Origin of the sequence: Variovorax sp. 350MFTsu5.1 (assembly GCF_048302515.1) — a bacterium.
In the GTDB taxonomy this organism is placed as follows: domain Bacteria; phylum Pseudomonadota; class Gammaproteobacteria; order Burkholderiales; family Burkholderiaceae_C; genus Variovorax; species Variovorax guangxiensis.
On the sequence record NZ_CP157620.1, the window covers coordinates 1,421,786 to 1,650,517 of the forward strand.

At 67.3% G+C, this 228,732-nt stretch carries 202 protein-coding genes, 1 tRNA gene and 1 pseudogene (2 of these 204 only partly in view); 124 read left to right on the plus strand and 80 right to left on the minus strand.

Features of this window, described 5'->3' with window-relative positions:
• The 3 genes from ABL843_RS06155 to ABL843_RS06165 all read left to right on the plus strand — a co-directional run.
• Positions 1-954: the 3' portion of a PepSY-associated TM helix domain-containing protein gene (locus ABL843_RS06155; protein WP_184635050.1), read on the plus strand. It extends 246 nt beyond the left edge of the window; the window shows 954 of its 1,200 coding nt (coding positions 247-1,200); the start codon falls outside the window, past its left edge; its stop codon occupies positions 952-954.
• Positions 951-1,163 (plus strand): hypothetical protein, encoded by a 213-nt coding sequence (locus ABL843_RS06160; protein ID WP_126022967.1) that lies wholly within the window; start codon positions 951-953, stop codon positions 1,161-1,163. The genes ABL843_RS06155 and ABL843_RS06160 overlap by 4 nt, the downstream gene beginning before the upstream one ends.
• Before the next feature lie 63 nt (positions 1,164-1,226).
• Positions 1,227-3,386 (plus strand): TonB-dependent receptor family protein, encoded by a 2,160-nt coding sequence (locus tag ABL843_RS06165; protein WP_418119314.1) that lies wholly within the window; start codon positions 1,227-1,229, stop codon positions 3,384-3,386.
• Positions 3,387-3,410: 24 nt separating this feature from the next.
• Here ABL843_RS06165 and metK read toward each other — a convergent pair whose 3' ends face one another.
• Entirely contained in the window at positions 3,411-4,595 is a 1,185-nt protein-coding gene (metK, locus tag ABL843_RS06170) for a methionine adenosyltransferase (RefSeq protein ID WP_126022969.1), read from the minus strand.
• A gap of 220 nt (positions 4,596-4,815) precedes the next feature.
• On the opposite strand from metK, the gene ABL843_RS06175 reads away from it, so the two are divergent.
• Together ABL843_RS06175 and ABL843_RS06180 are read left to right on the plus strand one after the other, a co-directional pair.
• Entirely contained in the window at positions 4,816-5,706 is an 891-nt protein-coding gene (locus ABL843_RS06175) for a lysophospholipid acyltransferase family protein (protein ID WP_369659461.1), read from the plus strand.
• Complete coding sequence (locus ABL843_RS06180) at positions 5,703-6,587, plus strand: lipid A biosynthesis acyltransferase (RefSeq protein WP_184635058.1); 885 nt, start codon at positions 5,703-5,705, stop codon at positions 6,585-6,587. The genes ABL843_RS06175 and ABL843_RS06180 overlap by 4 nt, the downstream gene beginning before the upstream one ends.
• Here the strand turns inward: ABL843_RS06180 and ABL843_RS06185 are convergent.
• The gene (locus tag ABL843_RS06185) at positions 6,581-7,495 is read right to left on the minus strand and encodes an alpha/beta fold hydrolase (RefSeq protein WP_418119315.1); all 915 of its coding nucleotides are present in this window, start codon (positions 7,493-7,495) and stop codon (positions 6,581-6,583) included. The two genes, ABL843_RS06180 and ABL843_RS06185, sit on opposite strands and share 7 nt — an antisense overlap.
• Positions 7,496-7,584: 89 nt before the next feature.
• Positions 7,585-8,334: a ribosome biogenesis GTP-binding protein YihA/YsxC gene (gene yihA / locus ABL843_RS06190; RefSeq protein ID WP_418119316.1), complete on the minus strand. Its 750-nt coding sequence runs from the start codon at positions 8,332-8,334 to the stop codon at positions 7,585-7,587.
• 72 nt (positions 8,335-8,406) lie between these two features.
• Here yihA and ABL843_RS06195 point away from each other — a divergent pair, with 72 nt between their 5' ends.
• The 5 genes from ABL843_RS06195 to ABL843_RS06215 all read left to right on the plus strand — a co-directional run bounded on the left by ABL843_RS06195 (position 8,407) and on the right by ABL843_RS06215 (position 14,517).
• Complete coding sequence (locus ABL843_RS06195) at positions 8,407-9,081, plus strand: c-type cytochrome (protein ID WP_176667929.1); 675 nt, start codon at positions 8,407-8,409, stop codon at positions 9,079-9,081.
• Between the two features lie 113 nt (positions 9,082-9,194).
• Positions 9,195-11,357: a cytochrome c biogenesis protein ResB gene (locus ABL843_RS06200; RefSeq protein ID WP_126022975.1), complete on the plus strand. Its 2,163-nt coding sequence runs from the start codon at positions 9,195-9,197 to the stop codon at positions 11,355-11,357.
• Positions 11,358-11,371: 14 nt separating this feature from the next.
• Positions 11,372-12,688 carry a c-type cytochrome biogenesis protein CcsB gene (gene ccsB / locus ABL843_RS06205; protein ID WP_418119317.1) on the plus strand — a complete coding sequence of 439 codons (1,317 nt, stop codon included), beginning with the start codon at positions 11,372-11,374 and terminating at the stop codon, positions 12,686-12,688.
• A 118-nt stretch (positions 12,689-12,806) separates the two neighbouring features.
• Positions 12,807-13,844 carry a protein-methionine-sulfoxide reductase catalytic subunit MsrP gene (gene msrP, locus ABL843_RS06210; RefSeq protein WP_418119318.1) on the plus strand — a complete coding sequence of 346 codons (1,038 nt, stop codon included), beginning with the start codon at positions 12,807-12,809 and terminating at the stop codon, positions 13,842-13,844.
• Between the two features lie 28 nt (positions 13,845-13,872).
• On the plus strand, positions 13,873-14,517 hold the full coding sequence (locus ABL843_RS06215; protein ID WP_418119319.1) for a sulfite oxidase heme-binding subunit YedZ: 645 nt from the start codon (positions 13,873-13,875) through the stop codon (positions 14,515-14,517).
• A 13-nt stretch (positions 14,518-14,530) separates the two neighbouring features.
• On the opposite strand, the gene lysA is transcribed toward ABL843_RS06215, so the two are convergent.
• Together lysA and lptM are read right to left on the minus strand one after the other, a co-directional pair.
• Positions 14,531-15,814, minus strand: a complete 1,284-nt coding sequence (gene lysA / locus ABL843_RS06220) for a diaminopimelate decarboxylase (protein ID WP_418119320.1) — start codon at positions 15,812-15,814, stop codon at positions 14,531-14,533.
• The gene (lptM, locus tag ABL843_RS06225) at positions 15,811-16,092 is read right to left on the minus strand and encodes an LPS translocon maturation chaperone LptM (protein ID WP_418119321.1); all 282 of its coding nucleotides are present in this window, start codon (positions 16,090-16,092) and stop codon (positions 15,811-15,813) included. The genes lysA and lptM overlap by 4 nt, the downstream gene beginning before the upstream one ends.
• Positions 16,093-16,128: 36 nt before the next feature.
• Here lptM and cyaY point away from each other — a divergent pair, with 36 nt between their 5' ends.
• Complete coding sequence (gene cyaY, locus ABL843_RS06230; RefSeq protein ID WP_126022980.1) at positions 16,129-16,461, plus strand: iron donor protein CyaY; 333 nt, start codon at positions 16,129-16,131, stop codon at positions 16,459-16,461.
• Positions 16,462-16,479: 18 nt separating this feature from the next.
• Here the strand turns inward: cyaY and ABL843_RS06235 are convergent, their stop codons facing one another.
• Positions 16,480-18,888, minus strand: a complete 2,409-nt coding sequence (locus ABL843_RS06235) for a penicillin-binding protein 1A (protein ID WP_126022981.1) — start codon at positions 18,886-18,888, stop codon at positions 16,480-16,482.
• Positions 18,889-19,129: 241 nt separating this feature from the next.
• Between ABL843_RS06235 and ABL843_RS06240 the strand changes: the two genes are divergently transcribed.
• From ABL843_RS06240 to ABL843_RS06400, 33 genes are all read left to right on the plus strand, one after another.
• Positions 19,130-20,209: a pilus assembly protein PilM gene (locus ABL843_RS06240; RefSeq protein WP_093196407.1), complete on the plus strand. Its 1,080-nt coding sequence runs from the start codon at positions 19,130-19,132 to the stop codon at positions 20,207-20,209.
• Positions 20,206-20,826: a PilN domain-containing protein gene (locus ABL843_RS06245; RefSeq protein ID WP_126022982.1), complete on the plus strand. Its 621-nt coding sequence runs from the start codon at positions 20,206-20,208 to the stop codon at positions 20,824-20,826. Before ABL843_RS06240 ends, ABL843_RS06245 begins: the two co-directional genes overlap by 4 nt.
• A gap of 6 nt (positions 20,827-20,832) precedes the next feature.
• Positions 20,833-21,510 (plus strand): type 4a pilus biogenesis protein PilO, encoded by a 678-nt coding sequence (locus tag ABL843_RS06250; RefSeq protein ID WP_184635075.1) that lies wholly within the window; start codon positions 20,833-20,835, stop codon positions 21,508-21,510.
• Positions 21,507-22,046, plus strand: a complete 540-nt coding sequence (locus tag ABL843_RS06255; protein WP_126022984.1) for a pilus assembly protein PilP — start codon at positions 21,507-21,509, stop codon at positions 22,044-22,046. Before ABL843_RS06250 ends, ABL843_RS06255 begins: the two co-directional genes overlap by 4 nt.
• Positions 22,043-24,193 carry a type IV pilus secretin PilQ gene (gene pilQ, locus ABL843_RS06260; RefSeq protein WP_126022985.1) on the plus strand — a complete coding sequence of 717 codons (2,151 nt, stop codon included), beginning with the start codon at positions 22,043-22,045 and terminating at the stop codon, positions 24,191-24,193. The genes ABL843_RS06255 and pilQ overlap by 4 nt, the downstream gene beginning before the upstream one ends.
• Positions 24,194-24,216: 23 nt before the next feature.
• The gene (locus ABL843_RS06265; RefSeq protein WP_369659452.1) at positions 24,217-24,765 is read left to right on the plus strand and encodes a shikimate kinase; all 549 of its coding nucleotides are present in this window, start codon (positions 24,217-24,219) and stop codon (positions 24,763-24,765) included.
• Positions 24,766-24,800: 35 nt separating this feature from the next.
• On the plus strand, positions 24,801-25,913 hold the full coding sequence (aroB, locus tag ABL843_RS06270) for a 3-dehydroquinate synthase (RefSeq protein ID WP_418119322.1): 1,113 nt from the start codon (positions 24,801-24,803) through the stop codon (positions 25,911-25,913).
• Positions 25,910-27,040: a deoxyguanosinetriphosphate triphosphohydrolase gene (locus tag ABL843_RS06275; protein WP_418119323.1), complete on the plus strand. Its 1,131-nt coding sequence runs from the start codon at positions 25,910-25,912 to the stop codon at positions 27,038-27,040. The genes aroB and ABL843_RS06275 overlap by 4 nt, the downstream gene beginning before the upstream one ends.
• A complete protein-coding gene (locus ABL843_RS06280; RefSeq protein WP_418119324.1) occupies positions 27,037-28,299 on the plus strand; it encodes a CynX/NimT family MFS transporter in 1,263 nt (420 codons plus the stop codon). Before ABL843_RS06275 ends, ABL843_RS06280 begins: the two co-directional genes overlap by 4 nt.
• The gene (locus ABL843_RS06285; RefSeq protein ID WP_418119325.1) at positions 28,296-28,871 is read left to right on the plus strand and encodes a DUF1415 domain-containing protein; all 576 of its coding nucleotides are present in this window, start codon (positions 28,296-28,298) and stop codon (positions 28,869-28,871) included. Before ABL843_RS06280 ends, ABL843_RS06285 begins: the two co-directional genes overlap by 4 nt.
• Positions 28,868-29,746 (plus strand): class I SAM-dependent methyltransferase, encoded by an 879-nt coding sequence (locus tag ABL843_RS06290; protein ID WP_418119326.1) that lies wholly within the window; start codon positions 28,868-28,870, stop codon positions 29,744-29,746. The genes ABL843_RS06285 and ABL843_RS06290 overlap by 4 nt, the downstream gene beginning before the upstream one ends.
• A gap of 27 nt (positions 29,747-29,773) precedes the next feature.
• On the plus strand, positions 29,774-30,469 hold the full coding sequence (locus tag ABL843_RS06295) for a transposase (RefSeq protein WP_418119327.1): 696 nt from the start codon (positions 29,774-29,776) through the stop codon (positions 30,467-30,469).
• A gap of 185 nt (positions 30,470-30,654) precedes the next feature.
• The gene (locus ABL843_RS06300; protein ID WP_418119328.1) at positions 30,655-35,421 is read left to right on the plus strand and encodes a glutamate synthase-related protein; all 4,767 of its coding nucleotides are present in this window, start codon (positions 30,655-30,657) and stop codon (positions 35,419-35,421) included.
• Positions 35,422-35,459: 38 nt separating this feature from the next.
• The gene (locus tag ABL843_RS06305; protein ID WP_126022994.1) at positions 35,460-36,938 is read left to right on the plus strand and encodes a glutamate synthase subunit beta; all 1,479 of its coding nucleotides are present in this window, start codon (positions 35,460-35,462) and stop codon (positions 36,936-36,938) included.
• Positions 36,939-37,109: 171 nt separating this feature from the next.
• Positions 37,110-37,940: an ABC transporter ATP-binding protein gene (locus tag ABL843_RS06310; protein ID WP_418119329.1), complete on the plus strand. Its 831-nt coding sequence runs from the start codon at positions 37,110-37,112 to the stop codon at positions 37,938-37,940.
• An 82-nt stretch (positions 37,941-38,022) separates the two neighbouring features.
• The gene (gene mlaE / locus ABL843_RS06315) at positions 38,023-38,805 is read left to right on the plus strand and encodes a lipid asymmetry maintenance ABC transporter permease subunit MlaE (protein WP_184635095.1); all 783 of its coding nucleotides are present in this window, start codon (positions 38,023-38,025) and stop codon (positions 38,803-38,805) included.
• Positions 38,806-38,940: 135 nt separating this feature from the next.
• Positions 38,941-39,429: an outer membrane lipid asymmetry maintenance protein MlaD gene (mlaD, locus tag ABL843_RS06320; protein WP_019654418.1), complete on the plus strand. Its 489-nt coding sequence runs from the start codon at positions 38,941-38,943 to the stop codon at positions 39,427-39,429.
• Positions 39,430-39,455: 26 nt separating this feature from the next.
• The gene (locus tag ABL843_RS06325) at positions 39,456-40,190 is read left to right on the plus strand and encodes a VacJ family lipoprotein (RefSeq protein ID WP_206169519.1); all 735 of its coding nucleotides are present in this window, start codon (positions 39,456-39,458) and stop codon (positions 40,188-40,190) included.
• Between the two features lie 158 nt (positions 40,191-40,348).
• Positions 40,349-41,005 carry an MlaC/ttg2D family ABC transporter substrate-binding protein gene (locus ABL843_RS06330; RefSeq protein WP_126022998.1) on the plus strand — a complete coding sequence of 219 codons (657 nt, stop codon included), beginning with the start codon at positions 40,349-40,351 and terminating at the stop codon, positions 41,003-41,005.
• Positions 41,006-41,021: 16 nt separating this feature from the next.
• Positions 41,022-41,297, plus strand: coding sequence for an STAS domain-containing protein (locus tag ABL843_RS06335; RefSeq protein ID WP_126022999.1), 276 nt, complete (start codon positions 41,022-41,024; stop codon positions 41,295-41,297).
• A gap of 86 nt (positions 41,298-41,383) precedes the next feature.
• Positions 41,384-42,331, plus strand: coding sequence for an ABC transporter ATP-binding protein (locus ABL843_RS06340; protein ID WP_126023000.1), 948 nt, complete (start codon positions 41,384-41,386; stop codon positions 42,329-42,331).
• A 5-nt stretch (positions 42,332-42,336) separates the two neighbouring features.
• Positions 42,337-43,092 carry an ABC transporter permease gene (locus tag ABL843_RS06345; RefSeq protein ID WP_418120442.1) on the plus strand — a complete coding sequence of 252 codons (756 nt, stop codon included), beginning with the start codon at positions 42,337-42,339 and terminating at the stop codon, positions 43,090-43,092.
• Between the two features lie 21 nt (positions 43,093-43,113).
• Entirely contained in the window at positions 43,114-43,356 is a 243-nt protein-coding gene (locus tag ABL843_RS06350) for a BolA family protein (protein WP_019654412.1), read from the plus strand.
• 42 nt (positions 43,357-43,398) lie between these two features.
• A complete protein-coding gene (gene murA / locus ABL843_RS06355) occupies positions 43,399-44,691 on the plus strand; it encodes a UDP-N-acetylglucosamine 1-carboxyvinyltransferase (protein ID WP_184635101.1) in 1,293 nt (430 codons plus the stop codon).
• Positions 44,692-44,719: 28 nt separating this feature from the next.
• Positions 44,720-45,361 (plus strand): ATP phosphoribosyltransferase, encoded by a 642-nt coding sequence (hisG, locus tag ABL843_RS06360; RefSeq protein WP_418119330.1) that lies wholly within the window; start codon positions 44,720-44,722, stop codon positions 45,359-45,361.
• Between the two features lie 13 nt (positions 45,362-45,374).
• A complete protein-coding gene (gene hisD, locus ABL843_RS06365; RefSeq protein ID WP_418119331.1) occupies positions 45,375-46,697 on the plus strand; it encodes a histidinol dehydrogenase in 1,323 nt (440 codons plus the stop codon).
• Positions 46,698-46,735: 38 nt separating this feature from the next.
• Positions 46,736-47,590: a hypothetical protein gene (locus ABL843_RS06370; protein WP_418119332.1), complete on the plus strand. Its 855-nt coding sequence runs from the start codon at positions 46,736-46,738 to the stop codon at positions 47,588-47,590.
• A gap of 5 nt (positions 47,591-47,595) precedes the next feature.
• Positions 47,596-47,946 (plus strand): hypothetical protein, encoded by a 351-nt coding sequence (locus ABL843_RS06375; RefSeq protein WP_418119333.1) that lies wholly within the window; start codon positions 47,596-47,598, stop codon positions 47,944-47,946.
• A complete protein-coding gene (hisC, locus tag ABL843_RS06380) occupies positions 47,943-49,040 on the plus strand; it encodes a histidinol-phosphate transaminase (RefSeq protein ID WP_418119334.1) in 1,098 nt (365 codons plus the stop codon). The genes ABL843_RS06375 and hisC overlap by 4 nt, the downstream gene beginning before the upstream one ends.
• Positions 49,037-49,663, plus strand: a complete 627-nt coding sequence (gene hisB / locus ABL843_RS06385; protein ID WP_126023009.1) for an imidazoleglycerol-phosphate dehydratase HisB — start codon at positions 49,037-49,039, stop codon at positions 49,661-49,663. Before hisC ends, hisB begins: the two co-directional genes overlap by 4 nt.
• 19 nt (positions 49,664-49,682) lie before the next feature.
• On the plus strand, positions 49,683-50,342 hold the full coding sequence (hisH, locus tag ABL843_RS06390; protein ID WP_126023010.1) for an imidazole glycerol phosphate synthase subunit HisH: 660 nt from the start codon (positions 49,683-49,685) through the stop codon (positions 50,340-50,342).
• A 63-nt stretch (positions 50,343-50,405) separates the two neighbouring features.
• The gene (gene hisA / locus ABL843_RS06395) at positions 50,406-51,146 is read left to right on the plus strand and encodes a 1-(5-phosphoribosyl)-5-[(5-phosphoribosylamino)methylideneamino]imidazole-4-carboxamide isomerase (protein ID WP_093299818.1); all 741 of its coding nucleotides are present in this window, start codon (positions 50,406-50,408) and stop codon (positions 51,144-51,146) included.
• 19 nt (positions 51,147-51,165) lie between these two features.
• The gene (locus ABL843_RS06400; protein WP_418119335.1) at positions 51,166-52,338 is read left to right on the plus strand and encodes an AAA family ATPase; all 1,173 of its coding nucleotides are present in this window, start codon (positions 51,166-51,168) and stop codon (positions 52,336-52,338) included.
• A gap of 9 nt (positions 52,339-52,347) precedes the next feature.
• On the opposite strand, the gene ABL843_RS06405 is transcribed toward ABL843_RS06400, so the two are convergent.
• On the minus strand, positions 52,348-53,265 hold the full coding sequence (locus ABL843_RS06405; protein ID WP_418119336.1) for an amino acid ABC transporter substrate-binding protein: 918 nt from the start codon (positions 53,263-53,265) through the stop codon (positions 52,348-52,350).
• Between the two features lie 11 nt (positions 53,266-53,276).
• Entirely contained in the window at positions 53,277-54,581 is a 1,305-nt protein-coding gene (locus ABL843_RS06410; protein ID WP_184635111.1) for a dicarboxylate/amino acid:cation symporter, read from the minus strand.
• A gap of 170 nt (positions 54,582-54,751) precedes the next feature.
• On the opposite strand from ABL843_RS06410, the gene ABL843_RS06415 reads away from it, so the two are divergent.
• The 9 genes from ABL843_RS06415 (at position 54,752) to tatC (ending at position 59,666) form a co-directional block, all read left to right on the plus strand.
• Positions 54,752-55,585: a D-hexose-6-phosphate mutarotase gene (locus tag ABL843_RS06415; RefSeq protein WP_418119337.1), complete on the plus strand. Its 834-nt coding sequence runs from the start codon at positions 54,752-54,754 to the stop codon at positions 55,583-55,585.
• A 26-nt stretch (positions 55,586-55,611) separates the two neighbouring features.
• The gene (gene hisF / locus ABL843_RS06420) at positions 55,612-56,397 is read left to right on the plus strand and encodes an imidazole glycerol phosphate synthase subunit HisF (RefSeq protein ID WP_126023015.1); all 786 of its coding nucleotides are present in this window, start codon (positions 55,612-55,614) and stop codon (positions 56,395-56,397) included.
• Between the two features lie 58 nt (positions 56,398-56,455).
• On the plus strand, positions 56,456-56,854 hold the full coding sequence (gene hisI / locus ABL843_RS06425; protein WP_184605003.1) for a phosphoribosyl-AMP cyclohydrolase: 399 nt from the start codon (positions 56,456-56,458) through the stop codon (positions 56,852-56,854).
• Entirely contained in the window at positions 56,851-57,246 is a 396-nt protein-coding gene (locus ABL843_RS06430) for a phosphoribosyl-ATP diphosphatase (protein WP_418119338.1), read from the plus strand. The genes hisI and ABL843_RS06430 overlap by 4 nt, the downstream gene beginning before the upstream one ends.
• A 13-nt stretch (positions 57,247-57,259) precedes the next feature.
• Positions 57,260-57,649 carry a DUF4870 family protein gene (locus tag ABL843_RS06435; protein ID WP_126023017.1) on the plus strand — a complete coding sequence of 130 codons (390 nt, stop codon included), beginning with the start codon at positions 57,260-57,262 and terminating at the stop codon, positions 57,647-57,649.
• Positions 57,639-57,998, plus strand: coding sequence for a histidine triad nucleotide-binding protein (locus tag ABL843_RS06440; protein WP_369659435.1), 360 nt, complete (start codon positions 57,639-57,641; stop codon positions 57,996-57,998). Before ABL843_RS06435 ends, ABL843_RS06440 begins: the two co-directional genes overlap by 11 nt.
• Positions 57,999-58,063: 65 nt before the next feature.
• Positions 58,064-58,312 carry a Sec-independent protein translocase subunit TatA gene (gene tatA, locus ABL843_RS06445; RefSeq protein ID WP_093196339.1) on the plus strand — a complete coding sequence of 83 codons (249 nt, stop codon included), beginning with the start codon at positions 58,064-58,066 and terminating at the stop codon, positions 58,310-58,312.
• 16 nt (positions 58,313-58,328) lie between these two features.
• A complete protein-coding gene (gene tatB / locus ABL843_RS06450) occupies positions 58,329-58,790 on the plus strand; it encodes a Sec-independent protein translocase protein TatB (RefSeq protein ID WP_019654392.1) in 462 nt (153 codons plus the stop codon).
• Positions 58,791-58,856: 66 nt separating this feature from the next.
• Positions 58,857-59,666, plus strand: a complete 810-nt coding sequence (gene tatC / locus ABL843_RS06455) for a twin-arginine translocase subunit TatC (RefSeq protein WP_126023018.1) — start codon at positions 58,857-58,859, stop codon at positions 59,664-59,666.
• Between the two features lie 160 nt (positions 59,667-59,826).
• Here tatC and ABL843_RS06460 read toward each other — a convergent pair whose 3' ends face one another.
• Positions 59,827-60,987: a trypsin-like peptidase domain-containing protein gene (locus ABL843_RS06460; protein WP_126023019.1), complete on the minus strand. Its 1,161-nt coding sequence runs from the start codon at positions 60,985-60,987 to the stop codon at positions 59,827-59,829.
• A 294-nt stretch (positions 60,988-61,281) separates the two neighbouring features.
• Here ABL843_RS06460 and ABL843_RS06465 point away from each other — a divergent pair, with 294 nt between their 5' ends.
• Genes ABL843_RS06465 through pdxA form a run of 3 tightly spaced genes read left to right on the plus strand, consistent with a single transcriptional unit; the run spans position 61,282 to position 64,444 of the window.
• Positions 61,282-62,637, plus strand: coding sequence for an MFS transporter (locus ABL843_RS06465; protein WP_184635122.1), 1,356 nt, complete (start codon positions 61,282-61,284; stop codon positions 62,635-62,637).
• Positions 62,634-63,407: a Nif3-like dinuclear metal center hexameric protein gene (locus ABL843_RS06470; protein WP_418119339.1), complete on the plus strand. Its 774-nt coding sequence runs from the start codon at positions 62,634-62,636 to the stop codon at positions 63,405-63,407. The genes ABL843_RS06465 and ABL843_RS06470 overlap by 4 nt, the downstream gene beginning before the upstream one ends.
• Complete coding sequence (gene pdxA / locus ABL843_RS06475; RefSeq protein WP_418119340.1) at positions 63,404-64,444, plus strand: 4-hydroxythreonine-4-phosphate dehydrogenase PdxA; 1,041 nt, start codon at positions 63,404-63,406, stop codon at positions 64,442-64,444. The genes ABL843_RS06470 and pdxA overlap by 4 nt, the downstream gene beginning before the upstream one ends.
• On the opposite strand, the gene mscL is transcribed toward pdxA, so the two are convergent.
• The 3 genes from mscL to ABL843_RS06490 form a co-directional block, all read right to left on the minus strand.
• The gene (gene mscL / locus ABL843_RS06480; RefSeq protein ID WP_126023023.1) at positions 64,445-64,876 is read right to left on the minus strand and encodes a large conductance mechanosensitive channel protein MscL; all 432 of its coding nucleotides are present in this window, start codon (positions 64,874-64,876) and stop codon (positions 64,445-64,447) included.
• Positions 64,877-64,935: 59 nt separating this feature from the next.
• Positions 64,936-67,425 carry a tetratricopeptide repeat protein gene (locus ABL843_RS06485; protein WP_418119341.1) on the minus strand — a complete coding sequence of 830 codons (2,490 nt, stop codon included), beginning with the start codon at positions 67,423-67,425 and terminating at the stop codon, positions 64,936-64,938.
• Positions 67,426-67,602: 177 nt separating this feature from the next.
• Positions 67,603-69,105 carry a YadA-like family protein gene (locus ABL843_RS06490; RefSeq protein ID WP_418119342.1) on the minus strand — a complete coding sequence of 501 codons (1,503 nt, stop codon included), beginning with the start codon at positions 69,103-69,105 and terminating at the stop codon, positions 67,603-67,605.
• Between ABL843_RS06490 and ABL843_RS06495 the strand changes: the two genes are divergently transcribed.
• The 27 genes from ABL843_RS06495 to ABL843_RS06625 all read left to right on the plus strand — a co-directional run bounded on the left by ABL843_RS06495 (position 69,086) and on the right by ABL843_RS06625 (position 109,800).
• Positions 69,086-69,631, plus strand: coding sequence for a hypothetical protein (locus ABL843_RS06495; RefSeq protein WP_418119343.1), 546 nt, complete (start codon positions 69,086-69,088; stop codon positions 69,629-69,631). The two genes, ABL843_RS06490 and ABL843_RS06495, sit on opposite strands and share 20 nt — an antisense overlap.
• Positions 69,632-70,365: 734 nt before the next feature.
• Positions 70,366-71,169, plus strand: coding sequence for a LuxR C-terminal-related transcriptional regulator (locus tag ABL843_RS06500; protein ID WP_418119344.1), 804 nt, complete (start codon positions 70,366-70,368; stop codon positions 71,167-71,169).
• Between the two features lie 177 nt (positions 71,170-71,346).
• Entirely contained in the window at positions 71,347-71,964 is a 618-nt protein-coding gene (petA, locus tag ABL843_RS06505; protein ID WP_126023027.1) for a ubiquinol-cytochrome c reductase iron-sulfur subunit, read from the plus strand.
• Positions 71,965-71,978: 14 nt separating this feature from the next.
• Positions 71,979-73,415 (plus strand): cytochrome b, encoded by a 1,437-nt coding sequence (locus ABL843_RS06510; protein WP_126023028.1) that lies wholly within the window; start codon positions 71,979-71,981, stop codon positions 73,413-73,415.
• 36 nt (positions 73,416-73,451) lie between these two features.
• Positions 73,452-74,225: a cytochrome c1 gene (locus tag ABL843_RS06515; protein ID WP_184635135.1), complete on the plus strand. Its 774-nt coding sequence runs from the start codon at positions 73,452-73,454 to the stop codon at positions 74,223-74,225.
• Between the two features lie 96 nt (positions 74,226-74,321).
• The gene (locus ABL843_RS06520; protein ID WP_007835362.1) at positions 74,322-74,933 is read left to right on the plus strand and encodes a glutathione S-transferase N-terminal domain-containing protein; all 612 of its coding nucleotides are present in this window, start codon (positions 74,322-74,324) and stop codon (positions 74,931-74,933) included.
• Between the two features lie 157 nt (positions 74,934-75,090).
• Positions 75,091-75,660, plus strand: a complete 570-nt coding sequence (locus tag ABL843_RS06525) for a ClpXP protease specificity-enhancing factor (protein WP_418119345.1) — start codon at positions 75,091-75,093, stop codon at positions 75,658-75,660.
• 65 nt (positions 75,661-75,725) lie between these two features.
• Positions 75,726-75,801 (plus strand) — tRNA-Thr (locus ABL843_RS06530).
• Positions 75,802-76,277: 476 nt separating this feature from the next.
• Positions 76,278-77,000, plus strand: coding sequence for a rhodanese-like domain-containing protein (locus ABL843_RS06535; protein WP_418119346.1), 723 nt, complete (start codon positions 76,278-76,280; stop codon positions 76,998-77,000).
• Positions 77,001-77,007: 7 nt separating this feature from the next.
• Complete coding sequence (locus tag ABL843_RS06540; protein WP_418119347.1) at positions 77,008-81,321, plus strand: beta strand repeat-containing protein; 4,314 nt, start codon at positions 77,008-77,010, stop codon at positions 81,319-81,321.
• 133 nt (positions 81,322-81,454) lie between these two features.
• Positions 81,455-87,853, plus strand: coding sequence for an Ig-like domain-containing protein (locus ABL843_RS06545; protein ID WP_418119348.1), 6,399 nt, complete (start codon positions 81,455-81,457; stop codon positions 87,851-87,853).
• Positions 87,854-87,869: 16 nt separating this feature from the next.
• Positions 87,870-88,457, plus strand: coding sequence for a glutaredoxin family protein (locus ABL843_RS06550; RefSeq protein ID WP_418119349.1), 588 nt, complete (start codon positions 87,870-87,872; stop codon positions 88,455-88,457).
• 59 nt (positions 88,458-88,516) lie between these two features.
• Positions 88,517-93,655 carry an RHS repeat-associated core domain-containing protein gene (locus tag ABL843_RS06555; RefSeq protein ID WP_418119350.1) on the plus strand — a complete coding sequence of 1,713 codons (5,139 nt, stop codon included), beginning with the start codon at positions 88,517-88,519 and terminating at the stop codon, positions 93,653-93,655.
• Positions 93,636-94,121: a hypothetical protein gene (locus ABL843_RS06560; RefSeq protein ID WP_418119351.1), complete on the plus strand. Its 486-nt coding sequence runs from the start codon at positions 93,636-93,638 to the stop codon at positions 94,119-94,121. The genes ABL843_RS06555 and ABL843_RS06560 overlap by 20 nt, the downstream gene beginning before the upstream one ends.
• 59 nt (positions 94,122-94,180) lie before the next feature.
• Positions 94,181-94,351 (plus strand): hypothetical protein, encoded by a 171-nt coding sequence (locus tag ABL843_RS06565; RefSeq protein ID WP_418119352.1) that lies wholly within the window; start codon positions 94,181-94,183, stop codon positions 94,349-94,351.
• Positions 94,352-94,978: 627 nt separating this feature from the next.
• The gene (locus tag ABL843_RS06570) at positions 94,979-98,914 is read left to right on the plus strand and encodes a hypothetical protein (protein ID WP_418119353.1); all 3,936 of its coding nucleotides are present in this window, start codon (positions 94,979-94,981) and stop codon (positions 98,912-98,914) included.
• Positions 98,915-99,003: 89 nt separating this feature from the next.
• On the plus strand, positions 99,004-99,387 hold the full coding sequence (gene gspG / locus ABL843_RS06575; protein ID WP_418119354.1) for a type II secretion system major pseudopilin GspG: 384 nt from the start codon (positions 99,004-99,006) through the stop codon (positions 99,385-99,387).
• A gap of 12 nt (positions 99,388-99,399) precedes the next feature.
• A complete protein-coding gene (locus ABL843_RS06580; protein ID WP_418119355.1) occupies positions 99,400-100,629 on the plus strand; it encodes a type II secretion system F family protein in 1,230 nt (409 codons plus the stop codon).
• On the plus strand, positions 100,626-102,221 hold the full coding sequence (locus tag ABL843_RS06585) for a GspE/PulE family protein (protein WP_418119356.1): 1,596 nt from the start codon (positions 100,626-100,628) through the stop codon (positions 102,219-102,221). The genes ABL843_RS06580 and ABL843_RS06585 overlap by 4 nt, the downstream gene beginning before the upstream one ends.
• A gap of 10 nt (positions 102,222-102,231) precedes the next feature.
• Complete coding sequence (locus tag ABL843_RS06590) at positions 102,232-103,722, plus strand: hypothetical protein (protein WP_418119357.1); 1,491 nt, start codon at positions 102,232-102,234, stop codon at positions 103,720-103,722.
• 5 nt (positions 103,723-103,727) lie between these two features.
• The gene (locus ABL843_RS06595) at positions 103,728-104,351 is read left to right on the plus strand and encodes a hypothetical protein (RefSeq protein ID WP_418119358.1); all 624 of its coding nucleotides are present in this window, start codon (positions 103,728-103,730) and stop codon (positions 104,349-104,351) included.
• Positions 104,348-104,878 carry a hypothetical protein gene (locus ABL843_RS06600; RefSeq protein WP_418119359.1) on the plus strand — a complete coding sequence of 177 codons (531 nt, stop codon included), beginning with the start codon at positions 104,348-104,350 and terminating at the stop codon, positions 104,876-104,878. The genes ABL843_RS06595 and ABL843_RS06600 overlap by 4 nt, the downstream gene beginning before the upstream one ends.
• Entirely contained in the window at positions 104,875-107,292 is a 2,418-nt protein-coding gene (locus ABL843_RS06605) for a secretin N-terminal domain-containing protein (protein ID WP_418119360.1), read from the plus strand. Before ABL843_RS06600 ends, ABL843_RS06605 begins: the two co-directional genes overlap by 4 nt.
• Before the next feature lie 40 nt (positions 107,293-107,332).
• The gene (locus ABL843_RS06610) at positions 107,333-107,767 is read left to right on the plus strand and encodes a type IV pilin protein (protein WP_418119361.1); all 435 of its coding nucleotides are present in this window, start codon (positions 107,333-107,335) and stop codon (positions 107,765-107,767) included.
• 8 nt (positions 107,768-107,775) lie between these two features.
• A complete protein-coding gene (locus tag ABL843_RS06615) occupies positions 107,776-108,168 on the plus strand; it encodes a type II secretion system protein (RefSeq protein WP_418119362.1) in 393 nt (130 codons plus the stop codon).
• Positions 108,155-108,877, plus strand: a complete 723-nt coding sequence (locus ABL843_RS06620) for a hypothetical protein (RefSeq protein ID WP_418119363.1) — start codon at positions 108,155-108,157, stop codon at positions 108,875-108,877. The genes ABL843_RS06615 and ABL843_RS06620 overlap by 14 nt, the downstream gene beginning before the upstream one ends.
• A 17-nt stretch (positions 108,878-108,894) precedes the next feature.
• Positions 108,895-109,800, plus strand: coding sequence for a rhodanese-like domain-containing protein (locus tag ABL843_RS06625; protein ID WP_418119364.1), 906 nt, complete (start codon positions 108,895-108,897; stop codon positions 109,798-109,800).
• Between the two features lie 83 nt (positions 109,801-109,883).
• Here the strand turns inward: ABL843_RS06625 and ABL843_RS06630 are convergent, their stop codons facing one another.
• From ABL843_RS06630 to ABL843_RS06670, 9 genes are all read right to left on the minus strand, one after another.
• Complete coding sequence (locus ABL843_RS06630) at positions 109,884-112,052, minus strand: SWIM zinc finger family protein (protein ID WP_418119365.1); 2,169 nt, start codon at positions 112,050-112,052, stop codon at positions 109,884-109,886.
• Positions 112,049-113,173, minus strand: coding sequence for a VWA domain-containing protein (locus ABL843_RS06635; protein ID WP_184635141.1), 1,125 nt, complete (start codon positions 113,171-113,173; stop codon positions 112,049-112,051). The genes ABL843_RS06630 and ABL843_RS06635 overlap by 4 nt, the downstream gene beginning before the upstream one ends.
• Positions 113,170-115,641, minus strand: coding sequence for a DUF5682 family protein (locus tag ABL843_RS06640; RefSeq protein WP_418119366.1), 2,472 nt, complete (start codon positions 115,639-115,641; stop codon positions 113,170-113,172). Before ABL843_RS06640 ends, ABL843_RS06635 begins: the two co-directional genes overlap by 4 nt.
• A 278-nt stretch (positions 115,642-115,919) precedes the next feature.
• The gene (locus tag ABL843_RS06645) at positions 115,920-117,059 is read right to left on the minus strand and encodes an ATP-binding protein (protein WP_418119367.1); all 1,140 of its coding nucleotides are present in this window, start codon (positions 117,057-117,059) and stop codon (positions 115,920-115,922) included.
• Between the two features lie 8 nt (positions 117,060-117,067).
• The gene (locus ABL843_RS06650; protein WP_418119368.1) at positions 117,068-121,219 is read right to left on the minus strand and encodes a DUF4132 domain-containing protein; all 4,152 of its coding nucleotides are present in this window, start codon (positions 121,217-121,219) and stop codon (positions 117,068-117,070) included.
• Between the two features lie 208 nt (positions 121,220-121,427).
• Entirely contained in the window at positions 121,428-122,576 is a 1,149-nt protein-coding gene (locus ABL843_RS06655) for a diguanylate cyclase domain-containing protein (protein ID WP_418119369.1), read from the minus strand.
• A 149-nt stretch (positions 122,577-122,725) separates the two neighbouring features.
• A complete protein-coding gene (locus tag ABL843_RS06660; RefSeq protein ID WP_418120443.1) occupies positions 122,726-123,577 on the minus strand; it encodes an SDR family NAD(P)-dependent oxidoreductase in 852 nt (283 codons plus the stop codon).
• A gap of 176 nt (positions 123,578-123,753) precedes the next feature.
• Entirely contained in the window at positions 123,754-125,475 is a 1,722-nt protein-coding gene (recJ, locus tag ABL843_RS06665) for a single-stranded-DNA-specific exonuclease RecJ (protein ID WP_418119370.1), read from the minus strand.
• Positions 125,472-126,440: a hypothetical protein gene (locus tag ABL843_RS06670; RefSeq protein WP_184635152.1), complete on the minus strand. Its 969-nt coding sequence runs from the start codon at positions 126,438-126,440 to the stop codon at positions 125,472-125,474. The genes recJ and ABL843_RS06670 overlap by 4 nt, the downstream gene beginning before the upstream one ends.
• Positions 126,441-126,495: 55 nt before the next feature.
• On the opposite strand from ABL843_RS06670, the gene ABL843_RS06675 reads away from it, so the two are divergent.
• The 3 genes from ABL843_RS06675 to ABL843_RS06685 all read left to right on the plus strand — a co-directional run bounded on the left by ABL843_RS06675 (position 126,496) and on the right by ABL843_RS06685 (position 129,134).
• Entirely contained in the window at positions 126,496-127,752 is a 1,257-nt protein-coding gene (locus ABL843_RS06675) for a lipoprotein-releasing ABC transporter permease subunit (protein WP_184635154.1), read from the plus strand.
• Entirely contained in the window at positions 127,745-128,422 is a 678-nt protein-coding gene (gene lolD, locus ABL843_RS06680; RefSeq protein ID WP_184635156.1) for a lipoprotein-releasing ABC transporter ATP-binding protein LolD, read from the plus strand. The genes ABL843_RS06675 and lolD overlap by 8 nt, the downstream gene beginning before the upstream one ends.
• 97 nt (positions 128,423-128,519) lie before the next feature.
• Positions 128,520-129,134 carry an ATP-dependent Clp protease proteolytic subunit gene (locus ABL843_RS06685; protein ID WP_418119371.1) on the plus strand — a complete coding sequence of 205 codons (615 nt, stop codon included), beginning with the start codon at positions 128,520-128,522 and terminating at the stop codon, positions 129,132-129,134.
• Between the two features lie 146 nt (positions 129,135-129,280).
• Here the strand turns inward: ABL843_RS06685 and ABL843_RS06690 are convergent, their stop codons facing one another.
• Positions 129,281-129,670, minus strand: a complete 390-nt coding sequence (locus tag ABL843_RS06690) for a RidA family protein (protein ID WP_369659419.1) — start codon at positions 129,668-129,670, stop codon at positions 129,281-129,283.
• Positions 129,671-129,871: 201 nt separating this feature from the next.
• Here ABL843_RS06690 and ABL843_RS06695 point away from each other — a divergent pair, with 201 nt between their 5' ends.
• The 9 genes from ABL843_RS06695 to ABL843_RS06735 all read left to right on the plus strand — a co-directional run bounded on the left by ABL843_RS06695 (position 129,872) and on the right by ABL843_RS06735 (position 140,560).
• Positions 129,872-131,446, plus strand: a complete 1,575-nt coding sequence (locus tag ABL843_RS06695) for an ABC transporter substrate-binding protein (RefSeq protein ID WP_418119372.1) — start codon at positions 129,872-129,874, stop codon at positions 131,444-131,446.
• Positions 131,447-131,466: 20 nt separating this feature from the next.
• The gene (locus ABL843_RS06700; RefSeq protein ID WP_418119373.1) at positions 131,467-132,726 is read left to right on the plus strand and encodes a lactonase family protein; all 1,260 of its coding nucleotides are present in this window, start codon (positions 131,467-131,469) and stop codon (positions 132,724-132,726) included.
• Positions 132,727-132,737: 11 nt separating this feature from the next.
• The gene (locus ABL843_RS06705; RefSeq protein WP_418120444.1) at positions 132,738-133,679 is read left to right on the plus strand and encodes an ABC transporter permease; all 942 of its coding nucleotides are present in this window, start codon (positions 132,738-132,740) and stop codon (positions 133,677-133,679) included.
• A 177-nt stretch (positions 133,680-133,856) separates the two neighbouring features.
• Positions 133,857-134,696 carry an ABC transporter permease gene (locus ABL843_RS06710; protein ID WP_093196271.1) on the plus strand — a complete coding sequence of 280 codons (840 nt, stop codon included), beginning with the start codon at positions 133,857-133,859 and terminating at the stop codon, positions 134,694-134,696.
• On the plus strand, positions 134,696-135,742 hold the full coding sequence (locus ABL843_RS06715) for an ABC transporter ATP-binding protein (RefSeq protein WP_418119374.1): 1,047 nt from the start codon (positions 134,696-134,698) through the stop codon (positions 135,740-135,742). The genes ABL843_RS06710 and ABL843_RS06715 overlap by 1 nt, the downstream gene beginning before the upstream one ends.
• Before the next feature lie 142 nt (positions 135,743-135,884).
• The gene (locus ABL843_RS06720) at positions 135,885-136,862 is read left to right on the plus strand and encodes an ABC transporter ATP-binding protein (protein WP_369662476.1); all 978 of its coding nucleotides are present in this window, start codon (positions 135,885-135,887) and stop codon (positions 136,860-136,862) included.
• Complete coding sequence (locus ABL843_RS06725) at positions 136,859-138,160, plus strand: amino acid deaminase (RefSeq protein WP_418119375.1); 1,302 nt, start codon at positions 136,859-136,861, stop codon at positions 138,158-138,160. The genes ABL843_RS06720 and ABL843_RS06725 overlap by 4 nt, the downstream gene beginning before the upstream one ends.
• Before the next feature lie 10 nt (positions 138,161-138,170).
• On the plus strand, positions 138,171-139,082 hold the full coding sequence (locus tag ABL843_RS06730; RefSeq protein ID WP_126023046.1) for a MurR/RpiR family transcriptional regulator: 912 nt from the start codon (positions 138,171-138,173) through the stop codon (positions 139,080-139,082).
• A complete protein-coding gene (locus ABL843_RS06735) occupies positions 139,079-140,560 on the plus strand; it encodes an N-acyl-D-amino-acid deacylase family protein (RefSeq protein WP_184635167.1) in 1,482 nt (493 codons plus the stop codon). Before ABL843_RS06730 ends, ABL843_RS06735 begins: the two co-directional genes overlap by 4 nt.
• A gap of 6 nt (positions 140,561-140,566) precedes the next feature.
• Here ABL843_RS06735 and ABL843_RS06740 read toward each other — a convergent pair whose 3' ends face one another.
• A complete protein-coding gene (locus ABL843_RS06740; protein ID WP_418119376.1) occupies positions 140,567-141,817 on the minus strand; it encodes a lactonase family protein in 1,251 nt (416 codons plus the stop codon).
• A 29-nt stretch (positions 141,818-141,846) separates the two neighbouring features.
• On the minus strand, positions 141,847-143,379 hold the full coding sequence (locus ABL843_RS06745) for a BBE domain-containing protein (protein WP_418119377.1): 1,533 nt from the start codon (positions 143,377-143,379) through the stop codon (positions 141,847-141,849).
• A 313-nt stretch (positions 143,380-143,692) separates the two neighbouring features.
• Between ABL843_RS06745 and ABL843_RS06750 the strand changes: the two genes are divergently transcribed.
• Positions 143,693-143,887: a hypothetical protein gene (locus ABL843_RS06750; RefSeq protein ID WP_126023050.1), complete on the plus strand. Its 195-nt coding sequence runs from the start codon at positions 143,693-143,695 to the stop codon at positions 143,885-143,887.
• Positions 143,888-143,925: 38 nt separating this feature from the next.
• On the opposite strand, the gene ABL843_RS06755 is transcribed toward ABL843_RS06750, so the two are convergent.
• Complete coding sequence (locus tag ABL843_RS06755; RefSeq protein ID WP_184635173.1) at positions 143,926-144,876, minus strand: LysR family transcriptional regulator; 951 nt, start codon at positions 144,874-144,876, stop codon at positions 143,926-143,928.
• A 134-nt stretch (positions 144,877-145,010) separates the two neighbouring features.
• On the opposite strand from ABL843_RS06755, the gene ABL843_RS06760 reads away from it, so the two are divergent.
• Together ABL843_RS06760 and ABL843_RS06765 are read left to right on the plus strand one after the other, a co-directional pair.
• Positions 145,011-145,907, plus strand: coding sequence for an amino acid ABC transporter substrate-binding protein (locus ABL843_RS06760; RefSeq protein ID WP_418119378.1), 897 nt, complete (start codon positions 145,011-145,013; stop codon positions 145,905-145,907).
• Between the two features lie 3 nt (positions 145,908-145,910).
• The gene (locus tag ABL843_RS06765) at positions 145,911-147,206 is read left to right on the plus strand and encodes an aminotransferase class V-fold PLP-dependent enzyme (RefSeq protein ID WP_418119379.1); all 1,296 of its coding nucleotides are present in this window, start codon (positions 145,911-145,913) and stop codon (positions 147,204-147,206) included.
• On the opposite strand, the gene ABL843_RS06770 is transcribed toward ABL843_RS06765, so the two are convergent.
• The 6 genes from ABL843_RS06770 to ABL843_RS06795 are packed head-to-tail and all read right to left on the minus strand — an operon-like array spanning position 147,194 to position 153,162.
• Positions 147,194-148,648 carry an aldehyde dehydrogenase gene (locus tag ABL843_RS06770; RefSeq protein WP_418119380.1) on the minus strand — a complete coding sequence of 485 codons (1,455 nt, stop codon included), beginning with the start codon at positions 148,646-148,648 and terminating at the stop codon, positions 147,194-147,196. The two genes, ABL843_RS06765 and ABL843_RS06770, sit on opposite strands and share 13 nt — an antisense overlap.
• 40 nt (positions 148,649-148,688) lie before the next feature.
• Entirely contained in the window at positions 148,689-149,408 is a 720-nt protein-coding gene (locus ABL843_RS06775; RefSeq protein WP_418119381.1) for an ABC transporter ATP-binding protein, read from the minus strand.
• Positions 149,405-150,157, minus strand: a complete 753-nt coding sequence (locus tag ABL843_RS06780) for an ABC transporter ATP-binding protein (RefSeq protein WP_418119382.1) — start codon at positions 150,155-150,157, stop codon at positions 149,405-149,407. Before ABL843_RS06780 ends, ABL843_RS06775 begins: the two co-directional genes overlap by 4 nt.
• On the minus strand, positions 150,154-151,092 hold the full coding sequence (locus tag ABL843_RS06785) for a branched-chain amino acid ABC transporter permease (protein WP_418119383.1): 939 nt from the start codon (positions 151,090-151,092) through the stop codon (positions 150,154-150,156). Before ABL843_RS06785 ends, ABL843_RS06780 begins: the two co-directional genes overlap by 4 nt.
• Positions 151,089-151,967, minus strand: coding sequence for a branched-chain amino acid ABC transporter permease (locus ABL843_RS06790; protein WP_184635186.1), 879 nt, complete (start codon positions 151,965-151,967; stop codon positions 151,089-151,091). Before ABL843_RS06790 ends, ABL843_RS06785 begins: the two co-directional genes overlap by 4 nt.
• A 4-nt stretch (positions 151,968-151,971) precedes the next feature.
• Positions 151,972-153,162: an amino acid ABC transporter substrate-binding protein gene (locus tag ABL843_RS06795; RefSeq protein ID WP_418119384.1), complete on the minus strand. Its 1,191-nt coding sequence runs from the start codon at positions 153,160-153,162 to the stop codon at positions 151,972-151,974.
• Between the two features lie 229 nt (positions 153,163-153,391).
• On the opposite strand from ABL843_RS06795, the gene ABL843_RS06800 reads away from it, so the two are divergent.
• Complete coding sequence (locus ABL843_RS06800) at positions 153,392-154,348, plus strand: helix-turn-helix domain-containing protein (protein WP_126023060.1); 957 nt, start codon at positions 153,392-153,394, stop codon at positions 154,346-154,348.
• Here the strand turns inward: ABL843_RS06800 and ABL843_RS06805 are convergent.
• Positions 154,323-155,984, minus strand: coding sequence for a SulP family inorganic anion transporter (locus tag ABL843_RS06805; protein ID WP_418119385.1), 1,662 nt, complete (start codon positions 155,982-155,984; stop codon positions 154,323-154,325). The genes ABL843_RS06800 and ABL843_RS06805 overlap by 26 nt on opposite strands.
• Before the next feature lie 122 nt (positions 155,985-156,106).
• On the opposite strand from ABL843_RS06805, the gene ABL843_RS06810 reads away from it, so the two are divergent.
• Positions 156,107-156,736 (plus strand): DUF4337 domain-containing protein, encoded by a 630-nt coding sequence (locus ABL843_RS06810; RefSeq protein ID WP_418119386.1) that lies wholly within the window; start codon positions 156,107-156,109, stop codon positions 156,734-156,736.
• Between the two features lie 450 nt (positions 156,737-157,186).
• Here the strand turns inward: ABL843_RS06810 and ABL843_RS06815 are convergent, their stop codons facing one another.
• Positions 157,187-157,429, minus strand: a complete 243-nt coding sequence (locus ABL843_RS06815; RefSeq protein WP_184635203.1) for a hypothetical protein — start codon at positions 157,427-157,429, stop codon at positions 157,187-157,189.
• A 234-nt stretch (positions 157,430-157,663) separates the two neighbouring features.
• Here ABL843_RS06815 and ABL843_RS06820 point away from each other — a divergent pair, with 234 nt between their 5' ends.
• The gene (locus ABL843_RS06820) at positions 157,664-158,980 is read left to right on the plus strand and encodes an Nramp family divalent metal transporter (RefSeq protein WP_418119387.1); all 1,317 of its coding nucleotides are present in this window, start codon (positions 157,664-157,666) and stop codon (positions 158,978-158,980) included.
• 16 nt (positions 158,981-158,996) lie between these two features.
• Here ABL843_RS06820 and ABL843_RS06825 read toward each other — a convergent pair whose 3' ends face one another.
• Entirely contained in the window at positions 158,997-159,488 is a 492-nt protein-coding gene (locus ABL843_RS06825) for a hemerythrin domain-containing protein (protein ID WP_418119388.1), read from the minus strand.
• Positions 159,489-159,799: 311 nt separating this feature from the next.
• Between ABL843_RS06825 and ABL843_RS06830 the strand changes: the two genes are divergently transcribed.
• Together ABL843_RS06830 and clsB are read left to right on the plus strand one after the other, a co-directional pair.
• Positions 159,800-159,952: a hypothetical protein gene (locus ABL843_RS06830; protein WP_184635207.1), complete on the plus strand. Its 153-nt coding sequence runs from the start codon at positions 159,800-159,802 to the stop codon at positions 159,950-159,952.
• A gap of 35 nt (positions 159,953-159,987) precedes the next feature.
• Positions 159,988-161,187, plus strand: a complete 1,200-nt coding sequence (clsB, locus tag ABL843_RS06835; protein ID WP_418119389.1) for a cardiolipin synthase ClsB — start codon at positions 159,988-159,990, stop codon at positions 161,185-161,187.
• Here clsB and ABL843_RS06840 read toward each other — a convergent pair.
• The 7 genes from ABL843_RS06840 to fusA all read right to left on the minus strand — a co-directional run bounded on the left by ABL843_RS06840 (position 161,180) and on the right by fusA (position 167,008).
• A complete protein-coding gene (locus ABL843_RS06840) occupies positions 161,180-162,052 on the minus strand; it encodes an SDR family oxidoreductase (RefSeq protein ID WP_184635211.1) in 873 nt (290 codons plus the stop codon). The genes clsB and ABL843_RS06840 overlap by 8 nt on opposite strands.
• Before the next feature lie 31 nt (positions 162,053-162,083).
• A complete protein-coding gene (locus tag ABL843_RS06845) occupies positions 162,084-162,719 on the minus strand; it encodes an isochorismatase family cysteine hydrolase (protein ID WP_418119390.1) in 636 nt (211 codons plus the stop codon).
• Positions 162,720-162,745: 26 nt separating this feature from the next.
• Positions 162,746-163,018, minus strand: a complete 273-nt coding sequence (locus tag ABL843_RS06850) for a hypothetical protein (RefSeq protein ID WP_418119391.1) — start codon at positions 163,016-163,018, stop codon at positions 162,746-162,748.
• 142 nt (positions 163,019-163,160) lie between these two features.
• Complete coding sequence (locus ABL843_RS06855) at positions 163,161-163,664, minus strand: DUF421 domain-containing protein (RefSeq protein ID WP_184635215.1); 504 nt, start codon at positions 163,662-163,664, stop codon at positions 163,161-163,163.
• Between the two features lie 11 nt (positions 163,665-163,675).
• Entirely contained in the window at positions 163,676-164,218 is a 543-nt protein-coding gene (locus ABL843_RS06860) for a DUF421 domain-containing protein (RefSeq protein ID WP_418119392.1), read from the minus strand.
• Between the two features lie 125 nt (positions 164,219-164,343).
• The gene (locus ABL843_RS06865) at positions 164,344-164,823 is read right to left on the minus strand and encodes a hypothetical protein (protein WP_418119393.1); all 480 of its coding nucleotides are present in this window, start codon (positions 164,821-164,823) and stop codon (positions 164,344-164,346) included.
• 121 nt (positions 164,824-164,944) lie between these two features.
• Positions 164,945-167,008: an elongation factor G gene (fusA, locus tag ABL843_RS06870; RefSeq protein ID WP_418119394.1), complete on the minus strand. Its 2,064-nt coding sequence runs from the start codon at positions 167,006-167,008 to the stop codon at positions 164,945-164,947.
• A 335-nt stretch (positions 167,009-167,343) separates the two neighbouring features.
• Here fusA and ABL843_RS06875 point away from each other — a divergent pair, with 335 nt between their 5' ends.
• Positions 167,344-168,915 (plus strand): TerC family protein, encoded by a 1,572-nt coding sequence (locus tag ABL843_RS06875; protein WP_418120445.1) that lies wholly within the window; start codon positions 167,344-167,346, stop codon positions 168,913-168,915.
• Between the two features lie 15 nt (positions 168,916-168,930).
• On the plus strand, positions 168,931-169,539 hold the full coding sequence (locus ABL843_RS06880; RefSeq protein ID WP_418119395.1) for a flavin reductase family protein: 609 nt from the start codon (positions 168,931-168,933) through the stop codon (positions 169,537-169,539).
• A 17-nt stretch (positions 169,540-169,556) separates the two neighbouring features.
• Here ABL843_RS06880 and ABL843_RS06885 read toward each other — a convergent pair whose 3' ends face one another.
• The 7 genes from ABL843_RS06885 to ABL843_RS06915 all read right to left on the minus strand — a co-directional run bounded on the left by ABL843_RS06885 (position 169,557) and on the right by ABL843_RS06915 (position 175,950).
• Entirely contained in the window at positions 169,557-170,363 is an 807-nt protein-coding gene (locus tag ABL843_RS06885; protein ID WP_418119396.1) for a lysostaphin resistance A-like protein, read from the minus strand.
• Positions 170,364-170,413: 50 nt separating this feature from the next.
• The gene (locus ABL843_RS06890) at positions 170,414-171,238 is read right to left on the minus strand and encodes a ChbG/HpnK family deacetylase (protein ID WP_418119397.1); all 825 of its coding nucleotides are present in this window, start codon (positions 171,236-171,238) and stop codon (positions 170,414-170,416) included.
• Entirely contained in the window at positions 171,231-172,862 is a 1,632-nt protein-coding gene (locus ABL843_RS06895; protein ID WP_418119398.1) for an ArnT family glycosyltransferase, read from the minus strand. Before ABL843_RS06895 ends, ABL843_RS06890 begins: the two co-directional genes overlap by 8 nt.
• Positions 172,859-173,914, minus strand: coding sequence for a glycosyltransferase family 2 protein (locus ABL843_RS06900; protein ID WP_126023071.1), 1,056 nt, complete (start codon positions 173,912-173,914; stop codon positions 172,859-172,861). The genes ABL843_RS06895 and ABL843_RS06900 overlap by 4 nt, the downstream gene beginning before the upstream one ends.
• The gene (locus tag ABL843_RS06905) at positions 173,911-174,507 is read right to left on the minus strand and encodes a phosphatase PAP2 family protein (RefSeq protein WP_369659387.1); all 597 of its coding nucleotides are present in this window, start codon (positions 174,505-174,507) and stop codon (positions 173,911-173,913) included. Before ABL843_RS06905 ends, ABL843_RS06900 begins: the two co-directional genes overlap by 4 nt.
• A 168-nt stretch (positions 174,508-174,675) precedes the next feature.
• Positions 174,676-175,128, minus strand: a complete 453-nt coding sequence (locus ABL843_RS06910) for a hypothetical protein (protein WP_418119399.1) — start codon at positions 175,126-175,128, stop codon at positions 174,676-174,678.
• Between the two features lie 189 nt (positions 175,129-175,317).
• Positions 175,318-175,950: an OmpA family protein gene (locus tag ABL843_RS06915; protein ID WP_418119400.1), complete on the minus strand. Its 633-nt coding sequence runs from the start codon at positions 175,948-175,950 to the stop codon at positions 175,318-175,320.
• Positions 175,951-176,304: 354 nt separating this feature from the next.
• Between ABL843_RS06915 and ABL843_RS06920 the strand changes: the two are divergent.
• Positions 176,305-176,553 (plus strand): annotated as a pseudogene (locus tag ABL843_RS06920) (hypothetical protein); the annotation flags it as partial.
• A 92-nt stretch (positions 176,554-176,645) separates the two neighbouring features.
• Here the strand turns inward: ABL843_RS06920 and ABL843_RS06925 are convergent.
• The 15 genes from ABL843_RS06925 to ABL843_RS06995 all read right to left on the minus strand — a co-directional run bounded on the left by ABL843_RS06925 (position 176,646) and on the right by ABL843_RS06995 (position 191,746).
• Complete coding sequence (locus ABL843_RS06925) at positions 176,646-177,206, minus strand: methyltransferase family protein (protein WP_418119401.1); 561 nt, start codon at positions 177,204-177,206, stop codon at positions 176,646-176,648.
• Positions 177,207-177,234: 28 nt separating this feature from the next.
• The gene (locus ABL843_RS06930; protein WP_418119402.1) at positions 177,235-177,993 is read right to left on the minus strand and encodes an SDR family NAD(P)-dependent oxidoreductase; all 759 of its coding nucleotides are present in this window, start codon (positions 177,991-177,993) and stop codon (positions 177,235-177,237) included.
• A gap of 29 nt (positions 177,994-178,022) precedes the next feature.
• Positions 178,023-180,095 carry a phenylacetic acid degradation bifunctional protein PaaZ gene (gene paaZ, locus ABL843_RS06935; protein ID WP_418119403.1) on the minus strand — a complete coding sequence of 691 codons (2,073 nt, stop codon included), beginning with the start codon at positions 180,093-180,095 and terminating at the stop codon, positions 178,023-178,025.
• A 153-nt stretch (positions 180,096-180,248) separates the two neighbouring features.
• On the minus strand, positions 180,249-180,980 hold the full coding sequence (locus ABL843_RS06940) for an ABC transporter ATP-binding protein (protein ID WP_418119404.1): 732 nt from the start codon (positions 180,978-180,980) through the stop codon (positions 180,249-180,251).
• Entirely contained in the window at positions 180,977-182,887 is a 1,911-nt protein-coding gene (locus ABL843_RS06945) for an ABC transporter permease subunit (RefSeq protein ID WP_418119405.1), read from the minus strand. Before ABL843_RS06945 ends, ABL843_RS06940 begins: the two co-directional genes overlap by 4 nt.
• Positions 182,884-183,912 (minus strand): branched-chain amino acid ABC transporter permease, encoded by a 1,029-nt coding sequence (locus ABL843_RS06950; protein ID WP_126023079.1) that lies wholly within the window; start codon positions 183,910-183,912, stop codon positions 182,884-182,886. The genes ABL843_RS06945 and ABL843_RS06950 overlap by 4 nt, the downstream gene beginning before the upstream one ends.
• A 171-nt stretch (positions 183,913-184,083) precedes the next feature.
• Positions 184,084-185,229, minus strand: coding sequence for an ABC transporter substrate-binding protein (locus ABL843_RS06955; protein ID WP_184635247.1), 1,146 nt, complete (start codon positions 185,227-185,229; stop codon positions 184,084-184,086).
• A 170-nt stretch (positions 185,230-185,399) separates the two neighbouring features.
• A complete protein-coding gene (gene paaE / locus ABL843_RS06960; RefSeq protein ID WP_418119406.1) occupies positions 185,400-186,485 on the minus strand; it encodes a 1,2-phenylacetyl-CoA epoxidase subunit PaaE in 1,086 nt (361 codons plus the stop codon).
• 13 nt (positions 186,486-186,498) lie between these two features.
• A complete protein-coding gene (paaD, locus tag ABL843_RS06965) occupies positions 186,499-187,023 on the minus strand; it encodes a 1,2-phenylacetyl-CoA epoxidase subunit PaaD (protein ID WP_418119407.1) in 525 nt (174 codons plus the stop codon).
• Entirely contained in the window at positions 187,020-187,799 is a 780-nt protein-coding gene (gene paaC / locus ABL843_RS06970) for a 1,2-phenylacetyl-CoA epoxidase subunit PaaC (protein WP_418119408.1), read from the minus strand. The genes paaD and paaC overlap by 4 nt, the downstream gene beginning before the upstream one ends.
• A 10-nt stretch (positions 187,800-187,809) precedes the next feature.
• On the minus strand, positions 187,810-188,106 hold the full coding sequence (gene paaB / locus ABL843_RS06975) for a 1,2-phenylacetyl-CoA epoxidase subunit PaaB (protein ID WP_126023084.1): 297 nt from the start codon (positions 188,104-188,106) through the stop codon (positions 187,810-187,812).
• Positions 188,103-189,113, minus strand: a complete 1,011-nt coding sequence (gene paaA / locus ABL843_RS06980; RefSeq protein ID WP_126023085.1) for a 1,2-phenylacetyl-CoA epoxidase subunit PaaA — start codon at positions 189,111-189,113, stop codon at positions 188,103-188,105. Before paaA ends, paaB begins: the two co-directional genes overlap by 4 nt.
• 38 nt (positions 189,114-189,151) lie before the next feature.
• A complete protein-coding gene (paaK, locus tag ABL843_RS06985; RefSeq protein WP_184635255.1) occupies positions 189,152-190,462 on the minus strand; it encodes a phenylacetate--CoA ligase PaaK in 1,311 nt (436 codons plus the stop codon).
• An 11-nt stretch (positions 190,463-190,473) separates the two neighbouring features.
• Positions 190,474-190,938 carry a hydroxyphenylacetyl-CoA thioesterase PaaI gene (paaI, locus tag ABL843_RS06990; RefSeq protein ID WP_418119409.1) on the minus strand — a complete coding sequence of 155 codons (465 nt, stop codon included), beginning with the start codon at positions 190,936-190,938 and terminating at the stop codon, positions 190,474-190,476.
• 4 nt (positions 190,939-190,942) lie between these two features.
• Entirely contained in the window at positions 190,943-191,746 is an 804-nt protein-coding gene (locus tag ABL843_RS06995) for an enoyl-CoA hydratase-related protein (RefSeq protein WP_418119410.1), read from the minus strand.
• A gap of 168 nt (positions 191,747-191,914) precedes the next feature.
• Between ABL843_RS06995 and ABL843_RS07000 the strand changes: the two genes are divergently transcribed.
• Entirely contained in the window at positions 191,915-192,517 is a 603-nt protein-coding gene (locus ABL843_RS07000) for a phenylacetic acid degradation protein PaaY (RefSeq protein ID WP_126023089.1), read from the plus strand.
• A 73-nt stretch (positions 192,518-192,590) separates the two neighbouring features.
• Positions 192,591-193,229, plus strand: coding sequence for a TetR/AcrR family transcriptional regulator (locus tag ABL843_RS07005; RefSeq protein WP_126023090.1), 639 nt, complete (start codon positions 192,591-192,593; stop codon positions 193,227-193,229).
• On the opposite strand, the gene ABL843_RS07010 is transcribed toward ABL843_RS07005, so the two are convergent.
• The 4 genes from ABL843_RS07010 to ABL843_RS07025 are packed head-to-tail and all read right to left on the minus strand — an operon-like array spanning position 193,213 to position 197,291.
• The gene (locus ABL843_RS07010; RefSeq protein ID WP_126023091.1) at positions 193,213-194,250 is read right to left on the minus strand and encodes a VWA domain-containing protein; all 1,038 of its coding nucleotides are present in this window, start codon (positions 194,248-194,250) and stop codon (positions 193,213-193,215) included. The two genes, ABL843_RS07005 and ABL843_RS07010, sit on opposite strands and share 17 nt — an antisense overlap.
• A complete protein-coding gene (locus ABL843_RS07015; RefSeq protein WP_418119411.1) occupies positions 194,247-195,236 on the minus strand; it encodes a DUF58 domain-containing protein in 990 nt (329 codons plus the stop codon). The genes ABL843_RS07010 and ABL843_RS07015 overlap by 4 nt, the downstream gene beginning before the upstream one ends.
• Positions 195,217-196,236: an AAA family ATPase gene (locus ABL843_RS07020; protein ID WP_418119412.1), complete on the minus strand. Its 1,020-nt coding sequence runs from the start codon at positions 196,234-196,236 to the stop codon at positions 195,217-195,219. Before ABL843_RS07020 ends, ABL843_RS07015 begins: the two co-directional genes overlap by 20 nt.
• A 44-nt stretch (positions 196,237-196,280) precedes the next feature.
• Positions 196,281-197,291, minus strand: coding sequence for a S1C family serine protease (locus ABL843_RS07025; protein ID WP_418119413.1), 1,011 nt, complete (start codon positions 197,289-197,291; stop codon positions 196,281-196,283).
• Positions 197,292-197,388: 97 nt separating this feature from the next.
• Here ABL843_RS07025 and ABL843_RS07030 point away from each other — a divergent pair, with 97 nt between their 5' ends.
• From ABL843_RS07030 to ABL843_RS07060, 7 genes are all read left to right on the plus strand, one after another.
• Positions 197,389-198,249: a TatD family hydrolase gene (locus tag ABL843_RS07030; RefSeq protein ID WP_418119414.1), complete on the plus strand. Its 861-nt coding sequence runs from the start codon at positions 197,389-197,391 to the stop codon at positions 198,247-198,249.
• A gap of 132 nt (positions 198,250-198,381) precedes the next feature.
• The gene (locus ABL843_RS07035) at positions 198,382-198,801 is read left to right on the plus strand and encodes a hypothetical protein (protein ID WP_126023096.1); all 420 of its coding nucleotides are present in this window, start codon (positions 198,382-198,384) and stop codon (positions 198,799-198,801) included.
• Positions 198,802-198,902: 101 nt separating this feature from the next.
• Positions 198,903-199,436 (plus strand): DNA-deoxyinosine glycosylase, encoded by a 534-nt coding sequence (locus tag ABL843_RS07040; RefSeq protein ID WP_126023097.1) that lies wholly within the window; start codon positions 198,903-198,905, stop codon positions 199,434-199,436.
• A 12-nt stretch (positions 199,437-199,448) separates the two neighbouring features.
• Positions 199,449-200,225, plus strand: a complete 777-nt coding sequence (locus ABL843_RS07045) for a spermidine synthase (protein ID WP_418119415.1) — start codon at positions 199,449-199,451, stop codon at positions 200,223-200,225.
• Positions 200,226-200,241: 16 nt separating this feature from the next.
• Positions 200,242-202,038, plus strand: a complete 1,797-nt coding sequence (locus ABL843_RS07050) for a GspE/PulE family protein (RefSeq protein ID WP_126023099.1) — start codon at positions 200,242-200,244, stop codon at positions 202,036-202,038.
• A gap of 136 nt (positions 202,039-202,174) precedes the next feature.
• Positions 202,175-202,663, plus strand: coding sequence for a tripartite tricarboxylate transporter TctB family protein (locus ABL843_RS07055; protein WP_019654302.1), 489 nt, complete (start codon positions 202,175-202,177; stop codon positions 202,661-202,663).
• 19 nt (positions 202,664-202,682) lie between these two features.
• Entirely contained in the window at positions 202,683-204,194 is a 1,512-nt protein-coding gene (locus ABL843_RS07060; protein ID WP_126023100.1) for a tripartite tricarboxylate transporter permease, read from the plus strand.
• 193 nt (positions 204,195-204,387) lie between these two features.
• Here the strand turns inward: ABL843_RS07060 and ABL843_RS07065 are convergent, their stop codons facing one another.
• Complete coding sequence (locus ABL843_RS07065) at positions 204,388-205,314, minus strand: LysR family transcriptional regulator (RefSeq protein ID WP_418119416.1); 927 nt, start codon at positions 205,312-205,314, stop codon at positions 204,388-204,390.
• Between the two features lie 99 nt (positions 205,315-205,413).
• Between ABL843_RS07065 and ABL843_RS07070 the strand changes: the two genes are divergently transcribed.
• The 5 genes from ABL843_RS07070 to ABL843_RS07090 all read left to right on the plus strand — a co-directional run bounded on the left by ABL843_RS07070 (position 205,414) and on the right by ABL843_RS07090 (position 211,743).
• Positions 205,414-206,385 (plus strand): Bug family tripartite tricarboxylate transporter substrate binding protein, encoded by a 972-nt coding sequence (locus ABL843_RS07070; protein ID WP_126023102.1) that lies wholly within the window; start codon positions 205,414-205,416, stop codon positions 206,383-206,385.
• 131 nt (positions 206,386-206,516) lie between these two features.
• Positions 206,517-208,130: a gamma-glutamyltransferase family protein gene (locus ABL843_RS07075; protein WP_418119417.1), complete on the plus strand. Its 1,614-nt coding sequence runs from the start codon at positions 206,517-206,519 to the stop codon at positions 208,128-208,130.
• Positions 208,131-208,170: 40 nt separating this feature from the next.
• Positions 208,171-209,127 carry a DMT family transporter gene (locus tag ABL843_RS07080; protein WP_369659370.1) on the plus strand — a complete coding sequence of 319 codons (957 nt, stop codon included), beginning with the start codon at positions 208,171-208,173 and terminating at the stop codon, positions 209,125-209,127.
• Between the two features lie 37 nt (positions 209,128-209,164).
• A complete protein-coding gene (locus tag ABL843_RS07085) occupies positions 209,165-209,956 on the plus strand; it encodes an SDR family oxidoreductase (RefSeq protein ID WP_418119418.1) in 792 nt (263 codons plus the stop codon).
• Positions 209,957-209,988: 32 nt separating this feature from the next.
• The gene (locus tag ABL843_RS07090) at positions 209,989-211,743 is read left to right on the plus strand and encodes a DUF5672 family protein (protein ID WP_418119419.1); all 1,755 of its coding nucleotides are present in this window, start codon (positions 209,989-209,991) and stop codon (positions 211,741-211,743) included.
• 9 nt (positions 211,744-211,752) lie between these two features.
• Here ABL843_RS07090 and ABL843_RS07095 read toward each other — a convergent pair whose 3' ends face one another.
• Positions 211,753-212,661, minus strand: a complete 909-nt coding sequence (locus ABL843_RS07095) for a DMT family transporter (RefSeq protein ID WP_418119420.1) — start codon at positions 212,659-212,661, stop codon at positions 211,753-211,755.
• 117 nt (positions 212,662-212,778) lie between these two features.
• On the opposite strand from ABL843_RS07095, the gene ABL843_RS07100 reads away from it, so the two are divergent.
• The 3 genes from ABL843_RS07100 (at position 212,779) to ABL843_RS07110 (ending at position 215,486) form a co-directional block, all read left to right on the plus strand.
• Positions 212,779-213,765, plus strand: coding sequence for a quinone oxidoreductase family protein (locus ABL843_RS07100; RefSeq protein ID WP_126023107.1), 987 nt, complete (start codon positions 212,779-212,781; stop codon positions 213,763-213,765).
• A 116-nt stretch (positions 213,766-213,881) separates the two neighbouring features.
• Entirely contained in the window at positions 213,882-214,283 is a 402-nt protein-coding gene (locus tag ABL843_RS07105; RefSeq protein WP_126023108.1) for a response regulator, read from the plus strand.
• 192 nt (positions 214,284-214,475) lie between these two features.
• Entirely contained in the window at positions 214,476-215,486 is a 1,011-nt protein-coding gene (locus ABL843_RS07110) for a bile acid:sodium symporter family protein (RefSeq protein WP_418119421.1), read from the plus strand.
• Positions 215,487-215,513: 27 nt separating this feature from the next.
• On the opposite strand, the gene ABL843_RS07115 is transcribed toward ABL843_RS07110, so the two are convergent.
• The 10 genes from ABL843_RS07115 to ABL843_RS07160 form a co-directional block, all read right to left on the minus strand.
• On the minus strand, positions 215,514-217,175 hold the full coding sequence (locus ABL843_RS07115; protein ID WP_418119422.1) for a Na/Pi cotransporter family protein: 1,662 nt from the start codon (positions 217,173-217,175) through the stop codon (positions 215,514-215,516).
• A 73-nt stretch (positions 217,176-217,248) separates the two neighbouring features.
• A complete protein-coding gene (locus tag ABL843_RS07120) occupies positions 217,249-218,100 on the minus strand; it encodes a phosphodiesterase (protein WP_184635282.1) in 852 nt (283 codons plus the stop codon).
• A complete protein-coding gene (locus ABL843_RS07125) occupies positions 218,097-219,161 on the minus strand; it encodes an ABC transporter ATP-binding protein (protein ID WP_418119423.1) in 1,065 nt (354 codons plus the stop codon). The genes ABL843_RS07120 and ABL843_RS07125 overlap by 4 nt, the downstream gene beginning before the upstream one ends.
• Positions 219,151-219,951, minus strand: coding sequence for an ABC transporter permease (locus ABL843_RS07130; protein ID WP_418119424.1), 801 nt, complete (start codon positions 219,949-219,951; stop codon positions 219,151-219,153). Before ABL843_RS07130 ends, ABL843_RS07125 begins: the two co-directional genes overlap by 11 nt.
• A 10-nt stretch (positions 219,952-219,961) precedes the next feature.
• Positions 219,962-220,801: an ABC transporter permease gene (locus tag ABL843_RS07135; RefSeq protein ID WP_418119425.1), complete on the minus strand. Its 840-nt coding sequence runs from the start codon at positions 220,799-220,801 to the stop codon at positions 219,962-219,964.
• A 16-nt stretch (positions 220,802-220,817) separates the two neighbouring features.
• Positions 220,818-221,828, minus strand: coding sequence for an ABC transporter substrate-binding protein (locus ABL843_RS07140; RefSeq protein ID WP_418119426.1), 1,011 nt, complete (start codon positions 221,826-221,828; stop codon positions 220,818-220,820).
• A 50-nt stretch (positions 221,829-221,878) separates the two neighbouring features.
• Positions 221,879-222,913 (minus strand): LacI family DNA-binding transcriptional regulator, encoded by a 1,035-nt coding sequence (locus ABL843_RS07145; protein WP_418119427.1) that lies wholly within the window; start codon positions 222,911-222,913, stop codon positions 221,879-221,881.
• A gap of 145 nt (positions 222,914-223,058) precedes the next feature.
• Positions 223,059-223,574 (minus strand): signal peptidase II, encoded by a 516-nt coding sequence (gene lspA, locus ABL843_RS07150; RefSeq protein ID WP_019654284.1) that lies wholly within the window; start codon positions 223,572-223,574, stop codon positions 223,059-223,061.
• Positions 223,574-226,423, minus strand: a complete 2,850-nt coding sequence (ileS, locus tag ABL843_RS07155) for an isoleucine--tRNA ligase (protein WP_184635292.1) — start codon at positions 226,421-226,423, stop codon at positions 223,574-223,576. The genes lspA and ileS overlap by 1 nt, the downstream gene beginning before the upstream one ends.
• 131 nt (positions 226,424-226,554) lie before the next feature.
• Positions 226,555-227,592 carry a bifunctional riboflavin kinase/FAD synthetase gene (locus ABL843_RS07160; RefSeq protein ID WP_184635294.1) on the minus strand — a complete coding sequence of 346 codons (1,038 nt, stop codon included), beginning with the start codon at positions 227,590-227,592 and terminating at the stop codon, positions 226,555-226,557.
• A gap of 166 nt (positions 227,593-227,758) precedes the next feature.
• Here ABL843_RS07160 and ABL843_RS07165 point away from each other — a divergent pair, with 166 nt between their 5' ends.
• Positions 227,759-228,319: an HNH endonuclease gene (locus ABL843_RS07165; RefSeq protein ID WP_126023119.1), complete on the plus strand. Its 561-nt coding sequence runs from the start codon at positions 227,759-227,761 to the stop codon at positions 228,317-228,319.
• Positions 228,320-228,332: 13 nt separating this feature from the next.
• Here the strand turns inward: ABL843_RS07165 and ABL843_RS07170 are convergent, their stop codons facing one another.
• Positions 228,333-228,732: the 3' portion of an enoyl-CoA hydratase gene (locus ABL843_RS07170; protein WP_418119428.1), read on the minus strand. The gene runs 392 nt beyond the window's last position; only the last 400 of its 792 coding nucleotides appear in the window; the start codon falls outside the window, past its right edge; its stop codon occupies positions 228,333-228,335.

Consider the following 228,732-nt stretch of genomic DNA (forward strand, 5'->3'; position numbering starts at 1 on the left):
CAGCCCGAGGACGATGACGGCCTGTGGTTCGTCACGCTCACGCCCACGCCGGCGCCCACGGACGACTTCAAGTCGGTCGCGGTCGACGCGCGCACGGGCGAGGTGCTCGCGCAGCCCAAGTTCGACGAGGGCTTCATGTACGTGATGTTCAAGCTGCACGTCGACCTCTTCGCGGGTCTGCCGGGCAAGCTGTTCCTCGGGTTCATGGGCCTGCTGCTGCTGGTGGCCGTGGTCTCGGGCGTGGTGCTGTATTCGCCCTTCATGCGCAAGCTCGACTTCGGCACGGTGCGGCGCGAGAAGCGTCCGCGCCTGAAGTGGCTCGACCTGCACAACCTGCTGGGCATCGTCACGCTGGTGTGGGTGTTCGTGGTGGGCGCCACCGGCATGATCAACACCTGGGCCGACCTGGTCATCAAGTACTGGCAGTACGACCAGCTCAGCGCGCTGCTGACGCCTTACAAGAACGAGCCCGTCGTGGCGGTGAACGACCGCGCCTCGGTGCAGCGCTCGATGGAAGCCGCGATCCAGGCGACGCCCGGCATGAAGCTGTCGTTCATCGCGTTCCCGGGCACGTCGTTCTCGAGCCCGCACCACACGACCTTCTTCCTGCGCGGCAACGAACCATTCACGTCGAAGCTCTTCCAGCCGGTACTGGTCGACGCCAAGACGGCGGAGGTGACCGCATCGCCCAAGCTGCCCTGGTACCTGTGGGCGCTGCTGGTGTCGCAGCCGCTGCACTTCGGCGACTACGGCGGCATGCCGATGCAGATCATCTGGGCACTGCTCGACATCGCGACCATCATCGTGCTGGGCAGCGGCCTGTACCTGTGGCTCAAGCGCGGCAACACCGCGCCGGCGGCCTCGAGGAAGGTGCAGGAACACGAAGAGAGGAAGCCCGAGCACGTCGGCGTCTCGCAACCCGAGCCGGCACCGGCGATGAAGGCGCAGGCATGAAGCCGCAGCACCATCATCACGGCTTCTGGCAGATGTGGGGCTGGCCCATCGTGCTGGGCGTGCTCACCACCTTCGGCCTGATCTCGGCGCTCTTCAGCGACGGCGGCCTGGGCGACGTCCTGGCCTGGATCGCGCTGGGCATCCCGTGCGTGGTGTGCGTCTGGTACGGCTGGTGCAGGAAGCGGGCCGAGAAGGCCGGCGAGTCCTAGTTTTCCCTGAGAGTCGCGCCACCGCGACACGCGCGGCCGGCGCGCCAAAGCAGAATCGGCGCGATGAAGAACCTCGCGCCCGTTGCCTTCACCGCCGCCGGCCTCCTCCTTCTGCTCGCCGCGCCGCCGGCCGCGCGGGCGCAGCAGGATCAGCCCGCCGCCGGCCCGGGCCCCGGCAGCAACGCCCCGAGCCTGCGCGAGATCACCGTATCCGTTCCCCGAGGCGAGGTCGCACCCTTCAACGTGCCCGGCTCGGTCGACCGCGTCGATGGCGACGAGATGCGCGACAGCCGCCTGCAGGTCAACCTGTCCGAAGGCCTCGGCGCGGTGCCGGGCCTGCAGGTGCAGAACCGACTGAACTACGCGCAGGACCTGCAGCTTTCCATCCGCGGCTTCGGTGCGCGCTCGACCTTCGGCGTGCGCGGCGTGCGCCTCTACGTCGACGGCATCCCCGCGACCCTGCCCGACGGGCAGGGCCAGACATCGAACATCGACATCGGCTCGCTGGACCGCGTCGAAGTGCTGCGCGGACCGTTCTCCGCCCTCTATGGCAACTCCTCCGGCGGCGTGGTGCAGGCCTTCACCGCCTCGGGCGAGGGGCCGCCGCGCCTGTCGTATTCGCTCGCGGGCGGCAGCTTCGGCACCTGGCGGCAGTCGTTGAAGCTCAGCGGATCGCAGGGCGCGGTGGACTACCTGCTCGACGCGAGCCGCTTCCACACCGATGGCTGGCGCGAGCACAGCGCCGCGAAGCGCGACATCGCCAACGGCAAGCTCGGCATCGCGCTGGACAACGGCGACAGGCTCACGCTGGTGTTCAACAGCGTGCGCATAGCCGCGCAGGACCCGCTGGGCCTCACCGCCGACCAGTACGCCCTGGCGCCGCGCAACGCGCCGCTGGCCACGCAGTACGACACGCGCAAGACGGTCGAGCAGACGCAGGCCGGCCTGCTCTACGAGCACCGCATCGACGCCACGCAGGGGCTGCGGCTCATGGTCTACGGCGGCCAGCGCAAGACCGTGCAGTTCCAGTCGATCCCGCCGTCGGCGCAGCAGAACCCGCTGCACGCGGGCGGCGTGATCGATCTTTCGCGCCAGTACGGCGGTGTCGACCTGCGCTGGAACGCCGCGCTCACCCTGGCCGGCCGGCCCTTCGACATCGTGGCCGGCCTGGGCTACGACAGCCTGCACGAAAAGCGCCGGGGCTACGAGAACTACCTCGGGCCGGTGTCGGCTCCCGTGCTCGGCGTGCGGGGGCGGCTGCGGCGCAACGAACTCAACGAGGCCAGGAACCTCGACCCGTACGCGCAGGCCACATGGCGGCTCACCGACCGCTGGACGCTCGAGGCCGGCGTGCGCCGCAGCAGCGTGCACTTCGACTCGCAGGACCGCTACATCGTCGGCACCAACCGCGACGACAGCGGCAGCGCGCGCTACAGCAAGACCCTGCCGGTGGCCTCCCTGCGCTACCAGGCGACGCAGGACCTGGCGCTGTACGGCTCCATCGGGCGCGGCTTCGAGACGCCTACGCTGAACGAGCTTTCCTACCGCGCCAACGGCGCGAGCGGCCTCAATTTCGCGCTGCGCCCGTCGGTCAACGAAAGCATCGAGATCGGCGCCAAGGCGCGGCTCGCCGGCGGCCTGCTCACGGCAGCGCTGTTCCAGACCCGCACGCGCGACGAGATCGTGACCGACACCAACGTCGGCGGCCGCGCCACCTTCCAGAACGCGGGCCGCACGAAGCGCAACGGCCTCGAACTGGGCTGGCAGCACGAGACAGCGAACCACTGGCGCACGCAACTGGCCTACACGTGGCTGGACGCGACCTATCGCGACGCTTTCTGCTCGCCGTCTCCGTGCGGCACCGCGAACACCGTGGCTGCGGGCAACCGCATTCCTGGCATCGCGCGGCAGTCGCTGTTCGCGTCGCTGGGCTGGGTGCCGCCCGAGGGCTGGCGCGCCGGCATCGAGATGCGCGCGCTCGGGCGCATCCAGGCCAACGACGCCAACACGGCGAGCGCGCCGGGCTACGCCGTGGCGGCGGTGTATGCGGGCTACCTGAAGAAGTGGGAGCGCTGGGAGTTCAACGCCTTCGCGCGCGTCGACAACCTGTTCGACCGGCGCTACGTGGGCTCGGTGATCGTCAACGAAGGCAACGGCCGCTACTACGAGCCGGCGCCGGGCCGCAACTGGACGGTGGGGCTGAGCGGCGCCTACCGCTTCTGACGCCCCACCATCTTTTTCTCTTGCTTACTTGAGGCCGGCTGCCGCGCGCAGTGCGGCGGCCTGGGTGGTCGCTTCCCAGGTGAACTCGGGCTCCTCGCGGCCGAAGTGGCCGTAGGCGGCGGTCTTCTGGTAGATCGGGCGCAGCAGGTCGAGCATCTGGATGATGCCCTTCGGACGCAGGTCGAAATGCTCGCGCACCAGTTCGGCGATCTTCTCGTCGGGGATGACGCCCGTGCCTTCGGTGTAGACCGTGATGTTCATCGGCTGTGCCACGCCGATGGCGTAGGCCACCTGGATCTGGCACTGGCGCGCCAGGCCGGCGGCCACGATGTTCTTGGCGACGTAGCGCGCGGCGTAGGCGGCCGAGCGGTCGACCTTCGACGGGTCCTTGCCCGAGAACGCGCCGCCGCCGTGCGGGCAGGCGCCGCCGTAGGTGTCGACGATGATCTTGCGGCCGGTGAGGCCGCAGTCACCCTGCGGGCCGCCGATGACGAAGCGGCCGGTCGGGTTGATCAGGTAGCGCGTGTCCTTCAGCCACTCCTTGGGCAGCACCGGCTTGATGATCTCCTCGATGATGGCTTCGTTGAACGATGCCTTCATCTTGGTGGGCGTCTCGCTCTGGTCGGGGCTGTGCTGGGTGGAGAGCACCACGGTGTCGATGCTGTGGGGCTTGCCATCGACATAGCGCATCGTCACCTGGCTCTTGGCGTCGGGACGCAGGAAGGGCAGGCGGCCGTCCTTGCGCAGCTGGGCCTGGCGCTCGACGAGGCGGTGCGCGTAGTAGATGGGCGCGGGCATCAGCTCGGGCGTTTCGTCGCAGGCGTAGCCGAACATCAGGCCCTGGTCGCCGGCGCCGGTGTTCAGGTGGTCGTCGCTCGCGTGGTCCACCCCCTGGGCGATGTCGTTGGACTGCTTGTCGTAGCAGACCATCACGGCGCAGCCCTTGTAGTCGATGCCGTAGTCGGTGTTGTCGTAGCCGATGCGCTTGATGGTGTCGCGCGCGACCTGGATGTAGTCGACGTGCGCGTTGGTGGTGATCTCGCCGGCCAGCACGACCAGGCCGGTGTTGGTCAGCGTCTCGGCTGCCACTCGGCTGCGGGGGTCCTGCTCGAAGATCGCGTCCAGGATGGCGTCCGAGATCTGGTCGGCGACCTTGTCGGGGTGGCCTTCGGAGACGGATTCGGACGTGAAGAGGAAGTCGTTCGCCATTTGTTCAAAACTCCTTGATTTGACTTGGCGCGTTGCCAACTCTGCGGAGCTCTGGCGAACGCTTTAGCAGATGCCGATTTCTCGGCCCGGCACAATCGCATTGCTGCGCTTGTGTTTGTCGCCCTGCAAGTTGTTCCGTAACTCGGCGACAATTTGCATTCTATTCGAGCCGCGCAATACCATGCGCGCGCGTCCGTGTTTTGACTCCCTCCCGTATTCGATGATCACCCTGTTCCGCCTGCTTGCCCGCGTGCCGATGCCGCTGATGCATCGGTTCGGTGCATTGCTGGGCTGGCTGGTCTGGTGGAGCGCACCCGGCTATCGCCGCCGCTTCAAGGCCAATGCAGAGAGCGCGGGCTTCGGCCCCGAGCAATACCGCCCGGCCATCGCCGCCGCTGGCAAGATGGCGTCCGAGCTGCCATGGCTCTGGCTGCGTCCGCATGGACAGACCGTGCTGAACCGCGTGGTGCGCTGGGAAGGCGTCGAAGCCTTCGAGGCGGCCATGCAGGCGAAGAAGGGCGTGATCCTGGTCGCGCCGCATCTCGGCAGCTGGGAGATGTGCGGCCAGGCCATCGGCGAGCGCTTTCTGCCGACCTACGGGCCGATCACCGCGCTGTTTCGCCCCGCGCGCAAGAAATGGATGGCCGACCTGATTGCCGCCGGCTCGCGCGACAGGCCCGGCCTGCAGACCCTGCCCACCAACAACACCGGCGTGCGCGGCCTGATCCGCACGCTGCGCAGCGGCGGCTACACCGGCATCCTGCCCGACCAGGTGCCTCCGCTGGGGCAGGGCGTGTGGGCGCCCTTCCTCGGCCGGCCCGCCTACACCATGACCCTTCTTCCCCGACTCGCGCAGCAGACCGGCGCGGCCTGCTTTTTGAGCGTGTGCGAACGCCTGCCGCGTGGCGCGGGCTACGTGATCCGCTTCGAGCCCATCGTCGGCACCGCGCTGACCGACCCGTCCGCTCCCATCGAGGATGCCGCTGCCGCGATGAACGATGCCATCGGCCGCCTCATCCACAGCCTGCCGGGCCAGTACGTCTGGGACTACGCCCGCTACAAGGAACCGCGCGCCGAGCGCGTGGTCGCCGCCGCAGGGGAAGCTGCATGAGCCTCGGTTCCCGACTCGGCATCGGCTTCATGCGCGTGATCGCGCCGCTGCCGCTGCCCGTGGTGCGCGGTTTCGGCGCGTTCCTCGGGCGCATCCTGCACACCGTGGCGGTACCACGGCGGCGCGTGGTCGACACCAACCTGGCGGTCTGCTTCCCCGATAAATCGGAAGCCGAGCGGCGCGCCATCGCGCGCGAGACATTCGTCTACGTGGCGCAGTCCTGGCTCGATCGTGGCTGGCTCTGGCATGCGCCAGAGAAGACGGTGGCGAGCCGGCTCAAGGTAGTGGGCGCGGCCTCGGAGATCCGCGAGATCGCCGAGGGCGATGCGCCGATGATCCTCTTCGCGCCGCACTTCTACGGCCTCGACGCGGCGGCCACCGCGCTCACCATGCACACCGCGCGCCCCTCGGCCACGATCTACACGACGCAGCGCGATCCGATGATCGACGCCTGGATCCGCGAGGGCCGCACCCGCTTCGGCGACGTGGCGGCGCTCAACCGGGTGGACGGCATCAAGCCGGTGCTGCAGGGCCTGCGCAAGGGCGGCCTGCTGTACCTGCTGCCCGACATGGACTTCGGCCGCGACCAGACCATCTTCGTGCCCTTCTACGGCGTGCAGGCGGCCACCGTGCCGTCGCTGTCGCGCTTCGCGCGGCTGGGCAAGGCCAAGGTGGTGCCGGTGGTGTCGAAGCTCACGCGCGAGGGCTATGAAATCGAGATCCTGCCGACCTGGCAGAACTTCCCGACCGACGACGTCGAGGCCGACACTGCGCTCATGAACGAGCGGCTGCAGGGCTACATCGACACGATGCCGTCCCAGTATTACTGGGTGCACCGCCGCTTCAAGACGCGGCCCGAAGGCGAGCCGCCGATCTACTGATTCCGCTGCAGGAATCCCTCGATCTCGCGCGCAACCAACTGCGGCTGCTCGTGCACGATCCAGTGGGTCGCGTTCGGCACCTTCTTGATCTCCAGCTTCGGCACGTACTCGTCGAGTCCTTCGAGCAGGCCGGGCAGCAGCGCGGCGTCGTCGAGCGCCCAGAACACGAAGGTCGGCACTTCCACCATCAGGCGCTCGCGCGGCAGCACGGGGATGCCGTCGACGGTCTGGCCGGGCAGCGGCGGCTTCATCGGCGTCACGCGGTAGAGGTTGCAGGCGCCCGTGAGGCCCGCGCTCCAGACCTCGCGGTACTGCTGCTTCACTTCCTCGGTGAGCCAGCCGAAGCCGTCGGGGCCGGCCTTCATCAGCAGGAAGAAGGGCCACATGCGCTTGAAGTCGTCGGCCGCGAGCAGCGCCTCGGCGTCGGGGCGCGCGAGGAAGTTCATGTAGGCGCTTGCCTGCTGCTGCGCCGGGTTGTTGCGCAGCTCGCGGGTGAAGGTGCCCGGGTGCGGCGAATTGATGATGACCAGGCGTCCGACCTGCTGCGGGAAGGCATTGGCATAGCCCCAGCCGAAGGCGCCGCCCCAGTCGTGGGCGACCAGCGCGGCCATGGTGCCGTCGGCGCTCTCGGTGGCGGCGAGCTGCTGGATGTCCTGGATCAGCAGGGGCGCCTTGTAGGCAGCCACGTCGGCGGGCGAGCTCGACTTCTCGAAGCCGCGCAGGTTGGGCGCCACGCAGCGGTAGCCGCCGTGGGCCGGGTCGGCGAAGTACTCGAGCAGTTCGTCCCAGATGAACGCGGCCTCGGGGAATCCGTGGAGGAACACCATCAGCGGCCGGCCCGGCTGGCCGGCGGCGCGGCAGCTCAGGGTGGTGCCGTTGGGCAGGCTGCGCTGGAATGTCTCGATCATGCTTCTTGTCTCCTTCGGGTTGACTGGCGTCGCTATTGTTTTGATAGTGAACTTCGCAGATGGGACGGTCGGTGCAGCCTGCCGGATCGTCAGGCGCCTTCTGGTGGCGGCGGTGGCTCGGGCTCGGCGGCCGATGCGTCGGCGCCCTCCGGGTGCACCCAGCGCCACAGCAGCTCCGCCGCCTCGCCCACGCCTTGCTTCTTCAGGGCCGAGAACAGTTTCACCTCGCCGCCACCGGCCTGCAGTCGCGTAATGGACAGCACCTTGGCGCCCTCGCTGCGGGTGAGCTTGTCGGCCTTGGTGAGCAGCACGAGGAACTTCAGGCCCTGCTGCACGCGCGGGCGGATCACGTCGAGCAGGATCTCGTCGAGCTCGGTCAGACCGTGGCGCGGATCGCACATGAGCACCACGCCGCGCAGGTTCTCGCGCGTCATCAGGTAGTTGCCCATCACGCGCTGCCAGCGCAGCTTGGCCTCGCGCGGCACGGCCGCGTAGCCGTAGCCGGGCAGGTCGGCAAGCACCGCGTCATCGACCTTCTGCTTGCCGATGCCGAACAGGTTGATGTGCTGCGTGCGGCCGGGCGTCTTGGAGGCGAAGGCCAGGCGCGTCTGCTGGGTGAGGGTGTTGATGGCGGTCGACTTGCCCGCGTTGGAGCGGCCAACGAAGGCGATCTCGGGCAGGTCGAAAGGGGGCAGATGCTCCAGCTGGGGAGCGCTGGTGAGGAAGTGGGCGGTGTGCAGCCAGCCCAGCGCCATGCGTTCGCGTTCGGCAACCTTGGGGTCTGCGGCGGGCGCCGCGCGGGGAGGATAGGCGGTGGGCTTGGCGCGCGGGGAGGGCATCTACGGACTTTCGAAACAGGGCCCACATTGTAGAATCGTGAGGTTTTGCGCCATAAATTCGAAGCCCCCGATATGAAGTTGTTTGCCAATATTGTGCTTGCGGCCCTCGTGGGCATCGCATCCAGCGTGAGTTTTGCAGCCGATGAACACGCGGCCGCTCCTGCCGCCCCGGCGGCCGCCAAGCCGGCCAAGCCGGACCCCGCCAAGGGGGATGCGCTCTTCAACGCAACGCCGGCAAACAGCCAGAGCTGCGCCTCCTGCCACAACGCCGACGGCAACTCCGCCATCGCCGCCAACCCGAAGCTGGCGCAGCAACACCCCGAATACATCCTCAAGCAGCTGCAGGACTTCAAGTCCGGCGCCCGCAAGAGCGCGATCATGAAGCCGCTGGCCTCGGCGCTGTCGGAAGAAGACATGCGCAACATCGCCTGGTTCGTCGGCTCGAAGAAGGTCAAGCCGGGCTTCTCGAAGGACAAGGACACCATCGCCCTGGGCGAGAAGATCTACCGCGGCGGCATCGGCGACCGCCAGATCCCGGCCTGCGCCGGCTGCCACAGCCCCAACGGCGCCGGCATCCCGGCCCAGTACCCGCGCCTGGGCGGCCAGAACGCCGACTACACCGTGGCCCAGCTCACGGCCTTCCGCGACAACGTCCGCCTGAACAGCCTGCCCATGACCGGCGTCGCCGCCAAGCTCAACGACAGGGAAATCAAGGCGGTCGCCGACTACATTGCCGGTTTGCGTTGATGATGGCGCTCCCTGGAGCGTGACCAGCCGCCGATAACAACCCCAAACAAAGGGCGGGCCGATCCAGCAGGATGGCCCGCCTTTTTGTTTTTTTCTCTTCCTACTCTCGCCCGATGTCCGTCTCCACCCATGGCCTTCGCGTTCATCGCGGACCGCAGATGCTTCGCGCCGCGGTGGAACTGCTGTCGTCGATGCGCTTCGCGATCGCGCTGCTCACGATCATCTGCATCGCGTCGATCATCGGTACGGTGCTCAAGCAGCACGAGCCGATCAACAACTACATCAACCAGTTCGGCCCGTTCTGGGCCGAGCTCTTCCGCACCGCGCGGCTCGACTCGATCTACAGCGCCTGGTGGTTCCTGCTGATCCTGCTATTCCTGGTGATCAGCACCACGCTGTGCATCGTGCGCAACACGCCGCGCATCCTGGTCGACCTCAGGACCTTCAAGGAAGACATCCGCGCTCAGAGCCTCAAGGCCTTCGGCCAGCGCGCCGAGAACCGTCTCGGTGAAACGCCGGACGTCGCCGCCAACCGGATCGGGCAACTGCTGGTGAGCGGCGGCTGGAAGGTCAAGCTGCAGCAGCGCGAGGCAACTGGCGACGGCAGGCAGGCCGCGGGCTGGATGGTCGCGGCGCGTGCCGGCGGCGCCCACAAGCTGGGCTACATCGCCGCCCACAGCGCCATCGTGCTGGTGTGCATCGGTGGCCTGCTCGACGGCGACCTGGTGGTGCGCGCGCAGACCTGGTTCAACGGCAAGAGCGTGTTCACCGGCGGCGGCATGATCGCCGACGTGCCGCCGCAGCACCGGCTGTCGGCGAGCAACCCGACCTTCCGCGGCAACATCCTCGTGCCCGAGGGCGGGCAGGGCAGCGTCGCCATCCTGAACCAGTCCGACGGAGTGCTGCTGCAGGAGCTGCCGTTCTCCATCGAGCTGAAGAAGTTCATCGTCGACTACTACTCGACCGGCATGCCCAAGCTCTTCGCGAGCGAGGTGGTCCTGCACGACCGCGAGACCGGCGAGCAGGTGCCCGCGCGCATCGAGGTCAACCACCCGGCCAGCTACAAGGGCGTGGAGATCTACCAGTCGAGCTTCGACGATGGCGGCTCCAAGGTGAAGCTCAAGGCGGTGCCGATGGCTGCCGCGGCCAAGCCCTTCGAGGTGGAAGGCGTCATCGGCGGGCCCAGCACCGAGATCACCAACGGCAAGGACAAGCTCACGCTCGAGTACGCCGCGCTGCGCGTGATCAACGTCGAGAACTTCGCCGACGCCAACGCCATGGGCAGCGGCGCCGACGTGCGCAAGGTCGACCTGCGCCACGACATCGAATCGCGCCTGGGGGCAGCCAACAAGACCAACAAGCCGAAGGTGCTGCGCAACATCGGCCCGAGCATCGGCTACAAGCTGCGCGACGCCGCCGGCCAGGCGCGCGAGTACCAGAACTACATGGTGCCGGTCGATACCGGCGACGGCCAGCCGGTGTTCCTGCTGGGCATGCGCGAGAAGCCCGAGGAGCCCTTCCGCTACCTGCGCGTGCCGGCCGACGACCAGGGCTCCATGGACGGCTTCGTGCGCATGCGCGCCGCCCTCGGCGACGCCGCCACGCGCGAGCGTGCCGTCGAGCGCTACATCGCCAAGGCCACCGACCCCAAGCGTCCCGAGATGGCCGAGCAGCTGCGCGTGTCCGCCACGCGCGCACTGGCGCTGTTCGCGGGCAGCGAGCGCGCCAAGGCCGACGCCACCACCGTGGGCGGCTGGCAGGCGATCGCCGAATTCATGGAAGCCAACGTGCCCGAGGCCGAGCGCGAGCGCGCCGGCGGGGTGCTGGTGCGCATCCTCAACGACGTGCTGTTCGAGGTGCTGAACCTGAGCCGCGAAGGCGCCGGCCTGGCCGCGCTGCCCAACGACGAGAAGTCGCAGGCCTACCTGACGCAGGCCGTGCTGGCCATCAGCGACGCGCATTTCTACCCGGCGCCGGTCGCGATGATGATGACCGACTTCACCCAGGTGCAGGCCAGCGTGTTCCAGGTGGCGCGCGCCCCCGGCAAGAACATCGTCTACCTGGGTTGCCTGTTGCTGATCGTCGGCATTTTTGCCATGCTGTACGTGCGCGAGCGCCGCCTCTGGGTGTGGCTGGCGCCGGATGGCAAGGCCGGCGAAGGCGATGCATCCGCAATGACGGCCGCCACGATGGCCTTCTCGGTCAATCGCAAGACCATCGACAGCGACCGCGAATTCGAGCATCTCAAACGCAAGCTGCTCGCCCTGAACGCATAAGACCACGAGACGACATGAACACCACGACCCTCACGCTCAATGAAAGCTGGCTCTCGCGCCGCAACCTGTTCGACTGGGTGTTCGCGGCGCTGGTGGTCGCCGGCGGCCTCTTCGCCTTCGCGCGCTACGCGGGGTCGATGGATTCCTACGAGAAGCCGATCCTCGCCGCGGCGGTGATCGCGACCATCGCCATCGGCTGGTTCTGGCGGCCGCTGCGGGTGCTGGCGATCGTGGTGGCTGCGGCTTCGCTGCTGGCCATCGCCTCGTACCAGGGCGACCTGGCGCGTGCCGACACGGTGTTCTGGCTCAAGTACTTCCTGTCGAGCCAGTCGGCCATCCTGTGGATGAGCGTGCTGTTCTTCATGAGCACGCTGTTCTACTGGCTGGGCTTCTTCGGCGGAAAGCAGGCGGACACCTTCGACGCGATCGGCTCGCGCCTGGCGTGGGCGGCGGTGACGATGGCGCTGATCGGCACCATGGTTCGCTGGTACGAAAGCCACCAGCTCGGCCCGGACATCGGCCACATCCCCGTGAGCAACCTGTACGAGGTGTTCGTGCTGTTCTGCTGGCTGACGGCGGCCTTCTACCTGTACTTCGAGGAGCGCTACGGCACGCGTGCACTCGGTGCCTTCGTGATGCTGGTGGTCAGCGCGGCGGTGGGCTTCCTGCTCTGGTACACGATCGTGCGCGAGGCTCACGAGATCCAGCCGCTGGTGCCGGCCCTGCAGAGCTGGTGGATGAAGCTTCACGTGCCGGCCAACTTCATCGGCTACGGCACCTTCGCGCTCGCGGCCATGGTCGCCTTCGCCTACCTCATCAAGGAACAGGCGGACGAGAAGCGCTGGTACAAGCTCACGCCGATCTGGCTGCTGGGCGTGGCGCTGTGCTTCGTGCCGGTGGCGTTCCGCCAGCGCGTGCAGGAGGCCGGCGGCAGCTACTGGGTGATCTACGCGGGCATCTCGGCGCTGATCGCCGCGGGCATCCTGCTGGGTCGCAAGCGCATCGCCGCGCGCCTGCCGGCCAACGAGGTGCTCGACGACGTCATGTACAAGTCGATCACCGTCGGCTTCGCCTTCTTCACCATCGCCACCGTGCTGGGCGCCCTCTGGGCGGCCGATGCCTGGGGCGGCTACTGGAGCTGGGACCCGAAGGAGACCTGGGCGCTGATCGTCTGGCTCAACTACGCGGCCTGGCTGCACATGCGGCTGGTGAAGGGCCTGCGCGGCACCGTGGCGGCCTGGTGGGCGCTGGGCGGGCTGGCGGTGACGACCTTCGCCTTCCTGGGCGTGAACATGTTCCTGAGCGGCTTGCACAGCTACGGTACCCTGTGAGTGCAGGCCCGCGGGCTTTCGCGAAGAATTATTGAAACCGCGCGCTCCGGCGGCGCGTAACCAGATCAGGGTTTGCCACGAACTACCCTGAGAACAACGATTCCGCGAAAGGCCCGTCATGTCGTTCCCTTCCCATCCCAGCCGCCCCATCCGTCGTACCGCCAGCAACAGCGGCGACAACGGCTTCATCCATCCGCTGTCCAGCGAGATCACGCCCCGAGAGGTCTACGAGGGCCGCCGCGACATGCTCAAGCTCATGGCCGGGGGCGCCGCGGGAGCCGCGCTGGCGGCCTTCGCCTCGCGCGAAGCCCTGGCGCAGACCGAGCGCCCCAACAAGCTGGCGCCGCTGCCCGCCGCGAAGTCGGCGGTGCCCGGCGCCATGTCGATGGAAAAGGTCACCGACTACAAGGATGCCTCCACCTACAACAACTTCTACGAGTTCGGCACCGACAAGGCCGACCCGGCCAAGAACGCCGGTACGCTGAAGACGCGGCCATGGACCGTGGAGGTGGAAGGGCTGGTCAAGAAGCCGGGAAAGTACGGCATCGAGGACCTGCTCAAGCTCAGCGCGCAGGAGGAGCGCATCTACCGCCTGCGCTGCGTCGAGGGCTGGTCGATGGTGATCCCGTGGGTCGGCTACTCGCTGGCCGAACTCATCAAGAAGGTCGAGCCGCAGGGCAACGCCAGGTTCGTCGAGTTCGTGACGCTGGCCGACCCGAAGACCATGCCCTTCGTCGGCTCGCGCGTGCTCGACTGGCCCTACACCGAGGGCCTGCGCATGGACGAGGCGATGCACCCGCTCACGCTGCTGGCCTTCGGCATGTACGGCGAGGTGCTGCCCAACCAGAACGGCGCGCCGGTGCGGCTGGTGGTGCCGTGGAAGTACGGCTTCAAGTCGGCCAAGTCGATCGTGAAGATCCGCTTCGTCGAGAAGGAGCCCAGCACCGCCTGGAACAAGGCCGCGGCCAACGAATACGGTTTCTATTCGAACGTGAATCCCAACGTCGACCATCCGCGATGGAGCCAGGCCACCGAGCGCCGGATCGGCGACGGCGGCGGCCTCTTCGCAAAACGGCGCAAGACGGAGCTGTTCAACGGCTATGAAGCACAGGTCGGCCAGCTCTACGCGGGCATGGACCTGAAGAAGAACTACTGAGCCGGCCTCGGCACGTGGCGAGCGCCCCATGAACAAGCTGCTCATGCATCCCGCGACCAAGCCGGTCGTCTTCCTGCTGTGCCTGCTGCCGTTCGCGCGGCTGGGCTACGGCGCGTTCACGGACGGGCTGGGTGCCAACCCCGCGGAGTTCCTGATCCGCGCCACCGGCGACTGGACCCTGCGTTTCATCTGCATCGTGCTGGCGGTGACGCCGCTACGGGTGATGAGCAAGTGGAACGCGCTCGCGCGCTACCGCCGCATGCTGGGCCTGTTCGCGTACTTCTATGTGGTGCTGCACCTGCTGTGCTACAGCTGGTTCGACATGGGCTTCGAGTGGGGCGACATCGCCAAGGACATCGCCAAGCGGCCGTTCATCCTGGTGGGCTTCTCGGCCTTCGTGCTGCTGACGCCGCTGGCGGCCACGTCGTTCAACCGTGCGATCAAGGCGATGGGTGCGAAGCGGTGGCAGATGCTGCACAAGCTGGTCTACCTGATCGCAGGGCTCGGCCTGCTGCACTTCTTCTGGATGCGCGCGGGCAAGAACAACTTCGCGGAAGTGTTCGTCTACGCCGCGATCATCGCGGTGCTGCTCGCGTGGCGCGTGTGGAACTACTTCGCGAACAAGCGCGGGAAGGCGAAGCCGGCGTCGGCCGGCGCGGTGCGCACCGGCTGACGCCGAAGGGCAGTCAGCCGTCGATCTCGCTGCGCAGCTGGTCGTCCATCGTCTCGCGACGGCGGATCAGCTTTGCGCTCGCGCCGCTCACCAGCACCTCGGCGGCGCGGCCGCGCGTGTTGTAGTTGCTGGACATGCTCATGCAGTACGCGCCCGCCGACAGCACGGCCAGCAGGTCGCCCGACACCACGTTGAGCGCGCGGTCGCGGCCGATCCAGTCTCCGCTCTCGCAGACCGGGCCGACCACGTCGTAGGTCGTGGCATTGCCCGCGCGCACGCGCACCGGCTCGATGCGCTGGAAGGCCTGGTACATCGCGGGGCGGGGCAGGTCATTCATGGCCGCGTCGACGATGCAGAAGTTCTTGTCCTCGCCCGGCTTGGTGTAGAGCACTTCGGTCACGCACACGCCGGCGTTGCCGACCAGCGAGCGGCCTGGCTCGATGACCAGCTTGCGCTTGCCGAAGCCCCGCGCGTCGAGCTTGGCCAGCAGCTGCTGCCACAGCGCATCGGCCTTGGGTGGCACCTCGCCGTTGTAGTCGATGCCCAGGCCGCCACCGAAGTCCAGGTGATGGATCGGCACCCCGGCTGCCTCGATGGCTTCCACCAGGTCGAGCACGCGGTCGCAGGCGTCGAGGTAGGGCGAGGCTTCGGTGATCTGCGAGCCGATGTGGCAGTCGATGCCCACCACCTCCAGCCCCTGCAGCCGTGCGGCATGCTTGTAGGCCTCGACGGCGCGGTCGTGCGCGATGCCGAACTTGTTGCCCTTCAGGCCGGTGGAAATGTAGGGGTGCGTCTTCGGATCGACGTTCGGATTGATGCGGATGCTGATCGGCGCGCGCTTGCCTTCGGCCACCGCCACTTCGTGGAGCACGTCAAGCTCGGCTTCGCTCTCGACGTTGAAGCAGGCGATGCCGGCAGCGAGGGCCTGGCGCATCTCGGCGCGGGTCTTGCCGACGCCCGAGAAGATGATCTTCTTCGGATCGGCACCGACGGCCAGCACGCGCGAGAGCTCGCCGCCGGAGACGATGTCGAAGCCGCAGCCGGCTTCCGCGAACACGCGCAGAACGCCGAGCGAGGAGTTGGCCTTCATCGCGTAGCAGATGAGCGCATCACGACCCTCGAAGCCGCGCTGGTAAGCCGCCAGGGCGTCCAGCATCCACTGCCTGGAGTAGACGAAGAGAGGAGTGCCGTGTTCGCGGGCCAGCGCGTCGAGCGCCACGCCTTCGACGTGCAGCGTGCCGTCGCGCTCGGCGACGTGCGGCTGGCCGGGCAGGGAGATGGGGGTGCCGGAACTCACTTGCGCTGCTCCGTGCTGGTGGTGCTGGTGCTGGTGCTGGTGCTGCCGGCTGGCGCGCTGGCCGCGGCAGCCGGAGCGGGCGCCGCCTGGCTGGAGGACGAAGATGACGACGAAGACCGCAGGCTGTCCGGCGTCATGAGCTCCGGCAAGGTGGCGCGCCCGGCGGCTGCCGGATCGGTCGGCAGGTACAGCGCACCGCGCTGTCCGCAGGCAGCGACGAGCCCGGCGGTGCCCACGGCAAGGCAGACCATGAGCGCGGCGCGGACGCGGGTGCTCACTAGAATTTGGTGAACGTTCAACATGGCGAAATTGTAATGACCGACACCGAATACATGGATCGCGCCGAGGCTGCGCTTGCCGCCATCGAACTGGGCTGCGACCGCATCAACGAAGCGACCGACGCCGACATCGACAACCAGAGGGTGGGCGGGATGATCACGATTTCATTCCGCAACGGCAGCCAGCTGATCGTGAACCTGCAGAAGCCGTTGCAGGAAATCTGGCTTGCCGCGCGTTCCGGCGGCTACCACTACCGCCATGACGGCAAGGCCTGGGTGGACACCAAGACCGGCGAGGAATTCTTCGGCAACCTGTCGCGCGAGGCGACGCTGCAGGCCGGGCAGCCGCTGGACTTCACGGCTCCCTGAACTCCCTGCCTGCGACGCTCAGTTGCGGAACAGGTCGAGGATGCGGTTGCGCTCCTCGGGTTGCGCAGGAGCGCCGATCGGACCACCCGCCGGGGCTTCGACCGGCGCCGCCGGTGCGGACTCGACACCCAGGCTGGCAACGCCGCGTCCCGGCGCGTAGTCGTCGTAGTACCACTCGCCACCCACATTCACGATGCCCGCTGGCGGGTTGGCCGACAGTTCAGTCACCGGCACGCCCTTGATGGCGGTTTCCATGTAGGTGATCCAGATCGGAAGGCTCAGGCCGCCGCCGGTCTCGCGGTCGCCCAGGTTGCGCGGGGTGTCGTAACCGATCCACGAGATGGCCGTCATGGTGGGCTGGAAGCCGGCGAACCAGGCGTCGAGCGAGTCGTTGGTGGTGCCCGTCTTGCCGTAGAGGTCGGGGCGCTTGAGCATGGCCTGCGCCTTGGCCGCGGTGCCGCCGCGAGCGACGGAATTCAGCAGCGTGTCCATGATGAAGGCGTTGCGCTGCGGGATGACACGCAGCGATTCGTTCAGGAGCGGCGGCTGCTTGTCGACCAGCACCTTGTCCTTGTGGTCGGTGATGCGCGTGACGAGGTACGGATTGACGCGGTAGCCGCCGTTGGCGAAGACCGAATAGCCCACCGCCATCTGCATCGGCGTGACCGAGCCCGCGCCCAGCGCCATCGGCAGGTAGGCGGGGTGCTTTTCCTTGTCGAAGCCGAAGTTGGTGATCCACTCCTGCGCATAGCGCGTGCCGATGGACTGCAGGATGCGGATGGACACGAGGTTCTTCGACTTCATCAGCGCGGTGCGCATCGACATCGGGCCGTCGTAGCCGCCGCCGTAGTTCTTCGGCTCCCAGGGTTGGCCGCCGGTGGTGCCGGCGTCGAAGAAGAGCGGGCCGTCGTTGATGACCGTGGCGGGCGTGAAGCCCTTTTCGAGCGCCGCTGAATAGATGAAGGGCTTGAAGCTGGAGCCCGGCTGGCGCCAGGCCTGCGTCACATGGTTGAACTTGTTCTTGCCGAAGTCGAAGCCGCCGACCAGCGCCTTGATGGCGCCGTCGCGCGGGTCCATGGCGACGAATGCGCCCTCGACCTCGGGAAGCTGCGTGATTTCCCAGGTGTTCTTGGGCGTCTTCACCACGCGGATGACCGCGCCGCGACGGATCTTGATGTTCGGCGGGGCCTTGTCGGAGAGACCCGACTGGGCCGGCTTGAGCCCTTCGCCGGTGATCTGGACGGGATCGCCATTGCCGCGCACCGCGTCGATCTGCTTGGGCGTGGCCTTGAGCACGACCGCGGCCATCACGTCGCCGTTGTCGGGGTGGTCGTTGAGCGCGTCGTCGACTGCTTCGTCGAGGTCCTTGGGGTCGTTCGGCAGGTCGACGAACTTCTCGGGGCCGCGATAGATCTGGCGGCGCTCGTAGTCCATGATGCCCTTGCGCAGCGCCTTGTAGGCGGCCGCCTGGTCGGCCGCGACCAGCGAGGTGTAGACCTTGAGGCCGCGCGTGTAGGTGCTGTCGCCGTACTGGGCGTACATCAGCTGGCGAACCGTTTCAGCCACGTATTCGGCGTGCAGGCGGTTCGGGTCGGCGGCGTCGCGCAGGTGCAGCTCTTCCTTCTTGGCTTCCGCGGCCTGTTCGGCGGTGATGAAGCCGGCCTCCTGCATGCGGTCGATCACGTAGAACTGGCGGCCGCGCGCGCGCTGCGGGTTGTTGACCGGGTTGTTCGCGCCCGGTGCCTTGGGCAGGCCGGCCAGCATCGCGGCCTGGGCGATCGTGAGTTCCTGCAGGGGCTTGCCGAAATAGGCCTCGGAAGCGGCGGCGAAGCCATAGGCGCGGTTTCCGAGGTAGATCTGGTTCAGGTAGATCTCGAAGATCTGGTCCTTCGTGAGCAGGTGCTCCAGCTTGAAGGTCAGCAGCACCTCGTAGATCTTGCGGGTGAGCGTCTTCTCGGAGCTCAGGTAGACGTTGCGCGCCACCTGCATCGTGATGGTCGATGCGCCCTGGCTCTTCACGCGGTTCATGTTGGCCAGGCCGGCGCGGACCATGCCCTTGTAGTCGACGCCGCCGTGGTCGTAGAAGCGGGCGTCTTCGGCCGCCAGGACGGCGTCCTTCACGACCTTCGGGATGGCCGAGATGGGAGTGAGGTTGCGGCGCTCCTCGCCGAACTCGCCGATCAGGATGCCTTCGGCCGAGAAAACCCGCAGCGGCAGCTTGGGCCGGTAGTCGGAGAGCTCGCTGATGTCGGGCAGGTTCGGATACGCCACCGCGAGGGCCACTGCCACCACGCACAGCACGGCCAGCGCGCCGGCCAGGGCGATGCCGAAGCTCCAGAAGAAAAGGCGCAACAGCCATTTCAGCCAGGTCGGGCGAGTGGAGGGGGAGTTCTTGGCTGGCCCTTTGGGGCTGGAAGTTTCTTGCATGAGGGGCCGCACAGAGTCACCCGACATTATAAAAAGCCGCCCCTTCCGAACGATCCGATCTTTGCAGGGCTTGCATTGCCCTAATTCAAAAGTTACAAAATGCGGTTTTGCCGTCAGGTTTTGACAACGCTTGAGGAATTTGCCCTGCGGCGTCGCTTGGTTGCCGCTAAGCCTGCTGCTAGCATGCAACCGAATTCAATTTTTTCTATTGGTTACAAATATAGGGGAAGAGGAACCTGCCTTGGCTGCTCTTGGATCATTGTTTCGTCGTCAGAACGCTCCCCTGCTGGGGCTGGACGTAAGTTCGTCCAGCGTCAAGCTGGTCGAGCTCGGCCGTGAGGCCAGCGGCAAGCTGGTCCTGGAGCGCTGCGCCATCGAGCCCCTGGAACGCGGCTGGATCACCGACGGCAACGTCGAGAAGTTCGACGAGGTGGCGGAAGCCGTCCGTCGCGTCATCCGCAAGAGCGGCACGCGCACCCGCAACGTGGCATTGGCACTGCCTCCGTCGGCCGTGATCACCAAGAAGATCATTCTTCCGGGCGGCATGAGCGAGCAGGAGCTCGAGATCCAGGTCGAGTCGGAAGCCAACCAGTACATCCCGTTCTCGCTCGACGAGGTGAGCCTCGACTTCTGCGTGACCGGTCCGAGCACCACCTCTGCCGGCGACGTGGAAGTGCTGATCGCCGCGTCGCGCAAGGAAAAGGTCCAGGACCGCGAGGGCCTGGCGGAAGCCGCCGGCCTGAAGGCGATGATCCTCGACGTCGAGTCCTACGCATCGCGCCTGGCTACCGCCCGCCTGATCGAACAGTTGCCCGGCAAGGGCGTCGATTCGATCGTCGCTCTCTTCGAAGTGGGCGCCTTCACCACCAGCATGCAGGTGCTGCGCAACCAGGAAGTGCTGTACGACCGCGACCAGGCGTTCGGCGGTGCCCAGCTCACCCAGCTGATCGTGCGCCAGTACGGGTTTTCGGCCGAGGAGGCCGAGGCGAAGAAGCGCAGCGGCGACCTGCCCGACGACTACGGCTCTGGCGTGCTCAAGCCCTTCGTGGAAAGCATCGCGCAGGAAATCGCCCGCGCGCTCCAGTTCTTCTTCACCAGCACGCCGCACAACCGTGTCGACTATGTGCTGCTGGCAGGCGGATCGGCCTCGCTGCCCGGCCTGACCAACGCGGTGACGCGGCAGACCTCGTTCGCCTGCTCCTTGCTGAATCCCTTCGAAGGCATGGAAATCAGCTCGAACGTCCGCGAGAAGAAGGTCCGCCGCGAGGCTCCGTCCTATCTGACCTCTTGCGGCCTGGCCATGCGGAGGTTCCTGCAGTGATCCTCATCAATCTGCTCCCGCACCGCGAAGCTGCGCGCAAGCGCAGGCGCGAGGCGTTCTACGGCACCCTGGGTGCCGCGGCGATCCTGGGCGTCCTGATCGCCGGCCTTGGTTATCTCTGGTTCGAGGCGCAGATCTCGGCGCAGCGTTCCACGAACGGCTTTCTGCAGGCCGAGATCAAGAAGCTCGAAGTCGAGATCAAGGAAATCTCGACGCTGCAGGAAGAAATCGCCGCGCTGCGCGCCCGCCAGCAGGCGGTCGAAGACCTGCAGGGCGACCGCAACCTGCCCGTGCACCTGCTCAATGAACTGGTCCGGCAACTGCCCGATGGCGTGTACCTGACCAACATGAAGCAGGACAACCAGACTGTCACCCTGCAAGGCATGGCGCAGTCGAACGAGCGGGTTTCGGAGTTGCTGCGCAACCTCGGCAACAACAGTCCCTGGCTGGTGAAGCCCGAGCTGGTCGAAATCACGTCGGCGAACGTGAACCTGAACCCGCGCGATCAGCGTCGCGTGGCGAACTTCACGATGCGCATTGGCCTGAAACGCCCCACCGATGCTCAGAAGGCTGCCGCCGAAAAGGCCCTGGCCGCAACGGCGCAGTCCAAGGGGTAACCGATCATGGCTAGCAATCGCCCCTCCCAGAAAATCGACGTCGCCGCTGCGTTCCAGCGCTTCGGCGACCAATTCCGCGGACTCAATCCGAACGATCCCTCGGCATGGCCGGCGGTGCCCCGCTATGCGCTCTGCCTGGTGGTCACGGCACTTGTGCTGGTCGCCCTCTGGTTCGTCTGGCTGACCAATTCGAACGACGAGCTCGAAAGCGAGCGCGCCAAGGAAGTCACGCTCAAGGCCGACTACCAGAAGAAGGTGGCTCAGGCCGCCAACCTCGAGTTGCTCAAGAAGCAGCGCGAGCAGGTGCAGCAGTACGTGACCCTGCTCGAGAAGCAGCTGCCCAGCAAGGCCGAAATGGACGCCCTGCTGTCGGACATCAACCAGGCAGGCCTTGGCCGCAGCCTTCAGTTCGAGCTGTTCCGTCCGGGGCAGGTGTCGGTCAAGGACTACTACGCCGAGCTCCCGATCGCCGTCCGGGTGACCGGCCGGTACCACGACATGGGTGCTTTCGCTGCCGACGTGGCGGGCCTGTCGCGGATCGTGACGCTGAACAACATTTCCGTCACCCCGCAGAAGGACAAGGACGTGCTGACGATGGACGCCACCGCGCGCACCTATCGTTACCTCGATGACGAAGAACGGGCCGCGCAGAAGCGCGCCTCCGCACCGAAGGCGAAGAAATGAAGATCGCCGCCAAAGTACTGTGGCTGACGCTGGCGGCGTCGGCACTGAGCGCCTGCGATTCGGGCCAGGAAGACATGCAGCGCTGGATGGCCGAGCAGCGTGCCCAGGTGAAGCCCTCGGTGCCGCCGATTTCCGAGCCCAAGAAGTTCACCCCGCAGGCCTATACCGAGGCCTCGGCATTCGAGCCTTTCAACATCCTGAAGCTGACGCAGGCGCTGCGCCGCGAATCGAATCAGCCGAGCACCTCGGAGCTGATCGCGCCCGAGCTCGCGCGCCGCAAGGAAGCGCTCGAAGCCTTCCCGCTCGACTCGATGGCCATGGTCGGCAGCATGAACCGCAACGGCCAGCCGGTGGCGCTGCTGCGCGTCGACAAGCTGCTCTACAAGGTGCGCGTCGGCGAATACCTGGGACTCAACTACGGGCGCATCACCCGTATCAACGAAACCGAAATCGCCTTGCGTGAAATCGTGCAAGACGCCGCCGGTGAATGGATCGAACGCGTCGCGACGCTGCAGCTGCAAGAGAGTGCGAAATGAACCAAAAGAAATCAAAAATGGCACAGTGGCTGCGCGCTGCCGGCCTGGGTCTGCTGGCCTTCGGCGCATTGGCCGTGGCTCATGCGCAAAACGCCATCGAGGCGGTGACGAGCTCGACGCAGTCGGGCTCCGAAGTGATCCGCATCGATCTGGCACAGCCGCTCACCGCGGTTCCTGCCGGATTCGCCGTGCAGACGCCTGCGCGTATCGCGCTCGACTTTCCCGGTGTCACGAATGCCATCGGCCGCTCCGCCATCGAGGTGAACCAGGGCAACCTGCGCTCGGTGAACGTGGTGCAGGCCGGTGAACGCAGCCGCGTGGTGCTGAACCTGAAGCAGGCGACCGCATACAAGGCCGAGATCCAGGGCAAGTCGCTGCTGGTGACGCTCGAGCCGGTGGCTGGCCCGGCGCTTGTCGCGTCGGCTTCCACGACCTTCGCGGAAAACCGCAATCGCGACACGCTGCCCCTGCGGGATGTCGATTTCCGTCTCGGTTCCGACAGCACCGGCCGGGTCATCGTCGATCTGCCGAACAACCAGGTGGGCGTGGACGTCAAGCAGCAGGGCAAGAGCCTTGTCGTGGAGTTCACCAAGTCGACGCTGCCCGAAGGGCTGCGCCGCCGCCTCGACGTGGCCGACTTCGGCACCCCGGTCCAGCTCATCACTTCGCAGCAAGCCGGCGACCGCGTCCGCATGACGATCGATGCCAAGGGCGACTGGGAGCACAGTGCCTATCAGAGCGAGAACCAGTTCGTGGTCGAGGTCCGTGCCCGCAAGGTCGATCCGACCAAGCTGACGCAGGGCGTGGGCTACAACGGCGAGAAGCTGTCGCTGAACTTCCAGAACATCGAGATCCGTTCGCTGCTGCAGGTGATCGCCGATTTCACGAACTTCAACATCGTGACCTCGGATTCGGTGACCGGCGCGCTGACGCTGCGGCTGAAGGACGTGCCGTGGGACCAGGCGCTCGACATCATCATGCAGGCGAAGAACCTGGGCATGCGCAAGAACGGCAGCGTGCTGTGGATCGCGCCGAAGGATGAGATCAACGCCAAGGAAAAGCTCGAGTTCGAGGCCAAGGCTGCGATCGAGAATCTGGAGCCGCTGCGGACCCAGTCGTTCCAGCTCAACTACACCAAGGCGATTGCCATTGCCCAGGGCTTGACTGGCACGGGCGCTTCTTCTGGCGGTGGCGGCGGCAGCGGTACGACCACCCGGATCCTGAGCCCGCGCGGCAGCGTCATCGCCGAATCGCGTACCAACCAGCTCTTCGTTTCGGACATCCCCTCGCGCCTGGCCCAGGTGACCGAGCTGATCCAGAAGCTGGACGTCCCCGTTCGCCAAGTGCTGATCGAAGCCCGTATCGTCGAGGCGTCGGACACCTTCGGCAAGTCCCTTGGTGTACGACTTGGGGGCGGTATTGCTGGCGAGCGCTTCGCATCGTCCGCCGGCAACCGGGCGTTCGCCAATGTGGGTGCGATGCCCACCATCACGGCGGGCACCAACGGCGGTGCCAGCACGGCCACCACCACCTGGACGAACTCCAACTTCATCAACCTTCCCGCAGGCGATGCCGGCGGCACCGGCAACGCGGCAGGCACCTTCGCGATCTCGCTGTTCAACTCGAGCTTCTCGCGGATGCTGAACCTCGAGATCTCGGCGCTCGAAGCCGACGGCAAGGGCAAGCTGGTGTCCAGCCCCCGCGTGATCACGGCCGACCAGACCAAGGCACTGATCGAGCAGGGCGAGGAAATCCCGTACCAGCAGGCCACTTCCAGCGGCGCCACCTCGATCTCGTTCCGCAAGGCGGTGCTGAAGCTCGAAGTCACGCCTCAGATCACGCCGGAAGGCAACATCATCCTGACGCTGGACGTGAGCAAGGACGCCCGCGGCGTGAATACTTCGGCGGGTCCGGCGATCAACACCAAGCATGTGCAGACCGAGGTGCTGGTCGAGAACGGCGGCACGGTTGTCATCGGTGGTATCTTCGAGCTCACCGAAACCAATGACGAATCGCGCGTGCCGGTGCTGGGTGAAGTGCCCTATGTGGGTGCACTGTTCCGCAAGCGCGAACGCGTTGCCAACAAGACTGAAATGCTCGTCTTTATCACCCCGAAGATGATTACCGACCGCAACGCCGCGCGCTGACGCGCGGGCGTAGCAGCCACCGCGTGGCGGTCGCACTCGTCGGCTTGCCCGGCGCCGGAAAATCCGCAGTGGGCCGGCGCCTGGGGATGCGGCTGGACCTTCCCTTCGTAGATACGGACCACGTGATCGAGCAGCGCATCGGCTGCTCGATCCGTGATTACTTCGAGCGAGAGGGCGAAATCGCCTTCCGCGACCTCGAGCAGACGGTGATCGCCGACCTGGCCGCCAATCCCCAGGGCATTCTGGCCACCGGCGGCGGTGCGGTGCTCCGGGAGGCGAACCGCAAGCAACTGCGCGATCACTTCCATGTGATCTACCTGCGCTCCTCCCCCGAAGACTTGTTCCGGCGCCTGCGCCACGACGTCAAGCGGCCCCTGCTGCAGGTGGCCGATCCACTGGGGCGGCTGCGGGAGCTGCACGATGCGCGCGACCCGTTCTACCGGGAAACCGCCCACGACGTGGTCGACACCGGCCGCCCGACCATCGCGATGCTGGTGAACATCATCGTGATGCAGCTCGAACTGGCCGGCATCGTCGAGCCGGGCGCCCACCCCGAAGAGCCCCCCGCCTGAGCCTGCCCGAGCCGCAGCGCCTAAACTCGCTGCCCATGTCCCTGTCCGAACTCCCCGCCCCGCCAGAACGCGTCGACATCCAGCTCGGCGACCGCAACTATCCGATCCTGATCGGCGCCGGCCTGCTGGACGACCCGCGGAGCTTCGATGCCACGCCCGCCTCGGCCGCGGCCCTGATCGTCAGCAACACCACGGTGGCGCCGCTCTATGCCAGGGCGCTGCAATCCGCCCTGGCGGGCCGGTTCCGGGCGGTTCACCTGCTCGAGTTGCCCGACGGCGAGGCATACAAGAATCTGCAGACGCTGAACCTGATCTTCGACGAGCTCCTCGGCCGCGGCAGCGACCGCAAGACCGTGCTGTTCGCCCTGGGCGGCGGCGTGGTGGGCGACATGACGGGCTTCGCGGCCGCCAGCTACATGCGCGGCGTGCCTTTCGTGCAGGTGCCGACCACGCTGCTGGCGCAGGTCGACTCCTCCGTGGGCGGCAAGACCGCCATCAACCATCCGCTCGGCAAGAACATGATCGGCGCGTTCTACCAGCCGCAGCTTGTGGTCTGCGACCTGGCGACGCTCCAGACTTTGCCCCCGCGCGAACTCAGCGCCGGCCTGGCCGAAGTCATCAAGTACGGGCCGATCCACGACATGGCCTTCCTCGACTGGATCGAGGCGAACATCGACGCCCTCGTCGCGCGGGAGCCGGCGGCGCTGGCCCATGCCGTCAAGCGCAGCTGCGAGATCAAGGCGCTGGTGGTCGGCCAGGACGAGCGCGAGACCGGGCTGCGGGCGATCCTCAACTTCGGCCACACCTTCGGCCACGCGATCGAATCGGGCCTCGGCTATGGCGAATGGCTGCACGGCGAGGCGGTGGGCTGCGGCATGGTGATGGCGGCACGGCTGTCGCAGCGGCTCGGCGGTGTCGATGCCGCCTTCGTCGAGCGGCTCACCCGGCTGATCGAGCGGGCCGGCCTGCCGACCGTCGGGCCCGCGCTGGGCGCCGACCGCTACCTGGAGCTGATGCGCGTCGACAAGAAGTCGGAGGCCGGCGAGATCCGCTTCGTGGTGATCGACCGCCCCGGCTCCGCGGTGGTCCGCAGCGCGCCCTACGCGCTCGTGCGCGAAGTGCTCGCCCAGAGCTGCGCGCCGCGATGAGCCTCGCGGCCTACGCCTGCCTGCCCGCGCGCTCGCGCGGCCGTCGGCATGCGGAGCCGCCCGCGCCCACGCGCGATGCCTTCCAGCGCGACCGCGACCGGATCGTGCATTCCACCGCCTTCCGCCGGCTGGTCTACAAGACGCAGGTGTTCCTGAACCACGAGGGCGACCTGTTTCGCACCCGGCTCACGCATTCGCTCGAAGTGGCCCAGCTGGGGCGGTCGATCGCGCGGGCGCTGCGCATCAACGAGGACCTGGTCGAGGCGATCGCCCTGGCGCACGACCTGGGCCACACGCCCTTCGGCCACGCCGGGCAGGACGCGCTCAACGACTGCATGGCCGGGCACGGGGGGTTCGAGCACAACCTGCAGAGCCTGCGCGTGGTCGATGCGCTGGAGCATCGCTATCCGCAATATGACGGCCTGAACCTGAGCTTCGAGACCCGCGAGGGCATCCTCAAGCACTGCTCGCGCGCGAACGCCGAGCGACTGGAGGCGGCGGAGCCCAATGGCGTCGCCCGGCGTTTCCTCGACCGCACCCAGCCGGGGCTGGAAGCCCAGCTGTGCAACCTGGCCGATGCCATCGCCTACAACGCCCACGACATCGACGACGGCGTCCGTTCGGGGCTCATCACCGTCGAGCAGCTGTCCGACGTGGAACTGTTCGAGCGCCATCGCCGCGAGGCACTGGCCGAGCATCCGCAGCTGCGGGGCCGTCGCGTGCTCTACGAAACCATCCGCCGCATGCTGAGCGCGCAGGTCTACGACGTGATCGACGCGACCCGCGCTGCGCTCGAAGCGCTCGCGCCGGGCGATTCCGACGCTGTGCGCAAGGCCCCGCCGGTCGTTTCGTTCAGCGAGATGATGCAGGCCCAGTCGGAAGACCTGAAGCGCTTTCTCTTCCGCAACCTCTACCGCCATCCCCAGGTCACCCAGACCACCGATCAGGCGCGGCAGGTGATGCGGGAACTGTTCGAGGCGTATCTGGAGCGCGGCTCCGAGATGCCGGCGTCCTATGCCGAGCGGCAGGACAGGCATCGCGCCGTGGCCGACTACATCGCCGGCATGACCGACCGCTTCGCCGTGCGCGAGCATGAGCGGCTGACCGGCCGTCGGGGCATCGCATGAGCGGCCAGGCCGGGCGCCCCCGCATTCCCGCTGCCGCGCTGGCCGTCCTGCTGGGCGGTGTCAGCGCAGCCTTGCACCTCGGCAAGCTGCCGCCCGCGGTGCCGGCGCTACAGGCGTCGCTGGGCATCGATCTGGTCGAGGCGGGATTCCTGCTCTCGCTGGTGCAGGTCGCGAGCATGACGCTGGGGCTGCTGGTCGGCCTCGCGGCGGACACCATCGGCCTGCGACGCAGCATGCTGGCTGGGCTGATCGTGCTGACGGTCGCCAGCCTGCTCGGCGGTGCGGCCGGCACCGGACTGGGCGGCGGCGGTGCGCATGCCGTGCAATGGCTGCTGGTGCTTCGCGCCGTGGAGGGCGTCGGCTTCCTGCTGGCGGTGATGCCGGGGCCGGGGCTGATCCGTGCGCTGACGCCGCCGGGCGCCGACAAGGCGGCGCTGGGCCTGTGGGGCGCCTACATGCCGCTGGGCGTGGCGCTCGCGCTGTTGCTCGGTCCGGCCCTGATCGCCTGGGGCGGCTGGGTGGACTGGTGGTGGGCGCTGTCGGCCGTGTCGGCCGGAGCGGCGCTCTGGCTCTGGATCGTGGTGCCCGCCGACCGGCTCCGGCCGGCCGCGGCAGGCCCGGCTTCGGGCGGATGGATGTCGCGGTTGCGCGCCACCGTCGGTGCGCGCGCACCCTGGCTGGTCGCGCTGACCTTTGCCGTGTATTCGTCGCAATGGATGGCGGTGATCGGCTTCCTGCCTGCCATCTACGCGGGCGCCGGCGTGCCGGCCGCGTGGAATGCGGTGCTCACCGCGCTCGCGGCGGCGATGAACATCGTCGGCAACGTCGCCGGCGGGCGCTGGCTGCAGCGCGGCGTGGCGCCCGAGAGGCTGCTGCAGCTCGGCTTCCTGACGATGGCGCTGGGCGGCGTGGCCGCCTTCGCGCAGATGGGGCAGGGCGCCGACGCGTTGGGCCTTCCGCCTGTGCTGCGCTATATCGCCGTGTGCGCCTTCTCGCTGGGCGGCGGCATGGTGCCGGCCACGCTGTTCCTGCTGGGCGTGCGGCTCGCGCCCGGGCCGTCCACCGTGTCGACGACCGTCGGGCTGATGCAGCAGGCTTCCTCGCTGGGCCAGTTCCTGGCGCCGCCAGCGGTGGCCTGGCTGGCGCATCGCGTCGGCGGCTGGCACTGGACCTGGACGGCCACGCTGGCCTGCTCGCTGGTCGGCATGGCGATCGCACGGCGACTGGGGCGCATTCGCCCCGCCGCGGAGATGGCATGACGCTCCCGGCGACAATCGCAGCCCCCCAGGCCGAAGCCGATACGCGGCGCTGGCTGGAGCGCGCTGTGATCGGCCTCAACCTGTGCCCCTTCGCGAAGGCCGTGCACGTGAAAGGGCAGATCCACTACGCGGTGTACGAGCCCGTCGAGGACGCCGACCTGATGGATGCACTGCTGGCCCAGGCCCGGGAACTCTTGGCGCTCGACGCCGCCGTGCGCGACACAACCCTTCTGATTGCACCGAACGCCTTGCCCGACTTCCTGGATTTCAACGACTTCACGGCGCGCGCCGAACGCCGGTTCGCCCGTGAGGGATTCGACGGCGTGCTGCAGCTGGCGAGCTTTCATCCGCAGTTCCAGTTCGCCGGCACCGAGGCCGACGACATCGGCAACGCGACCAATCGCGCGCCGTATCCCACGCTGCATCTTCTGCGCGAGGACAGCGTGAGCCGCGCGGTGGAAGCCTTTCCGGAAGCCGAGGCGATCTTCGAGCGCAACATCGACACGCTCGAGGCACTGGGCGCGCAGGGCTGGGCCGAGCTGGACGTCGGGCCGGGGAGTGCCAAGCCATGAACACGAAGACCGCACCCAAGACGAACAAGGCCGCCAAGGCCGATGCCGAGCTGGCCGAGGTTCTGCGCCCCGGCCAGTCGGTCGAGCTGCTCAAGGAGCTTCACATCCTGACCCGCGAGGGCCGGCTCAACCAGGACTCGCGGCGCAAGCTCAAGCAGGTCTACCACCTGTTCCAGTTCATCGAGCAGCTGCTGCGCGAGCTGCCGGAAGAGGGTGCAGGCGCCACGCTGGCCGACCACGGGGCGGGCAAATCGTACCTGGGCTTCATCATCTACGACCTGTTCTTCCGGGCGCGATCAGGCGGGGGGCATGTCTACGGCATCGAGACGCGCGGCGAGCTGGTCGAGCGCTCGCGCGAGCTGGCCAAGCGCCTGGGCTTCGGGCGCATGTCGTTCCTGAACCTCACGGTGGCCGAGTCCGCGCAGTCGGGCGAGCTGCCGGCGCAGATCGACGTGGTCACGGCGCTGCATGCCTGCGACACCGCCACCGACGACGCCATCGCCTTCGGCCTGGCCAAGAAGGCGCGCTGCATGGTGCTGGTGCCCTGCTGCCAGGCCGAGGTGGCCGCCTGCCTGCGCGAGACCAAGGCGCTGGCGCTCTCGCGCACGCCGCTGGCCGAGCTGTGGCGCCATCCGCTGCACACGCGCGAGATCGGCAGCCAGCTCACCAACGTGCTGCGCTGCCTGTACCTGGAAGCCAACGGCTACAGCGTTACCGTGACCGAACTGGTCGGCTGGGAGCACAGCATGAAGAACGAGCTGATCCTGGCGCGGTACACCGGGCAGCGAAAGGCGAGCGCGGCCGCGCGGCTACGCGAGCTGCTGGCGCAGTTCGGGCTCGACAGGCTGGGCGACACGCGCTTCAGCCTCGCCTGAACGCCGGCTCGCAGGCCGCCTGGCTCCATGGCCCGTCTTCCCCGTCTCACGCTGGCCGACGTGCCGCACCACGTGATCCAGCGCGGCAACAACCGCCAGCCGATCTTCATTGACCGCGCAGACCACGAGAAGCTGCTTGCCCTGCTGGCCGAAAGCGCCACGCGCTTCGGCATCGCGATGCACGCCTACGTGCTGATGGACAACCACTTCCACCTGCTGGCCACGCCCGCGAGCGCCACCGGGCTGCCGCAGTTCATGCAGTCGGTCGGCCGCGCCTATGTGCGCTACTTCAACGACCGCCACGGCCGCAGCGGCACACTCTGGGAAGGGCGCTACAGGTCGACGCTGATCCAGACCGAGCGCTACCTGCTGACCTGCATGGCCTACATCGACCTCAACCCGGTGCGGGCGGGCATGGTGACCGACGCGCGCGACTTTCCGTGGTCCAGTCACGCTCACTACGCCGGCCTGCGGCACGACAAGCTGCTGACGCCGCATCCGCTGTACTGGCAGCTTGGCAACACACCGTTCGCGCGGGAGGCCGCGTATGTCGAGTTGGTGCGTGCCGGCGTGCGCGCGGCCGACCAGAGCGCGCTGACCGAAGCCACCCTGCGGGGCTGGGCGGCCGGCGACGAGGATTTTCTCGACAGCCTGCGCAAGTCCACCGATCGCCGCGTGGTCAAGGCCAAGGCCGGGCGACCGCCTTCGACGCCTCGATCCTGACCTGAAAAGCCTGCTCGATCCATTGCATGGGTTGGCTTTTTTGCTCCTGTTTTGGATATGTCCCTAATTTAATTCCTATCGAAAAACTCAACATTTAAATGGAATCTGACCCCTATTAAAGTGTTTGGCATTCTTTGTGCAACGCAATATGCTCCGATTCCCTGCGAAAACTGAAGGAGCGCGCCATGACGACGGCTGCCGAGATCAAGCATCTCCAAGAACACGGTCTTTATTCCGCTGCCGACGAGCACGACGCCTGCGGCGTCGGCTTCGTTGCACACATCAAGGGCGAGAAAAGCCACGCCATCGTGCTGCAGGGCCTGAAGATCCTCGAGAACCTCGACCATCGCGGCGCAGTGGGCGCTGACAAGCTGATGGGCGACGGCGCCGGCATCCTGATCCAGCTGCCCGACCATCTCTACCGCGAGGAAATGGCGAAGCAGGGCGTCACGCTGCCCCCGCCTGGCGAATACGGCGTCGGCATGATCTTCCTGCCGAAGGAACACGCCTCCCGCGAAGCCTGCGAGCAGGAAATGGAACGCGCCATCAAGGCCGAAGGCCAGGTGCTGCTGGGCTGGCGCGACGTGCCGGTCAACCGCGACATGCCCATGTCGCCCACCGTGCGCGAAAAGGAACCGCTGCTGCGCCAGGTCTTCATCGGCCGCGGCAACGACGTGATCGTGCAGGACGCGCTGGAACGCAAGCTCTACGTGATCCGCAAGACAGCCAGCGCCAACATCCAGCGCCTGAAGCTCAAGCACAGCAAGGAATACTACGTTCCCAGCATGTCGAGCCGCACCGTGGTCTACAAGGGCCTGCTGCTGGCCGACCAGGTCGGTACCTACTACCTCGACCTGCAGGACAAGCGCTGCGTCTCGGCCCTGGGCCTGGTGCACCAGCGCTTCTCGACCAACACCTTCCCCGAGTGGCCGCTGGCCCACCCGTACCGCTATGTCGCCCACAACGGCGAAATCAATACGGTCAAGGGCAACTACAACTGGATGAAGGCGCGCGAAGGCGTGATGTCTTCCCCCGTGCTGGGCGCCGACCTGCAGAAGCTCTACCCGATCAGCTTCGCCGGCCAGTCCGACACCGCCACCTTCGACAACTGCCTCGAGCTGCTGACGATGGCCGGCTACCCCATCAGCCAGGCCGTGATGATGATGATTCCCGAGCCCTGGGAACAGCACGCCACCATGGACCCGCGCCGCCGCGCGTTCTATGAGTACCACGCCGCCATGCTCGAGCCTTGGGACGGCCCGGCCTCCATCGTGTTCACCGACGGCCGCCAGATCGGCGCGACGCTCGACCGCAACGGCCTGCGCCCCTCGCGCTACTGCGTGACCGACGACGACCTGGTCATCATGGCCTCCGAATCGGGCGTGCTGCCCGTGCCCGAGCAGAAGATCGTGCGCAAGTGGCGCCTGCAGCCCGGCAAGATGTTCCTGATCGACCTGGAACAGGGCCGCCTGATCGACGACGAGGAGGTCAAGGCCAACCTCGCCAACAGCAAGCCCTACAAGCAGTGGATCGAAAACCTGCGCATCAAGCTCGACAGCGTGAAGGCGGAGGCCGCCGAGGCGGTCAAGGCGCCGCTGTCGCAGGTGCCGCTGCTCGACCGCCAGCAGGCCTTCGGCTACACGCAGGAAGACATCAAGTTCCTGATGAGCCCGATGGCGCAGGCCGGCGAAGAGGGCATCGGCTCCATGGGCAACGACAGCCCGCTGGCCGTGCTCTCGAGCAAGAACAAGCCGCTGTACAACTACTTCAAGCAGCTGTTCGCGCAGGTCACGAACCCGCCGATCGACCCGATCCGCGAAGCCATCGTGATGTCGCTGGTGTCCTTCATCGGCCCCAAGCCGAACCTGCTGGACATCAACCAGGTCAACCCGCCGATGCGGCTCGAAGTGAGCCAGCCGATCCTCGACTTCGCCGACATGGCGAAGCTGCGCGACATCGGCAAGTACACGCAGGGCAAGTTCAAGAGCTACGTGCTCGACATCACCTATCCGCTCGCGTGGGGCGACGAGGGCGTCGAAGCCAAGCTGGCGTCGCTGTGCGCCGAGGCCGTGGACGCCATCAAGGGCGGCAACAACATCCTGATCGTGAGCGACCGCGGCGTGAGCCCCACGCAGGTGGCGATTCCCGCCGTGCTGGCGCTGTCGGCCGTGCACCAGTACCTGGTGCGCGAGGGCCTGCGCACCACCGCCGGCTTGGTGGTCGAGACCGGCTCGGCGCGCGAGGTGCATCACTTCGGCGTGCTGGCGGGCTACGGCGCGGAAGCCGTGCACCCCTACCTCGCCATGGAGACGCTGGTGGCGATGCACGCCGACCTGCCGGGCGAGCTGAGCGCCGAGAAGGCGGTCTACAACTACGTCAAGGCCATCGGCAAGGGTCTGTCGAAGATCATGTCGAAGATGGGTGTCAGCACCTACATGAGCTACTGCGGCGCGCAGCTGTTCGAAGCCATCGGCCTGAACAGCGAGACGGTGAACAAATACTTCACCGGCACCGCCAGCCGTGTGGAAGGCATCGGCGTCTTCGAGATCGCCGAGGAAGCCATCCGCATGCACAAGGCTGCCTTCGGCAACGACCCGGTGCTCGCCAACATGCTCGACGCCGGCGGCGAATACGCCTGGCGCACGCGCGGCGAGGAGCACATGTGGACGCCCGACGCCATTGCCAAGCTGCAGCACAGCACGCGCTCCAACAACTGGAACACGTACAAGGAATACGCTCAGCTCATCAACGACCAGAACCGCCGCCACCTCACGCTGCGCGGCCTGTTCGAGTTCAGGATCGACCCGGCCAAGGCCATTCCGGTCGACGAGGTCGAGCCCGCGGCCGAGATCGTCAAGCGCTTCGCCACCGGCGCGATGTCGCTGGGCTCCATCAGCACCGAGGCGCACTCGGTGCTGGCCGTGGCCATGAACCGCATCGGCGGCAAGAGCAACACGGGCGAGGGCGGTGAAGACCCCGCGCGCTACCGCAACGAGCTCAAGGGCATCCCGATCAAGCAGGGCGACACGCTGCGCAGCATCGTGGGCGCCGAGAACGTCGAGGTCGACCTGCCGCTGAAGGACGGCGACTCGCTGCGCTCGCGCATCAAGCAGGTCGCGTCCGGCCGCTTCGGCGTCACGGCCGAATACCTGCACTCGGCCGACCAGATCCAGATCAAGATGGCGCAGGGCGCCAAGCCGGGCGAAGGCGGCCAGCTGCCGGGCGGCAAGGTCACGCAGTACATCGGCAAGCAGCGCTATGCCGTGCCGGGCGTGGGCCTCATCAGCCCGCCGCCGCACCACGACATCTACTCGATCGAAGACTTGGCGCAGCTCATCCACGACCTGAAGAACACCGCGCCGCACGCCAGCATCAGCGTGAAGCTGGTGAGCGAGATCGGCGTGGGCACCATCGCTGCAGGCGTCGCCAAGTGCAAGAGCGACCACGTCGTGATCGCCGGCCATGACGGCGGCACGGGCGCCTCGCCCTGGTCGTCGATCAAGCACGCGGGCAGCCCGTGGGAAATCGGCCTGGCCGAGACGCAGCAGACGCTGGTGCTCAACCGCCTGCGCAGCCGCATCCGCGTGCAGGCCGACGGCCAGATGAAGACCGGCCGCGACGTCGCCATCGGCGCGCTGCTGGGCGCCGACGAGTTCGGCTTCGCCACGGCGCCGCTGGTGGTCGAGGGCTGCATCATGATGCGCAAGTGCCACCTGAACACCTGCCCGGTGGGCGTGGCCACGCAGGACCCCGTGCTGCGCAAGAAGTTCTCGGGCAAGCCCGAGCACGTCGTCAACTACTTCTTCTTCGTCGCGGAAGAAGTGCGCCAGATCATGGCCCAGCTCGGCATCCGCAAGTTCGACGACCTGATCGGCCGCGCCGACCTGCTCGACATGCGCAAGGGCATCGAGCACTGGAAGGCCGCCGGCCTCGATTTCAGCCGCCTGTTCGCGCTGCCGAACGTGCCGGCCGACGTGCCGCGCTTCCACGTCGAGAACCAGGACCATGGCCTGGACAAGGCGCTGGACGTCAAGCTCATCGAGAAGTCGCGTCCCGCCATCGACAAGGGCGAGAAGGTGCAGTTCATCGAGGTGGCGCGCAACGTCAACCGCTCTGTGGGCGCGATGCTCTCGGGCGCGCTGACCAAGGTGCATCCGCAGGGCCTGCCCGACGACTCGATCCGCATCCAGCTCGAAGGCACGGGCGGCCAGTCGTTCGGCGCCTTCCTGGCGCGCGGCATCACGCTGTACCTGATCGGCGACGCCAACGACTACACCGGCAAGGGCCTCTCGGGCGGCCGCGTGGTGGTGCGCCCCAGCCTCGACTTCCGCGGTGAGGCAGCGCGCAACACCATCGTCGGCAACACCGCGCTGTACGGCGCGACCACCGGCGAGGCCTACCTGTGCGGCGTGGCCGGCGAGCGCTTCGCGGTGCGCCTGTCGGGCGCCACGGCGGTCATCGAAGGCACCGGCGACCACGGCTGCGAATACATGACGGGCGGCACGGTGGCGGTGCTCGGCAAGACCGGCCGCAACTTCGCCGCCGGCATGAGCGGCGGCGTCGCCTTCGTCTACGACGAGGACGGCCAGTTCGCATCGCGCTGCAACCTGTCGATGGTCTCGCTGGAGAAGGTGCTGACCTCGGCCGAGCAGACCGCCAGCGTGCACCGCAAGATCTGGCACGGCGGCGAGACCGACGAGGCCCAGCTGAAGAAGCTGCTCGAGGAGCACCACCGCTGGACCGGCAGCAAGCGCGCGCGCGAACTGCTCGACAACTGGTCCGTGGCGCGCACCAAGTTCGTGAAGGTGTTCCCGAACGAATACAAGCGCGCGCTCGCCGAGCTGCACGACCGCAAGGTCGAGCTCACGAGCAGCGGCAACAACGCGCACATCGGCCTGGAGCCGCACGCGCTGGCAGCCCCCGCGCCGCAGTCGGCCCCGGCTTCGGTCTGAGTGCCCGCGAGTAAGTACAGAGAACAAAGGAAAGCACGATGGGAAAGATCACCGGCTTCATGGAGCATGAGCGCATCGAGGAGGGCTACAAGCCCGTCGAGGAGCGCGTCAAGCACTACAAGGAATTCGTCGTCGGCCTGAGCAACGACCAGGCCAAGGTGCAGGGCGCGCGCTGCATGGACTGCGGCACGCCGTTCTGCAACAGCGGCTGCCCGGTCAACAACATCATTCCGGACTTCAATGACCTGGTGTACCGCAACGACTGGCAGAACGCCTTCGCGGTGCTCGACTCGACCAACAACTTCCCCGAGTTCACCGGCCGCATCTGCCCCGCGCCCTGCGAGGCGGCCTGCGTGCTCAACGTGAACGACGACGCGGTCGGCATCAAGTCGCTGGAGCACGCCATCATCGACCGCGCCTGGGACGAAGGCTGGGTGGCGCCGCGCGTCGCCAAGCACAAGACCGGCAAGAAGGTGGCGGTGGTGGGCTCCGGCCCGGCCGGCATGGCGGCGGCCCAGCAGCTGGCACGCGCCGGCCACGACGTGACGCTCTTCGAGAAGAACGACCGCGTCGGCGGCCTGCTGCGCTACGGCATTCCCGACTTCAAGATGGAGAAGTCGCACATCGATCGCCGCGTCGAGCAGATGAAGGCCGAAGGCGTGGTGTTCCGCACTGGCGTGATCGTCGGTGCCGCGAAGGATCCGCTGGGCAAGGGCTCCAAGGTCACCAACCTGGCCAAGGAAACCGTCACGCCCGAGCAACTGCAGAAAGAGTTCGATGCCGTGCTGCTGACCGGCGGCGCGGAGCAGTCGCGCGACCTGCCCGTGCCCGGCCGCGACCTCGACGGCATCCACTTCGCGATGGAGTTCCTGCCGCAGCAGAACCGCGTCAACGCGGGCGACAAGGTCAAGGGCCAGCTGCGCGCCGACGGCAAGCACGTGATCGTCATCGGCGGCGGCGACACCGGCTCCGACTGCGTGGGTACCAGCAACCGCCATGGCGCGGTGAGCGTCACGCAGTTCGAGCTGATGCCGCAGCCGCCCGAGGAAGAGAACCGTCCGCTGACCTGGCCGTACTGGCCGATCAAGCTGCGCACCAGCTCCAGCCACGAAGAGGGCTGCGAGCGCGAGTTCGCGATCTCCACCAAGGAGTTCATCGGCGAAAAGGGCAAGGTCACCGGCCTGAAGACCGTTCGCGTCGAATGGAAGGACGGCAAGATGCAGGAAGTGGCCGGCAGCGAGCAGGTGCTCAAGGCCGACCTGGTGCTGCTCGCCATGGGTTTCGTGAGCCCCGTGGCCTCGGTGCTCGACGCCTTCGGCGTGGAGAAGGATGCGCGCGGCAACGCCCGGGCGACGGTCGACTTCGTCGGCGGCTATGCCACCAACGTTCCGAAGGTCTTTGCGGCCGGCGACATCCGCCGCGGACAGTCGCTGGTGGTGTGGGCGATCCGCGAAGGCCGCCAGGCCGCGCGTTCGGTGGACGAGTTCCTGATGGGCTTCAGCGACCTGCCTCGCTGAGGAGAGGGTTTGCGGCGCCAGGGGCCTTTGTCCACGGGTTCCTGACGAGGGTCTGACGGCCGCCGCGCTGAATTTTGTTTCAGTTTCGCGGGGCCGGCCACGGCCCCGTTATCATCCGCGTCAAACCGCATGCCGGGATGCTTGGAAAAGCGCCCCGGCTTTTTTATTGAGATGGACACCGCCACACCGCTGCCACATCCCTTCGTAGAGTTTCGCGACGTCAAGTTCGGCTATGGTGCGCGCACCATCCTCGACGGCGTCTCGTTCGCCGTACCGCGCGGCAAGGTGACGGCGCTGATGGGCGCCTCGGGTGGCGGCAAGACCACCGTGCTGCGCCTGATCGGCGGGCAGCAGAAGGCGCAGCGCGGCGAGGTGCTCTTCGACGGCAATGATGTCGGCAGGATGGATGCGAGCGCCCTCTACGCCGCACGCCGGCGCATGGGCATGCTGTTCCAGTTCGGCGCGCTCTTCACCGACATGAGCGTGTTCGACAACGTGGCGTTCCCGCTGCGCGAGCACACGCAACTTTCCGAAGCGCTGGTGCGCGACGTGGTGCTCATGAAGCTCGACGCGGTCGGCCTGCGCGGCGCGCGCGACCTGATGCCCAGCGAGGTGTCGGGCGGCATGGCGCGGCGCGTGGCGCTGGCACGGGCCATCGCGCTCGACCCCGACCTCGTGATGTACGACGAGCCCTTCGCCGGACTCGACCCGATCTCTCTGGGCACGGCCGCGCGCCTCATCCGCCAGCTCAACGACGCGCTGGGGCTCACCAGCATCATCGTGTCGCACGACCTGGAAGAAACCTTCCGCATCGCCGACCACGTGATCATCCTGGCCAACGGCGGCATCGCCGCGCAGGGCACGCCGTCCGAGGTGCGCGAGAGCGCCGATCCGCTGGTCCATCAGTTCGTGAATGCGCTGCCCGACGGACCGGTTCATTTCCATTACCCGGGCGTCAGCATCGAGGACGACTTCGGCAATGTCGAAGGAGGGCGCTCATGAGCGCCGCGCTGGGCCGCCCCGAGCAAGCGAAGGCCCCCTCGGGGGGCAGTGAGGACACGAAGTGCCGAACGTGGGGGCAAACATGACCTGGTGGAAGCCATCCGATGCCGGCTTTGCCACGCGCAGCCATCTGGCCAACCTCGGCTACGGCGCGAAGCTCTTCATGCGCCTTGTCGGTCCGGGCGCGCAGATCCTGCGCCGCTTCGGCCTGGTGCGCGACCAGATCCATTTCCTGGGCAACTACTCGCTGGCCATCATCGGCGTGTCGGGCCTGTTCGTGGGCTTCGTGCTCGGGCTGCAGATGTACTACGCGCTGCAGCGCTACGGGTCTTCCGAGGCGCTGGGCCTGCTGGTCGCGCTGAGCCTGGTGCGCGAGCTCGGTCCCGTGGTGGCGGCGCTGCTGTTCACCGGCCGTGCCGGCACCTCGCTGACGGCCGAGATCGGCCTCATGAAGGCCGACGAACAACTGAGCGCCATGGAGATGATGGCGATAGACCCCGTGCAGCGCGTGCTCGCGCCGCGCTTCTGGGCCGGCGTCATCACCATGCCGCTGCTGGCGGCGGTGTTCAGCGCCATTGGCATCATGGGCGGCTACGTGGTGGGCGTGCTGATGCTGGGCGTGGACCCCGGCGCGTTCTGGGCCCAGATGCAGGGCGGCGTCGACGTGTGGCGCGACGTCGGCAACGGCGTCATCAAGAGCATCGTCTTCGGCTTCACCGTGACCTTCATCGCGCTGCTGCAGGGCTACGAGGCCCAGCCCACGCCCGAGGGCGTATCGCGCGCGACCACGCGCACGGTGGTGACGGCGTCGCTGGCCGTCCTGGGCCTCGACTTCTTGTTGACCGCCATGATGTTCAGCATATGACCGGCACACCCCCAGGCTTGCCCACTTCGTGTGGCCGCCAACCCCCTTGCAGGGGGCAACACCTGCAGCCCGGCCAAGCCGGTTCTGCGGTGTTCCCCGAATGAGCCAAACCGCTGGAATTTAGGAAGAGTCGATATGCAACGTTCCAACAACGACATCTGGGTCGGCCTGTTCGTCCTGATCGGCGCTGCTGCGCTGCTGTTCCTCGCGCTGCAGTCGGCCAACCTGCTGAGCCTGAACTTCCAGAAGACCTATTCGGTCACGGCGCGCTTCGACAACATCGGCGGCCTGAAGCCGCAGACGGCGGTGAAGAGCGCGGGCGTGGTGGTCGGCCGTGTGGAATCCATCTCCTTCAACGACAAGACCTTTCAGGCAGACGTCACTCTGGCTTTGCAAAACCGTTACAGTTTTCCCAAGGACAGCTCGCTCAAGATCCTGACCAGTGGCTTGCTCGGCGAGCAGTACATCGGAATCGAGGCGGGCGCCGAGGACAAGAACTTGCAAGCCGGCGACACCATCACCGCGACCCAATCGGCCGTGGTGCTGGAAAACCTGATCAGCCAGTTCCTGTACAGCAAGGCGGCGGAGGGAAATTCCACGCCTGGAACAGCCAATAAGAAATGAAAACACGATCTTCTTTGTTTTTTGCTATGAATAGCGTAGCAAGCCGGACCCGCTGGATTGGCGCCGGCGCGGTACTTGCCCTGGCCGCCGGTTGTGCGACCGGCCCCAACGCCAACCCCGCCGATCCCCTCGAGCCGTTCAACCGGGGTGTCTCGCGCTTCAACGACGCCGTCGACGATGCCGTGCTGGTGCCCGCGGCCACGGCCTACCAGAACGCGCTGCCCTCCATGGTGCGCACCGGCGTGAACAACTTCTTCAACAACATCGGTGACGTCTGGAACCTGGTCAACAACGTGGCCCAGCTCAAGCTGCAGAACAGTGCCGAGACCTTCATGCGGCTGAACGTCAACACCATCTTCGGCCTCGGCGGTGTACTGGACGTGGCGACCGAAGCGCGACTCCCGCGCCACGAGGAAGACTTCGGCCAGACCCTGGGCTACTGGGGCGTTGGCTCCGGCCCGTACGTGGTGCTGCCGCTGCTGGGCTCCTCCACGCTGCGCGACACCGCCGCCAAGCCGCTCGACATGTGGGGCGACCCGCTGGGCTACGTGGAGGACATCCCCTGGCGCAATTCGCTGACGGTGCTGCGCGTCGTCGACACGCGCTCGCAGTACCTGCGCGCGAGCCGCCTGCTTGGCGACGCGGCGCTCGACAAGTATTCGTTCACGCGCGATGCGTACTTGCAGCGCCGCCGCAGCCAGGTCTACGACGGCAACCCGCCCGACGATGGCGGCGGCATGGACAAGGGCGCCGACAAATAAAGACAACGCAAGGGAGGGCCGCCCGCTTGCATCCGGTTGCAAGGCTTCACCTCCCGGACAGGAACCCCGTCGGCCCCGTGGGGCTCGAATCCGTTCCTGTCTCAGCAGCCGGTTTTCCGGGTGCCTGCGGATTTTCAAACTTGAATGAGGGACTCTCCATGAACAACAAGACCCTGCAACGTCGCGATCTCGGTCGCCTGGCTCTGGCCGGCGCACTGCTGTTCAGTGCCGCCGTCGCCTTCGTCCAGCCCGCCCGTGCCGCCGACGAGGCGCCCGACGCACTGGTCAAGCGCCTGTCGACCGACGTGCTCGAGACGATCAAGGCCGACTCGTCCATCAAGTCGGGCGACGTCAACAAGATCATGGTGCTGGTCGACAGCAAGATCATGCCGAACGTCAACTTCCAGCGCATGACCGCCTCTGCCGTCGGCCCGGCCTGGCGTACCGCCACCCCCGAGCAGCAGAAGCGCCTGCAGGACGAGTTCAAGGCCCTGCTGGTCCGCACCTATGCCGGTGCGCTCGACCAGGTGACCGACCAGACCGTCACCGTACGCCCGTTCCGCGGCTCGCCCGACGACAAGGACGTGCTGGTGCGCACCGAGGTCCGCGGCCGCGGCGATCCGGTCCAGCTCGACTACCGCCTCGAGAAGACCCCCGGCCAGGGCGCCGGCTGGAAGGTCTACAACCTGAACGTGCTGGGCGTCTGGCTGGTCGATACCTACCGCACCCAGTTCGCGCAGGAAATCAACAAGAGCGGCATCGACGGCCTGATTACTGCGCTGGCCGCGCGCAACAAGGGCAACGGCAAGAGCTGAGCCGGAGCCGCGCGACATGCTGGTCCTGCCCGCCCGACTGACCCATGACGAAGCCCCCGCCTGCATGCGCATGCTGCAGCAGGGGCTCAAGGGCCAGACCGACTCGTCGTCCACCGTGGTCGACGCGACGGCGCTGACCCAGTTCGATTCATCGGCGCTGGCCGTGCTGCTCGAATGCCGGCGCGAATCGAGTGCGCTGGGGCGCGGTTTCTCCGTCAAGGGGCTCTCGCCCCGGCTGCGCGAACTGGCTGCCCTCTACGGCATTGCCGGACTTTTGCCCGCCGCGCCCTGACCCGTCGGACCCGGCCGGGGCCGCATGAGGGTATCGGGCCGCTGCCCGGCAGCTTGTAAAGCGGCACCTTAAAATCGCGGGCTCCCATGCCCGCGATCTCATTCCAGTCGGTCTCCAAGACCTATCCCCCCTCCAGACAGCAGAAGGCCCAGGGCAAGCCGGGGCTCAAGGCGGTCGACGAGGTCAGCTTCCAGATCGAGGAGGGCGAGTTCTTCGGCCTGCTCGGCCCGAACGGCGCGGGAAAGACCACCCTGATCAGCATGCTCGCGGGCCTTTCGCGGCCTACGGCGGGTGCCATCAGCGTCCACGGATTCGACGTGCAGCGCGAGTACGCGCAGGCGCGCCGCCAGCTCGGCATCGTGCCACAGGAGCTGGTGTTCGACCCCTTCTTCAACGTGCGCGAGTCGCTGCGCATCCAGTCGGGCTACTTCGGCATCACCAACAACGAAGCCTGGATCGACGAGCTGCTGCAGAGCCTGGGCCTGGCCGACAAGGCCACGGCCAACATGCGCCAGCTCTCCGGCGGCATGAAGCGCCGCGTGCTCGTGGCGCAGGCGCTGGTGCACAAGCCGCCGGTGATCGTGCTCGACGAGCCCACCGCCGGCGTCGACGTCGAACTGCGCCAGACGCTGTGGCAGTTCGTCGCCAGGCTCAACAAGCAGGGCAGCACCGTGCTGCTCACTACCCATTACCTCGAAGAGGCCGAGGCGCTGTGCAGCCGCATCGCGATGCTCAAGCTGGGCAAGGTGATCGCGCTCGACCGCACCAGCGAGCTGCTGAAATCGGCAGCGAGCAACGTGCTGCGATTCAAGACCGACGCCATGCTGCCCTGGGCCATCGCCCAGCACGCGCGCATCACCGGGCGCATCGTGCAGCTGCCGGCGCAGAACGCCCATGAAGTCGAACAACTGCTGGCCGCCATTCGCGAAGCCGGCGTCACGGTGGAAGACGTGGAAATGCGCAAGGCCGACCTGGAAGACGTGTTCATCGACCTGATGGCCGGCGAGCAGACTCCGCTGGAGGTGGCGCGATGATGGCCGTGACGGGTTGGCGCGCGCTGCTCTACAAGGAGACGCTGCGCTTCTGGAAGGTCGGCTTCCAGACCGTGGGCGCGCCGGTGCTCACCGCGCTGCTGTACCTGATGGTGTTCGGCCACGTACTCGAAGACCACGTGAAGGTCTACGGCACGGTCGGCTACACCGCCTTCCTCGTTCCGGGCCTGGTGATGATGAGCGTGCTGCAGAACGCCTTCGCCAACAGCTCGTCCTCGATCATCCAGAGCAAGATCATGGGCAACCTGGTCTTCGTGCTGCTCACTCCTCTTTCGCACTGGGGCTGGTTCTTCGCCTACGTGGGCTCGTCGGTCATCCGCGGGCTGGCGGTGGGGCTGGGCGTGTTCGTGGTGACGGTGCTGTTCGCACAGCCGAGCTTCGTTGCGCCGGTGTGGATCCTGGTGTTCGCGCTGCTGGGCTCGGCCATGCTGGGCACGCTGGGGCTCATCGCCGGGCTCTGGGCCGAGAAGTTCGACCAGATGGCGGTGTTCCAGAATTTCCTGATCATGCCCATGACCTTCCTGTCGGGCGTGTTCTATTCGATCGGCTCGCTGCCGCCGTTCTGGCAGAACGTCAGCCACCTGAACCCGTTCTTCTACATGATCGACGGCTTCCGCTATGGCTTCTTCGGTGTGAGCGACGCCTCGCCCTGGCTCAGCCTCGGCATCGTCGGCACCGCATGGCTTGTGGTGAGCGCTATCGCCATCCACTTGCTTCGCATCGGCTACAAAATCAGAGGCTGAACGCCTCCTTCCACGATCCCCATGACCGCTGACCAGCTCCAAGCCATCATCACCGCCCACCTGCCGTGCGAGCACATCTCGCTGGAGGGCGATGGCCGACATTGGTACGCGACCATCGTCTCGGCCGAATTCGAGGGCAAGCGCTCGATCCAGCGCCACCAGCGGGTCTACGCCACCCTGGGTGCGAAAATGCACACCGACGAGGTGCATGCGCTTTCGATGAAGACATACACGCCGGCCGAATGGGCGGCGGTGGAAAAATGACTCCCCGGCCCCTGGCGGCCTCCTGATTTCGCTGGAACTTCGATGGACAAACTTCTGATTCGCGGCGGGCGAGAGCTCCGCGGCGAAGTACTCATTTCCGGCGCCAAGAACGCAGCGCTGCCCGAGCTGTGCGCGGCCCTGCTGACCGACGAGCCCGTGGTGCTGCACAACGTGCCGCGCCTGCAGGACGTGTCGACCATGCTCAAGCTGGTACGCAACATGGGTGTTTCGGCCGAGCGCGATGACAACGGCACCGTGCAACTCAACGCGGCCGAACTCACCAGGCCGGAAGCGCCCTACGAGCTGGTCAAGACCATGCGCGCCTCGGTACTGGCCCTGGGCCCGCTGCTGGCGCGCTTCGGCCATGCCAAGGTGTCGCTGCCGGGCGGCTGCGCCATCGGCTCGCGGCCGGTCGACCAGCACATCAAGGGCCTGCAGGCCATGGGCGCCGAGATCGTGGTCGACCACGGCTACATGGTCGCGCGCCTGCCGGCGGGGCGCACGCGGCTGAAGGGCGCGCGCATCCTGACCGACATGGTCACCGTCACCGGCACCGAGAACTTCCTCATGGCCGCCGCGCTGGCCGAGGGCGAGACGCTGCTGGAGAACGCCGCGCAGGAGCCCGAGATCGTCGACCTGGCAGAGATGCTGATCCGCATGGGCGCGAAGATCGAAGGCCACGGCACCAGCCACATCCGCATCCAGGGCGTCGAGAAGCTGCACGGCTGCGAGCACGCCGTGGTGGCCGACCGCATCGAGGCCGGCACCTTCATGTGCGCCGTTGCGGCCACGGGTGGCGAGGCCTTCCTGCGCCACGCGCGTGGCGACCACCTCGACGCCGTGATCGACAAGCTGCGCGACGCCGGCTGCACCGTCAAGTCCGAGAAGGACGGCGTGCGCATCGCGTCCAGGGGGCCGGCGTACGAGCACCTGAAGGCGCAGAGCTTCAGCACCACCGAATACCCGGGCTTCCCGACCGACATGCAGGCCCAGTTCATGGCCCTGAACGTGATCGCGCGCGGCGCCTCGATGGTCACCGAGACCATCTTCGAGAACCGCTTCATGCACGTGAACGAGATGGTGCGCCTGGGCGCCCACATCCACGTCGAAGGCAAGGTGGCGATGGTCGAGGGCGTACAGCAGCTCTCGGGCGCCACCGTGATGGCCACCGACCTTCGCGCGTCCGCCAGCCTCGTCATCGCCGGCCTCGTGGCCGAGGGCGAGACGCTGGTCGACCGCATCTACCACCTCGACCGGGGCTACGACCGCATGGAAGCCAAACTGCGCGGCCTCGGCGCCGACATCGAACGACTGACCGGAGCCGCAGCCGCATGATCACCTTCGCATCACAGGAGTCGCAATCGTGATCACGCTTGCTCTGTCCAAAGGCCGCATCTTCGAGGAGACGATGCCCCTGCTGGCCGCCGCCGGCATCGAGGTCACCGAAGACCCCGAGAAGTCGCGCAAGCTCATCCTCGGAACCACCCGCCCCGACGTGCGCGTGGTGCTGGTGCGCGCCTCCGACGTGCCCACCTACGTGCAGTACGGCGGCGCCGACCTCGGCGTGACCGGCCTCGACGTCTTGCTCGAGCACGGCAACCAGGGCCTGTACCAGCCGCTGGACCTGCGCATCGCCGCCTGCCGCCTGAGCGTGGCCGTGCGCGCCGACTACGACTACGCCTCGGCCGTGAAGCAGGGCTCGCGCCTGCGCGTGGCCACCAAGTACGTGGGCCTGGCGCGCGACTTCTTCGCGAGCAAGGGCGTGCACGTCGACCTGATCAAGCTCTACGGCAGCATGGAGCTGGCGCCGCTCACCGGCTTGGCCGACGCCATCGTCGACCTGGTCTCCACCGGCAACACGCTCAAGGCCAATCACCTCGTCGAGGTGGAGCGCATCATGGACATCAGCGCGCGCCTCGTCGTCAACCAGGCCGCGCTGAAGCTCAAGCGCGAGCCGATGCGCCACATCATCGACGCCTTCGCTTCCGCCATTCCTTCCGCCTGAAACCTCCCGCCTCATGACCTCGAAAGCAGCCCCCCTCCGCCTGTCCACGACTTCAGCCAGCTTCGACGCTGAATTCAAGGCGCGGCTGCATTGGTCGGCGGACGCCGACGCGGCCATCGAGAAGGTGGTGGCGGACATCCTCGCCGACGTGCAGAAACGCGGCGACGAGGCGGTGCTCGAGTACACGAACCGCTTCGACAAGCTCGACGCGAAGGCGTTGCCCGAGCTTGAGCTGACGCAGGCCGAGCTCAAAGCCGCCTTCGAGTCGCTGCCCGCCGCGCAGCGTGATGCGCTCGAAGCCGCCGCGCGCCGTGTGCGCAGCTATCACGAGGCGCAGAAGAAGGCCAGCGGCGAAAGCTGGAGCTACCGCGATGCCGATGGCACGCTGCTGGGCCAGAAGGTAACGCCGCTGGACCGCGTGGGCATCTACGTGCCGGGCGGCAAGGCGGCCTATCCGTCGAGCGTGCTGATGAACGCGATTCCGGCGCATGTCGCGGGCGTGGGCGAGATCATCATGGTCGTGCCGACCCCGAAGGGCGAGAAGAACCAGCTCGTGCTCGCCGCTGCCTACGTGGCCGGCGTGACGCGCGGCTTCACCGTCGGCGGCGCCCAGGCCGTGGCCGCGCTGGCCTACGGCACCGCCACCATCCCCGCCGTCGACAAGATCACCGGCCCCGGCAACGCCTACGTCGCCGCCGCCAAGCGCCGCGTGTTCGGCACGGTGGGCATCGACATGATTGCCGGCCCCAGCGAGATCCTGGTGCTGGCCGACGGCACCACGCCGCCCGAGTGGGTGGCGATGGACCTGTTCAGCCAGGCCGAGCACGACGAACTGGCCCAGAGCATCCTGCTGTGCCCCGACGCGGCCTACATCGACCGCGTGCAGGCCGAGATCGACCGCCTGCTGCCCACGATGCCGCGCGCGGAGATCATCGCCGCCTCGCTCAACGGCCGCGGCGCGCTGATCCACACGAAAAGCATGGAAGAGGCCTGCGAGATCAGCAACCGCATCGCCCCCGAGCACCTGGAGGTGAGCAGCAGCGAGCCGAGCCGCTGGGAGCCGCTGCTGCGCCACGCCGGCGCGATCTTCCTGGGCGCCTTCACCAGCGAGAGCCTGGGCGACTACTGCGCGGGGCCGAACCATGTGCTGCCCACCAGCGGCACGGCGCGCTTCTCGAGCCCGCTGGGCGTGTACGACTTCCAGAAGCGCTCCAGCCTGATCGAGGTCAGCGAGGCCGGCGCCCAGGTGCTGGGCCCCATCGCCGTGACGCTGGCCGAGGGCGAAGGCCTGCAGGCGCACGCCGAGGCCGCGCGGATGCGGCTGCGTAAGATCTGAATTCCAACAACAACCCGCATGCGGGGGGAGAACGCCTGATGATCGATCGTCTTTTCGGTTTGCGTTTGCTCGGTTTCTTCGGTTCGCGCCCGTTCAGGTTCGCCGCCACTGCCATCGCCGGCGCCGCGCTGCTGGCCGCCTGCAGCCAGATGCCGCAGGCGCCGCGCGAATCGGTGGCTGCTACTGCCACGCCCAGCGCCGCGCCGGCGGCGCCCGCGCCGCAGCTCGGCACGCAGTGGGGCGAGGGCATCGAATCGAAGACCCGCACGGTCGACGCCAAGCGGCTTTCCAGCCGGCCGGACGACGTGGCCTCGCTGGGCTACAACGAAGCCTCCGCCGTGCGCCGCGCGGTGGGCGGCAATCCCGAGCGTCGCCTGAACCTGCTGCTGGCCGACGGCGACGTCGAATGGTCTGTGCTCGACGAAGACGGCCGCCCGCTGCCGCTGCAGCGCGCCCGCCGCGGCGCCGGCGGCGACGACATGTTCCGCCTGGCCGGCGTCGAGGGCTCGCGCTACACGCTGCGCTTTCGTAACCTGAGCGAGCGCAGCTACGAGGTGATCGCCACGGTCGATGGCCTGGACGTGCTCAACGGCAAGCCCGGCAGCCTGCGCAACGGCGGCTACGTGCTGCGTCCGCTGCAGTCGCTGACCATCGAAGGCTTCCGCAAGAGCCAGAACGAGGTCGCCGCCTTCCGCTTTTCCGCGCCCGGCCGCGCCTATGCCGCCAACACCGAGGCCGGCGACGTGCGCAACATCGGCGTGATCGGCGCCGCGCTGTTCGAGCTGGAGGAGCGCGACGCGCCCCGCCGCCAGCGCCGCGACGCAGTCCCGGCGCAGCCCAGCGCCTTCCCGGCCGACGGCGCCTACGCGCCGCCGCCGCGCTACCGCAAGTGAGCCCCATGAAGCGTGCCGCCTTCCTGCTGCTCGCGCTGGCGGCGGCCGCAACCGGCGCGCAGGCCATGAGCATCCGCGAACTGCGCACGCTCGAAGCCGGCGAGAAGGACGGCAAGGCCTACGCCAGCTACTACCTCGTCGGCGTGCTCGAGGGGCTGCGCGAAGGCGTGGAGTCCTCGCAGCGCAACGGGCAGAAGCCCATCTTCTGCGTCGAGGGCCGCCGCCTCGAGCCTTCCATGGCGCGCTCGCTCTACCAGACCGAGCTGAGCCGCAACGCCGACAGTTACGAAGCCGACATGCCAGTGCAACTGGTCATGGCCGGCGCCCTCCGAAACAGCTACAGCTGCACCCGATGACCGCTGCTCCTTCCGAATCCGCCCGCCTTCCGCTCGACCGCATCCGCGAGGACGTGCGGGCCATGCACGCCTACGCGGTGCAGGACGCCACCGGCTTCATCAAGCTCGACGCCATGGAAAACCCCTTCGGCCTGCCGCCCGCGCTGCAGGCCGAACTCGGTGCGCGGCTGGGCGCGCTGGCGCTCAACCGCTACCCGGGTGAGCGCGGTGCCGACCTGCGCCGCGCGCTGGCCGCGCACGCGCAGATGCCCGAGGGCTTCGAGCTGATGCTGGGCAACGGTTCGGACGAGCTGATCTCGCTGCTGGCCATCGCCTGCGACAAGCCCGGCGCCACGGTGCTCGCGCCGGTGCCGGGCTTCGTCATGTACGCCATGAGCGCCAGGCTGCAGGGGCTGCGCTTCGTCGGCGTTCCGCTCACGGCCGACTTCGAACTCGACGAGGCCGCCATGCTGGCCGCCATCGAGCGCGAGAAGCCGGCCATCGTCTACCTCGCGTACCCGAACAACCCCACGGCCAACCTCTGGAACGACGCGGTGCTGGAGCGCATCGTCGAGGCCCAGGGCGCGCAGGGCGGCCTGGTGGCGATCGACGAGGCTTATCAACCCTTCGCCGCGCGCAGCTACATCGACCGCCTGGCAAGGCACGGCCACGTGCTGCTGATGCGCACGCTCAGCAAGTTCGGCCTGGCCGGCATCCGCCTGGGCTACCTCATGGGCCCGGCCCCGCTGGTCGCCCAGATCGACAAGGTGCGTCCGCCCTACAACATCAGCGTGCTCAACTGCGAGTGCGCGCTCTTCGCCCTGGAGAACGCCGACGTGTTCGAGGCGCAGGCCCGCCAGATCCGAGAGGAGCGCGAGCGCCTGATGATGGGCCTGGGCCGCCTGCCCGGCGTGAAGACCTGGCCGAGCGACGCCAACATGATCCTTCTGCGCGTACCCGATGCCGCGAAGACCTTCGAAGGCATGAAGGCGCACGGGGTGCTGGTGAAGAACGTTTCTAAAATGCACGATCTGCTCGCAAACTGCCTGCGCCTCACCGTCGGAACGGCCGACGAGAATGCGCGGATGCTCGCGGCACTCGAAGCCTCACTATGACCACCCCCACCAACACGGCCGCCACGGGCGCTGCCGATCGCACCGCGACCGTCACCCGCAACACCGCCGAGACGAAGATCACCGTCAGCGTCAACCTCGACGGCACCGGAAAGGCCAAGCTCTCCACCGGCATCGGCTTCTTCGACCACATGCTCGACCAGATCGCCCGCCACGGGCTGATCGACCTCGAGGTCGACTGCCAGGGCGACCTGCACATCGACGGCCACCACACGGTGGAAGACGTCGGCATCACGCTGGGCCAGGCGGTGGCCAGGGCCGTGGGCGACAAGAAGGGCATCCGCCGCTACGGCCACGCCTACGTGCCGCTGGACGAGGCGCTGAGCCGCGTCGTCATCGACTTCTCGGGCCGCCCGGGCCTGGAGATGCACGTGCCCTTCACCAGCGGAATGATCGGCGCCTTCGACAGCCAGCTCACCTACGAGTTCTTCCAGGGCTTCGTGAACCACGCCTTCGTCACGCTGCACATCGACAACCTCAAGGGCGTCAACGCGCACCACCAGTGCGAGACGGTGTTCAAGGCCTTCGCGCGCGCCATGCGCGGCGCGCTCGAGCTCGATCCGCGCTCGGCGGGCGTGATCCCGTCGACCAAGGGTTCGCTCTGAGGACGGCGGCTCGAAAGCTATGAAATCTGTAGCAGCAAACACCGTCGCGGTCGTCGACTACGGCATGGGCAACCTGCACTCCGTGTCGCAGGCCGTGCGCCACGCGGCCGACCAGGTGGGCGTGGAAGTGTTCGTCACCTCCGACCCCGACGTGGTCCGCAAGGCCACCCGCGTGGTGCTGCCGGGGCAGGGCGCCATGCCCGACTGCATGCGCGAGCTGCGCGACTCCGGCCTGCAGGAATCGGTGCTCGAGGCGGCGGCGAGCAAGCCGCTGTTCGGCGTGTGCGTGGGCATGCAGATGATGCTGTCGCGCAGCGACGAGGGCCCGACCGACGGCCTCGGCCTCATTCCCGGCGAGGTCGTCAAGTTCGACCTGGCCGGGCGCCTGCAGCCCGACGGCAGCCGCTTCAAGGTGCCGCAGATGGGCTGGAACCAGGTGCGCCAGGCCCAGCCGCATGCGGTGTGGGCCGGGGTGCCCGACCTCAGCTATTTCTATTTCGTCCACAGCTTCTATGCCCGCCCGGCAAACCCCAAACACAGTGTGGGCGAGGCGGAATATGGCGCGAGCTTTACCGCAGCCATTGCACGCGATAACATTTTTGCAACCCAGTTCCACCCGGAGAAGAGTGCGGACCATGGGCTGCAGCTATATCGCAATTTCCTCCACTGGAACCCCTGAACCTGTTTTCCCGACCGGGCCGAAGCTTTGACAGCCCGGAATTCGCATACTCGCGTCACTTCCATGCTCCTCATTCCCGCCATTGATCTCAAAGACGGCCACTGCGTTCGCCTCAAGCAGGGCGACATGGATCAGTCCACCATCTTCAGCGAAGACCCCGCCGCCATGGCGCGAAAGTGGGTCGATGCCGGCGCGCGGCGGCTGCACCTGGTCGACCTGAACGGCGCCTTCGCCGGCAAGCCGCAGAACCACGCGGCGATCAAGGCGATCCTGAAGGAGGTGGGCGACGACATCCCGGTGCAGCTCGGCGGCGGCATCCGCGACCTCGACACCATCGAGCGCTACATCGACGACGGCCTGCGCTACGTGATCATCGGCACCGCCGCGGTCAAGAACCCCGGCTTCCTGAAGGACGCCTGCAGCGCCTTCGGCGGCCACATCATCGTGGGCCTGGACGCCAAGGACGGCAAGGTCGCCACCGACGGCTGGAGCAAGCTCACGGGCCACGAGGTGGCCGACCTGGGCAAGAAGTTCGAGGACTACGGCGTCGAATCGATCATCTACACCGACATCGGCCGCGACGGCATGCTCTCGGGCATCAACATAGAGGCCACCGTCAAGCTGGCCCAGGCGCTGACCATCCCGGTGATCGCATCCGGTGGCCTGTCGAACATGGCCGACATCGACCAGCTCTGCGCCGTCGAGTCCGACGGCGTCGAGGGCGTGATCTGCGGACGCGCCATCTACTCGGGCGACCTCGACTTCGCCGCCGCGCAAGCCCGCGCGGACGAGCTGACCGCCTGACGCTCCCGCCGCGCAGCGCGTGCTCTCCGCGCTCGCCATCGCCAACTACCGTTCGCTGCGGCAGCTGACCGTGCCGCTGGGCCGGCTCACGGTCGTGACCGGGGCCAACGGCAGCGGAAAGTCGAGCGTGTACCGCGCGATGCGCCTGCTGGCCGACATCGCCAACGGCGGCGTGATCCGCTCGCTGGTGCGCGAGGGCGGGCTTTCATCCACCCTTTGGGCCGGCCCCGAGCGCTTCTCGGCCGCCATGCTGCGCGGCGATGTGCCGGTGCAGGGCACCACGCGCAGCGAGCCCGTGGCGCTGAAGCTGGGCTTCGCCGGCGCCGAGGCCGACGACTTCGGCTACGCCATCGACATCGGCCTGCCGCCGCCCGTTCCTTCCACCGCGTTCTCGCACGACCCGCAGATCAAGCACGAGGCCATCTGGAGCGGCCCGCTGCTGCGGCCATCCACGCAGCTGGTCGACCGCAAGGGCGCCGCGCTGCGGCTGCGCGAGGGCAAGGGCTGGCAGGCCATCGGCCGGCCGATTCCGGCCTTTGCCAGCATGATGACCGAGCACGCCGACCCGCGCGACGCGCCCGAGATGCTCACGCTGCGCGAGCAGATGCGCTCCTGGCGCTTCTACGACCACTTCCGCTCCGACGCCGATGCGCCCGCGCGCCAGCCGCAGCTGGGCACCTACACGCCGGTGCTCGCCAACGACGGCGCCGACCTGGCCGCCGCGCTGCAGACCATCCGGGAGATCGGCGACAACGAGGCGCTGGACCGCGCCGTGGATGACGCCTTTCCGGGCGCAGGCATCGAGATCCGCGTCAACGGCGACCGCTTCGAGACGCTGATGCACCAGCACGGCCTGCTGCGACCCCTGACGGCCGCCGAGCTTTCCGACGGCACGCTACGCTACCTGCTGTGGATCGCGGCGCTGCTCACGCCGCGTCCGCCCGCGCTGCTGGTGCTGAACGAGCCCGAGACCAGCCTGCATCCCGACCTGCTGCCCGCGCTGGGGCGCCTCATCGCGCAGGCGGCGCGGCAGTCGCAGGTGATCGTGGTGTCGCACGCGGCGCGGCTCATCTCGGCGCTGGACGACAGCGACGGCATGCAGCCGGTGGTGCTGGAAAAGCGCTTCGGCGAGACCCGCATCGCGAATCTCGACATGAGCGAGATCCCGCGATGGGAGTGGCCTGCAAGATAGCGGACCTGCCTATTCGGCCTTCACCGACATCGTCTGGATGATGGTTTCCAGTTGCGCGCTCATCGGCAGGTTGATGCTCTCGCCCGATGGCAGCCTGCGCAGGAACCAGCGCTTGTACTGCCGCTCGATCTCGCCGTCTTCCGCGAGCACCTGGAAGGTGTCGACGACCACCTTGTTGAGCTGAGCATCGCCCTTGCGGTACATGATCCCGTAAGGGTCGTAGGAGAGGAAGTCGCCGACCACCTCGTAGTCGGCCTTCGCGGCATCCTTGGCGATCAGGCCGTAGAGCAGCACGTCGTCGGTGGCGAAGGCGTCGGCCTGGCCACTTTTTACGAGGCCGAAGGATTCGGCGTGGTCGCGCGCCACCTGCAGGTCGATGTTGAGCTTGAACTTCTGCGACAGCTCGCGCAGCGTCTTCTCGTTGGTGGTGCCGGCGGTCACCGCCACCTTGCGGTTGGCGAGGTCGCGGAAGGACTTGATCGGCGAGCCCTTCTTCACGAGCACCTTGGTGCCCGAAACGAACATCGTCGGCGAGAAGCTCACGCGCTTCTGGCGCTCGAGGTTGTTGGTGGTGGAGCCGCACTCCAGGTCGACCTTGCCGCTCGCGACCGCGTCGATGCGCGAGTCGGAGGTGACGGGCACCCACTTGATCGCGAGGCTCCTGTTGACCGCGTCCTCGATGGCCGTCACCAGCGCGCGGCACAGCTCGATCGAATAGCCGATGGGCTCGCCGCGCGCATTGAGGTAGGAGAACGGCACCGACGACTCGCGGTAGCCGATGGCGATGGTGCCGCTTTCGCGGGCCTTGGCCAGCGTGCCGGTGAGCTGCTCCTGCGCCCGCGCGGGAGCGGCGGGCAGTGCGGCAGCAAGAACCACGGCCGCCAGCAGGGCGGCGAAAGCGGATGGCAATGTGCCGATGCGCTTCATGGTGCTTCGGCTCAGGCGTGCGCCGGGTGGGCGAGGGTGGCGTTGGCTTCCTCGTCGAGCGCCTTGGCATTGACCTCGGCGTCGGCCTCCGAGAGCAGCTCGCCTTCCCATTTGGCGACCACAGCCGTGGCGATGGAGTTGCCCACCGCGTTCGTGGCCGAGCGGCCCATGTCGAGGAAGGTGTCCACGCCCAGGATGAGCAGCAGGCCGGCTTCGGGAATGTCGAAGTGGTTCAGCGTGGCGGCGATCACCACCAGCGAGGCGCGCGGCACGCCGGCCATGCCCTTGGAGGTGAGCATCAGGATCAGCAGCATCGTGATCTGCGTGCTGATCGGCATGTGGATGTTGTAGGCCTGCGCGATGAAGAGCACGGCGAAGGTGCAGTACATCATCGAGCCGTCGAGGTTGAACGAGTAGCCCATCGGCATCACGAAGCTGGAGATCTTGCGCTTCACGCCGAAACGGTCGAGCGCCTGCAGGATCTTCGGATAGGCCGCCTCGGAGCTGGCGGTGGCGAAGGACAGCAGGAAGGCTTCCTTGATGAGCACCAGCAGCTTGAGCACGCGCGGGCCCAGGAACAGGAAGCCCGCCAGGATCAGCACGCTCCACAGCACGAAGAGGCCAAGGTAGAAGTCGCCCATGAACACCGCGAACTTCAGCAGGATGCCCAGCCCGTTGACCGCCACCGTCGCGGCCATGGCGGCCAGCACGGCCAGCGGTGCGAGCTTCATCACGTAGCCCGTGATCTTGAGCATCGCGTGCGAGAGCTCCTCGATGGCGGCGACCAGCGTCTTCGCCTTGTCGCCCAGCGAGGCCAGGGCCACGCCGAAGAACATCGAGAACACCACGATCTGCAGGATCTCGTTGTTGGCCATGGCCTCGACGAAGGACTTCGGCACCGTGTGGCTCACGAAGTCCTTGAGCGTGAACTTGGCGGTGGCGAGGTTGGCCGAGGCGCCGATGTCCGGCAGCGGCAGCCCGAGGTTCTCGCCGGGCTTGAGCAGGTTGGCCATGACCAGGCCAATGACCAGCGAGATCAGCGAGGCGGTGAGGAACCAGCCGATGGCCTTGCCGAACACGCGGCCCACCGACTTGGCGTCGCCCATGTGCGCGATGCCCACCACCAGCGTGGAGAACACCAGCGGGCCGATCAGCATCTTGATGAGGCGCAGGAAGACGTCCGAGACGATGGAGACGTAGTCCGCGATTTCCTTGGCGGCCTTCTTGTCCGGAAAGCTGGTGAAGATCATGTAGCCGACGATGATGCCCAGCACCATCGCGATCAGGATCCATGCGGCCATCGGCAGCTTCTTCATTCGTATCCCCTTTTGTCGTGTGAGAGTGGTTTTTTCCGGGAGCGCGGGACCGGCCTGCACCTTGTCTCCCGATGCAGGCCGCCACAGGGTATCCAAGAAGGCCCCGGGCGCGCAATGGCCCGGGATGCCAGTTCCGTGCCACTGCACGGGCGCTGCCTACAATTCCTCACATGGAAACCAGCCTGATCGAGTTCCGCGGCCAGCCCGCCATGCGCGCCACGGGCGCCGACGGAAGTACCGTCACCATCGCACTGCATGGCGCCCATGTGCTCTCGTGGACCACGGCCGACGCCGTGGAAAGGCTCTACCTGAGCCCTCGCGCGGTGTTCGACGGGCAGGCAGCCATCCGCGGCGGCATACCCATTTGCTGCCCTCAGTTTAACCAGCGCGGCATGTTGCCCAAGCATGGCTTCATGCGCAATTTGCCTTGGGAAAACGCCCCTTCCGACGACCCTCAGACCCTGCGCCTGACCCTGCGCGACAACGAGGCCACGCGCAAGCTCTGGCCGCACTCTTTCGAGGCACGGCTGGATGCCGCCCTGAGCCCAGGTGGGCTGCGAACGGCGCTCGCTTTGGTCAACACCGATGCGTCGCCGTGGTCCTTCGCGGCCGCGCTGCACACCTATCTGCGCGTCGACGACATCGCCCAGGCGCGCCTCGAAGGCCTGCAGGGCGCCGATCGCTGGGATTCGCTGACCGACGAGCGCCATGCCGAAACGGCAGCGTCGCTGCATTTCGACGCCGAATTCGACAGCGTCTATGCCGCGCCCACCCAGCCGCTACGCTTGGCGCAACCCGGCGGCGCCCTCGAAATCTCGCAAAGCGCCACCTGCACCGAAACCGTGGTCTGGAACCCCGGTGCCGTGCTCGGTGCGAAACTCGCAGACATGCCCGAAGACGGCTGGCGCCACATGCTCTGCGTCGAGGCGGCCCGCATCGACGAGCCCGTGCTGCTGGCGCCCGGCGCCCAATGGCTGGGCTGGCAGCAGCTGCGCGTTCTCTGACTACCCCACCGGTTCCTTACCCCACCATGCTTGCCAAACGCATCATTCCCTGCCTCGACGTTACCGGCGGCCGTGTCGTCAAGGGCGTCAACTTCGTCGAACTGCGCGACGCCGGCGATCCGGTCGAGATCGCCGCGCGCTACAACGCGCAGGGCGCGGACGAACTCACCTTCCTCGACATCACCGCCACCAGCGACGGCCGCGACCTGATCCTGCCGATCATCGAAGCCGTGGCCTCGCAGGTTTTCATCCCTCTGACCGTGGGCGGCGGCGTGCGCACCGTGGCCGACGTGCGCCGGCTGCTCAATGCGGGCGCCGACAAGACCAGCTTCAACTCGGCCGCCATCGCCGATCCGCAGGTGATCAGCGACGCGTCGCAGAAGTACGGCTCGCAGTGCATCGTGGTCGCCATCGACGCCAAGCGCCGCAGCCCCGAGGAGGCCGCCACGCGCGGCGCGGGCTGGGACGTGTACAGCCACGGCGGGCGCAAGAACACCGGCCTGGACGCCGTCGAATGGGCCACCGAGATGGCGCGCCGCGGCGCCGGCGAGATCCTCCTGACCAGCATGGACCGCGACGGCACCAAGAGCGGCTTCGACCTGGAGCTGACCCGCGCGGTGAGCAACGCCGTGAACGTGCCGGTCATCGCCTCGGGCGGCGTGGGCAGCCTGGACGACCTGGCCGACGGCATCCAGACCGGCGGCGCCGACGCGGTGCTGGCCGCGAGCATCTTCCACTACGGCGAGCACACGGTGGGCGAGGCCAAGGCCCGCATGGCAGCGCGGGGCATTCCCGTGCGCATCGACCGCTGAATGACCCTGCCGGAGGCCCGCCGGACGCCTGTTCGAGGGTCTTTGGCCATCCCCGACAATACCGTCCATGAACTGGCTCGATGAAGTGAAGTGGGACGCGAACGGCCTGGTGCCCGTGATCGCGCAGGAACAGGGCAGCAACGACGTGCTGATGTTCGCCTGGATGAACCGCGAGGCGCTCGAGAAGACCGCCGAGCTGGGCCGTGCGGTGTATTTCAGCCGCTCGCGCAACAAGCTGTGGTTCAAGGGCGAGGAGTCGGGCCACGTGCAGACCGTGCACGAGATCCGCCTGGACTGCGACAGCGACGTGGTGCTGCTCAAGGTCACCCAGCTCGGCCACGAGCCCGGCATCGCCTGCCACACCGGCCGCCACAGCTGCTTCTTCAACAAGTACGACAACGGCGGCTGGAAGGCCGTCGAGCCCGTCTTGAAAGACCCGGAATCGATCTACAAGTGACGGCCACAGTGAACAACGACAGCACCTCCGACGCGCTCGCCCGCCTGGCCGCGGTCATCGAAAGCCGCCTGCCGGCACGCGGCGGCGACCCCGAGAAAAGCTACGTGGCGCGCCTGCTGCACAAGGGGCCGGACGCCTTTCTCAAGAAGATCGGCGAGGAAGCCACCGAGGTCGTGATGGCCGCCAAGGACGCCGACCATGGTGGCGACCGCTCGAAAATAGTGAACGAAGTGGCCGACCTGTGGTTCCACACCATGGTGGCGCTGGCGCACTACGGTTTTTCCCCGTCCGACGTCACTGCCGAGCTGGAGCGCCGCGAGGGCACCAGCGGCATCGAGGAAAAGGCGCTTCGCAAGGTGAAGGCGCGGGAATCCGAAGCCCCCAACGATTGAAAGGACACCTGCCATGGCCAACGACATCGTGAACGTGGAACCCGACGACTCGCTCAAGACCTGGGGCTGGGTCAGTTACATCCTGCACCTGATCGTGGCCATCGGCGCCGTCGTGCCGGGGGCGCAGGCCTCCGTGCTGCTCCTGCTGATCGCGCTGGTGATCGACTTCGTCAAGCGCGACGACGCGGCGGGCACCTGGCAGGCCTCGCACTTCAGCTGGCGCATCCGCTCGGTGCTCTGGGCGGGGCTGCTGTACATCGTCACCTCGTGGCTCTGGCTGCTGTTTCTCGTGCCGGGCTGGATTGCCTGGAGCCTGATCTCGCTGTGGTTCCTCTACCGGATCGTGAAAGGCATGATCCGGATGAACGACGGCCGTCCCATGGAACCCAAAGATGTCATCTGATCCGAACTGCGTCTTCTGCAAAATCATCGAGGGCAAGATTCCCTCCCGCAAGGTCTACGAGGACGAGGACCTGTTCGGCTTCCACGACATCGCGCCCTGGGCGCCGGTGCATTTCATGCTGGTGCCCAAGAAGCACATCGCCTCGATGGCGCAGCTGACGCCCGAGGATTCGGCGCTCATGGGCAAGATCATGACCCTGGCGCCCAGGCTGGCCCTGGAGCAGGGCTGCAGGCCTTATCCGGAGGGGGGCTTCCGCGTCGTGGTCAACACGGGCGCGGAGGGTGGGCAGGAGGTTCACCATCTCCATGTCCATGTCATGGGTGGCCCCCGGCCATGGCTTCGCGGCTGACGGGCATTAGGACAAACTGTCACATTCCGCCCGACTAAAATCGGACACATTCTTAGGAGTTCTCCATGGGTTCTTTTTCCATCTGGCACTGGCTGATCGTGCTGCTCGTCGTGGTCATGATCTTCGGCACCAAGAAGCTGCGGAACATGGGTTCGGATCTTGGAGGCGCCGTCAAGGGCTTCAAGGACGGCATGAAGGACGGCGCGTCCTCCGATGCCCCGGCCGCCTCTTCGGCCCCCGCCCAGCAGGTGACCGGCCAGCCGGCCAACAGCGACAAGTCGGCGATCGACGTCGAAGCGCGTCAGAAGTCCTGAGCACGGGCAGCAGCACGTGCTCGACCTCGGCATTGAGAAGCTGGCGCTGATCGGCGTCGTGGCGCTGATCGTCATCGGCCCGGAAAAGCTGCCGCGCGTGGCCCGCACCGTGGGCACGCTGCTGGGCAAGGCGCAGCGCTACGTGAACGACGTCAAGGCCGAAGTCAACCGCTCGATGGAGCTCGACGAGCTCCGCAAGATGAAGACCACCGTCGAGGATGCGGCGCGCGACGTCGAGCACAGCATCCACACGGGCGCGAGCGAGTTCGAGAAGCAGTTCAGCGGTTCGGGCGAAACCCTCTCGGCGCTGGCCGAACCCGAGCCGCCGCCGCCGCCGGTTTACAAGCACCCCCGCAAGAACTGGCGCCTGAAGCAGGGCGCCACGCCGCAGTGGTACAAGGCGCGCAACGGCGTGCGCACCAAGGCGCTCTCGGGCGCGGCGCGCGTCGCGCGCTTCCGTCCGCACAAGATCAACTAAGGGCCGGGCTCCCACTACCGCGCTCCCGGGCGCCGGCCGGCGTCACGCTATCTCCTCTTCTTCCCAATGGCCGATTCCGACAGCAAGAGCAAAGACAAAGAAGACGAGCTCGCGGGCACCGAACAGCCGTTCGTGGCGCACCTGGTCGAGCTTCGCGACCGGCTGCTCTACTGCGTCTACGGCCTCGTGGTCGCGGGCATCCTGCTGGCCATCTGGCCGGGCCCGGGCGGCCTGATCGACCTGATCGCGCTGCCGATCAAGGCGCACATGCCGCACGACGCGAAGCTGATCGCCATCGGCGTGTTCTCGCCCTTCTTCGTGCCGCTCAAGGTGCTGATGATGGCGGCCGTGCTCCTGGCGCTGCCCTGGCTCATGTACCAGGCGTGGATGTTCATCGCGCCGGGCCTCTACAGTCATGAAAAGCGTTTCGCGCTGCCGCTGATCTTCTTCGGCAGCCTGCTGGCCTATGCGGGCATCGCCTTCGTGCAGCTCTTCGTGCTGGACAAGATGTTCAGCTTCATTCAGCGCTTCGCGCCGGCCGCGGTGCAGGCGACACCCGACATTTCCTCCTACGTCGAGGCGATCCTGTCGCTCTACATCGCCTTCGGCGTGGCGTTCCAGGTGCCGATCGTCGTCATGCTGCTGGTGCGTTTCGAGATGGTGACCATCGAGAAGCTGAAGTCCTTCCGCGGCTACTTCATCGTGGTCGCGTTCGTCGTGGCCGCGGTGCTCACGCCACCCGACGTGGTCTCGCAACTGGCACTGGCCGTGCCCATGTGCCTGCTGTACGAGGTGGGCATCATCGGGGCCAAGTACTTCGCCAGCACTGGCAAGAAGCCCGAAGAAGAACAGAGCGCCGACTCGGCTTCCAGCTAGTTTCCAGGAGTCCGGCGGCAGTACTCAGCCCACGCTGTGGCCGTCAACGTCCCCAAGAAAATCCAGAAACACCGCGGAACCGGCTTTGCCGGGCCGCTGGTGTTGCCCCCGGAAGGGGGTTGGCGCAGCGACACGAAGTGCGCGAAGCCTGGGGGTGAACCTATTCCTGTTGATTGGGCACCTGCCGCACCGGGCTCTTCGGCCGCAGGCCCGGCGTCACGTCCAGTTCCATCTTGTCGCTGCCGCGCTGCAGCGCGAAGCGCGAGGTGCTGCCGGGCTTCAGGCCGGCCACCGCGGTCAGCAGGGCCTGCACGTTGTCCGTCTTCTTTTCGCCCACCGAGGTGATCACGTCGCCCGGGCGGATGCCTGCCTTGGCAGCGGGGCCGTTCTGCAGCACGCCGGTGATGATCACGCCCGCGTCGGCCTTCACGCCGAAGGTCTCGGCCAGTTCGGGCGACAGGTCGCTCGGCTCCACGCCGATCCAGCCGCGGCGCACCTGGCCTTCCTTGACGATGCCCTCGAGCACGATCTTGGCCATCGACACCGGAATGGCGAAGCCGATGCCCATGCTGCCGCCCGAGCGCGAGTAGATCGCGGTGTTGATGCCCTGCAGGTTCCCGTTCACGTCGATCAGCGCGCCGCCCGAGTTGCCTGGGTTGATGGCCGCGTCGGTCTGGATGAAGTTCTCGAAGTTGTTGATGCCCAGCTGGTTGCGGCCCAGCGCCGACACGATGCCGCTGGTCACGGTCTGGCCCACGCCGAAGGGGTTGCCGATGGCCAGCACCTGGTCGCCGACCTGCAGGCCGTCGGAGTCGCCCAGCACGATCACGGGCAGCTTGTCGAGCTCGATCTTCAGCACCGCCAGGTCGGTGTCGGGGTCGGTGCCGATCACCTTGCCGCGGGTGTGGCGGCTGTCGTTGAGCGTCACCTCGATCTCGTCGGCGCCTTCCACCACGTGGTTGTTGGTGAGGATGTAGCCGTCCGGGCTCACGATCACGCCGCTGCCCAGGCCCACCTGGGGCTGGTCGTCCTGGTCGCCGAAGAAGAAGCGGAACCACGGGTCGTTGCTGCGCGGGTGGCGCTGCGCGGCCTTGCTGGTGTTGATGCTCACCACCGCCGGAGAAGCCTTCTTGGCCGGCGCGCTCAGGCTGCCGGGCGCCGCGATGTTCGGGTTGCTCGCTGGCGCTTCGACGATGGAGACCACCCCGCCCAGCGAGGTCGCGCGCTTGTTGATCCACTCGGGCTTGAGCGTCGCGACGACGAAGTAGGCCGCCAGCAGGACGGTCACGGCTTGGGCAAATAGCAGCCAGGTGCGTTTCATGAAAGATTGGTGAAAAAGGCGTTGGAAGACCGCATGCAGCGCGGCAATGTTGTCAATTGTCCCTCAACCGGGCGGACCAGAACCCGCTCCGGCCGGTCGAGATTCGGGCCGCCGGGGGACGTGAATCCGGGTTAACACTTAGGATTACGGGTCGGCCCCACCCGGTCCGTCTGTTTTCCGGCCCCCGTGCCGCCTATCCGGCGGCTGCGGCCAGGCCTTCCGTCGGCGCGCCATTCTTCCGTTTTCTCACCCGGTCCTGCGGGCTGGCGCGCGGCCAAGACCTTCCTGCCAGCCATGACTTCAGAAGCAACCTTTCCGGACGGCGCGCAGCCGGTGCCGGCGCGCACGCTCGGTTCGAGCGATTACAAGACCCTCGGCCTGTCCGCCCTCGGCGGCACGCTGGAGTTCTACGACTTCGTCATCTACGTGTTCTTCGCCACCGTTCTGGGGGCGCTGTTCTTCCCGGCCGACATGCCCGACTGGCTGCGCCAGCTGCAGACCTTCGGCATTTTCGCGGCCGGTTACCTCGCGCGCCCGGTCGGCGGCATCGTCATCGCGCATTTCGGCGACATCTTCGGCCGCAAGCGCATGTTCACGCTGTCGATCTTCCTGATGGCGGCGCCCACGCTGGTGATCGGCCTGCTGCCGACCTACGCGAGCATCGGCGTCGCGGCGCCCCTGCTGCTGCTGGCGATGCGCGTGCTCCAGGGCGCGGCCATCGGCGGCGAAATGCCCGGCGCCTGGGTGTTCGTGGGCGAGCACGTGCCGGGCAAGCGCTACGGCCTGGGCATCGGTGTGCTGACTTCGGGCATCACCGGCGGCATCCTGCTGGGCTCGCTGATCGCGGTGGCCATCAACCGCCACTACTCGCCCGAGCAGGTGAGCGACTTCGCGTGGCGCATCCCCTTCATCCTGGGCGGCGTGTTCGGGCTGGTGTCGGTGTACCTGCGCCGCTTCCTGCACGAGACGCCGGTGTTCAAGGAGCTGGCCGGTCGCCGCAGCGCCTCGCGCGAGCTGCCGCTGCGCACCGTGCTGCGCGAGCACCGCCTGGCCTGCGTGTACGTCGGGCTGCTGACCTGGGTGCTGTCGGCCGCCATCGTGGTCGTGGTGCTCTACACGCCCACCTATCTGCAGAAGGTGCATCACATTCCTGCCGCCATGGCGCTGGAAGCCAACGCGCTCGCCACGCTGACGCTCACGCTGGGCTGCGTGCTGGCCGGCTGGGCCAGCGACCGCATCGGCACCCGCACCGTGATGCTGATCGGCTGGGGCGGCCTGCTCGTCACGGCCTACCTGTTCTACAGCGGCCTGCCCGGGACGCCGGCGACGCTCTTCTGGCACTACGGCCTGGTGGGCTTGTTCGTGGGCACCATCGCCACGGTGCCGATCGCGGGCGTGCGCGCCTTTCCGGCGCCGGTGCGCTTCACCGGGCTCTCCTTCGCCTACAACATGTCGTATGCGGTCTTCGGCGGGCTCACGCCGGTGATTCTGACGCTCTGGCTGCAGCACGACACGATGGCGCCCGCGCACTACGTGGCGGCGCTGGCCGCGCTGGGCTTCCTGCTGGCGCTGCTGCCCCTGGCCGCGCGCGGCCATGCGATGCGCGACGGTGGCGTGGCGCCCGCGCACGGCGCGACAATGGGGCGATGAGCACAACCCGCCACGAACTGCTTCACGCACTCGACCTGCTGCTGGCCCCCGGGCGCTTCAAGGACTACGGACCGAACGGCCTGCAGGTCGAAGGGCGTACCGTGGTGCGAAAGATCGTCTCGGGCGTGACCGCCAGCCGTGCGCTGATCGAGGCCGCGATCGGCGCCGAGGCCGACGCAATCTTCGTCCACCACGGCCTGTTCTGGCGCGGCCAGGACGGCCGCGTCACCGGCTGGATGAAGCAGCGCCTCGGCCTGCTGCTGGGCCACGACATCAATCTCTTCGCCTATCACCTGCCGCTCGACGCGCACCCCGAACTGGGCAACAACGCCCAGCTCGGCCTGAAGCTGGGGCTCGTGGCGCATTCCGGCCCTGGAGGCCGCTTCGGCGAACAGGAGCTGGGCTTCATCGGCACGCAGGAAGGCGGCGGGAGCTTCGACAGTGCCAAGGCGCTGGCCACCCACGTCGAGAGCGTGTTGAAAAGACCGGTGACGCTGGTCGAGCCGGCGCAGCGTGCCGTGAGGAACATAGCGTGGTGCACCGGCGGCGCGCAGGGCTACTTCGAAGCCGCCATCGCGGCCGGTGCCGATGCCTTCATCACCGGCGAGATCTCTGAGCCGCAGGCCCACTACGCGCGCGAGATGGGCGTGGCCTTTCTCGCCTGCGGGCATCACGCCACCGAGCGCTATGGCGCGCCCGCGGCGGCCGCGCACGTGGCTGCGCAACTCGGGCTGAAGCACGAGTTCATCGACATCGACAACCCGGCATGAGCACCCCCATTGCCATCACCTTGGGTGACCCCGCGGGCATCGGGCCGGAAATCATCGTCAAGGCATTCCGCGACGCGCCCGATGCCACCCATGGCACCTTCGTTGCCGGCGACGTGGGCATGCTGCGCAAGGCATCACAGGCCCTGACCGCCGATGGCCGGCCGGGCTGGCCGGTGCTGGAAATCGAATCCGTCGCCGAGGCCGCGACCGTACCGCCGGGCTGCATTCCGGTGCTGCAGGTGATCGCGCCGCCCAAGGGCATCGAAACGGGCCGCATCAGCGCCGAGGCCGGCCGTGTGGCGGGCGAGTGCGTGGTGTGGGCCGCGCGGGCCGCGTTGCGCGGGGAGATCGGCGCCCTCGTGACCGCGCCGCTGCACAAGGAAGCGCTGTCGGCCGCCGGCTTTCCGTACCCCGGCCACACCGAGCTGCTGCAGGCGGAGGCGGCCGCGCACCTGGGGCGCACCGTCGCCGACGTGCCGGTGCGCATGATGCTGGCCAACGACGAACTGCGCACAGTGCTCGTCAGCATCCACATGTCGCTGCGCAAGGCCATCGAGGCGGTGCGCTTCGAGGGTGTGCTGGAGACCCTGCGCATCACGCACCGCGCGCTGAGCCACGCGCTGGGCCGCGCGCCGCGCATAGGCGTGGCGGGTCTCAACCCGCATGCGGGCGAGGGTGGGCTGTTCGGTTCGGAAGAGCGGGAAATCATCGCGCCGGCCGTCGAGGCTGCGCGCGCCGAAGGCATCGACGCCAGCGGGCCTCATGCGCCCGACACCGTCTTCATGCGCGCGCGCGCCAAGGCCGGCGTGCCGTCCAGCGGCGAATTCGACGTGGTGATCGCGATGTACCACGACCAGGGCCTGATCCCGGTCAAGTACCTGGGCGTGGAGAAGGGCGTCAACGTGACGCTGGGGCTGCCGCTGGTGCGCACCAGCCCCGATCACGGCACCGCGTTCGACATCGCGGGAACGGGGCTGGCCGATGCCTCGAGCCTTGTCGAGGCGCTGCGCATGGCCCGGGTGCTCGGGGGCGTTTGATCAGGAGCGTTTGAGGCTGTCGCGGATCTCGCGCAGCAGCACCACGTCTTCGGGTGTTTCAGGGGCTGCGGCGGGCGCCGGCTCTTCGCTGCGCTTCAGGCGGTTGATCTGCTTGACCATCATGAAGATGATGAAGGCGAGGATCACGAAGTTGACGGCGATGGTGATGAAGTTGCCGTACGCCAGCACAGGAACGCCTGCCTTCTTCAGGTCGGCCAGCGTGTTCGCCACCCCTGGCGGCACGGTGCCCAGCACCACGTAGAGATTCGAGAAATCGAGCTTGCCGAACACCACGCCCACCAGCGGCATGATGATGTCGGCCACGAGCGAGTCGACGATCTTGCCGAAGGCGGCACCGATGATCACGCCGACCGCGAGGTCGATGACGTTGCCCTTGACGGCAAATTCCTTGAATTCACTGAGGATGCTCATGATTCAAAAGGCTGCTGGAGCTCTGCTGTTGAAGGAGAGCCGAGTATGCCCGCGATTGCTCACTTCTCCAGCGCACGCGGTACCACATCGACATGCGCAGCCGGCAACCCTTCACGACTGCGCGCGGCAATCTGCCTGTAGCCGTCTTCCAGGTGGCGCACGAAGCGCGGCGTGTCGAAGTAGCCGCTGCGCGTGTCCTTGGCCCGCGCGAGCCGCGAGCGCAGCGAGGCGAGCTCCTCGGGGTGCGTGGCGTAGTGGATGGCCTTGCTCACGTATTCCGCGTGGTTCGTGGCCACCAGCTCCGGCAGTCCGATGGCATGCAGCAGGCTGCCCGCCATGCGCGACACCATCGTCGTGCCCGTAAGCGCCAGCAGCGGCACGCCCGACCACAGCACGTCGTTCGCGGTGGCACCGCTGCTGTAGGGAAAGGTGTCGATGAACAGGTCGGCCAGGCCGATGCGCGCCAGGTGCTGGTCGACCGGCATGCGCGGCGACACGATCAGCCGCTGGGCCGGCAGGCCCGCCTTCTCCCATTGCGCGCGCAGGTTCTGCTCGAAGCCGTTCGGGCCCTGCGCCAGCCACAGCACCGAGTTCGGAATGCCCTGCACGATGCGCACCCATGCCTCGAAGGTCTCGGGCTGGATCTTGAACGACTGCGAGAAGTTGCACAGCACGAAGGCGTCGTCGGGCAGGCCGTGTTCGGCGCGCGTGGGCCTGTGCGGGTTGGTCGGGCGCTTGGTGTCGATGACCTGGAAGGTCTCGGGCAGGCGCAGCAGCTTCTCGGAGTAGCAGTCTTCCGTGCCCGGCGGCGAGAGGAAGTTGTCGGACACCAGGTAGTCGTAGTTGGGCGTGCCGCTGGTGCCCATGTAGCCCAGCCACATGAGCTGCGCGGGTGCCGCGTGGTAGGCCATCACCTGGGGCTTGGCTCCGCGCGTGTCGCCCGAGAGGTCGACAAGGATGTCGATCTCGTCGTCGCGGATGCGCTCGGCCATCTGCTGGATCGACTGGCCCTGCAGGTCGACGAAATGCTCGACCGATGAAGCGATGCGCGCCCGCGCGGGGTGGCCGTCGTCGGGGCCGTAGGAATACACGAAGACTTCGAACTCCTTGCGGTCGTGCTGGCCGTAGAGCTCGGCCGTCAGGTGCGCGACCGGGTGGTTGCGGAAGTCGAACGAGAAGTAGCCCACGCGGATGCGCGGCGAGGTGCGGCGCGCGCCAGCGTCGGCAAAGGGCCGGATGGCCGCGTTGCGGTCGGCCAGCAGGGCGGAGCGCTGCGTCCAGTTCATGAGGCGGCGCGCGTCGTCGTAGTTCGACATCAGGATGAACGACGAAACCGTCTGGTCGTTGCTCGGGTTGTCGAGCAGCGCCGCGATGCGCTCGCGCAGCTCGGGCACGCCGCTCCAGTCGGCGATGTGCGCCTTCTCGCCCAGCATCCACACCATGGCGGGCATGAAGTCGGGGTCGTCGCGCAGGCACTGCTCGAACTCCGCGATGGCTTCCTTCGACTGGCCGGCCATCACGTAGGTCACGCCCAGGTTGCAGCGCGCGAGCACTTGGCGCGGATGCACCTCGAGCGCTCGCTTCAGCACCTCGATGGCGGTGTCGAAGCGGCCCAGGCGGAAGTTCACCGTGCCCAGGTTGTTCAGCAGCAGCTCGTGCTCGGGCAGGCTTTCGAGCGCCAGCCTGTAGAGCTCGGCCGATTCGCCGAAGCGCATCGACACGCCTTCGAGCGCGCCGCACACGCCGTAGAGCGCGGCCACGCCCTCGGGGTCGGACAGCGCCTTGTGGCGCTCCTCGGCCGGCCAGTTGCGCATGGCGCGCTGCATGGGCGCGATGGCTTCCTCGATGCGGCCGCAGGCCTGCAGCGCCCTGGAGAGCATGAAGGCGGCCTCGCAGTCCATCGGATCGGCGGCGGCCTGCTCGTACGAGCCGAGCGCGGCGGCCCAGTCCTTCTGGTGCGCGCGGATCTTGCCGATGTTCTTGTGCGCGGCGGCATAGCCGGGGTCCAGCGCCAGAGCCTGGCTGAACTGCGCGATCGCCTCGTCGAAGCGGTCCTGCTCCATGTCGATGGCGCCGGCGTTGTTCCATGCGGCGGGTGCCTGCGGCGCGAGCCGCGTGGCCTCGGCGGCGGCCTCGCGCGCCTGGCGGAACTTCTTCTGCTGGCGGTAGACCGCCGACAGGTTCACGTAGGCCTCGGGATAGTTGGGCTGCGCCTTGATTGCGCGACGCAGATCCTGCTGCGCCTCGGCCGGCAGGCCCATGTGCATGAAGATCGTCGCGCGGGTGTTGAAGTAGAAGTGGTGCGGCGAGCGCGCGATGGCCCGGTTCACGTAGTTCAGCGCCAGCTTCGGGCGGCCTTGCCGGTACAGCGCCTCGCCGCTCAGATGCAGCGCGTCGGCATGATCGGGAAAGAGCGACAGCAGCGCTTCGTAGACCTGCAAGGCCTCGGCGAAGCGGCCCACGCGATGCAGCGCCAGTCCCTGCTCCAGGAGCTGGCCGGCGTTCGCGGCCGGAATGGAGGGAGCGGGAGCGAGAGAAGGTGGGTTCATGAATCCGCGTGATGGACGGGTCGGCACAGGAGAGGGCCGCCGCTTCGGCGCCGGCCTTCGCGCGCAGCAGGGAGCCATGAAAAAGGCCGGTTACCCAGTATAGGGGCCGGCCTTTCGTTTGCATCCGCTGGCAATCCCGCGGCGCGCACGCTGGCGCCACGGGAGTGCCGGGCCGGATTACCAGGACCAGGAGGCGCCGATGCCGCCGCCGACCTTGCCGCTGCTGCCGCTGCCGATGTTGACCTTGATCTGCGCGCCTTCGCCGATGCGGAAGCTGGCGGCTGCCGCGATGGCCGAGCGGCCGTCGAAGGAGCCCACGCCCACGCCGATGCCGAAGCTCTTGCCCGCTTCGAGCGCCGGCACCGAGGCCGCGGCCAGCGCGATGGCCGCGCCGGTGCTGCTGGTCTTGCGCATGTCCTGCACCTCGTTGCGGACCTGGTTCAGCTGCGACATGTTCGCGGCGTCCGTCGGCAGGATGCCGGGGGCCACGTTCTGCACGCGGCCGTTGGCGACCATGCCGTTGCCCGCCGTGATGGTGCCGCCCGCGGTCACGTTGCCGGTGACGTTGACCGTGCCCGCGTTCAGCGTCGTGACGTTGCCGGTCACGGCGTTGATCGTGGTGATGTTGCCGGTCTGCGTGTTCAGCACCGTGATGTTGCCGTTGGCCGCAGTGATCGTCTGGAAGTTGCCGGTGGTGGCATTCACCGTGCTGGCGTTCACCGTCGTGGCGCTGACCGTGCCGGCGGTCAGGGCGTTGACCGTGGCGCTGGCAGCCGACAGGTTGGTGGTACTCACGTTCGTCGCGCTCAGCGTGTTGATCGTGCCGCGGCTCGCCGTCAGGTTGGTCGTGCTGACGTTGGTGGCGCTCAGCGTGTTGATCGTGCCGGCGTTGGCTGTCAGGTTGGTCGTGCTGACGTTGGTGGCGCTCAGCGTGTTGATCGTGCCGCTGTTGGCCGTCAGGTTGGTGGTGCTCACGTTGGTGGCGCTCAACGTGTTGATCGTGCCGTTGTTGGCCGTCAGGTTGGTCGTGCTGACGTTGGTGGCGCTCAGCGTGTTGATCGTGCCGTTGTTGGCGGTCAGGTCCGTGGTGCTGACATTGGTCGCGCTCAACGTATTGATCGTGCCGTTGTTGGCGGTCAAGTCCGTGGTGCTGACGTTGGTGGCGCTCAGCGTGTTGATCGTGCCGTTGTTGGCGGTCAGGTCCGTGGTGCTGACGTTGGTGGCGCTCAACGTGTTGATCGTGCCGTTGCTGGCGGTCAGGTCCGTGGTGCTGACATTGGTTGCGCTCAGCGTGTTGACGGTGCCGTTCGATGCAGACAGGTTGGTGGTGCTGACATTTGTCGAGCTCAGTGTGTTGATGGTGCCGTTCGACGCCGTCACGTTGGTGGTGCTGACGTTGGTGGAGGTCAGCGTGGCGATGCTGCCGGTGTTCGACGTCAGGTTGGTGGCGTCGATGTTGGTCGAGGTGATGCCGGTCGCCAGCACATTCGTCGAGGTGACGCCGGTCGCCAGGATGTTGGTCGAGGTCAGCGACTGGATCGTGCCGTTGCTCGACGACACGCTGCCGGAGGTCAGGCTGCCGGTGCTGATGGTGCTGGCCGTGATGCTGGTCGAGCTCAGCGTGTTGATCGTGCCGCTGCCGGCGGAAAGATTCGTGGCCGTGACGTTGGCAGAAGACACGGTGCCAGCGGTGATGCTGCCCGCGGACACGGTGCCCGAACTGATGCTGGAGGAGGTCAGGTTGGTGACCGTGCCGCTGCCGGCGGAGAGGTTCGTGGCCGTGACGTTGGCAGAAGACACGGTGCCGGCGGTGATGCTGCCTGCGGATACGGTGCCCGAGCTGATGCTGGAGGAGGTCAGGTTGGTGACCGTGCCGCTGCCGGCGGAAAGGTTCGTCGCCGTGACGTTGGCAGAAGACACGGTGCCGGAGGTGATGCTGCCCGCGGATACGGTGCCTGCGGTGAGCGTCGCCGTGCTGATGCTGGTCGAAGTCAGATTGGTGGCGGTCGCAGACGTCGTGCTGAGACTTGTCGTGGTCACCCGAGTCGCTGTGATGCTCGTCGTGGAGATGCTCGTTGCCGTCAGGTTGGGGGTGGAGATTCCGTCGTCGGAAGTCAGAAGCCCGTTATTTGGTCCACCCACGACGTTGACGTTGTTTCCGCCGACCTGCACCTGGGCGTATGCCACCGGCAGAGTCATCACGTAGCCGGCACCTACGAGCACCGAAGCGAGAAGCCGGCTCACAGCCGGACGGCGAACAATGAAAGAGCGGACACTGGAGCGCTGGGATGTAGTCATTTGGACTTTCTTCCTTGAAGAAATCAGTTGCCATTTCTGGTCTTTCACACGCCCTCGTCGCGTGAAAGCAGGGTTGGGCTTCATCGAGTTACCCAATGCAACCGATGCTAGGAATCGAGGTCTTCGCTGAACATCACCGGTATCCGTAGTTATGGATGTATGCATGTCGACGGCACGCCATCGACGCATGCATACATAGCCTGCAAAGCCAATGCACATGCGGGTTTGCGGCCATCGCATGAATCGCGTATTGACGTTTGGAGATGTGGTCTCGCACGCGTTTCGCGTGTCGCGGTGCTACGTAACAGGCGCGGTAACCCGCACGTAACAACGGCCTGAAAACGGCCTTCACAAGGCCTTCGCGCGAGCTCGTTCTTCAGCTCGTTTCGGGCAATTTCTTCAATGAAATCAAAGTACTACACGCGTCCTTGCGTGATGTACGCCGACGCTCGTCCGAGTGGGCATCGTTCCTGCGGTATCTGAAACGAAAGACAACATTTCGAAGCTACCCACGGGTGGCGAAAGAGCCAGAGGACGTCGCGTGATCAATTTTTTCTTGGACATCGTCAACGGCATCAGCGCATGCAGCACGGACCAGGTCCGCTGCGGCAAGGCAGGAGAAGACGCAGCAGGAGCGCGGACATGGAAATGAACATCCACTACACCTCCTCGGCCGCATCGACGCCGGTACCCACGGCAGCGCAGTTGTATGGCGGCGTCTTCCATGCCGCGCTGGTCGTCGCGGACGACGCTGCCTGCGCCGACCGCATGCGGCGCATCCTCTGCGAGCTCGCGCCGCATCGCCGCGTGGTGGTCGCATCGGGCCGGGCCGAGGCGTTCAATCTGCTGGCGGCATTGCCCTATGACCTGGTGCTGGTCGACATGCGGCTGCCGGGAAGCGACGGTGCCGCCGTTCTTCATCATGTGCGCCAGACCTATCCGCGCGTCGAGAGCATCGGCATGTCGGCGTCCGACGACCAGCAGCAGGTGAATGCCGCGATCGCGGCCGGCGCCATCGGGTATCTGCTTACCGAAGCCGACGACGCGGAACTCGCCTATCTGCTGCGCTCCATCGAACGCGGAGGCTCGCCGATGGATTCGCGCATCGCGCGGCGCATCCTCGGTTCGATCGCAGCGTCCGCGAAGGCGCGCACGATCGAGGCCATCCGCGTGCAGGGCCAGCCGCCGCAACAGCAGCAGAAGCACAAACAGCAGCCGCAGGGAGAAGCTTCCGATTCCAGGCTGCCGCAGGGCCTGCTGTCGCCGCGCGAACTCAAGGTGCTGCGCCTGATCGCGCAGGGCTGGAGCAACCGGCAGATCGCCGAAGCGGTGTACCTGTCGGTCAATACCATCGAGTTCCACGCGAAGAGCATCTATCGCAAGCTCTCGGTCAAGTCGCGGACCCAGGCGGTCCACGAGGCGATGCAGCACGGACTGCTGAACTGAAGTCCCCGCGGCGACAGTCTTCGTCGCCCTGTGCAGCCCCTGGCGGGCGCCCGCGGACGCGGCGCGCCCCGCCCGCGGCCGCCGGCCATGCGCATGGCGGCCATTGAATATCCTTACAGCGCCCCGCTACAATCGCGGGTTGACTCCTGCTCCAGCGAAGAAGACAAGAGGATCCCCATGAGTGACATGACCTCCGGCTCGCACCGGATCGACACCAGCAAGCGCACGTGGTTGATTGCATCCAGCTGCGCTGGCGTGGCGGGCGGCGTGGCCACCGCCATCCCCTTTGTTAGCACTTTCCAGCCTTCCGAGAAGGCCAAGGCTGCGGGTGCTGCGGTCGAGGTCGATATCTCGGGCCTCAAGGTCGGCGAGAAGATCACCGTCGAATGGCGGGGCAAGCCGGTCTGGATCCTCAAGCGCTCCCCCGAGCAGGTCGCGGAACTCCCCAAGCTCGACGGCCAGCTGGCCGATCCCCTCTCCAAGCGTCACCCCGACGAATTCACCCCCAAGTACGCACAGAACGAGCACCGCTCCATCAAGCCCGACGTGCTCGTCGTGGTCGGCATCTGCACCCACCTGGGTTGCTCGCCGACCGACCGCTTCCAGGCCGGTCCGCAGCCTTCGCTGCCGAACGACTGGGAAGGCGGCTTCCTCTGCCCCTGCCACGGTTCCACTTTCGACCTGGCCGGCCGGGTCTTCAAGAACAAGCCTGCGCCCGACAACCTGCCGGTGCCGCCGCACATGTACCTGTCGGACACCAAGCTCCTGATCGGTGAAGACTCCAAGAAGGCCTGAGGCGGAAGAAGAACATGGCTGAATTCCACGAGATTTCCCCCAACGCACCCGCCGGCGCCAAGCTGCTGAACTGGGTCGACAACCGTTTCCCGCTGAGCAAGCTGTGGAACGACCAGTGGGGCAAGTACTACGCGCCGAAGAACTTCAACTTCTGGTACATCTTCGGCTCGCTGGCGATGCTGGTCCTGGTGATCCAGATCGTTACCGGCATCTTCCTCGTCATGCACTACAAGCCCGACGCGAACCAGGCGTTCGCATCGGTCGAGTACATCATGCGCGACGTGCCGTGGGGCTGGCTGATCCGCTACATCCACTCGACGGGCGCCTCGGCGTTCTTCATCGTGGTGTACCTGCACATGTTCCGCGGCCTCATGTACGGCAGCTACCGCAAGCCGCGCGAGCTGATCTGGGTGTTCGGCTGCGCGATCTTCCTGTGCCTGATGGCCGAGGCCTTCATGGGCTACCTGCTGCCCTGGGGCCAGATGTCCTACTGGGGCGCCCAGGTGATCGTGAACCTGTTCGCCGCCATTCCCTTCGTCGGCCCCGACCTGGCCCTGCTGATCCGCGGCGACTACGTGGTGAGCGACGCCACGCTGAACCGCTTCTTCAGCTTCCACGTGATCGCCGTGCCGCTGGTGCTGCTCGGCCTGGTGGTGGCCCACCTGATCGCGCTGCACGAAGTGGGCTCGAACAACCCCGACGGCATCGAGATCAAGGCCAACCGCGGCCCCGACGGCCATCCGCTGGACGGCATTCCGTCGCATCCGTACTACACCGTGCACGACATCTTCGGCGTGGTGGTGTTCCTCACGATCTTCTCGGCGGTGATCTTCTTCGCCCCCGAGGCGGGCGGCTACTTCCTCGAATACAACAACTTCATCCCGGCCGACTCGCTGAAGACGCCGAACCACATCGCCCCGGTGTGGTACTTCACGCCGTTCTATTCGATGCTGCGCGCGACCACCGACGACATGGTCAACGTGTTCTCGCTGATCATCGCCGCGGCCGCCATCTGGAACTTCGTCAAGGGCAAGTCGGGCATGGGCCTGAAGATCGCGGGCATCGTCGTCGCGGCCGTGGTGATCTTCCTGCTCAAGACCTTCGACGCCAAGTTCTGGGGCGTGGTCGTCATGGGCGGCTCGGTCATCATCCTGTTCTTCCTGCCGTGGCTCGACCACAGCGAAGTCAAGTCGATCCGCTACCGTCCGGGCTGGCACAAGTATGTGTACGGCCTCTTCGTTTTCTTCTTCCTGATCCTGGGCTACCTGGGCATCCAGCCTCCCGGCGTCTGGGGCGAACTGGCCATCGGTTCGTTCAAGCTGGACATCGCGCAGACCATCTCGCAGATCGGCACGCTCGTGTACTTCGGCTTCTTCCTGCTGATGCCGTGGTGGAGCCGCAAGGGCGAATTCAAGACCGTGCCCGAGCGCGTGGTCTTCGCCGCCCATTGATGAGAACCAGAAGCCAAGAGAGCTGAGAGAAACACGATGAAGAAAAGCATTTCCGGCTGGCTCGCGGTCCTGGGTCTCGCGCTGGGCCTGACCTTCTCCGCGGCGGCATCGGCCGAGTCCGGGGGGCTCGCGTGGGACAAGGCCCCCAACAAGACGAACGACGTGAGCGCGCTGCAGAACGGCGCCAAGCTCTTCGTCAACTACTGCCTGAACTGCCACTCGGCCGCCTTCATGCGCTACAACCGCCTGCAGGACATCGGCATCACCGAGCAGCAGATCAAGGACAACCTTCTGTTCACGACCGACAAGGTCGGCGAGACCATGAAGGCCAACATCGACGCGCGCCAGGCCAAGGACTGGTTCGGCACCACGCCGCCCGACCTGACGCTGGTCGCGCGCTCGCGCGCCGGCCACGGCGGCACTGGCGCCGACTATCTCTATACCTACCTGCGCACCTACTACCGCGACGAAACCAAGGCCACCGGCTGGAACAACCTCCTGTTCCCGAGCGTCGCCATGCCGAACCCCCTGTGGGAACTGCAGGGCGAGCGCCGCCCGGTCTACACCAAGGTCGAACAGCACGGCCACGAAACCGAAGTGTTCAAGGGCTGGGAGCAAGTCACTCCCGGCACCATGACGCCCGTGCAATTCGACAATGCGGTCGGCGACCTGGTGAGTTACCTGCAATGGATGGCCGAACCGGCTCAGAACACCCGCGTGCGCATCGGCGTGTGGGTGCTGCTGTTCCTGGCCATGTCGGTGGTATTCGTGTGGCGGCTGAACGCCTCGTACTGGAAAGACGTCAAGTAGTTCCGTGCACGCCGACCGGATACCTTCGGGCATCCGGTCCCACAGAGTGGGTTGCCAACGCGACCCACTCTTTTTGATTTTTAGGAGTCTCTCGCCATGATGGTCTTGTATTCAGGAACGACCTGCCCCTTTTCCCACCGCTGCCGCTTCGTGTTGTTCGAAAAGGGCATGGACTTCGAGATCCGCGACGTCGATCTCTACAACAAGCCCGAAGACATCAGCGTGATGAACCCGTACGGCCAGGTGCCGATCCTGGTCGAGCGCGATCTGATCCTGTACGAGTCGAACATCATCAACGAGTACATCGACGAGCGCTTCCCGCATCCCCAGTTGATGCCCGGCGACCCGGTCGACCGCGCCCGCGTGCGCCTGTTCCTGCTCAACTTCGAGAAGGAACTGTTCGTGCACGTCTCCACCCTCGAGAACCGCACCACCAAGGGCAACGAGAAGGCGCTCGAAAAGGCCCGCTCGCACATCCGCGACCGCCTCACGCAGCTGGCGCCCGTGTTCCTCAAGAACAAGTACATGCTGGGCGACAACTTCTCGATGCTCGACGTGGCCATCGCTCCGCTGCTGTGGCGCCTCGACTACTACGGCATCGACCTCAGCAAGAACGCCGCGCCGCTGCTGAAGTACGCCGAACGCATCTTCTCGCGCCCGGCCTACATCGAAGCACTGACCCCGTCCGAAAAGGTCATGCGAAAGTAATTAAGATCGCCCCCAGGCTTCGCGCACTTCGTGTCGCTTCGCCAACCCCCTTCCGGGGGCAACACCTGCGGCCCGGCAGAGCCGGTTCCGCGGTGTTCCGCGAAGAGACGGCGGCCTGCCCGAGGCTGCGATTTCGCGATTGCACGGTACCAATTTCATGATCAACGCGCTCGAGTCGTCCTCCACCCGCCCGTACCTCATCCGGGCGCTGTACGAATGGTGCACCGACAACGGCTTCACGCCCTACGTCGCGGTGCAGGTCGACGAAACCGTGCAGGTCCCGCGCGAGTACGTGAAGAACGGCGAGATCGTGCTCAACATCAGCTTCGACGCGACCAGTTCGCTCAAGCTCGGCAACGACTTCATCGAGTTCAAGGCTCGCTTCGCGGGCACTGCGCGTGAAATCAGCGTGCCGGTGGGGCGCGTGATCGCGATCTACGCGCGCGAGAACGGGCAGGGCATGGCGTTTCCCGCGCCGGCTCCGGCCGTTTCGTCGGATGGCAACGTCGATGCTCCGATGCCCGTCCAGGCACCTGCGCGAGCGCCGCTGCGCGATGCTTCGCGTGGCAGTGGCTCCGAAGGCGATGCCGGCAAGATCGTCCACCTGGTGACGGGCGAAGACGGCAGCGAGACAGTCGATGCCGGCGCGCCCACCGACCCAGTCGACGAACCGCCGCGCCCGCCGTCGGGTGGCGGCGCCCGGCCGTCGCTCAAGCGCATCAAGTAGGCGGTCGCGAATGGCGCCTGGCCGGACCAGTCGGTACCGCCACTAGAATCACGCATTGGAATTCAGCCGCTTTAGCTCAATTGGTAGAGCACCCGCCTTGTAAGCGGAAGGTCGTCAGTTCGATTCCGACAAGCGGCACCACAAAAAGGACCCCTGAGCCCGGAACGGCTCAGGGGTTTTTCTTTTTCTTGTCCTCAGGCTTGCTGCGTCGACGCTGATTGCGTCACGCCCTGCATCAGCAGCCCAGTGTCGATTCGGTACACATCCGATTTTCATGCTCCATGGGCTCGATAGCGCTTTGCCGCAACGCAGGGCGGCCGTGGCGCCTTCGGACTGTATGGACAGCATGCCCAGCAGCTTGCGAGAGAACTGGGTTGACTTGCTCATGGCTCAATCGGCTCGCAATAGCGATCCTCTTCGAATCCAGAACTTTCTATTAGAGGCGGTTGAAATTTCAATGTTTTCAATGGTTGTCATTAATTATCAGTAGTTTTTATTTGCTATCAATGGTTTTCATTTGAATTGTTTTTTTAATTTTTCGTTTAAGAAGCGTGGATTCAGCGCTTTCCGTGTATTACATTACTTTAAGGAGAAGAAATTAAAGGGAGTGAAGAGTGATGTCCAATTCGATGGCGGGTGGAGCTGTGCGGGTTTGCGGCCTATTTTTTTTCGCAGCTGTTGCGATGCTCGCGACAGCTCCTGCATCTTGGGCTGCTGAATTCGTTTCCCCGTCCACTCCGATCGAAATTTCGCCTGAAGGCGTTCAGACCCTTCTACGTGCTGGTAAGCCGTTTCTCCTCATAGATACCGAGCAATCTGGCGGCGTCATCGCTGGTCGTGGTGCTCAGACTCGGGTCATCTACTACACCCGGGGTCCTTCGTTCCGAGCTGCCCAGACGCGCGCAGTTCAAGACCGTAGCACTGCAAACCAGGACGCAAGCAATGTAGCTAGCCAGCGCCTTACCGGCACTCCGCTTGAGTGGCATCGGCTCGGCTTGAAATTCAGCCGAGATCCGTTGCCGCTGAAAGCGTTGGAGCTGACTCCGCGCCAGCTCTCGGAGGCGTTAAAGGATGGTGCTGATCTTCAGATCGTGGATTTACGCCCGACGTCTGATCCCGCGGCCCTCGTCGCGCCGTTCACACCAGAGGCACTTCGACTGATGCCTCATCAAGTCGAAGCTCAATTGCCCAAATTGTCCAAGCAACGCTGGCTTGTGTTTGTAGACGGGGGCGATGACATTGGCGCATCGATCGCGCAAGCCTCGTTCAGCCACGGTTACTTGCTGGCGACCAGCCTAAAGGGTGGTTACCCGGCATGGACTGCCGCAACGGACCGTTGAGATCTTCATGATTGCAACGTCCTCAGTGCTGGTGGGCGATAGTGGATTCGGCAACTGCGTGTTGAGCCTCCGCGCATCGAAGCTGTTTTCCCCCTGGCTTCGCATGTTCTGGCTGGCATTGGGTTGCCTGCTCGTTGTTGCACCCTCGGCAACTGCGCAAACGGCTGTCTCCGGCGCGATCGCAGTGGATACTCGCTGGAGCACTTCAGGCAATCCATACCTGGTGACCGGGGATGTGGTTGTGCAAAACGGTGCCGTGCTCACGGTTGATCCCGGCGTGGTGATTTACATGAGCGCCGGCACCGGGCTGACCGTTCAAGCCGGAGCCATTCGGGCATTGGGAACTGCCGCTGCACCGATCCGAGTGCTGTCTGAAAAGACGCGCTCTGGACAAGCCGCCGCGCCAGGCGATTGGAAGCAATGGATCTTCAATCCCGGCACGGTCAACACGCAGCTTGACAACGTTCTCCTCGATCACGGCAGTGGCCTGGTGGTTAACGGCTCCGCACCAATTTTCAATTACATCAGCGTCCGCAGTCACTCGGGACCGGCGATTTCCGCCGACCTTGCGGCTTCACTGAGTGGCGTTGGCAATCGGGCGAGCGGTAACGCGCTCAACGGCGTGCTGGTGCCGCCCGGCGATGTGTTCGGCAACGTCAGATGGGGTTTGCGCGGCATTCCCTATGTCGTTTCAATGGGCACGGTTTCCGTGGGCGCGTCGCCGTCCGTTGCGGCTATCACTCCCAACACCCTTCAACAGGGCGAAAGCACCACCCTCACCCTGACCGGCACGCGCCTCGCTGGCCTCGCGAGCGCGCGTTTCGACAAAGCCGGACTCACTGCCCAGGTTCTTCCCGGCAGCACTGGCAGCCAAGCGAAGCTGACTGTCACCGCCGATGGCACCGCAGTCCCAGGCGCCAGCGCCATGACGCTGCTGCTGGAGGCCGGCGAGGTGCATCTGACCAAAGCTCTGACCGTGGAGCAATCTCAGCCTGTCCTCATCAGTATGGTGCCAACGACGCTGTATGTGGGTCAGGGCACTGTGGACGTCACAGTGTCTGGTCGCAATTTGGCCGCTCAGTCGGTCGTGCTCGTGAACGGCACTGCTGTCGCCACGCAGTTCATCTCAGCAAGTCAGCTGAAGGCGAGCATCGTTGCGCCGGCCGCGGCAGGCAGTCTGCTCGTGAGGCTGCGGACGCCCAATCCGAACTCTGGCGGTGCTGAGTTCTTGTCCAACGAGTTGCCTTTGCAGGTTGCGCCGGCGCAGCTTGTGTTGAACCCGTCGAGCCTCACGGCCGTCAAGGGTGGCAGCAAAACCATGAATCTCAGCCTGCCCTATGCGGCAGCAGCAGGTGGCACTGCCGTGACGTTGGTGTCGAGCGTGCCCACGGTGGCCTCGGTCCCCGCGACGGTCACGATTCCCGCCGGGCAAACCGACGCTGCATTCCAGGTGGGTGCGGCCGAGCTCGGAAGCACCACCATCACGGCCAGCCGCTCCGGTTTGGTCAGTGGCCAAGCTCAGGTCGCCGTGATCACACCACCGAGCCTGACGCTGGCGCCGTCCGTGTTGACTTCGGGTGTGGGCCGGACCGTCGATCTGGCCGTGCAGTCAAGCGCACCTGCGCCAGCGGGCGGCCTTGAGGTCGCCTTGGCCAGCAGCAACGCCGCGGTGGCCGCCGTGCCGGCATCGGTGACGATTGCAGCTGGAAGGAGCACTGCCACCACCCGGGTCACGACTGTGGCCGTGGGGGCGGCCAGCATCACTGCCCAGACACACGACTACGTGAGCGGCCAAGCGACGGTGACGGTCCGTCCGACCTCGCTTAACCTTCCGGCGGGCGCGCTGGTGGCGCCGGGCCTGACGCGCTCGGTTCCCTTGACTCTTTCAGATCCGGCGCCCGCCGGCGGCCTGGTGGTGCAACTGGCCAGCAGCGCTCCATCCACCGTGTCGGTGCCTGCATCGCTCAACGTGCCCGAAGGGCAGACCAACATCAATTTCACGCTGACCGGCGTGGCCGCGGGGACTGCGACCGTAACGGCATCTGCCAGTGGTTACCAAGCGGCGAGCCTGCCCGTGACCGCGCAGGCAGTAACTATCAGCGTGGGTAGTCCGGCTGTGTCGGGAATCTCAGTGCCGATGGATGTCACCAAAAACTATACGGTGAACCTGTCGCGACCGGCGCCTGTAGGTGGCGTTGTGGTGGCATTGAATACCGACGATCCCAGCAAGGCGACCGTTTCGCCGTCGACCGTAACGATTGCCGACGGACAGACCTCAGGCGGACTGGTGACTATCGGGGTGACCGGATTGGCCAAAGGCGCCGCCATGCTGTCAGCAGGCGCACCCGGGCTGACGGCGGCAAGCGTGCCCGTGACAGTAACGGGCAAGCCGGCGCTGGCGTTCAATGTTGCCGCAGTGACTGTGGGCAAGGCACTGAAGACCTATTACTACGAAGCCCGCATCCTGCGTCGTACGGATGGCAACGCCTATGGTCCGGCGGAGCCGGTGACGGTGAGTCTTACGAGCAGCGATGCGAGCAAGGCGCGCGTTCCCGCGACGGTGACGATTCCGGCGGGTAATAGCGAGGCGTACTTCTACATCACGGGCGTGGACCTGACGGGCGGTACGCCGGTGACCATCGACGCGACGGCGGCGGGCTACACCGCACCAGCGACCAAGCTGGCGACCACCGTGGTGGCGCCGGTGTTCAACGTCCAGTCGCTGGATACCAACCGCAGCCCGTCCAGTGCGCGTGATAACTTCACTGTTTACGTCACGACACCGGGTGCCAACTACTCGGGCAGCCAGACGGCCGCAGCCGATCTGCCGATCAGCCTGGGCATTGTCGAAGGCACGCCGGTGGGCATCGTCGATGGCTTCTACAGCGCGCCGACTGGTGGGACCGCGGTGAACCAGCTCGTTCTGCGCAAGGACAACACCACCAGCGACACTGCCTACGTGGGCACACCGACCGCTGCGGGCAGCTACAAGGTGCAGTTCAGCGCGGCGGGCGTGGCCAGCGGCACCTCGGGCGTGACCACCGTGAGCGCGCCGCAGCTGCAGTTCAATGTCAGCAGCGTGGTCGTGGGCAAGGGGCTGAAGACCTACTACTACGAGGTCCGTGTGCGCCGCGCGGTCAACGGCACCGTCTTCAATGGGGCGGAGGCGGTGACGGTAAACCTCACGAGCAGCGATGCGAGCAAGGCGAGCGTTCCCGCGACGGTGACGATTCCGGCGGGTAATAGCGAGGCGTACTTCTACATCACGGGCGTGGACCTGACGGGCGGTACGCCGGTGACCATCGACGCGACGGCGACGGGCTACACAGCGCCATCGACCAAGCTGGCGACCACCGTGGCGGCGCCGGTGTTCAACATCCAGTCGCTGGATGCCAACCGCAGCCCGTCCAGTGCGCGTGATAACTTCACTGTTTACGTCACGACACCGGGTGCCAACTACTCGGGCAGCCAGACGGCCGCAGCCGATCTGCCGATCAGCCTGGGCATTGTCGAAGGCACGCCGGCGGGCATCGTCGATGGCTTCTACAGCGCGCCGACTGGTGGGACCGCGGTGAACCAGCTTGTTCTGCGCAAGGACAACACCACCAGCGACACTGCCTACGTGGGCACACCGACCGCTGCGGGCAGCTACAAGGTGCAGTTCAGCGCGGCGGGCGTGGCCAGCGGCACCTCGGGCGTGACCACCGTGAGCGCGCCGCAGCTGCAGTTCAATGTCAGCAGCGTGGTCGTGGGCAAGGGGCTGAAGACCTACTACTACGAGGTCCGTGTGCGCCGCGCGGTCAATGGCTCCGTCTTCAATGGGGCGGAGGCTGTGACGGTGAGTCTAAGTTGCAGCTCCACGGCGATTTGCACTGTGCCGGCCAGTGTCACGATTCCAGCGGGTGGCAGCGAGGCTTACATCTACGTCACGGGTGTCGGCATAGGCAACACCACCGTGGTAGCTAGTGCTGTGGGCTACAGCGCAACGCAGGACTTGGCGGTCAGCGTGGTCCAGCCACAGTTGAGTTTCAGCGGGCCAGGCAATGTGCGGGTGGGTGAGCAGTATGGCTTCTCGCTCTACTTGACTACACCAGGCGCTGCTTACTCCGGCAGCCAGGCGGCAGTTGTGCCGTTCATCGCCAATCTGACGAGCAGTGCGCCCGGTGTGGCAACGGTGCCACCCACAGTCTCGTTTGGCACCGGCAATACCTCGCCCGCTACCGTGAATATGAAGGGCGTCGGTGCCGGAACGACAACCCTGACCGCCAGTGGCGCGGATTTGAGCAGCGCCACATCGGGCGTGATCACTGTCAGTCCTTGAGACAACTGCGATGACTCTTGCTCTCTTGAACCAATCGGCAGTGCTGACTGCGCCGCATCATTCGCTCTTGCCGCGTGCGAATGAAGTTCCCACCCGTTGGCGACGGGCGATCGCCTCGGCAATGGCATTGTCGATGCTGGCCCCAACATTGGTCGGGACGGCCCACGCTGCCGAGTTGATCCTGGACGAAGGCGTCGTGGTCAAGTTCGGCGCCGATGCGCAACTTGTGGTGCGCGACAGGCTTCGTGCGGGCGCTGCCGTCACGCTCACCAGCGTCAACGACGACACCGCCGGCGGGCAGACAAATCCAGCGGCAGGCACGCCGGCTACCGGTAGCTGGCGCGGCCTCAGCATCGAAAAGACATCGACCGCTTTTGGCCAGCCAGACTTGAGCGGTCTTACCCTACGTTATGGCGCTGGTCTGTCCGTGCGCGGCGCGAGCCCGACTCTGCAGTTCATGCAGCTGACCGACAACACCGTCGGCCTGCGCCTGCTCGATGGCGCCAATCCTGCAGTCACGGGCTCCAGCTTCTTGCGCAACGGCATCGGCATCGAAGCGCTCGGCGGCAGCGTGCCGAACGTCACGACCACGCAGTTCTTACAGAACACCGCCTTTGCGATCAGCAACGCACAACCCGCCACCGTGATCCAGGCCACCGGCAACTGGTGGGGCCACGCCAGCGGACCGCGTGACACCACGGGCAATCCACAGGGGCAGGGCGATGCCGTATCGGCGGGCGTCAACTACAGCAGCTATCTCGCTCAGGCGCCCCTGAGCAGTCCGAGCATCCGCCTGGTCGCGCCTGCGCCGTTCTACCCCACCAACTCGCTGCAACTCGAGCTCGCGTGCGTAAACGCAACCGAGTACCGCATCGCCGAGAACGGTGAATTCGCCGCGGCGACCTTCGTGCCCCTGACAGGCGGCAAGGCTGTCGTCGACTACACCGCATCGGCGGGCGACGGCCGCAAAACCATCGCGGTGCAGTTCCGCAACGCGGCCGGCACCGTAGCGACGGCCAACCTGACCAACCCCGCGGCCACCAACTCGGCGACAGTATTGATCGACAGCGCAGCCCCGGTGGTCGGCATCAACAATCCTGCTGCTGGTAGCGTGCTCGCGCAACCAATCACGGTCGAAGCGACTGCCACCGACGCAGGTGGCCTGAACAAGGTCGTCTTCTATCTTGATGGCCAAGTGGTCTCGACGCAGACGACGATCTCTCCGTCGGGCAGCTACAGCTACGCATGGAACACCGACAACAGCGCCAACGGCGACCACACCTTGCGTGTGGTGGCCATCGACGAGGCTGGCCGCAGCAGCGAGCAATCGCGCGTGGTGACGGTATCCAGAACACCGCCGGCGCCAGACACCGTCGGCCCCGCCATTGCCAACGTGCGGATCGACGGCGCACCACTGGCCAACGGCGCCACGCTGACCCGGGATGCTGTCGCCACAGCTGAAGTGACGGACCGAAGCGGCGTGGCCCGTGTCGAGCTTCTGCTCGATGGCCAGACGATTGCAACGCCCACAGGTTCCGGTGGGCAATACGGCGCGCCTTTCGGTATCGCCGGCGTTGCCAACGGCAGCCATGCATTGGCATGGCGCGCGGTCGACTCATTGAACAATGTCAGTACGGCCAGCTACCAGATCACCGTTGCGCATGCGGCGCCCAACGCGCCCGTCATCACCAGCCCCAAGACCGGACTGACCACGCGCACCTCGAACTTGTCTGTTGCCGGCACCGCTGCCGCCGGAAGCAGCGTGCAGCTGCTGGTCAATGGCCAGCCATCCGGCCCGATGTTGACCACCAGCAACGGCGCATTCAACGGAGCGGTCACGCTCGCTTCCGGCGGCAACCAGGTGCAGGCGCGCGCCAGCGATGCTTATGGCCAAAGCGGCTTGTCGGCTGCAGTCATGGTCACGCTCGATGCCACAGTGCCCTCAAGCCCGAGCAATCTGGCTGCCACCGCGCTGGTCGATGGCAAGGTCCGGCTGACGTGGGCGCGCTCCGCCGATCCGAATGCCATCGGCTACGACCTCTATCGCTCGCGCAGCGCTTTCACGGACATCGGCGCGGCCGCCAAGGCCAATGCATCGCCGATCACCGGTACAACCTACGAAGACCTGCCCAAGTCCGACGGCGTATGGTTCTACCGGCTCGTGGCTGTCAACTCGGTCTTCACGCCGTCCGCAACGACCGACCAGGTGCAGGTGATGGCTGACGGCACGGCGCCCAAGGCGGTCACGGTGGAGTACCGGCCGCAAGGCAAGGTGGATGGTGCGTCGGGTCGGATAGGCCAGGGCAAGGTCAACGTTCAGCTGACGGTGAGCGAGGAGCTGCAGGCAGCGCCGTACCTGGCGGTGGTCCCTGCGGGAGGTGCACCGATCGTGCTGGAGCTTGCGAAGATCAACGCCACCGCCTACGCAGGCGCCTTCTTCGTGGACGCCAACACGCCCTCGGGCACGGCCAACACACTGTTCTCGGCGCGCGACATGGTAGGCAACCGCGGCACCGAGATCGGTGCGGGCGCCACGCTAAAGATCGACACCGAAGGCCCCGCGCTGTCCTCCATCACCTTGAACCCGGGCGCCCCCATCAAGGCGGGAGCCAGCACCACGGTGCAGGCCACCTTCGTCTTCAGCGAGGCACCCAAGCCGGGAGCCGCGCCGCAGATCAAGTACCTGCTGTCCGGCCCCGTGCGCCAGGCGACGCCGATCGCCGGCCTCACCGCAGTCGATGCGACCACCTGGAAGGCCAGCTTCATGCTGCCCTCGGACACCGGCTTGGCTTCACCGGAGATCCTGAGCTTCAGCAGCCAGGCGCAGGACGACCTGGACAACGTCTCCAATCGCGTCAGCGCGGCCAACCGCTTCCAGGTCTACCAGGGCAACCTGCCGCCGGCGGGCGCACCGCTGCTGTTGACCGGCAAGGCCCTGCCCGGCGGCAAGGCGCAGTTGAACTGGCAGGCCGTGGACGAAGCCTTCGCTTACCAGGTCTATCGCAAGGGCCCTAGCGACGCGGCACTCGTTGCCCTCGCACGCGCCAGCGGCGCTACCCACATCGACCAGACGCCGGCAGACGGGCGCTACACCTACGCGGTCGCATCCATTCGTTCGTCCAACGGCGAAGAGACCGTCTCCAGCCAGAGCGCCACCGTCGACGTGACCACCATCGCCAACGCCCCCGGCGCGCCGCAGAACCTGGCGCTGCTGCTCACCGGCCAAGGAATCAAGGCCACCTGGCAGGCACCCGTGGCCAGCACCGTCGACTACTACAACCTGTACCGTGCCAGCGGCACCAGCATCAACAGCGTAAGCGGCCTCACGCCGATCAAGACCCGCGTCAAGAACCCCATCACCTACGACCCCCAACCCTCCCCCAGCCAGGGCGCCTACGTCGTCACCGCCGTCGATGCGGCAGGCAACGAGTCGGCTGTGTCCAACACCGCATACCTCAACGCCAGCCTGCTGCCGGTCGTGAACCTGCGCATCGAGCAGATCGGCAACGCGCTGCCCGTCATCTCCTGGCAGGCGCCCAACGGCACGCTGGCGGGCTACAACGTGTACGTCGGGCCTGACGCCACGCGCACCAGGCTCACGCTCAGTCCCATCACCGCCACCGCCTTCAGCGACAGCGGCTTCTCCGGCGGCGAGCGCCGCTACACCGTCGCCAGCGTCGATGGCTCGGGCCAGGAGATCGGCCGCAGCCTGAGCCTGCCGGCCGTCAGCACCCAGATCGTGTCGGGCCTGCCCCTCAAGCGCGGCGTCATGAACAAGGTGCAAGCGCAGGTCGTCAACACCTCCGCCGGCGCAGTGACCAACGCCCGCGTGGTCGTGCGTCTGCCCATCAACCGCGAAGCCACGCAGTTCGCCGACCACAAGTCCGAGCCCTTCGACCTCGGCAGCAACCAGACCCAACTGGTCTCCGTGGTGATCGGCGGCTACGCCGACCTGCCGGGCCAGGCGCAGGCGCAAGTCGGCCTGGAGAGCAGTCCCAACGAAGGCGAGAGCGTCAAGATCGCGCGCAACCAGACCCTCGACGTCGGCGACAGCGCATTGGTCGTCGGCATGTCCACCGGCGAGTTCACGCGCGGGGCCACCGGCAAGGTGCGCCTGACCATCGAGAACACCTCCGACGTCGAAGTGGAATTCCTCACCGCCACCGCTGGCGGCAACAACCCCTCGAGCGAGCTGCGCTTCAAGATCCTCGATGCCGATGGCAACGTGCTCGCCACCCAGCCCTACAAGCAGGCCGTAGGCGCCAACGTGGTCACGCTGACCAACGGGCAGACCGTGGCGCGCATACCGGCCGGTGCAAGCTACACCTCCGACCAGTTCGAGCTGGCCGTGCCGGGCTCCAGCCCCAACAGCATCCGCGTCAAGCTGGAGGTGGACAAGATGCGCTACCACAGCGGGCAGGACGACCAGGTCGTCATCGCCGGGCGCGGCAGCGAGAAGGTCGTCTCGCTCATCGACACCGCCTACGTGGGCGAGATTACCAACGTCACGCCCACCAGCTCCTTCGGCGACCAGGACATCGTCATCACCGGCCGGGCGTTGGCGCGCGGTGGCAACCAGCCGCTGCCCGGCACGCGGCTGAAGCTCGTGTTCAACCAGCAAGGTTTCGAGCGCGTCTTCAGCGTGCTGACCGATGCGAGCGGTGCGTTCACCTACACCTTCCAGCCCACGGCCACCGACGCCGGCCTCTACAAGATCAGCGCCATCCATCCGGAGCTGACCGACCGGCCCGAGCAACGCAGCTTCATCATCAACCGCGTGACCTTCGGCCCCACGCCCTTCAAGGTCGACGTGCCGCGCAACTACAGCTACCCCGTGCCCTTCGTCGCACGCTCGGGTGCGGGCACCACCGCCACCAACATGCGCTTCGTGCTGGAGGCCAGTGCCCAGCCCACCGGCCAGCTACCCGCAGGCATCAACCTGCAGTTGCCCGCACCGGTCAGCATCGGCGAGCGTTCACAGGTCAACGTCCCAGTCGTCTTCAGCGCCACCAACGAAGCGCTGGCCTCGGGCAGTGTCATCCTGAGCGTGTACAGCGACGAGCGTCCCCAAGGCGCGGGCGCCCCCATCGGCCTGGTGCGCATCAACTACGCGCTGAGCGAAGCCAAGGCCTACCTGGTGAGCCTGCCCAGCGTGATCGAGACTGGCATGTCGCAAGGCGCCAACCAGATCGAGAGCGTGAGCGTGCAGAACAAGGGCACGCAAGATGCGCTGTCCCTGGCCTTCACGCTCACCAAACCCGATGGCGGTGCGGTGCCCAACTGGGTCAATATCTCCAGCAACGCCGACGGCAACCTCGCCGTGGGTGAGAGACGCACCATCGACATCGCCTTCAAGCCGCCAGCCGGCCTGCAGGAAGGCGTGTACGAGTTCCGCCTGAACGTACAGGGCACCAACGTGCCCGCGCAGAGCCTGAACATCTACGCAAGCGTCACGCAAAGCGGCAAGGGCAACGCCCTGTTCCGCGTGAGCGACATCTATACCGCCACGCTCGATAAGCAGGGCCGGATGATCCCCGGCCTGTCGGGCGCGACCATCACCTTGCAGAACGAGGACGTCGCCAGCGTGAGCCACCAGCTCACCACCGACGCGCTGGGCGAGGCCTACTTCCAGAACATTCCGGCCGGGCGCTACACCTACCGTGCCCGGGCCAACAACCATCAGGAAGTGGCGGGGCGCCTGCAGATCAAGCCGGGCGTCACGCTCACGCAGCCGATCTTCCTGAACTACAACCTCATCACGGTGGAGTGGAGCGTGCGCGAAGTCACGATCCAGGACCGCTACGAGATCACCATCGATGCGACCTTCGAGACCGACGTGCCGGCGGCGGTGGTGGTGATGCAACCCAGCTCGGTGAACCTGCCCAAGATGCGCGCTGGCGACGTGTTCTACGGCGAACTCTCCCTGACCAACCACGGCTTGATTCGTGCTGATGGCATCAGACAGCGACTGCCTGCGAGCGATGCGAATTTCCGCTTCGAGTTTCTCGTTCAGGTACCGACCGAACTGCAGGCCAAACAGCGCGTCACGATTCCCTACCGCGTCATCGCATTGCAGCCTCTCGGCTCTTCGCGAGGCGATTCAGGTGGAAGCGGGGGCTCCGGCGGTGGTAGTACGGGGTCGGCGCCTGCAGACGGCGGCAACGGCGGCAACGGCGGCAACGGCGGCAACGGCGGAGACGGCGGTAACAGGGGCAACCCGGGAACGTCCGGCTCTGGTGAGGGTGATGGTTCGCCCACGGGTGCTGGTTGCTACAACTACAGCACGACAACGCTTGTGGAGTACCAGTACACCTGCCGAAACGGCGTGGAGGCGAGCGGGACCACGTCCACCAGCTGGTTCATCAACGAAAGCAAGGGTTGCCCCATGGGCGGCGGTGGAGGCGGTGGTGGAGGCGGCGGCGGTGGCTGGGGAGGGGGCGGCTTCGGCGGCGTCGGCGGAGGCAGCACATCGATTCCCTTGCCAGGCAAGAAGTGCGTGGCCGTGCCGGGCGGCAAGACTCAGTGCAGCTGACAACAAGGGAACGCCCATGCCCACCATCTGCGCCAAGTGCCAACTCGTTCGCCCCGAGGACTCGACCGTGCCGGTCTGGCAGTGCCCAGGGTGTGGCGTGGCCTACAACAAGGCCGCCGATGCATCTCGCGCGCCCTTGCCATCGATGAACCAATGGTCTCGCAGCCAGACGCCCGCAGGGTCAGGAGGCGGCGGCTTTTCCTGGCTCAGGTGGATGTTTGTTCTGGCGCTGATCCTTGGCTGTTACGCCGGCTATCAGATTGCGGCCAAACGCGGCTTGACGCGCGAAAGCATTGGCAGCCTCTCCTCGCGCCTGGCTCGAGACGACGGTCCCGAGCAGCTTTCGGCTCTAGCTGCTGGCACGCAGCCCGGCGACATCTTCGTCTTCAGTGCGGATTGGTGTCCCAACTGCCGCGAAGCCAAGAACTGGATGGATCGGTACGGCTTCAAGTACGAGCAATGCGACATCGACAGGGACCATGGCTGCAGAGCCCGCCTCGCCAGCCTGGGCGGTGACGGCATTCCTTACCTGATCGTCAGGGGGCATCACATGAGGGACGGCTTCGACTCCCGGGAGTTCGTGGCCGCGATGCGTAGCAAGTAGAGCGAGTTGTTCGCCTTCGACTCGCATTCGATTGAGAAAAACCAAGGGAGAGAGAACCTGTGCAGCCAAAACCAAATATCGGAGGACTGGCGCGCCGTATTGGCGTAGTTCTGGCGGCAACGCTATGCCTGAGCCTGCCACTGGCCGCTGCGGCTCAGGTCGATGTCATTCCCCCCAACGGCACGACCAGCGTGCAAGCCGTCGATTTGAGCGTGCAGACCGCCGTTGGCAGCGTGTCCTGGACGCGGACCTTCAACGGCACAGGTTGGCGATTCAATCGAAATTGGGACGGCATCTCCGCCAGCTACAAGCCCTCCATGACACAGAGCACGGGCGGAGGCTCGACCTGCTGGATCTGGGTCGACGAAGACTGGCAGCCGGGACAGGGGACGTCCAGCGCGGCGTCGGCAGGCGCAGCAGCGGCGGTACCCCCTGAAACCTACCTGCCCCTCAATCGGGGCTACAGCCAGACGGCAGCCCCGCTGGATACTGCCATCACCACAGGCTTCGCGAGCGGTTGCGGCAGCATCGGAGGCAACCTTGCGGGCAGCTCCAGCGAAGTTCTTGAAGGCTGGCGCCGTCAAAGCCAGCTCTATGTCGGGGCTGGTGGAACCTACGTTTTCAAGAATCGCTTCCTCCTGAAGAGGCAGGCCATCCTGAGGCTCGCTGCCACGAGCGCCGTTCCTGTTGGAGGCAACGTCTCTCTTCTCGGTGCCGCGAACGTCGCCGGTGGTTGGCGCTGGAGCGACAAGTCGGGCGACTGGGCCGAATACGACGACGAAGGCCGGATGAGCCGGTATGGCGACAAGAACAACAACGCCGTCTGGCTGCAGCGCAACGCGGCAGGGCAACTGGTTCGGATCGTCGACGGCGGAACTGCCGCGGCCACGGGCAACGTGCTGATTACCCTTCACTACGACGCCAAGGGTTATCTGGTGCAGGTCAAGGACTGGCCGCAGGAAGGCAACAGTCTGGACCTGCCGCAGCGCAGCGTGAGCTATATCTACGACGTTCAGGGCCATCTGACCGGCGTCACGGATGTACGGGGCAATACCACCTACTACGAATACGACAGCAAGCAGCGGCTGGTCAAGACCACGGACCCCAGGGGCAATGAAACCAGGCTGACGTACGAAGCCGAGGGCACCACCGTCAAGAGCATGACGGCCGCCGATGGTGGCGTTACCGAATACGGATCGAGCTGGGATAACGCCAAGAAACTCTTCTACAGCAAGGTGCAAAGGCCAGTTACCGCTGCAGGTAGAAAGACCGAAGACTACAGCCACGACCGCGCAGGCGACCTGGTTCGGTATGAGGTCAACGGCCGCACCGAAATCGAGGTCAAGCGAGACCCGATCGCGCGTACCGAGACCCGAACCAACGCCAGGGGTTTCGCCACTACCTACACGAGAAACGAGTTCGAGCAGATCACGCAGATCGAGCTTGCGGACGGAAGCAAGCTCACGACGAGCTACGACCCGAATCTCTTGAGCCCCGTCGAGGAGGCAAATGAACTAGGGGTCAAGACCCGCTACGAATACGACGCAAAAGGCAACCTCACGAGGATGACCGAAGCCGTCGGCCTGCCCGACGAGCGCATCACCGAATTCAAGCGGGATGCCGCAGGCATGACCTCCAGCATCACCCGAAAAGGCAGGACGGAACCCAACGGCAGCATCACGCCCGATGCGACATGGCTTTTGAGCTACGACCAGTCCGGCCAGGTGGCCCAGACCATCGACCCCGAGGGCAACAAGCGCACATACGTGTACAGCCGTCTGGGCGATCTGCTGCAGTTCACCGGGCCTACCGGCGCGGTGTGGACCAACACCTACGACGCCGACGGCAACCAGCTCTCGGAAACCGATCCGCTGGGCAAGACCATAGCCGCCTTCTACGACGCAGCGGGCAACCAGACCTCTGCAACGGACGAGCGTGGCAAGGCATACCAGTTCTCCTACGACAAGATGAATCGCCAGCTCAGGCAGAGCGACCCCACCGGGGCCGCCTACGCCACGAGCTACAACGTTCAGGGGTCGTTGACCTCCGTGGTCGATGGTGCCGGCAAGTCCATGCAGATGGACTACGACGCGCTCGTCCGTCTGACGAAGGCGACCGACGCCAAGGGCCAGAGCTACGCGCTCGACTACGCTGAACCCGATGGTGCCGACAAGGGCGCGCGCAAGCCCGGCCAGTTGAGCTACCCCACCTTGCAGCGCCAGTTCCGCTACGACGCGCGCGAGCGGACCACACTTGTCAACGAAAAGGCGGGAGCAGAGTCGCGGATCGAAAGCTACACCTGGGATGGTGCAAGCCGCCAGAAGACCGTCACCGATGCCAACGGCAAGACCCGCTACTACAGCCATACGCCGCACGGCGAGCTCAGCGAAGTCAAGGATCCGTTAGGCAACGCCGTCAAGCTGGCGCGCGATACGCGCGGCAACGTCATCGAAGTCGTCGATGCCATCGGCAAGTCCACCCGCATGGCCTATGACAGGCGCAACCTGCTCGTCTCGACGACGGATGCGCTGGGCAACACGACCCGCTATGCGCACGATGCCAACGGCTGGCTCAGCACCATCACCCAGGCCAACGGACAGAAGGTCGGCTACGACTTCGATGCCGTGGGCCGGGTCACGGCACAACGCGAGTACGACGCCCGAGCGGCGCTGGTCAAGACCACCCGCTTCACCTATGACGCCGCTGGAAACCTGCTGACCTGGAACGATGGCACTTACGGCGCGGCACGCAGCTATGACGACGTCGATCGGCTGAGCAGCGAAACCGTCAGTTACGGCAGCTTCAGCCTGACGCACGCCTATTCTTACTACGGCAACCACGAGACCAGGACATACACCGGGCCGGATGGCGCAACCATCGAATACGGCTACGACGGCGCCGGCGTGCTGGAAAGTCTTGTCATTCCTGGCGCTGGCACCTTGTCGGTGACCGAGTGGCAATGGTTTGCACCAAAGAAAGTGGTTCTGCCCGGCGGCACCGAGCAGCGCATGGAGTTCGACGCCTACCAGAACCTCACGCGCCTGAAGGTCGTCAATCCAGCCCAGGCGACAGTGTTCGAACTGCAGAACAAGTTCGGCAAGCTGGCCGAGGTCAAGCAGACCACCATCGACGGGAACACCCTCGACTACACCCTGGACGACGCGGGGCGGCTCAAGGCTCTCGATGCCAGCATGCTGAGCGGGCGCAGCGAGGCATTCACCCTCGACGCCAACAGCAATCGCCTGACCCACTCCAGGACAGGCAGCGGCACCTGGGCGTACGACAGCGCAGGGCAGCTGACGCAGCGCCCCGCGGCGGGAGGCTCGGGCACCGTCAGCTACCAGTACGACGCCTCCGGCAACCTCACGCAGAAGACCGACACCAGCAAGGCAGAGCCCGCGCGCACCACCCGCTACGCGTGGGATGCCTTGAACCGGCTGAGCGAAGTGCGCGACGGTGCCGGCGAACTCGTCGCCCTATACAGCTACGACCCCTTCGACCGACGCATCCGCAAGGAACTGGGCGGTTCCGCCACCTTGAGCACGGCCGGCGCGGGCGGCAGCGATATCCGCAACGCCATCACCCACTACCTGCAGAGCGAGTGGGGCGTGCTGGCCGAAGCCAACGGCACGGGCAAGCTGCAGACGGTCTACGGCTGGAACCCGCAGAACGCGGCCGGCACCGCGCCCATCTACGCCCGCCTGGCAGATGCGAGCCAGCCCGGCGCGTGGCGCACCGTCTACTACCACAACGACCATCTAGGCACCCCGCAACGCATCACCGACGCCGCAGGCACAGTGGTGTGGAGCGCCAGCTACGACGCCTACGGCAAGGCCACCACCCGGACCACGGCGAATGCCGCCACGGCCGTCATCAGCCACCTGCGGTATCCCGGCCAGTACTGGGACGATGAAACCAGGCTTCACTACAACGACCGTCGCTACTACGACCCCGATGCAGGGCGCTACACGGCGCGTGACCCGATCGGCTTCGAGGGCGGCATCAATCTGTATGCGTATGCGGGTGCATCGCCGAATCGCTTTGTGGATCCCACGGGCGAATTTCTGGTTCCGGTCGGGGCGGCAATTGCCCGGACGGTAGGCAGTGCCGCCGTCCGATGGGCAGCGAGGCGCTATACGGCATGCATGACTTCGTGTGTGGGCACGGAGCTGGCAATGGGTGCAGCCGGCCAGATGCTCGGAGTGAACTGCGACGACCCGGACCTGATGGGAGCAGCGAGCGAGTGTGCCGGGGACTGCATCCTGTCGCTGATTCCCATCCCGAGACCCTGCAAGTATTCGCGTGCCGTAGGTACTGCTATTGGAATCGGCGGCGCGGCATTCGATGGCGGCGACGGAGGAGGTGGTTTTGCTTTGCCTTCATTGCCGGCCTTGCCCAGGTTCGGCGAAGGTGGCCTGAGAGAGAACAGTTTCCCTGGCGAAACCTTGGTGCACGCGAAAAGCCAGGATGGCCGCCCCGTTCTTAAAGCCATTGCTGACATCAAGGTGGGTGACGAAGTGCTGGCCTGGGACGAACTGGCTGTGGTGGACGGGCAACTCAGTCAAAGTCGCCCGCTGAGCCTTGGGAAGAATGAGAAACAACCCGGCTCTTCGCAAGCGGGAGGCGGCTCCAGCGCGCGTGGACCGGATGCCGTGCGCTACGAGAAAGTTAGCAACGTCATCAGCAGCGAGAGGCAACAGCGGTTGGTACATCTGACGCTGGACACGGGTGAGAAATTGACAGCTACCGATGGTCACCCTTTCAGGACGAGCGAAGGATGGAGGGACGCCATCATGCTCAAGCGAGGGGGAAAGCTTCTGGTCAAAGAGGGCGAGGATGATTCAGCTGACGCAGCCACCATCGCAGATATCCAGATCGAGACGAAGACGGTCAGAGTCTTCAATCTTGAGGTGGAGAACCTCCATACCTTCTTCGTCGGCGAGGAGGGGGTGGTGGTGCACAACGCGCGCTCCAAAGGCGGTCAGCAAGGAGCCGGAAGAGGAGAGGCGCATGGTAATACGGCGAAGTTGGCGCGAGCAGAAAAAGAAATCGAAGAATTACAAGAGCAGCTAAAAACTTTGAAAGCCAGTTGTGGTTCAGCTAAGCAGAAAAAGATGATTGAGCAAAAAATAAAAAATATTAGAGAGGCAGGATTAAGGGCGAAAAAAGGAGAAACCCATGGCGTCACCGGATATTGATTCTCGACCTGCTAGTTGGGATTTGCATCTCGGAATCGGGTTGGGGAATATTTGCCTCAATGATTCTGTGGAAAAATGGAAAAATTCCCTGTCTTTGGTTTATGAAGGAGATTTACAGGACCAGGTAAACGATTTTTATCGAAAAAATAATTCTGATCGAATTGCCCAAGATGTACTGAAGGGATTGAGTCCTTCCTATAAGTCGAGCTTGTTTGATTTGTCCTTGGAGGTAAATGAGAAGCTATTGATAGTTCAAATAACAACCGCAGAGTTTTGTTTCTTCAGAGGGGTTGATTTGTTGGGTTGTTCTGCGGATTTTGTCCTGACTGTTTTGGATTCACCGGATGTTTTATGGGATCGTGATTGTTTGGGCTGGAATTTGTTTTTGGAGAGGATTGGATTGGTGTTGCGATTGGATGAAAGAAAAATTGTCCAATGGATCTCAATTTCAGAAATTGATGTTTGATCGGTTTTCCATCAAGCTATCAAACTAAAAAAGAAAAATAACTGTGCGAAAAAGAAGATATGACTGGTAGCAAGAAGATAAGTCTTGAAGAAAAAATAGGAATAGCGGGTGCAGGATTTACCGAAAATGCCCGTAAAGTAAATTGCGGAAATATTTTGAGGTGGATCGAATCAAGTAAGCTAAAAAATGAAGATCTTGAGTTGGTTGCCAGTGCGGTTGTTGTTGGATAAAGATTTTCAAATCAGCTATTGGAGATTAAATTGGTTCTTCTTGTATCTCCGCCTTGGAAAACGGTTTGAAAACATCCAAAGAAATAGCGCTTTTTCTGTTTTGACATTGGAAAAATAAATTTTTCTAAAACATCACGCGCGAAGATTTTGTGAGGTGTGAGGTGTGAGGTGTGAGGTGTGAGGTGTGAGGTGTGAGGTGTGAGGTGTGAGGTGTGAGGTGTGAGGTGTGAGGTGTGAGGTGTGAGGTGTGAGGTGTGAGGTGTGAGCGTGCGATGGTGATGGCGTCAACTTCATTCATATTTATGGAAAAAATATTCCAAAAATAAAAATTTTTGAGGCTGAAAATTTTAGATTAGGAGCTTTTTCTTTGGATACGAATTGTGCGTATATTTGCGGCGGAGATGTGACCCCGAGCGCAATCGCTGAGCTAAAAATTGTTGGCATGAATGCGAGGAAAAAAGAAAATTCCAATGGGCTATGTGCGCCGGTAAAAATGAAAATTTTACGAGAGGAAAATGCTCTTATTTTTAATGATGGCGTCAGTGATAAAAATCTCGAATTTGTGAAAAATTAAAAATAGCTTGGGAGGTGCAAGTGGTAGTTGTTAGTAAACGGTTTTTAGCCTTCGTGTTGCTATTGTTTTTTGCAATCGCAATATCGGCACGTGCCCAAGAAACCGTCTGCGCGAGCGTCAAGATCCAGATCAAGCAGCAGCTGACCCTGGAGCGCCAGGCGTTCGACGCCGAGATGAAGATCAACAACACCACTGACAGCGGCGTGATCTCCGACGTCTCGGTGGTGGTGAAGGTGATGGAGGAAAACGGCACACCGGTTTCCGTCACCGAAGACCCGAATGCGAGCGGCGCGAAGTTCTTCATTCGCATCTCCAACAAGCAGAACATCTCCGACGTCACTGGCACCGGCACCATCAGCCCGGCGACGTCGGCCGTCATCAACTGGCTGATCATTCCCGCCCCCGGCTCGGCTGGCCTCAACCCTGCCGGCAAGAAGTACCTTGTGGGCGCGACGCTCAAGTACCGCTACGCCGGTGAAGACCAGACCCTGGAGGTTTCGCCCGACGTCGTCACCGTCAAGCCATTGCCGCTGCTCACGCTCGACTACTTCCTGCCACGCGAAGTCGAGGGCGACGACCCGCTGACGGCCGAGGTCGAGCCCGTGGTGCCCTTCACGCTGGGCGTGCGTGTCAAGAACAACGGCCAGGCCGCTGCGCGCAACCTCAAGATCGACTCCGCACAACCCAAGATCATCGAGAACAAGCAGGGCCTTCTGATCAACTTCCAGCTCACGGGCAGCTACGTCAACGACGCGCCCACGCAGAATTCGCTGCTCATCAACTTCGGCGACATCGCTGCGTCCACCAGCAAGACCGGGCGCTGGATCATGGAGACATCGCTCTCCGGAAAATTCACCGAGTTCAACGCCACTTTCAGCCACGCGGACGAACTTGGCGGTGCGGTCACCTCCATCCTGCAGGCAACGAACGCGCACTTTCTGATCCGCGACGTGCGCGTCGACCTGCCGGGCCGAGACACCGTGCGAGACTTTCTGGCGGTCGATGGCGACTACATCCGCGTCTACGAGTCCGACGGGCTCGACACGCTGGTCACCGATCGCAGCGCGGTGGCGCAACTGCGGGCCGGCACCAACTCGCAGGGCGCGGCCACCTACAAGCTCACGATGCCGCCGACAGACGGCTTCGTCTACGCGAAGATGCGCGACCCGTTCAATGGCACCAAGGCCATCGGCACCGTGGTGCGCTCGGACGCCAAGCAGATCCTGCCTGAGAACGTCTGGCTCTCGCGCAGCCGCAATCCGGACACCAAGCAGTGGGAGTACTTCGTCAACTTCTTCGACGTCAACACCACGGGCGTCTACGAGAGCGACTTCCAGGCTCCGCCGAAGGTGGCGCTGCCGCCGGTGATCCAGTTCATTCCCGACCGCGTCACCAAGGTGGGCCAGGCGGTGTCGTTCCTGGTCGAGGCGTCGAGCCCGCAGGGCACGCCGGTCACGTTGAGCGCTTCGCCGCTGCCCACGGGCGCGACCTTCACGCCGCAGGCAACCAACCCGCAGAGTCCGACGGTGGCACGCGCCTCGTTCAGCTGGACGCCGGGCTCGGGCTCGGCCGGCAACTACCTCATCAACTACACGGCCACCGACGGCACGCTGAGCGCCAGCCGCGCGGCCGGCATCAAAGTGGAGACCGACGCGCCGCCGCCGGGCCCGGGCACGCCGACCATCGAAAGCCCGGCCTCGGGCGCACAAGTCACCGTACTGCGTCCGACGCTGCAGGTCATGGCCTCGGCCGATGCGAAGGACCCGACGACCAAGGTGCAGTTCGAGGTCTACGCTGACGAGGCAATGACACAGCAGGTGGCGTCGGTCCTGGTCGACAAGGCGCCACTCGCGTCGGGCAATGGTTCGGGCGCAGTCGCGCAGCCGACTCGCTGGAGCTTGGGCGCAGACCTGAGCGACAACACCAAGTACTGGTGGCGCGCCCGTGCCTTCAACGGCACGACGATCTACAGCCCCTGGGTGAACGGCCGTTTCTTCGTCAACACCGTCAACGATCCGCCGGACAACTTCAACCTGACGAACCCCGTACCGGGCTCTGACGTGACCACGCTGACGCCCACGCTGAGCTGGACCAACAGCTTCGACAAGGACGGCGATGCGATCACCTACAGCGTCTTCGTCTACAAAGACGCCACGCTCAAGAACGCCGTCGCACAGGTTGCGGATTTGCCGGAAGCAACTGGCGGCATCACATCGTGGACAGTGCCGACAACGTTGTCGAATCACGGTCGCTACTACTGGCGCGTGATCGCCAAGGACGCGCTAGGTGCAGTCACACCGACGCCAGCGCGCATGTTCGTCGTCAACACAGGCAACCTTGCGCCATCTCCGCCCGCGATCATGTTGCCGCCTGTAGGGGGGCAAAGCGCCAGCCTCGCTACCGCGCTGACAGTAATGAACAGCGTCGACCCCGAAAACGATCTGATCACCTACGTCTTCGAGATCGACACTGCCAACACCTTCGACTCGGCAGACAAACGCACCTCCGGGCAGGTTATGCAGAACACCTCGGGTTCCACGGCATGGGTGACGCCGCCGCTGGTGGAAAACAAGATGTATTGGTGGCGGGTCAAGGCTCAGGACGGTCACGCCGAATCGGCATGGGTGGTAGGCAGCTTCCTTATGAATGCGGTGAACGACCCGCCGCCCGTACCGACGATCAAGAACCCTGGCAATGGCGCATGGGCAGGGACACAGCAGCCCAGTCTCGAAGTCAATCCGGTCGTCGATCCCGAAGGCGAGGCAGTGCGCTACGAATTCGAGGTTTTCCGCGATGCCAGGCTCACGCGCCGCGTGGCGAGCGGCACTTCGAACAACACCGCATTGATCGTCGGCACGGCACTCGAAGACAAGGTTACGCACTGGTGGCGCGCTCGCTCCATCGATGCATCGGGTGCGACGAGCGCGTGGAGCACGTCGGCACTGCTCCATGTCAGCACGGGGCCCTATCAGAATCCGAGCATCGCGCTGATCGCACCGGCAACGCCGAGCGTTCCGGAGATCGTGAACGTCGTCGGAGTACGGCGCAAACAGATCACGCTGCGATGGGAGGGCGTAGACCCGAACATCGAGCCAACCGTGGCCCTGTACTACGGCACCTCTGCCTCGGGCTACGCAGGCAACCTGATTGTCGACGGCCTGCGTCAGAACTCGGGTACACAGTCGGGAAGCTATGTATGGGACGTGACGTCGCTCAGTTCCGGCACGTACTATGTCTACGCCGTCATCTATGACGCGCGCGGCATGGGGCGCGCCTACGCGCCAGGAACAGTGCTCATCCCGCCGGCCGATCAGTCGGGGTCGATCGTCGTCACCTCCGAATCGACGCTCTACACCAGGGAGCAGCGTGAATCGGCGGCATACAAAGTCCGACTCGGCAAGGCTCCAACGTCCGAGGTGACCGTACCCATCATCTTGAGCAATCCGCGCGAAGGTGAGACGACGCCAGCCAAACTTCTGTTCACGCCGTCCAACTGGGCCGTCGACCAGACCGTGACCGTGAGGAGTCGCTATGACTGTATGCCCGATGGTTCCAAGATCTATCAGATCATCCATGGCGGTGCGTTGTCGAACGACCCGAACTACATCGGGTTGTCAGGCAAGACCGTGAATGTGTTCAGTGCTGACAACACCGACGAGATCTGGAGCACCGACAACCCCAGGTTCCATCTTTGCGGACTGACGATGGTCTCGGAAAAGAAGCTCGACTCGCGTACTTGGGAATACACGTTGCGTGGCGATCTCTCCAACTCCGGCGTTGCGGTATCAGGCGTTACCGCCAAGTTGAAAAGCATGCCCCTGACAAGTGTGTTCGAACTGATCGAAGACACGTTGGTGTTTGGTGCGATAGGCGCGGGCGAAAGTGCAAAGACCCTCGACACGATCACCGTGCGCGCACGCGTGCGGATCGCCCCCGAGTTCTTCAAGCTTGGATTCTGGTCGCTATGGACAGTCAAGGTGCAACCGTGAGAACACGAAACACCCGCACCCGCACCCGCACCCGCACCTGCAGGTGCGCTACTCAAGCGTCTACCTATCGTGGCGTGCGAGGCTTCACATTGCTCGAATTGCTCGTTGTGATCGTGATCATCGGCTTGCTTACCGCCATCGTCGGACCGCGCTACTTCTCTCAAATCGGCAAGTCCGAGCAAAGCACGGCCAAGGCGCAGATCGATGCGCTGGCCAAGGCGCTCGATGCCTACCGCCTCGACACCGGCCGCTACCCCAGCACCGAGCAGGGCCTGCAGGCCCTGGTGGTCAAGCCGGGCGGAGAGGCGAAGTGGAACGGTCCCTACATGCAGAAAAAGATTCCGCCCGATCCGTGGGGCAAGGAATACATCTACCGTGCACCGGGCCAAACCGCAGAGTTCGATCTGCTTTCCTATGGCAAGGACGGGCAGGCGGGCGGCGAAAAAGAAAACGCCGATGTGTCTTTTCACTGAGATGGTGACCTGATGACAGCGACGGGCGTACGGCTCCGGGTGAGGGGGCGCGACGGGCAGAGCGTTTGGATGCACTTTGCCGGCATGGACGCATCGGCGGCCACCCGGCAGGCGCGCCGGGAGGGGCTGCGCGTGCTCGAGGTCGATGCGTTCCCCGTCGACGCTGCGCTGCCAATCGACGCGCGGCCCCGGCGGGGCGTCGGCATGGCGGCGCGCGGCGGCGCCTTCGACTTGCTGCTGTTCAGCCAGGAATTGCACTCTCTGCTGCAGGCCGGCTTGAACCTCGGCGAGGCGCTGAATACGCTGGTCGAGAAATCGCACGGAGCGATGCGCGCGCTGCTGTCCGCAGTAGAGACGAGCTTGCATGAAGGCAGGAACTTCTCTGATGTGCTCGAGGCTCATCCTGTCCAGTTCCCGGCTGTGTATGTAGCGACGGTTCGCTCCAGCGAGCGCACCGGCAATCTGCCCGAAGCGATGGAGCGTTTCATCGCCTACCAGCAGCAGTTCGACGTTCTGCGCAAGAAACTTGTTTCGGCGGCCATATATCCAGCCTTGCTGATCACGGTCGGTGGGTTCGTCACGCTGTTTCTCCTGGGCTATGTCGTCCCGCGGTTCGCAGCGGTTTATGAAAACTCCGGCCGGCCGATGCCCTGGGCTTCCGGTGTGCTGCTGTCTATCGGCCACCTGGTCTACGACCATACGGCGATTGCGGTAGGTCTGCTTGCAGCGGTGCTCGTGCTGGGCATGTGGCAGTTGCGCCAGACCGCAACGCGGCAGAAGCTGGTCCAGTTGGTGTTGCGGCTGCCGGGTCTGGCTCCGCGTGCTGACCTGTTCCGGCTGAGCCGCTTCTATCGCGCACTGAGCCTGCTGCTTTCGTCAGGCATTGCGTTGCCGCATGCGATGGGCATGGTGGGCGGCCTGCTGAGCGCGGCGCAACGCAAGGCGCTGACCGGTGCGCGCGAGCGCATCGAAGAAGGTGGCAGCGTATCGCAGGCATTGGTTCAATTCGGCCTGGCTACGCCGGTCGCCAGGTCGTTGGTACAGGTGGGCGAACGCTCGGGCCAGCTGGCGCCGATGTTCGATCGCACCGCGCACTTTCATGACGAGGAGATGGCCCGCTGGCTCGACGCCACCTCCAAGCTTCTGGAGCCGGTGCTGATGCTGGCTATCGGCCTCGTCATCGGCCTGGTGGTGGTCCTGATGTACATGCCGATCTTCGAACTCGCGGGGAGCCTGCAGTGAGCGCCAATAAGCCCAACTCCGCGGAACTCGCCCGTTCCCTTGGCCTGGTATGGATGGACATGGCACGCCTGCGTGAACTGCGCGCGCGCTGGGACGCCATCGGGTACACCGATGCGGTTGCACGAAAGGTCGCGGTATTGCAGGCCTCCGCAGACGACCCGACGGGAGCGAGCCGGGCCTATCTCGCGTTGACCGATCACCGCGACGCCGCTGCGGAGACGTGGGGCCTCAACCAATGCCGTCGTGCGGGAATTCGTGACGTGGTGGTGGGCCTCGTCGATGCAGCGGACTTCGAGGGCCTGCTTGCCCAGCAGGAGCGCCAGATGCGCGCGATGGACGGATTCCAGCCGATGGAGACAGAGGCCAGCGACGGTGAACTGGCGGCGCTGATCAGCATGGTTTCGATTCAGCAGGAGACCAGCCCGGTGATCAAGCTGGTCAACTCGACGCTGTACGACGCGCTGAAGCTCAACGCGAGCGACATCCATCTGGAATGCGATGCGAAGGGGCTGCGCGTGCAGTACCGGCTCGACGGGGTGCTGGTTTCCATCACCGAAGTGCCGGGCGCCGATATGGCCGAACAGGTGATCCAGCGCGTCAAGGTGATGGCGGAGCTCGACATTGCCGAGCGCCGCGTGCCACAGGACGGCCGCTTCAAGGTGCGCGTGCGCGATCGCGACATCGATTTCCGGGTGTCCGTGATGCCAAGCATCTTCGGCGAAGACGCTGTGCTGCGGCTGCTGGACCGCAAGGCGCTGACCGAGCAGGCACAGAACCTCACGCTCGAAAGCCTCGGACTGCGGGAGCAGACCAAGGCATCGATCCGGCGACTGGCCGGCAAGCCGCACGGCATGCTGCTGGTGACTGGGCCGACGGGCTCCGGCAAGACGACCACGCTGTACGGAACCATCACGGAGATCCACACGGGCCGCGACAAGATCATCACCATCGAAGATCCGGTCGAGTACCGCCTGCCTCGCGTACTGCAGATCCCGGTGAACGAAAAAAAGGGGCTGACCTTTGCGCGCGGGCTGCGCTCCATTCTTCGCCACGATCCCGACAAGATCATGGTCGGCGAGATCCGCGACGACGAGACCGCGCAGATCGCCGTGCAGGCCGCATTGACCGGCCATCTGGTGTTCACGACAGTCCACGCCAACAACGTGTTCGACGTACTCGGCCGCTTTCTGCACATGGGGGTGGATGCCTACAGCTTTTCGGCGGCGCTCAACGGCATCGTGGCACAGCGGCTCGTGCGCGTGAATTGCCCGTTGTGTTCGGAACAGATCGCGCCGGCAGCTGAGCTCTTGCAGGCCCTGCACATCGATGCTGCCGCCATCCGCACCTGGACGATGCGGACCGGCAAGGGCTGCGGTCATTGCCGCGGCACTGGATTCAAGGGGCGGCGGGCCGTAGCTGAAGTGCTGGTGATGAACGACAGGCTGCGCGAGCTGATTGCCGCGCAAGCCTCGATCTCTGCCGTCAAGGACGAAGCACGACAAGCCGGTTGGATGCCGCTGATCGACATGGCGATCGAACTGGTGGCCTCCGGCGAAACAACGCTCGACGAAGTCTTGCGCGTCGCGGGTTGAGGGCTTGCCCATGCCAAGACCTATTCTCTACCTCTACATCGGTGCGCAGCGGCTGCAGGCGGCCTGGTCTCTGCGGCGCGGCGCCGAGTTGCGCATGCTCTCCGATGCAGCGTACGAACAGCCGGTTACCGGCGACGCCAGTCCGCCGCCGGTGCCGATCGACGCGTGGCCCGAAGCGGTGTCGCAGGCCATGGAAGCGCTCGGACGCGTTTGCCAGGCCGAGCCGGCGTTGCGGCGCGGCGCAGAGCTTCGTGTGCTGGTGTCGGACCAGTGGGTGCCCAGTACCCCTGTAGCCTGGAATGCCGCGCAGTACCGGCCGGATACCGGCGTTGTGGCCGCGCGCAGCGAACTTCGCGAAGCAGGGTATGAGGTTCTCGCCGGCGATCTGCTGCTGCTGGACGATGCTCCGCTTCGCCAGCCGCGGCTTGCGGTCTGCTATCCGGCGGCACTGCTCGAACACCTGGATCGGCTGGCCGCTGCACTGAAGACGCGCCCCTCCTCGATCACCACCTTGTCCGCATTGGCTTGGCGCGGCAACGATGCCCCGGGGCAGACGCCGACCCATTCCGAGCGCCTGCTTGCGATCCTGGAGCCAATCGTCCGCGAGCCGGGCGAGGCATTGATACGGCAGGTGATCCTCGTGCGGGGTCAGTGGACCTCGGCATGCATCGACGAAGTATTGATCCGTCCGCTGCATGCCGCGCTTCAAGCGGATGGAACCGGGCCACCCACGACGCGCGGGTTAGCCATGTCCATCGCAGCCATCGTTCAGCGACTGGGGTGGCATGCCGTGCCGTCGCCGACGTCACCCGAAGCTTCCACGTTGTTTTCCGTGATCGACCTGGCACCGAACGATCCGCTCTCGGGTGTCAGCGGCCCGATCGCATGGTGGGTCATGCCTCAGGGCCGGCGCGACCTCGTGCGGGTGCATGCGCTGGATGCGGTGGCGCGCGCAGCCGGCCCATCCCTTGTCAAGCTGCTCGCCCTCGCGTGCGTTCTCGGCGGCATCGGCTTGTCAGGCATGGCACTCTGGCGCAATGAAGCCCGGTTGCAGGAAGCGCTCGATGCGGCCTCGGCAGCCCGGCGTGCGGCCGTCGTGCTCGAAGCGCCGCCACCATCGGGGGAGCAGGCCAAGCGGATCGCAGCGGTCAATGCCGTGGTCTCCGAACTCAACATTCCCTTGCCGCGCCTGCTGCGTGCGCTCCAGCCCCCGAGAGACATTCGCGTGGGCTTGCTAGGCCTCGAACTTGTGGCAGGGCGCGAGCGTGGCGCTGAAGCCGCAGCGGCTTCGGATACGCGTGTATCGCGCCCGACGCTCAAGGTCCACGCTGAAGCACCCACGAGCACCGATATGACGCGCTATGTCGCCTTCCTGTCAGACCGCAAGCCGCTCAATCACGCCTACCTCGTCAAGCACGAAATGCCCGACAGCGCAGCCAGCCAGTCGGGCGGCCCCCGGGCGACATATCGTTTCACCGTGGAGGTCACGTGGAAGGACTGACACGCTTGATGGCTGACGGCTGGTGGCAATGCCGACGCCGCGCGCAGCGGCTCTACCGCATGGCCGGGCCGGACGGCATTGCGATCCTGTTGGGGCTGCTCGTGATCTGTGGGCTCGTTGCGGCCGTGGCTCAGATCAGGGAGCAGCGCCTCGGTTTGCGCACCATGGAGTCAGAGGCACGAACGATTGAATCGTTGCCTCGCCCCGTGGCCGAGTTGTCCAATCTTCAGAAGTTCGAGCAGGTGCTGCCTGCACACGAGGACATTCCCTTGGTGCTGGCGCACCTGTTTGAACTGGGCGCGGAAGAACGACTGATGCTGTCACGCGGCGAATACCGCGCACAGAACGACGAGGTCGGCCAGTTCGTGCGCTATCGGATGACCACGCCGATCAAGGGCGATGCGCCAGCGGTCCAGCGTTTCATCGAGCGCGCGCTGGCCGTCAATCGCAGTCTGGTGTTCGAGTCGGTGCAGTTCAAGCGCGAACGTATCCAGGCCGAGCAGATCGAGGCGATCGTGCAATGGACTCTCATCACCAGTCTGCCCGGCCTGTCCGGTGTACGGGTGCAAGAGCCTGCAGGCGAGCTGCCCTCGATGCCGCTGCAGACATCGAAAGGAAGCTCGCCATGACGCAGCGGAGGGTGATGTTGGTACTGGCCCTCGGGGCCACGCTGCTCGCAGTCTATTCCGCACCGGCCAAGGACGAGGCGGTGGTGCAAGCCGCCGAGCGGGCCGTCGTGTCGGACGCGACGCCGCGCCCGATGCCAGTGCAGGTACGGCAGGAAGGCCGGCGACATGCAGGTGCCACAGATGTGCTTGGACTGCGCTCGCGCGATGAGCTGGATGGCGATGAATCGAACCTTTTCGCCACGCTGAGCTGGGAGCGACCGCCCGCGAATGTCGAAGCTTCGCCGCCGCCCGCGACCGAATCCGCCGCACCGCTGGCGCCGCCGGCGCCGTTGCAACTGCTGGGTCGCTATCAGGAAGGCGACAGGACGGCCATGTTCGCGACATTCAATGGCGACAGCGTGGTGCTGTGGGCCGGTGAAAACATCAACCCCGAATGGCGCGTTGATGCCATAGAGACCGGACAGGTCGTGTTGACCTACCTGCCGCTCGGGCAGAAGCAAAGCCTGCCGTGGACCAGTTCCCAATGAAAGACGAGATGAAGATGTTCTTGCACCCGCGCCCGAAGAAGCGCGGGATCCGTGTGGTTGGAGCCTACTTGCTAGCCTGCCTGGTCCTGGCCGGTTGTGCGGGGCAGGTCGCCTTTCGCGAAGCCAACCGATTGCTCACGGACAACAACCCTGCAGAGGGGGTCGCGAAGCTGGAAGAAGCGGTCAAGCTCGATCCCAAGAATGCGGAATACCGCGTGGCCTTGTCGACCACGCGCGCCAGCCTGGTCAATCGATACCTTACCGCGGCCGAGGTGAACCGGCGCGATGGGCGGCTGACCGAGGCGGAGAAGTGGTACCGGCAGGTCATGGCCTACGACCCAGAAAACGCCATGGCACGCCAGGGTCTGGAACTGTTAGTCGTAGAGCGCAAGCACCGGCTAGTGGTCGTCGAATGCGAGGCGCTCTTGAAGAAAGGAAAGCCGGAGGACCTTGTCACGGCGCTCGACATGCTTCGCCCGGTCTTGACCGAGAACCCACGGCAGAAAGAAGCGCTGAACCTGAAGGATCGCATCGAGGAAGTCCAGAACAAGCAGGCGAAGCCAGAGGCCAGGCTGGCTGAGAGCTTTCGCAAGACCATCACGCTCGAATTCCGCGACGCGCCGTTGAGGACCGTGTTCGACGTGATCGCCAAGGTGTCGGGCTTGAATTTCTTCTTCGACAAGGACATTCGTCCCGACCTGAAGGCGAACATCATGGCGCGCAACACCACCATCGAGGACGCAGTGCGCCTGCTGATGGTGACGAACCAACTCGAGCAGAAGATCCTGAACGAGAACTCCGTGCTGATCTATCCGAGCATGCCGCAGAAGCTGAAGGACTACCAGACGCTGTCGGTGCGGACTTTCTATCTCGCCAATGCCGATGTGAAGGCTGTCTCGAACACCATCAAGACCATCGTCAAGACCAAGGACCTGGTGATCGACGAACGGCTGGGGCTGATCATCATGCGCGACACGCCTGATGCGATCCGGATGGCAGAACGCATCGTGGCCCTGCAGGACCTGAGCGATCCGGAGGTGATGCTCGAAGTCGAGGTGGTCGAGATGAAGCGCTCACGCCTTCTGGAGCTTGGCATCAATTGGCCCAGCCAGTTGTCGTTGTCTCCATTGCAGATTGACGGTGCGCCTCTGGTGCTCAGCGATCTGGGGAATCTCAATCGCCGCAAGCTGAGGGTAGGAGGAACCCCCGGCGTCACGGCCAATGCGCGCAAGGAAGACGGCGACGTGAGCATCCTTGCCAACCCCAGGATTCGCGTACGCAACAAGGAGAAGGCCAAGATTCTGATCGGCGACCGGGTACCGGTGATCACGACGACATCGAACGTTACCGGCTTCGTTTCGGAATCGATCAACTACCTGGACGTGGGCCTCAAGCTGGAGGTCGAGCCCAGCATCTATCTGGACGAGGAGGTGGCGATCAAGGTCAACCTCGAGGTGTCCAGCCTCGTGAAGGAAATCCTCAGCAAGTCGGGCTCGCAGGCCTATCAGATCGGGACACGAGGCGCGAGCACCGTGTTGCGATTGAAGGATGGCGAGACGCAGATCCTGGCGGGTTTGATCAGCGACGAAGACCGTTCTACTTCCAACAAGGTTCCGGGCCTTGGCGAGATGCCGGTGGCCGGGCGCCTGTTCGGAAGCCAGAAGGACGATACGCTTCGCAGCGAAATCCTGTTGTCCATCACGCCGCGCGTGGTGCGTTCCATTCGCAGGCCTGATCTGCAGTCAGCCGAATTTGACTCCGGTACCGAAAGTAGTGTCGGCGCGCGACCGCTGCAGCTGATGAGCGGCGTGCCCGGCGCATCGAAGGCTGTGGACCAGCCGGCAGCCCTTCCCGCTGGCGGGGGCGCTGGCATCGTGGCGCCAGGTTCGGCCGCGGCAAGCGCGGTGGCGCCTGTGAACGCCGCGTCGCCGTCGCCAAACAAAGCGGCGCCTGCGCAGCAAGGCCCGCCCGCAGCTGGCTCCGGAGCCGGCGCCGTCAGCCTGACCTGGCAGAGCCCCGCGCAAGTGAAGGTGGGTGAGCAATTCAGTGCGGTGCTGCGCGTCAACAGTCAACAGGCCTTGCGCGGCCTGCCACTGCTCGTAGGCTTCGATCCACAACTGGTGCAGGTCGTGAGTGCGCAGGAGGGCGACTTCTTCCGGCAAGCCGGCGGCAAGAGCATCTTCAACCAGCGCGTGGACGGTGTGCAGGGCAAGGTGTTCATTGCGGCCTTGCGCGAGAACCCGGCCGGCGGCGAGGCCGGTATCAACGGCACCGGCAGCGTGGCCACGCTCACTTTCAAAGCCGTCAAGGCCAGTGCCGCCGCCAAGCTCCAACTGCTGTCCGCGGCACCGGAACCGCCAGCGGCGTCGCCGGTGGCCGTGCCGATGGAACAGGTGTTCAAAATTGTTCCGTAGCGTCCTTCATGTGCGCGGCTTCACTTTCGTCGAGTTGCTCGTGACACTCGCCATCATGGCGGTGCTGGCGACTGTGGCGGTGCCGCTTGCCCAGGTGAGCGTGCAGCGCCAGAAGGAGCAGGAGCTGCGAGCCTCGCTGATGCAGATTCGCGAGGCACTGGACGCCTACAAGCGCGCGTCCGACCATGGGCGCATCCAGATGAAGCTCGGCGAGAGCGGCTTTCCCAAGACGCTTGACGAACTCTGGCAGGGCGTGCCCGACCAGCGCAGCCCGAACCAGCAGAAGCTGTACTTCCTGCGGTCGCTGCCGCGCGATCCGACCTTCGCAGACACCCGGGTACCTGCTGCGCAGACCTGGGGCTTGCGAAGCTACAACTCGCCACCTGACGCACCGACCGAAGGAGACGACGTGTTCGATGTGTATTCCAGATCGAAGAAGACCGGCCTCAATGGGGTGGAGTACGCGCTGTGGTGACGATGTGTATGTCTACCGGGAAGAAGGCCGCGCGCCCGGCCGGCTTCACCTTGATCGAACTGCTCGTGGTGCTGTCGATCGTCGCACTCTTGCTGACCGTTGCCGCACCGCGCTATTTCGGCTCGATCGACAAATCGAAGGACCAGGTGCTGCAGGAGAACCTGCGCGTGATGCGCATCATCCTGGACAAGTTCCATGCGGACAAAGGGCGCTGGCCGAAGACGCTCGAAGAACTGGTCGAGCAGCGATATCTGCATGCGGTGCCCATGGACCCGGTGACCGAGTCGCGCACCAGTTGGATCTTGCTGCCTTCGCAGAACACCGAGGAAACCGGGATCGCAGGCATCAAGAGTGGAGCGCCTGGGGCCACGAAGGACGGCCGTCTGTATGAAGGCTTCTGACAGCCGCCTCCCCCTTGAAACGCTCGCATCCGGGCAGCGGGGCTTCTCCTATATCTGGATGCTGTTGCTCATAGCGCTCATGAGCATCGGCATGACCGTCGCCGCCGACGTGCAGACCACCATGAGTCAGCGCGACCGCGAAAAGGAGCTGCTCGCCATCGGGCGACAGTTCCGCACGGCGCTTGCGAGCTACTACGCGGCCCGCCTGCCGAGCACTGGTGCAGCGGGCGGCCCGCCCGTGTCCAGGGGGATGGACACGGGCCAACCCGTTTCAGGCTCGTCACCCGCGGCTGGCGGCGCGAATGTTCCTGGCGTGAGTGGCCAACCGGGGCTGCCGCCGCAGAACGATCTGCGCGGCTATCCCTCCAGTCTGGAAGACTTGTTGAAGGACGAACGCTTTCCAGGCATCCGGCGGCACTTGCGCAAGATATTCGTCGACCCGATGACAGGTAAGGCCGAATGGGGGCTGGTCCAGGTGTCGGGCCGCATCGTGGGCATCCATTCGCTCTCGACGGCTGTGCCGATCAAACAGGCTGGCTTCGAGAGCGACGAGCAGGCCTTCACGGGAGCGCAGAGTTATGCCGAGTGGATCTTCAGCCCACTCGCCCAGATGCCTGTGCCGCCCGAAGGCAAAGCGATCGGATCGAGCGCCGCCATGTCGCTTCCCTCTTTTTCGATGACGCCTCTCTTCGCGCCCCCACTACCTTGAACCGAGCCAAGGTATCCATGCATAGAAAAATTTCCCTCATCGTGTCGCTTTCCAGTGCCCTGTCGGCTATGTTGCTCTGTGTGTCTGCGAGCGCGCAGACGGATTCCGGGCTGCCTCCTATCCTGCGGGACATCCCTCAGTCGGGGTCGATGTGCAAGATCGAGCGCCCGCCCGGCGCGACGCAGTCCGGCGGCGAGCGAGTTGGCGACGGCCTGGAGTCCGTCTGCGCGCTGCCGACCTCCGGAGCAAGGGCCTTCTTGCAACAGAGCGGCGCCACTGTCATCGACACGCGCCATGAGAGCGACTTCCTGCAATTCCAGATCGCGAATGCCATTCGCTTGGACGCGGCGAGCGTCCGGCTCAAGACATACCTACGCAACAAGCCTTTGCTGCTGGTGGGCGACGGCAAGTCCGATCGCGAACTCTATGGAGCGTGTGGCCAATTGCGGGCGCAGGGATTCAAGTCGGTCCAGGTGCTGATGGGCGGCATGGCCGGCTATATCGCAAAGGGGTTGCCCATGAGTGGGTCTGGCGCGCCCGATGCATTCGAGGCTGCGCGGCTCGACCCTGCCCAACTTTGGGCGCAGAGCCTGTTTCCCGAAGGCATGGTGATCGCCGTGAATAGCCCGGCGTCGGCTGCGCTTCTGCCGCTTGCGCTTCGCGTGGCCGATGCTGCTCCGCAAGCCGTTGCCGGCGCCGTGGAACGGCGGCGCAAGGGGCAGAAGTCAGTGTTGGCGAACGTGACGGTGGTGTTCGACGGAGCGCTATCCGAAGCCATGTTCCGCCAGTACAGCCAAGCGGTGGCCCCCACACCGCTGCTGGTGTACACGGACGGCGCTGCCGCATTGAAGGGCTTCCTGCGCTCGCAGGAGGCCGCGTGGGCCGCGCATGCCCGCGGACCGAAACAGCCGCGCTGCGGCTGAGGTTTCCAGGCAGCGGCGTACGTGGATCAGGGGCGTCGGAACGCCGGCCGGCAGCCGCCTGCGATCCGGCGCAGCGGCTTTTTTTACTCCGACGCCGACTGCGCCACCCCCTGCATAGCCAACCCCAGCATCGCCAGTTGCCCCACCAGCGCCAGCCGCTGCGCCGAGCGCACGTTCTCGAGCACCGTTCCCAGCAGCGCAGCGCTGCGCCCCAGTCCGGCCTGCTTCAGCCGCAGCACCTGCGCCTGCGCCCGCGACAGTGCGCCGCCGCTCTGGTGCCGCAGGCCCTGGCGCAGCCACAGGGACAGCAGTTCCAGCGTGTCGCCGGCCAGCGCGTTCAGCGCGGGCTTCTCCTCGATGTCGCTTTGCAGGCCCAGCGGCTGCGGTGCGGCGGTCTCTACCTGCAGCACCACGGCGCGCTGGTCGGTGAGCACGGTCAGCGGCTGCATGACAGCCTGGCCGCCCTGCAGGTGCACGGTGCCCGCCACCGCGCGCAATGCACCGTGCTCGCCGGCCAGGGTGCGGGCCAGGGCGTCGACGGCACCGGGGGTCACCGAGCGATGCGGCAACGCCAGGTGCAGCCACGATGCGTTGTCGTCCGCCGCGTCCTCCTCATCTTCCGTTTCCGGCGCCTGCCCTAGCCGCGCATGTAGCACCTGCGCCGCGGCATCCCAATGGCACGACGCCACTTCCATGCGCTCGAAGGCCACCACGTGCAACTGGCCGGATGCGCCGGCCGAAGCGCCGCTCGCGGCCTGCCTGGGCTTCACGAAATCCGGCTGCGCCTCGCGCAGGTGCGCCACCAGCGCGGCCACGCTGTGCTGCCGCAGCGGCGCGACGAGGTCGTCCCACGACTTGGGCGACAGCGGCAGCACGCCGGTCTGCCGGGCGCCGGCGGTGATGTCTACCAGCCCGTTCGCGCGCCGGGTGGCGGTCTTGGTGATGACCTGTCCGCTCGCCAGTTGCCGCAGCGGAAAGCCCGCGACGCGCCGGTTCATGAGGCTGGGCGCCGCGCCGCCGGCGGCGGCGTCCGCCGTGCGTGACCACTGGCGCTCCAGCACGGTCACGTTCTGGGTGTCGGGGTCGGCAAAGAGGATGCTCGCGCCTTCGGCCGTCTCGTCGGACCAGAGCTCGGCGCCGAGCGAAACCAGCCGCAGATGGTCGAGCGCGACTTCGCCTTTCACACCGATGCCGAGGATCTGGCTGGCCGGCAGCGCGGGCCGGGCAGAAGAGCCATCCGGCGGACGGCCCGCGTGCGCCGCCGCCCGCAGCCGCGCCCACAGCTCGGTCGTCACGCGCAGCAGCCGCAGCGGCTCGAAGCGGCTGCTGCGCGCCTGTTGCGCCTGCAGGAGCTGCCAGAGTTCGTCGAGCGCGTCGTCCACCCAGCTCCAGCCCAGCGTGCGTGCCTGTTCGCGCACGGCCTCGAAGCGGGCGGCCAGCGCCATCGCGGGTTGGCTCGATCCGTCGAGCCAGAGCGACAGCAGCAGGGCGTCGATGCCCGAGCGCAGCGCGACGGCTGTCTTGCCCTGCATCACGGAGGTCGCCGGCGATGCAACCGAATCCTCTTCGGACGACGCGGCCGGCTGCACCTCGACCATCACCTCCGCCGAGCCCGGCTCCAGCGCTCCGGCCTGCCGGAACGCCCACAGCGCGATCACCACGTGCGCGCAGCCGCCGCCCTGCTTGCAGTCGCAGCGCGCATGAACCAGCGAACTGCGCGAGAAGAAACGCACGCTGCACATCGGCAGGCGCGCCACCGGCGGCGCGCTCGCGCTGCGCCAGGCCTGCACGCCGACCACGGGACGCGCGGCGGCGAGCTTGACGGCCTGGTCGAGCACCGAGGGCGCGAAGCTCGCGGCCAGCGCGGCATCGTCGAACTGCGCGGGGCTCCAGGCGGCGTCGGGCTCGGGCGGTGAAGTTTCGACGGACGCGATCGATGCATCGCCCGTCGCGGGCGCCGCTTTCGCCAGCGCCTGATAGGCCAGCACCAGCATCACCCTGTGCCTGCACATGCCGCTGGCAGGGCAGCTGCACTGCGCGTCGCGCAGCGTGCGCCCCGGCGGCAGGCTGGTGCGCACGCCGTCGTCGAACTGCGCCTGCACTGTGCCGTCGGCGCCGGTCTCGAGCTTGGGCAGCAGCCCGGCCGCCACGTCCTTCTGCGCGCGCTTGACGAAGCCGGCGTTGGCCAGCGCCGTCAGCGCCTCTGGCGTGAGTTCGAGCAGGTCGGCCCTCGATGCGATGTCGCTGCTCATCCCTGTACCTTCTCGGCCAGCCAGCCGGCGAGCTGGCCCGGCGTCATCGCGCCGATCTGCGCGCCTTCGCGCACCAGCCGCGCCGCCATCTCGCGGTCGTAGTTGGGCTCGGCGTTGGAGTCGAGCGCGGCCAGCCCGAGCACCTTGGCGCCGGATTCGACCAGCGCCTTCACGCGCCGCACAAGCTCGTATTCGCTGCCGCCTTCGTAGAAATCGCTCACCAGCACCACGATGCTCTTCGAGGGGTTGGCGACCAGCGATTGCGCGTAGGCCACCGCCTTCGCGATGTCGGTGCCTCCGCCGAGCTGCACCTTCATCAGCAACTCCACCGGATCGGAGACGTCGGCGGTCAGGTCGACCACCGCCGTATCGAAGGCAACGAGGCGCGTGCGCATGCCGGGCAGTTGCCACAGGCAGGCGGCCATCACCGCGCTGTGGATCACCGAGTCGACCATCGAGCCGCTCTGGTCGATCAGCAGCACGATGTCCCACGGTTCCGCATGCCGCTTCGTGCGGCTTATGAACACAGGCCGCTCCACGTAGAGCTTGCGGCGCTGCGGGTCGTAGCGGTGCAGGTTGGCGGCCAGCGTCTGCCGGAAGTCGAAGTTGCGCGCCACCTTCATGCGCGAGCGGCGGCGCCGGTCGCGGCTGCCGCTGAAGGCCTGGCGCACTTCGGTGGCGAGCTTTTCCATGATGCGCCGCACCACCTCGGCCACCAGCTTGCGCGCGGCGGCCAGCACCTCGGGGTTCATCAGGTGCTTGGTGTGCAGCACCGCGCGCAGCAGCGATTCGGAGGGCTCGATGCGCTCCAGCACTTCGAGGTTGGTCACCACCTCGTCGATGCCGTAGCGCTCGACGGCGTCCTGCTCCAAGCGCTCGATCACTTCCTTCGGAAAGAGCGTGTGGATGGTGTTGATCCAGTCGGGCGTGCTCAGCGACGACGGGCCCAGGCCCGCGCTGCGTTCGCCGCGGCTTTCGCGGTCGGTGTCGCGGCCGTAGAGCCAGTCGAGCGCGGCGTCGGCGGCCTGCGCCTCGGCGCTCAGTCCGCCGCAGGCCGATTCGGCCGGATCGCCCAGCAGCAGGCGCCAGCGCTGCAGCGGATCGGGAATGTCGAGGCTCATGGGCGGGGCGCTTTCTCGGTGTCTTTTTCTTCTTCGTCTTCCAGCGTCACGCCCCAGGCGGCCAGGCGCGCGAACACCGCGTCCTCCACCCGGCGGGCTTCGGCCAGTTGCTCGGGCGGTGCCTCGCCGCTGCGGTGGGCGGTGAGGGCGCGGCGCGACAGGTGCGTGGCGTCGTGCAGCGCCAGCACCTGGTCGGCGAGCAGGCCGCGCTCCTGCGGCGGCAGCCAGGCGAAGGCGGCGCGCAGGCTGGGCATGGCGCGCACGAAGTCGGCGTTGTCCAGGGCCTGCACGGTGCGGTCCATGCCGGCGACGAAGGCGGGCTCCGAAGCGAGCTGCTCGCGCGCGAGCGCCAGCAGACCGGTGAGTGCATCGCCGAGCACCGGCGCGGGCAGCGACTGCAGCAGCTGCATCGCCTCGGCCGCGCCGCTCTCGCCCTGCGCATGCGGGTCGTCGGTGCGGCCTGCCAGGCTCAGCGTCGCTCCCAGCGCAGCGCCTCGGCTCAGGGGGGAAGCGGCGGGGTCGGCGGCCTTGCGCTGCCACACTGCGAGTGCGCGGGCCGGCTCCAGGTCGAGCAGCGGCTGCGCTTCGTCGTTCGCGTGATCCTGCGCATGCGCCAGCACGTCGGCCACGATGCGGCGCAGTGCCAGATGCCCTTCGAGGTGCGACTGCATATCGGCCGGCGCGATGGCCGCAGGCGGCTCCAGCAGCCACAGCGCGCGGTCGAAGCCCGACTCGATCACCACGCGCAGCACCGGCGCGTCGGCCATGCCCAGCATCTGGCCGTGGCGCAGCAGCGTGTGCAGCACCGACAGGGCAGGGCCCAGCGCCTCGAAGCGCGGCTCGGCGGCGATCGCGCCGCGCAGCTCGCGCAGCAGCGTGTCGCTCAGCGCGGAAAGCCCCGCCCACGCGGCCTGGTTGAGGCCCTCGGCCAGCGGGCCGATGCGGCCCTGGGCCTGGCGCAGATCGTCCTCGAGCCGGGCGCGCGCCGCATCGTGCAGGCTCGCGCCCCAGGCGCCGGCCTCGATCAGCGCCGCCTGCTGCTCCAGCGGCTCCGAGAGCGACCACAGCTCGGTGCGCTCGCCCGACATCGCGAGCTTCGGCCCCTGCGCGCGCCGCACGCCGGGCAGCCGCAGGATCGCGAGGCGATGCAGAACGCGGCTCCTCGCGCGGTCGGTTTCGGTGAGCAGATCGAGCTTGAGCTGGCCGCGCAGCGCGATGCCGTGCGCCGCGAGCTCGGCCTGCACGGCGGCCACCAGCGGCGGCTGCGGCGTGCCGGGCGCGAGGCGGCCGACGATGTCGCCGGCCAGTACGTCCATGGCCTGCACCAGCACGGGGTCGGTGCCGGGACGCATCTTGCCGCGATAGGTCCAGGGCAGCGGCGCATCTAGCGCGTCCTTGACCAGCGCGCCGGCCAGCGCATCGAGCCAGTCGGAGCGCAGTGGCTTGTCGTGTCCGCGCAGCCGCGCGAGCCCCTGGGCGCGCAGGTGCACGGCCATCAGGTCGGCGGTGGAGGCGGGCAGCTTCTTGTCGCGCAGGCGCTGCATCACCAGCTGCAGCGCGCGGTGCGCAGCGCCCTCGGGGCCGTGGTCCCACACCCACTGGTAGTAGGCGGGCGACGGCATGCCCGAGGCATAGCCCGCGAAGGCGTCGAGGCGCTTGAAGGTGTAGGGCACGAGGTAGGAGCCGAAGCGCAGCGGTGCCTGTGGGCTGGCTGGCTGGACTGGTTGTGCCTCGTCGTCATCCTCGTCGGTGGTCTCCGGCGAAGGCTGCGGCGTCTCAGGAAGCGTGGCGGGCAGGCCCTGCCACAGCCGCGCGAGCGCCGGCGCGTGATAGCCGCCGCACACCACCAGCGCCTGCGCGCGGCCCGGTTCGCCCGGCTGCGCCATCGCCCATGCGATCCAGCGCGCCATCATGGTTTCGCGCGCCTTGTTGCCCTGCGAGCCGGGGTCCTGGCCGCGCAGGTGGTCGAAGTAGGTGGAAAGGCGCTGCGCGAGTTCGGCCACGTCGCAGCCGTCCTCGAACAGGTGGTCCCACAGCGCATCGCGGCCCTGCACCGAGAGCTTCTCGGTCAGCGCGCGCTCATACGCTTCGGCGCGCTCCTCGTGCTCGTGGTCGGCCACGTCGGCATAGCGGTTCTCCATGCGCGAGAAGGCGTCGTGCCAGGCCGGCAGGTCGATGAAGCGCACGGTCGATCCGACCTCGCGCGCCACCTGCAGCGCCTGCCATTCGGGCGAGTGCTCGGCGAAGGGCGACCACGAGCCGCGGTGCGTGCGGTCGCTCGACAGATAGCTGTAGATCGCCACCGGCGGGCTGTGCTGCAGGTAGAGCTCGTCGAGCCGCTCGTTGAAGTCGGCCGGGCCTTCGATGAGCACGTACATGGGGCGCAGCGCGCGGATGCGCTCGGCCACCAGCCGCGCGCAGGCGGGGCTGTGGTGGCGCACCCCGACGATGTGAAGTGATTCGCTCATCTTCGTCATCGATGGAGCGCCAAGCGAAGCGAAGGCCCTTCGCGAAACACCGCGGAACCGGCTTTGCCGGGCCGCTGGTGTTGCCCCCTGCAAGGGGGTTGGCGAAGCGACACGAAGTGCGCGGAGCCTGGGGGTTTGCTCATATGACGCGCCAAGCGAAGCGAGGGCCCTTCGCGGAACACCGCGGAACCGGCTTTGCCGGGCCGCAGGTGTTGCCCCCTGAAAGGGGGGTGGCGAAGCGACACGAAGTGCGCGAAGCCTGGGGGTTTGCTCATATATCAGGGGAGACGGTGGCGGGCTTCGTAGTACGCGCGCCAGTGGGTGCCGCTGCGCTTCGCCGCCTTCTGCTCGAAGTAGCGCCGCAGCTTCGCGCGGTCGTCCGCGTTGTCCTTCACCACCGTGCCGGCGATGCAGTCGACCAGGTCGGCCGGCGAGCCCTCGCGCTGTTCGAGGAACCATGCGCGCACGCCCACCGCGTGCGCCACGTTCACGGCTTCCGCGGTGGACATCACGGCGGTGAGCCGGTCCATGGCTGCATCGCTGCCGCCATTGCCGCCATCGCCCTTCGCGGGCGCGCCGCGCAGGTCGCGGAAGGTGGACACCAGCAGCTCCAGCACGGGCGCGGGCACCGTCTTCGGAATGCCGCTCTGCGCGAGCAGCCGAGCCGACGACTCCTGCACCAGCGCCAGTTCGCGGTCGAAGTCGAGGATGGGGAACACGGTCTCGAAGTCGAAGCGGCGCTTGAGCGCCGCGCTCATCTCGTTCACGCCCCGGTCGCGCGTGTTGGCGGTGGCGATGATGTTGAAGCCCTCGCGCGCATACAGCATGCCGTGCTCGCCCGAGAGCTCGGGCACCGCCATCACGCGGTCGGAGAGCATGCCCAGCAGGCAGTCCTGCACCTCCAGCGGCGCGCGCGTGATTTCCTCGAAGCGCACCACCTGGCCCTGCTGCATGCCCAGGTACAGCGGCGCCGGCACCATCGCGCGCGGGCTCGGCCCTTCGTTGATGAGCAGCGCGTAATTCCAGCCGTACTTGATCTGGTCCTCGGTGATCGAGGCGCCGCCCTGGATGGTGAGCGTCGAGATGCCCGAGATGGCCGTGGCCAGCAGCTCCGACAGCATCGACTTCGCCGTGCCCGGCTCGCCCACCAGCATCAGCCCGCGCCCGGTGGCCAGCGTGACCAGCATGCGCTCGATGCTGGCCACAGGCGCGACGATCTTCGGTGCGATGTCGAGCGCCGCGTCGCCCAGGATGAACGAGCGCGCGGCCTTCAGGCTCAGCGCCCAGCCCGGCGGGCGCGGGTCCTTGTCCTGCGCGCGCAGGCGGGCGAGTTGGTCGGCGTAGAGGATTTCCGCCGGCGGGCGCTGCAGCGCGGCGGAAGCGGAGGTGTCTTTGGATGTCTTGCTTGCGGTGGCCATCTGGTCGTTCAGGCGCGAAGGCCCTCCATGTCACGAATGAGTTCGCTCGCCGAGATCGGATCGAGCCGGTCGAGCGTCTCCGCGTTCTGCATGTTGCCCCAGCCCGAAGGCTTGCCGACCTGCACTTCGCCGAGTTCCTGCTCGGGGTACTCGTCGACCATGCCGACGATGATGCCCGGGTCGAGGTACAGCTCGATCACGCGGTCGGTGCCCAGCGGCTTGGTGAAGTACCAGATGCCCCCGCCGTCCTGCGCCTCGCCGCGGCGCCAGCCCTTGTTGACCAGGCCGAGCACGCGGCCGGTGGGCACCTTGGCGCTCTTCCAGCGTTCGAGCTTGTTGCTGCCCTTTTCTTCGTCGGTGAGCGTGTAGACGTCGCGGCCGATCTGCGCGAAGGGCTGCAGCAGCTCGTAGTCGGCGAACACCTGGCCGAAGGCGGCGGCGTCGGCGGCCGAGAGGTCCAGCGCGTGCGGCACGCCGATGCGGATGTTCTCGCCGGTGGGCAGCTCGAACCCGTCGTCCTCGGCCGTGGTGTAGCTGCCATCCTCCGCCACGCGGAAGCAGGCCTTGAGCGTGCCGCCGTAGCTGCCGCCGCCGGCCACTTCGTACACGCCCCAGATCAGGCGCTGCACCAGGTGGCGCACCAGCGGATGCTCGACCAGGAAGGTGCGGAACACCTCGGGTGTCCAGCGGCGGCGGGTGCACATCGCGACCTCGAGGCGCAGCAACTGCTGGCTCGCGATGGTGCGCGCGTCCTTCTTGAGAAGCTTGAAGCGCTCGACGGCTTCCTTGCCGAGCTCGGCGTCGTCGGTCTTCTTGGGCTTGGGCAGGTCGGGCAGGCGGGCGCCGGCCACGCCGTCGGCGCCGATCTCGCGCACGTAGGGCTTGAGCGTCTCGTCGAAGCCCACCTTGAAGGCGCGGGGGCCGAAGTCCAGCCGCATGGTGCCCTGCTCGTCGAGGCCGAGGTCGGGCGCGAGCCGGTCCTCGAGCTCCTCGGTGCTCAGGCCGCGCGCCTCGGCGATGGCGTCGATCTTCTCGCGCGCCTTGTCCTGCAGGCCCTTGAACTTGACCTTCTGCGCGATGCCGTTGAGCAGCATCAGCGCCACGTCGCTGCCGATGTTGGCGAGCACGTCGAGGCCGGTGACGGCGCGCGCGTGCGAAGCCTCGCCGGGCCAGGAGCGGATGAAGGGCGTGAGCTTGCGCGCGGTGTCGTCGTTGCCCAGGTGGCCCAGGCTGGTGAGGGCCCAGCCCTCCTTGCTCGGGCCGCTGGCCTCCAGCCAGGCGGTGAAGGCGTCCCACGCGAAGTCGGCGAGCGAGGCGGCGTCGCAGGCTTCCTTGACCACGGCGATGCCTCCGTAGACCTCTTCGTTGGTCGGGAAGGTGAGCATCTGGCCCAGGTGCTCCAGCGCGTCGTCGGGCAGCGCCTTGCCGTTCTTCAGTACCGGGCGGCGCCAGCCGCGCGGCTGCCAGAACTCGGGCAGCTTCGCGCGCTTGGTGGGAAAGCGGTCGAGCGGGCTCTCGTCGAGCACGGCGCGCAGCGCCTCCACCACCTCGGGCCTGCCGTAGCGGCCGGCGACTTCGAGCAGCAGCGCCTCGTGGCCGTTGGCCTGCAGCAGGCGCAGCGCCGAGCCGGCGCAGTCGCGCGCCTCGCCGGCCTTGCCCAGCGCGGGCGCGATCAACCCGCAGGCGGCGTGCTCGGGGAACTTGAGCAGCCACTCGCGGCCCGTGGCGCGCAGCGTCTTGAGCTTGGCGAAGGCGCGCGCGGCGGGCAGCGCGAGTTCGGGCGTGCCGTAGTAGAGCGCGAACGAGAGGTTCTCGCCCGGCTTGGCGCGCACCATCGACAGCAGCCCCGGCAGCACCGCCAGGCCGTGCGTCGCGAGGATGTGGCCGATGCCGTAGTCCTCGGCCTCGCCGGCGATCGCGTTCCAGAACGGCACGCCCACGGCGGCCGGCAGCATCGCCGCGTAGGTCGACTGGAAGCGGAACCAGTAGTAGCGCTCCTTCTTGCGCTCGACCACCATCGCGCGCCAGCTGGCGATGAGCGCGTCGGCATCGCCGGCGGCGACCGCGGCCACGGCCGCTTCGTTCAGGCCGCGCAGCGGCTGCTTGCTGCGGTCGAAGCCCAGCTCCTCGAGCAGCACGCGCACGTCCTGCTGCGCGCTCGAATGGCGGCTCTTCTGCCACGAATTGGCGCTCAGCGCGTTCGCGCGCGCCGCCTCGTCCCAGCGCTCCACGGGCGCGAGCGCCAGCGGCTCCAGCACCAGCGCGCCTGCCGCCTTCTTCTGCACCTTGGCGAGCCACGGCGGCGCGGCCAGCACGCCCGGCAGCTCGTCGGCGCCGGCCACTTCGGCGGGGCCGGCCAGCAGCGCGAGCTGGCGGTCGATGACGGCCTGCGCGCCGGCATCGAGCCAGGGCCGCAGGGCGTCGATCGAGCCCGCGTGCGCGCGCAGCAGGCGCGTGAGGCTGGGCGTGACGAGGTTGGCGTCCTTGCCGCCGGCGGCCACCAGCCGCGACAGCGCCACCAGCGCCGCCTGCGGCCAGCGGTCGACCGAGAGCGCCAGGCGCGCGAGCGCCGCCTTGGAACTGCCCGCCACGCGCGCCAGCGCCTGCACCGCCTCGGGCGTGCCGATGGCGGCGAGCCCGTCGCCGGCCTCGTCGCTGGCCGCGCCACGCTCCAGCCCTTCGACCGCATCGATGCCGCGTTCCTGGATTAGCGTGGCGACCATGTTGTCGTGGCCCCAGAAGCCGGTGGAGTAGCCCACGCGCGTCTTCGCGGCCAGCGCGATCGCGGCGGGCTCGGTGGCGGTGAGCGCCAGCCAGTGCAGCGTCTCGGGCGTGTCTTTTTCGGCCGCGAGCGAGTGCGCCAGCGCGTTCGAGATCTCGGGCGCATCGGGCAGCAGCATCGCGATGATCGGCCGGCGGCTCGCGTGCAGCTGCGGCAGGGCCGCCTCGATCCGGTCGCGGGCTTCCTGCCAGGCCTCCTGCGGGGCCGCGGCCAGCTGGCGCCGCATGGCCTGCTCGCCCTGGCCCAGCGGGCCGCGCCAGCCGTTGCTCATCGGGCGGGTCACGACGCTGGTGAAGCGGCTCTTGCGGGTCTTGGTGCTGTGGCTGTAGTCGGTCTCGACCTGCACGCGCTGCGCGTCGAGCATGACGCCGGTGGCATCGGCCAGGCCGTACTGCGCGACCAGGTAGTCGACGATGGCCTCGGCCGGTTCGCTCTCGCCGTAGTAGCCGGAGGTGCTCAGCGCGAGCGCGAGCATCAGCGCGTCGGCTTCGGTGTCGGGGCCGGGCGCCGAGCCGGCGGCCGGCGCACCCACGCGCTCGACCACGCGCTGCGCCGCGGGACGCAGCGCCGCGTCGGTGCCGTCGAGGTCGATCGAGCCTTCCAGCTTGCGCTGCGCCAGGAACCACGCGGCCGTCACGCCACGGCTTTCCACCGGCTGCGGAAAGCGGCGCGATGCGAAGGCCACGCGCCGCATCTCGGGCGTGAAGCGCACCGGCGTGCCGGCGGCCAGCCAGGGCGGGGTGTCGGTGCCGGCTGCCGCATCGGAGGAGGGCAGGGCGGCCGGTGCCCCGGTGCCGCCGGATGCGGCCGCTGCTGCGAGCTGGCGGGCGATTTCCCTGGCGCGCTTGCCCGGCGTGGCGGTGGTGCCCCAGCCGGAGAGCAGGCCCTGGTCCTTCAGCCGCTTGAACGCGAGCGCCGCGCCCTGTTCGCTTACGCCGTGCTGGCGCTTGAGCACCGCCGCCGAGATGGCATCCGTCGGCTTGAGCTGGTCGGCCTCCAGTTGTGCACGCACGGCTTCGAAGACACGGTCGGCTTGCGCGTCGATGCTCTCGGTGGGGGCTGCCGTCACCGGCTCCTGCGCTGCCGCCGCTGCTGGTGCTGCCGCTTCCGCCTTCGGCGCCGCCTCGGCCTTGGGCTTCGCCTCGGTCTTGCCGATGGCCGCGTCTGCGGCCACGCCGACTTCGCTGTAGCCCTTGCCGGTCTTCTCGTTCACCAGCTTGGTCAGCGCGGTTGCCGCCTTGGCGGCGTCGGCGAACGACTTGGTCTGGCTCTGGCCCGCGGTGCCGATGCGGCCCCAGCGGATGTTGAGCTCGGTGTCTGCCTGCTCGATCTCCCAGAATTTGCTGGCGGTTCCCTCGATCAGTTCAAAACGGCGCATGGAAAAAACGTCCTCCTGTGAATCGATGATGAGCGGTCGGAGACGGCGGCCCCGGGCCCTTGTTGCCGGGCGCGCGGGCAGTTCCTTCCGCTGGGTCGCCGCCGAGGATAAGGGGCCCGCGTGAAGGCTCGGCCGTCGCGCGGTGCCTGTCGGCAAGAAGATTTCGCTTTCCGCACCGGCCGGTGCGTGGCAGTTACGAAGAAACTATTCAGGAGGCGCGCCCGAGCTCGTTCGCGAAGACATAGGCAGGCCCCATGCGCTGCCGGTTGCAGTGCGCCAGCGCGCGTTCGGCCGCTTCCAGCAGGCCGGCGAGCGTGTCGCCGTCGCCGGGGTGGCAGGCGATGCCCATGCTGATTTCACCGCCCGCGAGCAGCCGGCCCTCGTGGGCCACCGGCCTCGCGCCGGCTGTCTCGATGCGGATCGCCATCTCGGCGAGCTTCTGCCGCGGCGGCATGCCGACCAGCAGGATCGCGAAGCTGTCGGGGCCGAGCCGGGCCACCATGTCGTCCGCGCGCACCTGCTCGCGCAGGCGCTGCGCGATGGCGGCCAGCACCGCGTCGCCGCCCGCCTGCCCATGCCGTTCGTACACGGCGTCGAAGCCGTTCAGGCCGATCAGCATCAGCGAGAAGCTGCGGTCCTCGCGCAGCCATTCCTCGCCGCGCAGCTCGAAGCCGGCTTCGCTGGCGGCGCCGGTGAGCGCGTCGATGCCGGGAGCGGCCATCAGGGCCTGTGCGCGTGCCTCCAGCGCCCTTTCATCGCGGATGCGCGCGGCGGCGGCCAGGGCCAGCAGCGCGAGTTCGGCGATCACCGCGGCCTGCGCAAGGCTCGCGTGGCCCGGCGTCCACGGCTGCGCGCCCCAGGCGGGGAGATGCGCGGCCGAGACGCCTGCGAGCATCAGCACGGCGCCCACGCAGAAGAGCAATGCGGGCCATGGCATGCGGCGGCGCACCGTCAGCGCGCCAACCGCGAGGAGCACGGTGGAGGCCGCCACCAGCGCCTGCAGCACGCGCAATATCCAGGGCAGGCGGGTGTCGATGGCGGCATGAATCGTCGCCGCGGCCAGCGCGGCGAGCAGCCCGAGCGCGATGCGATCCAGACGCGGCGCAAGCCGGTTCAGCCGCAGCAGCTGCCGCGCGAACGCCACACGGCAGGCGGCCCACAGCGTCAGCGCCGACGCGGCCCAGTGCGCGAGGGAACTGCCGGGTGCGATGCGGTCCAGCCCCGCGAAGCCCGCCAGCGCAAAGCCGCAGGCCAGCACGTACCAGCCATGCATGCGCGCGTTGCCGGACACCAGCAGCAGCACGAGGCCGCAGACCATGAGGCCGGCCAGCAGGCCGAGGCTCATGCCGGTTTGCATGGGCGATGGGGGTTGGCTGCAACGGGGCGAGGGCTGGGCGGCATCCGGTCGGCTTCAGGCAGAAAGTCGGAAGAAAGTCGCCGATCGTAGCCGGGGCCGGCAGCGCCCGCGCAAGCCCTGCGCGCGGGCACGCAGGAAAGGGAGTCAGCTCAGACGAAGGGCCGGGCGTGCTGCTGTTGCTGCTGGTGCACTTCGCCGCTGCCGGGTTCGGCGATCCGCCGGTGCTGTTCGGCGAGGCGCGGCGCCGGCATCACGCGCGACAGCGCCACCTGCATCTTGTTGCGCCAGCCGGCGATCACGCCGCTTTCGCCGCGCATCATCGCGTCGAAACCGATGCGTGCTACCTCGGCCGGGTCGGCCTTGTCGCTTTGCCGGCCGACGCGCGTGTCGAGCATGTCGGCGCGCGCGAAGAAGTGGGTGTCGGTCACGCCCGGCATCAGGCAGGTGACCGACACGCCCGTGCCCTTGAGCTCGTTGCGCAGCGCCATCGCGAAGGAATCGATGAAGGCCTTGCTGCCGTTGTAGACCGCCTGGAAGCTGCCCGGCTGGAAACCCGCGATGGAACCGGTGATGAGGATGCGGCCCCAGCCCGCTTCGCGCATGCCGCGGCCCACGCATTGCACGAGGTAGATGGTGCCGGTGATGTTGGTGTTGATGACGTGCTGCACGTCATGGAAATCCTGGTCCAGGAAGCCGTGGCCCAGCCCGTGCCCGGCGTTGGCGAACAGCGCGTCCACGCGGCGGCCTTCGGTGGCGGCCAGCAGCGTGTCCACGCCGTCGCGGGTGGCGAAGTCGGCGCGCACCGAGAACACGTTGGCCCCGAGCATGCGCAGCTCGGTCTCGGCCTGCGACAGCGGCTCGTCGGCGCCGATCAGAAGGTCGTAGCCCCTGCGCGCCGCGAGCAGCGCGAGCTGGAAGCCGATGCCGGAGGAGGCGCCGGTCACCACGGCAAGGGGGCGCGTGTCGAGGCGAGGCGGCGGCCGGGTGTCTGTGGTCTGCATGTCGTTCTCCTTGAAGCCGACGATGGAGTTCATCCCATCGCTCAAGTGGCTGAAGTGGTGGTTGTGTTTTTCCACCGTAGAACGACGACTCGGCGCATGCGTAGGAATCCGTCCCGACCGCGCGCGCGTCATCGCTTGCGAACGGGAACCCCGCGACCTTCCGCTGGAACTTTCTTCTAGAACTCCGCGCCTTCGACCAGGAAGCGCAGCCGCCGCACCCCCTGCCACTCGTCCGCGTCGAGCCGGAACGCCAGCTTGACCTTCGGCGGCAGCGGCTCGGTGTGGCTGAACCACATCGCGTCGATGGGCTGGCCCTGGTGCCTGAGCTTGAGCGACAGGTGTTTCTCGCCCACCAGCCGTTGCGACACCACTTCCACTTCCTCGCTGAAGGTGGGCGGCGCGAAGCCCTGGCCCCACACTTCGCGATGCAGCGTGTCGACGAGGTCGATGCGCATGTACTCGCGCGCGATGGGGCCATCGGTCTCGATCTGGCGCGTGAGCGCCGACTCGGCCAGCAGCTCGCGCGCGACCTGCGCAAAGCCTTTTTCGAAAGTCTCGAAGTGCTCGCGCGCCACGGTGCAGCCGGCCGCCATCGCGTGGCCGCCGAAGCGCAGCAGCACGCCCGGATGGCGCTTGGCCACGAGATCGAGCGCGTCGCGCAGGTGGAAGCCCGGAATCGATCGGCCCGAGCCTTTCAGCTCCTGCTCCTTGCCCGGCGCAGCGCTCGCGGCGAAGACGAAGGTGGGGCGGTGGAAGCGGTCCTTGATGCGCGAGGCCACGATGCCGACCACGCCTTCGTGGAAGCCCGCGTCGAACACGCTGATGGCCGGCGGCGGCGCCTCGATGCCGTCGCCATCCGCGGCGAACAGCGACTCGGCCAGCAGCAGCGCCTGGTCGCGCATGCCGCCCTCGATGTCGCGCCGCTCTCGGTTGATGCCGTCGAGCATGCGCGCGAGCTCTTCGGCGCGGCCGGCGTCGTCGGTCAGCAGGCATTCGATGCCCAGCGTCATGTCCGAAAGCCGGCCCGCGGCGTTGATGCGCGGGCCGAGCGCGAAGCCGAAATCGAAGGTGGTCGCAACGGAAGCGTTGCGCCCGGCCGCCTTGAAGAGCGCGGCGACACCGGCCGGCATCGCGCCCGCGCGGATGCGGCGCAGGCCCTGCGCCACGAGGCGGCGGTTGTTGGCATCGAGCCGCACCACGTCGGCGACGGTGCCCAGCGCGACGAGCGGCAGCAGCGCATCGAGCTTGGGTTGCGTGGCCGTGTCGAATACGCCGCGCCGACGCAGCTCCGAGCGCAGCGCGAGCAGCACGTAGAACATCACGCCCACGCCGGCGATGCTCTTGCTCTCGAAGCCGCAGCAGGGCTGGTTGGGGTTGACCAGCACGTCGGCCGCGGGCAGTTCGGGCCCGGGCAGGTGGTGGTCCGTTACCAGCACCTGCAGGCCGCGCGCCTTGGCGGCGGCCACGCCCTCGACGCTGGCGATGCCGTTGTCGACGGTGATGAGCATGTCTGCGCCGCTCGCGGCCACGCGCTCGGCGATGGGCGGCGTGAGGCCGTAGCCGTCGACCACGCGGTCGGGCACGAGGTAGCTCACGTTCTTCGCGCCCAAGAGGCGCAGGCCGCGCACGCCGACCGCGCAGGCGGTGGCGCCGTCGCAGTCGTAGTCGGCGACGATGCACAGGCGCTTGTCCTGCGCGATGGCGTCGGCCAGCAGCGCGGCGGCTTCGCGCGTGCCGTGCAAGGTGTCGGGCGGCAGCAGCAGCGCGAGGCCGTCGTCCAGCTCTTCCTTGGCGCGCACGCCGCGCGCGGCGAAAAGGCGGGCCAGCAGCGGATGCACGCCGGCCTGCTCCAGCGCCCAGACGGTGCGGGGCGGGATATCCCTGGCTATGATTTTCATAGCGACTCCAGCAGGGCGGGCGCCTGCTTGCGGTCGAACAGGCTCTTCGCCCAGCGGGCCAGGCCGCGCGGCTGCACGGTGTAGCGCTGCGAGGCGCGGTCGCCGCACAGCGTGAGCGAGATGTCGCTGGCGCCGCGCGTGTATTCGGCCAGCAGGGCGGCGACAGGGCCGGCATCGAGCGCCTGCCAGGCCTCGGCCCAGCCGATGCCGTCGTCGCGCAGCGCGGGGGTGCGCAGGGAGTCGTTCACCGTCGGCGCGACGGCGGTTGCGGCTTCTTCATTCTTCAGCGCGCCGGTGCCCGCGAGCCAGAAGGAATTGATGGGCGGCACGCCGCGCGCGGCGCGGTCGTCGTTCACGCGCTGGGTGTACAGCAGCATCTGCATCTCGTTCTGCAGCCGGCGCAGCGGCCGCGCGGCGTCGGCCAGCGGCGACCACTGCGAAACGGGGTAGCCCACCGCGCGGTCGATGGAGGCGGTGGCCAGCCCGTCGAAGATGCCGGCGCGCGCCAGCCAGCGGCCGGGCACGGGCGAGGCGTGCAGCGCGATGCCGTCCTCCTCGAAGAAGGGGCGGGCGGCTTCCAGCAGCGCGGCCGATTCGGCGGCGTCGATCTCGATGGATGACGGGTCGCCCAGCACCACGTCGTCGATACCCACCTGCCAGTTGCACAGCGTGACCATGCCCCAGCCTTCGGTATCGCCCGCCGTGGCGATGCCCAGCCGGCGCGCTTCGAGCGCGGCCCAGGGAATGCAGCCGTCGGGCGCGGCGATGCCCAGCGCCTGCGCCAGGGCGCGTTCATGCGGAGGCGAGCGCGTGCTTTCGTCCTGCGTGTCGGTGTCCGCGAGGGTCAGCCGCGCGAGCAGGTTTTCGAGATTGGGGAGCCTGAGCGTGGAGAGGGCCGCGCGGCACGACGGGGAACCGCGGCCGGCGAAAGGGATCAGCAATTGGCGTGGGGAGGTTTCGGCCATTCCCCTATTGTCCGGGAAGCCCCAGGTTTGCCCGGAATGCCACAATCCCGCCCCTATGCGACTTCCTTACGAACTGCAGCTCGGCTGGCGCTACACGCGCGCAGGACGGGCGACGCGGCGCAACGGCTTCATCTCCTTCATCTCCGGTGTCTCGATGCTCGGCATCGCGCTGGGCGTGGCGGCGCTGATCATTGTGCTCAGTGTGATGAACGGCTTCCAGAAGGAAGTGCGCGACCGCATGCTCGGCGTGGTGTCGCACATCGAAATCTTCTCGCGCGACGGCCAGGCGCTGCAGAGCCTCGACCAGATCATGGCGGCAGCGCGCAAGCACCCCGAGGTGGTCGGCGCGGCGCCCTTCATCAACACGCAGGCGCTCATCGCGCGCGGCGAGGACATGAAGGGCACGCTGGTGCGCGGCATCGATCCGAAGCTCGAACCCGAGGTCACCGACATCAACGGCATCGCCTCGAAGGGCACCTTCGACAAGCTCGTGCCGGGCCAGTTCGGCATCGTGCTCGGCGCGGAGCTCGCGCGTTCGCTCTTCGTGCAGCCGGGCGACCAGGTCACGCTGGTGGCGCCGGGCGGGCAGGTCACGCCGGCGGGCGTGGTGCCCAGGCTCAAGCAGTTCACCGTGGTCGGCACCTTCGACTCGGGCCACTACGAATACGACTCTGCGCTGGCCATGGTGCACGAGCAGGACGCCGCCAAGGTGTTCCGCCTCGAAGGCCCGACCGGCATCCGCCTGAAGCTCAAGAACCTCAACGAGGCGCGCGACGTGGCCGACCAGCTCGCGGTGAGCCTGCCGGGCGAGTTCCTCATCCGCGACTGGACGCGCCAGAACAAGACCTGGTTCGCGGCCGTGCAGGTCGAGAAACGCATGATGTTCATCATCCTCACGCTGATCGTGGCGGTGGCGGCCTTCAACCTGGTGTCCACGCTCGTCATGACGGTGACCGACAAGCGCGCCGACATCGCCATCCTGCGCACGCTGGGCAGCTCGCCGCGCAGCATCATGGGCATCTTCGTGGTGCAGGGCGCGATGGTGGGCGTGATCGGCACCGTGGCCGGCCTGCTGCTGGGCCTGGGCATCGCCTACAACATCGACGTGATCGTGCCCTTCCTGGAGCAGCTCTTCCACGCGAGCTTCCTGCCGAAGGACATCTACCTGATCAGCAAGATGCCCAGCGATCCGCAGCAAAGCGACATCGTGCCCATCGCGATCATTTCCCTGGTGCTGGCCTTCGTCGCCACGCTGTACCCGAGCTGGCGCGCCAGCCGCGTGAACCCCGCCGAAGCCCTGCGCTATGAGTGAAGTTGTATTGAAGGCCCGTGGACTGACCAAGCGGTTCCACGAGGGCAGGCTCGACCTGACCGTGCTGCACGGCATCGACCTCGACGTGCACGCCGGGGAGACGCTGGCCATCGTCGGCGCCTCCGGCTCCGGCAAGAGCACGCTGCTGCACCTGATGGGCGGGCTCGACGAGCCCACCACCGGCAAGGTCGAGCTGCTGGGCAAGGACATCGCGCACGCCGACCCCGCGGAGCAGGGCCGTTTGCGCAACCGGCACCTGGGCTTCGTCTACCAGTTCCACCACCTGCTGCCCGAATTCAGCGCGCTCGACAACGTGGCCATGCCGCTGAAGATCCGCCGCGTGGAGAAGCAGGCCGCCGCGCAGTCGGCCGCGAAGATCCTCGAGAGCGTGGGCCTGGGCCAGCGCCTGCACCACCGCCCGGCCGAACTCTCGGGCGGCGAGCGCCAGCGCGTGGCGATCGCGCGTGCGCTGGTCACGCAACCGGCCTGCGTGCTCGCCGACGAGCCAACCGGCAACCTCGACCGCAGCACGGCCGACACGGTCTTCGAACTGATGCTCGACCTCGCGCACAGGCACGGCACCGCCTTCGTGATGGTCACGCATGACCAGGACCTGGCGAAGCGCTGCGACCGGGTGCTGCAACTGGTGGCGGGGCGCCTGGCGGGGTGATTCGGGCCGGCCTGGCACGGCCGGCGCAATGTCGCGAAACTGGGGGGCGCCTGTCCGTCAGGACGGGCCGAAGTCCAAAACCACAGGAGCCCGTTTCATGCTGCCCATGTTCTCGATGGAATCCGACGACGACACCAAGCCCGCGGCCACCGCCGAGCCGCGCAATTCCTACCTGGAAGAAAAAGCGTTCAAGTCGCGCACGCTGCTGATCTTCGGCGCCATCAGCGATTCGGTGGCCGCCGACGTCACGCGCCGGCTCATCGCGCTGGATGCCGACAGTTCCGACAAGCCCATCGACATCCTCGTGAGCTCGCCCGGCGGGCACCTGGAGTCGGGCGATGCCATCCACGACATCGTGCGCTTCATCAGCGCGCCGGTGAACATGATCGGCACCGGCTGGGTGGGCAGCGCGGCCACCCACCTGTTCCTGGCGGCGCCGCGCGAGCGCCGCGTGTGCCTGCCGAACACCCGCTTCCTGATCCACCAGCCCAGCGGCGGCGCGGGCGGCCAGGCGACCGACATCGCCATCCAGGCGCAGGAAATCATCAAGGCCCGCCAGCGCATCGCGCACGAGATCGCACGCGAGACCGGCAAGCCCATCGACGTGGTGCTTGCCGACATCGAGCGCGACCGCTGGCTGTCGGCCGAGGAGGCCGTGGAGTACGGGCTGGTCTCGCGCATCATCCAGCGCAAGACCGAGCTGCACGGCTGAGGGGGTCGGGTAGCCGAACGCAGAGGTCGCGAAGGTTCCGCGAAGGTCGCAGAAGAAAACCGATGAAGGTTTCTTCTGCGACTTCTGCGTAGCTTTTGTCTTCCTTCTGCGTTCGGCTGTCCGATCCCGCTTTCTTGGGCCTTCGCTCAGGCCTTGGGCTTGTAAGCCACCACGTCGATCTCCACCCGCGCATCGATCATCAGCCGTGCCTCGGTGGTCGAGCGGGCCGGCTTGTTTTCACCGAAGTAGCTCATGTAGATGCGGTTGAAGGCACCAAAGTCGCGCGCATCCTGCAGCCAGCAGGTGCTCTTGCACACGTCGTCGAGGGTGGCGCCGGCCAGCGCGAGCACGGTCTTGATGTTCTCCATCACCTGGCGCGTCTGCGCCTCGATGCCGCCCACCACGAGTTCGCCGTTCTTGTCGACCGGTACCTGGCCCGAGACATAGATGAAGTCGCCGGCGCGCACGGCCGGGGAGAAGGGGCGGACCTGACGGTCGGAGGCCAGGGGCGGGGCGCCGAGGTATTCGAGGGGCATGGGAACTCCTGAGTGATGACGGGAAAAGAGAAACGGAAAGGGCGAAAACGATCCGCGAGTATCCATCCGATTTGAAAATCTATTTCAAAATAACCCCTGAACAAGGGTTAACACGGATGATTAGGCATGAATACTGCTTCAAAGTCCGGGCCGAAGAGAAAATTTCTTTCACAATTCGCCCGCCCCAAGAAGGAGTTCCCCATGCCCCACGTCGGTCCTGTCCAGCGCCTGCCCATGCTGTCGAAGCGCAGCCTGCTGGGTGTCTCCCTGCTCGCGATGCTGTGCGCCGCGCTGCCCCACCAGAGCGCCCACGCCCAGGGGCCGCGCAACTTCGCCACGCTGGCGATGGTGGCGGAGCCGCAGACGCTCGACCCGATGGCCTCGACCGCCGACCTGGTCGGAACCATCATGCAGCACGTGTACGAGACGCTCTACACCTTCGACGCCAAGTGGAACGTGGTGCCGATGCTGGCCGAGGGCATGCCGAAGATCTCGGCCGACGGCAAGACCTACGCCATCGCCCTGCGCAAGGGCGTGATGCTGCACAACGGCCGCGAACTCACGGCCGACGATGTGGTGGCGAGCCTGCAGCGCTGGATGGACCAGTCGCCGCGCGGCAAGGCCGTGGGCAAGGAAATCGACAGCCTCAAGGCCAAGGGCCCGCTGGCGGTCGAAGTGGTGCTGAAGGAACCCTATGCGCCGCTGCTCTCGCAGCTCGCGCTGCCCAGCGGCATGGCGGCCATCATGGCCAAGGATTCCATCGCCTCGCCGCTGAAGGACTTCGTCGGCACCGGCCCCTACAAGTTCAAGGAGCGCCGCCCCGACCAGTTCGTGCTGCTCACCCGCTTCGACAAGTACAGCGCGCGCAAGGAAGCCGCCAGCGGCTACGGCGGCAAGCGCGAGGCGGCCATCGAGGAACTGCGCTTCGTGCCCGTGCCCAACGCCAGCACCCGCGTCGAGGGCGCGCTGGCCGGCCAGTACGACTTTGCCGACCTGCTGCCTGTGGAGGCGCTGCCGCGGCTGGAGAAATCGGGCGGCAAGACTGTGCCGATCATGACGCCCTCGTTCGGCTTCCCGTACCTCGTGCTCAACACCAAGGAAGGCGTGGCCGCCAGCCAGCCGGTGCGCCAGGCGATCCAGACCGCGCTGGGCGAGGGCGAGATGCTCGCGGCCGGCTTCGGCGACACGCGCTTCTTCACGGCAGAGCCCAACCACTTCCCGAAGGGCTCGCCGTTCTACTCGACCGCGGGCGCCGACCAGTACAACCAGCGCAACGCCGCCAAGGCCAAGGAAGCCGCCGCCAAGGCCGGCTACAAGGGCGAGCCGATCCGCGTGCTCACCAGCCGCCAGTACGACTTCCACTACAACATGGCGCTGCTGATGGCCGAGCAGCTCAAGCGCGCCGGCTTCAAGGTCGACCTCAACGTGGTCGACTGGGCCACGCTGGTGCAGCGCCGCAACGACGCCAAGCTGTGGGACATCTACGTCACCCACTCGGGCCAGTTCCCCGAGCCGATGCTCTCGCCGCCGCAGCTCGGCGACGGCGCGCCCGGCTGGTGGGAAACGCCCGCCAAGAAGTCGGCGCTGCAGGCTTTCAACGTCGAGAGCGACCCTGCCAAGCGCGGCACGCTGTGGGGCAAGGTGCAGCAGGTGGTGTACGACGAGGTGCCGTACATCAACGTCGGCAAGTTCAACGGTCTCTCGGCCAAGAGCCCGGCGCTGGACAACTACCAGCCCGCGACCTGGCCGTTCTTCTGGAACGCGAAGATCAAGTAAGAAGGCGGAGACATACAGCCATGCCGTCGCGTCGCCAACTTCTGCAAGCCAGCGCACTGGCCTCCGGCCTCGGGGCCCTGGGGCTTACCGCCTCCACGGCTCAGGCCGCCACCTCCGGCCCGATCTACGCCTACGTCGGCACCTACAGCGACGGCGGCAAGCCGTGGCGCGGCGGGCGCGGGCAGGGCGTGCACCAGTTCGTGCTCGACAGCACCACCGGCGCGCTCAAGCCGATTCCCGGCGCGCCGGCCGCCGTGGCCAGCACGGGCGAGGGCGCGAAGCTGCGCAACCCCGCCTCGCTCGCGCGCCATCCGAAGCTGCCCGTGCTGTACGCGGCCAACGAGTTCGAGGCCGGCTCGGTCTCGACCTTCCGAATCGGCGCGGACGGCGCTCTGAGCTTCGTGTCCGAGACGCCCTGCGGCGGCAAGGACCCGGCCTACATCAGCGTGCACCCCGACGGCCGCTTTCTGTTCACCGCCAACTACGCGAGCGGCGATGTCAGCGTGCTCGCGCTGCGCGCCGACGGCACGCCCGACCCGGCAGTTGCCGCCGTCGTCTACAAGGACGTGGATGCCTGCGGCGCCGGCACGCCCTGCAAGCCCGGCGCCGACGTGGTGCCGGCTGCCGCGCGTTCGCACGAAGGCTTCGCCACCAGCGACCACGACGGCCCGCACGCGCACATGGTGCATGCCGACCCGAAGGGCAACTTCGTGCTGGTGGCCGACCTGGGGCTCGACCGCGTCATCTCCTACCGCTTCGATCGCATCACCGGCGTGCTGAGCCAGCCCAGCACGGTGGCCGTGTCGGAGAGCTCGGGCGCCCGCCACTTCGTGTTCCACCCGAACGGCAAGTGGTTCTACCTGGTGAACGAGGAGGCTTCCACCATCGCCTTCATGCGCTACGACAACGCCACCGGCGTACTCACGCTGGTGAGCGAGACCTCGGCGCTGCCCAAGGGCTTCAAGGGCACCAGCTACGCCTCGGGCATCCGCATGCTGCCCGACGGCCAGCACTTCGTGTCGCTCAACCGCCTGCACGACGCGATCTCCATCTTCAAGGTCGACGCCCGCACCGGCGCGCCCACGCTGGTGCGCGAGGAATGGTCGCGCGGCAACTACCCGCGCAGCTGCACGCTCGACCCGAGCGGGCGCTTCCTCTACGTGTGCCACAACAAGCAGGGCGACAACGTGACCGTCTTCCGCGTGAAGGGTGGCGACATCCAGTTCACGGGCCAGTACGTCGCGGTCGGTTCCGCCGCCGCCATCGAGTTTTCCGCGTGATGAAGAAATCGCTGTTCCGCTACATCGCCTCCCGCGCCGCGGGCATGCTGATCGTGCTCGCCATCGTGGCGGTGCTGGTCTTCGTGCTCACGCGCGCGGCCTCGGGCGACCCGGTCTCGGTGCTGCTGGGCGACCAGGCCACCGCGGCCGACATCGCCCGCGTGCAGAAGGAGTACGGCCTCGACAAGCCGCTGCCCGTGCAGTTCGGCTACTGGCTGCGCGAGGTGCTGCAGGGCAACCTCGGCCAGTCCATCTTCCTGCAGCGCCCCGTGACGCAGGCGCTGTGGGAGCGCTCCGAACCCACCACGCTGCTCGCGCTGATGGCGGTGGCCATCGCGGCGCTGATCGGCGTGCCATGCGGCATCGTCTCCGCCGTGTTCCGGGGGCGCGTGGTCGACCAGCTCTTCACCGGCATCGCGATGCTGGGCGCGAGCATTCCGAGCTTCTGGCTGGGCATCGTGCTGATCCAGATCTTCGCCGTCTCATTCGGCTGGTTCCCGGTGTCGGGCTACGGTGCGCCGGACGCGCCGTTCGCCGAGCGGCTGCACTCGCTGGTGCTGCCTGCCACGGTGCTGGGCCTGCTGAACTCGGCGCTCATCATCCGCTTCACCCGCGCCTCGATGCTCGACGTGCTGGGCGAGGACTACGTGCGCACCGCGCGCTCCAAGGGTTTGAGCGAGCGCACGGTGGTGCTCAAGCACGCCCTGCGCAACGCGCTGGTGCCCATCGTCACGGTGATCGGCCTGACGGTCGCGCTGATGATCGGCGGCGCGGTCATCACCGAAACCGTGTTCGGCCTGCCCGGCGTGGGCAACCTCGTGGTCAGCGCGGTGCTGCGGCGCGACTATCCGGTGATCCAGGGGGCGCTGCTCGTCATCGCGGCGATCTACGTGCTCATCAATTTCTCGATCGACCTGCTGTATGCCGTGGTCGATCCGCGCGTGAAGGTGTGATGCAAATGCAAAGCCGAACAGCCGAACGCAGAAGTCGCGAAGGTTTCGCAGAAGTCGCAGAAGAGAAAACCAAAAGATGTCTTCTGTCTTTTCTGCGACCTTTGCGTAGCTTTTGTCTTTCTTCTGCGTTCGGCTGTCCGATCCCGTCTTTCTTCCTGCAGTACTGAAGAGCCCCCAATGCAAATGCCCCGAATGCTCCGCCAGCTGATGCACAGACGCATCGTGATGGTGTCCGCGCTGGTGCTGCTGGTGATCGCGGTGCTCGCGATCGGCGCGCCGCTGTTCGCCTCCATCGACCCCAACGACACGGCCGTGCTGGAGCGCCTGAAGGCACCCAGCGCCGAGCACCTGCTCGGCACCGACGAGCTCGGCCGCGATCTCTATTCGCGCATCGTGCACGGCGCGCGCTACTCGCTGGCCATCGCCGCGCTCACCGCGCTGGGCGCCGTGATCGCCGGCACCGTGCTGGGCCTGATGGCGGGCTTCTTCCGCCGGCTCGACGCGCCGCTGATGCGCGTGGTCGACGCGATGATGTCCTTCCCAGACATTCTGCTGGCCATCGCGCTGGTGGCCATCCTCGGACCCTCGCTGGTCAACACCGTGCTCGCGCTGGTGCTGGTCTACACGCCGCGCGTGGCGCGGGTGGTGCGGGCCTCGACGCTGGTGGTGCGCGAGCTGCTCTTCGTGGAGGCCGTGCGCGCCCTGGGCGTGCGCACCTCGCGCATCCTGTGGCGGCACATATTGCCGAACCTGATGTCGCCGATCCTGGTGCAGGTGTCGTTCATCTTCGCCTATGCCATCCTGGCCGAGGCGGGCCTGTCGTTCCTCGGCGTGGGCGTGCCGCCCGAGATCCCGACCTGGGGCACCATGGTCGCGGGCAGCCAGCAGTACGCCCACCAGGCCTTCTGGGTGGTGCTGTTCCCGGGGCTCGCGATCATCTTCACCGCGCTGTCGCTGCAACTGCTGGGCGACGGCGTGCGAGACCTGCTCGACCCCAAGCTGAAGAAAGGCGCGTGATGACGACGACCGCCAACAACAACCAGACCCCGCGTCTCATGGTCAGCAACCTGAGCACCAGCTTCCCGACCGAGGACGGCCTCGTGCGTTCGGTCGCCGACGTGAGCTTCTCGATCCAGCCCGGCAAGACGACGGCGCTGGTGGGCGAGTCGGGCTCGGGCAAGTCGGTCACCAGCCTCACGCTGATGCGCCTGTTGCCCAAGACGGCCAACGCGCAGGTCAGCGGCTGCGCTTCCTTCGTGACGCGCGAGGGCAAGGCGCTCGACCTGCTGCAGATCGGCGAGCGCGAGATGCGTTCGCTGCGCGGCAACCAGCTGTCGATGATCTTCCAGGAGCCGATGACCAGCCTGAACCCGGTGTTCACCATCGGCGAGCAGATCGCGGAGAGCGTGCGCCTGCACAAGGGACTCGACCGCAAGGCGGCGCTGGCGCACGCGCAGCGCATGCTGGAGCTGGTGGAGATCCCGGCGGCGGCGCAGCGCATCCATGAGTACCCGCACCAGCTCTCGGGCGGCATGCGCCAGCGGGCCATGATCGCGCTGGCCATGGCCTGCGACCCGACGCTGCTGATCGCCGACGAGCCCACCACCGCGCTCGACGTGACCATCCAGGCGCAGATTCTCGAGCTCATGCGCCGGCTGCAGGCCGAGACGGGCATGAGCATCCTGTTCATCACGCACAACCTCGGCGTGGTCGCGCACCATGCCGACGACGTGGTCGTGATGTATTCGGGCCGCGTGGTCGAGAGCGCGCCGGTGCGGCCGCTGTTCGCGCAGCCCGAGCACCCGTACACGCAGGGCCTGCTGGCCTGTCTGCCGGGCAAGGCGCGCCAGCCCGGCCAGCCCAAGCCCAAGCGGCTCTTCGCCATTCGCGGGCAGGTGTCGAGCCCGCTGGCGCCGCCGCCGGGGTGCGCCTTCGAGCCGCGTTGCGACCTCGCGCTCGCCGAATGCAGCGCCGCGATGCCGCCGCTGCTGGACATCCGGCAGGGGCGGCAGGCGCGATGTGTTCGTGTGCAGCCTGAACAACCGCTCGCGAGGGCCGCATGACGAACGCGCTGTTCCTGTCTTGCTCCCTCTCCCGCTTGCGGGAGAGGGCTGGGGTGAGGGTGGCCCCCGTGGCCCTCGCACGCACCCTCATCCCCCGCCTTCTCCCCCAAGCGGGAGAAGGAGCCAATACCGAATGCCCACGATGACCACCGCCGCTCCCCTCATCGAAGTCCGCGGACTCAAAAAATACTTCGGCAGCAGCGACCGCCCGGTACGCGCCGTCGACGACGTCTCCTTCGCGATCCAGCCCGGTGAGACGCTGGGCCTGGTCGGCGAATCGGGCTCGGGCAAGAGCACCATCGGCCGCACCGTGCTGCGCCTGCTCGAGCGAACCAGCGGCCAGGTGTTCTACCGGGGCGACGACATAGGCGAGCTCTCGGCCGAGCGCATGCGCCGGCTGCGCAGCAAGCTGCAGATCATCTTCCAGGACCCGTACGCCAGCCTGAACCCGAAGATGCGCATCAGCGCGATCCTCGGCGAGGCGCTGTCCACGCACGGCCTGCACAAGGGGGCGGCGGCGCGCGACAGGCGCATCGCCGAACTGCTCGAAACCGTGGGCCTGCGCGCCGAGCATGCCAACCGCTTCCCGCACGAGTTCTCGGGCGGGCAGCGCCAGCGCATCGGCGTGGCGCGGGCGCTGGCCGTGGAGCCCGAATTCATCGTGGCCGACGAGCCGCTGTCGGCGCTCGACGTGTCGATCCAGTCGCAGGTCATCAACCTGCTGGCCGACCTGCGCGAGCGGCTCGGGCTGACGATGCTCTTCATCTCGCACGACCTCGACGTGGTGGAGTACCTGTGCGACCGCGTGGTGGTGCTCTACCTCGGCAAGGTGATGGAAGTCGCCACCACCGAGGAGCTGTTCGCGCGCCCCTCGCACCCCTACACCCGCGCGCTGCTGGCCGCGAGCCCAAAACCCGACCCGGAGATGACGACCGAGCGCATTGCACTGAAGGGCGACATCCCGAGTCCCATCGCGCCGCCCTCGGGCTGCGTGTTCCGCACGCGCTGCCCGCACGCCATCGATGCCTGCGCTCAGACGGTGCCGCCGCTGGAGGAGATTTCGGCGGGACACTACAGCGCCTGCATCCGCAAAGAACTGCCATCAAACATTGCCGCATGACCATGACCGCCGCCACCGACTTCACCGACCCGCTGCTGGGCAGCAACTTCAAGGGCTACCCGCGCACCGCCGCGCCGCGCCGCCGCAGCGAGATCGGCGCCGCCGGCTGGAACGTGCTGGCAGGCGACCTGCCGCTGCCGCTGGCCGTGCTCAAGCGCGAGGCGCTGGAGCACAACCTGGCGTGGATGCAGTCGCGCGTGCGCGAGTGGGGCATCGACCTCGCGCCGCACGGCAAGACCACCATGTCGCCGCAGCTTTTCCGGCGCCAGCTCGACGCCGGCGCCTGGGGCCTGACCTTCGCCACCGTCACGCAGCTGGCCGTGGGCGTGGCGGCCGGCGCGCGCCGCACGCTCATCGCCAACCAGGTGGTGAGCGACGAAGACCTGGCCGGCATCCAGATGCTGCTGAGCGAGCATGCCGACCTGCGCATCGTGTTCCTGGTCGATTCGCTGGCGCAGCTGGCGCTCATCGAAGACTGGTCGAAGCGCCATCCCGAGAGCGTGCCCTTCGACGTGATGATCGAGATCGGCGTGGACGGCGCGCGTACCGGCTGCCGCACGCACGAGGAAGCCGTGGCGCTGGCCGCGCGCCTGCGCGCCAGCGAGGCCGTGCGGCTGGTGGGCATCGAGTGCTACGAAGGGCAGGGCGCCACCGGCCAGAGCGAGCCCGACACGGCCTATGCCAAGGCGCTGATGGACCGCGTGGAAGCCGTGGCGCGCCACTGCGACGAGAACAGTCTCTTCGAGACCGACGAGGTGCTGGTCTCGGCCGGCGGCTCGGCCATCTTCGACCTGGTGGCCGGCCGGCTCAAGCCCGCGCTCGGCGCGCCGGTGCGCGGCCTGCTGCGCTCGGGCTGCTACGTGACGCACGACCACGGCTTCTACAAGCGCATGGTGAGCGCGGTGGACGAGCGCCTGGGTTGCGGTTGCGGAGAAAGCCTGGTGCCGGCGATGGAAGTCTGGGCCACGGTGCAGTCGCGCCCGGAGCCGGGCCTGGCGATCCTGGCCGTGGGCAAGCGCGACATCTCCTTCGACCTCTCGCTGCCCGTGCCCATCGCACGCGCGGCGCGCGGCGCGCTGCAGCCGCAGGGCGTTCCCGCCGGCTGGAAGATCACCGCGCTGAACGACCAGCACGCCTACCTGCGCTGGGACGCGAACGAGGAAGCCGAGGCGCCCAATGTCGGCGACCGCGTGGGCCTGGGCATCTCGCACCCCTGCACCACGTTCGACAAGTGGCACTGGATGCCGGTTGTCGAGCAGGACTACCGCGTGAGCGACGCGGTGGCCATGCACTTCTGATCGCATCCCGATGACCCCATCACTGCTCCAGAAGATCGCGGACATCCGCAGCGACGCCCCGGCGACGCGGCGCGCGATTCTCGACCTGATCCTCGAAGACCCCGACCGCGTGCTCGAAGAAAGCTTCGAGCAGCTGGCCGAGCGCTCGCGCAGCTCGGTGCCCACCATCATGCGCACCTGCCGCGACCTCGGCTTCGCGGGCCTGCGCGAATTCAAGCTCGCGCTCGCGCAGGAACTCGCGCTGGGCGGCTCGCCGCTGCACCGCCGCGTGAACATCGAGGACGCGGCCGACGAAGTGGTCGGCAAGATCGCGCGCAGCGCGGCGGCTTCGGTTTCGGGCGTGCGCGGCCAGCTCGACATGCAGGTGCTCGACGGCGCCGTGGCGGCCATCGCGGCCGCACCGCACGTCGACCTGTACGGTGCGGGCGCCACTTCCTGGTTCATGGCCAACGACCTGCAGGCTCGGCTCTTCCGCCTGGGCCTGTCGGCCAACGCATGGGCCGACTACCACCTGCAGCAGGTGGCGGGCGCGGCGCAGCGCCCGGGCGGCGTGGTCATCGCCATCTCGCACGTGGGCGGCATGCCCTCGCTGCTCGACGCGGTGGACATCGCGCGCGGGCAGGGCGCCAAGGTGGTCGCGCTCACGCGGCCGGGCACGGCGCTCGCGGCCAGGGCCGACTTCCTGCTGGGCCTGTCGGTGCCCGACGACGCGGTGATGCACGTGGGCATCGACGCCTACCTCACTCACCTCACGGTCATCGAGATCCTTACCGTGCTGGTGGCCCAGCGCCGCGGCGAGCCCGCGGTGCAGCGCCTGCAGCGTGCGCGCGAAGCCTTCCAGCGCCACGGCATCGACGCCACCACGCATCCGCTGCAAAGCTGGGACGGCGGCGGCGTGAACGACGGAGGGAGCGCATCGTGAGCGGAGACGAGAACAAGGCCGTGCTGCTCGAAGCGGGCCTGGTGGTCGACGGCTCGGGCGGACCTTCGTGGCCGGGCGACGTGCTGCTGCAGGGCGACCGCATCGTCGCGCTCGGCGAAGGCCTGCGCGACCGGCTGCCGCAGGGGCTGGCGCTGGCCGATGTCGAAGTCGTCGACTGCCGCGCGAAGGTGATCGCCCCCGGCTTCATCGACGCGCACACGCACGACGACGCCATCGTGCTGCGCGACCCGCTGTGCCTGCCGAAGGTGTCGCAGGGCATCACCACGGTGGTGACGGGCAACTGCGGCATCTCGCTCGCGCCGTACCGCACGCCGCAGTCGCTGCCGCCGCTCACGCTGCTGGGCGCCGATTCGTTCAGGCACGCGACCATGGCCGAGTACCGCGCGGCCGTCGATGCGACGCAGCCCGCGCTCAACGTGGCTGCGCTGGTCGGCCACACCACGCTGCGCTTCGCCGCCATGCAGGCGCTCGACCGCCCGGCCAGCGCCGAAGAGCTGGCGCGCATGGAGGCGCTGCTCGACGGCTGCATGGCCGATGGGGCGCATGGCATGTCCTCGGGCCTGTTCTATGAAGAGGCCTTCGCGGCGCCCGCCGAAGAAGTGACCGCGCTGGCGCGCGTGGTGAGCCGCCACGGCGGCGTCTACGCCACGCACCTGCGCAGCGAGATGCAGCAGATCATCGAGGCGCTGCACGAGGCCGGCGACTGCGCCTTCGAGGCCGGCGTGCCGCTGGTGATCTCGCACCACAAGTGCGCGGGCCCCGCCAACTGGGGCCGCACCAAGGAAACGCTGCCGCTGATCGAGTCGCTCGCGCAGCGCCAGAAGATCGCGATGGACGTGTACCCCTACGTGGCCGGCTCCACCGTGCTGCGCGAAGACCTGGTGGACGGCGTGATCGACGTGCTGCTGACCTGGTCCGACCCGCACCCGGAGATGACGGGGCGGCTCATTTCGGACATCGCGCGCGAGTGGGGCGTGAGCGAGCAGGACGCCTGCCTGCGGCTGAAGCCCGGCGGCGCCTGCTACTTCCAGATGCAGGAGGAAGACGTGGAGCGCGTCATCTCGCACCCGCTCACCATGATCGGCAGCGACGGCCTGCCGCACGACCGCCATCCGCATCCGCGCCTGTGGGGTGCCTTCCCGCGCGTGTTCGCGCGCTACTGGCGCCAGCGCCGGCTGTTCACGCTGGAGCAGGCGGTGCACAAGATGACCGGCATGACTGCGCGCAACCTGCGCATCGCCGACCGCGGCCTGCTGCGCGCCGGCACCATGGCCGACGTGGTGGTTTTCGACCCCGAGACCATCGCCGACACCGCCACCTACGACAAGCCGCATGGCGTGAGCCTGGGCGTGGAGCGTGTGTTCGTGAACGGCGTGCTCGCCTATCGCGGCGGGGAGGCCGAGGCCCGCGTGCTCGCGCGCGCGGGGCGGATGCTCACGCGCGGCAGCGCGAGCTAGCTCCGGTCAGGCGAACACAAGGCAGACCGGCGTAGGCACCTGCGCCACCTGCACTGGCTGGTCGAGCCGGCCGGTGGCGGGGTCGATGCGCAGGCGCAGTATGGTGTCGCCCTTCTGGCTCAGCGCGTACAGGTGCCTGCCATCGGCGGCGGCAGCCAGGGCGCGCGGGAAGCGCAGGCCCTCGCTCCAATGCTGCAGCGGCGTCAGGTTGCCGCTGGCCGCGTCGACGCGGAACGCGGCGATGCTGTCGGCCAGCGGATGCTCCGACTTCAGCCTGCGGTTGCTTGCATAGAGGAACTGCCCCGAGGGATGCATCACCAGCGCAGCCGCGCTCTTCTGGCCGGTGTAGCCGTCGGGCAGGGTCGAGACGCGCTGCCGCTGCGCCCCGACCGCTCCAGTTGCCGCGTCGTAGCCGTAGCAGCTCACGGATGCATCGAGCTCACCCACCACGTAGAGATGGCGCTGCGACGGATGCAGCGCCAGGTGGCGCGGCCCGCTGCCGGCCTGCACGGCCGTGCGGCCGATGGGCGCCAGCTTGCCTTCCGCGAGGGTGAAGACGTTGATGCGGTCGCTGCCGAGGTCGGTCGCGAGCACGCGCCCACCCGAGGCATCGAACTGCACCATGTGCGGGTGCGGAGACTCCTGCCGCTCGGTGTCGGGGCCAGAGCCGGTTTCCTTCTCGATGCCCGAGACCTTGCCGAGCGCACCGTCGCTGCCGATGGGCAGGACGTTGTAGGCACCGCCGCCATACAGCGCTACCACCAGCGCCCGGCCGTCGGGCGACACGGCCAGGTGCGCCGGGATCACGCCCGAGAGCGACAGCGGCTGGCGGTTGACCAGCGTGAGCCGGCCGCTGCGCTCGTCGATGGCGTAGGCCTCGGCAGTGCCGGTGGGCAGGCCTTGGTACATGTCGATCTCGTTGATCGCGTAGAGGAAGCGCCTGTTCGGGTGCACGGCCAGGAAGGATGGGTTCGCGCTTTCCACCGTCTGCAGCGGCGTCCAGCCTCCGTCCTGCATGGCGAGCACGTAGATGCCTTTCGAGGCCGGCCCGCCGGCCGTGCCGCCGGGAGCGTCGAAGGTGTAGGTGCCGACGTAGGCGAAGCGGGGCGCCGGCCCGGCGGGCGCTTCCGCAGGCACGGCCGTGGCCGGAGCCTGTTGCGCATTGGCGGGCAGCACGGGCGAGAGCGCGCCGAGCGTGGATGCGCCGCCGAGCCATTGCATGACGGTGCGGCGGTTCTGGCCGGTCTGGGCTGTCATGGTGTCGTTCCTCTCTCGATCGGGCCTTGTCACGGACGCACCGACATCGCGTGGTGGAAGATGTTGTTCGGGTCGTAGCGGCGCTTCACCTTGCGCAGGAAGTCGTAGAGCCCCTGGTCGCCGTAGTAGAGCTGCGGCCAGAAGGGGTAGGCCAGCATGTCGTTGTCGGGGTAGTTGATGTAGCAGCCCTCGTAGCGCTCGCCGGGGTAGGGCGTGCCGGCGCGGCGCTCGGGCACGTCGGGCGTGCCGTACACGTCGCGGTAGAAGGCGCCGATCCAGCGCAGGTGGCCGGCGTCGTCCTTCGCGTCGCGCCAGTAGGTCTGGTACTGCAGCTTCATGATCGATGCGCGCTGCGGCACTGCGGTGTCGGCGATGCGCTCTGGCTTGTTGACGGCGCCGCCGTACGAATCGACCTGCAGCAGCGACTGGCTCAGGTCGACGCCGGCGATGGTGCGCGTGAGGTGCGTGTAGATGCGCTGCGCCTCGCGCGCGCTGAAGTTCTGCTTCATGTAGGCCGACTTGTACTTGCCGCGCTGGTTTTCGCCGGAGCCGTTGAGGTACTGCGTGGCGGTGAGCCAGTCGTAGCGCGTCACGGTGTGCGGCCTGGAGCACAGCAACTGGCCCGCGTCGCGCTGCGGTGCCGGGCCCACGCCGGGCGGGCGGCCCTTGGCGGGCACGGGCGCGCAGGCGCGGAAGCGGTCGAGGAAGTCGTTGAGCACCGTCAGGTCGTTGCAGGTGCCGTCGGGGTTGCAGAACTGGGTGAGCATCACGATCTGGCCGGCCGAGCGGTGCGTGAGCTTCAGCAGCGAGAACATGCCCCAGGTGTCGGGGGACTTGCCGCGCGTGGCCCAGTAGTCGCCATAGGTGGTGAGCAGGGCGGTGAAGCGCTCGGGCGTCATGCTGGCCCAGTCGAAGGCCACCACCGCCAGCGCGACCTCGCGCGGCGCCGTGGGCAGCCTGTCGAACACGTAGCTGGTGATCGCGCCGAAATTGCCGCCGCCCGCGCCGCGGCAGGCGCGGAACAGGTCGGGGTCGCGGTCGGCGTCGACGGTGCGCGGCACCACCTTGCCGCGGTTGTCCACCGTGAGGATGTCCACCGCCGAGAGCCAGTCGACCGTGAGCCCCTGCAGCCGCGACAGCAGGCCATAGCCGCCGCCGCAGATGTGGCCGCCCGCGCCCACCGAATAGCAGGAGCCGCCGGGCAGGGTGACGTTGCCGCGCTTGTAGAGATCGAGGTAGCCGGTCCAGTTCTGGGTGCCGGGGCCTATGCGGAAGCGGCCGTCGCCGCGGGCTGCGGCGCCGGCCTGGTCGAGCAGGCTCAGGTCGAGGATTGCGCCGTCGGGATTGTTGGAGACGAAATCCTCATAGCAATGCCCGCCGCTGCGCAGGGTGGGGCGCAGGCCCGCGTCGACGATGCGCTGCAGCGCGGAGGCCGCGTCGGCGGCGTTTTCCGCCAGCTCGATGCGGGAGGCGGCGTCCGATTCCGTCGAGGGCCATCGCAGGTTGAAACCCTTCTTCAGGGTGTTGTAGCGGGCGTCCTGGCGTGTCACGGTGATGGTCATGGGCACCTTCCAACGGATGTCTTGCAACGGAGCTTTTGGTTTGTAGAAACGGCAAGGATTGAAATGTTTTTTCTTATAAGCCTTGTTTTTCGCTTGGATTTGGCTTTTTACTGGCTCAATGGCGCGAATTCTTGGCTGTATTGAAAAATACTTTCACCGTAGGAACCCTTAGATGCCGACCGCCCTGCCGGCACACTTCGTCGCAGTATTTCGACAGCTATAACCCTAAGACCGCTAAAGTTCTAACGTTCACGGTCAAAATCAGTCAAACTTGCGCATCTACATCGGCCGTCGAATTCCTACTGGAGCAAAGATGGACAAGGACGCTGAAGGCCTTGGCGCCGACTTCGAGCTGTGGCAACAGCTCACCGACGATTACGAAGCCGCGCTGGGCGCACTCGCCCGGGGCGAGCCGGGTGCGCGGGAGCGCGTGGTCCGGCTGTCGCTCGCGCTGCAGCACATGCATCCCGATCTTTCCGACCTTTCCCCGGTCGGCGACAGCCGCTGACGCGGCTTCATCAGAATGGGCGTCCTCGGCGGTGCCGCTCAGGCCGGAGCCGGCCGTCCGTACTCCTTCTTCTCTTCCTCCCCTTGCGCCTGGAACATGCGCGTGAAGTCGCAGCACTCCTGCGCCAGCATCACGATCGACGAGGTGAGGGCGCTGCGGTGCTCGCCCTTGTGCATCGCCACGTAGCGCACCACCGGCAGGGCGGGCGCCACCTCGACCACTGAAAGCATGCCGGCCGTCACCAGCGGCTGAAGGCATTCGCGCGGCAGGTAGCTCACGCCCAGGCCCGACACCGTCAGCCCGGTCAGCGCCACCAGGTTGCTCACCACGATCACGTCGGCGGGCTGCACGCCCTGTTCCTTCATCCATGCGTCGTAGGCGCGGCCCGTGCCGGAGTTGTTGCCCTGCACCAGCATGCGGTGGCGCGCCAGTTCGTGCAGCCGCATGGCGGCGCCATTGGAAGGCGAAGGCACCACGCCCGGCTTGCACATCCACGCGCTCCTCACCTGGCCGATGACTTTGTGCGGCATGCGCGAGTCGGCGAAGGTGTCGGGCACGATGACCAGGTCGAGTTCATCGGCCAGCAGCTTGTCGCGCAGCTGCAGACTGTCGTCCACGTCGGGCTCGAGGATCACCTTGGGGTAGTGCTGCCGGATCAGGCCGACCAGCCGCGGCAGCCAAGTCATCGCCGTGAGCTCGGTCACGCCGAGGCGGATGCGCCGCTCCACCACGCCCGGCTTGCCGAACTGCTCGATGGCCGCGTCGCGCTGCTCCAGCAGCTTGCGCGCGAGCACGAACATTTCCTCGCCCTTCTCGGTGAGGCGGGCGGTGCGCTGGCTGCGGTCGAAGAGCTCGGTGTCGAAGAGCTGCTCGAGCTCGTGCACCCGCTTGGAGATGGCCGACTGCGAGGTGTGCAGCTGGTTGGCCGCCTGGGCGAAGCCGCCGAGGCGGGCGATCCAGTACAGGGCTTCGAGTTGCTTGAAGGTCATCACGGTGGAGCGGTCTCCGAAAGAACGCTTTTTCTCATGTGATTCGATCACAAAAAATCGCTTTTGGAAATTGATGGCGAGGCTGAAGATTCGCCCCGATCCACCGTCATCGACTCTTCTTCAAGGAAACCGCCATGGACTTCAGGAAACTGCCCCTCGCATTCGGACTGGCTCTCGCCTTCGCCTGTGCCGCCGCCAGCGCCCAGGACGGCGGCACGCTGCAGAAGATCAAGGACAGCGGCACGATCCAGATCGGCGCGCGCGACAGCCAGATCCCGTTCTCGTACAAGCTCGGCTCCGATGGCGACCCCATCGGCTTCACCAACGACATCTGCCTGAAGATCGTCGACGCGGTGAAGGCCAGGCTGGGCCTCGCGAAGATCGAGGTGCGCTACACCATGCTCAACTCGACCAACCGCATTCCGCTGCTGCAGAACGGCACCGTCGACCTCGACTGCGCGACCACCACCAACACCACGCAGCGCCAGCAGCAGGTGGACTTCGCGCCCAGCCACTTCGTGGCCAACATCACCGCCGCGGTGCGCAAGAACTCCGGCATCGACACCCTTGCCGACCTCAACGGCAAGAACGTGGCCACCGTGTCGGGCAGCACCTCGATCCAGCTGCTGCGCGTCGCACGCAAGAGCGGCGCCATCGAAGTCAACGAAATCCCCGGCAAGGACACCTCCGACGGCTTCCTCCGGCTGTCCAACGGCCGCGCCGACGCCTATGTGCTCGACGACGTCCAGCTCGCCGGCATGATCGCCAGCGCGCCCAACCCGGGCGAATACAAGATCCTGAAGGAATCGCTGCGCCAGGAGCCCTACGGGATCATGCTGCGCAAGGACGATCCGCAGTTCAAGGCGCTGGTGGACGAGACCGTCACCGGCCTGATGAAGTCGGGCGCCATCGAGCAGCTCTACACCAAGTGGTTCCTCTCGCCGATCCCGCCGAGGAACGCGAACCTCAACTTCCCGATGACGGACGCGGTGCGCGAGATCTACAAGAACCCGAACAACAAGGGCGTCTGAGCGATGGGTTCCGAGCTGTCTTCCAAACACCCCCACGGACTGGCCTTTCCTGACGCGCTCATGCGCGAGGTGAAGGCGCGCTTCCTGCAGGTCGACCACGACCACCATGGCCGCGAGCGCCTGTACTTCGACAACGCCGGCGGCTCCTTCCGCCTGAAGGCCGCGGCCGAGCGTTTCGCGCAGGTCGATGCCATTCCCGACAACACCGAGCGCATCCACGCCACGGCCGTCGAGCTGCAGCAGATCCAGGCCAGGGGCTGCGACGACCTGCGCACCATCCTCAACGCCACCGGCGGCAGCGTGTACGCCTCGCTCACCGCCTCGGGCGCGATGTTCGACATGGTGCGCGCGGTGGCCGAGAACGTGCCAGGCACGAACATGGTCACCACCGTGCTGGAGCACCCCTCCGCCTTCGACGCAATGAGCCTCTACGCCCAGCGCCTGGGCCGCGAGCTGCGCGTGGCGAAGAGCAACCCCGTCACCGGCGGCGTCGACGTGGACGAGATCGTGCGGCTGGTCGACAAGGACACCTGCCTGCTCAACGTGATCCACGCGTCGAACATCTCGGGCGCCAAGCTCGACATGGAAGCCATCGTGCGCCGCGCGCGCGAGATCAAGCCCGACCTGTACATCCTGGTCGACGCCGTGCAGCACGCGCCGCACGGTCTCATCGACCTGCAGAAGACGCCGGTGGACGGCATCAATCTCGCGCCCTACAAGTTCTTCGGCTGCCGGGGCTCGGGGCTGTCGTGGGTGTCCGAGCGCGCGGCCGTGCTGCCGCACCACAAGCTGGCCGGCAAGAAGCCCGGCTACTGGGACCTGGGCAGCGCCTCGCCGTGGCAGTTCGCGGTGCTCACCGAGATCGTCGACTACGTGTGCTGGCTGGGCTCGCACTTCACAGATGCAACCGACCGCCGCGCGCTGTTCGTCGCGGGCATCACGCACATCGAGCTGCACGAGCGCGCGCTGCTGTCGGCGCTGCTCGACGGCAACGCGAACGCCATAGGCATGCGCAAGATGGAAGGCGTCAACGTCTTCCTCGACTACGAGGACCTGAGCAAGCGCGACCTGATCCTGGGTATCGGCTTCGACCGCATCGACTGCACGCAGGCGGTGGTCGAGTATGCAAAGCGCGGCGTGACGGTCTACGAGCGCGTGGCGAGCAGCATCTACTCGAAGCGCATGCTCGAGTCCTTCGGGCTCACGGGCACGGTGCGGGTGTCACCGCTGCACTGCCACTCGATGGCCGACATCGAGAAGTTCCTGCGCATCACCCGCGAGATCGCTCAGAACGGGTAGTGCCGCGGCGTGGTCTGCACGGTCACCCAGCGCAGCTCCGTGAAGGCCTCCACGCCCGCACGCCCGCCGAAGCGGCCGTAGCCCGAGGCCTTCACGCCACCGAAGGGCATCTGCGCCTCGTCATGCACCGTAGGTCCGTTCACGTGGCAGATGCCGGACTCGATGCGCTTCGCCACGTTCCACGCGCGCGCCACGTCGCGGCCGAACACCGCTGAAGAGAGGCCGAACTCGTTGTCGTTGGCAACCGCCACCGCTTCTTCCTCGCCGTTCACGCGCACCACCGCCTTCACCGGCGCGAAGGATTCCTCGCGGTAGATCTCCATCGCCGGCGTCACATGGTCGAGCACGGTGGCGGGCATCAGCGTGTTGTCGGCCTTGCCGCCGCACACCAGCTTCGCGCCCTTGGCCAGCGCGTCGTCGATGAGCGCGTTGCAGCGCTTCACCGTGCTCATGTCGACCACCGAGCCGAGCACCACCGGGCCTTCGCGCGGATCGCCCAGCGGCAGCGACTGCGCGCGGGCCGCGAACCTGGCGACGAACTCGTCGGCCACCGCGTTGTCGACCACGATGCGCTCGGTCGACATGCAGATCTGCCCCGAGTTGGCGAAGGAGCCGAAGATGGCGGCGTTCACCGCCGCGTCGAGGTCCGCATCGTCCAGCACCACGAAGGGCGCCTTGCCGCCGAGTTCGAGCACGGCGGGCTTCAGGTACTTCGCGCAGGTCTGCGCGATGAGCCGGCCCACGCGCGTGGAGCCGGTGAAGTTGACTCGCCGCACGGCCGGGTGCGCCACCATCGCCTCGACCACCGCGCCGGCGTCTGCGGGCGCGTTGGTCACGAAGTTGACGACGCCCCTGGGCAGCCCGCCTTCGTCCAGCGCCTCGATGATGAGCGCGTGCGTCTGCGGGCACAGCTCCGAGCCCTTCAGCACCACGGTGTTGCCGCAGGCCAGCGGCGTCGCGATGGCGCGCGTGGCGAGGATCACCGGCGCGTTCCACGGCGCGATGCCGACCACCACGCCCGCCGCCTGCCGCACGCCCATGGCGAGGCTGCCGGGCACGTCCGAAGGAATCACCTCGCCCGCGATCTGCGTGGTGAGCGAGGCCGCCTCGGTGAGGATGCCTGCCGCCAGGTGCACGTTGAAGCCTGCCCACAGCGCCGATGCGCCGGTCTCGCGTGCCATCGCCTGCACGAAGGCATCGGCGCGCGCTTCGAGCGCATGCGCGGCCTTCAGCAGCGCGGCGCGGCGCTCGCCGGGGCCGGTGGCCGACCATGCGGCGAAGGCGCGGTGCGCGGCCTCGACGGCGGCGACTGCGTCGCCGGCCGGCGTGGCGGCCGGCGCGCGCGTGGCGATGCCGCCGTCCAGCGGGTTGCGGCGCTCGAAGGTCGCGCCGCCGGTGGCCGCGCGGCGCTCGCCGCCGATGAGCATGGAAATGTCGGTCATGGGAAGTCCTTTGCGAGGAGAAAAGAAGAAAAAGGGGGTATCAGGCGACGCCCAGGTAGGCCTGGCGCACTGCGTCGGAATTCAGCAGCGCCTGCGCCTCGCCCGAAGCCACGACGCGCCCGCGTTCGAGCACATAGCCCCGGTCGGCGGCCTGCAGCGCCTTGCGCACGTTCTGCTCGACCATCAGCACCGTCACGCCCTGCGAGGCGATGCGGCGCACGATGGACAGCAGCTCGTCGACCATGCGCGGCGCGAGGCCCAGCGAGGGCTCGTCGAGCATCAGGAGGCGCGGCCCGCTCATCATGGCGCGGGCCACGGCCACCATCTGCTGCTCGCCGCCGCTCATGGTGCCGGCGAGCTGCGTGGCGCGCTCCTTCAGGCGCGGAAAGTCGTCGAAGGCGCGCGCGAGGCGCTCGGCGCGCAGCCGCGCCGGAACGAGCCAGCCGCCAAGCTCCAGGTTCTCGGTGACCGTCATCTGCGCAAAGAGCTGGCGCCCCTCGGCCACCAGCGCGAGGCCGCGCTTCACGCAATCGGCAGCGTCGGCCGAAGGCAGGGCGACGCCGTCGAGCAGCACCTCGCCGGTTCGCGGCAGCAGGCCGGCCAGCGCCTTCAGCAGCGTGGTCTTGCCCGCGCCGTTGGGTCCCAGCACCACGGTCACGCCGGGCTGCACTTCCAGGCTCATGCCCTGGATGACCTGGAAGCCGTGATAGCCGGCCGACAGGCCGCGCGCGCTCATGTGGCTCATGTTCGTGCCGCTCATGCCGTCGCCTCCATCTCGTCGCCGAGATAGGCCTCGACCACCTCCGCGTTGCGCACCACCTCGGCGGGCGTGCCGTCGGCGATCTTGCGGCCCTGGTGCAGCACCAGCACGCGCTCCACGTACTTCAGCAGCGTGGCCACCGCATGCTCGATCCACACGACCGTGAGCCCGTGCTCGTCGCGCAGCCGGCGGATGCGCCGCGCCATCGCGTCGACCTCCGCCTCGGTGAGCCCCGCCGCCACTTCGTCGAGCAGCAACACGCGCGGCCGGGTGCCGAGCGCCATGCCGATCTCCAGCAGCCGCTGCTGCGAGGGCGTGATGCCGGCGGCGGTGTTGTTCGCGAGCGCGCCGAGGCCCAGCATGTCGAGAATCTCGCCCGTGCTGCCCAGCCCCGCGATGGGCTCGCGGTGCCTGCCCGCGAACTGCATGCCGAAGCGAACGTTGTCTGCCAGCGTCATGTCGGTCATCACGCGCGGCGTCTGGAAGGTGCGCGCGATGCCGTGGGCCGCGTACAGGTGCGGGCCGCGCCGCGTCAGCTCGATGCCGTCCTCCACCAGCAGCCGGCCGGAGGTCGGCATGACCACGCCCGAGATGGCGTTGAAGAAGGTCGTCTTGCCCGCGCCGTTCGGCCCGATGATTCCGACGATCTCGCCCGAGCGCAGCGTGGCGCTCACCGAGTCGACGGCGGTGAGGCCACCGAAGCGCACCGTGAGCTCGCGGGCTTCCAGCAGGATCCGCGGATTGCTCATGGCCGCGCCTCCCTCGACGCCGGCGCCTTGCGCCGCCACAGCGACGCGAGCCCGTCGGGCAGGTACATCACGCAAAGGATCAGCAGCAGCCCCAGCACCATCATGTAGCCGTAGGGCAGCTGCAGCCGCAGCGTTTCCGACAGCAGGCTGAACACGACGGCCGCCGCCACCGGCCCGCCGATGCTGGCTGCGCCGCCGATCATCGCGATCAGCACGGTCTGGAAGCCGATGAAGGGGCTGAACACCGCCGGCGGGTCGATGTAGGTCCAGCGCACCGCCATGGCCGCGCCGACCGCGCCCGCGAAGGCGGCGGTGAGCGCGAAGCCCATCACCTTCGCGCGGCGCGTGTCCACGCCCAGTGTCTGGGCACGCTGCTCGTCGGCGCCGATGCCCGCGAGCGCCAGCCCGAAGCGGCTGCGCTTGACGAGCAGCGCCGTGGCGATGGCGGCACCGGCTATGGCCAGCACCGTGAGATACACCGTCTCGTTCGATGGCACCACGCTCAGCACGCGGCCCACCGTGCCCGAGACCTGCTTCTCGACGAAGGTCACGGCGTGGCGGATCAGCTCCGTCATGCCGAAGGTCAGCACCGCGAAGTAGGTGCCGCGCAGGTGCAGCACTGCCGCGCCCATCAGCACCGCCACCGCGCTCGCGATGGCCGCGCCGCTCAGTATCACCAGCGGCCAGGGCAGCACTTCGAGCAGCGTCGCGCTCGCGTACGCGCCGAGCCCGAAGAAGGCCGAGGTGGCGAGCGAGAGATAGCGCGTGGCACCGCAGAAGAGCGACCAGCTCGTGGCCAGCGCGATGTACATCAGGCAGCCGAGCGCGACCGAGGCCACGAACTCCGTCGCCACCCATGGCACGGCAGCCGCCAGCACGAGGCCGGCGCCGAGCACCCACCAGGGCTTGTTCGTTGCAGACAGGAGAAGAGTCATTTTCTGGAGAACAGTCCGTTGGGCCGCCAGATCAGCACGCCGATGAACACGGCGTAAGACAGCAGCATCTTGAGCGAGGGGCTGGTGAAGTGCATGCCCAGCGCCTCCACCACGCCCAGCAGCAGGCCGCCGACCAGGCTGCCCGCGACGCTGCCGAAGCCGCCGAGGGTGATGACGATCAGCGCCGTCACCGTGTAGGGCTCGCCCATCGAGGGAGAGATTTCATAGGTCATCGACAGCAGCGAGCCGGCCACGCCCGACAGGCCCAGGCCGATGCCGAACATCAGCGGATGCAGCCGCCTGGTGTTGATGCCCACCAGCTGCGCGCCGGTGGGCGACTGCATCAGCGCGCGCACCGCCTTGCCCAGCAGCGTGAGCTTGAGCAGCGCGATGAGCACCAGGCTCAGCGCCAGCGCCACGCCGAAGAGCACCAGCTTGTTGGCGGTGAAGCGCATCTCGCCCAGCTGCACCGGGTCGGCCAGGTAGTCGTAGCCGCGCAGGTCGCCGCCCCACACGAGCAGGGCGGTGTTCTGCACCAGGAACATCAGGCCGAAGCCCACCATCAGGCTGCGCGCCTCGAACACGTCCACGTTCGGCGCGCGCGCCGCCACCTGCCGGAAGCACAGCCGGTGCACCGCCATGCCCAGCGCCATCAGCAGCACGAAGGCCACCGGCATGAACAGCAGCGGCGACACGCCCAGCGCGGTGTGCGCCCACCAGGTCGCGAAGGCGCCCAGCATCAGGAACTCGCCGTGCGATATGTTCATGATGCGCATCAGCCCGTACTGCAGGTTCAGCCCGATGGCCACCAGCGCGTAGATGCCGCCCGTGATCAGTCCGCCGGCCAGAAGCTCGGCCCATCCGGAGAAAGACACGTGCCTACTTCCAGGCCGGCTTCGGCATCAGCTGCGCGGTGGCGCGGTCTTTCGGCCAGACCACTTCGAAGTCGCCGCCCTGCCATTGCGACACCGTGCCCGGAATCGACGCGTTCTCGCTGCCCTCGAAGCGGATCGGGCCGAGGATGGTCTTGAACTCGTTCTTCGCGATGTGCTCGCGCAGCGCCTTGCGGTCCAGCCCGATCTTCTCCACCGCCTGCTGCAGTATCTGCAGCCCGGCCCATGCATGGCCGCTGGCCCAGCGATCGGGCTCCTTGCCGAACTTCTTCGTGTGCGCGTCGAAGTAGGCCTTGGCCTCGGGGCTTGTCTTGCCGTTCCACGAGCCCATGCCGATCACGCCCTCGGTGTTGGCGGCCATCACGTTCCTGTAGAGCTGGAAGGCGGTGCCGACAGAAGCGTAGAAATGCTTCGGGTTGAATCCCACCTCGCGCGCCTGCCGGCTCGCGAGGATGGTGTCCGGCGGGTAGGTGATGCCGATGAAGGCGTCGGGGTTCAGGTCCTTGATGGTGCGCAGCACCGGCGCGAGGTCTTTCACGCCCAGCGGGTAGCTCTTGCGCTCCACCACCTGGATGCTCGTCTTCTTCAGCGCGTTGTTCAGCGCCGCGAAGTTCTCCAGCCCGAACAGGTCGTCCATGTAGACGATGGCGATGGTCTTCACATTGTTCGCCACCAGCATGTCGACCAGCGCGCCCATCATCTTGTCGGGCTGCTGGAGCAGCGAGAAGAAGAAGGGCAGGCGCATGTCGATCAGCTTGCGCGAGAGCGCGGTGGGCGCCAGCAGCGGATAGCCGAAGCGGTTGGCCAGCGGCGCGACCGCGAAGTTGGCGCCGGAGCCCCAGGGCGGCAGCACCAGGTCGACCTTGTCGCTGCCCATGAGCTTCTCGAAGGTGCGAACGCAGGTCTCGGTCTCGCTGCGGTCGTCGTAGCCGATCAGCTCGATGGGGCGCCTCGTGCCTTTCACCGAGAGCCCGCCCGCCGCGTTGACCTGCTCGGCCCACAGCAGGTAGTTGGGTTCCTGGCTCACCTGCGCGCCTGCCGCCCAGGGGCCTGTGCGTGCGATGGCGTAGCCGATCTTCACGGGCCCGCTCTGGGCGAACAGTTGCGGCGCGACGGCGGCCGCTCCGAGGGCGGTGGCGGTGCCCTTGATCCAGGTGCGGCGATCGGGTCGAAGCATTGAAGTCTCCTCCGGGCGTCGGTATGCGCCCGCTGCCCGGAATCGTAGAAATCGCAGCCTTCGCGCGCTGTGCCAGCCGCGCACAAAGCACTTGACGCAGCGTGCACGCGCCTAGTGGTTAACCCGCAATCCCTTGGGCCGCGAAGGCGCTTCACAATGCGCGGCAACCCGGCTTCGTGCTGAAATCTTTCGTTCTCGTCCCCACTGCCGTTACAGCCGCCCAGCCCGCATGACCGCCTCGCTGCTCCTGTCCACCGACCAGATCCCGCCCAAGGAGCGCGGGCCGCTGTGGTGCGAATGGGTGTGGCGCCACTTCGGCGGACTGGGCTCCGACCTCTACGACGACAGCGAATTCGACGGCCACCTCGCGGCCTCGCACGCGGGCGACGTGATCCTCACGCGGCTGGAGGCCAACCGCCACCGCGTGCTGCGCACCACGCAGATGGCGCGGCTGAGCGAGGCGCCCTACCTGAAGATCGTCGCGCCCTGGCAGGGCTCGGCCGAGGTCACGCAGCGCGGCCGCGCCGCGGCGGTGCGCTCGGGCGGATGGACGCTCTACGACACCACCGCCGACTACACCGTGGCCAACCCCGAGCGCAGCGACCACCTGATCGTGATGCTGCCCAAGAACCAGATCGCATCGCCCGCGCTGCCGCTCAACGACCTGGTGGCGCGGCGCATCGGCGGCGGCAGCGGCATCTCGCGCGTGGCGCTGGAGACCATGCGCAACACCTACCTGGAGCTGCCCTTCATGAGCGAGGCCGCCGCGCGCGGCGCGGGCGAACTGCTGATCCAGCTCGTGCGCCTTTCGTTGATGGAGCTGGCGGGCCAGGAAACGCCGCAGACGCAGCGCGAGGCCCTGAAAGACCGCATCCGCCGCCACGTTGCGCAGAACCTGCACGACCCGGCGCTGTCGATCGACAGCATGGCCCTGGCCCTGCGCTGCAGCAAGCGCCTGCTGCACAGCGCCTTCGCCGACGACGACGAAACCCTCAACGGCTACATCCAGCACCAGCGGCTGGCGGCGAGCATCCGCGAGTTGCTCGACCCGGCGAACGCGGCGAGGTCGATCACCGACATCGCGCTGGCCTCGGGCTTCGGCAACCTCTCGCACTTCAGCCGCGTGTTCCGCGAGCACACGGGTGGCAGCCCGAGCGAGTTCAGGCGGCAGGCGAAGCTGCGCTGACCGGCGGCACCGCGTCGTCCACGCTCCACGGCGCATACACCTCGGCGTGCAGATCGGGCGAATTCACCTTGGCCAGCAGGTCGCGCACGTCGTCCTTCACGCGCGCCAGCGACAGGCGCACGCCGCGCACGCGCACGTAGGCGGCGAAGTCGCACAGCGCCTCGATGCTGGTCGCGTCGAGGTCGGGCGACTCCTCCAGGCTCAGCACCATGCGCTGCAGGCCCGGCGTGACGTCGATGCGCGCGCGTATCGACGCGAACACCGCGTCCGCATTGCCGAAGAAGAGCGGCACCTCGGGCCGCGCGATCAGCACACCCGGGGGCACCACCGCCTCGGGGTGGCGCGCGGTATCGACGAAGTCGTGGCTCTGGCCCAGCCGCCCGAGCCAGCTCACGGTGGTGCGCGTGAAGCCGCGCAGCAGCAGCAGGATGCTCACGCCGATGGCCGCCAGCAGACCGTTGAGCACGCCCAGCACCAGCACCGCCGCGACCGCCACCAGCGCCACCAGCCGGTCGCGCCGCCACTGGAAGTAGGGCCGCAGCGCCGTAGGGCTCAGCGTGTGGCTCACTGCGTGGATCACGATGGCCGCCAGCAAAGGCTCGGGAGTGTGCGCGATCCACGGCAGCAGCGTGAGCACCGCCACCAGCACCACCAGCCCCGCCACGATGCCGGCCGCCCGGCTTCTGGCACCCGCGGATTCGTTGGCCGAGGTGGCCGAGTAGCCTGCGCCCACCGGCATGCCCTGGAACAGCGCCGACAGCAGGTTCGCGCCGCCCAGCGCCAGCAGGTCGCGGTTGGCCGACACGTTGTCGCCATGGCGCATCGCGAAGGTACGGATCGAGCCATAGGACTCCGCATAGAGGATCAATGCCATCGCGAAAGCCAGCCCGCCGAGGTTCTGCCACTGCGCCCGGTCGAGCTGCGGCACCGTCGGATGAGAGAAGTCGAGCGAGATCGGCCCCACCGCCGCCACACGCCATGCGTGGCAGAGGCCGTACACGTCGAGCACGATGCCGGCCACGATCACCAGCAGCGCCGCCGGCACCGCGCGCCAGCGTGCAAGGCCGCGCAGCAGCACCAGTGCCGTGAGCGCCATTGCCGCGCCCGCGATGTTCCAGTGCCGCCAGTCGGCCACCAGCCCTGCGAAGAGCCGGAAGAAATCGCTGTGCGCCGGATGCACGTCGAGCACCTTGGGCAACTGCTTGACCACGATGGTGAGCGCCAGCCCCAGCGCGAAGCCGCGCAGCACGGGCTTGGCGATCAGGCTGGACACCGCGCCGAGCCGGGCAATGCCCGCGATGACGAAGAACAACCCGGCGAGAAGAACGATGCCCATGCCCATCGCCAGCCGCGTGGCGGTGTCCGCCCCCGTCACCGACGTGGTGGCGGCGAACAGCACCGCGGCAGACGAAGAGGTGGCGGAAACGATTGCGAAGCGGCTGCTGCCGAAGAGGCCGTAGACCAGCAGCCCCGCGAAGAGTGCGATCACTCCGGCCTGCGGCGGCAGCCCCGCGATGCCCGAATAGGCCACAGCCTCGGGAAGAAGCAGGCCGGCGATGGAAATGCCGGCCACGATGTCGGCGAAGCCGGGGTGGCGGGCGTTGGCTGTCGGTGTCGGCGAGGGTTCGGCGGCCATGGGCAGGCAAGTGTGCTGTTGTCGCCCCATGCTGGCAATGGCTCGCGGACCGGAAGCTGACTCATCGAACGGGCATACTCGCGCGCGCCCGAAAAACCATATCTCTCTACAACAAGGATCCCATGTCAGGACACGGCTTTCACGTGCACGGCCCGCACGATCACGAACTCGAACACGCCGCATCGGGCGGCCACGGTCATGGCGACGGCCATCACGCAGCCCCGGCAGCGGAGCACTCCGGCGGGATGAGCATGACGAGCAAGATCGCCATGTGCACGGCCGTCATCGCCACCTTCGGCGCCATCTTTGCGTACATGGGCGGTGCCACGCAGGCCAACGCGGGCATCTACAAGAACAACGCCGCCATCAAGAAGACCGAAGCGTCCAACCAGTGGAACTACTTCCAGTCGAAGAGCACCAAGCAGGCCCTCGCCGAATTCGCCCGCGACACCGCGACCGACGACGCGCGCAGGCAGGGCTGGCAGGCCAAGGTGACGCGCTACGAGCAGGAGAAGACCGACATCCAGACCGAGGCGAAGAAACTGGAGGCGGAAGCAAGCAAGTGGGATGCGAAGTCGGATGAGCAGATGCATCAGCATCACCGGTGGGCTCAGGCGACTACCGTGCTGCAGGTTTCGATTGCGTTGGCTGCCATCGCGCTGCTGACGAAGAACAAATGGCTGGAGCGGGCGATGTTCGGGGTGGCGGTGGCGGGGCTTGTGGTGGGCGGGTTGGCCGCATTCCACGTATAACCCTCCGGGCCCCTCGGGCTCCGAAATCGCGCCGAAACCGGACACCCGTCAAGAAACCCTCCTTCCCGAATAAAGCTTGGCGCGCGCCAGGCAATGCGCGTATGGTGGGTTCACTTGTTGCTCGCGCCAACCCATCGATCCTGGTGGCACGCCTGTACTGAGTACCGGGTGTGCCATGGATGGAGAAACTTTCGTCTACGACGGCCGGGCAGGGCCGTGGACCTGCACTATCAGCCTGCTGAAGGCCGATGACGGCAACTTCGCCGCGGTGGGGACATCGCGTTCCGGGGCGAGCATCGGTGCAAGCTGGTGCTGACGCGGCCCGGCATTTCGGTCGAGACCGGCATCGGCATCCTGAAGTGCCGCTGCATCGCCTGGATAGAGCAGGCGCAACTCGACGACGAAGAGCAGACGACGCTTCCCACCTGAGCAGCCTGCCTGCCTGTCTGCCTACTTCTGCTGCTGCGGAGCCGTCGGCGCCGTGGTGGGAGCGGTCTGCGCGCCACCCTGCACCTGCGCGGCCGGCGGCGGGGCTGTTTCACGCGAGGGGCCTTCGCCGCGCTTGTCCACGGCGTAGAAGTAGATCAGCGCGCCGAGCATCACGAGGATGGCCACTGTCACGCTGAACACGAACACGCGCTGGTTGTCGCGCCGGTCGTCCCTCGCCTGCTGTCTTCTCGATAGTTCGCTCATGGCATCTTTCCTTTCCTGCGACGGCGCGGATGAATGCAGGAGCGCAGACATCCGCACGTTCAAGGGAAACGCTAGGACTTCATGAGGCGCCACGTGTCGGACATCCACTGAGGCCCCTGTCGCGAAGACACCCGAACGCTGGCAACGCGAGATGCTCTTGTCCGACACCCCGGCACCGGTGCCTCGTCCAGATTGACCTGGCCGGCAGCCAGAGCACCCGGCAAGGAGCACGCGATGACTCAGATGGAAGCGGCGGGACCGGACGCGGGAGGAGAGCGGGGGCAGGCGGAGCCACCCGGGCGCAAGGGCTGGCTCTCCAAGCTCGGCCCCGGCCTCATCACGGGCGCGGCCGACGACGACCCCAGCGGCATCGCCACCTACTCCCAGGCCGGCTCGAAGTTCGGCTACGACCTGGGCTGGACGCTGCTGCTGACCTATCCGCTGATGGTCGGCATACAGCTCGCCAGCGCGCGTATCGGCCGGGTCAGCGGCCATGGGCTGACGGAGGCCTTCCTGCGGCTGTGGCCGCGCTGGGTGGTGTGGCTGCTGGTGGGTTCGCTGGTGGTTGCCAACGTGATCAACCTGGGTGCCGACCTGAACGCGATGGCCGATGTTTCCGCGCTGGTGGCGGGGGGCTCCAAGGCAGCCTATGCAATCGGCTTCGGCGTGGTGTCGCTGGCGCTGCAGATCTGGCTGCCCTACGAACGCTACGTGCGGGTGCTGAAGTGGCTCACGCTCTCGTTGCTCTCGTACGTGGCGGTGGCCTTCGCCGCCCACGTCGACTGGGCGGCCGCAGCCAAGGGCGCTCTGCTGCCGCACCTGCAGTGGAACAAGGACTTCATCACCACCTGGGTCGCGATCCTCGGCACCACCATCAGCCCCTACCTGTTCTTCTGGCAGGCCTCGCAGGAGGTGGAGGAGATCAAGCGCGTGCCGCAGGACCAGGCCCTGCGGCACGCCCCCGCGCAGGCGCCGGGTCAACTGCGCCGCCTGAAGATCGACACCTGGGTGGGCATGGGCTTCTCCAATGCCATCGCCTTCTTCATGATCATCGCGACGGCGGCCACCCTGCATGCGCACGGCCAGACTTCCATCGAGACGACTGCGCAAGCAGCGCAGGCGCTCAAGCCGGTGGCGGGTGAGGCGGCTTTCGTCCTGTTCGGCATGGGCATCGTGGGAACAGGGCTGCTTGCGTTGCCCGTGCTCGCCGGCTCGGCCGCGTATGCGCTGGCGAGCCTGCTGGGCGTTCGCAAGGGCCTGGACCATGCGCCGGGCAAGGCCCCGGCGTTCTACGCCATCCTTGCGGCTGCGATGCTGATCGGGCTGGCCATCGGCCTCTCGGGCATCAGCCCGATGACTGCGCTGGTCTATGCCGCCATCATCAACGCGCTGGCCTCGGTGCCGATCATGATCGGCGTGATGCTGGCCGCGTCGAGCCGCGCGGTGATGGGCGAACTGGTGATTGCGCGCCGCCTGAAGATCGTGGGATGGGCGGCCACCGGCGTGATGCTGGTGGCCGCCGTGGCGACGCTCGTTGCCGCGTGGTCCTGAGCAGGCCCGGCCCCGGTCAGGCCATCAACTCCATCTCGGCCATCAGCTCTTCCTTGCGCTGCGCAAGCTGCTCGCGCATGGCGACGAGGTCGAGCCCGCGCGTCGCGCGCGCCTTCACGAAGATCTCGTTGCGCTCTTCCTTCACGTGGTGGTCGATGTACTCGCCGAGCACCTTCACCTTGGCGTCGAACTTCTCGTCGATCTCGGTGGCGTCCTGGATCTGCGCGATCAGCTCCTTGGCGCTGGCGTGCTCAACCTCGGCCTCGTCGAGCAGGTCGGTCTCGCTGATGGCTTCGCGCAGGGCGGGGTAGAAGATTTCTTCCTCGATCTGCGTGTGCACCTGCAGCTCCATGCAGATCTGCATCGCCAGATCGCGCTTCTTCCCCGGTGCGCTCTGAGAGCGGGAGTGGGCGAGTTCGTCGTACGCCGTGAAGAGCTTCTTCACGTTCTTGTGGTCGGTATCGAGGAGGCTGCAGGCGTCGGGGGTTGCACGGCGGGTCGTTGACATCGTGGGCTCCATGGTGGGTTGATGAAAAGGGAACACAAAGAAGAAAAGAAGGTGAAGCCGCAAGATGGACCGCGGCTCGCCCGCTTCGCGTAGGAGAGCGTCGTACGCCCCTGGCGGCGCCTTTCTCTGCGCGCAACAAGCTGCAACACCGGTGTTCGAAAGCCGGCATCGCCAGCGAAATCCCACCCCCACGTAGTGCATGGCCTGACAGAGGGGCCCGGTGGGCGCGCTAGCGTGCATCGACGGCGCACCGATCCGGTTCGCGGGCGCGGTGCCCGCGAGGTCAGGTGCTTCGGCGAAAGGACGCTCCCATGATCCGCAAGCTCGCATCCGGCCAGTACCGCCTCTACGCCCGCAAGGTCGACCCGAAGACCGGCAAGCGGCGCAACCTCGGCACCTTCGATTCGCGCGAGGCGGCACAGCAGCACGAGCGCGAAGTGCAGTACTTCAAGCGCCACGGCTGAGCCACCGGCACGAACAGTCAGCAAGGCCTCGGCAAGTGACGCGCGAGGACTGGACCCACGGCAACGCGGCGCGGCTGCTGGAGAACGGCGACGAATTCTTCCCGCGCGTCTTCGATGCCATCGCGCAGGCCCGCCAGTGGGTGCTGCTCGAAACCTTCATCCTCGAGGAGGACAAGGTCGGCCTAGCGCTGAGCGACGCGCTGCGCGAGTGCGCAGCCCGCGGTGTGCGCACGGTGCTCACCATCGACGGATTCGGCTCGCCCCGGCTCTCGGCTCGCTTTCTGGCGCGGCTGACGCAGGCGGGTGTGGAAGTGCACGTGTTCGATCCGGGGCGGTCGCTCTTCGGCCAGCAGCTCAACCTGCTGCGGCGCATGCACCGCAAGCTCGTGGTGGTCGACGACACAGTGGCCTTCGTGGGCGGCATCAATTTCTGCGCCGACCAATTGCTGGACTTCGGCGAGCTGGCCAAGCAGGACTACGCGGTGGAACTGCGCGGGCCCATCGTCGGGCGCATACGCAGCTTCATGCAGCACACCGCGGGCGACACCCGCGTTCCCCAGGATATCGAGGCACCGCCGCCGGCCGCCGGCAAGGCCGCGGTGCTGTTCGCGCGAAGGGACAACAGGGCCTCGCCCGACAGCATCGAGAAGATCTACCGCCAGGCCATCCGCACCGCGCGCGCCCGCATCGTCATCGCCAATGCCTATTTCTTTCCGGGCTATCGCCTGTTCCGCGACCTGTGCCGGGCCGCCGCGCGTGGCGTGGAGGTGAAGCTGTTCCTGCAGGGCATGCCCGACATGAAATCGGTGCGCTTCGCGACCCAGCTGCTCTACGGCCACCTGCTGGGCGCGGGCGTGGAGGTGCATGAATACTGCGCGCGCCCGCTGCACGGCAAGGTAGCCATCGTGGACGACGCATGGAGCACCGTGGGCTCCAGCAACCTCGATCCCCTGAGCCTCACGCTCAACATGGAGGCCAACGTGGTCATCGTGAGCCGCGCGTTCAATTCACAGGTGGCCAGGCATCTGGCGGCGCTGGAGACCGAATGCGAGATCGTGCAGCGCGAGAAGCTGTCCGCATGGAACCGATGGCCGCCGCTGGGCAGCTTCATCGTCTTCCACGTGCTGCGCTGGGTGTCGCGCATCGGCACCTGGCTGCCGGGCAGGCGGCAGAAACTGCAGGTACTGGCGGGCAGCGATGGCGGCGCGCGCCAGCCGGCCCCGCCACTCAGATGAAGGGCACGCCCCCGGTCACCGCCACCGTGGCTCCCGAGATGTAGCTCGCCTGGTCGGAGGCGAGCAGCACATACACCGCCTGCAGCTCCGCCGGCTGGCCGGGCCGCTTCATCGGTGTCTGCATGCCGAAGTTCTTCACCTTGTCGGGCGGGAGGGTCGAAGGGATCAGCGGCGTCCAGAACGGGCCGGGCGCCACGCAGTTCACGCGGATGCCCTTCTCGGCCAGCAGCTGCGCCATGCCGCCGGACATGTTCTGGATCGCCCCCTTGGTCGCCGCGTAGGCCACCAGCGTGGCGTTGGGCTTGTCGGCGTTGACCGATGCGGTGCTGATGATGGCGCTGCCCGGCTTCATGCAGGCGGCCGCTGCCTTGCAGAGGAAGAAGTTGGCGTAGACGTTGGTGCGGAAGGTGCGGTCCAGCTCCTCGGCCGTGATCTCGGCCAGGTCCTTGTGTGCCATCTGGAAGGCCGCGTTGTTCACCAGCACGTCGAGCTTGCCGAAGCGCTCCATGGCGGTGTCCACCAGCTTCTTGCAATGGGGCTCCTCGCGGATGTCGCCGGGCACGGCAACGCAGGTGCGGCCCTCCTTCTCGATGAGTTCGGCGGTGCGACGGGCGTCGGGCTCTTCCTCCGCAAGATAGGAGATCAGCACGTCCGCGCCCTCGCGCGCGAAGGCCAGGGCGACGGCGCGGCCGATGCCGCTGTCTCCGCCGGTGATGAGCGCCGCCTTCCCGACGAGCTTGCCGGAGCCGACGTACGAAGACTCGCCGAAGTCTGGCGGCGGATCCATCCGCGATTCGAGGCCGGGCGGTGCCTGGCGGGGCGTGTCGAAGGGTGGCTTCGGGCCGGATTGCATGGGGTGTGTCATGGCTTTCTCCAAACGGGTTGAAACAACGGGCTCAACGCTTGCGCGCTCGCTCGGCGGGCAGGCGGATGCGCGAGCCGGAGGTGGTAGCGATGCCGAAGACCGTGTCGCACTGCTCCAGCAGCATCGCGTGGCGCCTGGCCGTCTGCGTGGCCGTGCAGTCCTTGGGAAGCACCACCTCGAAGCCGCGCATGCGCGCGTCGGAGGCTGTGCTCAGCACGCACTGGTCGCTGGCCACGCCGGTCACGACGAGGCGGCGGGCCTTCAGCACGCCCAGCAGCTGTTCGAGCGGCGTGGCGACGAAGGCGGATTGCTGCGGCTTGAGCACGAAGTAGTCGTCATGGTCCGGCGCGAGGCCGGCAGTGACGGCTGCGCCGGGGCCGCCGCCGGCCATCGACAGATCGACCAGCGCGCTCAAGTCGGAGCGCCAGCGCCCGCGGTTGTCGTTGGCATAGATCACCGGCACGTTCCGCGCCTTGCACCGCCGCTTCAGGGCTGCGATGGCAGGCGCGACCGCCACGGCGGCGGGCAGCAGCCTGTCGGCGTCGGGAAAGTCCCAGCAGCTGATCATGTCGACGATGAGAAGGGCGGTCCCGCCATTGGCTGCCTCGACCGCCAGCGCGCCGCGCGGCGGCGACGAACTGGCGCTGAGGCGGCGAGCTGTGGCCATGTGTCCAAACCGGAAAGGCCGCTCGCTCAGCTCTTGCCGGGGTCGCGATTGGTCTCGGGCGTGAGATCCTCGGTCAGGCCGAAAGGCGCGGAGTCGTCGTGCTTCGTGCCTTCCACGTCCTTTTTGCTGTCCTGCATGCGTTCGCGCGGCGCGGGGCCCGCGACGTCTTCGCCGGCCTTGGTCTTGCGCGCGGTGAAGGACTCCGCGCCGCCGATGTTGTCCACGCCGCCGCTGGTGGTGGGGCGGGTGCCGTCTCCGGTGCCGGTGACGCGGGGGGTGCTGCTGGTGCTGCTGCTCATTGCGGTCTCCTTGCCTGCGATGAATTGGGGATGAAGAGGGGTCATCCTGCGCACCAGTGTTCGCAGCGGCTGCGCACGCGAGCGAAGCAATCGCCGCCGCTGCGGGTCGGTGGTTTCTTACGTGAGCGGCATGGGCTGCGGCTCAGGACCGTCGCTTGACGATGCTCAGCTTGCCGTCGCGCTCGAGCACCGCGCGTTCGACTTCGTGCAGAGGCACGCCGCCGGCCTGCTGGCGCAGGGCCTCGTCGAGGTCCTTGCGCGACACCAGCGCGTGGCGCATCGCGTTCTCGTCCATCCGGCCGTCGCGCACCAGCGTGATCTTGTGGCCGTTGATCAGGTCCTCGAAACCCTGCCACCGCATGCTCGCGAGCGCGACCAGCCGGTGCGTGACGACCAGCGCCGCGCCGGCCGCCATGGTGCTCCAGAAGGGCGAGGCACCGACCACCGCGCGGCTCAGCACCGCACCCAGCAGCACCGTGATGCAGGTGTCGAAGGGACTCTGCTGCCCGAACGACCGCCGGCCCGAGGCGCGGATCATCGCCAGTGCGAGGAAGAAGACGACCAGCGCCCGCGCGGCCATCTGCCACGCAGCGAGTTCGGAGCCTTCGCCGAAGAGCCAGTCGATGAACTGCATCGCCGTCGTCATCACCGCAGCCGCTATTGCACCGGAGGCTTGGAGGGCTTGGGTGCCTGATGGCTGTCGTCGCAAGCCTGCTTCTTCTCTTTCTTGAACACGCTGAGCGTTCCGTCGCTCTCCAGCCGCGCGACGCGCACCTCCGAGAAATCCGCCACGCCTTGCTCGCGCAGCTTGCCGAGCAGTTCGTCGGTCCTGATCATTTCGCGCCTGAGCGCCCGCCGGTTCAGGCGGCCGTTGCGGATGAGGACCTCGGGGCGCGGCTCCAGGAAACGCGCTACGGGCTCGAAGTGAAAGCTCAGCCAGTCCAGCGCGAAGTTCCAGGCGACGAGCGTCGCGAGCAGCACGAACCCGTCGTCGATGGACTTGTATTCGCCCTGCATCGCGTTGCTCGACGCATCGGCGACCAGCACCACGAAGAGCAGGTCGGCCACGCCCATCGAGCCGATGTCGCGCCGCAGCACGAAGCGGAACACGAGAAGCAGGAACCAGTACACGACAGTTCCGCGCACCACCATGTGCCATACAGGAAACTCGCGCGCGAAAAGCTCGGCGACTTCGCTCATGCTGTCTGCCCTCTCGATCAGCCTCCAACATAGGTTCGGCCCTGATGGGGCCGTGTCGGCAGGCGCATGAGCGGGCTGTAGGCGATGGCCACCCCGGCCCCGGATGCACCCGCGCTACCGCGCGTTCACGCGACCCACCAGTTCACCGCGAGGAATGGCGTCGGGTCGTCGGGCAGGTGGAAGAGGATGTCGCCCCGGCCTGCGAGGGGGCCGGCCCTGCTTGCGAGGTAGCGGACCGTGACGTGGGTCTGCGGCTGGGGCGGGGTGCCGCAGAAGATGGAGGCCCGGCCTTGCTCGATGAAGCGGGACAGCAGGTGGCGGGCGTCGGGGTCGAGCGGGGCCGGGGCGGCGTCGCCGCCCGATGCCGATCTCAGCAGCGCCTGGGCGCGTTGGCCATCGATGCGCGCCATGCGCTCCTCTTCGGTGCTCCACTGAATGGACGCGGCCTGCGCAAGCTCCTCCAGCTGAACTCGTGAGAGACGCACGATTGCATGTCCGACGGGCACGGCGATATCCGGCTGGGCGACGGAGAAGGGCAACGCGATCAGGCGTCTTTCGTCGGTGTCTTCACCGGCGCAAGGGCGAGGGGTATCGGGCATGGGCATCGTCGCGCGTGGTGTCGGGAAGGAAAGATGGCGTGGCATTCTCATTGTGCGCTCGACGCCAATCGAGGGCGGCGGCTCGACAGGGCGCGACATGGCCACGCTGCGCAGCCTCACTGACCCCTCACTGGTCTTCTTCCCGCCCCCGGTACTGCGCCATCAAGACCTGCTGCACATTCGGCGGCACGGCCTCGTAGTGCGACAGCGCGATCGTGTACCGCCCCTGTCCGCTGGTCATCGCGTTGAGCCGCGACTGATAGCTCGCCAGCTCCGCCATCGGCACCTGCCCCCGGACCGCGGCGGCACCGGCTCCGATGGTCGACGTACCGGTCACCAGCCCGCGCCGTGACGACAGATCGCTCGTGACATCGCCCACCGCATGCTCGGGCGCCACGATCTCTATCTGCACGATCGGCTCCAGCACCACTGGCCTGGCCTCGCGGATGGCCGCCATGAAGGCCTTGCGGCCGGCGGTGGCAAACGCGATGTCCTTGCTGTCCACGCTGTGGTGCTTGCCATCGTGCACCACCACGCGCACGTCCACCACGGGGTAGCCGGCGATGGCGCCGCATGCCAGCACTTCGCGCACGCCTTTCTCGACGGCGGGAATGAACTGGCCCGGAATCGCTCCGCCCCTGACTTCATCGGCGAACTCGAAGCCGTCGCCGCGCGCGAGCGGCTCGATGCGCAGGAAGACTTCGCCGAACTGCCCCGCGCCGCCGGTCTGCTTCTTGTGGCGGTGATGGCCCTCCGCCGGCGCGGTCACGGTCTCGCGGTAGGCGATGCGCGGCGGACGGGTCTGCACCTCGAAGCGGTACACCTCGCGCAGGCGATCCAGCACCATGCGCAGATGCAGTTCGCCGAGTCCGTAGAGAACGGTCTCGTTGGTCGCGACCACGTGCTCGATGCGCAGGCAGGGGTCTTCGGCCGCGAGCTTGCCGAGGATCTCCCATGCGCGCTGCTCGTCGCCATGGCGCCTGGGCTCCACGGCCAGTCCGTGCACGGGTACCGGAAACTTCAGCGGCGCGAGATGCACATGGCTGTCTTCCGCCGCGTCGTGCAGCACGGCGTCGAACTGGATCTCCTCCACCTTCGCCACCGCCACGATGTCGCCCGGCACCGCGCGCGGCACTTCCACATGGTCCTTGCCCTGGAGCATGAACAGGTGGCCCACCTTGAAGGGCTTGCGGCCGTCTCCGATGTAGAGCTGGCTATCGCTCGCCAGGGTGCCCTGGTGCACGCGCATGATGCCGAGCTTGCCGACGTAAGGGTCGCTCGTGACCTTGAACACATGGGCCAGCACGTGCAGCGAAGCATCGGGCCTGGCCTGCATCGGCTTTGCATCGGCGCCTTCGCCGAGCAGGAAGTCCGGAGGATTGGCTTCGCTCGGGTCGGGCAGAAGCTTGACGAAGATGTCGAGCAGCTCGGCCGCGCCCGCGCCGCTGCGTGCCGAGATGAAGCACACGGGAATCAGGTGCCCTTCGCGCAGCGCCTGTTCGAGCGGCGCATGCAGCTCGCTGGCGTCCACGTCGCCATCGTTCAGGTAGCGCTCGACGAAGGCCGCATCGACCTCGACGACCTGCTCGACCAGCGCGCGGTGCGCCGCATCGACCGAACCGATGTCGGACTCGCCTTCGCGGTTGTAGAAGCAGTCGATCACGCGCGTGCTGCCGGCTGCCGGCAGGTTCAGCGGCAGGCATTCGCGGCCGAAGGTGGCCTGGATCTGCGCCAGCAGGCCGGCGAGGTCGGCGCCGGGGTCGTCGATCCTGTTGACGACGATCAGGCGCGCGAGGTGGCGCGATGCCGCGTAGTCCATCATGCGCAGCGTCATCGGCTCGATGCCGGCGCTTGCATTGACGACGATGGCGGCGGTTTCCACCGCTTCCAGCGCGGGCAGGCTCTGGCCCAGGAAGTCGGCGCCGCCGGGGGTATCGATGAGGTGGATGCGCGTGCCGTCGTGCGCCAGGTGCATCAGGGTTGCATTGAGCGAATGCTGCATCCGCTTCTCGAGCGGGTCGTGGTCGCTGACGGTGGTGCCGCGCTCCACGCTGCCGCGTGCCCCGATGGCCCCCGCCTCGTGCAGCAGGGCCTCCGCGATGGAGGTCTTGCCGGACGCGCAGGCGCCGACGAGCGCCAGGGTTCGCACCGCTTCCATTTCGGCCGCGAGGCCGTTCGATCGGCTTGGCATGCGTGGCTCCTTCACGCCCGCAAGACAGGCCCGGCGGCCCGCTTGGGCTCGGGTGCTGCGCGCGGACGCCGGGTCAGCCTACGGTATTGACCGTACCGATGCAAGCGGAAATGGCCGGGTCGCGAAGGGGGCCTTCGTTAAACTGCGCGGGTGAACTCCTCCTGCGAGCCTCCCAGTAGGCCGCTGGCCTGCGCCAGCAACAACCTGCAACGCGGCGCTGCGACCGATCCTTCCGCAGCCGCCTTGCGTCTTCAGTTTCCCCAGTCACCCGTTGCCGGAACGGCCCGCGCCGCTCCGGGGCGCGGCCGTTTGCGCGCCTCTTTTCTCCAATCATGATCGAACTGCTCTCCGACCCGGCCGTCTGGCTCGGTCTCCTGACGCTGGTCGTCCTGGAGATCGTGCTGGGCATCGACAACCTCGTCTTCATCGCGATCCTCGCGGAGAAGCTGCCGCCGCGCCAGCGCGACAAGGCAAGGCTCATCGGCCTGAGCCTCGCGCTCTTCATGCGGCTGGGGCTGCTGTCCATCGTCTCGTGGCTGGTGACGCTGACCACGCCGCTGTTCTCCCTGTGGGGCCAGGATTTCTCCGGCCGCGACCTGATCCTGCTCGGCGGCGGCCTGTTCCTGCTGTTCAAGGCCACGTCCGAGCTGCACGAGCGGCTCGAAGGCGTTCCGGAGCACACGGCCAGCGGCCCGGTGGCCTATGCGGGCTTCACGCTGGTGGTCACGCAGATCGTGATGCTCGACGCAGTGTTCTCGCTCGACTCGGTGATCACCGCCGTGGGCATGGTCGACCACCTGCCGGTGATGATGGCCGCGGTCGTCATCTCCATCGGCATCATGCTGTGGGCCTCGAAGCCGCTCACGCGCTTCGTGAACGCGCATCCGACGGTGGTGATGCTGTGCCTGAGCTTCCTGCTGATGATCGGCCTGAGCCTCGTGGCCGAGGGCCTGGGCTTCCACATTCCCAAGGGCTACCTCTACGGCGCCATCGGCTTCTCCGTGATGATCGAGGCGCTGAACCAGTGGGCGCGGCGCAACGCGCTGAAGCACGAAGCCCGCAGACCGCTGCGCGAGCGAACGGCCGAGTCGGTGCTGCGGCTGCTGGGCGGCAGGGCGCGCGGCGAGCCGGTACCAGCCGGCGCGGGCCCCTCCGATGCCACGCCCGAGGCGCAGGAAGAGCCCGCCTTCGCCGTCGAGGAGCGCAACATGGTGAGCGGCGTGCTCTCGCTGGCCGACCGCACCGTGCGCTCGGTGATGACGCCGCGCACCGACATCTCGTGGGTCGATCTCAACGACGACCCGGTCGCGGTGCGCGAGCAGTTGCTGGACACGCCGCACGGCATCTTCCCCGTGTGCCGGGGCTCGCTCGACGACGTGGTGGGCGTGGCGCGCGCCAAGGACCTGCTGGGCCAGCTGATGCGCCACGGCAGGATCGACGAGAGCGCCGGCCTGCGCGCGCCCATCTATGTGCCCGAGTCGACCACGGCGATCCGCCTCATCGATACGCTGCGCGGCGCGCGCGGGCAGCTCGCGCTGGTCAACGACGAGCACGGCGCGCTCACCGGCGTGGTGACGCCCATCGACGTGCTGGAGGCCATCGCCGGAGAGTTTCCCGACGAGGACGAGACGCTGGAAATCATGCAGACCGCACCCGATGCATGGACCGTCTCCGGCAGCGCCGACCTGCACCTGCTGGAGCAGGCGCTGCAGACCCACGGCCTCGTGGGCGACGACGACAGCTACACCTCGGTCGCTGGCCTGCTGCTGGCGCGCTTCGGTGGACTGCCCCCGCGCGATGCCCGCTGGACGCACGACGGGTACGATTTCGTGGTGACCGAGGTCGATGCGCAGCGCATCCGCACGGTCATCGTCCGCCGCGTGCCGGTGGACGATCCCGGAACCTGACCTGCACCGACCACCATGACCGCCAACCACCGCCAGCCCGTCGCGCTGAACAGGGCCTATCGCCTGCTGAACCACGGCCCCACCGTGCTCGTGAGCGCCGCGCATGGCGGCAAGTGCAACATCATGGCGGCAGCCTGGGCCATGCCGCTGGACTTCGATCCGCCCAAGGTGGCGGTCGTGCTCGACAAGAGCACCTGGACGCGCGAGCTGCTCGAGGGCGCCGGCGCTTTCGCGCTGCAGGTGCCGGTGCGCGCCCAGCTCGACCTGACCGAGACGCTGGGCAACAGCTCCGGCCGCGAGATCGTCGAGAAGTCGGGTCATGACAAGTTCGCCGCCTACGGCCTCTCGACCTTCGCGGGCACGGCCACCGACGCGCCGCTGCTCGAAGGCTGCGCCGCCTGGCTCGAATGCAGGCTGCTGCCCGAACCGGCCATCCAGCAGCGCTACGACCTGTTCCTCGGCGAGGTGATCGCCGCGCAGGCCGACGAGCGCGTGTTTTCCAACGGGCGCTGGCATTTCGAGGGGCACGACGAATTGCGCACGCTGCACCACGTGGCGGGCGGGCACTTCATCATCGACGGCGAAGCGGTAGATGCGCGGCCGCTGCAGCGGCCGCCCCGCTAGGGAAAGAGCAAAGAAGCTCAGGCCGAGGAGCCGTCGCGCGCCGCGCGCGGCACCAGCATCGCGCGCAGCACGAGCATGCCGCACACGGCCGCCGCCAGCGCCATCAGCACGGCCCACAGCAGCCGCGAGGGCGAGGCCGCATCGAGCCAGTCGCCCAGCAGCAGCGTGGTGGTGTTGTAGGCCCCATGCAGCGCGATGCACGGAATGAGCGAGCGCGTGCGTTCATAGAGCCAGCCGAGCACGGTGCCGATGACGAGGCCGACGATGAACTGGTAGATGTTCATGTGCGCCGCGCCGAAGAGGAGCGCCGAGATGAAGATCGCCTGCCATCGCGGATAGCGGGTGAGGAAGCCGCGCAGCACGATGCCGCGGAAAAGCATTTCCTCCAGCAGTGGTGCCACCACGCACACCGCGAGCACGGCCGCCACACTGCCGTCGGCCATGCGGCTGAACATCGCTTCTTCCCACGCGGAAGGCGGTGCGATGCGCATCATGATGTTGAGCGCCGAGGTGAGCGTCAGCAGCAGCGCGGGCACCAGCAGCAGCACCGGCGGCACCACGAGCATCAGCATTGCCCCGGCGGAGGCGCGCGACTGGTGGAATAGCGTGCGGTAGCTGAGCTGCTGGAAGTGCATCACCACCGCGAACACGCAGCCGTTGCCCAGCACGGCCGCGAGCACGCCGATCTGCATGCTGGTCAGGCGCAGCCACCCGTTGGCGTCGCGCAGCGCCGCGCCGATGACGAGTTCGCAAAGGAACAGCGCCACGAACAGGAGGACGGCTTGCGCCACCGAGGGAAAGGCGGCGCTTTTCGGGGAGGGCATGGGCGGAAGCGGGGCAGGGAGACGGCGCGCATGTTACGCGAGCGGCATGTTCAGCCGCGTTTCAGGCACCGCGAGAGTGGCGCGAGCGCGATCCCGCTGTATTGGCCGACCCCGAGCGCCAGCGCGCGCAGCGCCGTGTATTCGTGCAGCCGCGCGCCGCCATGCGGGTCGCCGGGCATGATGCCGGCGGCCGGGTGGCACATGAGCACGTCACCGGTGCGGCAGGCCGAGAGCCATTCGGACAAACGCTGCTGGTGGCGTTCCATGTCGCCTGAGAAGTCGTAGACGCCCAGCAGCCGGCTGCTGGTGGGAATGTCGTGCCGGGCGGCCAGTGCAGCAAGCCGCGCGCCGCCCAGCATGTGGATGACGCGGGCCTTCAGACTGTCGGGTCCATGGCGCCAGCCCGGCGCCGTGTTGCGGACCCAGGGCGGCGAGGAGGGATAGCGCCGCGAGATTTCTTCCACCAGCAGCTCGCGCACCACCGGGAACTGGTGGACGTGCCGGTGCCCGTCCACGAAGGCGGGGGCACGGCCCATGGCGTCCTCGAAGCGGGTGAGCTGGTCGCGGATGTCGGCCTGCAGGCCCGGCGCGAAGATGGTGCGCGTGTACGTGCGCGCGAGCAGGCCGCCCAGCCCCGGCTCGGGGCCGCCGGCATGCGCGGGCCGCGTGAGGTCCAGGTGCAGGCCGGTGTCGAACTCCGCTGGCTCCAGGCGCCGCAGCAGCCTGGCTCCGGCCAGCCAGGCCTCGCGGCGCACCATGCCGCTGGCGGCGGAGATCTTGCCCTTCTCGGCAAGGTCGAGCACGGCCGAGTTGATGCCCGCGCTCATGCCGAAGTCGTCGGCGCAGATGCAGAGGCAGCGGGGCGATTCAGCCATTGCCGTTGGCGCCCGAGTGCGGGGCGGGAGTTGGGGGCGCCGCCGGGGCTGCGGCGGGGAAGGGGGCGGTATCCAGGCAGTGCGGATCGCCCGTGGCGCTGCCCTTGAAGTGCCAGGCCGCCAGCCCGTCGTTCACCGCCACCAGCTGCGCATGGTGCAGCCAGGGGTTCGCGAGATGCGCCGTGTTCGAGCCGACGACCCAGGTGGCGTGCGGCACGCACAGCACGTCCGCGAGTTCGGTTCGGTCGACCAGCGTGCGCGCCGCGCGCGCCGGATCGAAGCGGCTGGCGTCGAAGATCTCCTTGCGCCAGTTGTCGCGCGTGTCCTCGGCCGCCGCCTTCCAGTCGTCCGCCACCAGCACCGGCTCGCGCAGGTTCCAGTAGAAGGGAATCTCGTAGTGGTAGCCGTCGAGCATCAGCACCTGTTCACCCGGTGCCACCGCTTGCCCAGCCGGCAGGCGCAGGCGCGTACCTGGCGGCGACGAGTACACCATGACCGCGACCACGCAGCCGATGCACACCGTTGCCGCCGCCAGCGTCATCGCGCGAACCTTCGGCAGCAGGGCTTCGAGCGAGCGGCTCGCCAGCACCCGCTGCGCGATCAGGTACGCCAGCGGCGGGAGTGCCGGAAGAACGTAGCCCACCAGCTTGGACCGCGGCAGCGAGAAGAACACCACGATCACCGCGAGCCAGATCCACATCAGCCGGTCGATGTCCGGCAGCCGGGGGCGTGCCGCGTCGTCGCTCGTTCCCTCGTTCGACCCGCGAGGGACGAACACCCATGCGAACCAGGGCAGCGTCAGGCCCGCCAGCACCGGAAGATAGAACCAGAAGCCGTGCTCGTTGTTGAAGCCCGACGACGCGAAGCGCCGGAAGTGCTGGGTGACGACGAAGTAGTCGAAGAACTCCGGATACCGCAGCTGCATCGCGACGAACCACGGCCCGGCCACGGCCAGCAGCACGGCCCAGCCGGGCAGCCACAGCGCGAGCCGCAACGACGCGAGCCTGCGCGTCGTTGCGCACCAGATGAAGATCACCATCGCAGGCAGCACCAGGCCGATCAGCCCCTTGGCCAGCAGGCCGGCCGCGGCGAACAGCCAGGCGCCGGCCAGCAGCGCTCGCCACGGTTCCTCGCGCTCCCGGGCCAGCGCCGCGCCGGCCGCCAGCAGCACCGTGGCCGAGATGCAGCCCGCCACCAGCATGTCGAGGTTGGCGAACTGCGCGCCGAGGAAGAAGAAGGGCGTGGTCGCCAGCACCACCGTGGACAGCAGCGCCAGCCGCGCCGTCGACCAGCGTCGCAGGAAGAGGAAGAGCGCCGCCGCGGCCACTGCGCCGCCCAGGACGGACGGCAGCCGCGCGGCCCATTCCACCGGACCGGTGATCGACATGGCCGCCGCGCCTATCCAGTAGAAGAGCGGCGGCTTGTGGAAGAAGGGCAGCCCGTCGAGCCGAGGCACCAGCCAGTCGCCCGAGCGAAGCATGGCGAGCGCGACGCCGCCGTAGCGGCCCTCGTCGGGCGCCATCAGCGGGCGCATCCATGCGGTGGCCAGCAGCCAGGCGAAGAGGGCGACGATGATCCATAGCGGTCGGGGGGAGGTCCACCATGCGGGAGCGGCCCGTTTCATGTCCGCCCGGTCTCCAGCCCCGTGCCGCGCTCGCGGCGCACCACGTAGAGCGGCCGTCCCTTCACCTCCTCGTAGATGCGCGCGATGTACTCGCCCACGATGCCGGTGGAGATCATCTGGATGCCGATGAAGAACATCAGGCTCGCGACGATGGTGGTCCAGCCCGAGACCGAGTTGCCGAACAGCAGGTAGTCGACCGCCACGAAGGCGCCGTAAGCGAAGGCCGGCACCGCCAGCATCAGCCCCACCACGCTGACCACCCGCAGCGGCCAGGTGGTGAAGGCGGTCAGCCCGTCGATGGCCAGCCCCACCAGCCGCCGCGTGTTGAAGCTGCTGGCGCCCTCCGCGCGCGGCGCGGGCGTGTAGGGCAGCGCCACGGCGCGAAAGCCCACCCAGGCATACAGGCCCTTCATGAAGCGGCTGCGCTCGGGCAGGCTCATGAGCGCGTCGACCACCTTGCGGTCCATCAGGCGGAAGTCGCCCGCGTCCCTGGGCACGGCGAAGCGGTCGGACGCGTTGACCAGGCTGTAGAAGAGCCTGCTGCCGAGCTGCTTGAAGCGGCTTTCGTCGCTGCGCTGCTCGCGCACCGCGTACACCACCTCGGCGCCGGCCACCCACTGCGCGATCATGGTGTGGATGAGCTCCGGCGAATGCTGCAGGTCGCCGTCGAGCAGCACCACCGCGTCGCCCGTGGCGGCGGCGAGGCCCGCGGTGAGCGCGGCTTCCTTGCCGAAGTTGCGCGACAGCGAGATGCAGCGAAAGCCCGAGAGCTCGCACCATGCCTCGGCAACGGCCACGGTGTCGTCGGTGCTGCCGTCGTCCACCACGATGATCTCCCAGCGCAGGCGCGTGGCCCAGAGGATGTCCTCCAGCAGCGGCAGCAGGCGCCGCAGGTTCGGCCCCTCGTTGAAGCAGGGGATGACGCAGGAGATGCTGCGCGCTTCGTCCGGCGGCGCGAAAGCGACGGCCGCGCGCGTCGCGGGAGCATCGTCGGCCTGTTGCAGCCGGATCGGGGCGCGCGAGTGCCGGCTGTTGTCGGTCGATGAAATCATGGATGCCTCCAGAAAGAAGCGGCCGCTGGGGTGTCGTCGCGAGTGCGGCCAACGGGCGACGCCGGAAAAGAAACGAAGCGGTGCACCAGCAGCTGCGCGAGCGCGAGCAGGCCGGCGATGGCGCCCCCGAGCAACATGCCGGCGACGATGTCGATCGGGAAATGCACACCCACGTAGACGCGCGCCCAGCCCGTGACCGCCGCCAGCGCCAGCAGCGGCACGCCCAGCCTGCGCAGGCCGGGGCGCAGCAGTAAGGCCAGCGCCACCATGAACATCACGGTCGCGTGCGTGCTGGGCAGCGAGCCGCGGCCGGCGTGCTCGATGTAGGCAGGAGCAAGCCCGAGGACGAACGGGCGGGGCGTGTTCAGCGCCAGCGCGATCGCGTGGGAGGCCATCGATGCGAGGCCGGAGAAGGCCGCGACGATGAACAGATAGGCGCGTTCGGCGCGATGCCGCCACAGCGCGAAGACGAGCACGCCCGCGCACAGCCAGCTGCCCCAGAGCGCGAAGGCTGATGCGAAGGACAGCACCCACGGCGTGGGCTGGCTGCCGGCGGTGAGCCACTGGAAAAGCGTGATGTTCAGTGCGTTCATGACGCCACCTTCATGGGCGTGGTCGGGAACTGGAAAACGGCGGGCGAACGAAGCCACGCGGCGCCACGGGCGCAGCAGGAGAAACTTGACATGGTCGGACCTTTCGACAGGGAAGAGAGAGCCCGCTGCGAGGCGCAGCGGACCACCCGACGCGCGAGGCGCCGTGTCTCAAGTGACGGAAGGTGGTGCGACGGTAGGCGGCAGTCGACGCCAGGGTTGCGCCGGAGGTGGCGCGCCGCCGTGCGGCGGCACGTGTTCGGGCGCTTCGCGCGCGATGGGAACGGCGAGCCGCGCGACGGCCAGTGCCAGCGGCAGCATCGCGAGCACCATCGCCATCAGCATGCCCAGCGCGAGGTCGAATGCATCGGGGTGGTCGATGCTCGCGGCGGCCTGGGCGAACAGCGTGGTCTCACGGTCGGACGGATGGTCCGCGCGGTCGTCGGCCTCGAATTGGGTGGTGTCGCTGGCGCTGCGCACGCGCAGCATCGGCTCGTCTTCCAGCCCGTCGCAGCGGAAGTGTGCCGCGATGAAGGGCTGCAGAAAAATCAGCAGCATGCCCGCGACGCACCACGCCTTGTGGTGTGCCTCGACGAAACGGCGAACGCGCGCGAGCAGCAGCATGCGCGAATGCTAGGAGGCTCGTGTGAACCGAACCTGATCGTGCGGGTCAGCATCCCGCAAGGTTGAAGATGACGCGCGTGTGAAGGGTTCCTGGGGGGAGGGGGCGTCGGCCCTGTGTCGGCGGCTCTATCCGGACAGGGCCGCCTCCGGCCGGCAGCGGCCGGCAGCGGCCGGGGCTTACTGTCTCGCCTACTGCGAGACGGGCTTCAGGTAGATCTCGACGCGGCGGTTCTGCGTGCGCCCGTCCTCGGTGGCGTTGCTCGTCACGGGCTGGGTCTGGCCTCGTCCTTCGGTCGTGAGGCGCGCGCTCTTCACGCCATGGTCGACCAGGTAGGCACCCACGCTCTGCGCGCGGCGCTGCGACAGCGCCATGTTGTGCTCGGCATTGCCGGTGCTGTCCGTGTGGCCGACGACGCGTGCGTTGATGTTGGGCTCCTGCGCGATCGTCTGGGCCACGCCGTCGAGGACATTGCGGAAAGATGGCCTGATGGTGGCGCTGTCGGTGTCGAAGGTCACCTGGCTGGGGATGTTGAGCTTCAGCGAGCCGTCGGGCTGATCGATGATCTGCGTGCCGGTGTCGGCGGTCTGGCTGCTGAGCTTGTTGCGGATGGTGGTCCAGTTGTAGCCGACACCTGCGCCAACGGCGGCGCCGACTGCCGCGCCGATGGCTGTGCTCTTCCTGTCGCGGCCGATGAGGTTTCCCACACCCGCGCCTACCGCCGCGCCGGCACCGGTGCCGACGGCCGTATGGGTTGCTTGCTCGGATGCGCAGCCTGCGAGGAGCGCCGCGACGATGGCGAGCGAGGTCATTGTGATTTTCATGTTCTTCCCTTTTCGATGTTTCTGATCCGGATCGGCGACGTCCGCGGTCTGCCGCGTCGGCGCTCGATCCGAAGGGAACAACTCATGCACGCTCACTCCGGTCGACAGCGTTGGCCTCGCGGAGGCCGCGAAGCCTCATCTCTTTCATGCGGCCGTGAAATAGGTCTCGCGCCGTACGGCTCGTCACACATCCGGGTGAACATTCGTCAACTGCATTGCAGCGCGGGCGTTGGTCGCTGCATGCACGTGCTTTCGTGCGATCCACAAGGAGCGATCTTGAAGAAGACCCTTTTCCTGCTGGCGGCCAGTTCCGTCCTTGCCGTCTCCGCCTTTGCTCAACAGCCATCCGCTCCCGCGACGACCGCCCCTGCAGCCACATCGCCCGCTGCCGCCGCGCCTGCCCCGGCAGCGACCAAGCCCGCCGCAGCACCTGCCGCCGCCGCTCCCGCGGCGGTACCCGCCGCCGGCCAGGTGTGGGTCAACGGCAAGGTCTATCACTGCGCCAACGACAAGTACTTCGGCAAGACCAAGCGCGGCTCGTACATGTCGGAAGCCGATGCGAAGGCCAAGGGCGCGCACGCCGCCCACGGCAAGGCTTGCTGAGCATCGAGGCCACGTGAAAAGCGCCCCTGACGGGGCGCTTTCTCCTTGGCACAGCGAAAGGCCTCGCGCTCTCTACAGCGGGGCGGCAGGTCCTAGAACACGAACGGTATGAAGCGCCGCGTGCCGCGCATGTACGCGCGGTAGTCGTCGCCGAAGTGCGCGATGCACTCCTGCTCGTCGCGCAGGGCGGTCATGAACAGCAGCAACGTGGCCGCGAGCACCAGTGCCAGCGTGAGCCAGGTGAACTGCTTGAGGAAGGCGCCCCAGGCCAGCAGCATCAGTGCGGTGTACATGGGGTGGCGGATGTAGCGGAAGGCGCCGCTGCTGACGATGGCCGATGTCTTCTCGAAGCCGTACAGGGCCGGATCGTCGTTGCGCGCGTCGCTGGGCTTGCCCTGCGCCTTGAGCAGCCGCACCGCGTGGATCGGCAGCCAGATCGACAGCACGAAGAAGAGCGAGGAAATGATCTGCCTGGCCGAGAACGGATCGTCATGCCACACGGGCAGGTTCAGCACGATCAGCACCAGCATGCATTCCCACGCGAAGAAGCGGTAGAAGCCGTGCGAGCCCGGCTGGCTCAGCGGGCCGCGCGACACGTACACCAGCGCGGCCGTGCCGGCGACGAGGAGGAAGATCTGGATCCAGAAGAGCATGGCCGGCGAATTTACACGGCCCGAAGGCTCAGCCCGAAATGGAGAAGCCGCCGTCAACGGGAATTGCGGTTCCCGTCACGTAGTCCGACGCGGCGCTTGCCAGGAACACGGCGGTGCCGGCGATGTCGCCCGGCTGGCCCCAGCGGCCGGCGGCGGCGCGGACCTTGACGCGCTCGTACAGGCCGGGGATCTGGCTGCGTGCGCCGTCGGTCAGCTCGGTCTCGAACCAGCCCGGCAGGATCGCGTTGACCTGGATGTTGTCCGCCGCCCAGGAGAGCGCCGTCGACTTGGTGAGCTGCACGATGCCCGCCTTGCTCGCCGCATAGGCCGGGGCGTAGGGCGCGCCGAAGATCGACATCATCGAGCCGATGTTGATGATCTTGCCGCCGCCCGCGGCCTTCAGGTGCGGATGCGCGGCGCGGCTGCACAGGAAGGCGCTGGTGAGGTTGGTGTCCATCACCTTGTGCCACTCGTCCAGCGCGAGCTGGTCGACCGGCTTGCGCACCGTGGTGCCGGCGTTGTTGACCAGGATGTCGAGCCGGCCGCAGCGCGCGGCGGCGTCGTCGAAGAGCTTGCTCACCGAGGCCTCGTCGCTCACGTCGGCCTCGAGCGCGAAGCTGTCGCTGCCCAGCGCCCTCAATGCCTCGACTGCCGCGGCCGACTTCTGCGCGTTGCGCGCCGCGACGATGACGCGGGCGCCGGCCTTGGCCAGTCCCTGCGCCATGCCGAGGCCGATGCCTCCGTTGCCGCCCGTGACGAGCGCGACTTTGCCGGTGAGGTCGAACATGGAGAACTGGGAAGACGACGAAGAGGACATCAGGCGGTGGCCGAGGCGGCGGGTGCTTCGGGCTTCTTGGAAACGAGGGTCAGGATATCGTAGCTGGCGACCAGCTCGCCGTCCTGGTTCGTCACCTCCACGTCCCATGCCACCACGCCCTGGCCCTGGCCGCTCGCGTCCTTCTTGTTGCGGTCGATCTTGCGCTTGCAGGTCAGGCGCGCGCGGATGGTGTCGCCGATCGCCACGGGCTTGGTGAAGCGCAGCGTGTCCAGGCCGTAGTTGGCCAGCACCGGCCCCGGCGCGGGCGACACGAACAGGCCCGCGGCCGCCGACAGCACGAAGTAGCCGTGCGCGATGCGCTTGCCGAAGGGCGATTCCTTGGCCGCCACCTCGTCGAAGTGCATGTAGAAGTAGTCGCCCGAGATGCCGCCGAAGGCCACGATGTCGGCCTCGCTCACGGTGCGGCGGTGCGTGAGCAGCGAATCGCCGACGCGCAGGTCCTCGAAGTAGCGGCGGAAGGGGTGCACCTCGCTCTCGCGCACGGCAGCGCCGCGCACGTGCTCGCCGGTGATGGCGGCCAGCATGGTGGGCGAGCCCTGCACGGCGGTGCGCTGCAGGTAGTGCTTCACCGCGCGCAGGCCGCCGAGCTCCTCGCCGCCGCCTGCGCGGCCGGGGCCGCCGTGCTTGAGCTGCGGCAGCGGTGAGCCGTGGCCGGTAGATTCGGCGGCGGCCTCGCGGTCCAGCACCAGCAGGCGGCCGTGCCATGCGGCGGCCACCGGAATCGCCTTGGCGGCGGTGGCCGGGTCGCGCGTGACCAGCGTGCCGACCAGGCTGCCGCGGCCGCGCGCGGCCAGCGCCAGCGCCTCGTCGATGCCGTCGTAGGGCATCAGCGTGCTGACGGGGCCGAAGGCTTCCACGTCGTGCGCTGCGTCGTGCTCGAGCGGCTGGCGGCTCAGCAGCAGCGTGGGCGCGAAGAAGGCACCTTCGCCCACGCCGTCGCCCACGGGCGAGAAGCCGTCGCGCTCGCCGTAGACCAGCTCGGCACCCTTGAGCAGCGTCGCCACGCGCTCGGCCACGTCGGCCTGCTGGTCGCGCGAGGCCAGCGCCCCCATGCGCACTTCCTCGCGCGAGGGGTCGCCCACGACCGTCTTCGCGAGCCGCGCGCGCAGGCGCTCGGCCACGGCGTCGAGGTGCTGGCGCGGCACGATCGCGCGTCGGATGGCCGTGCACTTCTGGCCGGCCTTGATGGTCATCTCGCGCGCCACTTCCTTCACGAAGAGATCGAACTCCTCGTCGTCGGGCGTCACGTCGGGCGCGAGGATCGCGCAGTTCAGCGAGTCGGCCTCGGCGTTGAACGGGATCGACTGGCGCACGATGTTCGGATGCACGCGCAGCTTCGCGGCCGTGTCGGCCGAGCCGGTGAAGGTGACCACGTCGGGCCCTTCGAGCCGGTCGAGCAGGTCGCCCGTGCTGCCGATGACCAGCTGCAGCGCACCCTCGGGCAGGATGCCCGACTGCAAGATCAGCCGCACCAGCGCTTCGGTCAGATAGCTGGTGGCGGTCGCCGGCTTGCCGATGCAGGGCATGCCAGCGAGGAAGCTGGGCGCGAACTTCTCGAGCAGGCCCCACACCGGGAAGTTGAACGCGTCGATGTGCACCGCCACGCCGCCGCGCGGCACCAGGATGTGCGTGCCCGCGAAGCCGCCCTTCTTGCCCAGCGGGAAGGCCGGGCCCTCGTGCACCAGGTTGCCCGAGGGCAGCTCGTTGGTGCCGATGCCGGCATAGGCGCTCAGCGTGCCGGCGCCGCCTTCGATGTCGATCCAGCTGTCGGCGCGCGTCGCGCCCGTGTGGGCCGAGATGGCGTAGAGCGTTTCCTTGTTCGCGGCGAGGAACTTGGCCAGGGCCTTCAGGCGCTCGGCGCGCTGCTGGAAGTCGAGCTTCATCAGCGCGGGAATGCCGGTGCGGCGCGCGTACTGCAACGCCTCGGCGAAGTCGATGGCCTCGGCGTGCGTGGCGGCCACGGGCTTGCCGTTGACGGCGCTGCGCAGCTGCTGCGCGGCCTGCTGGCCGATCCAGCGGCCGGCGATGTAGCTTTGGAGGGTGGTGGTCATGGTGCGTGTCCTTTCGCGGTGTCTGTCTTGCTCCTCCCCCCCTCTGGGGGAAGGTTGGGATGGGGCAGGCGGCATCGGTTCTGCGCAGTGCCTTCCCGGCCGCCGCATGCCCCCACCCCGGCCCTCCCCCAGCGCGGGAGGGAGGAATTCAGCTCACTCTTTCTTGCCGATGCCCAGATAGGTATCGATGATCCGCTGGTCATGCAGCAGGTCGCGCGCCTTGCCTTCGAGCGCCACGGCGCCCATCTCCAGCACATAGGCGCGGTCGGCCACCTGCAGCGCGGCGCGGGCGTTCTGCTCCACCAGCAGCACCGACACGCCGTGGCTGCGCAGCTGCGACACCACGCGCAGCACCTCGCGCACCACCAGCGGGGCGAGGCCCAGCGAGGGCTCGTCGAGCATCAGCAGGCGCGGCCGCGCCATCAGCGCGCGGCCGATGGCCAGCATCTGGCGCTCGCCGCCGGAGAGCGTCGATGCCATCTGCGCGCGGCGTTCCTTCAGGCGCGGGAAGATGGCGAAGATCTCGTCCATGCGCGTGCGCTGGTCGCGCTTGCCCTTGCGCCACTGGTAGAAGCCGCCGAGCAGCAGGTTGTCTTCGACCGACATCTCGCCGAACAGCTCGCGCCGCTCGGGCACCAGCGCGACGCCGCGCGCCACCATGGTCTCGACGCTGGGGCGCGAGACGCGCTCGCCGTCCAGCAGCAGCTGGCCGGTGGAAGGCAGCAGGCCCATCGCCGCGCACAGCAGCGTGGTCTTGCCGGCGCCGTTGGGGCCGATGACGGTGACGATCTCGCCCTCGTTCACCTGCAGGCGCACGCTGTGCACCGCTTCCACGGTGCGGTAGGCCACGCAGAAGCCGTCGAGTTCAAGCAATGGGTGGCTCATCGTGCGTCTTCCAGCAGTTCGTCGTCGGCGCCGCCCAGATAGGCTTCGAGCACGCGCGGATTGGCCTGCACTTCGGCGGGCGTGCCGGTGGCGATGACGGTGCCGAACTCGAGGACCGTGATGCGGTCGGCGAGGTTCATCACGAACTCCATGTCGTGTTCCACCACCAGGATGCCCAGGCCCTCGGCGCGCAGCTGCGCGAGCAGTTCCGAGAGGGCGCGCTTCTCCAGGTGGCGCAGGCCGGCGGCGGGTTCGTCGAGCAGCAGCACCGAAGGCTGGCCGGCGAGCGCACGGGCGATCTCCACCACGCGCTGCTGGCCGAGCGAGAGCGACGCGGCGGGCGTGTCGGCATGTGCGCCGAGGCCGCAGCGTTCGATCTGCCTGCGGGCTTCGGCCATCAGCGCGGCCTCTTCGGCGCGGTCCAGGCGCAGCATGGCCGACAGCCAGCCGCGCTTCGCACGCAGGTGGGCACCGAGCGCGACGTTCTCGACCACGCTGCGCTGGCCGAGCAGCCGCACGTGCTGGAAGGTGCGGCCCAGGCCCAGCGATGCGAAGGCGCGCGAGGGCTTGCCCGACATCGGCTGGCCCACCAGGCGCACTTCGCCGGTGGTCGGGTCGTCCACGCCCGAGATCATGTTGAAGAAGGTGCTCTTGCCTGCCCCGTTGGGGCCGATGAGGGCATGCACCTCGCCGGCTTTCAGCGTCATCGAGATGTCGTTGTTGGCCACCAGGCCGCCGAAGCGCTTGCTCACGCCGTCGGCCTGCAGCAGCAGCGTGCCGGCGGCCGGCACCGCGCGCTGCGCGAGCTGCACGGTGGTCGATGCGGCGGGGCCGGCACCGGCCGCGCGCGGCACTTCGCGCACCCAGCGGCGCGACAGCCGCGCGAGCGTGGGCCACAGGCCGTCGGCAAAGCGCTGCAGCACGAAGAGCATCAGCAGGCCGAACACAACCACCTCGAAGTTGCCGCTGGTGCCCAGCAGCGCGGGCAACACGTCCTGCAGCTTTTCCTTCAGCAGCGTGATCAGCGTCGCGCCCAGCACCGCGCCCCAGAGGTGGCCCGCGCCGCCGACCACCGCCATGAACAGCATCTCGATGCCGATGTTCAGGTTGAAGGGCGTGGGATTCACGAAGCGCTGCATGTGGGCATAGAGCCAGCCAGAGATGGCCGCGAGCAGGGCCGCCAGCACGAACAGCTTGATGCGGTGGCGCGCAGTGTCCACGCCCATTGACTCGGCCATCAGCCGGCCGCCCTTGAGCGCGCGGATGGCGCGGCCCTCGCGCGAGTCGAGCAGGTTGTGCATGGCCCACAGCGCCAGCAGCAGCACCGCCCAGATCACCACGCCCAGCATGCGCGGCGTGGCGAAGGACACGCCCGCCACCACCAGCGGCGGAATGCCGGTGATGCCGGTCTGGCCGCCGAGGAACTCCATGTTGCCCAGCAGGAAGTACAGGCTCAGGCCCCAGGCGATGGTGCACAGCGGCAGATAGTGGCCCGAGAGCTTGAGCGTGACCGCGCCGAGCGCCCAGGCCAGCGCGAAGGTCAGCGCCAGACCGAGCAGCAGGCCCAGCCACGGCACCAGCGCCGAGCCCGCGAGGCCGCCGAGCCAGCCGGCGGCGGTTGGCGAGGTGCAGATCCATGCGGTGGCGTAGGCACCCATGCCGACGAAGGCGGCCTGGCCGAAGGAGGTCATGCCGCCCACGCCCGTCAGCAGCACCAGGCCCACGGCCACCAGCGCGTACAGGCCGATGTTGCTGAGCACGCTGACGGTGAACTCGGGCAGCCAGCCCCAGGCCAGCGCGAGCGCGACGATGAAGACGAGGGTGAGCACGCGCGGCGTCACGAGCGGGCGGGCCTCGGGTGCCGCACTGGCGGCTGCGGGAGCGGTGGTCGGTGAAGACGGGTTCATTCCTCGTCCTCCACGTGATGGCTGTTCAGCGAGCGCCACAGCAGCACCGGAATGATCAGGGTGAAGACCAGCACTTCCTTGTATGCGCTGGCCCAGAAGGAAGAGAAAGCCTCCAGCAGGCCTACCAGCAGCGCGCCCGCGAGCGCCAGCGGATAGCTCGCCAGCCCGCCGACGATGGCGGCCACGAAGCCCTTCAGGCCGATGAGGAAGCCGGTGTCGTAGTAGACCGTGGTGATCGGTGCGATCAGCAGGCCCGAGATGGCGCCGATGACGGCGGCCAGCGCGAAGCTCAGGTCGCCTGAAAGTTCGGTGGGAATGCCCGACAGCCGTGCGCCCACGCGGTTGATGGCGGTGGCGCGCAGCGCCTTGCCGACCATCGAGCGGCCGAAGAACCAGAACATCGCGATCACCAGCACCAGCGTGACGCCGACCACCACCAGCGACTGGCCGTTGACCGGAATGCCGCCGAGGTCGAAGCGCATTTCAGAGAACGCGCTGGTGCGCGAGCCCTCGGCGCCGAAGAAGAAGAGGCCCAGGCCGACCAGCACACCATGCAGCGCCACCGACACGATCAGCAGCATCAGCACGCTGGCATCGGCCAGCGGGCGGTAGGCGACGCGGTACAGCAGCGGGCCCAGCGGCGCGATCAGCACCAGCGTGGCGATCGACTGCATTGCGAGCGAGGTAGGCTTGAAGCCGAGCACCAGTACCGCAGCGATGGCCGGAAAGGCCACGCACCAGGTCAGCGCCGAGCGCCAGTCGACGGTGGCGCCGCGCTTCCAGCGCCAGGCTTCCACCACCAGCACGATGGCGGCAAGCGCCAGCAGCAGCCACAGCGTGGAGGGCGCGCGCCCGCCCTGCAGCGCGGCCATCGACAGCGCACCGAAGGCGACGAACTCGCCCTGCGGGATGAAGATCACGCGCGTGACCGAAAACACCAGCACCAGCGCGAGCGCCATCAGTCCGTAGACCGCGCCGTTCACGATGCCGTCCTGCCCCAGCAAAAGGGCAATCTGCAAATCCATATAAAACCCTCGGGCTCGGCCCTTGTATCGAGTCAGTGCGTTGCGTTGCTCCTTCCCCCTCTGGGGGAAGGTTGGGATGGGGGCACTCCCGCGCTCAATGCTGCGCGAAGTTCAATGCCGTCGAGCCCCCACCCCGGCCCTCCCCCAGCGGGGGAGGGAGAAAGCGCGGGATCAGGGCTGGTACTTCCAGGCGCCGTTCTCGATCTTGACCATGACGCGTGCACGCTGGTCCAGGCCCAGGTGGTCCTGTGCGGTCATGTTGAACACGCCATGCGCGCCGGCCACTTCCTTGGTCTGCTCCAGTGCGTCGCGCAGCGCGGCGCGGAACTCGGGCGTGCCGGGCTGCGCCTTCTTCAGCGCGACGGGCACGGCCGAGCTCATCAGCAGGCCGGCGTCCCAGGCGTGGCCGCCGAAGGTCGAGACCGAGCCCTTGCCGTAGGCGGCTTCATAGGCGGACACATAGGCGAGCGCGGACTTCTTCACCGGGTTGCTGGCGGGCAACTGGTCGGCCACGAGCACCGGGCCTGCGGGCAGGAAGGTGCCTTCCACGTCCTTGCCGCCCACGCGCAGGAAGTCGGCGTTGGCCACGCCGTGGGTCTGGTACATCTTGCCGGTGTAGCCGCGTTCCTTCAGCGTCTTCTGAGGCAGCGCGGCCGGCGTGCCGGAGCCGGCGACCAGCACCGCGTCGGGCTTGGCGGCCATGATCTTCAGGGCCTGGCCGGTCACCGAGGTGTCGGTGCGTGCGTAGCGCTCGTTGGCCACGATCTTGATCTTCTTCAGGTCGGCGGCCTTGGCGAACTCCTGCGACCAGCCTTCGCCGTAGGCGTCGGAGAAGCCGATGAAGGCGACGGTCTTCACGCCGTTGGCGGCCATGTGCTCGGCGATGGCCAGCGACATCATGATGTCGTTCTGCGGCGTCTTGAACACCCACTTCTTCTTGGCGTCCATCGGCTCGATGATGCGCGCCGATGCGGCCACCGAGATCATCGGCGTCTGCGCCTCGGCGGCCACGTCGATCATGGCGAGCGAGGCCGGCGTGGTGGTCGAGCCCAGGATCACGTCGACCTTGTTCTCCGCGATGAGCTTGCGCGTGTTGTTGACGGCCGCGGTGGTGTCGGAGGCGTCGTCAAGCACGATGTAGTTGATCTTCTGCCCGCCGATCGTCTTGGGCATCAGCGAGATGGTGTTCTTCTCGGGGATGCCCAGCGAGGCTGCCGGGCCGGTGGCCGAGATGGTCACGCCGACGTTGACGTCGGCCCAGGCCGCGAGGGCCGTGGCGCACAGGGCGGCGGTCAGCAGGGGCTTGAAGAATTTCATGTTGCTTTGTCTCCGGGTTGAAAATCGATTGAGGCCTGAAGTATCTCCGTTGCAGGTGTCTTTTTCAGGGCACCCGTGGAACCGGCTTTGCCGGGCCACCGGGTGCGCCCCCTTGAGGGGGGATCCGGAGCGACACGAAGTGCGCGGAGATTCGGGGGTGGGTTCATCTTTCAGCGCTCGTCGAACGACAGCGTGACGCGTTCGGTAAGGGGGTGCGCCTGGCAGGTCAATACGAAACCCGCGGCGACTTCATTCTTGTCGAGCGCGAAGTTTCTTTCCATGCGGACTTCCCCGTCCACGCACTTGGCGCGGCAGGTGCCGCACACGCCGGAGGTGCACGAGAACGGCACTTCGAGCCCCGCGGCCGATGCCGCGTCGAGGATGCTGGGCTGGCCTTCGGTGAAGGTGATCTCGCGCTGCAGCCCGTCGCGCACGATGACGATGCGCGCCTGCTTGGCGTCACCGGGCTGGGCTTCGTGCACCACCGCGCCCACCTGGGTGGCCGAGGGCAGCGCGACGCCGAAGCGCTCGATGTGGATGCGGTCTTCCGGCACGCCCGCGGCCAGCAGCGCGGCCTCTGCCTCGTCGTTCATCTGGAAGGGGCCGCACACGTACACATGGTCGATGGCCGCGGCCGGCACCACGCTCGCGAGGAACTCGCCGATCTTCTCGCGGTTCATCACGCCGAAGCCCAACGGCGAATCGGTGTGCTCGTCGGAGAACACGTGCTGCAGCACGAGGCGCGTCATGTAGCGGTTCTTCAGGTCCTCGATTTCTTCCTTGAACATCGTGGACTGCAGCTGGCGGTTGCCGTAGATCAGCGTGAAGCGGCTGTGCGGCTCGCGCGCCAGCACCGTCTTCATGATCGACAGGATGGGCGTGATGCCGCTGCCGCCGGCAATGCCGACGTGATGGCGCGCCGAGCCCGGCTCGATGGGCACGAAGAAGCGGCCCTGCGGCGCCATCACCTGGATGGTGTCGCCGGGCTTCAGGCTCGCGTTGATCCAGTTGGAGAACACGCCGCCGCGCACCTTGCGCACGCCCACGCGCAGCTCGCCGTCGTCGAGGCCGGCGCAGATCGAATAGGAGCGGCGCAGGTCCTGGCCGTCGATGTCGTGGCGCAGCGTGAGGTACTGGCCCTGCGTGAAGCCGAAGACCTGCTGCAGATCGGCCGGCACCTCGAAGGAGACGATGACGGCCTCGGCCGTGTCGGGCTCGATGGCCTTCACGCGCAGGGGATGGAAGAGGGTGCTCATCGCGGGGGAAGTCTCAGATGGGTTTGAAGTGTTCGAAAGGCTCCTTGCACGCCATGCAGCGGTACAGGGCCTTGCAGGCGGTGGAGCCGAAGGCCGACAGCCGCTCGGTGCGCTCGCTCGCGCAGCGCGGGCAGGCGATGCGCTCGCCGGCGATGCGGCCGAAGAGCCGGATCGGCATGGCGGTGTTGGCGGCCTGCTCCGCGTTCAGGTGCGCGGGCGGCGCGATGCCGTAGGCCTTGAGCTTGGCGCGGCCCTCGTCGCTGATCCAGTCGCTGGTCCAGGCAGGCGCGCGGCGCAATGTGGCGCGCGCGCGGCCGAGGCCGGCCTGCTCGACGGCGGCCAGCACGTCGTGCTCGATGGCCTCGGTCGCGGGGCAGCCGGAGTAGGTCGGCGTGAGCACGATCTCCAGGCCGTCGTCGTGCTCGATCACCTCGCGCACGATGCCGAGGTCGCACACCGACACGGCCGGCACCTCGGGGTCGGGCACGGTGTGCAGCACCGCCCATGCGGCATCGACGCGCGAGGCCAGGGCGTTCACCACACGCCTCCGGGGAAGGTGCGCTGCAGGTGCTGCATCTCCGCGAGGATGTAGCCCATGTGCTCGCTGTGCACGCCGTGCTTGCCGGTGCTGCGGAAGGCGGCTTCCTTGGGCATGGCGAGGCCGGCGGCGTCCAGCACCTGCTGCATCTCGGCGAGCCAGGGCTCGCGAAGTTCGCTCCATGCCGGGCCGAGGCCGCTCGCGCTGGCGGCGGCATCCACATCGTCGCTGAAGAACAGCTCGGGCATGTAGAGCCACAGCTGCTTCAGCGCCTTCTCGGTGCGGCGGCGCGATTCCTCGGTGCCGTCGCCCAGCCGCACCACCCAGTCGCCCGAGTGCTGCTGGTGGTAGCGCGCTTCCTTCAGCGCCTTGCCGGCGATGGCGGCCACCTCGGGGTCGTTCGATGCGGCCAGGCGCTGCCACAGCAGCTTCAGCAGCGTGGACACCATGGTGTTGCGCACCACGGCGAAGGCGAAGTCGCCGCGCGGCAGTTCGGCGATGGTGAGGTTGAAGTAGTCGCGCTCGTCGCGCAGGTAGGCGAGCTGATCCTCGTCATGCTCGCGGCCGGCGCCTTCGAGCTTGCCGGCGTGCGTGAGCAGCGCGCGGGCCTGGCCGACGAGGTCGAGCGCGATGTTGGCCATCGCGATGTCTTCCTCCAGCACGGGCGCGTGGCCGCACCATTCGCCCAGGCGCTGCGCGAGCACCAGGCAGGTGTCTCCGATGCGCAGCAGGTATTGCACGGAGGGCGTGCGGTTCAGTTCGATCGATGCTTGCATGGGGCGACGCTCACATGTGGTCGACCGACTTGGGCAGCGCGTAGAAGGTCGGGTGGCGGTACACCTTGTCCTCGGCCGGATCGAAGAACATGTCCTTGTCGCCCGGGTCGCTGGCCACGATCTGGTCGGAGCGCACCACCCAGATGCTGCTGCCTTCCTGGCGGCGGGTGTACACGTCGCGCGCCATCTGGATCGCCATCTTCGGGTCGGCGGCGTGCAGGCTGCCGCAGTGCTTGTGGTCCAGGCCGGCCTTGCTGCGCACGAACACTTCCCACAGGGGCCACTCTTGCTTCTGTTCGACGGTCATGCCGCCTCCTTCATAGGTTGTTTGTTGGCGTGGGCCAGCGCGGCTTCGCGCACCCATGCGCCGTCTTCCCAGGCGTCGACGCGGGCCTGCAGGCGTTCGCGGTTGCAGGGGCCGTCGCCGCCGATCACGCGCCAGAACTCGCTCCAGTCGATGGCACCGAAGTCGTGCGCCTGGCGCTCTTCGTTCCACTTGAGGTCGGGGTCGGGCAGGGTCACGCCGAGGATGCGGGCCTGCTCCACGGTGGCGTCGACGAACTTCTGGCGCAGCTCGTCGTTGCTGAAGCGCTTGATGCCCCAGCGCATCGACTGCGCGCTGTTGGGCGACTGGTCGTCCGGCGGGCCGAACATCATGATCGAGGGCCACCACCAGCGGTTGACCGCGTCCTGCACCATGGCCTTCTGCGCCTCGGTGCCGTGGGTCATCATGGTCAGCAGCGACTCGTAGCCCTGGCGCTGGTGGAAGCTCTCCTCGCGACAGATGCGGATCATGGCGCGCGCATACGGCGCGTACGAGCAGCGGCAGATCGGCACCTGGTTCATGATGGCCGCGCCGTCCACCAGCCAGCCGATGGTGCCCATGTCGGCCCAAGTCAGCGTGGGGTAGTTGAAGATCGAGCTGTACTTGGCCTTGCCGCTGTGCAGCGCCTCGAACATCTGGTCGCGCGAGGTGCCCAGCGTCTCGGCCGCGGCATACAGGTAGAGGCCGTGGCCGCCCTCGTCCTGCACCTTGGCCAGCAGGATGGCCTTGCGCTTGAGCGTGGGCGCGCGGCTGATCCAGTTGCCCTCGGGCAGCATGCCGACGATCTCGGAGTGCGCGTGCTGGCTGATCTGGCGCACCAGCGTCTTGCGGTAGTGCTCGGGCATCCAGTCCTTCGCCTCGATGAAGTCGCCGGCGTCGATGTGCGCGTCGAAGCGCTCCTCGAGGCGCATCTCCTCTGCGGAGCGCACGGCCTTCTGCTTGCCGTCGCCCGCGTCCTTGCCCATGGTGTCCATTGCCTGGGTGTACATGTGCGTGTCCTTTCGGTCGGTGTTGGAAGTGGCTTGTGTCAGCGCGGGCGTGTGTCGATCACGCGGCGCGCCTTGCCGGTCTGGGTGCGTTCCATCTCGTCGGGGCCGTGCACCACCACGCGGGTGGAGATGCCGATGAGCGTCTTCACGCGGTGCTGCAGCCAGTCGCCGATGGCGGCGCGATCGGCCGATGCGACATCCGCGGGCTTGAGCTCGCAGTGGATCTCGACCTGGTCGAGCTTGTCGGCGCGGCTCACGTGCACCTGGTAGAGGCCCGAGAGCGCCTGGTGCGCGAGCACGATCTCCTCCACCTGCGTGGGGAACACGTTGACGCCGCGGATGATCATCATGTCGTCGCTGCGCCCGACGATCTTGCCCATGCGGCGGAACGAGCGCGAGGTGGGCGGCAGCAGGCGCGTGAGGTCGCGCGTGCGGTAGCGCACGATGGGCATGGCCTCCTTGCTCAGCGAGGTGAAGACGAGCTCGCCTTCCTCGCCGTCGGCCTTCAGTTCGCCGGTCTCGGGGTCGATGATCTCGGGGTAGAAGTGGTCTTCCCAGATCACGGGGCCGTCCTTGCTCTCCACGCATTCGCTGGCCACGCCCGGGCCCATCACTTCGCTCAGGCCATAGATGTCGACCGCGTCGATGCCGGCCCTGGCCTCGATGTCGCGGCGCATGGCTTCGGTCCACGGCTCGGCGCCGAAGATGCCGACCTTGAGCGAGCTCTCCTTCGCGTCGAGCCCCTGGCGCTCGAACTGCTCGATGATCACCTGCATGTAGCTGGGCGTGACCATGATGATGTTCGGCTTGAAGTCCTGGATGAGCTGCACCTGCTTCTCGGTCTGGCCGCCCGACATCGGGATGACGGTGCAGCCCGCGCGCTCGGCGCCGTAGTGCGCGCCCAGCCCGCCGGTGAAGAGGCCGTAGCCGTACGACACGTGCACCATGTCGCCGGGACGGCCGCCCGCGGCGCGGATGGAGCGGGCGACGAGGTCGGCCCAGGTGTCGATGTCCTGCAGCGTGTAGCCCACCACGGTCGGCTTGCCGGTGGTACCGGAAGAGGCGTGGATGCGCGCGACCTTCTCGCGCGGCACGGCGAACATGCCGAAGGGGTAGTTGTCGCGCAGGTCGCTCTTCACCGTGAACGGGAACTTCGACAGGTCGGCCAGCGACTTCAGGTCGTCGGGGTGCACGCCCTTGGCGTCGAAGGCGCGGCGGTAGTGCGGCACGTTGTCGTAGGCGCGCTGCAGCGTGGTGCGCAGGCGGGCGAGCTGCAGCGCGGCGATCTCGTCGCGGCTGGCGGTCTCGATGGGCTCGAGCTCGCCGGGGGCGGGGCGTTTGACTGTCATTTGGTGTCTCCTCAGGCGGCTGCTGCGGCGGGCGGAACGGCCGGGCGGCCCTTGGCGGTGTAGGAGCGGCCGCGGAAGATCGCGACGCGCTCGCCGCGCTGGTTGGTGATTTCGGTGTCGTACACGCCGGTGCGACCGGCCTTCGACACCTCGTGGCAGCGCGCGGTGAGCAAGTCGCCCTCGCGCGCGGGCGCGATGAAGTCGATGGCGAAGCCCGAGGCCACGGTCAGCTCGTCGTACGAGTTGCAGGCGAAGGCGAAGGTCGAATCAGCAAGCGTGGCCATGAAGCCGCCGTGGCAGATGGCGTGGCCGTTGAGCATGTCGGGGCGCACGCGCATCTCGATGGTGGCCTGGCCGGGGCCGACCTCCACGATGCGCATGCCCAGGCCCTTGCTGGCGTTGTCGTTGGCGAACATGCCGTCGCGGACGTACTCGGCCGTCTGCTGGGGCGTGCGTTGCTGGTTGTTGTCGGTCATGGCTTCAGCGGTCCTTGAAGACGGGCGCGCGCTTGGCGCGGAAGGCTTCCACGCCTTCGCGGTAGTCATTGGCGTTGCCCATCTCGCGCTGGATGCGGGCTTCCTCGGCCAGCGCCGCGCTCAGGTCCATGTGCTGCGCGGCGGCCATGGCCTCGCGGGTGGCGACGAGGGCGCGCGTGGGCATGCCGGCGAGCTTCGATGCGAGCGCGGCCGCCGTTTCGGCGAGCGCTGCGTCGTCCACGCACTGCCAGATCAGGCCGATGCGCGCGGCTTCCTCGGCGGGCAGCTTGTCGCCGAGCATCGCGATGCCCAGCGCGCGCGCCGAGCCCACGAGGTGCGGCAGCAGCCAGGTGCCGCCGGTGTCGGGCACGAGGCCGATCTTGGTGAAGGCCTGGATGAAGCTAGCCGAACGACCGGCCACCACGATGTCGCAGCACAGCGCCAGGTTGGCCCCCGCGCCGGCGGCCACGCCGTTGACGGCGGCGATGACCGGCACCGGCATCGAGCGCAGTCGTGCGACCAGAGGGGCGTACCAGGTGGAGATGACGTGGCCCAGGTCCTTGGGCGCGGCGCCGGGCGTCGGGTCGGGTGCGACCGACGGGTCGGCCAGGTCCTGACCCGCGCAGAAGGCGCGGCCGGCACCCGTGAGCACCATGCAGCGCACGCTCTCGTCGGCTGCCGCGGCTTCCAGCTCGGCCATCAGCGCTTCATGCAATTGCGTCGTGAAGCTGTTGAGGGCAGCCGGCCGGTTCAGGCTCAGCGTGCGGACGGCACCGGCGTTGCTGGTGAGTACCAAAGGCTCAGTCATCGCTTGTCTCTTTCATCCTTATGGGTACGGGCCGGCGTGCAAACACTATTGACCGACCGTTCGGTTGATTTTAGGATCGACCTCGATGGCGGCACAAGGCGGCTCGATCAGGGCAAACCCTGAGAGCGCGCCGAAAGCCAGCCAAGGCAAGACAAGGAGACAGAGCGAATGCCCAGCTATTCCATCGACGGCGTGATCCCGGTCGTCGATCCGAGCGCCTACGTGCATCCCACGGCCGTGCTGATCGGCGACGTGATCGTCGGCCCCAACTGCTACGTGGGCCCGTGTGCCAGCCTGCGCGGCGACTTCGGCCGCATCGTGCTGGAGGAGGGCTCCAACGTGCAGGACCACTGCTGCATCCACGGCTTTCCCGACAACGACACGGTCGTCGAGGTCAACGGCCACATCGGCCATGGCGCGATCCTGCACAGCTGCATCGTGCGGCGCGACGCGCTGGTGGGCATGAACGCGGTGGTGATGGATGAGGCCGAGATCGGCGAGAAAGCCATCGTCGCCGCGTGCGCCTTCGTGCCGGCCGGCATGAAGGTGCCGGCGCGCACGCTGAGCGCCGGCATTCCGGCAAAGGTCAAGCGCGAGCTGAGCGAGGAAGAGATCGCCTGGAAGCTCGAAGGCACCCAGACCTACCAGGCGCTCACGGTGCGCAGCCTCGCGAGCCTGCGCGAGGTGGAGCCGCTTTCCAGCGTGGAGAAGAACCGCCCGAGCCTGCCGGCCACCGACGTGCGTTCGCTCATCGCGACGAAGCGCGGCTGAACCTCGCCGGGCTTCGGGCAAGATCGCGCGTTGCCTTCAACCCCAACACCGAAGAACCCAGGAACACGAACCGATGCCGCGTGGAAGATCCGCCACCTACGAGGACCAGCGTGAATTCATCCTCGCGCAGGCCGCCCAGCTGTTCGCGCGCAGCGGCTATCCCGCCACCTCGATGAACCAGGTGGCCGAGGCCTGCGGCCTCTCGAAGGCCACGCTCTACCACTACTACAAGGACAAGAGCAGTCTGCTCATCAGCATCGCGGAGACGCACGTGTCCAAGCTCGCGGCGCTGGTGGCCGAGGAAGAAGCCTCGACGCACACCGACGAGGAGCGCCTGCGCCGCTTCATCTACCGCATCGTCGAGGAATACGCCGGCGCCCAGGACGCGCACCGCGTGCTGACCGACGACGTGCGCTTTCTCGAAGAGGCCGACCGCGAGCGCGTGCTCGACAAGGAACGCGAGGTGGTCGCGGGCTTCGCGCGCGCGGTGTCGGCGCTGCGCCCCGGTGCGCCCAGCGACGACCTCGCCAAGCCGCTGACCATGCTGCTCTTCGGCATGATCAACTGGATGTTCACCTGGATGAAGCCCGACGGCCGGCTCGACCACGCGGCCATCGCGCCGATCGTGGCCGACCTGTTCCTCGGCGGCATCGGGGCGGTGAAGTCGCCCGAGGCGCCGGCGGCCCCCCGCGGCGCTAGAGAATCCGGTTGAACCAGAGCAGCGAGAGCCCGGCCGACAGCAGCGTAAGCACGGCCGCGCCCAGCGCGAAGAGCGCGGAAATTTCGGTTTCCTTCTTCTCCACCGTGAGCTTGGAGCTCAGCGTTTCGTAGACCTTCTTCAGGTCGTTCGCGGTGCCGGCGTAGAAGTATTCGGCGTTGGTCTTGTTGGCGATGGCCTTGAGCGTGTCCTCGTCGAGCCGCACGCGCATCGACCAGCCTTCGAAGCCGATGGTCTCGCCGTCCACCGTGCCCACGCCCACCGTGTAGATGCGCACGCCGCGGTCGGCGGCCGCCTTGGCCGCATCGAGCGGATCGACGCCGGTGGTGCGCTGGCCGTCGGTCAGCATGATGACCGCGGCCGAGGTGAACGAGCCCGGCGCCACCGGCGTGAACTCCTTGAGCTTCTTCTCGTTCTGGTCGATGGCCGCACCGCGCTGGCGACTGGGCGAGCTGAACTGCTCGACGTCGATGCCCGCGTCGGGGAACAGCGTGGCCAGCGACACCACGATGGCGTTGCCGGTGGCGGTGGCGCGCTGCAGCTGGAAGCTGTCGATGGCGGTCACCAGGTCTTCATGGTTGGTGGTGGGCAACTGCGCCACCTGCGCGCTGCCCGCGAAGGCGACGATGCCCACCTTCACGGTGCGCGGCAGGTCCTTGATGAAGCTCTTGGCCGCCTCCTGCGCCGCCACCAGCCGGTTGGGCTGCACGTCGGCCGCGCGCATGCTGCCCGATACGTCCATCGCCAGGATGATGGTCTGCTGGTTCGACGGCAGCACCACCACCGCCATCGGCCGCGCCGCGGCCACCAGCATCGCGGCCATGGCCAGCAGGAACAGCAGGGGCGGCAGGTGCCGCCGCACGCTCTGCCCGGCGCCCATGGCTTCTCGCACGATCGACAGGCTGGCGTAGCGCACCGCCAGCTTCTTCTTGCGCCGCAGCAGCCAGAGGTAGAGCAGGATCAGCAGCGGCAGCGCCGCCAGCAGCCAGAGGAATTGAGGCCAGAGAAAAGTCATGCTGCCACCGCCTTCAGGCCAGCCTGGCCGATGCGCGCGCGGCGCTTGCGCAGATCGGCGAAACGGACGATGGCTTCCACAAGGTCGTCATCGGTCGAGAGTTCGAGCGCGTCGACACCGGCCCGGGCCAGCGCCTCGCGCAATGTGTTCTCGCGCTCGGCCGCCAGCCGGGCGAAGCGCTTGCGGAAGCCCGCGTCGTGGGTATCGACCCATAGCTGCTCGCCGGTCTCGGCGTCGCGCAGCGGCACCAGGCCGAGGTCGGGCAACTCCAGCTCGAGCGGATCGAACAGGCGCACCGCGACCACCTCGTGGCGCTGCACCAATTGGCCCAGCGGGCGCTCCCAGCCGGGTTCGCTCAGGAAGTCGGACACCACGAACACGGTGGAGCGCCGCGGCATCAGGGTGGCGGCCGACTTGAGCAGGTCGGCCAGCCGCGTCATGCCTTTCTGCGCAGGCTCGGTGCCGGCCTTTCCGGCGCGCTTTTCCATCGCGTGCAGCAGGTGCAGCACATGGCGCCGCCCGCTGCGCGGCGGGATCACCGCTTCGAGATCGCTGCCGTAGACCAGCGCGCCCACCCGGTTGCCGTGCCGCGTGAGCAGCCGCGCCAGCACGCCGACGAAGCCCGCCGAGATCTCGCGCTTGGCTTTCAGGCCCGAGCCGAAGTCGACCGAGCGGCTCAGGTCGAGCACGAACCACGCGGCCATCTCGCGGTCTTCGGTGAACACGCGCACATGCGGCGTCTGCAGCCGCGCCGTGACGTTCCAGTCGATGTGGCGCACGTCGTCGTGGTGCTGGTATTCGCGCAGGTCGGCCAGGTCGAGCCCGGTGCCGCGCATCAGCGTGCGGTAGTCGCCCTGCAGCAGGCCGTCGAGGCGGCGGATCACGGTCCACTCGAGCCGGCGCAGCGCGCGCTCGGCCCCGCCGGCTTCGATGGCGAGCCGGTCGTCGTTGGCGGCCGCGGGGGCCTTACGCCACCAGCTTTTCATGTTCGAGCGGCTTGGGAGGAGCGGGTACTGCGCGCATGATCTTCTCGATCAGGCTGTCCGGCGTCAGGCCTTCGGACAAGCCTTCGTAGGAAAGCGTCACGCGATGGCGAAGCACGTCGGGCACCAGCGCCGTCATGTCTTCCGGCAGCGCGTAGCTGCGGCCGCGCAGCAGCGCCAGGGCGCGCGCGCCCTCGGTCAGGCTGATGCTGGCGCGCGGGCTGGCGCCGAAGGTGATGAAGCGATGCAGGTCCTTCAGTCCGTGCTTCTCGGGCGTGCGCGTGGCGGACACCAGCTTCACCGCGTATTGGATGAGCGACGGGTCGACGTACACGCGCCGCGCCTCGGCCTGCAGCGCCGCGAGCTGCTCGGTGGTGGCGACCGGCGTGGCGCTGACCGGCGGGCCGATCACGCGCTGGACGATGACGAATTCTTCCTCGTCGCTCGGGTAGTCGACCAGCACCTTCATCATGAAGCGGTCGACCTGCGCCTCGGGCAGCGGGTAGGTGCCCTCGGTCTCGATGGGGTTCTGCGTGGCCATCACCAGGAAGGGGCGCGGCACGCGGTGCGTCTCGCCGGCAATGGTGACCTGGCGCTCCTGCATCACCTCGAGCAGCGCGCTCTGCACCTTGGCCGGCGCGCGGTTGATTTCGTCTGCCAGCAGCAGGTTGGCGAACACCGGGCCCAGCGAGGTGCTGAAGTCGCCGGTCTTCTGGTTGTAGATGCGCGTGCCCACCAGGTCGGCGGGCACGAGGTCGGGCGTGAACTGGATGCGCTTGAACTGGCCGCGCACGGTGTCGGCCAGCGTCTTCACCGTGAGTGTTTTCGCCAGACCCGGCACGCCTTCGACCAGCAGGTGCCCGCCCGCGAGCATGGCGACCATCACGCGCTCCAGGAAGCGGTCCTGCCCCACGACCACGCGCTTCACCTCGTAGAGGATCTGCTCCATCAGTTCGGCCGTCCCGGCCGGCGTGGGGTTGGCGGTGGTCTCTGCTGTGCTCATGCGAAGGGCTTTCGAGAGGAAGAGAAGGAGGGGACTGGGCTGGTTCAGAATGGCGGCGAACCCGCGGCCGAGGCCGCGTTCTCGATGGGCACCGCGAAGCCGATGCCGATGAAGGTGCGCTGCTGCGTCGGATTGAGGATGGCGGTGACGATGCCGAGCACCTCGCCGTCCATGTTGATCAGCGGTCCGCCCGAGTTGCCGGGGTTGGCGGCCGCGTCGAACTGGATCAGGTTGCCCAGCTCCTGCTTGCCCTCGGGCGAGCGGAACGAGCGCTTCAGGCCCGACACCACGCCGGCCGACACCGAGGGCCCGATGCCGAAGGGAAAGCCCACGGCCGCCACCTGGTCGCCGGGGCGCAGGTCGGCGGTGGAGCGCATGGTGGCGGGGATCAGGTCGTCGGGAATCTTCTGCGCCTGCAGCACCGCGAGGTCGTTCTCGGGCTGCACGCCGGTGATGGTGGCGGGCGCCTCCAGGCCGTCGTAGAAGGTGACCTTGATCTTGTCGGCGCCGGCGACCACGTGCAGGTTGGTGAGGATCACGCCCTTGTCGACGATCACCACCCCCGTGCCCACGCCGCGCTCGAACTCGCCCGGCGCGCCGCCGTCGTTGGGCGCCTCGGGCGGCTTGCCCTTGGCCATGTTGCGCCCGCGCTTCTGGGTCTTGGCCTCGGGCGTGTTCTTCTCCTCGCCGTAGCTCACCACCCGCACCACCGAGGGCCGGATGATGTCGGCCGCCTTGGCCGCGGGCGAGGGCAGGGTGTTGGTCTGCAGCGTGCGCAGCACGGCCGCGTCGATGTCTTTCTGGGTGAGAACCTTGGTGCCAGGGCGCGGCGCCCAGAGCACGGCGCCGGCGACCAGCGCGGCCGAGAGTACGACGAGCAGCGCGAAGCTGCGGCGTCCGGGCTGCCAGCCTGCTTTCCTGACAGGAGTTTCGGGAGGTAGGGAGCCCGCGCCGGCCGTCTCGGGCGATGCCGGCGCATCCGCCCGTTCGGCCGCCTCGTCTGCGGCCGGTGGCTGCGTGCGGGGCGAACGGCTGTAGAAAGCGGGCCTGCGCATCGGAGTACCTCCGGCTTAAAAAATCGCAATCGCGTGTAGAGGAGTTCACAGTAGCACGCTTTCCGCGCCTGCGCATCCCATCGGGCATCATCGCGCGATGGCTACCTTCATCGATACCCACTGTCATCTGGACGCGCCCGAATTCGGTGCGGAGATGCCGGTGCTGCGCGCCCATGCCGCCGAGCGGGGGGTGGCGATGTGCGTGATCCCGGCCGTGGCCGTCTTCAATTTCGCCACCGTGCGCGAGCTGGCCCACGCGCAGGGCGATGCCTATGCGCTGGGCATCCACCCGCTGTGCACCGGCGAGGCGAAGGACGAGGACCTGGAAGCGCTCGACGCCGAACTCGCTGCCCGGCGCGACGACCCGAGGCTGGTGGCGGTCGGCGAGATCGGCCTGGACTACTTCGTCGAAGGGCTCGACGGCGAAAAGCAGGAGCGGTTTTTTCACACTCAGTTGCAACTGGCACGCAAGCACGGGTTACCCGTGCTCATCCACGTTCGGCGCTCGGTCGACAAGGTGCTCAAGCACCTGCGGCAGACGGCGGGCGGGCGGCCGTGGCAGGGCATCGCGCACGCCTTCAACGGCAGCGGGCAGCAGGCCGGCGCGTGCATCGAGCTCGGGCTCAAGCTCGGCTTCGGCGGCGCGGTGACCTTCGAGCGCGCCCTGCAGCTTCGGCGGCTGGCCTCCGCGCTGCCGATGGAATCGATCGTGATGGAGACCGACGCGCCCGACATCCAGCCGCACTGGATCTACCGCACGCAGGCCCAGCGCGATGCCGGCGAGCCGCAGGGGCGCAACGAGCCGGCCGAACTGCCGCGCATCGCCGAGGTGGTGGCCGATCTGCGGGGCATCGGCATCGATGCGCTGGCCGAAGCGACCACTCGCAACGCGGTCGCGGCGCTGCCGAAGCTCCAAAGTCTGCTGTCCGTGTCGGATGGCCGGAAACCCCTCGCGTAGGCCGATGCCCCGAGTTGCGTCCGGGCGTGCCAAGGGCCCGTTTTTGCTGTCATCCTTGAAGTTCGAAGTGGCGTTGGTTGTGCAGTGGCACATCCGTCACTCCCATACTTCACTCAAAAAAGGAGTTCTTTCATGACCAAGTCCTTTGTTCGTACCGTTCCCGTCGTCGTCGCCCTGGCGCTGGCATCCATCGGCCTGTCGGCCGTTGCGCAGACCGCAGCCACCACCGAGCCATCCACCACCGAGAAGGTGAAGGAAGCCGGCAAGGATGCGGTGAACGCCACCGAGCGCGGCGCGGAGAAGGCCTGGGACGCGACCAAGAGCACCACCAAGAAGGCCGTGAACGCTACCGAGCGCGGCTCCAAGAAGGCCTGGAACGCGACCAAGCGCACCACCAAGAAGGCAACCAACGCCACCAAGAACGCCGCCGCGAAGACCGGCGATGCCGTCGAGAACGCCGGCCACAAGACGGCCGACGGCATGCGTTCCACCGGCAAGGCGATCGGCGAGAAGATCCCCGGCACGGCCGAGAACGAAGCCGCCAAGAAGTAAACAGTTCCGGAACCCTTCCCGATCTCGCGAAAGAACCCGCTTCGGCGGGTTTTTTCATGGGCGCACGGGGCACGCGCCCGACAGTGGCACGATTGCCGACCATGAACCCCTCCGCCGCATCCACGGCCGCCGCGAGCCCGTTGCTCACGGGGCTCGCGCCCATCGTCTCGCCGGCCACCGTCGTCCTGATCCTGGGCAGCTTTCCGGGAGTGAAGTCGCTCGAGCGGCAGCAGTACTATGCACACCCCCAAAACCAGTTCTGGAAGATCCTGCAAGCCGTGTGGCCCGACATCCCCTTGCCCTCGGGCGCCGACAGCTACGGGCCGCGCTGCCGGTGGCTGCTCGACCGCGGCCTGGGCGTGTGGGACGTGTACGCGTCCTGCGAGCGCGAGGGCAGCCTCGACTCGGCCATCCGCGCGCCCGTGGCCAACGACATCGCCGGCCTGCACCTGCCGAAGCTCGCGGCCATCGCGCACAACGGCGGCGAGAGCTTCAAGCATGCGCGCCACACGCGCGCGCTGGGCGTGCCGGTCTACCAGCTGCCTTCCACCAGCCCCGCCAATGCGTCGTGGAGCTTCGAGCGCAAGCTCGCGGCCTGGCGCGAGGTGCTGGCTGCCCACAAACTAGTCGCCTGACCCGCTGCATCGATGGCATCGAGCAAAACTCCTGTTTCCCTCCCTGAAGTCAACTTTTCCGACTGGGGCGACATCCGCTATCTGCACCTGGGCACCGAATGGGTCCAGGGCTCGATGAAGCTCGATGCGCCCTTCGAGATCGAGCTCGAGTACGTGCAGCGCATGATGGCCTGGCTGCTCTTCGCCGACCCCAAGAGCGTGGCCGGCCGCCATGCCATGCAGCTCGGCCTGGGCGCGGCCACGCTGACCAAGTTCAGTCGCAAGATCCTGCGCATGCGCACCACCGCGATCGAGCTCAATCCGCAGGTGGTGTCGGCCTGCCGCGGCTGGTTCAAGCTGCCGCCGGACGATCCGAAGCTGCGCGTGGTGATCGCCGATGCCGCGGCCGAGATCCGCAAGCCCGATTGGCATGGAACGGTCGACGCGCTGCAGGTCGACCTGTACGACCACGAGGCCGCCGCGCCGGTGCTCGACAGCGAAGACTTCTATGCCGACTGCCGCGCGCTGCTCACGGAAGACGGCTGCATGACGGTCAATCTCTTCGGCCGCTCGTCGAGCTACGAGCGCAGCCTCGAGAAGATTTCCTCCGCCTTCGGCGCCGATGCCGTCTGGGCCTTCAAGCCGACGCGCGAAGGCAACACGGTGGTCCTCGCGCAGTGCACGCCGAGCCGCCCGAAGCGCGAGGCGCTTGCCGAGCGCGCCCAAACGATCCAGACTCGCTGGGGCTTGCCCGCACCCAAATGGCTGCGGGTCTTCAAGCCGCAGAATCCGACACTCACCCGAACCTGAACACGACCCACGGCACATGAGCGCTGTACCCGCTGCTTCCGCCCCCGCCCCGCTGGCCGCGCGCCACGAAGGCCCGCTCGACCTGCGCCGCCTGATCGAATGGCTCGCCGCCGATGGCGTGATTTCCCCGCACGAGGCCAAGCGCACCATCGCCCGCTGCGCACAGGCCGAGAGCCGCCAGGCGCCGCTGGTGCGGCTGGCCAACGTCGCCATGACGCGCGAGAGCGACAACAAGCCGCTCGACCTCGAAATGCTCACGCAATGGCTCGCGGGCCGCGCGGGCCTTTCCTACCTGCGCATCGATCCGCTCAAGGTCGACGTGGGCAAGGTGGCCGACACCATGAGCGCCGCATATGCCGAGCGCCACAAGGTGCTGCCGGTGCAGGTGCTGCCCAACGAGGTGGTGGTGGCCACGGCCGAGCCCTTCCTCACCGACTGGATCGCCGAGGTCGAGCGCCAGGCGCGCCGCTCGGTGCGGCGCGTGGTCGCCAACCCGGCCGACATCCAGCGCTACACGGCCGAGTTCTTCGCGCTCGCGAAATCGGTGCGTGCCGCCCAGAAGGCCGGCGGCAACGCCAGCACCACGAGCTTCGAGCAGCTGGTGGAGCTCGGCAAGAGCAACAAACAGCTCGACGCCAACGACCAGAGCGTGGTGCAGGTGGTCGACTGGCTGTGGCAGTACGCCTTCGACCAGCGCGCGAGCGACATCCACCTGGAGCCGCGCCGCGAGCAGGGCGTGATCCGTTTCCGCATCGACGGCATCCTGCATCCGGCCTACCAGATGCCCATGGGCGTGATGAACGCGATGGTCGCGCGCATCAAGCTGCTGGGTCGCATGGACGTGGTCGAGAAGCGCCGTCCGCTGGACGGCCGCATCAAGACCCGCAACATGCGCGGCGACGAGATCGAAATGCGCCTGTCGACGCTGCCGACCGCCTTCGGCGAGAAGATGGTGATGCGGATCTTCGACCCCGACACCGCGGTGAAGGACCTCGACGCGCTGGGCTTCGCGCAGCACGACGCGCAGCGCTGGGAACAGCTCGTCACGCGCCCCAACGGCATCATCCTGGTGACCGGGCCCACGGGCTCGGGCAAGACCACCACGCTGTACTCCACCCTCAAGCGCGTGGCGACGGAAGAGGTCAACGTGAGCACGGTGGAGGACCCGATCGAAATGATCGAGACCTCCTTCAACCAGACGCAGGTGCAGCCGCAGCTCGACTTCGGATTCACCGAGGGCCTGCGCGCGCTGATGCGGCAGGACCCGGACATCATCATGGTCGGCGAGATCCGCGACCTCGCCACCGCCGAGATGGCGGTGCAGGCCGCGCTCACCGGCCACCTCGTGTTCAGCACGCTGCACACCAACGACGCGCCGAGCGCCATCACGCGGCTGATGGAACTGGGCGTACCCTCGTACCTCATCAACGCCGTGATGCTGGGCGTGCTCGCCCAGCGCCTCGTGCGCACGCTGTGCCCCAACTGCAAGCAGCCCGACGACACCGTCACACGCGAGAAGCTCGAGGCCATCGTCAAGCCCTGGCAGATCACCGGCTCGGTGCGCGCCTACAAGCCGGTGGGCTGCGTCGACTGCCGCATGACCGGCTACATGGGCCGCATGGGGCTGTACGAACTGCTGAGCGTCAGCGAGCCGTTCAAGAGCCAGGTCACGAAGGAGCCCAACCTCGCCGGGCTGCGCCGCCAGGCCGTGATCGACGGCATGCGGCCACTGCGGCTGGCCGGCGCGCTGCGCGTGGCCGAGGGCGTGACCACCATCGAAGAGGTGCTGAGCGCCACGCCTCCGCTGGAATGATCTGCCCCGGTTCCAGCCCCGGGAGCGACTGATGCTCCCGGGTTATCCCTAAGACTTTGGTTAGTGGAATCCACATCGGCCTGACCGGAAGCTGACTCGACAATCCCGCATCGAAATTTGTTCGAGGAGACTGTTCGTGAAGATCAAGAGTCAGAAAGACTTTTTCTCGGGTCTGATGTTCACGGTGGTGGGCGTGGCGTTCGCATGGGGCGCCACCACCTACACCGTGGGCACCGGGGCCCGGATGGGACCGGGTTACTTCCCGTTGATGCTCGGCATCCTGATGGCCCTCATCGGCCTCGGGATCATGTTCACCGGGCTCAGCGTCGAGACCACCGACGGCGAGAAGATCGGCAAGTGGGCCTGGAAGCAGGTGGTGTTCATTCTCGGCGCCAACCTCGCCTTCGGCGTGCTGCTCGGCGGCCTGCCGAGCATCGGCGTTCCGGCCATGGGCATGATCATCGCCATCTACGCGCTGGTCATCATCTCCAGCCTCGCGGGCCACGAGTTCAAGCTGCCTAGCGTGCTGATCCTGGCCACCGTGCTGGCCGTCGGCAGCTACGTCGCCTTCATCTGGGCGCTCAAGCTCCAGATCCAGGTCTGGCCGACCTTCATCACCGGTTGAGAAGAAAGCCGACCACATCATGGAATTGTTTGAACACCTCTCGATGGGTTTTGGCGTTGCCTTTACCTTCACCAACCTGCTGTACTGCCTGATCGGCTGCATCCTGGGCACGCTGATCGGCGTGCTCCCGGGCATCGGCCCCGTCGCGACCATCGCGATGCTGCTGCCGGCCACGTACGCGCTGCCGCCCGTGTCGGCGCTGATCATGCTGGCCGGCATCTACTACGGCGCCCAGTACGGCGGCTCCACCACGGCCATTCTGGTCAACCTGCCGGGCGAATCCTCGTCGGTGGTGACCGTGATCGACGGCTACCAGATGGCGCGCAAGGGCCGTGCGGGTCCGGCGCTCGCCGCCGCCGGCCTGGGTTCGTTCTTCGCTGGCTGCGTCGGTACGCTGATCCTGGCCGCCTTCGCGCCGCCGCTGACCGAGCTGGCCTTCAAGTTCGGCCCCGCCGAATACTTCTCGCTGATGATCCTGGGCCTGATCGGCGCCGTGGTGCTGGCCTCGGGCTCGCTGCTCAAGGCCATCGCGATGATCGTGCTGGGCCTGCTGATGGGCCTGGTCGGCACCGACGTGAATTCGGGCGTGGCGCGCTACAGCTTCGACATTCCGGAGCTCACCGACGGCATCGGCTTCGTGGCCATCGCCATGGGCGTGTTCGGCTACGGCGAAATCATCGCGAACCTCTCGCGCCCGGACGACGAGCGTGAAGTGTTCACCGCCAAGGTTTCGGGCCTGTTCCCGACCAAGGACGACTTCAAGCGCATGATTCCCGCGGTGCTGCGCGGCACTGCGCTGGGCTCGGCACTGGGCATCCTGCCCGGCGGCGGTGCGCTGCTGGCTGCCTTCGCTGCCTACACGATCGAGAAGAAGACCAAGCTGAAGGCGGGCGAAGTTCCCTTCGGCAAGGGCAACATCCGCGGCGTGGCGGCTCCCGAGTCGGCCAACAACGCAGGCGCGCAGACCTCCTTCATCCCGCTGCTGACGCTTGGCATTCCGCCCAACGCGGTGATGGCGCTGATGGTGGGTGCGATGACCATCCACAACATCCAGCCGGGCCCGCAGGTGATGACCAGCAACCCCGAGCTGTTCTGGGGCCTGATCGCCTCGATGTGGCTGGGCAACGCGATGCTCATCATCCTGAACCTGCCGCTGATCGGCATGTGGATCAAGCTGCTGTCGGTGCCCTACAAGTACCTGTTCCCGGCCATCGTTCTGTTCTGCGCGATCGGGGTGTACTCGACCAACAACAACACCTTCGACATCTGGATGGTGGGCATCTTCGGCCTGGTGGGCTACACCTTCTTCAAGCTGGGTTGCGAGCCTGCGCCGCTGCTGCTGGGCTTCATCCTCGGGCCGATGATGGAAGAGAACCTGCGCCGTTCGCTGCTGCTGTCGCGTGGCGACTGGAGCGTGTTCGTGACGCGCCCGATCTCGGCTAGCCTGCTGGCTGCCGCGGCCCTGCTGCTGATCATCGTGCTGCTGCCGGCCGTGAAGTCGAAGCGCGAAGAGGCCTTCGTCGAAGACTGATCCTTTACGCTCTGCACGACGGCGCCTTCGGGCGCCGTTTTTGTTTTGGGGGAGAGGATTCGGACAGCCGAACGCAGAAGTCGCGAAAGTTTCGCAGAGGTCGCAGAAGGAAGACCGAAGAAGTTTTCATGGTTTCTTCCGCGACCTTCGCGTGATTTTTGTATTTCTTCTGCGTTCGGCTGTCCGCTCCCCTTCAGAGCTTGCCCGCGCGCGGCGGCTTCATGTGCTGCCGCGCCATCGCCAGGAAGGCCATCGCCGCCGGGCTCAGCGGATGCTTGGCCAGCCGGATGGCGACCACCGGGTACTCCAGCACGGGCCGCGTCACGCTCACGGCGCGAAGGTTGCCGGGCATCAGCACTTCCACATAGCGCGGCGCCAGCGCCACGCCCGCGCCGGCCTGTATGAGGCCGAAGGCGGTGGACAGCATCGAGACGTGGTGCACCACCTGCGGATACACGTTGGCCACGCTCGCCAGCTGGCGGCTCACGGCGCGCCACACGTTGGCGTCGGGGTTCACGTGAATGAAGGGCAGCCCCTCCAGATGTCTGGCCTCGACCGATTCGTGCTGGGCCAGCGGATGGTCGTCGCGCACGAAAAGGGCCATGCGCTCGGTGAAAAGCGGCTCGGTCGCCAGCTCGGAATGCTTCTGGCCAATGTCGGAGCCGAAGCCCAGGTCGGCCTCCTGCGAGAGCACGCGCGAAATCATCTGCTCGGCCGTGCTGTCGAGCAGCGTGGCCGCGAGCGTGGGGTGCTTCTGCGAGAAGCGGCCCAGCAGCGGCGGCAGCAGGGCGCCCGCGGTCAGGTGGCCCACGGCCAGCACGATGCGGCCTTCGCGCAGCTGCGACTGGGAGCGGCAGGCGCCGACCGAGTCGTCGATCAGCCGCAGCGCGCGAACGGCGGTGTCGACCATCATCTGGCCCGCGTTGGTCATGCGGATGCGGCGCCCGCGCACCACCAGCGGCTGCGCCAGTTCTTCCTCGAGCCGCTTGATCAGGTGGCTGATGGCGGGCTGGGTGAGCTGCAGGGCCTCGGCCGCCAGCGTGAAGCTGCCGGTTTCGGCCACCGCCGCCAGCGCCCGCAGCTGCTGCAGCGAGATCTCTTCGGCTGGGGCTCGTGTCATAAACGGCATTGATAGTTGAATAAGCCGAATTATCTGGCTTGATGCGCCAGCGGTGCATAGCATGCTCGGTTCCCACTGGCACAGAATTCTTTCCCGCACATGAAACGCCTCCAGTTCATCCAGGTGCTCGCCGTCGCGCTCGGCATGGCCGCCTCGTCCGCCAGCCTGGCGCAGGGCTATCCGAACAAGCCGATCCGGCTGATCGTTCCGTTCCCGGCCGCGGGCGCCACCGACCTCTTCGCCCGCACGCTGGGGCAGAAGATGGGCGACAAGCTGGGCACCACGCTGGTGGTGGACAACAAGCCCGGCGCCGGCGGCGCCATCGGCTCCGACCAGGCCGCCAAGGCCGCGCCCGACGGCTACACCATCCTGCTGGCCACCACGAGCACGCACGCCATCGGCCCCGCGATCAGCAAGCTGCCCTACGACACGGTGCGCGACTTCACGCCGATCGCGCACGTGGGCGACGCGGCCAGCATCATGCTGGTGCCGGTCAATTCGCCCGCGAAGACGGTGCGCGAGTGGATCGACTATGCGAAGAAGAACCCCGGCAAGCTCAACTACGCATCGAGCGGCAACGGCACCATCGTGCAGCTCACGGCGGAGCTCTTCAAGGCGCAGGCCGGCGTGTTCGTCACGCACATTCCCTACAAGGGCACGGCGCTGGCCATTCCCGACCTGATCAGCGGCAAGGTCGATGTCCTGTTCGACTCGCTGCCCACCGGCATGCCGCACGTGCGCGACGGCCGCCTGCGCGCGCTGGGCGTCACTTCGCTCAAGCGCAGCCCACTGGCGCCAGAGCTGCCGCCCATCGCCGACACGCTGCCGGGCTACGAGTCGAACACCTGGTTCGGCTTCTACGGTCCGAAGAACCTGCCGGCGGACATCGTCGCGAAGATCAACAAGGCCGCCAACGACGCGCTGGCCGACCCCGAGGTCAAGGAAAAGCTCGCGCGCCTGGGCATCGAGCCCGCCGTGCCGGGCACGCCGGACCAGTTCGCGAAGATGGTCGCGACCGATGCGGCCAAGTGGAAGAAGATCGTCGTGGAACGCAAGATCACCAACGAGTGACAGGCTCGCCCCCAGTCTTCGCGCACTCCGTGTCGCTTCGCCAACCCCCTGCCGGGGGCAACACCAGAGGCCCGGCAAAGCCGGTTCCTCGGTGTTTCCCGAATTGTTCACGCCATCCTTGAAAGCACGGTATGAAGTTCGATTACGCCAATCCCTATCTCTCCACGCGCATCCCGATCTTCGCGCGCAACGTGGTGTCGACCTCGCACCCGCTGGCTTCGCAGGCCGGCCTGCGCATCCTGCAGCAGGGCGGCAACGCGGTCGACGCGGCCATCGCCACCGCCGCCGTGATGACGCTGGTCGAGCCCGTGAGCAACGGCCTGGGCAGCGATGCCTTCTGCATCCTGTGGGACGGCAAGGAACTGCACGGCCTCAACGCCTCGGGCCCCGCGCCCAAGGCCTGGACGCCCGAATACTTCAAGGCCAAGTACGGCGCCGATGCCGCCACGCCGCCGATGCGCGGCATCGACTCGGTCACGGTGCCGGGCGCGGTGCGCGGCTGGGTGGCGCTGAGCGAGCGCTTCGGCAAGCTGCCCTTTGCCGACCTGCTGGCGCCGGCCATCGACATCGCCGAGCGCGGCTACCTCGTGCCGCCGGTGGTGCAGGGCAAGTGGGCCGCGGCCACGCCGATCCTGCAGTCGCAGCCGGGCTTCGCCCAGACCTTCCTGCCCTGGGGACGCGCGCCCGAAGTGGGCGAGATGTTCCGCTTCACGGCCGCCGCACGTGCACTGAAGGCCATCGCCCGCACCAAGGGCGAGGCCTACTACAACGGCGAGATCGCCGAGGCGCTGGCCAAGTTCTCCGCCGAGCAGGGCGGCGCGCTCACCGTGGCCGACCTCGCGGCCTACCAGCCCGAGTGGGTCAAGCCCATCTCGCGCGACTACCGCGGCCACACGCTGCACGAGATCCCGCCGAACGGCCAGGGCATCGCGGCGCTGATCGCGCTGGGCATCCTGGAGAAGTTCGACATCGCCTCGCTGCCGGTCGACTCGGTGCAGTCGCAGCACCTGCAGATCGAGGCCATGAAGCTGGCCTTCGCCGACGTGTACCGCTACGTGTCGGAGCGCAAGACCATGGAAGTGACGACCGAGCAGATGCTCGACGACGCCTACCTCGCGTCGCGCGCGCGCCTCATCGACCTGAAGAAGGCGCAGGACTTCAAGGCCGGCAACCCGGTGAAGGGCGGGACCATCTACCTCACGGCGGCGGACGAGAGCGGCATGATGGTGAGCTTCATCCAGAGCAACTACATGGGCTTCGGCTCGGGTTGCGTGGAGCCCGAGTACGGCATCAGCCTGCAGAACCGCGGCCACGGCTTCAGCCTGAAGGCGGAGAGCCCGAACGTGGTGGCGCCGGGCAAGCGGCCGTTCCACACCATCATCCCGGCCTTCCTCACCAAGGACGGCCAGCCGGTCATGAGCTTCGGCGTGATGGGCGGCAACATGCAGCCGCAGGGCCACATGCAGACGCTGGTGCGCATGCTCGACTACAAGCAGAACCCGCAGGCCGCCTGCGACGCGCCGCGCTGGCGCTTCAACGCGGGGCTGGAGATCAACGTCGAGGCCGCGATGAACCCGGCCACGGTGCAGGGCCTGCGCGAGCTGGGCCATCACCTGGAAGTGATCGAAGACTCGTACCAGGACTTCGGCGCCGGCCAGTTCATCTGGCGCGCGGGCGAACCCTCGGTGGAAGGCTACGTGGCCGCCAGCGACCCGCGCCGCGACGGCGTGGCGGCGGGGTACTGAGCGCAAGCCAGGGGTTTGCGCTTGCCGCGATGATCGGGGGATGAACAAGACAGCCGCGTCGGCAGGCATCTCCCCCGCACCTCCCCGCGATGCCGCCAGGAAAGGCATCGCCACCGGCCTCGTGCTGGCCACGCTGGGCGCCATCGCGTTCAGCGGCAAGGCCATCATCGTCAAGCTCGCGTACCGCTACGGCGTGGACGCGGTCACGCTCATCATGCTGCGCATGCTGTTCGCGCTGCCGCTCTTCGCGCTGATGGCATGGTGGGCCGGGCGCGGCAAGCCCGCGCTCACCGGGCGCGACTGGATCGGCGTGATCGGCCTGGGCTTCTCGGGCTACTACCTCGCGAGCTTCCTCGACTTTGCCGGGCTGGCCTACATCTCGGCCAGCTTCGAGCGGCTGATCCTCTACCTCAACCCCACGCTGGTGCTGTTCTTCGGATGGCTGCTCTACCGGCGCCATCCGACGCGCCCGCAGGTGCTGGGCATGGTCGTGAGCTATGCCGGCGTGCTGCTGGTGTTCGGCCACGAACTCTGGACCGGCGGCGGCGGCAAGGGCGGCGGCGCGGCGGCCTGGGGTGCCTTCCTGGTGTTCCTGAGCGCGGTGAGCTACGCGGGCTACCTCGTCTACAGCGGCGAGTTCGTCAAGCGCCTGGGGTCGCTCAGGCTCGTGGGGCTGGCGACCACGGTGGCCTGCGTGCTGTGCATATTGCAATTCGTGCTGACACGGCCGATGAGCGCGGCGATGGCGGTGGCGCCGGAGGTGATCTGGCTTTCTGTGCTCAACGCCACGCTGTGCACGGCGGTGCCGGTGCTGATGGTGATGATGGCCATCGAGCGCATCGGCCCCGCGATGGCGGCCCAGACCGGCATGATCGGGCCGCTGTCGACCATCCTCATGGGGGTGGTCATACTTGGCGAGCCGTTCACGCCGTGGATCGCGGCGGGTACCGTGCTCGTGATCGCGGGCATTTTCGTTTTCACGCGCAAGGGGCGCTGAAGCCCTTGGCGCCTTTTGTTTTCACTGGAGCAAGAACATGGATCTGGGTATTGCAGGCAAGACCGCGCTGGTGTGCGGCGCGAGCAAAGGGCTGGGCTACGGCTGCGCCGAGGCGCTGGTGCGCGAGGGCGTGAACGTGGTGATCGTGGCGCGCGGCGCCGAGGCGCTGGAAGCCGCCGCGAAGAAGCTGGCCGAGGCGGCTGGTGCCTCGGGTCCCTTCGTCAAGCATGTGGCCGCAGACATCACCACCGAGGCCGGCCGCGCCGCGGTGTTCGCGCTGGGCCATGACTTCGACATCGTCGTCACCAACGCCGGCGGCCCGCCGCCCGGCGACTTCCGCAACTGGGACCGCGAGGCATGGATCAAGGCGGTCGACGCCAACATGCTCACGCCCATCGAGCTCATCAAGGCCACGGTGGACGGCATGGCGAAGCGCGGCTACGGCCGCATCGTGAACATCACGTCGAGCTCGGTGAAGTCGCCCATCGACATCCTGGGCCTGTCGAACGGCGCGCGCAGCGGCCTCACCGGCTTCGTGGCCGGCGTGGCGCGCACGGCGGTGGCGGCGCAGGGCGTGACCATCAACAACCTGCTGCCGGGCTCCTTCGACACCGACCGCCTCAAGGGCACGATGGCCGGCGCCGCGCAGAAGTCGGGCCAGGACTTCGACACCGTGTGGGAAGCCCGCAAGAAGAACATCCCGGCCAAGCGCTTCGGCACGCCGGCGGAGTTCGGTGCCATCTGCGCGTTCCTGTGCAGCATGCAGGCCGGCTACATGACCGGCCAGAACATCCTGGCCGACGGCGGCGCCTACCCCGGCACCTACTGAGCGCGGTTCACGAGAGCGGCGGGAGGCGCATCGTGAGCAGGGAGTCATTCGAAGAAATAACGCTGGTCTCGGTCACCGGCCTGCCCGACGCGCGCGGCGCGGCGCTGGCGCTGCGGCACAGCCAGGCGCAGATGCCCGGCGCCCGCGCGCTGCTGTGCAGCCCGAAGGCGCCCGACGACCTGCCGCCCGGCATCGAGCATCTGCCGATCGAACCGCTGAACTACCACGAGTACAGCTGGTTCATGATGTTCGCGCTCTGGCGCGTGGTGCAGACCGAGTTCGCGCTCGTGGTGCAGGAAGACGGCTGGGTCGTCAACGCCGCCAACTGGAGCGACGAGTTCCTGGACTGCGACTACATCGGCGCGCCCATCCACCTCGCGAAGATCGACGCCCCCCAAGGCACCTGGTGGCGCAACCGTTTCGAGTGGGCCGACGAGCTCGGCAAGCCCGGCCACGTCGTCACGCCGATACAGAACGGCGGCTTCAGCCTGCGCAGCCGGCGCTTCATGCGCGCGCTGGTGGACCATCCGCAGATCCGCGTGGAGATCCCGCCGCCCGATGCGGTCGGCGGCGAGCCGCTGGGGATGCACTGGAACCACAACGCGCTGCTGGAGGACGTGCAGCTCAGCGGCGTGCTGCGTCCCGCGCTCGAAGTCGTAGGCATGCGCTTCGCGCCGCTGGAGCTGGCGCGCGGCTTCGCCATCGAGCATGCGGGACCGCAGCTGCACCATGGCTACGACGCGATGCGGCTCTTCGGGCATCACGCGAAAGTGCGGCAGCTCGCGAGCCTGTCGCCGCTCACGCTGCGCTCGCTTATTCCGCTGTCGCAGCTCGACGGCTGGTATGGCGAGCGCGACATCCTTCAGATGTTCGAGCGCAACGGCTACCGCATCGAGTTCGCGCAGGAGCCCGAGGCGACTGTGGCAGCAGTGCCCGCTCGCAGGGTCTACGACTGCATCACCTACAACGGCGAGGCCGACATCCTCGCGGCGCGGCTGCACGAGCTGTCGGATGTGGTCGATTGCTTCGTCATCGTCGAGGCCGACCGCACCTTCAGCGGCGAGCCGAAGGCCCTGCGCTTCGACGCCGCCGACCCGCGCATCGCGGCTTTCCTGCCGCGCATCCGCTACATCGCGGTGCACGACATGCCGGTGGTCGACGAGGCAGCCGATGCCGCGGCGGTGGTGGGCGACTGGCATTCCGACACGCCGAAATCCGGCTTCTGGATACGCGAGAAATTCCAGCGCAATCAGGTCATGCGAGGCCTGCACGATGCGGCGGCGCACGACCTCGTGATGGTGTCTGACGCGGACGAGATCCCGCGCGCCGAGATCGTCCGCGCAATGCGCGACGACCGGCGGCACGATGTGTTCGGCCTGTGCCTGGCCTTCTACTATTTCTACGCGAACTACCGCAACGTCGAGGGGCCCGAGGCGTCTTCGGTGTGGACGGTGGCGGCCACGCGCGCAACGCTGGACAGGCTCACGCCCGACCAGCTTCGCATGCGCGTGCGCAGCGGCGCGCAGCCGGCGCTGATCCTGGCGGATGCCGGCTGGCACTTCTCGTACCTTGCGATGAGCGAGGACGCGGTGCGCGCCAAGATCCGGGGCTTCGCGCACCAGGAATACAACTCCCAGGCCTTTCTCGATGCCATTGACATTCCCGCGCTGCTGGCCTCCGGGCGCGATCTCTACGACCGCCCGGGCTATGCCTGGCGCGTGGTGGACAAGGTCCAGGCGCCGCGCTGGATGCGCGAGCAGGCCGACCTGGCGCGGCTCTTCGCCTGAGGGCTGCGCTCAGCGGCGCGACGCGACCACGATCCCGCCCACGATCAGCAGGAACGCCGCGCCGTGATACCAGTGCGGCGGCTCCCGCAGGAAGGCCGCCGACAGCACCGCCGCGAACAGCGGCGTGAGGTTCATGAAGATGCTCGCCGCCTGCGGCCCCGCGCGCTGCACGCCGGTGCCCCAGCAGCGGTACGCCACCACGGCCGGGCCGATGCCGATGAACAGCATCGCCGCGACCAGCGGCCAGCCGAGCTCGATGTGCGCGGGCGTCAGCGTCCATTCGCCGGCGGCCAGCGCGCCCGACCACGCGAGGCCGAACACCAGCTGCGCCATCAGGAACGCGGCCCAGTCCTTGCGCACGGCCGCGGGCTCGTGCGTGCGCGCCAGCAGCCAGCTGTAGAAGGCCCACGAGATGGTGCCCAGGATCATGTACAGATCGCCCGGCACCAGCCGCAGCCCAAGCAGTTGTTGCCATTCGCCGCGGCTGAGCACCAGCAGCACGCCCGCCATCGACAACAGGGCGCCGCCGATCTCGCGGCCGCTGATGCGCGCGCGGAAGAAGAGGGCGCCCACCGCCAGCATCCACAGCGGCAGGCTCGAGCCGACCAGCGTCACGTTGATGGGCGTGGAGGTCTGCAGCGCCAGGTACTGGAAGGCGTTGTACAGGCCGATGCCCAGCAGCCCGAGCACGGCGTAGCGCTTCCAGTGCGCCCACAGCGGGCTGTCGCGGCGCAGCACCTGCGCGGCCAGCGGCAGCAGGAGCACGAAGGCGATGACCCAGCGCACGAAGTTCAGCGTGAGCGGCGAGACCAGCTCCCGCACCAGCCGGCCGACCACGGCATTGCCGGCCCAGAGCAGCGGAGGAACGACGAGAAGGAAGACGGTGAGGGGAGCGAGGCGCTGCGGCTGTGTCTGCATGGCCGCCGACTCTACCGGGCAATGATTCCCCGCGCCGTCGCCGGAAGCTCAAACATGGCAGGATGCCTTCCCTTCTCTTTCCCCTTCCTTCCTTTCCAGAGCGTGGAGACCGCAACGATGAAGAGCAAAGCCGTCCGTATCGACCGCCATGGCGGTCCCGAAGAACTGAAGATCGTCGAGGTGGATGTCGGCGAGCCCGGCCCGGGCGAGATCCGCATCCGCCACAAGGCCGTGGGCCTGAACTTCATCGACACCTACCAGCGCAGCGGGCTCTACCCGTTCCAGATGCCGCTGCAGCTCGGCATGGAGGCCTCGGGCGTGGTCGAGGCGGTGGGCGAGGGCGTCACGCACCTGAAGGCGGGCGACCGCGCCGCCTATGCCAGCCAGCCGCCCGGCGCCTACAGCGAGCTGCGCGTGATGCCGGCGAAGAACGTCTGCAAGCTGCCCGACGACATTTCCTTCGAGACCGGCGCGGCCATGATGCTCAAGGGCCTGACCACGCAGTACCTGCTGAAGAAGACGCTGCCGGCCGAAGGCCTGCAGGCCGGCGACTTCATCGTGTTCCACGCGGCTGCGGGCGGGGTCGGGCTGATCGCCTGCCAGTGGGCCAAGGCGCTGGGCCTGCAGCTGATCGGCACGGCCGGCAGCGACGCCAAGTGCAAGCTCGCGCTGGAGCACGGCGCGGCCCACGCCATCAACTACAGCACCGAGAACTTCGCGGCGCGCGTGAAGGAGATCACCGGCGGCAAGGGCGTGAAGGTGGTGTACGACTCGGTGGGCAAGGACACCTTCGAGGGTTCCATCGACTGCCTGCGCCCGTTCGGCCTGCTGGCGATCTTCGGCAACGGCTCGGGCCCGGTGCCGCCGGTCAACCTCGGCGTGCTGGCCTCCAAGGGCTCGCTCTACATCACCCGGCCCACGCTCTTCACCCACATGGCCACGCGCGAGAGCACGCAGGCGATGGCCGACGACCTGTTCGCGGTGGTGCGCAGCGGTGCGGTGAAGATCCCGATCGACCAACGCTACCCGCTGGCCGACGTGCAGCAGGCGCACCGCGACCTGGAAGCGCGCAAGACCACGGGCTGCACGATCCTCACGCTCTGACTCCGGGGCAGCAGGGCGCGCCGGTCTTGTCCTACCGGCGCAGGGGTGTCATGCCTTCGACTTGTGCCACGAGCAATTTGTAGCCTGTGGATACAGCACAGAGGCAAGCACTCCCAATGACCACCGTTCGCACCTTCATCGTCGAGGACAACCCCACCATCCGCCGCAACCTCGCGGGCACGCTGCGGGAGGTGGCAAGGGTCGAGCCGGTGGGCGAGGCGGAAACCGAGGCCGAGGGTTCGCGATGGCTCTCGGGCAACCTTTCGCAATGGGACCTGGCCATCGTCGACCTGTTCCTGAAGGACGGTACCGGCTTTCGCGTGCTGGAAGCCTGCCGCAACCGCAGCCCCGCACAGAAGATCGTGGTGCTCAGCAACTACGCCACGCCCGACATGCGGCGCAAGTGCGTCCACCTGGGCGCCGACGCGGTGTTCGACAAGGCCACCGAGATCGACGACCTGATCGACTACTGCCAGCGCCGTCGTCAGGCGCAGTTCAGTTCGAGCGCGGCACACTGAAGCGCCGTGGTGGGGCATTCCCGGGCTGCCCGGCAGCGATGCCGGAACTGACCGAAAATCACCCCTTGAAGGCGCGAGGAGCACGCGCCGGGCTCCGCAAAGTGGCGACCAGATTCATGCGCGGAAATCACAAATTCCCCTGCTGAGTCGGCCTGCGCGCCTGCAACGCGCGGCGTTCGTCCAGGTTGCAACATGTCCCGCCCCCGTTTTCTTCCCGACAACTTCACCCTCGCGCTTCTCTCGGTCGTGACCCTCGCCAGCCTGCTGCCGGCCAGCGGGCAGCTTGCGCACTTCTTCGAGGGACTGACCACCGTGGCCATCGGCCTGCTGTTCTTCCTGCATGGGGCCAAGCTGTCGCGCGAGGCGATCGTCAACGGGCTCATGCACTGGCGGCTGCATCTGCTGGTGTTCGGCAGCACCTTCGTGCTGTTCCCGGTGCTCGGGCTGGTGCTCAAGCCATTCCTGCTGCCGCTGGTGACGCCCGAGCTCTACACCGGCGTGCTGTACCTGTGCGTGCTGCCGGCCACGGTGCAGTCGGCCATCGCCTTCACCGCGATGGCCCGGGGCAACATGCCCGCGGCCATCTGCAGCGCATCGGCCTCCACCCTGCTGGGCGTTTTCATCACGCCGGTGCTGGTCAATCTGGTGGTGCTGCCCAGCGGCGGCCATGCGGCTTCTTCCTCGCTGGATTCCATCGGCCGCATCCTGCTGCAGCTGATGGTGCCCTTCGCGGCGGGCCACCTGCTGCGGCCGCTGGTCGGCAAGTGGATCCAGCGCCGCGCCGCGGTGCTGAAGTTCGTCGACCAGGGCTCGATCCTGCTGGTGGTCTACACCGCCTTCAGCGCGGCCGTCATCGAGGGGCTGTGGAAGCAGGTGCCGGCGCATGCGCTGGTCGGCCTGCTGGTGGTGTGCGCGGTGGTGCTGGGCCTGGCGCTGAGCCTCACGACCCTGCTGGCGCGCAAGCTGGGCTTCGACACGGAAGACGAGATCACCATCGTCTTCTGCGGATCCAAGAAGAGCCTGGCCAGCGGCATCCCGATGGCGAAGGTGCTCTTCGCCTCGCACGCGGTGGGCGCGATCGTGCTGCCGCTGATGCTGTTCCACCAGATGCAGCTGATGGTCTGCGCGGTGCTGGCGCAGCGCTACGCGCGGCGCGGGCGTGACGAGACTTCGGTGCTGAAGACGGCCGAGCAGGCCAAGTAAGAAAGCAGCCGGGAGTCGGGAGGGCGCTCAGCCCTCGATCTTCCCCAGCCGCGATTCCCTCAGCCGGCTGGGCGCCAGCGCCCCGGCCGACTCCAGGATCGGATACGCGATCGAGCAGATGTGCGAGTTGATGCGCTTCAGGTCGCTGATCAGGTCGATGTGCAGCGAGCTGGTCTCGATGCTCAGCGTGGTGCGGTCCGACAGCCGGTCGAGGTGGGTGGTGGCGTAGGCCCGTTCCAGGTCGCGAAAGCGCGCCTTTTCTTCCAGCAGCTTCTGCGCGTCGCGCACGTTGCCGTTGAGGAACACGCTCATGCTCAGCCGCAGGTTGGCCACCAGCCGGCCGTGCAGCTCGACGATCTCGGCCATGCCGGCTTCGGAGAAGTTGCGCTGCGGTTTGATCTTCTTGTCTTCCACGTCGATGATTACGCGCTCGATGATGTCGCCGATCTGCTCCATGTTGATCGTGAAGCTGATGATGTCGGTCCAGCGGCGGCTTTCCTCCTCGCCCAGCGCCTCGCGCGAGATGCGTGTCATGTAGTACTTGATCGCCGAGTAGAGCTGGTCCACCGTGTCGTCGAGCTGGCGCAGCTCCTGCGCCAGACGCAGGTCGTTGTGGCGGATCACGTCGAGCACGCCGATCAGCATGGTCTCCACCACGTCGGCCTGGTGCAGCGCCTCGCGCGCGGCGTTCGAAATGGCGAGCGAGGGCGTCGACAGCGCCGAGGGGTCCAGGTGATGTGGCCGCGTGGAGCCCGCCGGTTGCTGCGGCTGGGGCAGCATGTGCGTCACCAGTCTTGCGACCAGCTGGGTGAGGCCGATGAAGCCCACGCTGATCACAACATTGAATGCCAGGTGGAACAGCACCACGCCGTGCGTCTGGTTCGGCAACTCGGGCTGCACGTAGCGGATCCACAGGCCGACGAAGGGCGCCACGATGGCCACGCCCAGCGCCTTGAAGAGCAGGTTGCCGATGGTCACCTGCCGCACCGATACCGCCGACTTGGCCGTGGTCAGCACCGCCAGCAGGCCGCTGCCCAGGTTGGCGCCGAGCACCAGCCCGAGCGCCACGTCCAGTGGCACCACGTTCGAGGTGGCCATGGCCGCCACCAGCAGCACCACCGCCAGGCTCGAATAGGCCACGATGGCCAGCACCGAGCCGATGGTGATCTCCAGCAGCACGTCGCTGTTGATCGACGCGAGCAATGCGCGGATGGCTGGCGAGGAGAAGAGCGGTTCGGTGGCTTCCACCACCAGTTGCAGCGCCAGCAGCATCAGGCCCAGCCCGATCAGCACCCGGCCGACGCGCCCCGCCACGGTGGCCGAGCGCGTGATGAAGAGCACCACCCCCACGAAGATGAACATCGGCGAGAGCCACGAAAGGTCTGCCGAGAACAGCACCGAGATCAGCGCCGTGCCCACGTCTGCGCCCCGCATCACCGCCAGCGCGGCTGGCAGCGTGACCAGGCCCTGTCCGACGAAGGACGAGGTCATGAGCGAGGTGGCGGTGCTCGACTGCACCAGCGCCGTCACGCCAATGCCCGAGAGGGCGGCCGTGAAGCGGTTGCGCATGCTCTGTACGAGGATCTTGCGCAGGTTGGCGCCGAACACGCGAAGAACACCGGTTCGGACCAGGTGCGTGCCCCAGACCAGCAGGGCCACCGCCGCCAGCAGATTCAGGAGGTGCTTCATGGAGGTCGGGTTCTATCCTTTCTTTTCGTTTTGCTTCGTTTCGACCCCATTTTCCACAAGTGAGCGCTCAGGGCTAGTCGATCAGCGCTCCGTTGTCGTGGAAGGGGTAAGGCCCCTCGAAGCTGCCCGAGGCGGCCAGATGGGTAACGAGCCTGCGCCCGCGCGCGGACCAGGCGTGCACCCGGAACGAGGGCGGCTCCAGCGTCCAGGCCGAGTCGGCGTCGGGCGCCAGGTCGAGGCAGACCTGATGGGCCTGCGCCGGAGAGGTCGAGGCGATGGTGCCGCCGAAACGCACGTCGATGGCCCGGTGCAGGTGGCCACAGATGATGCGCTCGACGTTCGGATAGCGCGAGACCAGGGCTTCGAGAGCTTCGGCGCCTTCCAGCAGGCCGATCTCGTCCATGTGGCCGATCAGCGTCTCGAAGGGCGGATGGTGCATGGCGATGACGACCGGCTCGCCGCGGCAGGCGTCCAACTGCGCTTCGAGCCAGGCCAGACGCTTCTCGCACAGCGCGCCGTGGCTGGCGCGGGGCACGCAGGTGTCGAGCGTGAGCAGCCGCAGCGCGCCGATGCGCACCGAATACTGGATGAAGCCGCCGTCTTCCGCGCCCAGGTAGGTGTGGCCAGGAAAGCTGCGGCGCAGCTGGTCGCGGTCGTCGTGGTTGCCGGGCATAAGGTAGACCGGCATGGTCAGCGGGGCCAGCAGGCGGGCGAGGTGCTCGTACTCGGCGGCGCGGCCGAAGTCGGTCAGGTCGCCGGTGACGACCACCGCGTCGGGCTGCTGGCGCAGCGCGAGCACCGACTGCACCGCGCGCTCCAGGTACGGAGCCGTGTCGATGCGGCCGTAGGCCAGCCGGCCCGGCTCGCGGATGTGCAGATCGGTGAGCTGGACCAGGATGGTGTTGGCGGTTTCTGTCGTCGTCATGCGATGGTTTCTTCCTGCGACGTCATCAGGCGCTCGGGCTGGATGCGGAGCCCCACCGTGTCGCCCGGCCCGAAGGGATTGTCGCGCCCCACGTCGGCCACCAGCATGGGCTGGTCCTGCGCGCGCAGGTGCAACTGCACGCGGTCGCCGAGGAAGGTGCGGCGCTCGACAACAGCCGCGCCCCAGTCGAGCTGGGGCGTGCCGACCTCGATGTCCTCGGGCCGCACCAGCAGGGTCGCATGGCTGCGCCACGCCTGCGGGCAGGGCAGGGTCGTTCCTCCGAGTCGGACAACGCCCTGGGCGATGGCGTCCTGCCCGCGCTCCAGCCGGTTGACCCGGCCCAGGAACTCGGCCACGAAGGGATGCGAGGGCGCGCGGTACAGGTCCTCGCCACGGCCCACCTGCACGATGCGGCCGGCGCGCATCACCGCGAGCCGGTCGGCGATGGCCAGCGCCTCCTGCTGGTCGTGCGTGACGTGGATGGCCGTGATGTGCAGGCGGCGCAGCAGCTCGGCGAGTTCGTCGCGCAGCGACTCCTTGAGCTTGGCGTCGAGCGCGGCCAGCGGCTCGTCGAGCAGCAGCACGCGCGGGCGCACCGCCACCGCGCGCGCCAGGGCCACGCGCTGGCGCTGGCCGCCGGAAAGCTCCGAAGGGCGCTTGTTCTCCAGGCCGCCCAGCCGCACCAGGTCGACCAGCTCGCCGACGCTGCGCTTCTCTTCATCGGGCGACACGCCCCGGATGCGCAGGCCATAGCCGATGTTGGCCGCCACGGTCATCTGCGGAAAGAGCGCATAGCTCTGGAACACCATGCCCACGCCGCGATGCTCCACGGGGCGCTGCGTGACGTCCTGGTCGCCGAACACGATGCGGCTGCCCGCGTCGGGCGATTCCAGCCCGGCGATCAGCCGCAGCAGCGTGGTCTTGCCGCAGCCCGAGGGGCCGAGCAGCGCCAGCACCTCGCCGGCCTCCACGCGCAGGCTGGTGGGCTGCAGGCCGCGCGTGCCGTCGGCATAGGTCTTCGCGCAGTTGGCGATGTCGATGGGGATTCGTTCAAGTTCCATGGCGCTTCTGAATCAGGTTGGCAAGGTACTGCAGGCCCCACAGCACCGGGAGGATGACGGCGAAGAAGACCAGCGTGTAGGCCGACCCGATCTCGATGCGCATCGAGGCGTAGCTGTCGGCCAGGCCCACGGGCAGCGTGCGGGTGAGCGGCGTGTGCAGCATCCAGGTGAGGTTGAACTCGCCCACCGAGAGCGTGAACACCATCAGGCTGCCGGCCACGATGGCCGGGAACACCGCGGGCACGAGGATGCCCATGAAGCGCTGGCGGAAGTTCGCGCCCAGCGAGCGCGCGGCCTCCTCGAGCGCGAGCAGGTCGTCGCGCTGGAAGGCCGAGCTCACCGTGCGCACCATGAAGGGCAGCGTGAAGACGATGTGGCCCACGAGGATGAAGGCGAAGCTCTGGCGGAAGGCCGTGAGCTGGCCGTAGGCGAGGATCAGCGCGAGCGCCGTGGCCAGCCCCGGCACCGCGACCGGCAGCGTCAGCAGTTCCTCGAAGATGCGCGCCGCGCGCGAGCGGCTGCGCGCCAGCGCGTAGGCGCAGGGCACGCCCAGCAGCACCGTGCCGGCGACGCAGGCAGCGGCCAGCGCGAGCGACCAGCCCACGGTGCCGCCGTAGTTCTCCCATACCTCGGACAGCCAGCGCAGCGTGAGGCCGCTCTTCAGGCCAGCGCTGTAGTTGTTGACCAGCCCGGCCATCACCGACAGCAGCATGGGGGCGATCATGAAGAGGCTCACGATCGCCGTCACTGCGAACAGGAACGGAGCCTTCGGTTGAGTGTTCTTGCGCATGGTGCGGGCCTCAGCGTGCGACGGGGTTCGCACCGAAGCGGCGCGCCACGAACAGCACCAGCCAAGTCACGACGCCCAGCGCGATCGACAGCGACGCGGCCAGTGCGAAGTTGGCGTAGTTGGTGAACTCGTTGTAGATGGTGATCGGGATCACCTCGAACTTGCTCGCCAGCGTGAAAGCGGTGCCGAAGGCGCCCATCGAGGTGGCGAACAGGATCGCGCCGCAGGCCAGCGTGGTGGGCGCCAGCTCGGGCATCCACACGTCGCGCGCCACGCGCAGCCGCGAGGCGCCCAGCGAACGCGCGGCCTCTTCCAGCTGCGTGTTCATCGATTCGGCCGCCACCGCGTAGGTGGCGATGGCGCGCGGCAGCGAGAAATACAGGTACGCCAGGAACAGCCCGAGCAGGCCGTAGGCGAAGGTGATGCGCTCGCCGAAGAGGCTGTCGCTGATGCTGGCGACCACGCCCTGTCGCCCGCCGAGCAGGATCACGAAGAAGCCGATGATCACGCCCGGGAACGACAGCGGCAGCGTGAGCAGCGACAGCAGCACGCGCTTGCCCACGAAGGCGCGGCGCGCGAGGTAGATGCCCACGGCCGCGCCCAGCACCAGCGTGGCCAGCGTCACGGCGACCGAGAGCACCACGGTGTTGACCATGCTCGCGAGGTAGCGCGCGTCGGTCAGCACCGCGAAGTAGGTGGCCCAGCCCTTGCCGGCGGGCAATGCCATCAGGCGCACCACCGGCAGCAGCCAGAAGGCCGCGAAGAAGGCGGCCGCGGGCGCGACGCAGGCCAGCAGGCGCCAGCGCGGGTTCCAGGCGCTGGATGCGTTGGAGAGAGTGGCTTGCGTCATCGCACGCGGCGTCCGCTCAGCGGACTTCCTTCAGGTACTCGTCGGAGAAGGCCTTCTGCGCGGCGGCCATGCGGCCGTAGTCCACGCTCTTGGCGCGGGCGTACTCGCTGGCGGGCAGGAACTGGGCCTCGATGTCCTTGGGCATGGCGCTGGCGCGCACCGGGCGCAGGTAGGCCTTGGCCCAGATCGCCTGGCCTTCGTCGGACAGGGTGAAGTCGAGCACCTTCTTCGCGTCGGCCGCGTGCGGGGCCTTGGCGACCAGGCTCATCACGTAGGGCACGGCCAGCGTGCCTTCGCTCGGAATGACGAAGGCGACGTTGGCCTTGTCCTTGTACTTCGCGCGGTAGGCATTGAAGTCGTAGTCGAGCAGGATCGCGATCTCGCCCGAGAGCACGCGCGCATAGGAGGTCTGCTTCGGCACGATGGGCTCGTTCTTCTGCAGCGCCTTGAAGTAGTCGATGGCCGGCTTGAAGTTGTCGAGCGTGCCGCCGCGCGCTTCGTTCACCGCGACCGCGCCGACGTAGCCGACGAAGGCCGAGGCCGGGTCGAGGTAGCCGATCAGGCCCTTGTACTCGGGCTTGAGCAGGTCGGCCCACGACTTCGGCACCGGCTTGCCCTTGAGCGCGTCGACGTTGACCATGAAGCCCAGGGTGCCCGAGTGGATGGTGAACCAGTTGCCGGCCGGGTCCTTCAGGCCGTCGGGAATGTCTTTCCATGCGGCGGGCTTGTAGGGCTCGACCAGGCCGTCCTTGGCGGCCTGCACGGCGAAGGTCACGCCGAGGTAGGTGACGTCGGCCACGGGGCTGGCCTTCTCGGCTGCCAGCTGCGCGAGCGACTGGCCCGAGTTCTTGTTGTCGGGCGGCACGGTGACGCCGGTCTTGGCCTTGATGGCCTTGAGCTGCGTGCCCCAGTCGGCCCATTCGGTCGGGCAGTTGTAGCAGATGGCGGTCTGCGCCATGACGCTGCCGGCGACGAGCGTGGCGGCGAGCAGGCCGAGGCGGGCCAGGCGGTGGATGCGTAGGGACATGATCGGAAGCTCCTTGGATGGATGTAGGTGCAGGCAGGGAACGGGGAAGGTCAGGAAATCGCGGCGTTGTTGTCGTCGTTGTTTTCGTTCTCGTGCACCGAGGCGCACGACTCGCCGTCTCGGAATGAATGGGCAAGCAGCAGGCTCGCGTCGGCCTGCAGCGCGGCGCCGCTGGCCATGGCCTGGATCAGCAGCTCGACGCTGTGGCGGCCGATGTCGCTGTTGGGCTGGGCGATGGTGGTGAGCGCGGGCGTGAGGTCTTCGCCGAGCGCGATGCCGTCGAAGCCGACCACGCTGAGGTCGCCCGGCACCGACAGGCCGCTGAGGTGCGCGGCGCGGATGCTGCGGATGGCCAGCAGGTCGTTGGAGCAGATCAGCGCGGTGGGCCGGTTGCGTGCCTGTAGCTGCTTCGAGAGCGCATCGACGGCCGTTTCGACGAACGGCACCTCGACGAGCGCGGGCGCCGGCAGGCCGGCTTCGGCCATGCCCCTGCGGTAGCCGCGATAGCGCTGCTGCGCGCGGTCGGAGGCGGCGAGCGTGCCGCTGACCATCGCGATGCGGCGGTGGCCCAGCAGCACGAGCCGCGCCACCGCGTCGGCCACGGCGCTTTCGCTGTCGACCGACACGCAGGGGTGCTCGGGATGACGGTTGTAGGCCAGCACGTAGGGCACGCCGGCCGCCTGCAGGCGGGGCAGGGCGGCCGAGGTCGAGGGGTTCGACACCACGAGGATCAGGCCGTCGACGCTGCCGGCCAGCAGCAGGTGCACGGCGCGCTCCTCTTCGTCGATCCGGTAGCCGGTGGTGACCGGGATGATCGCGTAGCCCCCTGCGATGGCCGCGCGCGCGATGCCCTGCAGGCATTCGGCGAAGGTCGGGTTCAGCAGGGTGGGAAGCACCACGCCGAGCACGCGGCTGCGCTGGGTGCGCAGGGTGCGAGCGCTGGCGTTCGGCACGTAGTTGAGTTCGCGCGCCACGCGTTCCACCAGCTCGCGCGTGGCGAGCGTCACCTTGTCCGGAAAGTTGAAAGCGCGCGAGACGGTGGCCACCGAGACCCCGGCTTTGGCTGCAACGGCTTGGATGCTCATCGTGCGGTGTTCATGTAATCGATTACATTGAACCGCGGCAGTATGACTTTGTTATGACATCGGGAGAAAGCGGGAAAAACCCTCGGCCTTGGCGCGAGCGAAGGCCCAAATAAGAAGGGGCCCGGCGGGCCCCTTCGAGAGAACGTTACTTGCCCCTGCGGACCCGCCGGATCTCGTCGACGATCAGGCAGATCGCCCCGAGCGTGATGGCGCTGTCCGCCGCGTTGAAGGCCGGGAAGTACCAGTTGCCTGCGTGGAAGCTCAGGAAGTCGACCACGTAGCCGTGCATCATCCGGTCGACCACGTTGCCGATGGCGCCGCCCAGGATGCAGGCCATGGAGAACGAAAACAGCTTCTGCCCCGCGTGCGACTTCAGCATCCACACGATGAACACCGCCGCGCCCACGCCGATGGCGGTGAACAGCCAGCGCTGCCAGCCCGAGTGGTCGGCGAGGAACGAGAAGGCCGCGCCCGTGTTGTGCGCGCGCACGACGTTGAAGAAGCTGGTCACGTAGGTCGCGTCACCGAGCTTGTAGTAGCCCAGGATCAGCGTCTTGGTGAACTGGTCGATGATCACGATGATCACCGCCAGCCCCAGCCACGGCCAGATGCTGCCGCCGCGCGAACGCGAGGCCGAGGACATGGAACGGGCGGCGGCCATCAGGCAACGCTCCGCGATTCGCCGGCGCCGAACAGGTTGCTCGTGCAGCGTCCGCACAGCGTCGGGTGGGCCGCGTCGTGGCCCACGTCGTCGCGGTAGTGCCAGCAGCGTTCGCACTTCTGCGCGGTGCTCGGCGTCACCACCGTGGAAAGCGTCTCGCCGGCGGCCAGCGCGATCGCCGAGGTGATGAAGACGAACTTCAGGTCGTCGCCCAGCGAGCCCAGCAGCGCGAAGTCGTCGGCCGGTGCCGTCAGCTGCAGGTCGGCCTGCAGCGAAGAGCCGACCTTGCCTTCGGCGCGCACCGCTTCGATGTCCTTGTTGACCACGTCGCGGATCTCGCGGATGCGGTTCCACTTGGCCAGCAGGGCCTCGTCGGGCGCGTCGAACTTGCTGTAGGTCTGCGTGAAGATCGAATCGCCCGGCTTGCCGGTGCCCACGATCTTCCAGGCTTCCTCGGCGGTGAAGCTCAGGAAGGGCGCCATCCAGCGCAGCATCGCCTGCGAGATGTGCCACAGCGCCGTCTGCGCGCTGCGGCGAGCCAGCGAACCCGGGGCCGTCGTGTAGAGGCGGTCCTTCAGGATGTCGAGGTAGAAGCCGCCCAGGTCTTCCGAGCAGTAGATCTGCAGCTTGGCCACCACCGGGTGGAACTCGTACACCTTGTAGTGCGCGAGGATCTCGGCCTGGAACTGCGCGGCGCGCGACAGGGCGTAGCGGTCGATCTCGAACAGCTGGTCGAGCGGCACGCCATCTTTCTCGATGTCGAAGTCGCTGGTGTTCGCCAGCAGGAAGCGCAGCGTGTTGCGGATGCGGCGGTAGGCGTCGACCACGCGCGCCAGGATCTTGTCGTCGCCCGCGATGTCGCCCGAGTAGTCGCTCGCGGCCACCCACAGGCGGATGATTTCCGAGCCCAGCTTGTTGCTGATTTCCTGCGGGTCGATGCCGTTCTTGAGCGACTTGCTCATCTTGATGCCCTTGGCATCGACCGTGAAGCCGTGCGTCAGCAGGCCGCGGTACGGTGCGCGGTCTTCCAGCATGCAGGCGATCAGCAGCGACGAGTGGAACCAGCCGCGATGCTGGTCATGCCCCTCGAGGTACAGGTCGGCTTCCGGCCCCGTGTCGTGGTGCACCGTGGGGTGCGTGCCGCGCAGCACGTGGGAGAAGGTCGAGCCCGAGTCGAACCACACCTCGAGGATGTCGGTGCTCTTGGTGTAGTGCGGCGCGTCCTCGGCGCCCAGGATTTCCTCGACGGTGACGCGGCTCCAGGCCTCGATGCCGCCCTTCTCGACGATGTCGGCGGCCTGGTCGAGGATTTCCATGGTGCGCGGGTGCAGCTCGCCCGAGTCCTTGTGCAGGAAGAACGGGATCGGCACGCCCCAGCTGCGCTGGCGGCTGATGCACCAGTCGGGCCGGCCGGCGATCATGTCGTGCAGTCGCGCCTTGCCGTTCTCGGGGTAGAAGCTGGTCTGCTCGATGGCGTCGAGCGCGGTCTGGCGCAGCGTCTTGGGCGCCTTGTCCTTGGTGAATACGCCTTCGCCCTCGTCCATGCGCACGAACCACTGCGCCGCGGCGCGGTAGATCACCGGCGTCTTGTGCCGCCAGCAGTGCGGGTAGCTGTGCGTGATGGTCTCGGTGGTCAGCAGGCGGTTGGCGTCGCGCAGCGCGGCGATGATTTCCGGCACGGCCTTCCAGATGTTCTGGCCGCCGAAGAGCGGGAAGTCGGGCGCGTAGCTGCCGTTGCCCTGCACCGGGTTCAGGATGTCGTCGTAGGCCACGCCGTGGGCGATGCAGGAGTTGAAGTCGTCCAGGCCGTAGGCGGGCGAGGAGTGCACCAGGCCCGTGCCGTCGGTGGCGGTGGCGTAGTCGGCCAAGTACACCGGCGACAGGCGCCGGTAGCCGGCGTCCGCGTCGTACAGCGGATGCTCGAATTCCAGGCCGCCGAGCTTCTCGCCCTTGACCGTGGCCAGCACCTTGCCGTCGAGCGCATAGCGCGTCATGCACATCTCGACCAGCGAGTTGGCCAGGATCAGCAGTCCGCGCTCGGTGTCGACCAGCGAGTACTCGAGCTCGGGGTTGAGGTTGATCGCCTGGTTGGCGGGGATGGTCCAGGCGGTGGTGGTCCAGATCACGGCGAAGATGTCGCCGAGGATCGTGTGGTCGGTGCCGAAGGCCTTGAGCACCTTCTCGCGCTCATGCGCCTTGAAGGCCACGTCGATGGTCTGGCTCTTCTTGTCGGCGTACTCGATCTCGAACTCGGCCAGCGAGGAGCCGCAGTCGAAGCACCAATACACGGGCTTCAGGCCGCGGTAGACGAAGCCGCGCTCGATCACGCGCTTGAACGCGCGCAGCTCGCCGGCTTCGTTGGCGAAGTCCATGGTCTTGTAGGGATGGTCCCATTCGCCCAGCACGCCCAAGCGCTGGAAGTCGGCCATCTGCTGGGCGATCTGGCCGGTGGCGAAGGCGCGGCTCTTGGCCTGCATCTCGTCGCGGCTCAGGTTGCGGCCGTACTGCTTTTCGATGGCGTTCTCGATCGGCAGGCCGTGGCAGTCCCAGCCGGGCACGTACAGGGCGTCGTAGCCCTCGAGCTGGCGCGCCTTGGTGATCATGTCCTTCAGGATCTTGTTCACCGCGTGGCCCATGTGGATCTGGCCGTTGGCGTAGGGCGGGCCGTCGTGCAGGATGAACTTGGGCGCGCCGTGGCGGGCGTCGCGCAGGCGGTGGTATCGGCCTTCGTCGTTCCATTCCTTCACCCAGCCCGGCTCGCGCTTGGGCAGGTCGCCGCGCATCGGGAAGGGGGTGTCGGGCAGGTTCAGCGTGGAACGGTAGTCTTTGGGAGAAGCGGCGTCAGACATGTTGGGGTACGAAACAGGGGGCTTCGACAGGCTCGGCCCGAACTGCCCGGGAAAAAAGGAGCGCGTCGGTGCGGAAGGTAAAGCCGTTCGCCCTGAGCTTGTCGAAGGGCGGCAGCACGGTGCGTGCAGGGCTAAATTCGATCGCGCGTGGTCTGGCGATGGGTTTCTGCGTGGGTCGAGGCAAAGAACGCGCGGGCGTCGCGGCCATCCTTCGCGATGCCCGCGGTGAGGGCTTCGAGGCTGGTGTAGCGCAATTCGTCGTGCAGTTTGTGCAGGAGTTCCACGCGGACGATTTTACCGTAGGCCCCTTCGGCGCCCAGATGGGAGGGCCACTCCAGGCAATGGGTTTCGAGCAGCACCCGCCCGGCGTTGACGTCGTTGGCGTCCAGCGAGGGGCGAACGCCCAGGTTGGCCACGCCCGGCAGCGGCTCTTCGGACAGGCCGTGCACCAGCACCGCGAAGATGCCGCTGGCCGCCGGCTTCCAGTGCTTGAAGCGCAGGTTGAGGGTGCGGAAGCCATCGTCCTTGCCCGGCGCCGAGGCGCCCAGCGCCCGGCCCAGCTTGCGGCCGTGGACCACGTGGCCCGAGATGGTGTACGGGCGCCCCAGCAGGGTGTGGGCATCGGCCATGCGGCCTTCGGCCAAGGCCTCGCGCACGGCGGAGCTGGACACCCGCAGGCCGTGCACCTCGTAGCTGTTCATGCGGGCCACATCGAAGCCGTGGGCGTCGCCGGCCGCGTCGAGCATGGCGTAGTCGCCGGCCCGCTTGGCGCCGAAGCGGAAGTCGTCGCCCACCAGCACGTAGCGCGCGCCCAGGCCGTCGATCAGCACGTTCTGGATGAATTCCTCGGGCGACTGCGAGGCCAGCCGGGCGTCGAAGGGCAGCACGATGGTCTGCGCCACGCCGCAGGCAGCAAGCTCGCTGAGCTTGTCGCGCAGGGTGCCGATGCGCGCCGGCGCCAGGTCGGGTTTCTTGGTGACGGCAGCGAAATAGTCGCGCGGATGGGGCTCGAAGGTGAGCACGCAGCTCGGCAGCCCGCGCTGGCGGGCCTCGGTCTGCAACAGTGCGAGCATGGCCTGGTGGCCACGGTGCACGCCGTCGAAATTGCCAATGGTCAGGGCGCAGGCGGGGGCTACGCCAGGATGCCGGAAGCCACGAAAAACCTGCATCGGTGAGTATCTTTTTGATAGCGCCTTCCGCCCGTCTAATGGGCGAATCAGGCCGATTTGTCACAAAGCCGGTATATTGTGACGCAGCGCGTCGATCGGCGTGGGCCCGCAACGCGCTCCGTGTCCCTGGTCTTTCCGTGTTCTCTCCCTTTTCGAGGAGGCGTGTGTGAAGGTCTTGAAGCTGTCGGCCCAAGGGCTGCCCCAGTCATGGATTTCGCTGGAACAGGCGGTGATCCACTACGCCGCGGACGAAGTCCGCTGGGAAGTGGGCGCGCAGGTGGCGGTGTTCCGTGGCGGCCACAATGCGATCACCGGCGAGCAGTCGCAGATCGCGATCAACAGCATCATCGGCACCAAGGGCGTGCCCCGCATCAACCCCTTCGCGCTGCGCCCCGGACTCACCAACAGCAAGCTCTTCGCGCGCGATCGCAACGTCTGCGCCTACTGCGGCGGCCACTTCCACGAAGACGAACTCACGCGCGAGCACATCATCCCGTTCGCCCAGAAGGGCATCGACACCTGGATGAACGTGGTCACGGCCTGCAGGCCCTGCAACCACCGCAAGAGCAGCCGCACGCCCGAGCAGGCCGGCATGCCGCTGCTGTATGCCCCCTACGTGCCCAGCCTCTGGGAAGACTTCATCCTGCGAAACAGGCGCATCCTGGCCGACCAGATGGAGTTCCTGATGGCGCACCTGCCGCAGAGCTCGCGGCTGCACGATTCCTAGCCGACCGGCGCTCTCAGCGTTTCCAGGCCGGCGGGCGCTTCTCGATGAAGGCCTGCACGCCCTCCAGCGCGCTCTCGTCCATCATGTTGCAGGCCATGGTCTGGCTGGCGTCGGCCAGTGCGGCCTCGATGCCGGTTTCGAGCTGGCGGTAGAACAGGGCCTTGCCCAGCGCGAGGGCCGTGCGGGGCTTGGCGACGATGCTGGCGACCAGCGATTCGACCGCCGCATCCAGCTCTTCCGGCGGCGCCACGCGGTTGATCAGGCCCTTCTCGCGCGCCTCCTGCGCGCTGATGAATTCACCCGTCACCAGCATCTCGAAAGCTTCCTTGCGCCCGAGGTTGCGCGAGAGCGTGACGCTCGGCGTGGCGCAGAAGAGGCCTACGTTCACCCCGCTGACCGCGAAGCGCGCGTCG

Coding starts and splice junctions, on each gene's coding strand:
- ABL843_RS07130 (WP_418119424.1), bottom strand. CDS start 219,951: ATGCGCAAGAACACTCAACCGAAGGCTCCGTTCCTGTTCGCAGTGACG.
- hisB (WP_126023009.1), top strand. CDS start 49,037: ATGACCACCCCCACCAACACGGCCGCCACGGGCGCTGCCGATCGCACC.
- ABL843_RS06160 (WP_126022967.1), top strand. CDS start 951: ATGAAGCCGCAGCACCATCATCACGGCTTCTGGCAGATGTGGGGCTGG.
- ABL843_RS06815 (WP_184635203.1), bottom strand. CDS start 157,429: ATGAGCGAACTATCGAGAAGACAGCAGGCGAGGGACGACCGGCGCGAC.
- paaC (WP_418119408.1), bottom strand. CDS start 187,799: ATGCAAGCATCGATCGAACTGAACCGCACGCCCTCCGTGCAATACCTG.
- ABL843_RS06780 (WP_418119382.1), bottom strand. CDS start 150,157: ATGAGCAATCCGCGGATCCTGCTGGAAGCCCGCGAGCTCACGGTGCGC.
- ABL843_RS06175 (WP_369659461.1), top strand. CDS start 4,816: ATGATCACCCTGTTCCGCCTGCTTGCCCGCGTGCCGATGCCGCTGATG.
- cyaY (WP_126022980.1), top strand. CDS start 16,129: ATGACCGACACCGAATACATGGATCGCGCCGAGGCTGCGCTTGCCGCC.
- ABL843_RS06670 (WP_184635152.1), bottom strand. CDS start 126,440: ATGGCCGAAACCTCCCCACGCCAATTGCTGATCCCTTTCGCCGGCCGC.
- mlaE (WP_184635095.1), top strand. CDS start 38,023: ATGACCTGGTGGAAGCCATCCGATGCCGGCTTTGCCACGCGCAGCCAT.
- paaZ (WP_418119403.1), bottom strand. CDS start 180,095: ATGACCACCACCCTCCAAAGCTACATCGCCGGCCGCTGGATCGGCCAG.
- ABL843_RS07125 (WP_418119423.1), bottom strand. CDS start 219,161: ATGGAACTTGAACGAATCCCCATCGACATCGCCAACTGCGCGAAGACC.
- ABL843_RS06565 (WP_418119352.1), top strand. CDS start 94,181: ATGACTGGTAGCAAGAAGATAAGTCTTGAAGAAAAAATAGGAATAGCG.
- ABL843_RS07115 (WP_418119422.1), bottom strand. CDS start 217,175: ATGAAGCACCTCCTGAATCTGCTGGCGGCGGTGGCCCTGCTGGTCTGG.
- ABL843_RS06540 (WP_418119347.1), top strand. CDS start 77,008: ATGATTGCAACGTCCTCAGTGCTGGTGGGCGATAGTGGATTCGGCAAC.
- ABL843_RS07085 (WP_418119418.1), top strand. CDS start 209,165: ATGGATCTGGGTATTGCAGGCAAGACCGCGCTGGTGTGCGGCGCGAGC.
- ABL843_RS06795 (WP_418119384.1), bottom strand. CDS start 153,162: ATGCTTCGACCCGATCGCCGCACCTGGATCAAGGGCACCGCCACCGCC.
- aroB (WP_418119322.1), top strand. CDS start 24,801: ATGTCCCTGTCCGAACTCCCCGCCCCGCCAGAACGCGTCGACATCCAG.
- ABL843_RS06895 (WP_418119398.1), bottom strand. CDS start 172,862: ATGAAACGGGCCGCTCCCGCATGGTGGACCTCCCCCCGACCGCTATGG.
- ABL843_RS06890 (WP_418119397.1), bottom strand. CDS start 171,238: ATGGCTGAATCGCCCCGCTGCCTCTGCATCTGCGCCGACGACTTCGGC.
- ABL843_RS06235 (WP_126022981.1), bottom strand. CDS start 18,888: ATGCAAGAAACTTCCAGCCCCAAAGGGCCAGCCAAGAACTCCCCCTCC.
- ABL843_RS06305 (WP_126022994.1), top strand. CDS start 35,460: ATGGGAAAGATCACCGGCTTCATGGAGCATGAGCGCATCGAGGAGGGC.
- ABL843_RS06655 (WP_418119369.1), bottom strand. CDS start 122,576: ATGCAAACCGGCATGAGCCTCGGCCTGCTGGCCGGCCTCATGGTCTGC.
- fusA (WP_418119394.1), bottom strand. CDS start 167,008: ATGCCAAGCCGATCGAACGGCCTCGCGGCCGAAATGGAAGCGGTGCGA.
- ABL843_RS07035 (WP_126023096.1), top strand. CDS start 198,382: ATGACCAAGTCCTTTGTTCGTACCGTTCCCGTCGTCGTCGCCCTGGCG.
- ABL843_RS06550 (WP_418119349.1), top strand. CDS start 87,870: ATGCCCACCATCTGCGCCAAGTGCCAACTCGTTCGCCCCGAGGACTCG.
- ABL843_RS07100 (WP_126023107.1), top strand. CDS start 212,779: ATGAAGAGCAAAGCCGTCCGTATCGACCGCCATGGCGGTCCCGAAGAA.
- ABL843_RS06620 (WP_418119363.1), top strand. CDS start 108,155: ATGAAGGCTTCTGACAGCCGCCTCCCCCTTGAAACGCTCGCATCCGGG.
- ABL843_RS06930 (WP_418119402.1), bottom strand. CDS start 177,993: ATGTTCGACCTCACCGGCAAAGTCGCGCTCGTCACGGGCGGCAACGGA.
- ABL843_RS06880 (WP_418119395.1), top strand. CDS start 168,931: ATGACCGCCAACCACCGCCAGCCCGTCGCGCTGAACAGGGCCTATCGC.
- ABL843_RS06845 (WP_418119390.1), bottom strand. CDS start 162,719: ATGGCCACAGCTCGCCGCCTCAGCGCCAGTTCGTCGCCGCCGCGCGGC.
- ABL843_RS06770 (WP_418119380.1), bottom strand. CDS start 148,648: ATGACCGACATTTCCATGCTCATCGGCGGCGAGCGCCGCGCGGCCACC.
- ABL843_RS06215 (WP_418119319.1), top strand. CDS start 13,873: ATGAACAAGCTGCTCATGCATCCCGCGACCAAGCCGGTCGTCTTCCTG.
- ccsB (WP_418119317.1), top strand. CDS start 11,372: ATGAACACCACGACCCTCACGCTCAATGAAAGCTGGCTCTCGCGCCGC.
- ABL843_RS06675 (WP_184635154.1), top strand. CDS start 126,496: ATGCGACTTCCTTACGAACTGCAGCTCGGCTGGCGCTACACGCGCGCA.
- ABL843_RS06545 (WP_418119348.1), top strand. CDS start 81,455: ATGCTGGCCCCAACATTGGTCGGGACGGCCCACGCTGCCGAGTTGATC.
- ABL843_RS06335 (WP_126022999.1), top strand. CDS start 41,022: ATGCTGGTCCTGCCCGCCCGACTGACCCATGACGAAGCCCCCGCCTGC.
- ABL843_RS06750 (WP_126023050.1), top strand. CDS start 143,693: ATGGACAAGGACGCTGAAGGCCTTGGCGCCGACTTCGAGCTGTGGCAA.
- ABL843_RS06340 (WP_126023000.1), top strand. CDS start 41,384: ATGCCCGCGATCTCATTCCAGTCGGTCTCCAAGACCTATCCCCCCTCC.
- ABL843_RS06765 (WP_418119379.1), top strand. CDS start 145,911: ATGGGTTCCGAGCTGTCTTCCAAACACCCCCACGGACTGGCCTTTCCT.
- ABL843_RS07160 (WP_184635294.1), bottom strand. CDS start 227,592: ATGCAGGTTTTTCGTGGCTTCCGGCATCCTGGCGTAGCCCCCGCCTGC.
- petA (WP_126023027.1), top strand. CDS start 71,347: ATGAGTGACATGACCTCCGGCTCGCACCGGATCGACACCAGCAAGCGC.
- recJ (WP_418119370.1), bottom strand. CDS start 125,475: ATGAAAATCATAGCCAGGGATATCCCGCCCCGCACCGTCTGGGCGCTG.
- ABL843_RS06200 (WP_126022975.1), top strand. CDS start 9,195: ATGTCCGTCTCCACCCATGGCCTTCGCGTTCATCGCGGACCGCAGATG.
- ABL843_RS06635 (WP_184635141.1), bottom strand. CDS start 113,173: ATGAGCCTCGACATTCCCGATCCGCTGCAGCGCTGGCGCCTGCTGCTG.
- ABL843_RS06955 (WP_184635247.1), bottom strand. CDS start 185,229: ATGAAATTCTTCAAGCCCCTGCTGACCGCCGCCCTGTGCGCCACGGCC.
- ABL843_RS06375 (WP_418119333.1), top strand. CDS start 47,596: ATGAAGCGTGCCGCCTTCCTGCTGCTCGCGCTGGCGGCGGCCGCAACC.
- ABL843_RS06855 (WP_184635215.1), bottom strand. CDS start 163,664: ATGACGACGGCGATGCAGTTCATCGACTGGCTCTTCGGCGAAGGCTCC.
- ABL843_RS06730 (WP_126023046.1), top strand. CDS start 138,171: ATGACCCCATCACTGCTCCAGAAGATCGCGGACATCCGCAGCGACGCC.
- ABL843_RS06810 (WP_418119386.1), top strand. CDS start 156,107: ATGTCAGGACACGGCTTTCACGTGCACGGCCCGCACGATCACGAACTC.
- ABL843_RS06945 (WP_418119405.1), bottom strand. CDS start 182,887: ATGAACCCGTCTTCACCGACCACCGCTCCCGCAGCCGCCAGTGCGGCA.
- ABL843_RS06185 (WP_418119315.1), bottom strand. CDS start 7,495: ATGATCGAGACATTCCAGCGCAGCCTGCCCAACGGCACCACCCTGAGC.
- tatA (WP_093196339.1), top strand. CDS start 58,064: ATGGGTTCTTTTTCCATCTGGCACTGGCTGATCGTGCTGCTCGTCGTG.
- ABL843_RS06415 (WP_418119337.1), top strand. CDS start 54,752: ATGGAAACCAGCCTGATCGAGTTCCGCGGCCAGCCCGCCATGCGCGCC.
- ABL843_RS06465 (WP_184635122.1), top strand. CDS start 61,282: ATGACTTCAGAAGCAACCTTTCCGGACGGCGCGCAGCCGGTGCCGGCG.
- ABL843_RS07030 (WP_418119414.1), top strand. CDS start 197,389: ATGGCTACCTTCATCGATACCCACTGTCATCTGGACGCGCCCGAATTC.
- ABL843_RS06710 (WP_093196271.1), top strand. CDS start 133,857: ATGCAAATGCCCCGAATGCTCCGCCAGCTGATGCACAGACGCATCGTG.
- ABL843_RS06605 (WP_418119360.1), top strand. CDS start 104,875: ATGAAAGACGAGATGAAGATGTTCTTGCACCCGCGCCCGAAGAAGCGC.
- paaA (WP_126023085.1), bottom strand. CDS start 189,113: ATGTACACCCAGGCAATGGACACCATGGGCAAGGACGCGGGCGACGGC.
- ABL843_RS06700 (WP_418119373.1), top strand. CDS start 131,467: ATGCCGTCGCGTCGCCAACTTCTGCAAGCCAGCGCACTGGCCTCCGGC.
- ABL843_RS06645 (WP_418119367.1), bottom strand. CDS start 117,059: ATGGCCACCGCAAGCAAGACATCCAAAGACACCTCCGCTTCCGCCGCG.
- ABL843_RS07120 (WP_184635282.1), bottom strand. CDS start 218,100: ATGACGACGACAGAAACCGCCAACACCATCCTGGTCCAGCTCACCGAT.
- lspA (WP_019654284.1), bottom strand. CDS start 223,574: ATGGCCGCCGCCCGTTCCATGTCCTCGGCCTCGCGTTCGCGCGGCGGC.
- ABL843_RS06520 (WP_007835362.1), top strand. CDS start 74,322: ATGATGGTCTTGTATTCAGGAACGACCTGCCCCTTTTCCCACCGCTGC.
- ABL843_RS07140 (WP_418119426.1), bottom strand. CDS start 221,828: ATGTCCCTACGCATCCACCGCCTGGCCCGCCTCGGCCTGCTCGCCGCC.
- ABL843_RS06940 (WP_418119404.1), bottom strand. CDS start 180,980: ATGAGCCACCCATTGCTTGAACTCGACGGCTTCTGCGTGGCCTACCGC.
- mlaD (WP_019654418.1), top strand. CDS start 38,941: ATGCAACGTTCCAACAACGACATCTGGGTCGGCCTGTTCGTCCTGATC.
- ABL843_RS07105 (WP_126023108.1), top strand. CDS start 213,882: ATGACCACCGTTCGCACCTTCATCGTCGAGGACAACCCCACCATCCGC.
- ABL843_RS06440 (WP_369659435.1), top strand. CDS start 57,639: ATGTCATCTGATCCGAACTGCGTCTTCTGCAAAATCATCGAGGGCAAG.
- ABL843_RS06165 (WP_418119314.1), top strand. CDS start 1,227: ATGAAGAACCTCGCGCCCGTTGCCTTCACCGCCGCCGGCCTCCTCCTT.
- ABL843_RS07145 (WP_418119427.1), bottom strand. CDS start 222,913: ATGAGCATCCAAGCCGTTGCAGCCAAAGCCGGGGTCTCGGTGGCCACC.
- ABL843_RS06885 (WP_418119396.1), bottom strand. CDS start 170,363: ATGCCCTCCCCGAAAAGCGCCGCCTTTCCCTCGGTGGCGCAAGCCGTC.
- msrP (WP_418119318.1), top strand. CDS start 12,807: ATGTCGTTCCCTTCCCATCCCAGCCGCCCCATCCGTCGTACCGCCAGC.
- paaB (WP_126023084.1), bottom strand. CDS start 188,106: ATGACCGTCGAACAGAAGCAAGAGTGGCCCCTGTGGGAAGTGTTCGTG.
- ABL843_RS06615 (WP_418119362.1), top strand. CDS start 107,776: ATGTCTACCGGGAAGAAGGCCGCGCGCCCGGCCGGCTTCACCTTGATC.
- ABL843_RS06525 (WP_418119345.1), top strand. CDS start 75,091: ATGATCAACGCGCTCGAGTCGTCCTCCACCCGCCCGTACCTCATCCGG.
- ABL843_RS06295 (WP_418119327.1), top strand. CDS start 29,774: ATGGCCCGTCTTCCCCGTCTCACGCTGGCCGACGTGCCGCACCACGTG.
- hisH (WP_126023010.1), top strand. CDS start 49,683: ATGAAATCTGTAGCAGCAAACACCGTCGCGGTCGTCGACTACGGCATG.
- ABL843_RS07040 (WP_126023097.1), top strand. CDS start 198,903: ATGAACCCCTCCGCCGCATCCACGGCCGCCGCGAGCCCGTTGCTCACG.
- ABL843_RS06195 (WP_176667929.1), top strand. CDS start 8,407: ATGAAGTTGTTTGCCAATATTGTGCTTGCGGCCCTCGTGGGCATCGCA.
- ABL843_RS06470 (WP_418119339.1), top strand. CDS start 62,634: ATGAGCACAACCCGCCACGAACTGCTTCACGCACTCGACCTGCTGCTG.
- ABL843_RS06485 (WP_418119341.1), bottom strand. CDS start 67,425: ATGAACCCACCTTCTCTCGCTCCCGCTCCCTCCATTCCGGCCGCGAAC.
- ABL843_RS06535 (WP_418119346.1), top strand. CDS start 76,278: ATGTCCAATTCGATGGCGGGTGGAGCTGTGCGGGTTTGCGGCCTATTT.
- ABL843_RS06330 (WP_126022998.1), top strand. CDS start 40,349: ATGAACAACAAGACCCTGCAACGTCGCGATCTCGGTCGCCTGGCTCTG.
- ABL843_RS07005 (WP_126023090.1), top strand. CDS start 192,591: ATGCCGCGTGGAAGATCCGCCACCTACGAGGACCAGCGTGAATTCATC.
- hisC (WP_418119334.1), top strand. CDS start 47,943: ATGACCGCTGCTCCTTCCGAATCCGCCCGCCTTCCGCTCGACCGCATC.
- hisD (WP_418119331.1), top strand. CDS start 45,375: ATGACCTCGAAAGCAGCCCCCCTCCGCCTGTCCACGACTTCAGCCAGC.
- ABL843_RS06560 (WP_418119351.1), top strand. CDS start 93,636: ATGGCGTCACCGGATATTGATTCTCGACCTGCTAGTTGGGATTTGCAT.
- ABL843_RS07015 (WP_418119411.1), bottom strand. CDS start 195,236: ATGAAAAGCTGGTGGCGTAAGGCCCCCGCGGCCGCCAACGACGACCGG.
- ABL843_RS06580 (WP_418119355.1), top strand. CDS start 99,400: ATGACAGCGACGGGCGTACGGCTCCGGGTGAGGGGGCGCGACGGGCAG.
- ABL843_RS06915 (WP_418119400.1), bottom strand. CDS start 175,950: ATGAAAATCACAATGACCTCGCTCGCCATCGTCGCGGCGCTCCTCGCA.
- ABL843_RS06910 (WP_418119399.1), bottom strand. CDS start 175,128: ATGCTGCTGCTCGCGCGCGTTCGCCGTTTCGTCGAGGCACACCACAAG.
- ABL843_RS07070 (WP_126023102.1), top strand. CDS start 205,414: ATGAAACGCCTCCAGTTCATCCAGGTGCTCGCCGTCGCGCTCGGCATG.
- ABL843_RS06290 (WP_418119326.1), top strand. CDS start 28,868: ATGAACACGAAGACCGCACCCAAGACGAACAAGGCCGCCAAGGCCGAT.
- ABL843_RS06690 (WP_369659419.1), bottom strand. CDS start 129,670: ATGCCCCTCGAATACCTCGGCGCCCCGCCCCTGGCCTCCGACCGTCAG.
- ABL843_RS06905 (WP_369659387.1), bottom strand. CDS start 174,507: ATGAACGCACTGAACATCACGCTTTTCCAGTGGCTCACCGCCGGCAGC.
- ABL843_RS06410 (WP_184635111.1), bottom strand. CDS start 54,581: ATGAAGAAGCTGCCGATGGCCGCATGGATCCTGATCGCGATGGTGCTG.
- ABL843_RS06925 (WP_418119401.1), bottom strand. CDS start 177,206: ATGCTCTTCTGGATCCAGATCTTCCTCCTCGTCGCCGGCACGGCCGCG.
- ABL843_RS06370 (WP_418119332.1), top strand. CDS start 46,736: ATGATCGATCGTCTTTTCGGTTTGCGTTTGCTCGGTTTCTTCGGTTCG.
- paaI (WP_418119409.1), bottom strand. CDS start 190,938: ATGACCGACAACAACCAGCAACGCACGCCCCAGCAGACGGCCGAGTAC.
- ABL843_RS06740 (WP_418119376.1), bottom strand. CDS start 141,817: ATGACAGCCCAGACCGGCCAGAACCGCCGCACCGTCATGCAATGGCTC.
- ABL843_RS06250 (WP_184635075.1), top strand. CDS start 20,833: ATGGCTAGCAATCGCCCCTCCCAGAAAATCGACGTCGCCGCTGCGTTC.
- ABL843_RS06510 (WP_126023028.1), top strand. CDS start 71,979: ATGGCTGAATTCCACGAGATTTCCCCCAACGCACCCGCCGGCGCCAAG.
- ABL843_RS07050 (WP_126023099.1), top strand. CDS start 200,242: ATGAGCGCTGTACCCGCTGCTTCCGCCCCCGCCCCGCTGGCCGCGCGC.
- ABL843_RS06640 (WP_418119366.1), bottom strand. CDS start 115,641: ATGAGCGAATCACTTCACATCGTCGGGGTGCGCCACCACAGCCCCGCC.
- ABL843_RS06850 (WP_418119391.1), bottom strand. CDS start 163,018: ATGAGCAGCAGCACCAGCAGCACCCCCCGCGTCACCGGCACCGGAGAC.
- ABL843_RS07080 (WP_369659370.1), top strand. CDS start 208,171: ATGAACAAGACAGCCGCGTCGGCAGGCATCTCCCCCGCACCTCCCCGC.
- ABL843_RS07000 (WP_126023089.1), top strand. CDS start 191,915: ATGCCCAGCTATTCCATCGACGGCGTGATCCCGGTCGTCGATCCGAGC.
- ABL843_RS06625 (WP_418119364.1), top strand. CDS start 108,895: ATGCATAGAAAAATTTCCCTCATCGTGTCGCTTTCCAGTGCCCTGTCG.
- ABL843_RS06350 (WP_019654412.1), top strand. CDS start 43,114: ATGACCGCTGACCAGCTCCAAGCCATCATCACCGCCCACCTGCCGTGC.
- ABL843_RS06600 (WP_418119359.1), top strand. CDS start 104,348: ATGACGCAGCGGAGGGTGATGTTGGTACTGGCCCTCGGGGCCACGCTG.
- ABL843_RS06800 (WP_126023060.1), top strand. CDS start 153,392: ATGACCGCCTCGCTGCTCCTGTCCACCGACCAGATCCCGCCCAAGGAG.
- ABL843_RS06325 (WP_206169519.1), top strand. CDS start 39,456: ATGAATAGCGTAGCAAGCCGGACCCGCTGGATTGGCGCCGGCGCGGTA.
- ABL843_RS06840 (WP_184635211.1), bottom strand. CDS start 162,052: ATGACACACCCCATGCAATCCGGCCCGAAGCCACCCTTCGACACGCCC.
- hisF (WP_126023015.1), top strand. CDS start 55,612: ATGCTTGCCAAACGCATCATTCCCTGCCTCGACGTTACCGGCGGCCGT.
- ABL843_RS06760 (WP_418119378.1), top strand. CDS start 145,011: ATGGACTTCAGGAAACTGCCCCTCGCATTCGGACTGGCTCTCGCCTTC.
- murA (WP_184635101.1), top strand. CDS start 43,399: ATGGACAAACTTCTGATTCGCGGCGGGCGAGAGCTCCGCGGCGAAGTA.
- ABL843_RS06995 (WP_418119410.1), bottom strand. CDS start 191,746: ATGACTGAGCCTTTGGTACTCACCAGCAACGCCGGTGCCGTCCGCACG.
- ABL843_RS06435 (WP_126023017.1), top strand. CDS start 57,260: ATGGCCAACGACATCGTGAACGTGGAACCCGACGACTCGCTCAAGACC.
- ABL843_RS06310 (WP_418119329.1), top strand. CDS start 37,110: ATGGACACCGCCACACCGCTGCCACATCCCTTCGTAGAGTTTCGCGAC.
- ABL843_RS07075 (WP_418119417.1), top strand. CDS start 206,517: ATGAAGTTCGATTACGCCAATCCCTATCTCTCCACGCGCATCCCGATC.
- metK (WP_126022969.1), bottom strand. CDS start 4,595: ATGGCGAACGACTTCCTCTTCACGTCCGAATCCGTCTCCGAAGGCCAC.
- ABL843_RS06775 (WP_418119381.1), bottom strand. CDS start 149,408: ATGAGCGGCACGAACATGAGCCACATGAGCGCGCGCGGCCTGTCGGCC.
- ABL843_RS07045 (WP_418119415.1), top strand. CDS start 199,449: ATGGCATCGAGCAAAACTCCTGTTTCCCTCCCTGAAGTCAACTTTTCC.
- ABL843_RS06805 (WP_418119385.1), bottom strand. CDS start 155,984: ATGGCCGCCGAACCCTCGCCGACACCGACAGCCAACGCCCGCCACCCC.
- ABL843_RS06725 (WP_418119375.1), top strand. CDS start 136,859: ATGACCATGACCGCCGCCACCGACTTCACCGACCCGCTGCTGGGCAGC.
- ABL843_RS07060 (WP_126023100.1), top strand. CDS start 202,683: ATGGAATTGTTTGAACACCTCTCGATGGGTTTTGGCGTTGCCTTTACC.
- ABL843_RS06830 (WP_184635207.1), top strand. CDS start 159,800: ATGATCCGCAAGCTCGCATCCGGCCAGTACCGCCTCTACGCCCGCAAG.
- ABL843_RS07135 (WP_418119425.1), bottom strand. CDS start 220,801: ATGACGCAAGCCACTCTCTCCAACGCATCCAGCGCCTGGAACCCGCGC.
- ABL843_RS06785 (WP_418119383.1), bottom strand. CDS start 151,092: ATGACTCTTCTCCTGTCTGCAACGAACAAGCCCTGGTGGGTGCTCGGC.
- ABL843_RS06865 (WP_418119393.1), bottom strand. CDS start 164,823: ATGCCCATGCCCGATACCCCTCGCCCTTGCGCCGGTGAAGACACCGAC.
- ABL843_RS06275 (WP_418119323.1), top strand. CDS start 25,910: ATGAGCCTCGCGGCCTACGCCTGCCTGCCCGCGCGCTCGCGCGGCCGT.
- ABL843_RS06660 (WP_418120443.1), bottom strand. CDS start 123,577: ATGCAGACCACAGACACCCGGCCGCCGCCTCGCCTCGACACGCGCCCC.
- ABL843_RS06650 (WP_418119368.1), bottom strand. CDS start 121,219: ATGCGCCGTTTTGAACTGATCGAGGGAACCGCCAGCAAATTCTGGGAG.
- hisA (WP_093299818.1), top strand. CDS start 50,406: ATGCTCCTCATTCCCGCCATTGATCTCAAAGACGGCCACTGCGTTCGC.
- ABL843_RS07065 (WP_418119416.1), bottom strand. CDS start 205,314: ATGACACGAGCCCCAGCCGAAGAGATCTCGCTGCAGCAGCTGCGGGCG.
- pilQ (WP_126022985.1), top strand. CDS start 22,043: ATGAACCAAAAGAAATCAAAAATGGCACAGTGGCTGCGCGCTGCCGGC.
- ABL843_RS06695 (WP_418119372.1), top strand. CDS start 129,872: ATGCCCCACGTCGGTCCTGTCCAGCGCCTGCCCATGCTGTCGAAGCGC.
- ABL843_RS06255 (WP_126022984.1), top strand. CDS start 21,507: ATGAAGATCGCCGCCAAAGTACTGTGGCTGACGCTGGCGGCGTCGGCA.
- ABL843_RS06300 (WP_418119328.1), top strand. CDS start 30,655: ATGACGACGGCTGCCGAGATCAAGCATCTCCAAGAACACGGTCTTTAT.
- ABL843_RS06590 (WP_418119357.1), top strand. CDS start 102,232: ATGCCAAGACCTATTCTCTACCTCTACATCGGTGCGCAGCGGCTGCAG.
- ileS (WP_184635292.1), bottom strand. CDS start 226,423: ATGTCTGACGCCGCTTCTCCCAAAGACTACCGTTCCACGCTGAACCTG.
- ABL843_RS06755 (WP_184635173.1), bottom strand. CDS start 144,876: ATGACCTTCAAGCAACTCGAAGCCCTGTACTGGATCGCCCGCCTCGGC.
- ABL843_RS06500 (WP_418119344.1), top strand. CDS start 70,366: ATGGAAATGAACATCCACTACACCTCCTCGGCCGCATCGACGCCGGTA.
- ABL843_RS06685 (WP_418119371.1), top strand. CDS start 128,520: ATGCTGCCCATGTTCTCGATGGAATCCGACGACGACACCAAGCCCGCG.
- ABL843_RS06405 (WP_418119336.1), bottom strand. CDS start 53,265: ATGAAGCGCATCGGCACATTGCCATCCGCTTTCGCCGCCCTGCTGGCG.
- ABL843_RS06860 (WP_418119392.1), bottom strand. CDS start 164,218: ATGAGCGAAGTCGCCGAGCTTTTCGCGCGCGAGTTTCCTGTATGGCAC.
- ABL843_RS06460 (WP_126023019.1), bottom strand. CDS start 60,987: ATGAAACGCACCTGGCTGCTATTTGCCCAAGCCGTGACCGTCCTGCTG.
- pdxA (WP_418119340.1), top strand. CDS start 63,404: ATGAGCACCCCCATTGCCATCACCTTGGGTGACCCCGCGGGCATCGGG.
- paaK (WP_184635255.1), bottom strand. CDS start 190,462: ATGACAGTCAAACGCCCCGCCCCCGGCGAGCTCGAGCCCATCGAGACC.
- ABL843_RS06285 (WP_418119325.1), top strand. CDS start 28,296: ATGACGCTCCCGGCGACAATCGCAGCCCCCCAGGCCGAAGCCGATACG.
- ABL843_RS06280 (WP_418119324.1), top strand. CDS start 27,037: ATGAGCGGCCAGGCCGGGCGCCCCCGCATTCCCGCTGCCGCGCTGGCC.
- ABL843_RS06515 (WP_184635135.1), top strand. CDS start 73,452: ATGAAGAAAAGCATTTCCGGCTGGCTCGCGGTCCTGGGTCTCGCGCTG.
- ABL843_RS07010 (WP_126023091.1), bottom strand. CDS start 194,250: ATGACTTTTCTCTGGCCTCAATTCCTCTGGCTGCTGGCGGCGCTGCCG.
- ABL843_RS06745 (WP_418119377.1), bottom strand. CDS start 143,379: ATGACCATCACCGTGACACGCCAGGACGCCCGCTACAACACCCTGAAG.
- paaE (WP_418119406.1), bottom strand. CDS start 186,485: ATGAGCACCCTCTTCCATCCCCTGCGCGTGAAGGCCATCGAGCCCGAC.
- ABL843_RS06825 (WP_418119388.1), bottom strand. CDS start 159,488: ATGTCAACGACCCGCCGTGCAACCCCCGACGCCTGCAGCCTCCTCGAT.
- ABL843_RS06950 (WP_126023079.1), bottom strand. CDS start 183,912: ATGGATTTGCAGATTGCCCTTTTGCTGGGGCAGGACGGCATCGTGAAC.
- ABL843_RS07020 (WP_418119412.1), bottom strand. CDS start 196,236: ATGAGCACAGCAGAGACCACCGCCAACCCCACGCCGGCCGGGACGGCC.
- ABL843_RS07025 (WP_418119413.1), bottom strand. CDS start 197,291: ATGCGCAGGCCCGCTTTCTACAGCCGTTCGCCCCGCACGCAGCCACCG.
- ABL843_RS06630 (WP_418119365.1), bottom strand. CDS start 112,052: ATGAGCAGCGACATCGCATCGAGGGCCGACCTGCTCGAACTCACGCCA.
- ABL843_RS07110 (WP_418119421.1), top strand. CDS start 214,476: ATGTCCCGCCCCCGTTTTCTTCCCGACAACTTCACCCTCGCGCTTCTC.
- tatC (WP_126023018.1), top strand. CDS start 58,857: ATGGCCGATTCCGACAGCAAGAGCAAAGACAAAGAAGACGAGCTCGCG.
- yihA (WP_418119316.1), bottom strand. CDS start 8,334: ATGCCCTCCCCGCGCGCCAAGCCCACCGCCTATCCTCCCCGCGCGGCG.
- ABL843_RS06820 (WP_418119387.1), top strand. CDS start 157,664: ATGACTCAGATGGAAGCGGCGGGACCGGACGCGGGAGGAGAGCGGGGG.
- ABL843_RS06180 (WP_184635058.1), top strand. CDS start 5,703: ATGAGCCTCGGTTCCCGACTCGGCATCGGCTTCATGCGCGTGATCGCG.
- ABL843_RS06720 (WP_369662476.1), top strand. CDS start 135,885: ATGACCACCGCCGCTCCCCTCATCGAAGTCCGCGGACTCAAAAAATAC.
- ABL843_RS06715 (WP_418119374.1), top strand. CDS start 134,696: ATGACGACGACCGCCAACAACAACCAGACCCCGCGTCTCATGGTCAGC.
- lolD (WP_184635156.1), top strand. CDS start 127,745: ATGAGTGAAGTTGTATTGAAGGCCCGTGGACTGACCAAGCGGTTCCAC.
- ABL843_RS07095 (WP_418119420.1), bottom strand. CDS start 212,661: ATGCAGACACAGCCGCAGCGCCTCGCTCCCCTCACCGTCTTCCTTCTC.
- ABL843_RS06900 (WP_126023071.1), bottom strand. CDS start 173,914: ATGATTTCATCGACCGACAACAGCCGGCACTCGCGCGCCCCGATCCGG.
- mscL (WP_126023023.1), bottom strand. CDS start 64,876: ATGAGCATCCTCAGTGAATTCAAGGAATTTGCCGTCAAGGGCAACGTC.